Annotated in this window: 231 protein-coding genes, 1 tRNA gene, 1 rRNA gene, 1 pseudogene and 4 riboswitches (2 of these 238 cut by a window edge); of the genes and pseudogenes, 160 read left to right on the top strand and 74 right to left on the bottom strand. The window is 44.9% G+C overall.

The window, feature by feature from the left end; translation table 11 throughout:
• On the top strand, window positions 1–1,198 hold the 3' portion of the coding sequence (gene yvrG / locus NSU05_RS16765) for a two-component system sensor histidine kinase YvrG (RefSeq protein ID WP_032726840.1). It extends 545 nt beyond the left edge of the window; only the last 1,198 of its 1,743 coding nucleotides appear in the window; its start codon lies beyond the left edge, outside the window; it ends in the stop codon at window positions 1,196–1,198.
• 71 nt (window positions 1,199–1,269) lie between these two features.
• Complete coding sequence (locus NSU05_RS16760) at window positions 1,270–2,148, top strand: SMP-30/gluconolactonase/LRE family protein (RefSeq protein ID WP_024572125.1); 879 nt, start codon at window positions 1,270–1,272, stop codon at window positions 2,146–2,148.
• Between the two features lie 37 nt (window positions 2,149–2,185).
• Here the strand turns inward: NSU05_RS16760 and NSU05_RS16755 are convergent, their stop codons facing one another.
• Entirely contained in the window at window positions 2,186–2,977 is a 792-nt protein-coding gene (locus tag NSU05_RS16755) for an SDR family oxidoreductase (protein WP_003242985.1), read from the bottom strand.
• Between the two features lie 153 nt (window positions 2,978–3,130).
• Window positions 3,131–3,270: riboswitch (cobalamin riboswitch) on the top strand.
• A 104-nt stretch (window positions 3,271–3,374) separates the two neighbouring features.
• Between NSU05_RS16755 and NSU05_RS16750 the strand changes: the two genes are divergently transcribed.
• From NSU05_RS16750 to liaR, 11 genes are all read left to right on the top strand, one after another.
• Window positions 3,375–4,319, top strand: a complete 945-nt coding sequence (locus NSU05_RS16750; protein WP_038429607.1) for an ABC transporter substrate-binding protein — start codon at window positions 3,375–3,377, stop codon at window positions 4,317–4,319.
• Complete coding sequence (locus NSU05_RS16745) at window positions 4,282–5,343, top strand: iron ABC transporter permease (protein ID WP_015251250.1); 1,062 nt, start codon at window positions 4,282–4,284, stop codon at window positions 5,341–5,343. The genes NSU05_RS16750 and NSU05_RS16745 overlap by 38 nt, the downstream gene beginning before the upstream one ends.
• On the top strand, window positions 5,343–6,671 hold the full coding sequence (locus NSU05_RS16740; protein WP_082201018.1) for an ATP-binding cassette domain-containing protein: 1,329 nt from the start codon (window positions 5,343–5,345) through the stop codon (window positions 6,669–6,671). The genes NSU05_RS16745 and NSU05_RS16740 overlap by 1 nt, the downstream gene beginning before the upstream one ends.
• A gap of 22 nt (window positions 6,672–6,693) precedes the next feature.
• The gene (locus tag NSU05_RS16735) at window positions 6,694–7,275 is read left to right on the top strand and encodes a cob(I)yrinic acid a,c-diamide adenosyltransferase (protein ID WP_038429604.1); all 582 of its coding nucleotides are present in this window, start codon (window positions 6,694–6,696) and stop codon (window positions 7,273–7,275) included.
• 176 nt (window positions 7,276–7,451) lie between these two features.
• Window positions 7,452–8,720 (top strand): MFS transporter, encoded by a 1,269-nt coding sequence (locus NSU05_RS16730; protein ID WP_038429602.1) that lies wholly within the window; start codon window positions 7,452–7,454, stop codon window positions 8,718–8,720.
• 161 nt (window positions 8,721–8,881) lie between these two features.
• The gene (gene liaI, locus NSU05_RS16725; protein ID WP_003243447.1) at window positions 8,882–9,262 is read left to right on the top strand and encodes a cell envelope stress-induced membrane anchor protein LiaI; all 381 of its coding nucleotides are present in this window, start codon (window positions 8,882–8,884) and stop codon (window positions 9,260–9,262) included.
• Window positions 9,263–9,288: 26 nt separating this feature from the next.
• Window positions 9,289–9,966: a PspA/IM30 family protein gene (locus NSU05_RS16720; RefSeq protein WP_003243047.1), complete on the top strand. Its 678-nt coding sequence runs from the start codon at window positions 9,289–9,291 to the stop codon at window positions 9,964–9,966.
• A gap of 100 nt (window positions 9,967–10,066) precedes the next feature.
• A complete protein-coding gene (locus NSU05_RS16715) occupies window positions 10,067–10,939 on the top strand; it encodes a DUF4097 domain-containing protein (protein WP_339204156.1) in 873 nt (290 codons plus the stop codon).
• Between the two features lie 33 nt (window positions 10,940–10,972).
• Window positions 10,973–11,698, top strand: a complete 726-nt coding sequence (gene liaF, locus NSU05_RS16710) for a LiaRS two-component regulatory system accessory protein LiaF (RefSeq protein WP_003242605.1) — start codon at window positions 10,973–10,975, stop codon at window positions 11,696–11,698.
• The gene (liaS, locus tag NSU05_RS16705) at window positions 11,695–12,777 is read left to right on the top strand and encodes a two-component system sensor histidine kinase LiaS (protein ID WP_014480831.1); all 1,083 of its coding nucleotides are present in this window, start codon (window positions 11,695–11,697) and stop codon (window positions 12,775–12,777) included. Before liaF ends, liaS begins: the two co-directional genes overlap by 4 nt.
• Window positions 12,755–13,390: a two-component system response regulator LiaR gene (gene liaR / locus NSU05_RS16700; RefSeq protein ID WP_003243201.1), complete on the top strand. Its 636-nt coding sequence runs from the start codon at window positions 12,755–12,757 to the stop codon at window positions 13,388–13,390. The genes liaS and liaR overlap by 23 nt, the downstream gene beginning before the upstream one ends.
• Window positions 13,391–13,397: 7 nt before the next feature.
• Here liaR and gerAC read toward each other — a convergent pair whose 3' ends face one another.
• Genes gerAC through gerAA form a run of 3 tightly spaced genes read right to left on the bottom strand, consistent with a single transcriptional unit; the run spans window position 13,398 to window position 17,030 of the window.
• A complete protein-coding gene (gerAC, locus tag NSU05_RS16695; RefSeq protein ID WP_003243203.1) occupies window positions 13,398–14,519 on the bottom strand; it encodes a spore germination receptor protein GerAC in 1,122 nt (373 codons plus the stop codon).
• Window positions 14,516–15,613 carry a spore germination receptor protein GerAB gene (gene gerAB / locus NSU05_RS16690; protein ID WP_009968145.1) on the bottom strand — a complete coding sequence of 366 codons (1,098 nt, stop codon included), beginning with the start codon at window positions 15,611–15,613 and terminating at the stop codon, window positions 14,516–14,518. Before gerAB ends, gerAC begins: the two co-directional genes overlap by 4 nt.
• Complete coding sequence (gerAA, locus tag NSU05_RS16685; protein WP_038429601.1) at window positions 15,582–17,030, bottom strand: spore germination receptor protein GerAA; 1,449 nt, start codon at window positions 17,028–17,030, stop codon at window positions 15,582–15,584. The genes gerAB and gerAA overlap by 32 nt, the downstream gene beginning before the upstream one ends.
• 117 nt (window positions 17,031–17,147) lie before the next feature.
• On the opposite strand from gerAA, the gene NSU05_RS16680 reads away from it, so the two are divergent.
• Entirely contained in the window at window positions 17,148–17,333 is a 186-nt protein-coding gene (locus NSU05_RS16680) for a YvzF family protein (RefSeq protein WP_003244599.1), read from the top strand.
• A 66-nt stretch (window positions 17,334–17,399) separates the two neighbouring features.
• A complete protein-coding gene (fumC, locus tag NSU05_RS16675) occupies window positions 17,400–18,788 on the top strand; it encodes a class II fumarate hydratase (protein WP_003228523.1) in 1,389 nt (462 codons plus the stop codon).
• Window positions 18,789–18,827: 39 nt separating this feature from the next.
• On the opposite strand, the gene NSU05_RS16670 is transcribed toward fumC, so the two are convergent.
• Window positions 18,828–19,703 (bottom strand): TetR/AcrR family transcriptional regulator, encoded by an 876-nt coding sequence (locus NSU05_RS16670; protein ID WP_003243192.1) that lies wholly within the window; start codon window positions 19,701–19,703, stop codon window positions 18,828–18,830.
• 167 nt (window positions 19,704–19,870) lie between these two features.
• Here NSU05_RS16670 and spxO point away from each other — a divergent pair, with 167 nt between their 5' ends.
• The gene (spxO, locus tag NSU05_RS16665; protein WP_003221681.1) at window positions 19,871–20,035 is read left to right on the top strand and encodes an anti-adapter protein SpxO; all 165 of its coding nucleotides are present in this window, start codon (window positions 19,871–19,873) and stop codon (window positions 20,033–20,035) included.
• 27 nt (window positions 20,036–20,062) lie between these two features.
• Here the strand turns inward: spxO and cssS are convergent, their stop codons facing one another.
• Both cssS and cssR read right to left on the bottom strand, forming a co-directional pair.
• Window positions 20,063–21,418: a secretion stress-responsive two-component system sensor histidine kinase CssS gene (gene cssS, locus NSU05_RS16660; protein ID WP_003228527.1), complete on the bottom strand. Its 1,356-nt coding sequence runs from the start codon at window positions 21,416–21,418 to the stop codon at window positions 20,063–20,065.
• Entirely contained in the window at window positions 21,415–22,092 is a 678-nt protein-coding gene (gene cssR, locus NSU05_RS16655; protein ID WP_003228529.1) for a secretion stress-responsive two-component system response regulator CssR, read from the bottom strand. Before cssR ends, cssS begins: the two co-directional genes overlap by 4 nt.
• A 277-nt stretch (window positions 22,093–22,369) precedes the next feature.
• Here cssR and htrB point away from each other — a divergent pair, with 277 nt between their 5' ends.
• Window positions 22,370–23,746 carry a serine protease Do-like protein HtrB gene (htrB, locus tag NSU05_RS16650; protein WP_038429600.1) on the top strand — a complete coding sequence of 459 codons (1,377 nt, stop codon included), beginning with the start codon at window positions 22,370–22,372 and terminating at the stop codon, window positions 23,744–23,746.
• Between the two features lie 41 nt (window positions 23,747–23,787).
• Here the strand turns inward: htrB and mrgA are convergent, their stop codons facing one another.
• Window positions 23,788–24,249: a metalloregulation DNA-binding stress protein MgrA gene (gene mrgA / locus NSU05_RS16645; RefSeq protein WP_038429599.1), complete on the bottom strand. Its 462-nt coding sequence runs from the start codon at window positions 24,247–24,249 to the stop codon at window positions 23,788–23,790.
• 89 nt (window positions 24,250–24,338) lie between these two features.
• Complete coding sequence (locus tag NSU05_RS16640) at window positions 24,339–25,181, bottom strand: oxidoreductase (RefSeq protein WP_029725911.1); 843 nt, start codon at window positions 25,179–25,181, stop codon at window positions 24,339–24,341.
• A gap of 134 nt (window positions 25,182–25,315) precedes the next feature.
• On the opposite strand from NSU05_RS16640, the gene NSU05_RS16635 reads away from it, so the two are divergent.
• The 4 genes from NSU05_RS16635 (at window position 25,316) to NSU05_RS16620 (ending at window position 29,015) form a co-directional block, all read left to right on the top strand.
• Window positions 25,316–27,112, top strand: a complete 1,797-nt coding sequence (locus NSU05_RS16635) for a M3 family oligoendopeptidase (protein WP_038429597.1) — start codon at window positions 25,316–25,318, stop codon at window positions 27,110–27,112.
• A 109-nt stretch (window positions 27,113–27,221) separates the two neighbouring features.
• Complete coding sequence (locus NSU05_RS16630; RefSeq protein ID WP_038429596.1) at window positions 27,222–27,659, top strand: YusW family protein; 438 nt, start codon at window positions 27,222–27,224, stop codon at window positions 27,657–27,659.
• A gap of 216 nt (window positions 27,660–27,875) precedes the next feature.
• Window positions 27,876–28,703 carry an ABC transporter ATP-binding protein gene (locus NSU05_RS16625; RefSeq protein ID WP_076457600.1) on the top strand — a complete coding sequence of 276 codons (828 nt, stop codon included), beginning with the start codon at window positions 27,876–27,878 and terminating at the stop codon, window positions 28,701–28,703.
• 24 nt (window positions 28,704–28,727) lie between these two features.
• Entirely contained in the window at window positions 28,728–29,015 is a 288-nt protein-coding gene (locus NSU05_RS16620) for a YusU family protein (protein WP_003228549.1), read from the top strand.
• A gap of 19 nt (window positions 29,016–29,034) precedes the next feature.
• On the opposite strand, the gene NSU05_RS16615 is transcribed toward NSU05_RS16620, so the two are convergent.
• On the bottom strand, window positions 29,035–29,922 hold the full coding sequence (locus tag NSU05_RS16615; RefSeq protein WP_015714676.1) for a LysR family transcriptional regulator: 888 nt from the start codon (window positions 29,920–29,922) through the stop codon (window positions 29,035–29,037).
• Window positions 29,923–30,055: 133 nt separating this feature from the next.
• On the opposite strand from NSU05_RS16615, the gene NSU05_RS16610 reads away from it, so the two are divergent.
• Both NSU05_RS16610 and NSU05_RS16605 read left to right on the top strand, forming a co-directional pair.
• Window positions 30,056–30,796 (top strand): SDR family NAD(P)-dependent oxidoreductase, encoded by a 741-nt coding sequence (locus NSU05_RS16610; protein WP_038429593.1) that lies wholly within the window; start codon window positions 30,056–30,058, stop codon window positions 30,794–30,796.
• An 18-nt stretch (window positions 30,797–30,814) separates the two neighbouring features.
• Window positions 30,815–31,198 carry a tautomerase family protein gene (locus tag NSU05_RS16605; protein ID WP_029318438.1) on the top strand — a complete coding sequence of 128 codons (384 nt, stop codon included), beginning with the start codon at window positions 30,815–30,817 and terminating at the stop codon, window positions 31,196–31,198.
• 35 nt (window positions 31,199–31,233) lie between these two features.
• On the opposite strand, the gene mdtP is transcribed toward NSU05_RS16605, so the two are convergent.
• From mdtP to NSU05_RS16585, 4 genes are all read right to left on the bottom strand, one after another.
• Window positions 31,234–32,859, bottom strand: a complete 1,626-nt coding sequence (mdtP, locus tag NSU05_RS16600) for a multidrug efflux MFS transporter MdtP (protein WP_015384597.1) — start codon at window positions 32,857–32,859, stop codon at window positions 31,234–31,236.
• Window positions 32,856–33,323: a MarR family transcriptional regulator MdtR gene (gene mdtR / locus NSU05_RS16595; RefSeq protein WP_015251263.1), complete on the bottom strand. Its 468-nt coding sequence runs from the start codon at window positions 33,321–33,323 to the stop codon at window positions 32,856–32,858. The genes mdtP and mdtR overlap by 4 nt, the downstream gene beginning before the upstream one ends.
• 158 nt (window positions 33,324–33,481) lie before the next feature.
• Window positions 33,482–33,814 (bottom strand): spore coat protein, encoded by a 333-nt coding sequence (locus tag NSU05_RS16590; protein ID WP_014477927.1) that lies wholly within the window; start codon window positions 33,812–33,814, stop codon window positions 33,482–33,484.
• A gap of 12 nt (window positions 33,815–33,826) precedes the next feature.
• Entirely contained in the window at window positions 33,827–34,072 is a 246-nt protein-coding gene (locus NSU05_RS16585; RefSeq protein ID WP_003228567.1) for a hypothetical protein, read from the bottom strand.
• A 94-nt stretch (window positions 34,073–34,166) separates the two neighbouring features.
• On the opposite strand from NSU05_RS16585, the gene NSU05_RS16580 reads away from it, so the two are divergent.
• Window positions 34,167–35,075, top strand: coding sequence for a proline dehydrogenase (locus tag NSU05_RS16580; RefSeq protein WP_038429591.1), 909 nt, complete (start codon window positions 34,167–34,169; stop codon window positions 35,073–35,075).
• A gap of 24 nt (window positions 35,076–35,099) precedes the next feature.
• On the opposite strand, the gene NSU05_RS16575 is transcribed toward NSU05_RS16580, so the two are convergent.
• Window positions 35,100–35,246 (bottom strand): YuzL family protein, encoded by a 147-nt coding sequence (locus NSU05_RS16575; RefSeq protein ID WP_003240817.1) that lies wholly within the window; start codon window positions 35,244–35,246, stop codon window positions 35,100–35,102.
• Between the two features lie 174 nt (window positions 35,247–35,420).
• Here NSU05_RS16575 and NSU05_RS16570 point away from each other — a divergent pair, with 174 nt between their 5' ends.
• The 19 genes from NSU05_RS16570 to sufB all read left to right on the top strand — a co-directional run bounded on the left by NSU05_RS16570 (window position 35,421) and on the right by sufB (window position 52,423).
• Entirely contained in the window at window positions 35,421–37,790 is a 2,370-nt protein-coding gene (locus tag NSU05_RS16570) for a 3-hydroxyacyl-CoA dehydrogenase/enoyl-CoA hydratase family protein (protein WP_038430047.1), read from the top strand.
• A gap of 10 nt (window positions 37,791–37,800) precedes the next feature.
• The gene (locus tag NSU05_RS16565; protein WP_038429589.1) at window positions 37,801–38,976 is read left to right on the top strand and encodes an acetyl-CoA C-acetyltransferase; all 1,176 of its coding nucleotides are present in this window, start codon (window positions 37,801–37,803) and stop codon (window positions 38,974–38,976) included.
• Between the two features lie 14 nt (window positions 38,977–38,990).
• Window positions 38,991–40,775 (top strand): acyl-CoA dehydrogenase FadE, encoded by a 1,785-nt coding sequence (gene fadE / locus NSU05_RS16560; RefSeq protein ID WP_038429587.1) that lies wholly within the window; start codon window positions 38,991–38,993, stop codon window positions 40,773–40,775.
• A gap of 110 nt (window positions 40,776–40,885) precedes the next feature.
• A complete protein-coding gene (locus tag NSU05_RS16555) occupies window positions 40,886–41,242 on the top strand; it encodes an arsenate reductase family protein (protein WP_003222779.1) in 357 nt (118 codons plus the stop codon).
• Between the two features lie 66 nt (window positions 41,243–41,308).
• Window positions 41,309–41,692 (top strand): glycine cleavage system protein GcvH, encoded by a 384-nt coding sequence (gene gcvH / locus NSU05_RS16550; RefSeq protein WP_003222781.1) that lies wholly within the window; start codon window positions 41,309–41,311, stop codon window positions 41,690–41,692.
• 55 nt (window positions 41,693–41,747) lie between these two features.
• Window positions 41,748–41,984, top strand: a complete 237-nt coding sequence (locus NSU05_RS16545; protein ID WP_003228581.1) for a YusG family protein — start codon at window positions 41,748–41,750, stop codon at window positions 41,982–41,984.
• 77 nt (window positions 41,985–42,061) lie between these two features.
• Window positions 42,062–42,424 (top strand): toprim domain-containing protein, encoded by a 363-nt coding sequence (locus NSU05_RS16540; RefSeq protein ID WP_024571871.1) that lies wholly within the window; start codon window positions 42,062–42,064, stop codon window positions 42,422–42,424.
• A 1-nt stretch (window position 42,425) separates the two neighbouring features.
• Complete coding sequence (locus NSU05_RS16535; protein ID WP_014480792.1) at window positions 42,426–42,746, top strand: thioredoxin family protein; 321 nt, start codon at window positions 42,426–42,428, stop codon at window positions 42,744–42,746.
• A gap of 106 nt (window positions 42,747–42,852) precedes the next feature.
• Window positions 42,853–43,197 carry an SCP2 sterol-binding domain-containing protein gene (locus NSU05_RS16530; RefSeq protein WP_003228587.1) on the top strand — a complete coding sequence of 115 codons (345 nt, stop codon included), beginning with the start codon at window positions 42,853–42,855 and terminating at the stop codon, window positions 43,195–43,197.
• Between the two features lie 114 nt (window positions 43,198–43,311).
• Window positions 43,312–43,418, top strand: a riboswitch (SAM riboswitch).
• Window positions 43,419–43,523: 105 nt separating this feature from the next.
• The gene (metN, locus tag NSU05_RS16525; protein WP_003242531.1) at window positions 43,524–44,549 is read left to right on the top strand and encodes a methionine ABC transporter ATP-binding protein MetN; all 1,026 of its coding nucleotides are present in this window, start codon (window positions 43,524–43,526) and stop codon (window positions 44,547–44,549) included.
• Window positions 44,542–45,210 (top strand): methionine ABC transporter permease MetP, encoded by a 669-nt coding sequence (gene metP, locus NSU05_RS16520; protein ID WP_003228593.1) that lies wholly within the window; start codon window positions 44,542–44,544, stop codon window positions 45,208–45,210. Before metN ends, metP begins: the two co-directional genes overlap by 8 nt.
• A 13-nt stretch (window positions 45,211–45,223) precedes the next feature.
• Window positions 45,224–46,048 carry a methionine ABC transporter substrate-binding lipoprotein MetQ gene (gene metQ / locus NSU05_RS16515; RefSeq protein ID WP_021480560.1) on the top strand — a complete coding sequence of 275 codons (825 nt, stop codon included), beginning with the start codon at window positions 45,224–45,226 and terminating at the stop codon, window positions 46,046–46,048.
• Between the two features lie 285 nt (window positions 46,049–46,333).
• The gene (locus tag NSU05_RS16510) at window positions 46,334–46,711 is read left to right on the top strand and encodes a carboxymuconolactone decarboxylase family protein (protein ID WP_014477920.1); all 378 of its coding nucleotides are present in this window, start codon (window positions 46,334–46,336) and stop codon (window positions 46,709–46,711) included.
• A 193-nt stretch (window positions 46,712–46,904) separates the two neighbouring features.
• Entirely contained in the window at window positions 46,905–47,042 is a 138-nt protein-coding gene (locus NSU05_RS16505; RefSeq protein WP_003228600.1) for a hypothetical protein, read from the top strand.
• A gap of 193 nt (window positions 47,043–47,235) precedes the next feature.
• Window positions 47,236–48,021, top strand: a complete 786-nt coding sequence (gene sufC, locus NSU05_RS16500) for a Fe-S cluster assembly ATPase SufC (RefSeq protein WP_003151872.1) — start codon at window positions 47,236–47,238, stop codon at window positions 48,019–48,021.
• Window positions 48,022–48,038: 17 nt separating this feature from the next.
• Window positions 48,039–49,352 (top strand): Fe-S cluster assembly protein SufD, encoded by a 1,314-nt coding sequence (sufD, locus tag NSU05_RS16495; RefSeq protein ID WP_003228602.1) that lies wholly within the window; start codon window positions 48,039–48,041, stop codon window positions 49,350–49,352.
• Complete coding sequence (sufS, locus tag NSU05_RS16490) at window positions 49,352–50,572, top strand: cysteine desulfurase SufS (RefSeq protein ID WP_038429586.1); 1,221 nt, start codon at window positions 49,352–49,354, stop codon at window positions 50,570–50,572. The genes sufD and sufS overlap by 1 nt, the downstream gene beginning before the upstream one ends.
• A complete protein-coding gene (gene sufU, locus NSU05_RS16485) occupies window positions 50,562–51,005 on the top strand; it encodes a Fe-S cluster assembly sulfur transfer protein SufU (RefSeq protein WP_003222809.1) in 444 nt (147 codons plus the stop codon). Before sufS ends, sufU begins: the two co-directional genes overlap by 11 nt.
• A 20-nt stretch (window positions 51,006–51,025) precedes the next feature.
• Window positions 51,026–52,423 (top strand): Fe-S cluster assembly protein SufB, encoded by a 1,398-nt coding sequence (gene sufB, locus NSU05_RS16480; protein WP_003228608.1) that lies wholly within the window; start codon window positions 51,026–51,028, stop codon window positions 52,421–52,423.
• Between the two features lie 1,170 nt (window positions 52,424–53,593).
• Here sufB and NSU05_RS16475 read toward each other — a convergent pair.
• Entirely contained in the window at window positions 53,594–53,869 is a 276-nt protein-coding gene (locus NSU05_RS16475; RefSeq protein ID WP_003243521.1) for a hypothetical protein, read from the bottom strand.
• A complete protein-coding gene (gene sspG, locus NSU05_RS16470) occupies window positions 53,869–54,015 on the bottom strand; it encodes an acid-soluble spore protein SspG (protein ID WP_003228613.1) in 147 nt (48 codons plus the stop codon). The genes NSU05_RS16475 and sspG overlap by 1 nt, the downstream gene beginning before the upstream one ends.
• A gap of 158 nt (window positions 54,016–54,173) precedes the next feature.
• Between sspG and NSU05_RS16465 the strand changes: the two genes are divergently transcribed.
• The 7 genes from NSU05_RS16465 to frlD all read left to right on the top strand — a co-directional run bounded on the left by NSU05_RS16465 (window position 54,174) and on the right by frlD (window position 61,030).
• Complete coding sequence (locus NSU05_RS16465; RefSeq protein ID WP_038429585.1) at window positions 54,174–55,292, top strand: FAD-binding oxidoreductase; 1,119 nt, start codon at window positions 54,174–54,176, stop codon at window positions 55,290–55,292.
• Between the two features lie 102 nt (window positions 55,293–55,394).
• Complete coding sequence (locus NSU05_RS16460; RefSeq protein ID WP_003228617.1) at window positions 55,395–55,769, top strand: nucleotide excision repair endonuclease; 375 nt, start codon at window positions 55,395–55,397, stop codon at window positions 55,767–55,769.
• A gap of 215 nt (window positions 55,770–55,984) precedes the next feature.
• Window positions 55,985–56,971, top strand: coding sequence for a fructosamine deglycase FrlB (gene frlB / locus NSU05_RS16455; protein ID WP_015251278.1), 987 nt, complete (start codon window positions 55,985–55,987; stop codon window positions 56,969–56,971).
• 80 nt (window positions 56,972–57,051) lie between these two features.
• Window positions 57,052–58,320 (top strand): ABC transporter substrate-binding protein, encoded by a 1,269-nt coding sequence (locus NSU05_RS16450; protein WP_038429584.1) that lies wholly within the window; start codon window positions 57,052–57,054, stop codon window positions 58,318–58,320.
• Window positions 58,321–58,377: 57 nt separating this feature from the next.
• Complete coding sequence (locus NSU05_RS16445) at window positions 58,378–59,256, top strand: sugar ABC transporter permease (protein ID WP_038429583.1); 879 nt, start codon at window positions 58,378–58,380, stop codon at window positions 59,254–59,256.
• Between the two features lie 3 nt (window positions 59,257–59,259).
• Complete coding sequence (locus NSU05_RS16440; protein WP_014477909.1) at window positions 59,260–60,162, top strand: carbohydrate ABC transporter permease; 903 nt, start codon at window positions 59,260–59,262, stop codon at window positions 60,160–60,162.
• A 13-nt stretch (window positions 60,163–60,175) separates the two neighbouring features.
• Window positions 60,176–61,030: a fructosamine kinase FrlD gene (frlD, locus tag NSU05_RS16435; protein WP_033883890.1), complete on the top strand. Its 855-nt coding sequence runs from the start codon at window positions 60,176–60,178 to the stop codon at window positions 61,028–61,030.
• 24 nt (window positions 61,031–61,054) lie between these two features.
• Here the strand turns inward: frlD and frlR are convergent, their stop codons facing one another.
• Window positions 61,055–61,783, bottom strand: coding sequence for a transcriptional regulator FrlR (gene frlR / locus NSU05_RS16430; RefSeq protein WP_014480777.1), 729 nt, complete (start codon window positions 61,781–61,783; stop codon window positions 61,055–61,057).
• A gap of 181 nt (window positions 61,784–61,964) precedes the next feature.
• Between frlR and ugpC the strand changes: the two genes are divergently transcribed.
• On the top strand, window positions 61,965–63,068 hold the full coding sequence (gene ugpC, locus NSU05_RS16425; protein ID WP_038429582.1) for a sn-glycerol-3-phosphate ABC transporter ATP-binding protein UgpC: 1,104 nt from the start codon (window positions 61,965–61,967) through the stop codon (window positions 63,066–63,068).
• A gap of 33 nt (window positions 63,069–63,101) precedes the next feature.
• Here the strand turns inward: ugpC and NSU05_RS16420 are convergent, their stop codons facing one another.
• Window positions 63,102–63,968 (bottom strand): endonuclease I family protein, encoded by an 867-nt coding sequence (locus NSU05_RS16420; RefSeq protein ID WP_038429581.1) that lies wholly within the window; start codon window positions 63,966–63,968, stop codon window positions 63,102–63,104.
• An 81-nt stretch (window positions 63,969–64,049) separates the two neighbouring features.
• Window positions 64,050–64,169 (bottom strand): annotated as a pseudogene (locus NSU05_RS16415) (hypothetical protein); the annotation flags it as partial.
• Between the two features lie 224 nt (window positions 64,170–64,393).
• Here NSU05_RS16415 and allC point away from each other — a divergent pair.
• The 7 genes from allC to pucE all read left to right on the top strand — a co-directional run bounded on the left by allC (window position 64,394) and on the right by pucE (window position 72,312).
• The gene (gene allC, locus NSU05_RS16410) at window positions 64,394–65,632 is read left to right on the top strand and encodes an allantoate deiminase (RefSeq protein WP_038429580.1); all 1,239 of its coding nucleotides are present in this window, start codon (window positions 64,394–64,396) and stop codon (window positions 65,630–65,632) included.
• Window positions 65,633–65,648: 16 nt separating this feature from the next.
• Entirely contained in the window at window positions 65,649–66,899 is a 1,251-nt protein-coding gene (gene pucG, locus NSU05_RS16405) for a (S)-ureidoglycine--glyoxylate transaminase (RefSeq protein ID WP_082200973.1), read from the top strand.
• 226 nt (window positions 66,900–67,125) lie between these two features.
• On the top strand, window positions 67,126–68,118 hold the full coding sequence (locus tag NSU05_RS16400; RefSeq protein WP_038429578.1) for an XdhC family protein: 993 nt from the start codon (window positions 67,126–67,128) through the stop codon (window positions 68,116–68,118).
• Window positions 68,115–68,732, top strand: a complete 618-nt coding sequence (pucB, locus tag NSU05_RS16395) for a xanthine dehydrogenase accessory protein PucB (RefSeq protein ID WP_038429577.1) — start codon at window positions 68,115–68,117, stop codon at window positions 68,730–68,732. Before NSU05_RS16400 ends, pucB begins: the two co-directional genes overlap by 4 nt.
• Entirely contained in the window at window positions 68,729–69,562 is an 834-nt protein-coding gene (gene pucC, locus NSU05_RS16390; RefSeq protein ID WP_038429576.1) for a xanthine dehydrogenase subunit C, read from the top strand. Before pucB ends, pucC begins: the two co-directional genes overlap by 4 nt.
• Window positions 69,563–71,800 carry a xanthine dehydrogenase subunit D gene (gene pucD / locus NSU05_RS16385; RefSeq protein ID WP_038429575.1) on the top strand — a complete coding sequence of 746 codons (2,238 nt, stop codon included), beginning with the start codon at window positions 69,563–69,565 and terminating at the stop codon, window positions 71,798–71,800.
• Window positions 71,791–72,312 carry a xanthine dehydrogenase subunit E gene (pucE, locus tag NSU05_RS16380; RefSeq protein WP_014480766.1) on the top strand — a complete coding sequence of 174 codons (522 nt, stop codon included), beginning with the start codon at window positions 71,791–71,793 and terminating at the stop codon, window positions 72,310–72,312. The genes pucD and pucE overlap by 10 nt, the downstream gene beginning before the upstream one ends.
• A gap of 205 nt (window positions 72,313–72,517) precedes the next feature.
• Here the strand turns inward: pucE and yuzJ are convergent, their stop codons facing one another.
• From yuzJ to pucR, 6 genes are all read right to left on the bottom strand, one after another.
• Window positions 72,518–72,649 carry a YhzE/YjcZ family sporulation protein YuzJ gene (gene yuzJ / locus NSU05_RS16375; RefSeq protein WP_009968115.1) on the bottom strand — a complete coding sequence of 44 codons (132 nt, stop codon included), beginning with the start codon at window positions 72,647–72,649 and terminating at the stop codon, window positions 72,518–72,520.
• 422 nt (window positions 72,650–73,071) lie between these two features.
• Window positions 73,072–73,416, bottom strand: coding sequence for a hydroxyisourate hydrolase (gene uraH / locus NSU05_RS16370; protein WP_038429573.1), 345 nt, complete (start codon window positions 73,414–73,416; stop codon window positions 73,072–73,074).
• Window positions 73,416–74,900, bottom strand: coding sequence for a factor-independent urate hydroxylase (gene pucL / locus NSU05_RS16365; RefSeq protein WP_038429572.1), 1,485 nt, complete (start codon window positions 74,898–74,900; stop codon window positions 73,416–73,418). Before pucL ends, uraH begins: the two co-directional genes overlap by 1 nt.
• Window positions 74,901–74,912: 12 nt before the next feature.
• A complete protein-coding gene (gene pucK, locus NSU05_RS16360) occupies window positions 74,913–76,205 on the bottom strand; it encodes a uric acid permease PucK (protein WP_339204143.1) in 1,293 nt (430 codons plus the stop codon).
• A gap of 5 nt (window positions 76,206–76,210) precedes the next feature.
• Window positions 76,211–77,560 (bottom strand): uric acid permease PucJ, encoded by a 1,350-nt coding sequence (pucJ, locus tag NSU05_RS16355; RefSeq protein WP_038429569.1) that lies wholly within the window; start codon window positions 77,558–77,560, stop codon window positions 76,211–76,213.
• Window positions 77,561–77,704: 144 nt separating this feature from the next.
• Window positions 77,705–79,300 (bottom strand): purine catabolism transcriptional regulator PucR, encoded by a 1,596-nt coding sequence (gene pucR, locus NSU05_RS16350; RefSeq protein WP_038429568.1) that lies wholly within the window; start codon window positions 79,298–79,300, stop codon window positions 77,705–77,707.
• A 174-nt stretch (window positions 79,301–79,474) separates the two neighbouring features.
• On the opposite strand from pucR, the gene NSU05_RS16345 reads away from it, so the two are divergent.
• The 7 genes from NSU05_RS16345 (at window position 79,475) to yunB (ending at window position 85,599) form a co-directional block, all read left to right on the top strand.
• Window positions 79,475–80,815 (top strand): allantoinase, encoded by a 1,341-nt coding sequence (locus NSU05_RS16345; RefSeq protein WP_038429567.1) that lies wholly within the window; start codon window positions 79,475–79,477, stop codon window positions 80,813–80,815.
• A gap of 96 nt (window positions 80,816–80,911) precedes the next feature.
• Window positions 80,912–81,259 carry a hypothetical protein gene (locus NSU05_RS16340; RefSeq protein WP_015714653.1) on the top strand — a complete coding sequence of 116 codons (348 nt, stop codon included), beginning with the start codon at window positions 80,912–80,914 and terminating at the stop codon, window positions 81,257–81,259.
• Window positions 81,260–81,296: 37 nt separating this feature from the next.
• Window positions 81,297–82,145, top strand: coding sequence for a DUF72 domain-containing protein (locus tag NSU05_RS16335; RefSeq protein WP_003243895.1), 849 nt, complete (start codon window positions 81,297–81,299; stop codon window positions 82,143–82,145).
• 17 nt (window positions 82,146–82,162) lie between these two features.
• Complete coding sequence (locus NSU05_RS16330) at window positions 82,163–82,984, top strand: sulfite exporter TauE/SafE family protein (RefSeq protein ID WP_003228670.1); 822 nt, start codon at window positions 82,163–82,165, stop codon at window positions 82,982–82,984.
• Window positions 82,985–83,003: 19 nt separating this feature from the next.
• Complete coding sequence (locus NSU05_RS16325; RefSeq protein WP_038429566.1) at window positions 83,004–84,392, top strand: bifunctional UDP-sugar hydrolase/5'-nucleotidase; 1,389 nt, start codon at window positions 83,004–83,006, stop codon at window positions 84,390–84,392.
• 64 nt (window positions 84,393–84,456) lie between these two features.
• Window positions 84,457–84,762 carry a YunC family protein gene (locus NSU05_RS16320; protein ID WP_038429565.1) on the top strand — a complete coding sequence of 102 codons (306 nt, stop codon included), beginning with the start codon at window positions 84,457–84,459 and terminating at the stop codon, window positions 84,760–84,762.
• Window positions 84,763–84,834: 72 nt separating this feature from the next.
• Window positions 84,835–85,599, top strand: a complete 765-nt coding sequence (gene yunB / locus NSU05_RS16315; RefSeq protein WP_024573524.1) for a sporulation protein YunB — start codon at window positions 84,835–84,837, stop codon at window positions 85,597–85,599.
• Between the two features lie 27 nt (window positions 85,600–85,626).
• Here yunB and lytH read toward each other — a convergent pair whose 3' ends face one another.
• Window positions 85,627–86,607, bottom strand: coding sequence for an L-Ala--D-Glu endopeptidase (lytH, locus tag NSU05_RS16310; RefSeq protein WP_003243462.1), 981 nt, complete (start codon window positions 86,605–86,607; stop codon window positions 85,627–85,629).
• A 234-nt stretch (window positions 86,608–86,841) separates the two neighbouring features.
• Here lytH and lipA point away from each other — a divergent pair, with 234 nt between their 5' ends.
• Complete coding sequence (lipA, locus tag NSU05_RS16305; protein WP_003222888.1) at window positions 86,842–87,738, top strand: lipoyl synthase; 897 nt, start codon at window positions 86,842–86,844, stop codon at window positions 87,736–87,738.
• 15 nt (window positions 87,739–87,753) lie between these two features.
• On the opposite strand, the gene NSU05_RS16300 is transcribed toward lipA, so the two are convergent.
• Window positions 87,754–88,386, bottom strand: a complete 633-nt coding sequence (locus tag NSU05_RS16300; protein WP_038429562.1) for a YhcN/YlaJ family sporulation lipoprotein — start codon at window positions 88,384–88,386, stop codon at window positions 87,754–87,756.
• A 113-nt stretch (window positions 88,387–88,499) separates the two neighbouring features.
• On the opposite strand from NSU05_RS16300, the gene NSU05_RS16295 reads away from it, so the two are divergent.
• The 3 genes from NSU05_RS16295 to nucF are packed head-to-tail and all read left to right on the top strand — an operon-like array spanning window position 88,500 to window position 90,032.
• On the top strand, window positions 88,500–88,775 hold the full coding sequence (locus NSU05_RS16295) for a YutD family protein (protein WP_003228682.1): 276 nt from the start codon (window positions 88,500–88,502) through the stop codon (window positions 88,773–88,775).
• 23 nt (window positions 88,776–88,798) lie between these two features.
• Window positions 88,799–89,233, top strand: coding sequence for a DUF86 domain-containing protein (locus tag NSU05_RS16290; protein WP_003228684.1), 435 nt, complete (start codon window positions 88,799–88,801; stop codon window positions 89,231–89,233).
• A gap of 28 nt (window positions 89,234–89,261) precedes the next feature.
• Window positions 89,262–90,032, top strand: coding sequence for a 5' nucleotidase NucF (gene nucF, locus NSU05_RS16285; RefSeq protein WP_003243196.1), 771 nt, complete (start codon window positions 89,262–89,264; stop codon window positions 90,030–90,032).
• Window positions 90,033–90,058: 26 nt separating this feature from the next.
• Here nucF and NSU05_RS16280 read toward each other — a convergent pair whose 3' ends face one another.
• Window positions 90,059–90,559 (bottom strand): phosphatidylglycerophosphatase A, encoded by a 501-nt coding sequence (locus NSU05_RS16280; RefSeq protein WP_003243814.1) that lies wholly within the window; start codon window positions 90,557–90,559, stop codon window positions 90,059–90,061.
• Window positions 90,560–90,711: 152 nt separating this feature from the next.
• Here NSU05_RS16280 and cotNH point away from each other — a divergent pair, with 152 nt between their 5' ends.
• The 5 genes from cotNH (at window position 90,712) to NSU05_RS16255 (ending at window position 97,297) form a co-directional block, all read left to right on the top strand.
• A complete protein-coding gene (gene cotNH / locus NSU05_RS16275) occupies window positions 90,712–91,731 on the top strand; it encodes a spore coat-associated protein CotNH (RefSeq protein ID WP_029318468.1) in 1,020 nt (339 codons plus the stop codon).
• A 200-nt stretch (window positions 91,732–91,931) separates the two neighbouring features.
• A complete protein-coding gene (locus NSU05_RS16270; protein ID WP_014477878.1) occupies window positions 91,932–93,233 on the top strand; it encodes a homoserine dehydrogenase in 1,302 nt (433 codons plus the stop codon).
• Window positions 93,233–94,291, top strand: coding sequence for a threonine synthase (thrC, locus tag NSU05_RS16265; protein WP_003228697.1), 1,059 nt, complete (start codon window positions 93,233–93,235; stop codon window positions 94,289–94,291). The genes NSU05_RS16270 and thrC overlap by 1 nt, the downstream gene beginning before the upstream one ends.
• The gene (gene thrB / locus NSU05_RS16260; RefSeq protein ID WP_017696732.1) at window positions 94,288–95,217 is read left to right on the top strand and encodes a homoserine kinase; all 930 of its coding nucleotides are present in this window, start codon (window positions 94,288–94,290) and stop codon (window positions 95,215–95,217) included. Before thrC ends, thrB begins: the two co-directional genes overlap by 4 nt.
• A 106-nt stretch (window positions 95,218–95,323) precedes the next feature.
• The gene (locus NSU05_RS16255) at window positions 95,324–97,297 is read left to right on the top strand and encodes a S9 family peptidase (protein ID WP_038429559.1); all 1,974 of its coding nucleotides are present in this window, start codon (window positions 95,324–95,326) and stop codon (window positions 97,295–97,297) included.
• 41 nt (window positions 97,298–97,338) lie between these two features.
• On the opposite strand, the gene NSU05_RS16250 is transcribed toward NSU05_RS16255, so the two are convergent.
• Complete coding sequence (locus NSU05_RS16250) at window positions 97,339–97,674, bottom strand: NifU family protein (RefSeq protein WP_010886606.1); 336 nt, start codon at window positions 97,672–97,674, stop codon at window positions 97,339–97,341.
• A 99-nt stretch (window positions 97,675–97,773) separates the two neighbouring features.
• On the opposite strand from NSU05_RS16250, the gene NSU05_RS16245 reads away from it, so the two are divergent.
• Window positions 97,774–98,100, top strand: a complete 327-nt coding sequence (locus tag NSU05_RS16245) for a YuzD family protein (RefSeq protein WP_038429558.1) — start codon at window positions 97,774–97,776, stop codon at window positions 98,098–98,100.
• Between the two features lie 25 nt (window positions 98,101–98,125).
• On the opposite strand, the gene NSU05_RS16240 is transcribed toward NSU05_RS16245, so the two are convergent.
• A complete protein-coding gene (locus NSU05_RS16240) occupies window positions 98,126–99,193 on the bottom strand; it encodes an NAD(P)/FAD-dependent oxidoreductase (protein WP_003228707.1) in 1,068 nt (355 codons plus the stop codon).
• Window positions 99,194–99,455: 262 nt separating this feature from the next.
• On the opposite strand from NSU05_RS16240, the gene NSU05_RS16235 reads away from it, so the two are divergent.
• From NSU05_RS16235 to paiB, 6 genes are all read left to right on the top strand, one after another.
• Window positions 99,456–99,692, top strand: coding sequence for a YuzB family protein (locus tag NSU05_RS16235; protein WP_003222913.1), 237 nt, complete (start codon window positions 99,456–99,458; stop codon window positions 99,690–99,692).
• Window positions 99,693–99,828: 136 nt separating this feature from the next.
• Complete coding sequence (locus NSU05_RS16230; RefSeq protein ID WP_003228710.1) at window positions 99,829–101,043, top strand: NupC/NupG family nucleoside CNT transporter; 1,215 nt, start codon at window positions 99,829–99,831, stop codon at window positions 101,041–101,043.
• Window positions 101,044–101,165: 122 nt separating this feature from the next.
• On the top strand, window positions 101,166–102,020 hold the full coding sequence (dapF, locus tag NSU05_RS16225) for a diaminopimelate epimerase (protein ID WP_038429557.1): 855 nt from the start codon (window positions 101,166–101,168) through the stop codon (window positions 102,018–102,020).
• A 78-nt stretch (window positions 102,021–102,098) separates the two neighbouring features.
• Window positions 102,099–102,461: an iron-sulfur cluster assembly accessory protein gene (locus NSU05_RS16220; RefSeq protein ID WP_003244166.1), complete on the top strand. Its 363-nt coding sequence runs from the start codon at window positions 102,099–102,101 to the stop codon at window positions 102,459–102,461.
• Between the two features lie 336 nt (window positions 102,462–102,797).
• Window positions 102,798–103,316: a spermidine/spermine N(1)-acetyltransferase gene (gene paiA / locus NSU05_RS16215; protein WP_003244000.1), complete on the top strand. Its 519-nt coding sequence runs from the start codon at window positions 102,798–102,800 to the stop codon at window positions 103,314–103,316.
• A gap of 23 nt (window positions 103,317–103,339) precedes the next feature.
• Window positions 103,340–103,963 carry a protease synthase/sporulation negative transcriptional regulator PaiB gene (gene paiB, locus NSU05_RS16210; RefSeq protein WP_033883910.1) on the top strand — a complete coding sequence of 208 codons (624 nt, stop codon included), beginning with the start codon at window positions 103,340–103,342 and terminating at the stop codon, window positions 103,961–103,963.
• 73 nt (window positions 103,964–104,036) lie between these two features.
• Here the strand turns inward: paiB and guaC are convergent, their stop codons facing one another.
• A complete protein-coding gene (gene guaC / locus NSU05_RS16205; RefSeq protein WP_029725886.1) occupies window positions 104,037–105,017 on the bottom strand; it encodes a GMP reductase in 981 nt (326 codons plus the stop codon).
• 278 nt (window positions 105,018–105,295) lie between these two features.
• On the opposite strand from guaC, the gene NSU05_RS16200 reads away from it, so the two are divergent.
• Entirely contained in the window at window positions 105,296–105,436 is a 141-nt protein-coding gene (locus tag NSU05_RS16200) for a hypothetical protein (RefSeq protein WP_003228723.1), read from the top strand.
• A 39-nt stretch (window positions 105,437–105,475) separates the two neighbouring features.
• Here NSU05_RS16200 and yumC read toward each other — a convergent pair whose 3' ends face one another.
• Window positions 105,476–106,474 carry a ferredoxin--NADP reductase 2 gene (gene yumC, locus NSU05_RS16195; RefSeq protein ID WP_015251312.1) on the bottom strand — a complete coding sequence of 333 codons (999 nt, stop codon included), beginning with the start codon at window positions 106,472–106,474 and terminating at the stop codon, window positions 105,476–105,478.
• A 331-nt stretch (window positions 106,475–106,805) separates the two neighbouring features.
• Here yumC and NSU05_RS16190 point away from each other — a divergent pair, with 331 nt between their 5' ends.
• From NSU05_RS16190 to spsC, 4 genes are all read left to right on the top strand, one after another.
• Window positions 106,806–108,026, top strand: a complete 1,221-nt coding sequence (locus NSU05_RS16190; RefSeq protein WP_033881474.1) for an NAD(P)/FAD-dependent oxidoreductase — start codon at window positions 106,806–106,808, stop codon at window positions 108,024–108,026.
• Between the two features lie 172 nt (window positions 108,027–108,198).
• The gene (locus NSU05_RS16185; protein ID WP_003243733.1) at window positions 108,199–108,342 is read left to right on the top strand and encodes a YuiA family protein; all 144 of its coding nucleotides are present in this window, start codon (window positions 108,199–108,201) and stop codon (window positions 108,340–108,342) included.
• 53 nt (window positions 108,343–108,395) lie between these two features.
• A complete protein-coding gene (locus NSU05_RS16180; protein WP_003243877.1) occupies window positions 108,396–108,716 on the top strand; it encodes a YuiB family protein in 321 nt (106 codons plus the stop codon).
• A gap of 103 nt (window positions 108,717–108,819) precedes the next feature.
• On the top strand, window positions 108,820–109,476 hold the full coding sequence (spsC, locus tag NSU05_RS16175; RefSeq protein ID WP_015251313.1) for a stationary phase survival protein SpsC: 657 nt from the start codon (window positions 108,820–108,822) through the stop codon (window positions 109,474–109,476).
• A 29-nt stretch (window positions 109,477–109,505) separates the two neighbouring features.
• Here the strand turns inward: spsC and NSU05_RS16170 are convergent, their stop codons facing one another.
• Entirely contained in the window at window positions 109,506–109,982 is a 477-nt protein-coding gene (locus NSU05_RS16170) for a divergent PAP2 family protein (RefSeq protein ID WP_003244337.1), read from the bottom strand.
• Window positions 109,983–110,139: 157 nt separating this feature from the next.
• Between NSU05_RS16170 and NSU05_RS16165 the strand changes: the two genes are divergently transcribed.
• Both NSU05_RS16165 and NSU05_RS16160 read left to right on the top strand, forming a co-directional pair.
• A complete protein-coding gene (locus NSU05_RS16165; RefSeq protein WP_015251314.1) occupies window positions 110,140–111,642 on the top strand; it encodes a leucyl aminopeptidase in 1,503 nt (500 codons plus the stop codon).
• 146 nt (window positions 111,643–111,788) lie between these two features.
• Window positions 111,789–113,117, top strand: a complete 1,329-nt coding sequence (locus tag NSU05_RS16160; protein ID WP_003228736.1) for a Na+/H+ antiporter family protein — start codon at window positions 111,789–111,791, stop codon at window positions 113,115–113,117.
• Window positions 113,118–113,188: 71 nt separating this feature from the next.
• Here the strand turns inward: NSU05_RS16160 and NSU05_RS16155 are convergent, their stop codons facing one another.
• Window positions 113,189–113,791 (bottom strand): biotin transporter BioY, encoded by a 603-nt coding sequence (locus tag NSU05_RS16155; RefSeq protein ID WP_038429556.1) that lies wholly within the window; start codon window positions 113,789–113,791, stop codon window positions 113,189–113,191.
• Window positions 113,792–113,891: 100 nt separating this feature from the next.
• Here NSU05_RS16155 and NSU05_RS16150 point away from each other — a divergent pair, with 100 nt between their 5' ends.
• From NSU05_RS16150 to NSU05_RS16115, 8 genes are all read left to right on the top strand, one after another.
• Window positions 113,892–114,488 carry a sulfite oxidase-like oxidoreductase gene (locus tag NSU05_RS16150; protein WP_003228739.1) on the top strand — a complete coding sequence of 199 codons (597 nt, stop codon included), beginning with the start codon at window positions 113,892–113,894 and terminating at the stop codon, window positions 114,486–114,488.
• Window positions 114,489–114,701: 213 nt separating this feature from the next.
• The gene (gene besA, locus NSU05_RS16145; RefSeq protein WP_038429555.1) at window positions 114,702–115,571 is read left to right on the top strand and encodes a ferri-bacillibactin esterase BesA; all 870 of its coding nucleotides are present in this window, start codon (window positions 114,702–114,704) and stop codon (window positions 115,569–115,571) included.
• Window positions 115,572–115,764: 193 nt separating this feature from the next.
• Entirely contained in the window at window positions 115,765–116,550 is a 786-nt protein-coding gene (locus tag NSU05_RS16140) for a 2,3-dihydro-2,3-dihydroxybenzoate dehydrogenase (RefSeq protein WP_014480725.1), read from the top strand.
• Window positions 116,551–116,575: 25 nt separating this feature from the next.
• Window positions 116,576–117,772 (top strand): isochorismate synthase DhbC, encoded by a 1,197-nt coding sequence (dhbC, locus tag NSU05_RS16135; protein ID WP_038429554.1) that lies wholly within the window; start codon window positions 116,576–116,578, stop codon window positions 117,770–117,772.
• Window positions 117,773–117,800: 28 nt separating this feature from the next.
• Window positions 117,801–119,420, top strand: coding sequence for a (2,3-dihydroxybenzoyl)adenylate synthase (locus tag NSU05_RS16130; RefSeq protein WP_038429552.1), 1,620 nt, complete (start codon window positions 117,801–117,803; stop codon window positions 119,418–119,420).
• Between the two features lie 27 nt (window positions 119,421–119,447).
• Window positions 119,448–120,386 (top strand): isochorismatase, encoded by a 939-nt coding sequence (locus tag NSU05_RS16125; RefSeq protein ID WP_038429551.1) that lies wholly within the window; start codon window positions 119,448–119,450, stop codon window positions 120,384–120,386.
• A 19-nt stretch (window positions 120,387–120,405) separates the two neighbouring features.
• A complete protein-coding gene (dhbF, locus tag NSU05_RS16120; RefSeq protein ID WP_038429550.1) occupies window positions 120,406–127,542 on the top strand; it encodes a non-ribosomal peptide synthetase DhbF in 7,137 nt (2,378 codons plus the stop codon).
• 15 nt (window positions 127,543–127,557) lie between these two features.
• On the top strand, window positions 127,558–127,767 hold the full coding sequence (locus NSU05_RS16115) for an MbtH family protein (RefSeq protein ID WP_003243183.1): 210 nt from the start codon (window positions 127,558–127,560) through the stop codon (window positions 127,765–127,767).
• 242 nt (window positions 127,768–128,009) lie between these two features.
• Here NSU05_RS16115 and NSU05_RS16110 read toward each other — a convergent pair whose 3' ends face one another.
• From NSU05_RS16110 to adeR, 3 genes are all read right to left on the bottom strand, one after another.
• Entirely contained in the window at window positions 128,010–128,687 is a 678-nt protein-coding gene (locus NSU05_RS16110; RefSeq protein ID WP_003228755.1) for a YukJ family protein, read from the bottom strand.
• Window positions 128,688–128,798: 111 nt separating this feature from the next.
• Window positions 128,799–129,935, bottom strand: coding sequence for an alanine dehydrogenase (gene ald / locus NSU05_RS16105; protein WP_038429549.1), 1,137 nt, complete (start codon window positions 129,933–129,935; stop codon window positions 128,799–128,801).
• A 102-nt stretch (window positions 129,936–130,037) separates the two neighbouring features.
• Complete coding sequence (gene adeR, locus NSU05_RS16100; protein ID WP_046663926.1) at window positions 130,038–131,306, bottom strand: sporulation transcriptional activator AdeR; 1,269 nt, start codon at window positions 131,304–131,306, stop codon at window positions 130,038–130,040.
• 521 nt (window positions 131,307–131,827) lie between these two features.
• On the opposite strand from adeR, the gene NSU05_RS16095 reads away from it, so the two are divergent.
• The 9 genes from NSU05_RS16095 to NSU05_RS16055 all read left to right on the top strand — a co-directional run bounded on the left by NSU05_RS16095 (window position 131,828) and on the right by NSU05_RS16055 (window position 144,002).
• A complete protein-coding gene (locus NSU05_RS16095) occupies window positions 131,828–132,121 on the top strand; it encodes a WXG100 family type VII secretion target (protein ID WP_003220661.1) in 294 nt (97 codons plus the stop codon).
• A gap of 69 nt (window positions 132,122–132,190) precedes the next feature.
• The gene (gene yukD, locus NSU05_RS16090) at window positions 132,191–132,430 is read left to right on the top strand and encodes an ESX secretion system protein YukD (RefSeq protein ID WP_003228763.1); all 240 of its coding nucleotides are present in this window, start codon (window positions 132,191–132,193) and stop codon (window positions 132,428–132,430) included.
• A 14-nt stretch (window positions 132,431–132,444) separates the two neighbouring features.
• Entirely contained in the window at window positions 132,445–133,800 is a 1,356-nt protein-coding gene (gene essB / locus NSU05_RS16085; protein WP_038429548.1) for a type VII secretion protein EssB, read from the top strand.
• 60 nt (window positions 133,801–133,860) lie between these two features.
• Window positions 133,861–138,348 carry a type VII secretion protein EssC gene (gene essC, locus NSU05_RS16080; protein ID WP_339204130.1) on the top strand — a complete coding sequence of 1,496 codons (4,488 nt, stop codon included), beginning with the start codon at window positions 133,861–133,863 and terminating at the stop codon, window positions 138,346–138,348.
• A complete protein-coding gene (gene esaA / locus NSU05_RS16075) occupies window positions 138,345–141,581 on the top strand; it encodes a type VII secretion protein EsaA (protein WP_038429545.1) in 3,237 nt (1,078 codons plus the stop codon). Before essC ends, esaA begins: the two co-directional genes overlap by 4 nt.
• A 31-nt stretch (window positions 141,582–141,612) precedes the next feature.
• Window positions 141,613–142,068: a type VII secretion protein EssA gene (essA, locus tag NSU05_RS16070; RefSeq protein ID WP_082201017.1), complete on the top strand. Its 456-nt coding sequence runs from the start codon at window positions 141,613–141,615 to the stop codon at window positions 142,066–142,068.
• 62 nt (window positions 142,069–142,130) lie between these two features.
• Window positions 142,131–142,862, top strand: coding sequence for a (S)-benzoin forming benzil reductase (locus NSU05_RS16065; RefSeq protein ID WP_038429544.1), 732 nt, complete (start codon window positions 142,131–142,133; stop codon window positions 142,860–142,862).
• Between the two features lie 197 nt (window positions 142,863–143,059).
• Window positions 143,060–143,590 (top strand): HD domain-containing protein, encoded by a 531-nt coding sequence (locus NSU05_RS16060; protein ID WP_003244444.1) that lies wholly within the window; start codon window positions 143,060–143,062, stop codon window positions 143,588–143,590.
• Window positions 143,591–143,765: 175 nt separating this feature from the next.
• Entirely contained in the window at window positions 143,766–144,002 is a 237-nt protein-coding gene (locus tag NSU05_RS16055) for a YuzF family protein (RefSeq protein ID WP_003220677.1), read from the top strand.
• Between the two features lie 40 nt (window positions 144,003–144,042).
• Here NSU05_RS16055 and NSU05_RS16050 read toward each other — a convergent pair whose 3' ends face one another.
• Window positions 144,043–144,432: a DUF2283 domain-containing protein gene (locus NSU05_RS16050; RefSeq protein WP_038429543.1), complete on the bottom strand. Its 390-nt coding sequence runs from the start codon at window positions 144,430–144,432 to the stop codon at window positions 144,043–144,045.
• Window positions 144,433–144,546: 114 nt separating this feature from the next.
• On the opposite strand from NSU05_RS16050, the gene NSU05_RS16045 reads away from it, so the two are divergent.
• The 7 genes from NSU05_RS16045 (at window position 144,547) to pdeH (ending at window position 150,230) form a co-directional block, all read left to right on the top strand.
• The gene (locus NSU05_RS16045; protein WP_015483636.1) at window positions 144,547–145,656 is read left to right on the top strand and encodes an AI-2E family transporter; all 1,110 of its coding nucleotides are present in this window, start codon (window positions 144,547–144,549) and stop codon (window positions 145,654–145,656) included.
• Window positions 145,657–145,715: 59 nt separating this feature from the next.
• Window positions 145,716–145,937, top strand: a complete 222-nt coding sequence (locus NSU05_RS16040; protein WP_014477839.1) for a spore germination protein — start codon at window positions 145,716–145,718, stop codon at window positions 145,935–145,937.
• A gap of 72 nt (window positions 145,938–146,009) precedes the next feature.
• On the top strand, window positions 146,010–146,258 hold the full coding sequence (locus NSU05_RS16035; protein WP_021480501.1) for a YueH family protein: 249 nt from the start codon (window positions 146,010–146,012) through the stop codon (window positions 146,256–146,258).
• A 71-nt stretch (window positions 146,259–146,329) separates the two neighbouring features.
• Complete coding sequence (locus tag NSU05_RS16030; RefSeq protein ID WP_015251331.1) at window positions 146,330–146,728, top strand: YueI family protein; 399 nt, start codon at window positions 146,330–146,332, stop codon at window positions 146,726–146,728.
• A 96-nt stretch (window positions 146,729–146,824) separates the two neighbouring features.
• Complete coding sequence (locus NSU05_RS16025; protein WP_014477836.1) at window positions 146,825–147,376, top strand: isochorismatase family cysteine hydrolase; 552 nt, start codon at window positions 146,825–146,827, stop codon at window positions 147,374–147,376.
• Between the two features lie 15 nt (window positions 147,377–147,391).
• Complete coding sequence (locus NSU05_RS16020) at window positions 147,392–148,864, top strand: nicotinate phosphoribosyltransferase (RefSeq protein ID WP_003228788.1); 1,473 nt, start codon at window positions 147,392–147,394, stop codon at window positions 148,862–148,864.
• Between the two features lie 136 nt (window positions 148,865–149,000).
• The gene (pdeH, locus tag NSU05_RS16015; protein ID WP_003243525.1) at window positions 149,001–150,230 is read left to right on the top strand and encodes a cyclic di-GMP phosphodiesterase; all 1,230 of its coding nucleotides are present in this window, start codon (window positions 149,001–149,003) and stop codon (window positions 150,228–150,230) included.
• Here pdeH and NSU05_RS16010 read toward each other — a convergent pair.
• Both NSU05_RS16010 and NSU05_RS16005 read right to left on the bottom strand, forming a co-directional pair.
• Window positions 150,206–150,574 (bottom strand): hypothetical protein, encoded by a 369-nt coding sequence (locus NSU05_RS16010; protein WP_014477834.1) that lies wholly within the window; start codon window positions 150,572–150,574, stop codon window positions 150,206–150,208. The two genes, pdeH and NSU05_RS16010, sit on opposite strands and share 25 nt — an antisense overlap.
• A 113-nt stretch (window positions 150,575–150,687) precedes the next feature.
• Window positions 150,688–150,813 (bottom strand): hypothetical protein, encoded by a 126-nt coding sequence (locus NSU05_RS16005; protein WP_003228793.1) that lies wholly within the window; start codon window positions 150,811–150,813, stop codon window positions 150,688–150,690.
• A 221-nt stretch (window positions 150,814–151,034) separates the two neighbouring features.
• Between NSU05_RS16005 and degQ the strand changes: the two genes are divergently transcribed.
• The 6 genes from degQ (at window position 151,035) to NSU05_RS15975 (ending at window position 155,898) form a co-directional block, all read left to right on the top strand.
• Entirely contained in the window at window positions 151,035–151,175 is a 141-nt protein-coding gene (gene degQ / locus NSU05_RS16000; RefSeq protein WP_003220708.1) for a degradation enzyme regulation protein DegQ, read from the top strand.
• A 184-nt stretch (window positions 151,176–151,359) separates the two neighbouring features.
• Window positions 151,360–152,223: a polyprenyl synthetase family protein gene (locus tag NSU05_RS15995; RefSeq protein ID WP_032722437.1), complete on the top strand. Its 864-nt coding sequence runs from the start codon at window positions 151,360–151,362 to the stop codon at window positions 152,221–152,223.
• A gap of 1 nt (window position 152,224) precedes the next feature.
• Complete coding sequence (gene comX, locus NSU05_RS15990) at window positions 152,225–152,446, top strand: competence pheromone ComX (protein ID WP_014480704.1); 222 nt, start codon at window positions 152,225–152,227, stop codon at window positions 152,444–152,446.
• Window positions 152,447–152,461: 15 nt separating this feature from the next.
• On the top strand, window positions 152,462–154,774 hold the full coding sequence (locus NSU05_RS15985) for a histidine kinase (RefSeq protein WP_032722435.1): 2,313 nt from the start codon (window positions 152,462–152,464) through the stop codon (window positions 154,772–154,774).
• Between the two features lie 80 nt (window positions 154,775–154,854).
• Window positions 154,855–155,499, top strand: a complete 645-nt coding sequence (gene comA / locus NSU05_RS15980) for a two-component system response regulator ComA (protein ID WP_003220716.1) — start codon at window positions 154,855–154,857, stop codon at window positions 155,497–155,499.
• 18 nt (window positions 155,500–155,517) lie between these two features.
• Window positions 155,518–155,898: a hotdog fold thioesterase gene (locus tag NSU05_RS15975; RefSeq protein ID WP_003228810.1), complete on the top strand. Its 381-nt coding sequence runs from the start codon at window positions 155,518–155,520 to the stop codon at window positions 155,896–155,898.
• A 38-nt stretch (window positions 155,899–155,936) separates the two neighbouring features.
• Here the strand turns inward: NSU05_RS15975 and mnhG are convergent, their stop codons facing one another.
• From mnhG to NSU05_RS15940, 7 genes are read right to left on the bottom strand one after another with little or no spacing between them, the layout of a single operon-like run.
• Window positions 155,937–156,311, bottom strand: coding sequence for a monovalent cation/H(+) antiporter subunit G (gene mnhG / locus NSU05_RS15970; RefSeq protein ID WP_003244302.1), 375 nt, complete (start codon window positions 156,309–156,311; stop codon window positions 155,937–155,939).
• Window positions 156,295–156,579 carry a Na(+)/H(+) antiporter subunit F1 gene (locus NSU05_RS15965; protein ID WP_003228814.1) on the bottom strand — a complete coding sequence of 95 codons (285 nt, stop codon included), beginning with the start codon at window positions 156,577–156,579 and terminating at the stop codon, window positions 156,295–156,297. Before NSU05_RS15965 ends, mnhG begins: the two co-directional genes overlap by 17 nt.
• Window positions 156,579–157,055: a Na+/H+ antiporter subunit E gene (locus tag NSU05_RS15960; RefSeq protein ID WP_003228815.1), complete on the bottom strand. Its 477-nt coding sequence runs from the start codon at window positions 157,053–157,055 to the stop codon at window positions 156,579–156,581. Before NSU05_RS15960 ends, NSU05_RS15965 begins: the two co-directional genes overlap by 1 nt.
• Before the next feature lie 5 nt (window positions 157,056–157,060).
• Window positions 157,061–158,542 (bottom strand): Na+/H+ antiporter subunit D, encoded by a 1,482-nt coding sequence (locus NSU05_RS15955; protein ID WP_038429539.1) that lies wholly within the window; start codon window positions 158,540–158,542, stop codon window positions 157,061–157,063.
• Window positions 158,535–158,876, bottom strand: coding sequence for a Na(+)/H(+) antiporter subunit C (locus NSU05_RS15950; protein WP_003220730.1), 342 nt, complete (start codon window positions 158,874–158,876; stop codon window positions 158,535–158,537). Before NSU05_RS15950 ends, NSU05_RS15955 begins: the two co-directional genes overlap by 8 nt.
• Window positions 158,876–159,307, bottom strand: a complete 432-nt coding sequence (locus NSU05_RS15945) for a Na(+)/H(+) antiporter subunit B (protein ID WP_038429537.1) — start codon at window positions 159,305–159,307, stop codon at window positions 158,876–158,878. The genes NSU05_RS15950 and NSU05_RS15945 overlap by 1 nt, the downstream gene beginning before the upstream one ends.
• Window positions 159,300–161,705 (bottom strand): Na+/H+ antiporter subunit A, encoded by a 2,406-nt coding sequence (locus NSU05_RS15940; RefSeq protein ID WP_038429536.1) that lies wholly within the window; start codon window positions 161,703–161,705, stop codon window positions 159,300–159,302. Before NSU05_RS15940 ends, NSU05_RS15945 begins: the two co-directional genes overlap by 8 nt.
• Window positions 161,706–161,935: 230 nt before the next feature.
• Between NSU05_RS15940 and NSU05_RS15935 the strand changes: the two genes are divergently transcribed.
• On the top strand, window positions 161,936–162,151 hold the full coding sequence (locus NSU05_RS15935; protein ID WP_038429535.1) for a hypothetical protein: 216 nt from the start codon (window positions 161,936–161,938) through the stop codon (window positions 162,149–162,151).
• A gap of 35 nt (window positions 162,152–162,186) precedes the next feature.
• Here the strand turns inward: NSU05_RS15935 and maeN are convergent, their stop codons facing one another.
• The 7 genes from maeN to maeL form a co-directional block, all read right to left on the bottom strand.
• On the bottom strand, window positions 162,187–163,533 hold the full coding sequence (gene maeN / locus NSU05_RS15930) for a sodium/malate symporter MaeN (protein WP_015714620.1): 1,347 nt from the start codon (window positions 163,531–163,533) through the stop codon (window positions 162,187–162,189).
• Between the two features lie 154 nt (window positions 163,534–163,687).
• Window positions 163,688–164,647: a guanosine ABC transporter permease NupQ gene (nupQ, locus tag NSU05_RS15925; protein WP_015714619.1), complete on the bottom strand. Its 960-nt coding sequence runs from the start codon at window positions 164,645–164,647 to the stop codon at window positions 163,688–163,690.
• On the bottom strand, window positions 164,648–165,694 hold the full coding sequence (nupP, locus tag NSU05_RS15920) for a guanosine ABC transporter permease NupP (protein WP_015714618.1): 1,047 nt from the start codon (window positions 165,692–165,694) through the stop codon (window positions 164,648–164,650).
• On the bottom strand, window positions 165,687–167,219 hold the full coding sequence (gene nupO, locus NSU05_RS15915) for a guanosine ABC transporter ATP-binding protein NupO (RefSeq protein WP_038429533.1): 1,533 nt from the start codon (window positions 167,217–167,219) through the stop codon (window positions 165,687–165,689). Before nupO ends, nupP begins: the two co-directional genes overlap by 8 nt.
• A gap of 75 nt (window positions 167,220–167,294) precedes the next feature.
• Complete coding sequence (gene nupN / locus NSU05_RS15910) at window positions 167,295–168,374, bottom strand: guanosine ABC transporter substrate-binding protein NupN (protein ID WP_015384509.1); 1,080 nt, start codon at window positions 168,372–168,374, stop codon at window positions 167,295–167,297.
• A 472-nt stretch (window positions 168,375–168,846) separates the two neighbouring features.
• The gene (maeM, locus tag NSU05_RS15905) at window positions 168,847–169,554 is read right to left on the bottom strand and encodes a two-component system response regulator MaeM (RefSeq protein WP_014477821.1); all 708 of its coding nucleotides are present in this window, start codon (window positions 169,552–169,554) and stop codon (window positions 168,847–168,849) included.
• Window positions 169,547–171,148, bottom strand: a complete 1,602-nt coding sequence (gene maeL / locus NSU05_RS15900; protein WP_038429532.1) for a two-component system sensor histidine kinase MaeL — start codon at window positions 171,146–171,148, stop codon at window positions 169,547–169,549. The genes maeM and maeL overlap by 8 nt, the downstream gene beginning before the upstream one ends.
• Before the next feature lie 177 nt (window positions 171,149–171,325).
• On the opposite strand from maeL, the gene NSU05_RS15895 reads away from it, so the two are divergent.
• Window positions 171,326–171,883 (top strand): YufK family protein, encoded by a 558-nt coding sequence (locus tag NSU05_RS15895; protein WP_003228837.1) that lies wholly within the window; start codon window positions 171,326–171,328, stop codon window positions 171,881–171,883.
• A 223-nt stretch (window positions 171,884–172,106) separates the two neighbouring features.
• Here the strand turns inward: NSU05_RS15895 and NSU05_RS15890 are convergent, their stop codons facing one another.
• The 3 genes from NSU05_RS15890 to NSU05_RS15880 form a co-directional block, all read right to left on the bottom strand.
• Complete coding sequence (locus NSU05_RS15890; RefSeq protein WP_015384506.1) at window positions 172,107–172,520, bottom strand: thiol-disulfide oxidoreductase DCC family protein; 414 nt, start codon at window positions 172,518–172,520, stop codon at window positions 172,107–172,109.
• A 20-nt stretch (window positions 172,521–172,540) separates the two neighbouring features.
• Window positions 172,541–174,415 carry a transglycosylase domain-containing protein gene (locus NSU05_RS15885; protein WP_082200972.1) on the bottom strand — a complete coding sequence of 625 codons (1,875 nt, stop codon included), beginning with the start codon at window positions 174,413–174,415 and terminating at the stop codon, window positions 172,541–172,543.
• Between the two features lie 92 nt (window positions 174,416–174,507).
• Window positions 174,508–175,686 carry a multidrug efflux MFS transporter gene (locus NSU05_RS15880; RefSeq protein ID WP_072173680.1) on the bottom strand — a complete coding sequence of 393 codons (1,179 nt, stop codon included), beginning with the start codon at window positions 175,684–175,686 and terminating at the stop codon, window positions 174,508–174,510.
• Between NSU05_RS15880 and NSU05_RS15875 the strand changes: the two genes are divergently transcribed.
• Entirely contained in the window at window positions 175,619–175,822 is a 204-nt protein-coding gene (locus tag NSU05_RS15875; protein WP_003243502.1) for a hypothetical protein, read from the top strand. The genes NSU05_RS15880 and NSU05_RS15875 overlap by 68 nt on opposite strands.
• 75 nt (window positions 175,823–175,897) lie before the next feature.
• Complete coding sequence (gene kapD, locus NSU05_RS15870) at window positions 175,898–176,515, top strand: 3'-5' exonuclease KapD (RefSeq protein WP_003228846.1); 618 nt, start codon at window positions 175,898–175,900, stop codon at window positions 176,513–176,515.
• A gap of 26 nt (window positions 176,516–176,541) precedes the next feature.
• Here the strand turns inward: kapD and kapB are convergent, their stop codons facing one another.
• The 3 genes from kapB to patB all read right to left on the bottom strand — a co-directional run bounded on the left by kapB (window position 176,542) and on the right by patB (window position 179,549).
• Window positions 176,542–176,928: a kinase-associated lipoprotein KapB gene (gene kapB, locus NSU05_RS15865; RefSeq protein ID WP_015384502.1), complete on the bottom strand. Its 387-nt coding sequence runs from the start codon at window positions 176,926–176,928 to the stop codon at window positions 176,542–176,544.
• 45 nt (window positions 176,929–176,973) lie between these two features.
• Complete coding sequence (gene kinB, locus NSU05_RS15860) at window positions 176,974–178,260, bottom strand: sporulation sensor histidine kinase KinB (protein ID WP_038429529.1); 1,287 nt, start codon at window positions 178,258–178,260, stop codon at window positions 176,974–176,976.
• Window positions 178,261–178,385: 125 nt separating this feature from the next.
• Window positions 178,386–179,549, bottom strand: coding sequence for a cystathionine beta-lyase PatB (gene patB / locus NSU05_RS15855; protein ID WP_038429528.1), 1,164 nt, complete (start codon window positions 179,547–179,549; stop codon window positions 178,386–178,388).
• An 86-nt stretch (window positions 179,550–179,635) separates the two neighbouring features.
• Between patB and NSU05_RS15850 the strand changes: the two genes are divergently transcribed.
• On the top strand, window positions 179,636–179,896 hold the full coding sequence (locus tag NSU05_RS15850; RefSeq protein ID WP_014480684.1) for a YugE family protein: 261 nt from the start codon (window positions 179,636–179,638) through the stop codon (window positions 179,894–179,896).
• A gap of 25 nt (window positions 179,897–179,921) precedes the next feature.
• Here NSU05_RS15850 and NSU05_RS15845 read toward each other — a convergent pair whose 3' ends face one another.
• Window positions 179,922–180,743 (bottom strand): alpha/beta hydrolase, encoded by an 822-nt coding sequence (locus NSU05_RS15845; RefSeq protein ID WP_014480683.1) that lies wholly within the window; start codon window positions 180,741–180,743, stop codon window positions 179,922–179,924.
• Window positions 180,744–180,890: 147 nt separating this feature from the next.
• On the opposite strand from NSU05_RS15845, the gene NSU05_RS15840 reads away from it, so the two are divergent.
• The 3 genes from NSU05_RS15840 to yugI all read left to right on the top strand — a co-directional run bounded on the left by NSU05_RS15840 (window position 180,891) and on the right by yugI (window position 183,146).
• Entirely contained in the window at window positions 180,891–181,391 is a 501-nt protein-coding gene (locus NSU05_RS15840; RefSeq protein WP_009968070.1) for an Lrp/AsnC family transcriptional regulator, read from the top strand.
• The gene (locus NSU05_RS15835) at window positions 181,392–182,552 is read left to right on the top strand and encodes an aminotransferase (protein ID WP_003228862.1); all 1,161 of its coding nucleotides are present in this window, start codon (window positions 181,392–181,394) and stop codon (window positions 182,550–182,552) included.
• A gap of 201 nt (window positions 182,553–182,753) precedes the next feature.
• Window positions 182,754–183,146 (top strand): S1 domain-containing post-transcriptional regulator GSP13, encoded by a 393-nt coding sequence (yugI, locus tag NSU05_RS15830; protein WP_003228864.1) that lies wholly within the window; start codon window positions 182,754–182,756, stop codon window positions 183,144–183,146.
• A 78-nt stretch (window positions 183,147–183,224) separates the two neighbouring features.
• Here the strand turns inward: yugI and NSU05_RS15825 are convergent, their stop codons facing one another.
• Complete coding sequence (locus tag NSU05_RS15825; protein ID WP_003220771.1) at window positions 183,225–183,461, bottom strand: DUF378 domain-containing protein; 237 nt, start codon at window positions 183,459–183,461, stop codon at window positions 183,225–183,227.
• A gap of 225 nt (window positions 183,462–183,686) precedes the next feature.
• Here NSU05_RS15825 and NSU05_RS15820 point away from each other — a divergent pair, with 225 nt between their 5' ends.
• The 5 genes from NSU05_RS15820 to NSU05_RS15800 all read left to right on the top strand — a co-directional run bounded on the left by NSU05_RS15820 (window position 183,687) and on the right by NSU05_RS15800 (window position 188,482).
• On the top strand, window positions 183,687–184,850 hold the full coding sequence (locus tag NSU05_RS15820) for an iron-containing alcohol dehydrogenase (RefSeq protein ID WP_003228869.1): 1,164 nt from the start codon (window positions 183,687–183,689) through the stop codon (window positions 184,848–184,850).
• A 101-nt stretch (window positions 184,851–184,951) separates the two neighbouring features.
• Window positions 184,952–186,124, top strand: coding sequence for an iron-containing alcohol dehydrogenase (locus NSU05_RS15815; RefSeq protein ID WP_038429527.1), 1,173 nt, complete (start codon window positions 184,952–184,954; stop codon window positions 186,122–186,124).
• Between the two features lie 111 nt (window positions 186,125–186,235).
• A complete protein-coding gene (locus NSU05_RS15810; RefSeq protein WP_003243401.1) occupies window positions 186,236–187,588 on the top strand; it encodes a glucose-6-phosphate isomerase in 1,353 nt (450 codons plus the stop codon).
• Window positions 187,589–187,646: 58 nt separating this feature from the next.
• On the top strand, window positions 187,647–188,018 hold the full coding sequence (locus tag NSU05_RS15805) for a hypothetical protein (protein ID WP_015251349.1): 372 nt from the start codon (window positions 187,647–187,649) through the stop codon (window positions 188,016–188,018).
• 59 nt (window positions 188,019–188,077) lie between these two features.
• Entirely contained in the window at window positions 188,078–188,482 is a 405-nt protein-coding gene (locus NSU05_RS15800) for a YugN-like family protein (protein WP_003228878.1), read from the top strand.
• On the opposite strand, the gene kbfO is transcribed toward NSU05_RS15800, so the two are convergent.
• Window positions 188,479–189,465, bottom strand: a complete 987-nt coding sequence (gene kbfO / locus NSU05_RS15795) for a potassium channel protein KbfO (RefSeq protein WP_003228881.1) — start codon at window positions 189,463–189,465, stop codon at window positions 188,479–188,481. The genes NSU05_RS15800 and kbfO overlap by 4 nt on opposite strands.
• A complete protein-coding gene (gene mstX / locus NSU05_RS15790; RefSeq protein WP_021480479.1) occupies window positions 189,462–189,794 on the bottom strand; it encodes a biofilm formation protein MstX in 333 nt (110 codons plus the stop codon). Before mstX ends, kbfO begins: the two co-directional genes overlap by 4 nt.
• A 46-nt stretch (window positions 189,795–189,840) precedes the next feature.
• Between mstX and NSU05_RS15785 the strand changes: the two genes are divergently transcribed.
• The 7 genes from NSU05_RS15785 (at window position 189,841) to NSU05_RS15755 (ending at window position 194,977) form a co-directional block, all read left to right on the top strand.
• A complete protein-coding gene (locus tag NSU05_RS15785) occupies window positions 189,841–190,104 on the top strand; it encodes a membrane protein (RefSeq protein ID WP_015483620.1) in 264 nt (87 codons plus the stop codon).
• A gap of 41 nt (window positions 190,105–190,145) precedes the next feature.
• Entirely contained in the window at window positions 190,146–190,823 is a 678-nt protein-coding gene (locus tag NSU05_RS15780) for a zinc metallopeptidase (RefSeq protein ID WP_003228889.1), read from the top strand.
• Window positions 190,824–190,866: 43 nt separating this feature from the next.
• On the top strand, window positions 190,867–192,156 hold the full coding sequence (locus NSU05_RS15775; RefSeq protein WP_014665156.1) for a hemolysin family protein: 1,290 nt from the start codon (window positions 190,867–190,869) through the stop codon (window positions 192,154–192,156).
• Window positions 192,157–192,282: 126 nt separating this feature from the next.
• Entirely contained in the window at window positions 192,283–193,947 is a 1,665-nt protein-coding gene (locus tag NSU05_RS15770) for an alpha-glucosidase (RefSeq protein WP_017695506.1), read from the top strand.
• A gap of 25 nt (window positions 193,948–193,972) precedes the next feature.
• A complete protein-coding gene (locus NSU05_RS15765; RefSeq protein WP_003243642.1) occupies window positions 193,973–194,107 on the top strand; it encodes a hypothetical protein in 135 nt (44 codons plus the stop codon).
• A complete protein-coding gene (locus tag NSU05_RS15760) occupies window positions 194,067–194,465 on the top strand; it encodes a secondary thiamine-phosphate synthase enzyme YjbQ (protein WP_032726779.1) in 399 nt (132 codons plus the stop codon). The genes NSU05_RS15765 and NSU05_RS15760 overlap by 41 nt, the downstream gene beginning before the upstream one ends.
• A gap of 257 nt (window positions 194,466–194,722) precedes the next feature.
• A complete protein-coding gene (locus tag NSU05_RS15755; RefSeq protein WP_003242211.1) occupies window positions 194,723–194,977 on the top strand; it encodes a hypothetical protein in 255 nt (84 codons plus the stop codon).
• A gap of 13 nt (window positions 194,978–194,990) precedes the next feature.
• Here NSU05_RS15755 and NSU05_RS15750 read toward each other — a convergent pair whose 3' ends face one another.
• Window positions 194,991–195,728, bottom strand: coding sequence for a protein-glutamine gamma-glutamyltransferase (locus NSU05_RS15750; RefSeq protein WP_003228904.1), 738 nt, complete (start codon window positions 195,726–195,728; stop codon window positions 194,991–194,993).
• A gap of 156 nt (window positions 195,729–195,884) precedes the next feature.
• Between NSU05_RS15750 and mcpB the strand changes: the two genes are divergently transcribed.
• The 9 genes from mcpB (at window position 195,885) to rhaA (ending at window position 210,383) form a co-directional block, all read left to right on the top strand.
• Complete coding sequence (gene mcpB / locus NSU05_RS15745; RefSeq protein ID WP_015714604.1) at window positions 195,885–197,873, top strand: methyl-accepting chemotaxis protein McpB; 1,989 nt, start codon at window positions 195,885–195,887, stop codon at window positions 197,871–197,873.
• A gap of 176 nt (window positions 197,874–198,049) precedes the next feature.
• Window positions 198,050–200,038, top strand: a complete 1,989-nt coding sequence (tlpA, locus tag NSU05_RS15740; RefSeq protein ID WP_038429525.1) for a methyl-accepting chemotaxis protein TlpA — start codon at window positions 198,050–198,052, stop codon at window positions 200,036–200,038.
• A 125-nt stretch (window positions 200,039–200,163) separates the two neighbouring features.
• Window positions 200,164–202,149, top strand: coding sequence for a methyl-accepting chemotaxis protein (mcpA, locus tag NSU05_RS15735; protein ID WP_017695501.1), 1,986 nt, complete (start codon window positions 200,164–200,166; stop codon window positions 202,147–202,149).
• A 113-nt stretch (window positions 202,150–202,262) separates the two neighbouring features.
• Window positions 202,263–204,251 (top strand): methyl-accepting chemotaxis protein TlpB, encoded by a 1,989-nt coding sequence (gene tlpB, locus NSU05_RS15730; protein ID WP_038429524.1) that lies wholly within the window; start codon window positions 202,263–202,265, stop codon window positions 204,249–204,251.
• A gap of 135 nt (window positions 204,252–204,386) precedes the next feature.
• Complete coding sequence (locus NSU05_RS15725) at window positions 204,387–206,456, top strand: bifunctional aldolase/short-chain dehydrogenase (RefSeq protein WP_339204116.1); 2,070 nt, start codon at window positions 204,387–204,389, stop codon at window positions 206,454–206,456.
• A gap of 56 nt (window positions 206,457–206,512) precedes the next feature.
• The gene (gene rhaR, locus NSU05_RS15720) at window positions 206,513–207,289 is read left to right on the top strand and encodes a rhamnose catabolism operon transcriptional regulator RhaR (protein WP_029318508.1); all 777 of its coding nucleotides are present in this window, start codon (window positions 206,513–206,515) and stop codon (window positions 207,287–207,289) included.
• Window positions 207,290–207,293: 4 nt separating this feature from the next.
• Entirely contained in the window at window positions 207,294–208,751 is a 1,458-nt protein-coding gene (rhaB, locus tag NSU05_RS15715; protein ID WP_339204114.1) for a rhamnulokinase, read from the top strand.
• A gap of 17 nt (window positions 208,752–208,768) precedes the next feature.
• Window positions 208,769–209,083, top strand: a complete 315-nt coding sequence (gene rhaM / locus NSU05_RS15710; RefSeq protein WP_003243762.1) for an L-rhamnose mutarotase — start codon at window positions 208,769–208,771, stop codon at window positions 209,081–209,083.
• 25 nt (window positions 209,084–209,108) lie between these two features.
• Window positions 209,109–210,383 carry an L-rhamnose isomerase gene (gene rhaA / locus NSU05_RS15705; RefSeq protein ID WP_038429520.1) on the top strand — a complete coding sequence of 425 codons (1,275 nt, stop codon included), beginning with the start codon at window positions 209,109–209,111 and terminating at the stop codon, window positions 210,381–210,383.
• Between the two features lie 40 nt (window positions 210,384–210,423).
• Here the strand turns inward: rhaA and iolU are convergent, their stop codons facing one another.
• Window positions 210,424–211,410 carry a scyllo-inositol 2-dehydrogenase gene (iolU, locus tag NSU05_RS15700; RefSeq protein ID WP_038429519.1) on the bottom strand — a complete coding sequence of 329 codons (987 nt, stop codon included), beginning with the start codon at window positions 211,408–211,410 and terminating at the stop codon, window positions 210,424–210,426.
• Window positions 211,411–211,591: 181 nt separating this feature from the next.
• Here iolU and NSU05_RS15695 point away from each other — a divergent pair, with 181 nt between their 5' ends.
• The 3 genes from NSU05_RS15695 to NSU05_RS15685 all read left to right on the top strand — a co-directional run bounded on the left by NSU05_RS15695 (window position 211,592) and on the right by NSU05_RS15685 (window position 213,860).
• Window positions 211,592–212,758 (top strand): AI-2E family transporter, encoded by a 1,167-nt coding sequence (locus NSU05_RS15695; RefSeq protein ID WP_038429517.1) that lies wholly within the window; start codon window positions 211,592–211,594, stop codon window positions 212,756–212,758.
• 92 nt (window positions 212,759–212,850) lie between these two features.
• Window positions 212,851–213,681, top strand: coding sequence for an undecaprenyl-diphosphate phosphatase (locus NSU05_RS15690; RefSeq protein ID WP_014477785.1), 831 nt, complete (start codon window positions 212,851–212,853; stop codon window positions 213,679–213,681).
• Window positions 213,682–213,787: 106 nt separating this feature from the next.
• Window positions 213,788–213,860: transfer RNA gene (locus NSU05_RS15685), tRNA-Ala, on the top strand.
• Between the two features lie 106 nt (window positions 213,861–213,966).
• Here the strand turns inward: NSU05_RS15685 and cdoA are convergent.
• Complete coding sequence (gene cdoA / locus NSU05_RS15680) at window positions 213,967–214,452, bottom strand: cysteine dioxygenase (protein WP_021480465.1); 486 nt, start codon at window positions 214,450–214,452, stop codon at window positions 213,967–213,969.
• Between the two features lie 501 nt (window positions 214,453–214,953).
• Between cdoA and NSU05_RS15675 the strand changes: the two genes are divergently transcribed.
• The 3 genes from NSU05_RS15675 (at window position 214,954) to NSU05_RS15665 (ending at window position 217,870) form a co-directional block, all read left to right on the top strand.
• The gene (locus NSU05_RS15675; RefSeq protein WP_038429515.1) at window positions 214,954–216,489 is read left to right on the top strand and encodes an MFS transporter; all 1,536 of its coding nucleotides are present in this window, start codon (window positions 214,954–214,956) and stop codon (window positions 216,487–216,489) included.
• A 160-nt stretch (window positions 216,490–216,649) separates the two neighbouring features.
• The gene (gene lytG / locus NSU05_RS15670; protein ID WP_032726765.1) at window positions 216,650–217,498 is read left to right on the top strand and encodes an exo-glucosaminidase LytG; all 849 of its coding nucleotides are present in this window, start codon (window positions 216,650–216,652) and stop codon (window positions 217,496–217,498) included.
• Between the two features lie 108 nt (window positions 217,499–217,606).
• Window positions 217,607–217,870, top strand: coding sequence for a YiaA/YiaB family protein (locus NSU05_RS15665; RefSeq protein ID WP_003222348.1), 264 nt, complete (start codon window positions 217,607–217,609; stop codon window positions 217,868–217,870).
• 35 nt (window positions 217,871–217,905) lie between these two features.
• On the opposite strand, the gene ktrB is transcribed toward NSU05_RS15665, so the two are convergent.
• The 4 genes from ktrB to gbsR all read right to left on the bottom strand — a co-directional run bounded on the left by ktrB (window position 217,906) and on the right by gbsR (window position 221,568).
• The gene (gene ktrB, locus NSU05_RS15660) at window positions 217,906–219,243 is read right to left on the bottom strand and encodes a Ktr system potassium transporter KtrB (RefSeq protein ID WP_038429514.1); all 1,338 of its coding nucleotides are present in this window, start codon (window positions 219,241–219,243) and stop codon (window positions 217,906–217,908) included.
• 6 nt (window positions 219,244–219,249) lie between these two features.
• Complete coding sequence (gene ktrA, locus NSU05_RS15655; protein ID WP_003228942.1) at window positions 219,250–219,918, bottom strand: potassium uptake protein KtrA; 669 nt, start codon at window positions 219,916–219,918, stop codon at window positions 219,250–219,252.
• Between the two features lie 72 nt (window positions 219,919–219,990).
• Window positions 219,991–220,139: riboswitch (cyclic di-AMP (ydaO/yuaA leader) on the bottom strand.
• 144 nt (window positions 220,140–220,283) lie between these two features.
• Window positions 220,284–220,829, bottom strand: coding sequence for a biofilm surface layer hydrophobin BslA (gene bslA / locus NSU05_RS15650; RefSeq protein ID WP_003243556.1), 546 nt, complete (start codon window positions 220,827–220,829; stop codon window positions 220,284–220,286).
• Window positions 220,830–221,025: 196 nt separating this feature from the next.
• Complete coding sequence (gene gbsR, locus NSU05_RS15645; protein WP_003244320.1) at window positions 221,026–221,568, bottom strand: transcriptional regulator GbsR; 543 nt, start codon at window positions 221,566–221,568, stop codon at window positions 221,026–221,028.
• Between the two features lie 198 nt (window positions 221,569–221,766).
• Between gbsR and betB the strand changes: the two genes are divergently transcribed.
• From betB to NSU05_RS15630, 3 genes are all read left to right on the top strand, one after another.
• On the top strand, window positions 221,767–223,239 hold the full coding sequence (gene betB, locus NSU05_RS15640; RefSeq protein ID WP_003243430.1) for a betaine-aldehyde dehydrogenase: 1,473 nt from the start codon (window positions 221,767–221,769) through the stop codon (window positions 223,237–223,239).
• 16 nt (window positions 223,240–223,255) lie between these two features.
• Window positions 223,256–224,464, top strand: coding sequence for a choline dehydrogenase (gene gbsB / locus NSU05_RS15635; RefSeq protein WP_003243227.1), 1,209 nt, complete (start codon window positions 223,256–223,258; stop codon window positions 224,462–224,464).
• 87 nt (window positions 224,465–224,551) lie between these two features.
• A complete protein-coding gene (locus NSU05_RS15630; RefSeq protein ID WP_015251367.1) occupies window positions 224,552–225,130 on the top strand; it encodes an MOSC domain-containing protein in 579 nt (192 codons plus the stop codon).
• A 5-nt stretch (window positions 225,131–225,135) separates the two neighbouring features.
• Here the strand turns inward: NSU05_RS15630 and NSU05_RS15625 are convergent, their stop codons facing one another.
• Window positions 225,136–225,624: a DinB family protein gene (locus tag NSU05_RS15625; protein ID WP_003242867.1), complete on the bottom strand. Its 489-nt coding sequence runs from the start codon at window positions 225,622–225,624 to the stop codon at window positions 225,136–225,138.
• Between the two features lie 167 nt (window positions 225,625–225,791).
• Between NSU05_RS15625 and NSU05_RS15620 the strand changes: the two genes are divergently transcribed.
• Genes NSU05_RS15620 through NSU05_RS15610 form a run of 3 tightly spaced genes read left to right on the top strand, consistent with a single transcriptional unit; the run spans window position 225,792 to window position 228,405 of the window.
• Window positions 225,792–226,316, top strand: coding sequence for an NfeD family protein (locus NSU05_RS15620; RefSeq protein WP_003243808.1), 525 nt, complete (start codon window positions 225,792–225,794; stop codon window positions 226,314–226,316).
• A 20-nt stretch (window positions 226,317–226,336) separates the two neighbouring features.
• Window positions 226,337–227,866: a flotillin lipid rafts scaffold protein FloT gene (floT, locus tag NSU05_RS15615; RefSeq protein ID WP_014477772.1), complete on the top strand. Its 1,530-nt coding sequence runs from the start codon at window positions 226,337–226,339 to the stop codon at window positions 227,864–227,866.
• A 17-nt stretch (window positions 227,867–227,883) separates the two neighbouring features.
• Complete coding sequence (locus tag NSU05_RS15610; RefSeq protein WP_029318517.1) at window positions 227,884–228,405, top strand: GNAT family N-acetyltransferase; 522 nt, start codon at window positions 227,884–227,886, stop codon at window positions 228,403–228,405.
• A 41-nt stretch (window positions 228,406–228,446) separates the two neighbouring features.
• Here the strand turns inward: NSU05_RS15610 and thiT are convergent, their stop codons facing one another.
• Window positions 228,447–229,025, bottom strand: coding sequence for an energy-coupled thiamine transporter ThiT (gene thiT, locus NSU05_RS15605; RefSeq protein WP_038429513.1), 579 nt, complete (start codon window positions 229,023–229,025; stop codon window positions 228,447–228,449).
• A gap of 99 nt (window positions 229,026–229,124) precedes the next feature.
• Window positions 229,125–229,226, bottom strand: a riboswitch (TPP riboswitch).
• A 474-nt stretch (window positions 229,227–229,700) separates the two neighbouring features.
• Between thiT and NSU05_RS15600 the strand changes: the two genes are divergently transcribed.
• A 16S ribosomal RNA gene (locus tag NSU05_RS15600) occupies window positions 229,701–230,686 on the top strand; it runs 564 nt beyond the window's last position.

Genomic DNA, 230,686 nt, shown 5'->3' with positions numbered 1-230,686 from the left:
TTACCTGTTAGACAGCAATGGAAAGATTCTCGACAGCATCAATAGCACAAAAAGCGAAAGAAAAACGATGAACCAGCTGGAGCTGCTTAAATACAGCTCTAAGCCTTGGAACTATAAGCGGGAAATTTCCGTTAAGATCCTCAATAAAGACAGATGGATGGTCGCTACGGTGCCAAACCCAGTCTATGTAACCGATCAGGAGTTTAACAAATCATTCCTGAAGGTTGTATTAAAAGCGATGTTTCTCGTGATGGCCGTTTTGTTCATGTATATCATTTGGATGACCGTTTGGTATATGTTCCGATTCGGGCTGCCGATTTTTCACACGATTAGATGGCTGGTCAATCTGTCAAAAGGGAAGCTTGAGGAACCTAGAAACCGGGAAGGCCGTCCTGTCAGCAAAAATAAAAAGGGAAAAATCAAACAGCCGTACCGCTTCTTCGGTGAGATATTTGAATCAATGGATCAGCTGACTGAAACGCTGAGAAGGGATAAAAGAAACAGAGAAAAAATCCAGGCGACAAGGGAAGAATGGATTGCCGGTTTGTCACATGACTTAAAAACACCGCTCAGCAGCATTTACGGCTACAGCATGATGCTCGAGTCGAAGCAGTATGACTGGTCGCCGGAAGAAGTGAAAGAAATGGGGCAGGTTGTCAGAGAAAAATCTGAATACATGTCTAAGCTGATTGAAGACTTAAATTTAACGTATCGGCTGAAAAATGATGCTCTTCCTATTGAGAGAAATCTCACTAGCCTTATCCCGTTTTTTAAAAATGTCATTGAGGATTTTAAGAAAAATCCGTTTTCTGAAGGCTATGATATCTCGTTTGTATCCAAAGAAGAGCATATTGAATTTGCCCTTGATGAAGCGTGGTTCAGGCGCATATTAGAAAACCTCCTTGGGAATGCCGTGAAGCACAACGACAAAGGAACAGAGATTCAAGTCATTCTGGAGCAAACAAAAAATCATATATCTTTAAAGGTGAAGGACAATGGGAAAGGAATGGATGAAGAAACGATTACCCATTTGTTTAACCGTTACTACAGAGGGACGAACACAAAAGATTCAACTGCCGGAACGGGTCTCGGGCTCGCGATTGCCAAGGAGCTTGTCCATCTGCATAACGGAACGATCCATGTGAACAGCAGAATGAACATTGGAACGGTCATTACCATCCTTTTTAAAAAACAATAAACATCAAGTGGTTTGGACACCTCTTTGCCGGGAATAACAATATATAGACTGAAGCTAAAGAGGTGTAACACATGGATGCAGTATTGGAAGCAGACACTCGGGCAGTGATTGGAGAAGGCCCGTTATGGGATGAAGAAAACGGCCGCTTATATTGGGTTGATATCCTGGGGAGCGAGCTCCACATCTTTGACCCTGAAGAAAAAATCAACCGATCAATCAAATTCAAATCCTTTGTGACGGCGCTTGCGAAATATTCAAAGGATGAACTGATTATGACGATGAAGGACGGGTTTTACCTGTATCATCTTCGGGATGACAGCTTGGAAAAAATTAAACAGCCGAAGGACATGCATGAGAGCCTGAGATTTAATGATGCTAAATGTGACCCGTACGGAAGGCTTTGGGCGGGGACGACGAGCATGGAAGGCGAGCAAAAACAGGCGTCGCTGTACCGTTTGAATCTAGACGGCAGTCTTGTCAAAATCAAGGATCAAGTCTCCACCTCAAACGGTTTGGATTGGGACCGCGAGCGGAATTTGATGTATTACATCGACACGCCGACCCAGGAGATTGTACGTTACAGCTATGATCCTCAAAGCGGGGATGTTTCGAATCCAGAACCTGTCTATCGTTTTGATCAGTCGGACGGATTGCCGGACGGCATGACAATTGACCAAAATGGCATGCTGTGGGTGGCGCTGTTTGGCGGCAGCCGCGTTGTTCACATTGACCCGTTTCAGAAAAAAGAAATCAATTCAATCAGCGTGCCGGCTAAATATGTCACGTGCTGCGCGTTCGGCGGCAAAGACTTAAAAACCCTTTACATTACAACGGCAACAGAACAAATGACAGAAAAAGAGAGATACGAGCAGCCTCACGCTGGAGGGTTGTTTTCAGCACAACTGGAAACAGGCGGATATCAGCCGGTACCATTTGCTGGAGACGTATAAAAAAAACGCATCCGAAACAACGGATGCGTTTTTTATACTACAGAGAACGGATAATGCCGCCTTCCACACGCTGTGCCGTGCCGTTAATGGCGGATGCGGCGTCAGACGCGAGGAATACGATTGTGTTGGCGACTTCTTCTGCTGTCGCGTATCGCTGAATAAGTGAGGTTGGCTCATTGACCTTGAAATAGTCTTTGATAAATGTATCTGTATCCTGTCCGGCTGCTTGTGCGGCGCCTTCCATATAGGAGGCCACGCCCTCTGTCCAAGTAGGTCCCGGGAGCACTGAGTTGACCGTCACATTTGTGCCTTTTGTCATTTCAGCCATTCCTCTTGAAAGGCTGATCAGTGCCGTTTTTGTCATTGAGTATGGAATCATCGTTGGCAGCGGTTTGACGCCTGCTTCACTTGCAATATTTAAAATGCGGCCGCTGTTTTTGGCAAGCATTTTTGGAAGGAAGTGACGGCTTGTCCGAACGGCGCTCATCACGTTCACTTCGAAATATTGATTCCACTCTTCATCTGTCACATCGGCGAAGTCTTTTACCTCGAAGAAACCAAGGTTGTTGACAAGGATATCGATATCACCGATTTCATTTACTTTTTCGATAAAAGCCGCTGCTTCATCTGTTTTTGACAAATCGGCAGCAGCACCGTGCACTGTTCCATAGCCAGAAAGCTCTTCAATGGTGCGATCGACAGTCTCCTGTTTGCGTCCGTTGACAATGACTGCCGCACCCTCTTGCAGAAAGCTTTTTGCGGCGGCTTTCCCGATACCGGACGTCGAGCCGGTGATTAAGACGAGTTTTTCTTTTAGCTGTAAATCCATAAGAATCATTCCTTTTGATAGATGATGGTATTAAGTATACAAGATCAAATTTAGTGTTTACGAGGATTTTGCTTCCATACACAATATGGGGAAAAGTCATTCAGGACACATATACAAGCCTGTCAGTCATATAGTATAATTACTCCGAAAAACGGATACGAATGTCAAATAGGTGCCGGTCCGTGAACAACAGCCGGCTTAAAAGGGAAACCGGTAAAAGCCGGTGCGGTCCCGCCACTGTAATTGGCCAAGCGCCAAGAGCCAGGATACCTGCCTGTTTGATCAGCACGAATTCTGCGAGGACAGATGATGTGTAAACAATAGGCTTTTTTGTGTTGTTTACAGCATCTTTACCGTCGTAGAGATGCTTTTTTAGTTCGTTTAGGAGGAAAAGATTATGAAAAAACGAGCCGGGATATGGGCTGCGCTTCTGTTGGCTGCTGTTATGCTGGCAGGCTGCGGCAATCCTGCGGATCAGAAGGATTCAAAGGCAAAACAAAAAACAGAAGTGTTCCCTGTCACCATTGATGATGCGTCAAACCAAGATGTAACCATCAAAAAAGAGCCAAAAAAGATTGTTTCATTAATGCCGAGCAACACAGAAATTACATACGCACTCGGCCTTGGTGACAAAGTGGTCGGTGTCACCACAAACGATACCTATCCAAAGGAAGTCAAAAAGGTTGAGAAAGTCGGAGATATGAATGTAAACGTTGAAAAAGTCATTTCTCTAAAACCAGATCTCGTTCTGGCCCATGAGTCTTCCATGTCAGCATCAGCGGATGCCATCAAACAGCTGAAGGACGCGGGCATTACAGTGCTGACTGTCAATAATGCACAATCATTCTCCGAGGTGTACAAATCAATCGAAATGATCGGAGAAGCTGGCGGGGCGGAGAAAAAAGCTGATCAGCTCGTGAAACGCATGAAATCAGATCTAAAGGATATTCAAGAAAAAGCGAAAACTATTTCAAAAGACGAGGAGAAAAGCGTATTTATCGAGGTTTCTCCTGATCCTGACATTTATACAACCGGAAAAGATACGTTTATGAATGAAATGCTGAATGTCATCCATGCTAAAAACGCAGCTGCGGATCAGACAGGATGGGTGCAAATGACAGACGAGGCGATCGTAAAACTCAATCCTGATGCAATTGTTACAACGGACGGTGTGAAAGCGAAAGCTGTGGAAAAACGCGATGGCTGGAGCGAAATCAATGCTGTGAAACATCATCGTGTATATGATGTGGACCCTGATCTTGTGACACGTTCCGGTCCCCGTCTGATCGAAGGGGTCGAAGAACTTGCGGAAAGCATTTACCCGGATACGTTTAAGGAATAATCGTTATGCCGCATATATCATTGGTTTCTCATTTTTAGCCGTGAGCATCATCTTAGGAATTTCTTGCGGCAGCCTGCATATTCCTATTCCCGCTGTTTTTCGTGTCTTTTGGCATCAAGGTTTCGGCGGCTCTATCGGTTCTGATGATCCGATGTACACTAATATTATGATGAATATCAGACTGCCGAGAGTTGTGCTGGCCGCCCTTGTGGGGGCGGCTCTTTCTGTTGCAGGGGCCGCTTTTCAAGGATTGTTGAAAAATCCACTTGCTGATCCCTATACGCTAGGTGTGTCATCCGGTGCTTCAGTCGGAGCTGTTGTGACTCTGTTCTTAGGTCTGCACCTTCCTGTCATCGGAGAGTTTACACTCCCGGTTGTGAGTGTAGCCGCGGCACTTGCCACGATGGCGGCAGTCCTTTTCTTCAGCCGCCTCGTTCATGCTTCGATGTCTGTTTCCACCCTCATTTTGACCGGTGTCATCACTAACTCTTTTTTGGGCGCATTTATTTCTCTTATCATCGCCTTGACAGGAGACAACCTGCTTCCGATTGTGCATTGGCTGCTTGGCAGCGTCTCAATGAGGGGCTGGAGCTATGTTATTTTGTTTCTCCCGTTTTTTCTTTTGGGAATCACTTTATTGATTATAAACGGAAGGGAACTGAACGTGATGACATATGGAGAAGATAAAGCAAAGCTTCTTGGAGTCAGCGTTCAGCAGAGGAAGATGATGATTTTAATAGCCGGATCTCTTTTGACGGGAAGCGCTGTGGCAGTATCGGGTACGATTGGCTTTGTCGGCCTTGTGATTCCGCATATCACAAGGCTTTTGTGGGGAACCGACCATCGGCATTTACTGCCGCTGTCCGCCTTGCTCGGGGCAGGGTTTCTCGTTTTAGCCGATCTGCTTTCCAGAACCATCATTGAGCCGATTGAACTGCCGATCGGGATCATTACGTCCTTGGCGGGAGCGCCTGTGTTCGCTCTTATTTTAATTCGGCAGCACCGCGGGGGGAGAAGCTTATGATGAAGGCAGAAGGGCTGTCGGGAGGATACGGCGACAGCCGCCTAATCAACAATGTCAGCTTAACAGTGGAGAAGGGAGAATTTCTCGGAATTCTCGGCCCCAATGGAAGCGGAAAAACCACGCTTTTGCACTTGCTGACAGGTACGCTGCCGGCCAAGGAAGGCAGGGTTTATCTGGCCGGAAAACTGCTGGCGGACTATAAACCGAAGGAACTGGCGCAAATCATGGCTGTCCTGCCGCAAAAAACGGATCAAGCCTTCACCTTTACCGTCGAAGAAACTGTAGCCTTTGGCAGATATCCATTCCAAACGGGGCTGTTCAGACAGCAGACTGAAAAGGATGAAGCCATTGTACAGCAAGCAATGGAGCAAACAGGAGTGGCCGATTTTGCGCAAAAGCCGATTCGCGAACTAAGCGGAGGGGAACAGCAGCGGGTGTATTTGGCACAAGCTTTGGCGCAGCAGCCGCGTATTTTATTTTTGGACGAGCCGACTAATTTTCTCGATCTGGCTTATCAAAAAGACCTGCTTGATCTGATCAAACGCCTGACGAGAGAAAGCGGATTGGCAGCTGTCAGCGTTTTTCATGATCTGAACACCGCAAGCCTGTACTGTGATGAGCTCATGTTTATGAAAAACGGTGCCGCTGGTCCTAAGCAAAAACCGGAATATGCTGTCACAGAACAAAGCATAAAGGCGGTGTACGATACAGATGTCACCGCCTTGGTACATCAAAGCTCACCTAAACCGATGATTGTGATTCAGCCTGAAAAAGATAGCGCGAAGCGGCAGTCTATCCTATTTGAAGCATTGCTCCAAGCGGGGCGTGATAACATTCTTCTGCAAACGGAAATCCCGCTTCGAACATTGTCCTCGACGCCTATCGGTGCAGGGTTTTCGTGGAGCAGGACGCTGATCCATAAACGGCTGCCAGATCAGCCAGATCCGATAGAAGGACTTACGGCCTGTCTTTCAGAAAGCGGTTTTCAACTGCAGGAGACGTGTGCGATGGCTTCTTCAGAAAGACTTGACCGTTTCGTGTATCGAACGTATGAAGACAGAGAGTTATCCGTTTTCATATGCGTTCAGACCGGCTTTTCGATTTGGATTTTGATAAACGGCTATGCGGCAGATCAATTCTTCATCAAAGCTCTTATGGCTGCCGAAGCAGAACGGACGAAAGTGCTGGGAGACGGAGGAGGCACAGGTGATATTCTCATCGCCGCGACTCAAACTCAGCAATCCGAAAACATAGAACAGCGGCTGAATCAATTGATAAAGAAAGGGACAGCTGAATGTGTAAAAGAGGCTGCTGAGTTGTTTGAATAAGTCTGTAAAGGAGATTCAGGGTATGAAACTATATACAAAAACAGGCGATAAGGGACAAACGGGCTTAGTCGGGGGCAGAACGGACAAGGACAGCCTACGCGTCGAAAGCTACGGCACGATTGACGAGCTTAACAGCTTTATCGGGCTTGCTTTGGCAGAGCTTTCCGGGCAGCCCGGCTTTGAAGATCTGACAGCCGAGCTGCTGACCATCCAGCATGAGCTGTTTGACTGCGGAGGCGATCTGGCAATCGTCACAGAAAGAAAAGACTACAAACTAACGGAAGAATCTGTTTCCTTTTTAGAAACGCGCATTGATGCCTATACAGCAGAAGCGCCGGAACTGAAGAAATTTATTCTTCCAGGCGGATCAAGAGGTGCTTCGCTTCTCCATATCGCCCGCACCATTACAAGGAGGGCAGAACGAAGAGTGGTGGCGCTGATGAAATCGGAGGAGATTCATGAAACAGTGCTGCGTTATCTCAATCGTCTGTCCGATTATTTCTTTGCCGCCGCACGGGTTGTGAATGCAAGAAACGGTATTGGCGATGTAGAATATGAAAGAAGTGCCATTGTGTTTCGGGACCGAAACAGCAGCGAATCATAAAAAGTGAAAAGGAAAGCCGGCGTGTTCAAATACATGCCGGCTTTTTTTGTTTTTCACTCTGTCAATTTCCCATTTTGCGACAAAAAATGAACCTTATGAATTATTGACTGAAAAATGGAAAAATGAGATATTGTAATAAATAGATGTAAAAAATAGGCAGTGGGGGGCTCTGATGGATGGTGAATTTAATTGAAAGTGATAGCATCTGGAAGAGAAATTTCAATTATCTGTTTTTCTCAAGAATAGTCAAGATATCCGGCGATATGTTCGCATTTAATTCAATATTATGGTTTTTAATTTATGACGGCAAAGGTGCGATCGGCACTGCTTTATTGATTGCTGTCACTTTTTTGCCGGAAGCCGTTCTGGCGCCTGTGACGGGGCCTTTTATGAAACAGACCACGCTGAAATTTTGGATGTACTTTTCAGATCTGACAAGGGCGGCGATTGTTTTGATTATCCCTCTATGTCATTTTGCGGGCTTCTCTCCGCTGTGGTTTGTCATGACGCTTATGATTGTGCATTCAGCTACTGGAGCTGCCTACAATCCCGCCTCTATCGCTTTGATTCCTCAAATCGTAAATGAACAGAGCATTCAAAAAGCAAATGCTGTGCTGCAATCCTCCGCTCAAATTGTCCGGCTTGGGGCTGTCACATTATGCGGCGCTTTTCTTACATTTATCAGTCCTTCTTATACCATGCTTATCGCACTTGTGCTCTATTTGGTGTCAGGTTTTCTCGTTCTTTTTATTAAGTACACTGCGGTTGAATCTCAATCAGAGTCTGCGGTTGTTACACAGAGAGGCACATATATCGGAAGACTGAAACGCGGCTTTAGGCTCGTCAGAAAACACCAGATTTTATATCCGCTCGCCATTTACTGTATCTTTATGAATTTCGCGGCTGCCCCATGGGAAGCGCTTTCTGCCGTATACGTTGCGGAAGATTTAAACGGCCAGCCGATCGTATACTCGCTTTTAAAGGCCACCACCGCCGCGGGCGCGTTTTTATTAGGGTTTGTGCTGGCGAAAGTCAAGGTAAACAGGTACGGCTTGTTATTCGTCACTGCCGGCATTATTGAAGGATTTGCTTTCTTTATTACCGGGATGAACACCTTTTTGCCGCTCGTCTTTTTCGCTGCTTTTACCTTTGGTGCCGCAGTCAGTGCTGTTAATGTTCCTGAGTACACGATTATCCAGACGTCTGTGGATAGTGAGGATCAGCCGCAGGTTTACGCCGTTATACATATGATCTCAAATATTTCGATCCCTGCCGGAGCTGTCATTTGCGGGTATGCCGCTAATGCTTTCGGCTCAGGTAAAGTGATCGCTGTCGGTGGGATTGTCGAAATTATTGCGGGTATCGGAATCTTGCTGTTTACAAAATTGGCCAAAGCAGAAAGGTCCGACCTAATTAAAGAAAGGGAAGCAAGTGTTCATCTGTAAAGGGTTTTAAAACGCCATGCCTCGTGCATGGCGTTTTTTTGTGCCAATGGGTCCGGTGCGAGATACGACTCCGGTCTTATATAAAAATCAATCTCTGATTCGTTTTGCATATCTTCCAACTTGTATAAGATGAAGACAAGGAAAACGAAAGGAGGATCTGCATGAAAATAAACAAGAAAACAATAGGCGGATTCTTATTAATTGTATTTGGGATCTCCGTCTTTTTTGGAGGAGGAAGCTTCGGCTTTATCATCCCGCTCGCCATCGGGAGCTTGATGACATACGCAGGAATCAAAAGGTTTGCCGCGGGAAAAACCATCACGGGAATCATCGTGGGCGGTATCGGAGCCATTATGCTCATCTGCTCACTTCCGTTTGTCGTCGGAATCGCATTGGCGGCCGCTATGGTGTATTACGGCTGGAAGCTGATGAAAAACGGATCAGCTGATAACGGTGTATCATCTTTTGATCCTGAACCGGCTTCTGCTGCCTACCAATCTCACTTTGATGACGAATGGGAAGAATTTTTGAAGAAAAAATAATATCAATATATTAGGAGGAATCAGGTATGGTATTAAAAAGAATCAGAGACATGTTTGTTGCGTCAGTTCATGAAGGACTTGATAAAATGGAGAATCCAAAGGTGATGCTGAATCAATATGTACGCGATATGGAAAGCGACATCGCAAAAGCAAAGCAAACAATTGTGAAACAGCACACGATTGCCTATCAATTTAAGAAAAAATATGAAGAAGCCGCTGAAGTGGCTGGCAAACGGAAAAATCAGGCACAGCTCGCATTTGACGCAGGTGAAGAAGAACTGGCGAAAAAGGCGCTGACTGAAATGAAGTATTTAGAAGGGAAGGCGGCTGAGCATAAAGCTTCCTATGAACAGGCAAACAGTCAGCTGGCTGATCTGAAAGAGCAGCTGGCTGCACTTGAAACAAAGCTTCAGGACGTAAAGGATAAAAAACAGGCGCTGATTGCGCGGGCAAATGCGGCGAAAGCTAAAGAGCATATGAATACGACATTTGACAAAATTGACAGTGAAAGCGCGTATCGTGAATTTTTACGTATTGAAAATCGTATTGAAGAAATGGAAATCCGCGCGAATTATTCAAAGTCAGCGGAAGCCGGCACAGAACTTACACGTAAAGAATTCGCAGACGATGTGGAAGCGGAGATTGAAAAAATGCGGACACTTTCACTGCAAAAATCAGACCAGACAAAAGCGGCAAATGAATAAGCGGAACGGGGAAGGATTTGCGGTCAAGTCCTTCCCTTCCGCACGTATCAATTCGCAAGCTTTTCCTTTATAATAGAATGAATGAGAAGGATGAAACCGAATGAAAAAAATGCTTGGCAAACTGTTGATCACTGCCGGTATTCTGGTTTTTTTCGCCGTCGTCGTAAAAGATGTGTTTGCTGCAGGCCTAGGTTTCATAAATGGCACAGAAGCTGATTCAGCCAGCGCATCGCCGCGGGACATTGACAGCATGGTCATTGAGTCGGATAGCAAGGATGTCCGGATTATAGCGAAAGAACGAAGTGACATATCGGCAGGCATTTCAGGAGACTCAGGAAAGTTATTTGTTACTGAAAACAAAAGAAAACTGGAGCTGACCGTAAAGGAAAAAGAATTTCAATTTTTGAATGGATTTAACCGTTCAACTCTTATCGTCAGGCTTCCGTATGATTATAAAGGTGATCTGGCAGTACGAACCTCAAGCGGTGACGTGTCTGTGGCCGGGAATGACCATCTTGCGCTTTCCGGGCTGAACGCAGTATCTGCGAGCGGAAATACGAGCGTGACGGACGTCCGCATTCAAGATCTGAAAGTGAAGGCATCATCGGGGGATGTTTCCATTTCAAATACCGTCTCCAAAACAGCCGGCATTGATTTAGCTTCAGGGGACGCAAATCTGGTTCATGTATCAGGCTCTCTTGATGTGAAAATGACTTCAGGAGATTTTAATGCTGTATTGAAAAAGGTAACCGGTCCCGTATCTGTCACGCTGACAAGCGGTGATGCTAATGTAAGCCTTCCCCAAAATGGCAGCTTTGCAGTCAATGCTTTATCAGCAAGCGGTGACGTCAGTTCGCCGTATTCATTTGCTGATAAAGGACATAAAGAACAGCATCACATCACAGGCACGCAAGGAAGCGGCCGGCATCCAATCGACATCAAAACGGACAGCGGGGATCTAGCGATACGGTAGCACTAGGCAGAAGAAAGGAGGCGGACACCAGGAATGACAAAAAAACAGCTTCTCGGATTGATCATTGCTTTATTCGGCATCAGTATGTTTTTGCAAATTATCGGAATAGGCGATCTGCTGTTTTGGCCGCTCTTTTTTCTGATTGCCGGCTATTTCCTTAAAAAATATTCCCGTGATTGGCTTGGCTCCGTCATGTATATCTTTGCCGCGTTTCTATTTTTGAAAAACCTCTTCAGCATCACCTTTAATTTATTCGGCTATGCGTTTGCCGCATTTCTGATTTACGCCGGCTACAGGCTTATCAAAGGGAAGCCGATATTTGAACCGAATGAGAAACAGGTCAATCTCAATAAAAAAGAACATCATGAGCCGCCAAAAGATGTAAAACATCCCGACATGCGCAGCTTTTTTATCGGTGAGCTGCAAATGATGAAGCAGCCGTTTGACCTGAACGATTTAAATGTCTCTGGTTTTATCGGTGATATCAAAATCGATTTATCTAAAGCGATGATTCCCGAGGGAGAAAGTACAATCGTCATTAGCGGAGTCATTGGTAACGTTGATATTTATGTACCATCGGACCTTGAAGTGGCTGTCAGCTCAGCTGTTTTTATAGGTGACATCAACCTGATCGGCTCGAAGAAAAGCGGATTAAGCACGAAGGTATATGCCGCGTCAACCGATTTCAGCGAGTCAAAGCGCCGTGTCAAAGTGTCCGTTTCCTTATTTATCGGTGATGTGGATGTGAAGTACGTATGAGAAAAAAAATGCTTGCCAGCCTCCAATGGCGCGCCATCCGCATGACAACGGGAATCAGCCTGCTCCTTTTTGCCTGCCTGATTTCCTTTATGATGTTTTACTATCGGCTCGATCCGCTTGTTTTGCTGTCATCAAGCTGGTTCGGAATTCCGTTTATCCTGATTTTGCTTCTGATCAGCGTGACAGTCGGTTTCGCCTCAGGGTATATGTACGGCAACCGGTTGAAGACAAGGATTGATACATTAATTGAATCCATTTTAACCTTTGAAAACGGCAATTTCGCTTATCGGATACCTCCGCTCGGTGATGATGAAATCGGCCTGGCCGCTGATCAGCTGAACGAAATGGCGAAGCGCGTGGAGCTTCAAGTCGCATCCCTGCAGAAACTTTCCAATGAACGTGCGGAATGGCAGGCTCAAATGAAGAAGTCGGTTATCTCAGAAGAACGCCAGCGATTGGCTAGAGATCTTCATGATGCGGTCAGCCAGCAGCTCTTTGCCATATCGATGATGACATCAGCCGTGCTGGAACATGTCAAGGATGCTGATGACAAAACAGTCAAGCGGATCAGGATGGTCGAGCATATGGCAGGCGAAGCCCAAAATGAGATGAGGGCGCTGCTGCTCCATTTACGGCCTGTTACCCTTGAAGGAAAAGGGCTGAAGGAGGGCCTTACGGAGCTTTTGGACGAGTTCCGAAAAAAGCAGCCGATTGATATTGAGTGGGATATACAGGACACAGCGATATCCAAGGGTGTTGAAGACCACTTGTTCAGAATCGTGCAGGAGGCCCTTTCAAACGTATTTAGACATTCAAAAGCGTCAAAAGTAACCGTGATTCTGGGCATAAAGAACAGCCAGCTCCGTCTGAAGGTGATTGATAATGGAAAAGGCTTCAAAATGGACCAGGTGAAAGCATCCTCATACGGATTGAATTCTATGAAAGAACGTGCAAGTGAAATCGGCGGGGTCGCCGAAGTGATTTCAGTAGAAGGAAAAGGCACCCAAATCGAAGTGAAGGTCCCGATTTTCCCGGAAGAAAAAGGAGAGAACGAACGTGATTCGAGTATTATTGATTGATGATCATGAAATGGTCAGAATGGGGCTCGCGGCTTTTTTGGAGGCGCAGCCCGATATTGAAGTCATCGGCGAAGCATCGGACGGCAGCGAAGGTGTTCGGCTTGCTGTGGAACTGTCGCCTGATGTCATTTTAATGGACCTTGTCATGGAGGGCATGGATGGCATTGAAGCTACAAAGCAAATTTGCCGGGAGCTTTCCGACCCGAAAATTATTGTGCTCACTAGCTTCATTGATGATGACAAAGTGTACCCGGTTATTGAAGCTGGCGCGCTCAGCTATCTGTTGAAAACCTCAAAAGCGGCAGAAATCGCCGATGCCATCCGCGCCGCAAGCAAGGGAGAGCCGAAGCTGGAGTCAAAAGTGGCGGGAAAAGTATTATCCAGGCTGCGCCACTCAGGTGAAAACGCGCTCCCGCATGAATCGCTTACAAAACGGGAGCTCGAAATACTCTGCCTGATCGCAGAAGGAAAGACAAACAAAGAAATAGGCGAGGAACTGTTTATTACGATTAAAACAGTCAAAACACATATTACGAATATTTTATCAAAGCTGGATGTCAGTGACCGGACGCAGGCGGCGGTGTACGCGCACCGAAATCATCTCGTGAATTAGGCGGCTGCTATTTGTTTGCGCCTTTCGTTCCGAAGTCTCTGACAATCACATTGACCCGGTAGTCTATTTCCGCATTGCTGAAATAATCATCATCCCATTTTCTTGAAATCTTTTTCCACTTTTGAGGATAATGAATTCTGACCTCGTTTCCCAGCCCGGTTACGTCCGCTTTGATCTCTTTCTGCAGCTTCTCTGTAATAAATGACGTTACTGTTTCGTGTACTCGTTTTTCGACTGTCTTTTCAATACTTTTAATATATGAATCCTTAAACGAGTCTTCATTGGGATTCCAGTCCTCAGATAGACGACCTTCAATATTGCGGGTAACGGTGAATTTGAACTTTCCGTCCTTGTATGCCGTCTTGATCTTCCGATTGCTTGAATATACTTCATAAGAAAAGAGATGGCCATCGCGCTTCAAGTCAATGACGCCTCCCTCGACAGTGCCTGAAAATAAGCTGATATTTTGAACCTCAATCGGGGTGAGGTCCCGGTGCCATAATTTATTTTTTATGATAGAGGCTCCGTTTATCGCGAGCTTGCCGTTTTCCTTACCGACATGAGGGATGAGGAATGAATCGTCAGAGGTTAAGTGTTCTGAGATCTCCCCCAATGTAACTGGCTCCATCGTTCTGATCGTCACCTTATTATTCTCTGTCAGATCATATATCACGTTGGATGCGGGTTCGCCTTCATCATTCATGTTAAATATATCCTTAGTTCGGCCGTTGGTGATAAAGACGTAGGAACTCCTCCTTGTTCCGTTGTCTCTGACAAACTGGTTAATAATGGCGTCCATTCCAATTTGATCCGCAATCACGCTTTTGGAAAGCAGAATGAGACGCAAATGCTGTGAAAACGTAGGCTTATGCTTTAATGCAGAGGTTCTCATCATTTGATGGACAGTTTTACCCTTTGTGATAGAAAGCTGTGTCGGATCAGATGAAGAGCCCTCCTTGGCGCTGATTATTTTCGGCACGAGAATTTGCTGTGTCAGCTCTAAATTTTCATCGTCAGGCTTGTCTAGCCCTACTCCGATCACTAAGCTTAATTCCTCGATATTCTCACTGTCCCAGCATCCGGACAGCAATAGGGTGCATATAAACATACATAAAATCCGGATTTTCATTTTGTTGTAATCCTCCTCTTGAGAGCTACAATGAAAAAGAGAATGAACGGAAGCAGAAACAGGGAGACAAAAATATAGCCAAGATAATCGCTATACATCATGACTTGATTGGCGTCATCCGGCCAGAGAGAAAAATAAAAGACCGTTATGCCGATAATCACCATGCTTGTTTTAGTCGATAATCCAAATGTCTTCTTTAGCCCGTTAGCGGCAAAGTATCCGTAAATGACAAATGTGGTGAAAAACTGGATAATCCAGACCACCAGTAAAAAGGATTCAAACCGTTCAATAAATATGCCTTTAAGCTCAAAGGACTGAAAGAGAGAAATAGTCGGCCAAATCAGCGTTTTCACCTCGGGAGCGGTCAAAGCTCCGACAACGATAATATACGTAAGGATATATAAGATAATCGGAATCAGAAATCCTAGAGACGCATATCTGAACGTGTATTTCTTTTTCTTCATATGTTCAGGAAGAAACAGCATCACTTCCATTCCTAAAAAAGAGATGGAAACGACGGTAAGGGAGTTTGCAATGGGTCCAAGGCCTTCGCCTAAAACAGGACGCAAATTATTGATATCAAAAATTTTAAAACTGATCCCGAACACAATCAGCAAAATAATAATGGTTACCGTTAAATAAAAGGGAAACAGCCGCGACACATCGCTTAAGCCCCCAACCATTAAATAAATGCCGCAGCAAATAAACGTTAAAATAATGACTTGAATTGGGGTTCTCTCCAGCAGGAAAAACTTCACCATTTCAGCCATTGCCCGTGTCTCGAAGCTGGCTACGCCGAGGAAATAGCCGCAGATTAAAAGGCCGATGATGCTGCCGATCCATTTCCCAAGCCCTTCCTTCAAATATTCAAAGAGTGAAGGGTATTGATGTTTTTTCTGAATGAGCGTGTTTAAATAAATGAAGAAAATAAAAATGAAACCTTCTAATATCAGCGTGATCCAGCCGTCAGGCGTATTAGCCTTAGTGGTCAGCGCTCGCGGCAATGTTAAAAGTCCGGCCCCAAGCATTGTATTTGCAACAATAGAAATACCTTGAAAGGTATTAAGTTTCAGTGGAGTCTGTTTTTGGCTCATTTGGATTATTCGCCTCTTTTGGTTTGTTTTTAATTGGGAGACGGATAATGGAGTCATCCGTATTTTTCAGGCTAAAGAATCCGTTTGGCGAAAAATACGGAGACCCAAAGCTCGTTTGTCTCGTTAAGTGCGTATAAACGACAAGCATAAATAAAATAATGCCGTACAGCCCTAAAATAGCGGCGGAAAACATCGAAATAAAACGCAGCACCCGGAAAGACAGACCCATTCCGTATTGAGGAACGGTAAAGGATGCCAGGGCAATGACACTGACGACAATGACCATAATCGAACTGACGAGATTCGCTTCTACAGCAGCCTGTCCGATGACTACGCCCCCAACGAGGCCGATCGTCTGTCCGAGCGGATTGGGGAGTCGCAGTCCGGCTTCCCTTAGCAGCTCGATGGTGACTTCCATCAGCAGGGCTTCAAATATCGGAGGGAACGGCACGTTTTCCCTGTTCGCCGAAATCGTGACGGCGAGTGCGGTCGGCAGCAGCCCCTGATGGAAGGAAACGAGTGCAATATAAATCGATGACAAAAACAAGGTGATGAAGATAGAAGCAAAGCGCAGCGACCGGATAAGAGATGCTGAAATCCAGCGTTCATAGTAGTCATCCGGGGATTGCATCAGGATGCCGAGAGAAACCGGCACCAGCAGCACAAATGGTGAACTGTCGACCAAAATTGCCACACGACCGTTAAACAGGGCTGAAGATACTTTGTCAGGTCTTTCCGTATTTTGAATCTGCGGAAATGGTGAATATTTATTATCTTCAATGAGCTCCTCGAGCGTTCCGCTGTCCTGGATATCTTCCAGCTGGATATTTTTAAGCCGCGCCTTCACTTCTTTTATGACGGACTTTTTTGCTTTGCCTTCAATGTACATAATGGCTGCAGGCTTCAGCTTGTTTTCGCCGATCATGATTTTTTTGGTGATCAATTTCGGATGAGAGGTTCTTTGTCTGATCAGAGCGAGATTTGTATCAATATCCTCTACAAACGCTACTTTTGGGCCGCGAACCACTTTTTCAGTTGTCGGCTCTGTCAGGCTTCTTGTTTTTTTCTTTCCTGTGGTCAGAATATAGGCTTTATCCAATCCGTTGATAAACACAGCACAATTGCCGTTGAGAATCGATTCAATCGTTTTTTTTGCGGTTTCAATAGGTCTTGCGTCAAGCTGGTCAAGGCGTTTTTTGACCTGGTCAAGCGTTAAGGTCTCCTCATCTTTAATCAAAGTTTTAATGGCTTCTGACACCTTATTCTCATCAGTCATTTCACTGAAATAGAGATAGTAAAAAACCAGTCCGTTCGCAAGCATTTTTTTGTTTTTCACCAGATCATCGTTTTCTTTTAATTTTGGCAGCACCAATGCTAAATTATCGTGTATATATTCCTTAAACTCTGTTTGTTCCAATGAGGTCACCTCTTATCCAAAACCTTAGTAGAGGTTATCTTTTCCTGTTAAAAAAATGATATACTGTGTTAGAGTATTTCATGGAGTAAGTTTTTTTATGAAAGCGGAGGATACGAAGTGGCACAGGTAAGGCTAGCTGGAAAACAAGAAGAAATTGAACAGCTCATTAGATCATTTGAACAGCATTATGATGTCTCTTATACATCAAAGGAGTACGGCAGGACAAATCCAAAATACAAATATTCAAAGGATTCCCGCGTATATCTTGAATTAAAATTAAAATCTGCCAAGATCGAAAAATAAAAAGGATTTTTTGTGTCATTGGCGAATTATGATCTATTGAAGCAACCGTTATGGAGGGATACATAAATGGAATACAGAATTGAACGAGACACCATGGGAGAAGTAAAAGTTCCTGCTGATAAATTTTGGGGCGCCCAAACACAGCGAAGCAAGGAGAACTTTAAGATCGGTTCTGAAAAAATGCCGATGCGTGTTGTGAAGGCGTTTGCAATTTTAAAACGAAGCACTGCTCTAGCTAATAAACGCCTCGGCAATCTGGACGCTGAAAAAGCAGAAGCGATTGCAGCGGTTTGTGATGATGTGCTCAAAGGCAAGTACGATGACAACTTCCCGCTTGTCGTATGGCAGACCGGAAGCGGCACACAAAGCAATATGAACATGAACGAAGTGGTAGCCAACCGTGCGACTGCTTTATTAAAAGAGAAGAACTCTGATCAAACGATTCATCCAAATGATGACGTGAACCGAAGCCAAAGCTCAAACGACACATTCCCGACTGCGATGCATGTTGCCGCTGTTTTGGCTGTTTACGAGCAGCTTGTGCCGGCGCTTGATCAGCTTCGCAATACACTGGATGAAAAAGCAAAAGCATACAATGATATTGTCAAAATCGGACGCACGCATCTTCAGGATGCTACGCCACTGACCCTCGGACAGGAAATCAGCGGATGGGTTCACATGCTGGACCGTTCGAAGGAAATGATTTTGGAAGCGACAGATAAAATGCGTGCGCTTGCAATTGGTGGAACGGCTGTCGGAACGGGTATCAACGCCCACCCAGAGTTTGGAGAGCTTGTCTCAGAAGAGATCACTAAGCTGACCGGCCAAACGTTCAGCAGCTCGCCGAATAAATTCCACGCGCTGACAAGCCATGACGAAATCACTTATGCGCATGGCGCATTAAAAGCGCTTGCGGCTGACTTAATGAAAATCGCGAACGATGTCAGATGGCTCGCAAGCGGACCCCGCTGCGGCATCGGGGAGATCGTCATTCCTGAAAATGAGCCGGGAAGCTCTATTATGCCTGGTAAAGTCAACCCGACACAAAGCGAAGCGTTAACAATGATCGCAGCGCAAATCATGGGGAACGATGCGACAATCGGCTTTGCGGCGAGTCAGGGGAACTTTGAACTGAACGTGTTTAAGCCTGTTATTATTTACAACTTCCTGCAATCTGTGCAGCTGCTCAGTGACGGCATGAATTCATTCCATGATAAATGTGCTGTCGGTATTGAGCCTAATAAAGAAACCATTCAGGAAAACCTGTCAAATTCATTAATGCTTGTTACGGCGCTGAACCCGCATATCGGTTATGAAAACGCGGCGAAAATCGCCAAGCTTGCCCATAAAGAGGGATTGACGCTCAAAGAAGCAGCTTTGAAGCTTGAATTGCTGACAGAGGAGCAATTTAACGAAATGGTTAAGCCGGAAGACATGGTAAAACCAAAGGCGTAATAGAAAGAAAGAACGGCTGCTTTTTAAGCAGCCGTTCTTCTAAATATGTTGCTGTTTTAATAAATATTTAAGCTGCTCCGCATCTTTGGCGAGAGCTTCAGACTCCGTCAGATTATGAATCATTCCTTTTATGATCGCCAGCTTCGGTGTTTTTTTCTTCATTTCTGCTTCAAGTATGTCCAAGCTCTCCGATAATTCAAGAGAGGAGTTTGTGTTTAAGCTGTTAATTTTGTCACGTAGGCTTTTCACAATTGATTCAGTCAGCGGGTCAGGCCGTCCGTGCGTAAGAGGCCCGAATAAAGAGCTCGCCTCTTCCAATGTGATGAAAGGCTTATCGTTTCGTTCAGACATGCCTTTTACCATATCATCAATTCGATTCATAATGATATCAGCTAATTGAGACGGCTTCACAGTGTACCCGAGCAAAATCATGCATTCCAGGTAAATCTGGCTGATGCCCTCTATTAAAAAACAAAGCTCAGCAGTGTAGGGTTCCGCTTTTTTTCCATAGATGTTCAGCAGGCTGTCGATATGAAATTGAAGTGAGGACTGGCGGATTTTTTTTGCGCATTGCTCCACTTCTTCTGTGTAAGGCAGAGAACCCTCCTTCAACTGCATGCTGATAAAATCTTTGTGTTCAAGAATGTTTTCATAGAGGACGGTCAGCTGTTTACGGTAAGCCGTTCTGGGGCTGTCGCCCTTCGTTTTAATATTTAAAATTCGGGTAAACGTTTTATCATAATAGTAGTTCAGCATAGAGAGAAGAAGCGCTTCTTTCGAAGGAAAATAAATATAAAAAGCGCCTTTAGATATTTTGCATTCTTTTGCGATTTCCTGGACTGATGTTGAGTTGTATCCTTTTTGGGCAAATAGTTTTAAGGCTGTTTCAATAATCAGTTTTTCTTTTTCCTTCAATGGTTCCACCCTTTCGGAGCCCGGAGGCCTGCTAGGATATGACCATATAGTCACACCGTCTGTTATAAAATTAACCTTATTGTAACTTGTTTTTTTATCATGTATTATTTATATTATAAATTGAGATGACCGAATGGTCAAAGCTCAAGCGAAAGGGTGAATCTAGAATGAGAGAATTGGACGAAATGATCAGCCGCTTGCGAAACAGAGGAATCAAAGTGGAGAAAGTCAAATATCCGAAGCAGACCTTGTCAGAGAAAAAATGGGTTCATCAATGCAAACAGCCGCTCAAAACAAATTACAGAGATTTTAACGGCTATTCTTTCACATAAAAAAATAGACTGCAAAACATCTACAGTCTATTTTGGCACTGCTATGCGGTATGTTACACCCGTTTTGTCATTTTCAATTGAGATAGATGCCTTATGAAGAGTTAAAATTCGTTTTACGATGCTTAGACCAATGCCGAATTCGCCTTTCTTCCCTTTATTAAAAGGCTCATAGAGGCTGGAGAGCATCTCATCTTCAATATGCGGACCGTCATTTTTAATGGTGATCACGATATTTCGATCATCTTGTTTCATGCTGATTTCTATTTTTGTCTCAGCATAGCGGATTTGATTTTCCAGAATGTTTTCGAGGAGTTTGTTCCATTGCTCCGGATCGCCCGGCATCAAAATATCCTCTTCTACATCAATTTCCCACGATAGTTCTTTCCGCGCCCACTTCAATCGTTCGATGACTTCCTCTGTCACTTCCACAATACTGAACATGTCGTGCTGCACTTTTTGCTTCGCTAAATAATCCAGCTTCGTTAAATATAATAAATCCTTTATTTTTTTCTCCAGCTTAAGGGCTTCGCATTCAATAACATCTACAGTGTTTTCAAGGTCTCCTTTAGGAAAAATCCCGTCTTTAATTGATTGTGTATAGCCTCTGATGACCATGACCGGCGTTTTTAAATCATGAGAGATATTTTGCAATAGGGTTCTTTCTGTTTCATCCTTTTGCACAAGCTTTTGGCGCATCTCTTCGATGGTATGGCCCAATTTGCCGATTTCATCTTTCCGGTCCACTTTTACTGGGTCATCCCAATCCTGTTCAGAAATCCGTTTGACGTGTTTTTCAAATGATACAAGAGGCCTTGATAAATACTTTGCAAGCCAAATAGCCGGAATCCAGCTTAGTAAAATGACGACAGCTATAATAAACAGAAGCTGTTTGAACAAGGTATAGGCCAAATCGTCCCGATAAGAATCAAGCGCGTAAGAGAGCATCATCGCTGATTGTCCATTGACGGAAAGTCCCTTTTTAATGACAAAAAACACTTTCTCTCCATTAACGTCGGCGCTGTAACGTTTCTTTTTAGCTTCCTGCTTATCAGCCAGCTTGTACACCTTGTGGATAAACGAAGATGACAGAATGCTTAAATCCTTGTCTGAAGAAGCCTCTTCATTTTCAGGAAGGAGCACGTGCTGTACGGAGCGGACAGTTGTCGGCGCCGTCGCTTCCTCACTGTAATATCGCCTTTCAATCGAACCTGGCAGACGGTACTCTGTCAGAACATGCTGCTCATTTTCAATCGTCGTATACGTTTCATTAGTGAAAAAATCTCGCAGCGTGTTTGAAAATAACACAAGCAGTAAAATCGATATCGCTAACAGGATGCCGGATATGACAACCCATATCTGAAACGCGAGCGGCTTGTTTTTCATGATGACATCATCCTGTAGCCGAAACCGTAAATCGTCTCCACCTTCAATTCAGGCATCTTTCTGCGCAGTCTCCGGACGAGATCATCAACGACCCGGTCTGTTCCGAAGTAGTCATGCCCCCACACTTTTAGGAGGATATCCTCACGAGAGTATGGATGCCCTTTATGATGGATAAATAATAGCAGCAGATCAAATTCCTTCGATGTCAAATTGATGATATTCCCGTTTTCGTCATAGACCTCGCGGGCGTCTTCAGCGACCCGATACGAGGAGACGGCAATTTCATTTTTTTGTACAGGAGGAGCTTCCTTATATACGAGCTGCAGCAGCTTTTGCACACGGATAATCAGCTCCCGCGGCAGAAACGGCTTTGAAATGTAGTCATTGCTGCCAAGCTCTAAGCCAAGCACTCTGTCAATATCCGCATCTCGGGCGGAAATAAAAATGACCGGCACGTCAGGATCTTTCGCCTTGATTTCTTTTATTAATGTATAGCCGTCGGTGTCCGGCAGCATGATATCGAGAATCCATAGGTGGGGAGACGGTGTCATTTTCTTTCTGGCGTCTTCACCTTTCGTAAAAGATGTAATGTTCCAGCCCTCATTCTCTAAATACTTCGTCAGCAGTTCATTCAGGTTATCCTCATCTTCAACTAGATAAATGGTGTATGACAAGGCTCTTCACATCCTTTCAACGTCATTATAAACTAGTTTTAACATACGGCAGGCAATTTTCATAATTTCACATATTCTTTTCATTTTTATCCCACAATGTTTGTTTATGATATGGTTAAGGGAAGAAAGGAAGAGAAAAAGAGCGAGGAAGATGTAGGATGATCAAACATATTCTATTTTGGTGCTTTGCTTTTCTCCTCATTATTGGGACAATTGAACTTGTACATGCGATGAATATGTAACGATAAATGAATAACCGTTAAAGGAGTGTAAGAACATGGATTATCGACGTGATGGCCAAAACGATCAACATCAAACTGAACCTTCACATACAGAACAGCAGAATACAGAAAACCAGAAGCTGATTGGACATTCTGAACAAGAATTGCTTGACGCGCCTGTGTCGTATGAAGCGGGACGGCAGGAAACGGCTTCTGCTTTAGAAATGGAAAAGCAAGAAATGGCTGTGAAAAAAGAAAAGAAACGGAGAGCCGCATGGCTGAGCCCGATTTTAGGCGGTATTATCGGCGGGGGCCTCATGCTTGGCATCGCGCCTTATCTGCCGTCAGACCAAAATCAGGCGACCGAGACCGCTTCCGCAAATAAACAGGTGCAGTCTGATAATTTTACAACGGCGCCGATAACGAACGCATCAAACATCGCTGATATGGTAGAGGATTTAGAGCCTACGATTGTCGGAATCTCAAATATCCAAACCTCTCAAAATAACACATTCGGCATGGGAGGAGGCTCCAGCTCAGAAAGTGAAAGCGGAACCGGGTCAGGTGTCATTTTCAAAAAAGACAGCAATAAAGCGTATATCATTACAAACAACCATGTCGTTGAAGGCGCGAACAAGCTGACTGTTACGCTATACAACGGAGAAACGGAAAGTGCCAAGCTTGTCGGCAGCGATACCATTACTGATTTGGCAGTTTTGGAAATCAGCAGCAAGAACGTCAAAAAAGTGGCGAGCTTTGGTGATTCTTCACAGCTGCGCACTGGCGAAAAGGTAATCGCTATCGGTAACCCGCTCGGACAGCAGTTTTCCGGTACGGTGACACAAGGCATCATTAGCGGATTGAACCGGACAATTGATGTGGATACAACACAAGGGACGGTGGAAATGAACGTGCTGCAAACTGATGCAGCGATCAATCCGGGGAACAGCGGAGGCCCATTAATCAATGCAAGCGGCCAGGTCATCGGCATCAACAGCTTGAAGGTGAGCGAAAGCGGTGTGGAATCACTTGGATTTGCGATCCCAAGCAATGATGTCGAGCCGATTGTTGACCAGCTGCTGCAAAACGGGAAGGTGGACCGTCCGTTTTTAGGCGTGCAGATGATTGACATGTCACAAGTTCCTGAAACCTATCAGGAAAATACGCTCGGCCTGTTTGGAGATCAATTGGGCAAAGGTGTTTATGTAAAAGAAGTTCAAGCAAATTCACCGGCAGAAAAAGCAGGTATTAAATCTGAGGATGTCATTGTCAAACTAAACGGTAAAGACGTGGAAAGCAGTGCGGATATCCGTCAGATCCTTTACAAAGACTTAAAAGTCGGAGATAAAACAACAATCCAAGTGCTGCGAAAGGGAAAAACGAAAACGCTGAACGCGACACTGACCAAGCAGACAGAAAGCAGTTCAAGCTAAGAAAAAACAAAAAGCTGAACCCAAATAGGGTTCAGCTTTTTTTATCCTAAGTAAGAGGAAAGCATCCACACTTGTTTTTCAACTTCTTCAATTAATCCGACAAACAAGTCCGCTGTCGCATTGTCTTGATTTTCTTCAGCCAGGCCGATCACGAATTTAGATTCGCTGCTGATTTGTTTGTAGTCGTTTACCAATGCTTGTACCATTTCTGATGCTGATGTTTCGTTTCCGCCGTCTGTGATAGATGCATGCTCAGTGTATTCTTTCACTGTGGCAACAGGCTGCCCGCCAATCGCCAGCAGGCGCTCAGCGATGGTATCCACTGTTTCAGCCGCATGGTCATAAAGTTCTTCAAATTTCTCGTGCAATGTAAAGAAATGAGGCCCTTTCACATACCAATGGAAACGGTGGAGCTTAGAGTATAAAAGAAACCAGTTTGATAATTGTGTGTTCAGTGAATTCTCAACTAATGTTTGATTTGTTTTTGTGTTTTCAGTTTTCATAAGATAACGTCCTCCTTGTGATCTGTTGTTTTAATTATATCATATACTAAATAAAAATCAATACTAAATTATAATAATTATAATTTAGGTTATTTGAATAGCTTTTTCTTCAGGATAGACTCCCACGCAGACCAAGGAAAAAGCGATCGGAATAGCAGGGTGAGCTTGATGCCCTTTCCGATCGGGTATCGCAATTTCTTTATGTGCTGTTTTGTTGCCAATTGATAAATGAGGTCGGCAACCTCTTGGGGATCTCCGCTTTCTTCTCCGTTTTTTTGAACGTAGGAAAGGATCTTTTTATAGTATTGATGATAGGCTGAATCGTCAGCAGGCACCGACATAAAATTTGATAATGACGTTGACCAGATCGATGTCTTGTATGAGCCCGGCTCGATCAAAGCGGTTTCGATACCGAACGGAAGCAGCTCGATACGCAGGCTTTCAGAAAAACCTTCCAATGCATGCTTGGAAGAAACATATGGCGACAGCGCTGGGAATCCGGTCAGTCCGCTGATGCTGCTCACGTTTATAATCTTTGCGCCGCCATGCTTTCTTATGTAAGGCAGAACGGTTTTTGTCACATGGATCACACCGAAGACATTCGTTTCAAATTGTTGTCTGAAATGTTCCATCGGCACATCCTCGATAAATCCTCCATAAGCCGTTCCGGCGTTGTTAACGAGTAAATCGATCGGGGCGTAAGCACTAACGGCTTTTCCGAATGAGACTATAGATTGTTCATCGGTGACATCGAGAGCTGTAATGTGAATAGAATCAGACACATTGTGTGCTGCAGCCAATTCGCGAAGCTGTTCCGCTTTTTCAGGCTGTCTTGATGTGGCTATCACGAAAAATGATCGGGCGAGCTTTACAGCTGCCAGCAGACCGAAGCCGCTGGACGCTCCCGTTACGATTGCTATTTTTTTATTCATCCTAACCCTCCTATTAAACTGCTACAGCTATTGTACAATCCTGAACAGGAAATGACGCCTGTAAAAAGAAATTTTTATACAACAATTCAGAATTGTTCTATAATAGAACGAAAGAACGAAAGGGGTTTTGTGATATGGCGCTGCAAGGGGTAGGCCAAAGATGGGATCTTGATTCATTTTTTAAGGGCGGGAGCCAATCAGAAGAATTCAAAGGTTATATTGAGAAGCTGTCACAAAGTCTGCGTGCATTTCAAGACAGGACTGATGCGTTTCAGGTGCCTGAATCGCCTGAAGAGGCTGAAGGGCTGACCGCGTTGCTTGATTTATTCGAACAGACATCCGTCAAGCTTCAGCAGGCCGGCGCTTTTGTTGCTTGCCTCCAGGCCCAGAATATCAATGATCAAAAGGCTATAGAGCATCAGGCACTCATGAACCGGCTTTCCGCAGATTTTCAATCGTCGCTCGTTACATTAGATCATAAACTTGTGGACATTGATCAAGACGTGTGGAATGAATTGTTAACAAAACCGGGGTTGCGCGATGTTTCTTACATATTAAATGAAAGAAGACAGAGGGTTGCCGAAAAGCTTAGCCCCGGTAAAGAAAAACTGATCGGGAACCTTGCCGTGGACGGATATCACGCTTGGAGTGACTTCTACAATATGGTTGTCGGGAAAATGACGATCCCCTATGAGGAAAACGGTGAAAACAAGCAATTGTCTGTCGGTCAGGCGGAGAATATGATGGACCATCAAGACCGTACTGTCAGAAAAACAGTATATGAACGTTTCCGCCAAGCTTGGGAGAGCAAGCAAGATATTTTCAGCAGCACGCTGAATCATTTGGCGGGATTCCGGCTTGAAACCTATAAAGCGCGCGGCTGGGAGAATGTCCTGAAGGAACCGCTGCAAATTAACAGGATGAAAAAAGAAACACTTGATACGATGTGGCAGGTCATCACTGAAAACAAGAAGCCGTTCGTTCAGTTTTTGAACCGGAAAGCATCCATGCTCGGCCTTGAAAAACTCAGCTGGTACGATGTCGAGGCACCGATCGGTTCTGACGGAAAGGCCTATTCGTATGATGAAGCCGCAAATATCATTACCAGCCAGTTTTCAACGTTTGGCAAAAAGCTGTCCTCATTCACTGAAAAAGCGTTTCGGGACGGCTGGATTGAGGCGGAAGACAGGAGCGGAAAAAGAGTCGGCGGCTTTTGCACCAGTTTTCCTGACAGCGGGGAATCCCGGATTTTCATGACATTTTCGGGCAGCGCCTCAAATGTCTCTACTCTTGCGCATGAACTCGGGCACGCGTTCCATCAGGAAGCAATGCTCGACGTCAGGCCGTTAAACCGCTCCTACGCCATGAATGTTGCAGAAACAGCTTCAACGTTTGCAGAGATGATAGTCGCGGACGCGACTGTCCAGCAGGCCGAGACGAGGGAAGAGAAGCTTGTTCTTCTGGAGGATAAAGTGCAAAGAAGCGTTGCGTTCTTCATGAACATTCACGCAAGATTTCTATTCGAAACGAGATTCTACGAGGAACGAAAGCGGGGAGTGGTACCGGCCAGCCGCTTGAATGAGCTGATGGAAGAGGCACAAAGAGAGGCATACTGCAATGCGTTAGAAGAATATCATCCGCTTTTTTGGGCATCAAAACTTCACTTTCACATCACGAGGGTGCCGTTTTACAATTTCCCTTATACATTCGGCTACCTATTTTCTCTTGGCATTTACGCGCTGGCGCTTGAAGAAAAAAACGCATTTGAAGAGAAGTATATGGCGCTATTGCGCGATACTGCTTCTATGACAGTGGAGGATTTGGCGATGAAGCATTTGGGCGCTGACATCACGAAGCGTGATTTTTGGGAGAATGCCATCAAGCTGGCTGTGCGTGACGCCGAAACCTTTTTGCAAATGACCGAATCTTAAAGAAAAAGCCGTGGCGTTAAATGCCTCGGCTTTTTCAATTCTTCTCTGAATGAGGATTTCATTCTCTGGATATACCTAAAATAAATGGAATTCTACAGGGGGGAAACATATGCATTTGGTCAGAGCAGCCGGGGCTGTATGTCTCGCAGTGGTTCTGATTGCGGGCTGCCGTCTCAATGAAGACCAGCAGCAGGCAGAAGGAGAAAATACAGCCGTCACCCAGCTGAAGTCCGTTCCCTACAGCAATTTTTCGCTTCGTGTGAGCTACGGGGATGGTGAGCATAACCGTTATGAAGGAATCTATACAAAGAACGGGACTCAGGAAAAAGCGGAAATACAGGATAAGCTCTCCGGTGTCAATCAGGAGGGAGAAGAAGCATTGGATGAGATGAAAATGATTTTGAGCGAGCTTTCCGTGACAAACCAAATGGCTGAAACAGAAGTGATACACAGTGTGCTGGCAGCATTTAATCTGGACAGTCATTATGATCATATCGATTTAAAATTGAAGCTGAAGGACGGCTCCATCAGAGAAATCAAGAAGTAATCTTGTGATAAAAAACCCATAAACGTAAATTATGTCCATAAAACTAATTGAAAATGATTTTCAAAGTCAGTGTTTTCTGCTACAATGAGGGATATATGACCATATCAAATGGCTGAATATCGGAATCACTTGCATTGATGACAATTGACTTAAAAGCATGTATATAGAAAACGTGCAATACATAGTGCTGCTAAAAGCCAGCAAAAAGGAGCGGTTATGGGTATGAGTGCAATTTCTACAGAAACGCTGAGCTTAGGATACGGGGATGCCGTTATTATTGATGAGTTGAATTTAACAATTCCCAAAGGTGAAATTACCGTATTTATTGGCAGCAATGGCTGCGGAAAATCGACACTTTTACGTTCATTAGCGCGCCTGATGAAGCCGAGAGGCGGTTCAGTGCTGCTGGAAGGAAGAGCGATTGCCAAGCTTCCGACGAAGGAAGTCGCAAAAGAGCTCGCAATCCTGCCCCAAGGTCCTTCGGCTCCAGAGGGGCTGACGGTGCATCAGCTGGTGAAGCAAGGAAGATATCCTTACCAAAACTGGCTGAAGCAGTGGTCAAAAGAGGATGAGGAAGCAGTTGAAAGAGCGCTTAAAGCAACAAAGCTAGAGGAAATGGCTGACCGTGCCGTTGATTCTTTGTCAGGCGGACAGCGCCAGCGGGCTTGGATTGCGATGACGCTAGCCCAGGAAACGGATATCATCCTTCTAGACGAGCCGACGACGTATTTAGACATGACGCATCAAATTGAAATTCTTGATTTGCTGTTTGAGCTGAATGAAAAGGAAGACCGGACGATTGTTATGGTTCTCCATGACTTAAACTTGGCGTGCCGCTATGCGCATCATCTTGTGGCCATAAAAGATAAACGGATTTATGCAGAAGGCCGTCCGGAAGAGGTCATCACTTGTGATCTTGTGCAAAATGTGTTTTCTATGAACTGTCAGGTTACACAGGACCCGCTCTTCGGAACGCCTCTTTGCATTCCTCATGGCAGGGGCAGATGCATTGTCCAGGAAGCGGCTTTCACATCACATGGATAAATAACGCAGCGAAGGAGCTTTCAATTGAGAAAGCTCCTTGCTGTTTTTTCGAAAGGAAGATGGAAAATGGAACAAAAACTTCAGGAGCAGCTGGATGGATTGCTGGAGAAGTATACTGAGCTTCTGCTTGGTGAAACAAACGATGAGCTAAAAGAAGAAGTGAAGCAATGGATTTTGTACACCCATATAGCCAAAAGCATGCCTCCGCTCGCTAAGCATTGGAATGCGACATACCCTGATGCAAAGCAGGGCATTAAAGAGATCATTCAGCATATTAAGGAATTAAATGAAGCGCATCGAAACAAACAATAGCCAAAAAGCAGTCTGTTCATTATAGCAGACTGCTTTTTTGTGATTCAGCCGTTTTATCTGGCGTAAAGGAATCCATAAAGGTTCTCAGCGCGCTGCTGATAAACGAATCTTTTCGAACAATAAATTCTGTTTTCATCTGGCTGAGCGCTTCAGGCAGCGGGTACAATCGAATTGATCCTTCTGCTTCATGTTTCTGCACAACCGTTCTTGGCAGCAACGAGATGCCAAGACCTGCTGTAACCCCGCCGATAATTGCTTCAAGCGTCCCAAATTCCATAATGACTGGCTGTGTGACACCGACGGAACGCAGCCATTTTTCAAGTGTTTCTCGATACGAACAGCCTGTGCTGTAAACGAGAATCGGCTTTGTGATGGCTTCCTCAACATCGGGCACGGAGGCAGCCGAAACAACTACTGGTTCTTCCTCAAACGCAGGATAGGATTCGAGCTCAGGATGATGGCATTCGCATCCGATAAACGCGCCATCCAATTCATAACGAAGAACTTTATCAAGGAGAAATTGCGTATGTCCTGTTGTTAAAGACAGCTGGACGTTTGGATGTTCTTCATAATAAGATGCCAGGAGCTTTGGAAGCCTTACCGCGGCTGTTGTCTGAGTGGAGCCGATCATAAGCGGCCCGCTTGGTTCTGCGGAGGATGAGAGCGCTTTAGACGCTTCATCAAGCAGGCCGATAATTTTATTTGCGTAGTCCAGCAGCAATTTTCCGCTTGCAGAAAGTGTCATGCCCCGATTATGGCGCAAAAACAGTGTGGTACCCAGCTCAGCTTCCAATTGCTGAATTCTGGCCGTGACATTCGATTGTACATAGCCAAGCTGCAAGGCTGCTTTCGTAATGGTCCCTTCACGGGCTACCATTTGAAACACACGTAAATCTCCGCTTTCCATTTTGAACTCCTCCGTTCGTTTGCTATCAATATGAGTGATATCTAGTATCTTTAACAATCATTATACGCAACATCAAAGCTGGATTACAATGGAATCAGAAATATACTTTAGTCAACAGCAAGGAGTGGCGGCAATGAATGTCTTGAACAAAATAGCTCTCGTAACGGGGGGCGGCACAGGAATCGGAAAAGCAGCCAGTATGGAATTGGCAAAGCGCGGGGCGATTGTGGCGGTGAATTATTCACGCTCGCAATCAGAAGCGGAGGAAACAGTGGAAATGATTAAAAAAGCTGGCGGGCAAGCCTTCGCCATCCAAGCAGATGTATCCAAAAACAGCGACGTGCAGGATATGATTCAAGCAATCGTGAGCACACACGGCACGGTTGATATTTTAGTCAACAATGCCAGCATTACACGGCATATTCCAATGGATGATCTTGAGGCTGCGACAGAAGACGTCTGGGATGAGCTGTATGCCGTCAATGTGAAAGGGATGTTTTTTTGCGCGAGAGCAGTGGTTCCGTTCATGAAGAAAAGCAAGGCCGGGGCGATCGTAAACGTCGGCAGCATCGCAGGGATAACTGGTGTCGGCTCATCTATGCCTTACGCAGTATCAAAATCAGCGGTGCACGGTTTAACGAAATCATTGGCCCACGCCTTAGCGCCTGAAATCAGAGTGAGCGGTGTAGCACCAGGAGCTGTGGCAACGAGATGGTGGGCCGGACGGGAAGAAAAAATGAAAAGCATGATCGGCTCTTTGCCGCTGCAGTGTATTGCTGAACCAGATGATGTTGCCAAATTGATTTGTTCACTAATTGAACAGGAATCACTCACAGGCCAAATTATCACAATTGACAGCGGACAGACGCTGTAAAGAAAGGGATGCGGGGAGATGCCATTTGTACAGATTCATTTACGGTCGGGAAGAAGCGAAGTGTGGCTTCAAAAACTGAGCAGGACTATCCACCAATCGATGATTGAAGAAATCAATGTGCCGGAAGATGACTATTTCCAAGTCATCAGACAATATGAAAAAAGCGAATTTTTTTATGATCCATTTTATCTCCAAGTCGAGCGTACTGATGAACTGATATACATTCATTTTACACTGAAACAGTCAAGAACAACTGAACAGAAAAAAGCACTTTACCGCTCAATCGCGAGCCGGATTCATTCCGAGCTTGGCGTCAGAAAAGAAGATGTGTTTATCATGCTGGCCGGAAATCAGGCTGAGGATTGGTCTTTCGGAAATGGAAGAGCCCAGATGATTGAATAAAAAACCCCGCGGATTGATACCCGCGGGGTGCTCTATTAATGGGAAGGTGATTCAACGGCTTTTGCCGCTTTCTCTTTTTCTTGTTGGTCTTCCGTTTTCTTATTTGATAGCTTGATAGGTTTTAAGAACAAGGTGAATACGGCTCCGACTGCGATAAAGATCAGGCCCGTATAAAACACGCTGTGGAGCGAATCCATCAACGATGTTTTTAAAATCGGCACAATATGGGATGAGAAAGCCGCAGGGATTTGTTTGACCGCGTCCGGACTGAACAGCGATTGCAGCAGCCCTTGCGGATTTGTATCAATCATACCCTTTAGCTGGGCGGCAAACGAGCTTGCCTGTGCCGGAAGAGAGTCTAAATATGGCACCAATTTATCTGTTAATAGATTTCCTGATCTCGCATTCATTACGGCTCCCAGCATGGTAATGCCGAATGTTCCGCCGATAGAACGGAAGAATTGGCTGGATGAAGTGACAACTCCAAGCTCCTCCTTCGAAAAGCTTTCCTGTAAAGCCAATGTCAGAATCGGCATAACAAGACCCATTCCCAGACCAATAATCGCCATAAAAGATGTAGCGACAAGCTTGCTCGTGTCGAGATCCAATGTCGTTAACAGCAGGAATCCGCCGGCCATAACCAGCATGCCTGTAATGATTTGCGGTTTAATCCCAATTTTATAAACAAGCTGTCCGCCGATGATACTTGTGATAATCATAGAAATCATCATCGGTGTCATAATTGTACCCGATTCAGACGCACTTACACCGACAATCCCCTGCATAAAGAAAGGAACAAACGTAATGGCGCCAAACATACCGATACTCATAAAGAAGCCGATCAAGTTTAGAAATGTAAATGTTCTGTTTTTAAATAAATACATTGGCAGGATTGGCTCTTTTGCTTTTGATTCTACGATGATAAAGCTGACAATGCCGATCAGTGCGAGAGCGAACAACCCAAGAATCTGCCATGAATCCCATGCATAATCTTTTCCGCCAAAGCTTAAGGCGAGCAGGAGGCTGACCACACCGACAATCATTGTGAAAATACCAGCGATATCGAAGTTGATCGGACCAGTCTGCTGGCGTCCCTGTAATCCTCTGGCAATAAAAATAACCGCAATAATTCCGACTGGCAGGTTAATATAGAAAACCCATTTCCAGTTTAACGAGTCTACAATCCAGCCGCCGATTTGCGGCCCAATCACTGAAGCCAGCCCGTAAATTGCGCCAAAGACACCTTGGAATTTAGCACGCTGTTTTCCTGTGAACAAGTCACCGATGACAATCATCGCCATCGGCATCATGATGCCTCCGCCGATTCCCTGCAGTCCACGGAAGATAATCAATTCTGTCATGTTGTTGGCCATTCCGCATAAAGCAGAAGCGGCCATAAAAATAATCAAACCTGATACATAGACAATGCGGCGTCCCAATAAATCAGCCAGTTTACCGGCAATTGGAACAATGGTTGTTGATGTTAACAAATATGCAGTTGTCAGCCAGGTCATCATGCTCAAACCGCCCAGATCACCGACAATTTTCGGCATGGCCGTTCCGACAATGGTACCGTCAAGGGCTGAAAAAAACATGGCAATAATTAAGCCTGTTATTAATAACGTTCGTTTTGATTGTTTGCCTTCTTTACTCATTTTCATCCGTTTCCTCTTTTCATGTTTTGCTTTTCATCCGTTTCTGCTGCTTGTGCGAGCTTTGCTGTAATATGCGCCGCCTGCAGCATCTCCTCCTCCGTCAAAAAGGAAAGATAGCGCGCCATAATGGCTTTTCTGCCTGCCAAAACCTCCTCGAACTTTCTGTCTCCTTCGTCAGTAAGACTGAGATCAATCACTCGCCTGTCTTTTGTGTTGTGTGTTCTGGCGATAAGATTTTTTTGTTCAAGGCGATCTGCCATCAGCGTCACCGCGCTTGGCTTCACCTCCATACGCTCGGCAATTTCAGAAACTTTGAGGCTGCCGTGTTTCTTTAGGCTGGCCAGCACAAACAGCTGCGCTGGGGTGACACCTTGTTTCTCCATGCTTTCCAGCATTTCAGGCTGTATCTTTTGAAAGAGCGCCTGAAGCGATAATTGAATATCGGACATTAACTGATCCGCACTCTTCATATTCATTTCCCCTCTGTTACATACACTGTATATATATTTTAATGACAAAATAGTTAATGCTTATTAAATATAAATAAGCGTAAATGAAAAGTCAACTGATTTTACACAAAAAAAGGATAGATGCCCGAAAGAACATCGTATCCTTTTTACTAATGTTGTTATTGCTGATAAGGAGACTGCTGCTGAATGGTCTGCTGGAATTTTTGATAGGACTGCTGCAGCTTTTGTGTATCCTCCGCTTCAACAGAATACCATCCATATTGGAACATGAGATCATATAGTTTTCTTTGCGCTTTTTGTGACTCATCAAAAATGGATTGAATATCCTGATAAAGAGACTCGTGGCTGAATTCGTGCAAAGCAGTGCAATAAGCTGTTGTCATGTATTTTTCGGTTGTCAGCAATTCGTTGACGAAATCTCTGTCATTCATTTCCGATGTTGTCGGTACAGGTGTCTGCGGGTTGCTGATTTTTTGATTTTGCTGATTCATTCTGGCGCCTCCTTATTGGATGTAGCCGGACTGCTGCTGGCCTGGCTGCAGGTGCTTTAATATTCTTTGATAGTGATCATGATGCATGTGTCCGACGCGGTCGAGTTCTTGCTTTAACGTTTGATCCTGGCACTGCTGCGCCATGAAATGCGCTTTTTTCATCGCGAGCAAATTCCAGTTCAGCATGTCATTGAGATACAAATGATCCTTTGTCGAAATAACGGAAGGCGGCATTTGAGATTGCTGCTGATTATCCATTGTGATCCTCCTTTGGTTTCTGTTCATTTTATAGTTTCCTTCAGACTGGGAGTTATATACAGGTGTTTTGAAGATGACGGCGGGAGGGAGTCGGATGTTGAGACATGTGTTTTTATTCTTATCTCAAAATAAAACACTTACCAAGTTCGCAAAAGCATACGGAACGCGGCTTGGAGCACGAAGGTTTGTCGCAGGGGATACGATTGAATCGGCGGTTAAGACCGTCAAAAGGCTAAATAGATCCGGTTTGTGTGCAACAATTGATTATTTAGGCGAGTATGCAGCTTCGGAAAAAGAAGCAAACCAAGTCGCAGAGGAATGCAAGAAAGCCATTCAAGCCATTGCCGAACATCAATTGGACTCAGAGCTTTCACTTAAGCTGACCTCAATCGGGCTCGATCTTTCAGAAGAACTTGCTCTTACTCATTTGCGCGCCATTCTTTCCGTTGCGAAGCAATATGATGTTGCTGTGACCATTGATATGGAAGACTATTCCCATTATGAACAGACACTTTCTATTTACAGGCAATGCAAACAGGAATTTGAGAAGCTCGGCACGGTCATTCAGGCGTATCTGTACCGGGCGGCAGAAGATATCAGAAAGATGCGGGACTTAAAGCCGAATCTCAGACTTGTAAAAGGCGCTTATAAAGAATCTGCGGCCGTAGCGTTTCCCGACAAAAGAGGAACGGACCTTCATTTTCAGAGCTTAATAAAGCTGCAGTTGTTAAGCGGGAACTACACGGCTGTCGCCACACATGACGATGACATCATTGCATTTACGAAACAGCTCGTCGCCGAATATCGAATCCCTGCGTCGCAATTTGAGTTTCAAATGCTATACGGCATCAGGCCGGAGCGTCAGAAGGAACTCGCCAAGGAAGGCTACAGAATGCGTGTGTATGTCCCATATGGAACGGACTGGTTCAGCTACTTTATGAGAAGAATTGCCGAACGGCCTGCCAATGCAGCGTTTGTGTTAAAAGGAATTTTGAAAAAGTGAAAGCAGCCGCGGGAAGCAGCTGCATTATGATTGTTCCATGTTATGTTTTTTATACTGCTGATTTTGACTTGTCCGTTTTCCGCCGCCGTAATGCTGAGTCGGACCGGCATCTCCCTTTACGCTCGCCGCGCTGACTGCCGCTGAAGACGGATTTTTTTTCTCTCGTACCATTCCCTTCACCTCCGGGCTTAAGTTGCCCGACTTTTATAGGCTTCATACAAAAAAATAACAAATTAGCTATTGAAGTCGAACCGGAAATCTTTTAAGATGAAAGAAGAAACTGGTTTCATTTTTTTTAGCCAAAAAATGAATGACTATTCATTCAATGTTCAAGGGGGATATCTCATGCACAAACACATTCGGAAGGCAGCCGTTTTAGGATCGGGGGTAATGGGTTCCGGGATAGCGGCGCATTTGGCTAACATCGGAATTCCTGTCCTGCTGCTAGATATTGTGCCGAACGATTTGACAAAGGAAGAGGAAAAAAAGGGGCTGACGAAGGACAGTCCGGAGGTGCGCAGCAGGCTGAGCCGGCAGGCGATGAAAAAACTGCTGAAACAAAAGCCCGCTCCCCTCACATCAGCGAAAAATACCTCCTATATTACACCTGGCAATCTGGAGGATGATGCAGAAAAACTGAAAGAAGCAGATTGGATTATTGAGGTCGTTGTCGAAAACCTTGAAGTCAAAAAGAAAATTTTCGCTCTTGTGGATGAACATCGAAAGACTGGAAGCATCGTCTCAAGCAACACATCCGGCATATCAGTGCAGGAAATGGCTGAAGGCCGGTCGGATGATTTTAAAGCCCATTTTCTCGGAACGCATTTTTTTAATCCCGCACGCTATTTAAAGCTGCTGGAGATCATTCCGATTAAGGAAACGGATCCTGATATTTTAAAGTTTATGACAGCTTTCGGAGAAAATGTCCTCGGGAAAGGCGTTGTTACAGCAAAGGACACACCGAACTTTATCGCAAACCGCATCGGGACGTACGGGCTTCTCGTGACAGTCCAAGAAATGCTGAAAGGCAGCTATCAGGTCGGGGAGGTTGATTCGATCACAGGACCGCTGATCGGCAGGCCGAAAAGCGCTACCTTTAGAACGCTTGATGTGGTCGGTCTCGATACATTCGCCCACGTTGCCCGAAATGTGTATGACAAAGCTGATGGCGATGAAAAAGAAGTGTTTCGCCTTCCAAGCTTCATGAACGATATGCTGGAAAAAGGGTGGATCGGAAGTAAGGCCGGCCAAGGCTTTTATAAAAAAGAAGGAAAAACGATTTATGAGCTTGACCCAGTGACGCTTACTTACGGCGAGCGGACAAAAATGAAAACACCGGCACTTGAAGCGGCAAAACAGGCAAAAGGGACAAAAGCCAAAATGAAAGCGCTTATTTATTCGGATGACAGAGCCGGCCGATTGCTGTGGAATATCACATCTCAAACCTTGCTTTACTCAGCCGAGCTGCTTGGCGAGATTGCCGATGATATTCATGCGATTGACCAAGCCATGAAGTGGGGATTCGGCTGGGAACTGGGCCCTTTTGAAATGTGGGATGCCATCGGCCTCAAGCAGTCAGCGGAAAAGCTCGAGCAGCTTGGAGCAGATATGCCTGGCTGGATAAAAGAGATGCTGGACAAAGGAAATGAAACCTTCTACATCAAAGAGAACGGAACGGTATTTTATTATGACCGCGGCGAATACAGAGCCGTGAAAGAAAACAAAAAACGAATTCATTTACAAGCACTTAAAGAAACAAAAGGCGTGATTGCGAAAAACAGCGGAGCAAGCTTAATTGACCTTGGAGATGATGTGGCCCTTCTTGAATTTCATTCGAAAAGCAATGCGATCGGCCTCGATATCATTCAAATGATCCACAAAGGATTAGAGGAAACAGAACGGAATTACAAGGGGCTTGTCATCGGCAATCAAGGGAAAAATTTCTGCGTCGGCGCGAATCTCGCCATGATCTTAATGGAAGTCCAAGATGACAACTTTTTGGAAGTTGATTTTGTGATCCGCCGTTTTCAGGAGACGATGATGAAGATCAAATACAGTGCGAAACCGGTCGTCGCCGCGCCATTTGGCATGACGCTCGGCGGAGGAACGGAAGTATGCCTGCCTGCGGCGCGTACTCAAGCGGCAAGCGAAGCCTATATGGGCCTTGTTGAATCAGGTGTCGGCCTCATCCCTGGCGGAGGGGGAAACAAAGAGCTGTACATCAATCATCTACGCCGTGGCCTTGATCCGATGAATGCGGCAATGAAAACATTTGAAACGATTGCGATGGCGAAAGTGTCCGCTTCCGCTCAAGAGGCTCGTGAGATGAACATCTTAAAAGAAACGGATCAGATCAGCGTGAATCAAGACCACCTGTTATACGATGCGAAGCAGCTGGCCGCATCTTTATACGATACCGGCTGGCGGCCGCCTGTAAAAGAAAAGGTCAAGGTGCCGGGAGAAACCGGTTATGCGGCACTCTTGCTTGGCGCTGAGCAGATGAAGCTGTCCGGCTATATATCTGAGCATGATTTCAAGATCGCGAAAAAACTCGCTTATGTCATTGCGGGCGGAAAAGTGCCGTTTGGTACAGAGGTTGATGAAGAATATTTATTGGAGATCGAAAGAGAAGCGTTTTTGAGTTTGGCAGGAGAAGCAAAATCTCAAGCGAGAATGCAGCATATGCTTGTGAAAGGTAAACCTTTACGGAATTAGGAGGGAGCTTATGAAAGAGGCAGTCATTGTGTCAGGTGCAAGAACACCGGTTGGAAAAGCAAAAAAAGGATCGTTGGCCACCGTTCGCCCGGATGATTTGGGAGCGATTTGTGTAAAAGAGACACTGAAACGGGCAGGCGGTTACGAAGGCAATATTGACGATTTGATTATTGGCTGTGCAACGCCTGAAGCGGAGCAGGGGCTTAATATGGCGAGAAATATCGGTGCGCTCGCGGGCCTGCCGTACACGGTTCCGGCGATTACAGTTAACCGTTATTGCTCTTCAGGCCTTCAGTCTATTGCATACGCAGCAGAAAAAATTATGCTGGGCGCCTACGATACAGCGATCGCCGGCGGAGCGGAATCCATGTCGCAAGTTCCGATGATGGGGCATGTTACCCGTCCGAACCTTGCTTTGGCAGAAAAGGCACCGGAATATTATATGAGTATGGGGCACACAGCCGAGCAAGTCGCGAAAAAATACGGCGTCTCCCGTGAGGATCAAGACGCGTTTGCCGTTCGCAGCCACCAAAACGCCGCTAAAGCCCTTGCAGAAGGAAAATTTAAAGATGAAATTGTAACCGTAGAAGTAACGGTGACAGAAATTGGAGAAAACCATAAGCCTCAGGAAAAACAATTTGTATTTTCTCAGGATGAAGGTGTTCGCCCGCAAACGACTGCAGACATCTTATCGACATTGCGCCCGGCCTTTTCCGTTGACGGGACGGTGACTGCGGGCAATTCCTCGCAAACGAGTGACGGAGCGGCGGCTGTCATGCTGATGGACCGGGAAAAAGCTGATGCTCTTGGCCTGGCGCCGCTTGTGAAATTCCGCTCCTTTGCGGTAGGCGGCGTGCCGCCGGAAGTGATGGGAATCGGACCGGTGGAAGCGATTCCGCGCGCTTTGAAGCTTGCCGGACTTCAGCTGCAGGACATCGGCTTGTTTGAACTGAATGAAGCTTTTGCCTCACAGGCCATTCAAGTAATCAGGGAATTGGGAATTGATGAAGAAAAAGTGAATGTCAACGGGGGCGCAATCGCGCTTGGACACCCGCTTGGCTGTACAGGCACAAAGCTTACACTCTCACTCATCCATGAAATGAAACGGAGAAACGAGCAATTTGGAGTCGTGACCATGTGTATCGGCGGCGGGATGGGAGCGGCCGGTGTATTTGAATTATGCTAAAGGGGGAAAAACAAATGGCAAAAAAAGCGGCTGAAGTACAAAAAGGCGGCGGATTTTTAATCGAGGATGTCACATACGATCAAATGTATACACCGGAGGATTTCACTGACGAGCATAAAATGATTGCGAAAACAACAGAGGATTACATCGAGCAAGATGTTCTCCCTCATATAGATGATATCGAAAACCATCAATTCGAGCATTCTGTCAGACTGTTGAAGAAAGCGGGCGAACTAGGGCTGCTTGGCGCCGATGTGCCGGAAGAATACGGAGGGCTCGGCCTTGATAAAATCAGCTCGGCACTTATCACTGAGAAATTTTCGCGTGCGGGAAGCTTTTCTCTTTCTTATGGGGCGCATGTCGGTATCGGTTCCTTGCCGATCGTCTTTTTCGGATCAGAAGAACAAAAGAAAAAATATTTGCCGGGACTCGCTTCAGGCGAAAAGATCGCCGCTTATGCTCTAACTGAGCCTGGCTCTGGATCTGATGCACTTGGAGCAAAAACAACAGCTGTGCTGAATGAAGCAGGAACGCATTATGTATTAACAGGGGAAAAACAGTGGATTACCAACTCTGCTTTTGCCGATGTATTTGTGGTTTACGCCAAGGTAGACGGCGACAAGTTTTCAGCCTTTATTGTAGAAAAAGAGTTCCCGGGTGTCTCCACGGGACCGGAAGAAAAGAAAATGGGAATCAAGGGATCATCGACAAGAACTCTCATTCTGGATCAAGCTGAAGTGCCAAAGGAAAACCTGCTCGGAGAAATCGGCAAAGGGCATGTCATCGCCTTTAATATTTTAAACATCGGCCGTTACAAACTGGCGGTTGGCACAATCGGCGCATCTAAACGCGTCATCGAGCTGTCTGCGGCATACGCAAATCAGCGCCGCCAATTTAAAACGCCGATTGCTGGTTTTTCATTAACACAGGAAAAAATCGGGACAATGGCCTCAAGGCTGTATGCGATGGAAAGCTCTGTATACAGAACCGTCGGGCTGTTTGAAGACAATATGAGCCAGTTCACGGCCGAAGATCTCAAGGACGGCCGGCAAATCGCCAAATCGATTGCGGAATACGCCATCGAATGCTCTCTGAATAAGGTATTCGGCTCTGAAACGCTTGATTATATCGTTGATGAAGGCGTGCAGATTCATGGAGGCTACGGCTTTATGCAGGAGTACGAAGTAGAAAGGGCCTATAGGGATTCAAGGATCAATCGGATTTTTGAAGGCACAAACGAAATCAACCGGTTAATCGTGCCAAGCACCTTCCTGAAAAAAGCGCTTAAAGGCGAGCTGCCTTTATTCGAAAAAGCGCAGTCGCTGCAGGAAGAACTCATGATGCTTATGCCTGAAGAGCCTGGAAGCGGCGTCTTAGAGCAGGAGAAATATATCGTCAAGCAAGCCAAAAAAATTGCGTTGTTTGCTGCCGGCCTAGCCGCGCAAAAATACGGAAAAGCGATCGATCGTGAGCAAGAAATTCTCGTGAACGTAGCGGATATCGTCAGCAATGTATACGCAATGGAATCAGCCGTGCTCAGAACGGAAAAGGCCATTGCCGCACAAGGCGCTGAAAAAGCAGCGCAAAAGGTGCTGTACACAGAAATTTTCGTTCAAGAGGCCTTTAACGAAATTGAAGCGCATGCGAAGGAATCCCTTATCGCAATGGAAGAAGGAGATTCACTCCGCATGATGCTTTCCGCTCTGCGCAAGCTGACACGCGTAACGCCTAAAAACGTGATTCAGAAAAAACGCGAGGCGGCGGCAGGCATTTTTGAGGCTGAGAAATATATTGTCTGATTGGCCATGAGCTCCGCATGCGCGGAGCTCTTTTTTAAGAAGCACTGTTTTAGGTTTTTAAAACAAACTGTGTTAAAATAACCTCGATTATTTTATTGAGGGGGAAGAAGATGTCGTTAACTTTTTACTGGTACCCTAAATGCGGAACGTGCCGCAAAGCAAAGAAGTGGCTTGAAGAGCATGGGAAAGAAATAAACGAAATACATATTGCTGAGCAGCCGCCAAGCAAAGAAGAATTAAAAGCGCTTTATGAAAAAAGCGGGCTGGATCTCAAGAAATTTTTCAACACGAGCGGCATGAAATACCGCGAGCTCAATCTCAAGGAAAAGCTGTATCACATGTCAGAGGACGAACAGCTCGAACTGCTGGCTTCAGATGGTATGCTGATCAAACGCCCGCTTACAACAGACGGCGAAAAAGTGACTGTCGGATTTAAAGAAGACCAATTTGAAGAAAACTGGGCTTAATGTAAATTTTTTTTGAAAAGTGTGGTATCTTCTTATTGTAGTGCTGTAAAAAATGGAGGGATTCAATTGAGCATACCAAAAGATTTGCGTTACTCAGGAGAACACGAGTGGGTAAAAGTTGAAGGAGAAAAAGCCAGAATCGGAATTACGCATTTTGCCCAGTCCGAACTAGGCGACATCGTGTTTGTCGAACTTCCTGAAGTGGGCGCTGAAATCAAAGCGGACGAGCCATTCGGCAGTGTTGAATCCGTTAAAACGGTATCTGAGCTTTATGCACCGATTAACGGAACGGTTGTGGAAGTAAACGAAGATCTTGATGACAGTCCGGAATTCGTCAACGAATCTCCGTACGAAAAAGCATGGATGATCGTCGTTGAGCCATCTGACGCTTCTGAAATTGAAAAACTGATGACAGCAGAGCAATACGAAGAGATGACACAAGAAGACTAAAACAGGATAGCCGTAAAAGCAATTGGACACGCTAACGTTATGGGAGGTGTCCAATATGGCTTTCGACAAACAAAAGCTCGATGTCACCAATGACGTGACAGGCCGCTTTCAAAATGGCCGGCTCTCGTTATATCATGATAATGAGATGATCGGCCAAATGACAAGCATGAATGAATATGAGCTTAAGTCCGGTTATTCCTTTGAAAATGAGAAATTTTATAAGACAGCCGATGTGGTCTCTGGAGACGACGCAAAATATGTAGATTGTGACTACGAAAACGGCTGGTGTTAATGTTGGCGGTGAATTTCACTGCCTTCTTTTACAATCTGAACGTTTCAAATTTGACGCGGCAGGTGAACAAGATGAAGATGGATGAGCTGGAAAAGGTTATGATTGTCGAGGGGAAATCAGATAAAGAGAAAATCGAAAGCGTCCTGAATGAACCGGTGCGCATTATCTGCACAAACGGAACAATCAGCCAGCTGAGGCTCGAGGAATTGGCTGACGAGCTTTATGATAAAGACGTCTATATATTAGTTGATGCTGATGAATCAGGTGAGAAATTGAGAAAACAGCTGAAGCGTGAATTTAATGAAGCCTGCCATCTCCATATCGACAGAGCCTATAAGGAAGTAGCGGCTGCGCCCAGGCACCATATCGCTTCTGTATTGCTGCGTGCGAATCTGAATGTCCATACTATTTTTCTTGAAAGAAAGTCCCGAGGTGTATAGCATGAAAGAACTCCAAGAACACGAACTTGATCACATTGAAGATGATGTGTACCTTCTATATTTATATACTCCGTTTTGCGGCACCTGCCAGCTTGCAAGCAAAATGCTGACAGTGGTGAAAGAAATGCTGCCGGATGTCGCCTTCTATCAAAACAATGTCAATTACTCTCCGACATTCGCAAAAGCGTATCAAATTGAAAGCGTCCCTTGTTTTCTGCTGTTTAAAGGCGGAAAGGTGGTCGAAAGAGGATATGCATTTCATTCCGTTTCTTATTTATATGAGCTGATCAAACAAAAATCATCTTCCGCATCCCATTTATGACATATTTCTCAGCATATCCAATGAAATTGTCGTTCGTTTTATAAAGGGGTTCTTGCGACAAAGAGAGAAATGTGTATGTATGACCAACAAATAGGAGGTTGTACATATGGAGAAAGCGGAAGTTTTAGAAGATGAGTATCAGCATCTGTTTTTAAAACCCCTTTTGAATGCCTCAACATTGCTCATTACCTTCCAAGGAGAAGCAGAAGCCTTAACCGTCTCAATAAACGAACAGGGAGAAATGAAAAAAGTTTCTCCGCCCCAAACGTCCAACCTGACCTTTTACGGAAACCAAACGGAAATTATTGATTTATTGCACGGAGACATTTCCCTTCAGCACCTGATTCAGAGCGGAAGCCTCAAAGTAAAGGGGTCATTCAGGGCCCTGTTAAAACTGGAAGCCATTCTCTGGCTGACAAATGGATTTTTTCAGAGGATTTTAAAAAATTAAAAAATAATAAATTGTTATAATAGTAAAAGTTGACATCATTTATTTTATTGACATTTAATCATTCGCCGTGCTATTCTACATTAAGAATTTCCGGACGAAAAAGACTATATATTTCTCTTATCAAGAGAGGTGGAGGGAAGTGCCCTATGAAGCCCGGCAACCATCAACGCTGTTGAAATGGTGCCAATTCACACGAAGCGTTCAGCTTTGAAAGATGAGAGAAAGGCATTTTATATAAGCCTTTCTGCTCAAGTGTGCAGAAAGGCTTTTCTTTTGCAGAAAAAACCGGAAGATTTCTTAGAATAGTGTTAAGGCAGGTGATTGCTTTGATCAATCTTCAGGATGTTTCAAAAGTTTACAAGTCGAAACATGGAGATGTCAATGCTGTCCAAAACGTCTCGCTTTCCATTAAAAAAGGTGAGATTTTTGGAATTATAGGATATAGCGGAGCTGGTAAGAGTTCCTTAATCCGTCTGCTGAACGGCCTTGAGAAACCAACCTCAGGAACCGTGGAAGTGGCGGGAACCAAGATTAATGAAGTAAATGGACGCGGTTTAAGAAAAGCACGCCATGAGATCAGTATGATTTTCCAGCATTTCAATTTGCTTTGGTCGCGGACTGTCAGAGATAATATCATGTTTCCTTTGGAAATTGCCGGAGTGAAAAAGAGCGAGCGGATCAAGCGCGCCAATGAACTGATTAAACTGGTAGGTTTAGAAGGAAAAGAAAAATCTTATCCGTCTCAGCTGAGCGGCGGTCAGAAGCAGCGTGTCGGAATTGCCAGAGCGCTTGCAAACAATCCGAAGGTTCTCCTTTGTGACGAAGCGACATCAGCATTAGATCCGCAAACGACAGATTCAATTCTGGATCTATTGTCCGATATTAATGAAAGACTCGGTTTGACGATTGTGCTGATTACGCACGAAATGCATGTCATCCGCAAAATCTGCAACAGAGTCGCCGTCATGGAAAACGGCAAGGTGGTCGAAGAAGGCGAGGTTCTCGATGTCTTTAAAAATCCAAAGGAACAAATGACAAAACGATTTGTTCAGCAGGTGACAGAGCCGGAAGAAACGAAAGAGACGCTTCAGCACCTTCTTGATGATACAGCATCAGGAAAAATGGTTCAGCTCACATTTGTCGGTGAGTCAGCTGAACAGCCTCTGATTACAGAGATGATCAGAAACTTCAATGTCAGCGTCAATATTCTGCAAGGGAAAATTTCGCAGACGAAGGATGGGGCTTACGGTTCACTGTTCATCCACATTGACGGGGACGAGGAAGAAGTGCAAAACGTGATCCGATTCATTAATGACAAACAGGTGAAAGCAGAGGTGATCACGAATGTTTGAAAAATACTTCCCGAACGTTGATTTAACTGAATTATGGAACGCGACATATGAAACACTTTATATGACGCTGATTTCTTTACTGTTTGCTTTTGTCATCGGGGTCATCCTCGGCTTGCTGCTCTTTCTGACGAGCAAAGGAAGCCTCTGGCAGAATAAAGCGGTCAACTCTGTGATTGCGGCCGTTGTTAACATATTCAGATCGATTCCGTTCCTTATTTTAATTATTTTACTATTAGGTTTTACGAAATTTTTAGTCGGCACGATCTTAGGGCCAAACGCCGCATTGCCGGCGCTGGTAATCGGCTCGGCACCATTTTACGCGCGCCTTGTTGAAATCGCGCTGCGTGAGGTGGATAAAGGTGTGATTGAAGCCGCTAAATCAATGGGCGCGAAAACGTCTACGATTATTTTCAAAGTGCTGATTCCGGAATCAATGCCTGCTCTTATTTCTGGCATTACGGTTACTGCCATCGCTTTGATCGGCTCAACGGCAATTGCCGGAGCCATTGGTTCAGGAGGCCTTGGAAACCTTGCGTACGTAGAAGGATATCAGTCTAATAACGCTGATGTTACCTTCGTTGCTACTGTGTTTATTTTAATCATCGTGTTTATTATTCAAATCATCGGTGATCTAATAACAAATATTATAGACAAACGATAAGGGAGGATTTACATTGAAAAAGCTATTTTTGGGTGCATTACTGCTTGTATTTGCAGGAGTTATGGCTGCCTGCGGTTCGAATAACGGCGCTGAATCTGGCAAGAAAGAAATTGTCGTTGCGGCAACAAAAACACCGCATGCGGAAATTTTAAAAGAAGCTGAACCATTGCTGAAAGAAAAAGGCTATACGCTGAAAGTGAAAGTGCTTAGTGATTACAAAATGTACAATAAAGCTTTAGCTGATAAAGAAGTGGACGCGAACTACTTCCAGCACATTCCTTACCTTGAGCAAGAAATGAAAGAAAACACAGATTACAAACTTGTGAATGCCGGCGCTGTTCACTTAGAGCCATTCGGTATTTACTCTAAAACATACAAATCACTGAAAGACCTTCCAGACGGTGCGACAATCATTCTGACAAACAACGTTGCTGAACAAGGACGTATGCTTGCAATGCTTGAAAACGCTGGATTAATCACTCTTGATTCTAAGGTAGAAACAATTGACGCAACATTGAAAGACATTAAGAAAAACCCGAAAAACCTTGAATTCAAAAAAGTGGCGCCTGAATTAACGGCAAAAGCATATGAAAACAAAGAAGGAGACGCGGCCTTCATCAATGTAAACTATGCGATCCAAAATAAATTAAATCCTAAAAAAGATGCAATTGAAGTAGAATCAACGAAAAACAACCCATACGCTAACATCATCGCAGTAAGAAAAGGCGAAGAAGATTCTGCAAAAATCAAAGCGCTGATGGAAGTTCTTCACTCTAAAAAGATCAAAGACTTCATCGAGAAAAAATACGACGGAGCTGTGCTTCCTGTATCTGAATAAGACTGAAACCCCGGATGAGAATTCCGGGGTTCAATTATTGACAAGGCCCTAAAACGATATTCGTTTTAGGGCTTTGTCATCTTTTCAGCGTGATTGAAAACCCTTGAAGTCTAGGAAGGCCGAGCATTGGAGCGGAGCGAATGTTGCAATTCGTGAGCACCAACGCGCAGGTCTGACAACGAATGCGAGGGTTTGCTGACACGGTGAAACCTCGGATGAGAATTCCGGGGTTTTTTTCGCGTATTTTCCTAAAAGCTGTTCATAATAAAAAGGAATGTTAAACAGATGGAGGGATTTTCTTTGAATCAAGACAGAGGAAGCATGCAGGACGCGTTAAAACAATATAAACATGGTTTAGGTACATTTGAACAAAAGATGCCGCTGATGGGAAGAAAATTTAACGAATTTACTGAACAGTGCTTTGCCGGGAATTCTCTGACTGAAAGAGAAAAACAGCTGATCGCCCTCGGAATTGCCATCAATGCTCAGGACGAATATTGCATGATCTATCATACAAAAGGCTGTCTCGATCAGGGAGCGACAGAAGAAAACATTCTCGAAGCCGTCAGTGTGGCAGCGGCATTTGGAGGCGGCGCAGCTTTCAGCCAAGGCGTGACAGTCGTTCAACAGTGCATTGAGGAATTCGGAAACACCACGCATTAAGAGAAGGAATATTCCGAAAAACCATTCTCATTTGTTCTGAAAGGATGCTTTCGTCTCATCTGCCGCTATTTCACGCCAAATCGTTTTTGCGGCATCCAACGCAGCACTGGTACAATAAAAAGCAAATATATGAAGGGATTGATTCATTATTTGCAGCAGCCAGGACAGACTGAACCTCGATTATACGTCAGAAATGGAAAAAGCGATGCAGCTGTCACACGGAATTGGATACGAGGAATATGGACGCCGGCTGGAAACAAGAATGAAAGTAGAGCGGCAGAGAGAGCTTGATTATGAAAAAAGCAAGCGGATTTCTGCGGGAGCTTATTGAGAAAATCAATCTTTTAAAAAAGGGTGGGAATCCACTCTTTTTCTTTTTCAATCGCTTTAATAAAGTGCTGATCTTTGTTAAACTTGAGGAATGTGCAAGGCACGATAAAAAGTTGTATTTACTTTTCATTTGTTATAAAATTAGAATGAGAATAAAATGAGAATAATGATTATATATTTTTGGAGGTATAGATATGGCTGCTTCAACATTAACGATCAAAGATCTTCACGTTGAAATCGAAGGGAAAGAGATCTTAAAGGGTGTAAACCTTGAAATAAAAGGTGGAGAATTCCACGCAGTAATGGGCCCGAACGGAACTGGTAAATCCACTTTATCAGCTGCTATTATGGGGCATCCTAAATATGAAGTAACAAAAGGCAGCATCACGCTTGACGGCAAAGATGTACTGGAGATGGAAGTGGACGAGCGTGCGCAGGCAGGCTTATTCCTTGCGATGCAGTACCCAAGTGAAATCAGCGGTGTGACAAATGCCGACTTCCTTCGCTCAGCAATCAACGCGCGCAGAGAAGAAGGCGATGAAATTTCTCTCATGAAATTCATCCGCAAAATGGACGAAAACATGGAGTTCCTTGAAATGGACCCTGAAATGGCTCAGCGCTATCTTAACGAAGGCTTCTCAGGCGGGGAGAAAAAACGCAACGAAATCCTTCAATTAATGATGATTGAACCGAAAATCGCCATCCTTGATGAAATTGACTCAGGTCTTGATATTGACGCTTTGAAAGTTGTATCAAAAGGGATCAACAAAATGCGCAGCGAAAACTTTGGCTGCCTGATGATCACTCACTATCAGCGCCTGTTAAACTACATCACTCCGGATGTTGTTCACGTTATGATGCAAGGCCGCGTTGTAAAATCCGGCGGTGCAGAGCTTGCACAGCGTCTTGAAGCAGAAGGTTATGACTGGATCAAACAAGAACTTGGCATTGAAGACGAAACTGTTGGCCAAGAAGCGTAAGCGTTAGGGGGATTAATATGACACTAGGTACAAAACTATCCGTAGATCAGGAGTATCTCAAAAGCTTTTCCGAAAAGCATCAAGAACCTGCCTGGCTGAAGAACCTGCGCTTACAGGCTCTTGAACAAGCTGAGGATCTGCCGATGCCGAAACCTGACAAAACAAAAATCACAAACTGGAACTTCACGAATTTCGCGAAGCATACAGTGGATAACGAACCGCTTTCTTCATTAGAAGATTTGACTGATGAAGTAAAAGCGCTGATCGACATTGAAAACGAAGATAAAACATTATACGTACAGCGTGACCAGACGCCGGCACATCTTTCTCTTTCTCAAGAATTGAAAGACAAAGGCGTCATCTTCACTGATATTCTGACTGCTGCACGCGAGCACAGCGACTTGGTGGAGAAATACTTTATGAAGGACGGCGTGAAGGTTGACGAACATAAGTTAACTGCACTTCACGCGGCTCTTGTTAACGGAGGAGCATTCCTTTATGTTCCGAAAAATGTTCAGGTGGAGACGCCGGTTCAGGCTGTTTATGTCCACGAAAGCAATGATACAGCTCTATTCAACCACGTGCTGATTGTGGCTGAAGACCACAGCTCTGTAACATATGTAGAAAACTACATCAGCACTGTAAACCCGAAAGACGCTGTCTTCAATATTATCAGTGAGGTCATCACAGGTGATAATGCCAGCGTGACATACGGTGCGGTGGATAATCTGTCAAGCGGTGTGACAACTTATGTGAACCGCCGTGGTGCTGCGCGCGGACGCGACAGCAAAATCGAGTGGGCTCTCGGCCTGATGAACGATGGCGACACGATTTCCGAAAACACAACAAACCTTTACGGTGACGGCACATACGGCGATACGAAAACGGTTGTTGTCGGAAGAGGAGAGCAAACAGAAAACTTCACAACACAAATCATCCATTTCGGTAAAGCTTCTGAAGGCTATATCTTGAAGCACGGTGTGATGAAGGATTCCGCTTCTTCTATCTTTAACGGAATCGGCAAAATCGAACATGGCGCTTCTAAAGCGAATGCGGAGCAAGAATCACGCGTGCTGATGCTCAGCGAAAAAGCACGCGGAGACGCAAACCCTATTCTTTTAATTGACGAAGACGATGTAACTGCAGGACATGCGGCATCTGTCGGCCGTGTGGACCCTATTCAGCTTTACTACCTGATGAGCCGCGGAATTCCGAAAGAAGAAGCAGAACGCTTAGTCATTTACGGATTCCTTGCACCGGTAGTAAATGAACTTCCGATTGAAGGCGTTAAGAAACAATTAGTTTCTGTTATCGAAAGGAAAGTGAAGTAATGAATATCACAGATATTCGTGAACAGTTCCCGATCCTTCATCAGCAAGTGAACGGACATGATCTCGTTTATCTCGACAGCGCGGCGACTTCCCAGAAGCCGCGTGCTGTCATTGAAACACTGGATAAGTATTATAACCAATACAATTCCAATGTTCACCGGGGCGTCCATACACTTGGAACCAGAGCGACAGATGGTTATGAAGGAGCGCGTGAAAAAGTCCGCAAGTTTATTAACGCGAAGTCAATGGCTGAGATTATTTTCACAAAAGGCACGACCACATCACTGAATATGGTGGCGTTAAGCTATGCGCGCGCCAACCTGAAACCTGGTGATGAAGTGGTCATCACCTACATGGAGCATCATGCGAATATCATTCCGTGGCAGCAGGCTGTAAAAGCAACTGGCGCCACATTAAAATATATTCCGCTGCAGGAAGACGGAACGATTTCTTTAGAAGACGTCAGAGAAACGGTCACAGGCAACACAAAAATTGTTGCGGTGTCTCATGTATCTAATGTTCTCGGCACGGTCAACCCGATTAAAGAAATGGCGAAAATCGCTCATGACAATGGGGCTGTCATTGTGGTGGACGGTGCACAAAGCACGCCACACATGAAAATTGACGTGCAGGATCTCGATTGCGACTTTTTTGCGCTTTCTTCCCATAAAATGTGCGGACCTACCGGTGTTGGTGTGCTGTACGGAAAGAAAGCCCTGCTGGAAAACATGGAGCCTGCCGAATTCGGCGGTGAAATGATCGACTTTGTCGGGCTTTATGAATCAACTTGGAAAGAGCTTCCGTGGAAATTCGAAGCGGGTACGCCGATTATTGCAGGAGCAATCGGCCTCGGTGCCGCCATTGATTTTCTCGAAGAAATCGGTCTTGATGAGATTTCCCGCCATGAGCACAAGCTTGCAGCTTATGCGCTTGAACGCTTCCGCCAGCTTGACGGCGTAACGGTATACGGGCCGGAAGAGCGTGCGGGGCTTGTCACATTTAACCTTGATGATGTTCATCCGCACGATGTGGCTACTGTGCTTGATGCGGAGGGAATCGCAGTCAGAGCCGGCCACCATTGTGCGCAGCCGCTGATGAAATGGCTGGATGTAACTGCTACTGCAAGAGCAAGCTTTTATCTGTATAATACAGAGGAAGAGATTGATAAGCTTGTGGAAGCTCTTCAAAAGACAAAGGAGTATTTTACAAATGTCTTTTAATGCAAACTTAGATACATTGTACAGACAGGTGATTATGGATCATTACAAAAACCCGCGAAATAAAGGGGTTTTGAATGACAGCATTGTCGTGGATATGAACAATCCGACATGCGGCGACCGCATCAGACTGACAATGAAGCTTGACGGAGACATCGTGGAAGATGCGAAGTTTGAAGGGGAAGGCTGTTCCATTTCAATGGCATCCGCTTCGATGATGACTCAGGCGATTAAAGGGAAAGATATTGAAACTGCCCTTTCCATGTCTAAGATTTTCTCGGATATGATGCAAGGGAAAGAGTATGACGATTCTATAGATCTCGGGGATATTGAAGCCCTTCAAGGCGTTTCAAAATTCCCGGCCCGTATCAAATGTGCAACCCTGTCATGGAAAGCACTAGAAAAAGGAGTCGCGAAAGAAGAAGGCGGCAATTAAAAGGATTGGAGTGAAAATGGATGGCTAAAAAAATGCCTGATATTGGTGAATACAAGTATGGTTTTCACGACAAGGACGTTTCCATTTTCCGTTCAGAGCGCGGATTGACAAAAGAAATCGTAGAAGAAATTTCTCGCATGAAGGAAGAGCCTCAATGGATGCTTGACTTCCGCTTGAAATCACTTGAGCATTTCTACAACATGCCGATGCCTCAATGGGGCGGAGATTTAAACTCACTGAACTTTGACGAAATTACGTACTACGTAAAACCGTCTGAGCGTTCAGAGCGTTCTTGGGATGAAGTTCCTGAAGAAATTAAACAAACATTCGACAAGCTCGGTATTCCTGAAGCTGAACAAAAATACCTTGCGGGTGTTTCTGCTCAGTACGAATCTGAGGTTGTATACCACAACATGAAAGAAGATCTTGAAGCACAAGGCATCGTCTTTAAAGACACTGACAGCGCGCTGAAAGAGAATGAAGATATTTTCCGTGAGCACTGGGCAAAAGTAATCCCGCCGACTGATAACAAGTTTGCGGCGCTTAACTCAGCTGTTTGGTCCGGCGGTTCTTTCATCTACGTGCCTAAAGGCGTGAAGGTTGAAACACCGCTACAAGCTTACTTCCGTATCAACTCTGAGAACATGGGTCAGTTCGAACGTACACTGATCATTGTTGACGAAGAAGCAAGCGTTCATTATGTTGAAGGCTGTACTGCGCCTGTTTACACAACAAACTCACTTCACAGTGCGGTCGTTGAGATCATCGTGAAAAAAGGCGGCTACTGCCGTTATACAACGATCCAAAACTGGGCGAACAACGTTTACAACCTTGTAACAAAGCGTACAGTCTGTGAAGAAAACGCAACAATGGAATGGATCGACGGCAACATCGGTTCTAAGCTGACAATGAAATATCCGGCTTGTATCCTAAAAGGCGAAGGCGCGCGCGGTATGACGCTTTCTATCGCTCTTGCGGGTAAAGGCCAGCATCAGGATGCAGGTGCGAAAATGATTCACCTTGCACCAAACACATCATCTACAATCGTATCAAAATCGATTTCAAAACAGGGCGGAAAAGTAACGTACCGCGGAATCGTCCACTTCGGACGCAAAGCGGAAGGCGCCCGCTCTAACATCGAGTGCGATACGCTCATTATGGATAACAAATCAACTTCAGACACAATTCCTTACAATGAAATCTTAAATGATAACATTTCATTGGAGCACGAAGCGAAAGTGTCTAAAGTATCTGAAGAGCAGCTCTTCTACTTGATGAGCCGCGGTATTTCTGAAGAAGAAGCAACTGAAATGATCGTAATGGGCTTTATCGAGCCATTCACAAAAGAGCTTCCAATGGAATACGCAGTTGAAATGAACCGTTTGATTAAGTTCGAAATGGAAGGTTCTATTGGATAACTAACGAAAAACCCTTGTTTATCAAGGGTTTTTCTTATTTTCGACACATGCCAAGTTTCTATTGTGCCAATTTTTATGCCAAGCTTTTTGTTATCTTGATGAGTAAGAAGCAAATTTTGCAAGCTCATCTTGTTCGATTTTTTTAGTTATGTGTGAATATTTTTCACTTATTGTTTTAGTGTTCTAGTGTCCAACCGTGTCTGAAAGCGTGTAAGCCTCTATATTCAACCCCTGAAGCTTGTGATAGTTTCGAATGTGTAAGATAGTGCCTATTGTAATTTTAGAAAATGATTACATCTTTGTTTTTTTGAATCCTGGATATTTCAAGATTCAATTCATTTTGCTTTGACCTTTTTTAATTCACAAATATTTTCTTCATATGCAAATATCAGGCTCAGTGTTTTAATATAGAGTTGGAGTCGGAGGAGAACAATAGAAGGAAACAATATCTCTTAAATCAACGGAATAATTATTCCATCTTCCACCGAAAAACCTATATCCATAAACTCTTGATTCTCCGATAGCCGTTAAGAAATACCAGAAATTATCATTATTTCTAAGCCACAAATACGTGAAACGATACAAACAATTTTGTAAATCCCGGGGATTCAGGGCATAGGGTGTCATTTGTCTTTGATATACCATTATTCGAGGTTCACTCCTTATTGCAATTAGACTTTTAACTAGTTTACGCTCAGGGTCAAAACTTGGTTTGGATGTATGCCTAGTAGCCTCAAAAATTTAAATATGAATAAAGCATTTTATTGAGAACGGTATTTCTATTTCAAAAGATTAGTACAGTTTAAATAAGCCGTGGAATAGTTCAACTAACAGGTGCATTACTTCAATAATAACTTTCAAAAGATATGAAACTTACTCACGGCGGCAACCGTGAATTATTACTGTAAACCCTTATATCATGCGGCTTCAGCTCATGCCAACACGGTGCCAAGTTAAGATTATCATCATTTAAACCATCTGAAGAAATGGCTTTAAATCAAGGGTTTGGGTGACCCTTTTATAAATCATTCCGTACCATTTTATAAAAATAATTAAGTTCGAAATGGAAGGTTCAATCGATTATTTTTTTATAAAAAGGACGCGACTGGTTTTCAGTCGCGTCCTTTTTGTATGCAGAAGAAAAACCGCTGGCCGAGGGGCCGCGGTTTTTTACTCTTCTTCTGTCTCTTGATTGATAATTTGCTTTACAGATGATCTGCTGTTATTTTCTCTGTTCATCTCTCGCAATTGAGTATAAGCCATATCGAATTCCTCTTTTGTCATCTGCTTTGCGGCTAATGCAGAGCATAATATAGCAAAAGCAATTGGCATTGTATCAATGTGAATGTCGATATGGACCTCTGAGTTGCCGCTGTTTTTGATAACAGATTCAGTAGTGGGTATCTCTTGAGTATGTCTGTTGAGAGGAATGATGTTTTCGTTCATTAGTCTTCTCCGTCTTGTGACTGCGCCTGTGCCTGATCCTGATCTGTATTCACGCTGACCACGACTTTTGCATTACCGCTGTTTTGGACTTTTGCGACTGCCGCATCGCGTCTGTTTTCTTCATTTTCATGACGATTTTCGCTCATGGTATCATCCTTTCTCTATTGATAGTGACAGGATATTCGATAGGAGAGTAAAGAGATTGGACGAACTTCGCGGTTTTTCCACATTAGGGCAAAAGGTCGAAGGAAAGCATTCTATTTGGTAAAATGAATAGACATTATAATAGAAAAGGTGTTTGCATATGAAATCGTACATCATCGTCGGCGCAGGGATTCTGGGCGCGTCGACGGCTTATCATCTCGCAAAATCAGGCGCTCGCGTTACTGTCATTGATCGGAAAGAGCCGGGACAAGCGACTGATGCGGCGGCGGGGATCGTCTGTCCATGGCTCTCGCAACGCCGTAATCAGGATTGGTACCAGCTTGCTAAGGGGGGAGCCCGGTACTATAAGGATTTAATCCATCAATTGGAAAAAGACGGTGAAACGGATACAGGATACAAACGTGTCGGTGCCATCAGCATTCATACTGACGCGTCTAAACTCGATAAAATGGAGGAAAGAGCGTATAAGAGACGGGAGGATGCGCCGGAAATCGGCGACATTACCCGCTTGTCTGCAAGTGAAACGAAAAAGCTGTTTCCGATTTTAGCTGACGGCTATGAATCGGTTCATATCAGCGGTGCCGCCCGTGTGAACGGAAGAGCGCTGTGCCGGTCGCTTTTAAGCGCTGCAGAGAAACGCGGCGCAACGGTCATCAAAGGAAATGCGTCTTTGCTTTTTGAAAACGGAACAGTCACCGGCGTGCAAACAGATGCAAAGCAGATTGCGGCTGACGCGGTTATTGTGACGGCGGGAGCATGGGCCAATGAGATATTGAAGACTCTTGGCATTCATTTTCAAGTGTCATTTCAAAAAGCGCAGATTATGCATTTTGAAATGACAGATGCAGATACAGGATCGTGGCCGGTTGTAATGCCGCCGAGTGATCAGTACATTCTTTCGTTTGATAACGGCAGAATTGTAGCCGGCGCCACACACGAAAACGATGCCGGTCTTGATGATCTTCGTGTGACAGCCGGAGGCCAGCACGAAGTATTGAGCAAAGCGTTAGCCGTTGCACCGGGTCTTGCTGATGCGGCTGCTGTTGAAACAAGAGTGGGCTTCAGGCCGTTTACACCGGGATTTCTGCCGGTCGTAGGGGCCGTGCCGAATGTTCAAGGTCTGTACGCTGCAAACGGTTTGGGTGCTTCTGGACTGACGATGGGGCCGTTCTTGGGTGCAGAGCTCGCAAAGCTAGTTCTCGGAAAGCAGACAGAATTAGACCTTAGTCCTTATCATCCAGCCGGAGCACTTGCATAATAAGTAAGAGCATAACAAACAAATATAATAAAGCTGTTCTAGCTTTTCTTTTCTGTATGTGTTAGCATTTATCTTTAATGAAAAAGAGGACGTGAACTGATTTTGATAAAAATTGATATACCCGCACCGAATGTCACCATCACTGAACGACAGCAGTCAGCTAATGATAACGAGCCGAAGATAAAACCGATTCACGGATTCATCGACTTTCACCAGATCCCAAGGGATAAAGGCGGCATTTTTATGTTTTACAACATTCATGACGAGCTGCTGTTTGTCGGTAAAGCCAGAAAGTTAAGACAGAGAATTAAGAAGCATTTCGAAGACACTGTTTCACCGATCAAACATCACAGAGATGAAGTTTATAAAATCGAGGTATGTGTAGTTGATGATCCAATGGAAAGAGAGATTTACGAAACATATATCATCAATACACAGCACTCAAAGTACAATATAGACAAGGTATTTTTTAAATAAGACGTCAGTCTGCGGATTGAACAGCGAAGCCAGAGCTTAAGTCAAGTTCTGGCTTTTGATTTGGGCATTTTTTCGCATATAGACCCTTTGTCTGTCATTCGAATAAATTATTGAGAAATTTCAGAAAATAATATTGACAATCCTACCCGCGGACTTTAATATAACAATATATAATGTTATATAACGTTATATAATAAAAACGGGGAGTGAAGGATTTGAGTCAGGCCACAGCAAAAGTAAATCGTGAGGTTCAAGCTTTCTTGCAGGATTTGAAAGGGAAAACCATTGATCATGTATTCTTTGTCGCATGCGGAGGGTCTTCTGCCATTATGTATCCGAGTAAGTATGTGTTTGACAGAGAGTCAAAATCAATAAACTCCGACCTCTACAGCGCCAACGAATTTATTCAGCGCAACCCTGTTCAGCTTGGTGAAAAGTCTCTTGTTATTTTGTGTTCGCATTCGGGAAATACCCCGGAGACAGTCAAAGCTGCTGCGTTTGCAAGGGGCAAGGGCGCACTTACGATTGCGATGACGTTTAAACCGGAGTCTCCTTTAGCGCAGGAAGCGCAATATGTTGCCCAGTACGATTGGGGTGATGAGGCGCTTGCGATCAATACAAACTATGGCGTTTTGTATCAAATCGTTTTTGGAACCCTGCAAGTATTAGAAAACAATACGAAATTCCAACAAGCAATTGAAGGCTTAGATCAATTGCAGGCTGTATATGAAAAAGCCCTTAAGCAGGAAGCTGACAACGCCAAGCAATTTGCAAAAGCCCATGAAAAAGAAAGCATTATTTATACCATGGCAAGCGGTGCAAACTACGGTGTCGCTTACTCCTACAGCATCTGCATTCTCATGGAAATGCAATGGATTCATTCCCACGCCATTCATGCCGGAGAATATTTTCACGGACCGTTTGAAATTATTGATGAATCCGTGCCGTTTATCATCCTGCTCGGTTTAGATGAAACAAGACCTCTTGAAGAGCGGGCGCTTACCTTCTCGAAAAAGTATGGCAAAAAGCTCACTGTGCTTGATGCTGCATCTTACGACTTCACTGCAATTGACGATTCAGTTAAAGGCTATCTTGCTCCGCTCGTTCTCAATCGTGTGCTGAGAAGCTATGCAGACGAGCTGGCAGAGGCGAGAAATCATCCTTTATCTCATAGAAGATACATGTGGAAAGTTGAGTATTGATCTGAAAATGAGGAACCATTATGCATTAGACTATAATGTTATATAACATTATAGTCTAATGTCCAGAGGAGGCCAACCCTTTGAAGAAAATGTTGTTGTTCTTGATCATTGCAGCTGTCAGTATGCTCACCATCGCAGGCTGTTCGAGCCAAAGCAGTTCAGCGGACGGAAAGGTGACATTGAAATTTTTCCACAGATGGCCAAAGGAGCCGGAAAAAAGTTATTTTGAAGAGGTAGTTAAGGAATTTGAAAAAGAACATCCGGATATCGACATTCAAATTGAAGCCGTTTTAAATGACTCCTATAAAGATAAAATTAAGGTCATGCTGGGAACCACCAGCCCTCCTGACATTTACTTCTCTTGGAGCGATGAGTTTGCTTTTAAATTTATCAGAGGCAATAAAGCACTTGATCTCTCGTCCTACTACAAAAATGACACCGATTGGTCATCACAGCTCGTTCAATCGCAAATTACACCATTTACTTATGAAAACAAGCAATATGGCGTGCCGTGGCAAATGGACGCTAAATCATTCTTCTATAATAAAGACATTTTCCAAAAGCTGAATCTTGATCCCCCGGAGACGTGGGATGAATTAATCGATGTGTCAAAAAAGCTGAAAGAACATGGCTACACACCGATCAGCTTCGGAACAAAGGCGACTTGGACAATCTCGCACTATATCGGCACGCTTAATCAGCGGATGGTCGATGAAAAAACACGGGAAAAGGACTATAACGCCAAAACGGGTGAATTTACTGATGAAGGCTACGTAAAAGCCCTTGAAAAGCTTCAAAAGCTGATGCCTTACTTTAATAAACATGTAAACTCCGTCGACCACGAATATGTGAGACAGCAATTTAAGAGCGGAAAGTCGGCGATGATATATGCGGAAACAGCGGAAATCAAGCTGGTTGAACCGGTTAATCTCGGGATGTTCCCATTTCCTAAAATCAGCGGGCAGAAAGGATCTTCAGAAGCGTTAACGGGAGCGCCGGAAGGATTCATGATTTCCTCAAGAACAAAACATCCGAAGGAAGCGATGGAATTTTTGCAGTTCTTGACGTCGAAAAAAATGGGCGAAAAGCTCGTGAAAGATGTCGGGAAATACAGTGCAGTGCAAGGTACGGCTACTGAAGAAAATGCAACAGCTATTCAGCGTGAAGCCGTTCAGCATATCGTTGATGCCAAATCAATGGTTCCATGGTTTGATATGGATGTCGATGTTGAAGTCGCAGATGCGTACCTAACAGGCGTCCAGCAAATGCTTGGCGGCGACATGACACCGCAGCAGGTGATGAAAGCCGTTCAAAAGGCAGCAAAGCAGGTGAGGGCGTCAGCTGAATAAATCAAAGAAAAGGTGAAGCTTCGCACCTTTTCTTTTTATAAAGGAGATGAGATACCCTTGGTCAATCAGAATAAAATAATCCCCTATTTGTTTTTGGTGCCCGCTCTCGTTTTTTTACTTTTCGTTTATATCCCGATTTTTGAGAATGTATTCCTCAGCCTGTTTCAGTGGAGCTCATTTTCTCCGGAAAAAACGTTTATCGGCTTAAAAAACTATGTTGAATTATTTCATGATCCTGTCTTTTATCAGGCACTGACCAATAACGTGCTTTACGCAGTGATCTCAATTGTATGCCAGGTGTTTGGCGGTTTGATTTTGGCGGCGGTGCTTGAGGATAAGCTGGTCAGAAAATGGTCGCCGTTTTTTCGTACCGTTTTCTTTTTGCCGGTTGTCATCTCAATGACGGTGATCGCGCTTTTGTTTGATTTTATTTACAATCCGGAGACAGGGCTTTTGAATCAGCTGCTTCAGGCCATCGGTCTTGATCAGCTGACGAGGGCCTGGCTCGGGGATGACAGCACAGCTATGCTTTCTGTCATTTTTGTGTCCCAGTGGCAATCTGTCGGTTATATTGCGATGCTGTACATTGTGTCGATTCAAAAAATACCGGATGAACTGTATGAAGCGGCCCGGCTTGACGGCGCGGGTAAAATTCAGCAGTTTTTTCATATTACTGTTCCCCAGACGAAAGAGATGTCTTTTGTTGCGGTGGTCATGACGCTTACCGGGGCTTTTACGGTCTTTAATGAGCCGTACATTTTGACAGGCGGCGGGCCGGGAAACGCGTCAGAAGTCTTGAGCACGTTTTTATATAAAAGCGCCTTTACAAAGGATATGATGGGCTACGCCTCAGCGATTGCCACTGTCGTGTTAATCATTACGCTTGCATTATCGCTCATGCAAATGGAGTTCTTTAAAACCGGAAAGGAGGAGTAACTGATGCTGCCTCAGAAGAAGACAGATTCGTTCAGATTGGAGCCGGTGCCTGACCAGCACATTGAGGTGAAAAGAAAGCCTAGACGAAAATGGTATATCGGAGAAACGTCTGTGTGGGTTTTTCTGTTTCTTTATCTGATTGCGATTGCCTATCCGCTTCTCTGGATGGTGATGAGCGCCTTTAAAAACTCTGACGATATTTTTGAGCACAGCTGGTCGCTGCCGTCTTCGTGGCATCCGGAAAATTTTGTTTCCGCCTGGAATCAGGGGATTTCTTCTTATTTTATGAACAGTGTCATCGTTACGGCGCTGACGTGTGTGATCACTGTCTTTATCAGTGCATGGGCAGCGTATGGCCTTTCCCGGTTTGAGTTTAAAGGAAAAGGATTCTTTTTGGTGCTATGTCTTGGCGGATTGATGCTGACGCCGCAGGTCAGTCTTGTGCCGCTTTATTCTATTATTCAGTCGCTTGGCCTTTACAATACGTATTGGGCGTTAATCCTGCCGTATGCGGCTTATCGGATCCCATTCACCATCATTTTGATCCGCTCTTATTTTCTTTCTATTTCAAAAGAATTGGAGGAGGCGGCCTATTTGGATGGATGTACAAGTTTTGGAGTATTTTTCAGAATTTTCTTACCGATGAGCGTGCCGATTTTGGTGACATCCGGCATTTTGACGGCTTACCATACATGGAATGAGTTTATGTTTGCGATTATTTTCATAGATGATGAGAATTTGCGGACCATTCCAGCCGGGCTGATGCAGTTCAGAGACGCGCTGCAGACAGACTGGGGCGTCCTGCTGGCGGGGTTAACGATTTCAGCCGCGCCGATTATTATTCTATTTTTATTGATGCAGAAATATTTTGTCCGCGGGATTGCAAGCGGCAGTGTAAAAGGATAAAGGAGGAAGCGCTATGAAATTGATTGCGGTTGGAGATAATGTTGTAGATTACTACCAGGATCAAGAAACATTTTACCCGGGAGGAAATGCCTTAAACGTTGCTGTGCTTGCCAAGCGGCTCGGGCATGAGTCTTCCTATATCGGAATCGTCGGCAATGACGAAGCCGCGGCGCATCTGTTGAACGTTCTCAAGCTGGAGCAGGTCAATGCAGATTATATCCGCCAGGCGCACGGAGAAAACGGGATGGCGATTGTCACCCTTGATGAACAGGGGGACCGCATTTTTGTCAGGTCAAATAAAGGCGGCATTCAGTCCCGGCTTCGCCTCGCGTTTCAGGAGAAAGATGTATCTTTTATCAGCGGGCATGATCTGCTGCATACGAGCGTGTACAGCAGGCTTGAGAACGATCTTCCGCAGCTGTGCGGGCTGGTCCCTGTCTCATTTGATTTTTCAACCAATCGGGAGGATGATTATTTGAGGAGGGTCTGTCCTTATGTGACGTATGCGTTTTTTTCAGGAAGCGATTTGAGTGAGTCGGAATGCGGTGAGCTTGCCAAAACAGCTCATGGGTACGGAGCCAAAATGGTTTGTATGACCCGAGGGGGCCAAGGAGCAATCCTGTCTGCGGGTGATCGAGTCTATCATCAGCCGATTGTGGAAACTGATATAATAGATACACTTGGAGCGGGAGATTCTTTTATAGCAGGCTTTTTGACTGCCTTTTGCGTGAAGCAGGATATAACGTACGCTTTGCGCCAGGCTGCTGAAACGGCTGCGAAAACATGCGGTGTGTACGGAGCTTTCGGCTATGGCTATCCTTATCGCTTGGAGGACGGGGGAAGCAGTGAAAAAACGAGAATACTATAAGCAGTGTCTCGTTTTTTATGCCTGTTATGTGTAGGGGCTGTTGATGGTAAAAGTGACACGGTTTGTGTGCATCAAAAACAATGAGCAATAGATTGGCTGGTCGTTTGATGTAAAAGCCGTTTTATCAATTTCAAACAGCGCATCCCCGATATCACAATCCAGGTATTTGCTTTCCTCCTGTTGGGCATATACAACGTTTAATAGCTTCGTATTGTGCGTGGGTACAACTTTGTATTGCTGTTTCAAAATATCATGCATGGAGACGCCGTCAGCAATAAAGGTATCAATGCCGGGAAACAAATCAAGCGGATAATGCGTCACTTCAAAGGTGAGAGGCTGATCATCATTATATAAAATCCGTTTTAATTCAACGACAGGGCTCTCGGGATGGATTTGAAGCTTTTCTGCGATGGGTTTTGACGCTGGAATGATGTCATGGGACAGCACATGATGCTTCGGTTTTTTGCCGGTTGATTCCATAAATTCCGAGTAGCCGTTTACAGCGATCAGCTCTCGTTTTAATTTAGGGCTTTTAACGAACGTTCCCTTTCCCTGCTGCCTGATCAGATAGCCTTCTTCGACTAAATCGAGAATGGCTTTCCTGACGGTGATGCGGCTGACGTTATACTTGGTGCAAAGCTCGTTTTCGGTAGGCAGCTTGGCGGTTGGGGAATACACGCCCTTTTTGATGTCATCAGTGATGATTTGTTTTAGCTGAATGTATAAAGGTGTAGAACTTCCGTTGTTTAACAAAGGGTAGCCTCCTTTTAACCTATTATTTATATTATAATGTATTATGACGTTATAATACAAATTTACATTTTTTATTTTAGAAATATAGCAAAAATGGGAATCGATTACTCTAAAAATAACAGAAAGACCAAGTTGTTTCCAGTGACGAAATAACGGGTCAAAAGATAGGGGGACTTTTCTGATGGCTTCATTAACATTTGAACACGTCAAAAAATCATATCACTCACAATTAACCGTGAAGGACTTTGATTTAGATGTAAAGGATAAGGAGCTTTTGGTGCTGGTGGGGCCGTCAGGATGCGGAAAATCAACAACGCTGCGGATGGTGGCTGGATTAGAAAGCATTTCTGAAGGAAATCTTCTTATTGATGGGGAGCGGGTCAATGATCTTCCGCCGAAAGAACGTGATATTGCGATGGTATTCCAGAACTATGCGCTTTATCCGCATATGACGGTTTTTGATAATATGGCGTTTGGATTAAAGCTCAGAAAGATGGCGAAACAGGAAATTGCCGAGCGGGTTCATGCGGCAGCCAGAATTTTAGAAATTGAACATTTGCTGAAGAGAAAACCGAAGGCGCTCTCCGGCGGGCAGCGGCAAAGGGTGGCGCTTGGCAGGTCGATTGTGAGGGAGCCGAAGGTCTTTTTAATGGACGAGCCGCTTTCTAATCTGGATGCAAAACTAAGAGTGACGATGCGGACAGAAATCAGCAAGCTGCACCAGCGATTAGAGGCAACGATCATTTATGTCACGCATGACCAGACCGAAGCAATGACTATGGGAGATCGGATTGTCGTCATGAATGAAGGGGAAATCCAGCAAGTGGCGAAACCTCATGACATTTATCATTACCCGGCCAATTTGTTTGTCGCAGGCTTCATTGGCTCTCCTGGGATGAACTTTTTGAAAGGCATCATAGAACAGCAGCATGGCGAGCTGTTTTTCACAAATTCTTCGATCCGGCTTCATATTCCTGAAGAAAAAGCAAAGCGGCTGAAGGAAAAGGGATATGCCGGAGAACAGATGATTGCCGGTGTACGGCCGGAGCACATCACACAAATGACAGGAAATGACCAGTTGTTTGATTCAGTGTTTCAAGCGAACGTGGAAGTGAATGAAAATCTGGGCTCGGAGCTCATAGTGCATGTCATGGCTGGGGACGAGCGGCTCAAGGTCCGTCTGGACGGAAACACGCGAATCGATGCAGGCGATTTAATCCAGCTCTCAGTGAAAATGGACCACGTCGTCTTTTTCGATACGGAAACGGAAGAGGCTGTGTATTAGAAAAAGGTGCTCCTCAAAAGGAGCACCTTTTTCTTACGGCCAAATCTCATCCGCCCATTCAGGGTGGTCGATAAATGGATTGCGGTTGTGCTGATATTTTTCATAAATGATTTCATTTCTTTTCCGCTCGCGGTCGTCAACCGGATCCTGCTTATTCCATTCGAGCAGGACAGATTGTTTGCCATGATAAGGAGCTGAGCCGTTGCCTGTCTTATCATTAAGCTCAAGATCAGGATAGCCGTCATCACCCTCGTAACGGACAGCCATGTAAAACAGCATGCGGGCAACATCGCCTTTCACATCATCGCGGGGCTCCCATGAATCGCCGTCATAATAATTTCCGGGTGCCTTCGCATATTCAGTGCCGCCATTGTCAAAATCCATATTTCCTCTTGTGCTGTTAACTTGAACATCGGCTGGGCGTAAATGATGAATATCAGTACCAGGTCCCTTGCTCGTACCAAAATCGCCATGGGATTTCGCCCAGACGTGCTCGCGGTTCCAATCGCCGACATTGCCGCCGTTCAGGTTTTTGGACCGCGATTCATTCGTATAGAGCAGGATGACGTTATTCGGATTTCTCGGGTCTTCATCCGTTTCTTTCAGCGCGTTCCACACTTCGCTGTAGGACAGCATCGTGTGTCCGCTGATAATACGGTGCAGGGTGCTTTTTAGCGAGTCTCCTGTTTTACCTTCAGCCCCTTCATAATAGGTATCTGTGTCAGCATAGGGTGCAGCGGGGGCGGCTAATGAGAGAAGGCTCCCTGTTCCTGAAGGGGAAGACGCCAATCGGTCATTGAGGCTTAATTCGGTTTGCGCGCTTGCTGAAGCTGCCGGCGCAAGCCATCCGGAAATCAGTAATACACAGACGAGCGGCAGAAACCATGATTTTTTTGTCATCACTTGCCCTCCTTTTATCAGATCATGTCTATTATCTAAAATTGAAATAAAGGATAGAAGTGTCATTTTGTATATTTTTCATTAAAATTGTAAATTAGTCCCTTTGGAGGAGGCGGAAATCTCCTGTTCCCATATCTTTAGGTCCTGTTTTTGCGAGCTGCCGGCATTTCCGTTTTCATCCGTTCCGCAAACATCGCCTCTCTGGCAAGCTGAGCTTGACCCTCTCTTTCGCTCTTGCTGGCTCTCTTCCTTACCGTGTTTCCTTTTGACCTTTACATCAAAATAGTTGTGACATGTAGGGTGAATCTGGTTGCTGGATAGATACTGTGACTAAAAAATAAACGTTTTTTTGGTTAATCTGTCAATGAACTATCATGTTCCTCCTTCTATAATGAAGTCACCATAGCGGCCAGAGGGGGGAGTACATGGAAAAGCAGAAGCTTTCAGTAAAAAACAGCATCACAGATTATATTGAATGGCTCGCCCAATACGGTGCGTCTGCGGATGGCGGCGTAACGAGGCTTTTATACACAAAAGAGTGGATGGACGCACAGCTTGCTGTGAAAACGGAAATGTCTTCTTTCGGGCTTGACACAAGATTCGACGATGTCGGCAATTTGTTTGGAAGGCTTTCGGGCACCCAGTCTCCGGATGAAGTCATTATAACCGGTTCACATATCGATACTGTCATCAATGGGGGAAAATACGACGGCGCCTATGGTGTTCTGGCAGCAATGCTTGCGATAAAGCGGCTCAAAGAGACATATGGAGCGCCGAAAAAAACACTCGAAGCGGTATCCTTATGTGAGGAGGAGGGCAGCCGTTTTCCAATGACCTATTGGGGATCAGGGAATATGACGGGTGTTTTTTCATTACAGGATGGAGCAGAGCCAAGAGACGAATCAGGAGTCTCGCTGCAACATGCGATGCATGAGAACGGTTTTGGCAAAGGTGTGTTTCAGGCAGCATATCGGACAGATATCAGCGCTTTTGTTGAGCTCCATATTGAACAGGGACAGACATTGGAAATGTCAGGACGGGATCTCGGGATTGTGAAAAGCATTGCGGGGCAGAGGCGCTATCTCGTCACGCTGGAGGGTGAATGCAATCATGCGGGAACCACCTCCATGAAATGGCGCAAGGACCCGCTCGCAGCCAGCAGCCGTATCATTCATGAGCTGTTACTGCGGTCGGAGGAGCTGCCGGATGAGCTCCGTCTGACATGCGGAAAAATAACGGCAGAGCCCAATGTAGCCAATGTCATACCGGGCCGCGTCCAGTTTTCAATCGATATTCGCCATCAGCATCAGCATGTGCTGGAACAGTTTCATCAAGACATGATTGCTTTGATCAACGGCATTTGCCTACAAAAAGGAATTCGCGCTGTGATTGATGAATATATGCGGATAGAGCCTGTGCCGATGGACGAAAGGCTGAAGGCTGCGGCTTTTGAAACAGCATTAGAAAACGACTTCAGCTGTGAGGAAATGGTGAGCGGAGCAGGGCATGACGCGCAAATGATCGGAAGGCGCTATCCTGCTTGTATGCTGTTTGTGCCGAGCCGAGGCGGCGTCAGCCACTCACCGAAGGAATATACGTCAGCCAGACAGCTTGAGATCGGCGTCCGCGCACTGACTGATTTATTATACAAACTGGCTTACTGATAAAGGAGGAATGGCTGTGTCAGGCAGAAGAGAATTATGCACCCCGTTAAGAACGATTATGACGCCGGGGCCTGTTGAGGTTGATCCGCGTGTATTAAGAGTAATGAGCACCCCGGTTGTCGGCCAATTTGATCCGGCGTTTACAGGTATTATGAATGAAACGATGGAGATGCTTCGGGAGCTGTTCCAAACAAAAAACCGCTGGGCATACCCGATTGACGGCACTTCACGGGCGGGAATTGAAGCAGTGCTGGCTAGTGTCATAGAGCCGGAAGATGATGTGCTCATTCCCATTTACGGCCGTTTCGGTTATTTGCTGACTGAAATCGCCGAGCGATATGGGGCAAATGTTCATATGCTTGAGTGCGAATGGGGAACGGTTTTTGACCCGGAGGACATCATACGGGAGATAAAAAAAGTGAAGCCGAAAATTGTGGCCATGGTGCATGGAGAAACATCGACAGGACGGATTCACCCGCTGAAAGCCATCGGCGAAGCCTGCCGCACCGAGGATGCATTGTTTATCGTCGATGCAGTCGCAACGATTGGGGGCTGCGAGGTTAAAGTCGATGAATGGAAGATTGATGCTGCCATCGGCGGAACGCAAAAGTGTTTGTCTGTGCCCTCAGGAATGGCGCCGATTACATATAATGAGCGGGTGGCGGACGTGATTGCAGCTCGTAAAAAGGTGGAGCGGGGGATTGCGTCACAAGCTGACAGGGAAGCGCTTTCGGGAAATCGGCCAATCACAAGCAACTACTTTGATTTGAGCCAGCTTGAGGATTATTGGAGCGAAAGACGGCTCAATCATCATACAGAAGCGACGACGATGCTGTACGCCTTACGTGAGGGAGTCAGACTGGTGCTTGAAGAAGGCCTTGAGGCGCGTTTTGAGCGGCATCGGCACCATGAAGCCGCATTAGCAGCAGGGATAAAGGCAATGGGGCTAAGATTGTTTGGAGATGACAGCTGCAAAATGCCTGTTGTCACCTGTGTCGAAATTCCCGGCGGCATTGACGGCGAGTCTGTCCGTGGCATGCTGCTGGCACAATTCGGTATTGAAATCGCCAGCTCATTCGGCCCGCTCGCAGGGAAGATCTGGAGAATCGGCACGATGGGGTACAGCTGCAGAAAAGAAAACGTGCTATTCGTGCTTGCCGGGTTAGAGGCTGTGCTTCTCAGACATAACGCAGGAATCGAAGCAGGAAAAGCGCTCCAAGCAGCGCTGGATGTGTATGAAAACGCTGGCCGCCAGGCAGCGGTGTAAAGAAAAGCTTGCGGAACTCCGCAAGCTTTTTAGATATGATTTCGTGTTTTCTCCAATCTGATTTTCTTCGTTTGACTCTTTTTACAAATCCTCTTTCTATGTGTTTCATTTTCTGACAAATCATGAGTCATTTTTTCTTCCATCGTCTATTCTTTATACAAGTTACCTATAAAATCACGCTGAACTAGTTGTTTCTCACGGCAATTTTCGAGAGGAGGATGCGGCATTGGGGAATTTTCACACGATGTTAGATGCGCTCCTGGAAGACCAGGAGGAGGCTGTACTGGCGACAATTGTTCAAGTGGAAGGCTCCGCGTATCGAAAAGCAGGCGCCTCTATGCTCTTTAAGAAAGATGGCAGACGGATTGGCTTGCTGAGCGGCGGGTGTGTGGAAGAAGATGTATTCCAAAGAATCAGTGCGCTGGGCGATCAGCTCACATCAACGCTGATTCCCTATGACATGCGGTCGGAGGACGATCTTTCTTGGGGCATGGGAGCCGGGTGCAATGGCATTATTCATGTTCATGCAGAGCGAATCACTCAGGAAAAAAGGCGGCACTATGAGAAAGTGAGGGATTGCCTTCATTCAGGCAAAGCAGTCACTTCCGTTACAAAGATTGGATCCTCCCATTATTTATTTCTGACGGAGAACGGGCATTTTGGCAACTGGCCGGACGCGCCTCTGCAAGCTATTCAACGTACTGTTTCAACGCTTCATTTACCGCATTTCGATCCACCCACTAACATGTTTATTCAGCGAATTGAACCGAAGCCGCGCCTCATTCTGTTTGGGGCGGGACCTGATACTGTACCGCTGGCCAATTTGGCGGCTGACACAGGGTTTTCTGTTATCGTGACGGATTGGCGGCCCGCTTATTGTACATCCTCTCTTTTTCCAAAAGCGGATCAGCTGATCACCGCTTTTCCGGAACAAATGCTTAGCGAATTTCAATTTTTTCCGCATGATGCAGCTGTTGTGGCAACCCATCATTATCAGCACGATCAAACGATCATCAACTTCTTATTTTCTCAAAACCTCCATTATATTGGACTGTTGGGTTCGGCAAACCGCACGAAACGGCTGCTGAACGGAAAACATCCTCCGTCTCACTTTTACAGTCCGGTTGGGCTGAAAATCGGTGCGGAAGGTCCAGAGGAAATTGCGGTAAGTGTAGTTGCAGAAATCATTCAAACAAGAAAACGGCTGGCGGTTGTATGAGAAGCCCCTATCTGATCGGCGTGTTTCTCGCTGCCGGCAAAAGCAGAAGAATGGGCCAAAACAAGCTGGCTTTGCCGCTAAAAGGAGAAAACATAGGCTCACTTTCCTTGAAAACTGCTCTGTCGTCCCGCCTTGATCACGTGCTGGTCGTCGAGCGGACAGAACATGCCTCCCTTGAGTGGATAGGAACGCCGTATCACGCTCCGCCTTTTCAAAAACGCTGGAGCCTGCACGTTTGCCAAGACGCAGAAAAGGGTCAGGGGCATTCAGTCAGCAGCGGGGTGAGAAAAGCAGAAAGCATGGGGGCGGACGGCGTTGTCATTTTGTTAGCCGACCAGCCTCAGCTTTCCGTCGATCATCTCAATGCCCTTGTGGCTCTGGCTCCTGAGTCATTTGCCGTGTCATCGTTTTTAGGGGCGTTCACCCCGCCAATCTACTTCTCGTCGACATGTTTTCCTTATGTAAAGGGATTAACAGGAGATGAAGGGGCTCGCAGGCTCCTGAAAAGCGGACAGCTTGGAGCAGGAGCGGTTTTGGAGGCAAAGGATAGCGGTGAGTTGGACGATATTGATACACCCGAGGAATATGACATGGTAAGGAGGGCGATGGCTTGAACGGCCAAGTGACAAAAGCAAGGATGAATATTCAATTATGGAGACCGACAGCGCTTGATGAGGCCTATTCGCTTTTAGAGAAGCTTGCTCCGTATGTGTGTGCCGCTTCGGGAAGCACGCTGCTTCAGCTTCAGTGGGACAAAGGAACTCTGCCGAAACAGCACCTTGTCAGCCTTGAAGGGATTGACGAGATGCGAGGGATCAGCGCCAGTGACACCCACGTGTCGATCGGGGCGCTCACATCACTGAATGAATGCAGAAAGAACCCTTTGATCAAGAGCACGCTTGGCTGTTTCAGTGACGCTGCTTCCGCTGTCGCCGCACCGGGAATCCGCAGCCGTGCCACGATTGGCGGCAACATAGCGAGTAAAATCGGTGATTTCATTCCGCTTCTGCTTGTGCTTGATGCTGATCTTATCGTATATCAAAAGAAGCTAATCAGGCTGCCGCTTGGCGCTTGGCTCATTGAGGAAGACTTTAGAACGGCTATCGTCACGCGTGTCATCATCCATCGGGCGGAGGGAGAGCGTGTATTTTATCACAAGCTTGGAAGGCGTCAGGCTTTTACCGGAGCGGCTGCTGTTGCAGCTGGACGTTTTTTGAAAGACGGCGGCATTCGCCTCGCCGCTGGCCATGCCGATATCACTCCTAGGAGATTATTGGACAGCGAAGCGAAATGGATGGCACCAGGGTGGGACTCGCATGAGCTATACAAAACACTTATTCATGAGCTGCCGTTTTCCTCAGATGCTTTTATGTCAGCGGCATACAGAAAAAAAGCCGCTGCCAACGTCATCATGGCAGAGCTGATGGCTGAGGGAGGGGAATAAATGATCATCAACAAACCGTCAAGAGTCAGGCCGGATGGAAGGGATAAGGTCACAGGGGAATTGAAATATATGACCGATCTCAGCTTTCCGGGAATGCTGTATGGCAAGGTGCTGAGAAGTGCTTATCCTCATGCAGAGATTGTGTCGGTTTGCACCATAAAAGCTGAGAAAATGGAAGGCGTGCAGGCCGTCGTCACACATAAAGACGTTCCCGGCTTAAACCGATTTGGCATTGTCATCCCTGATCAGCCGGTTTTATGTGAGGACAGGGTGCGGTATGTCGGGGATGCGATCGCCGCAGTTGCTGCGGAAACAGAAGAAATCGCGGAAGCGGCGCTGGAGCTGATTCGAGTTGAGTATAAAGAGCTGGAAGTCATGGATTCACCAGAAAAAGCGCTTCGGCCGAATGCGCAAAGACTGCATGAGGACGGGAATATCCTCCACCGCGCATTTTTTTCAAACGGCGATGTGGAAGAAGGGTTTCAAGCATCTGACACAGTCCTTGAAGAAACCTATGAGCTGCCGCGGCAGATGCATACGTATATGGAAACGGAGGGAGGCGTAGCCGTTCCGGAAGACGACGGGGGTTTTACGATGTATGCAGGAACCCAGCACGGCTATAAAGACCGTTTCCAGCTTGCCCGTATTTTTGATATTCCTGAAGAGAAGATCAGAATTGTGTCAAGTCCGATGGGCGGCTCGTTCGGAGGGAAGGATGAGCTGAATATTCAGCCGTATGCTGCGCTTTTGGCCCTGAAAAGCGGACGCCCTGTCAAAATCCATCAGACACGAAAGGAATCTGTACGTTCTGGCATTAAGCGCCATCCGATGAAGATTACGATAAAAACGGGTGCAGATCATTCGGGAAATCTATTGGCGCACGACGTGAAAATTGTGGCGGACACAGGCGCTTACGCCACGCTTGGGCCTGCCGTTCTAGATTTTTCTGTCGAGCATGCCGCGGGGCCGTACCGTATTCCGAATATCCGGACTGAAGGAATATCAGTATTTACGAACAACGGGGTGGCGGGGGAATTTCGGGGCTTTGGCGGCAACCAAATCACATTTGCACTCGAAACCCATCTCGATCGTCTCAGCGGCATGCTCGGCATCGACCCGCTGGAGCTGAGAAGAAAAAATATCAGAAAACCGCATGACTTGGGGCCTCTTGAGCATCGGATTGCACCGACTGACGGAGCGGCACAGGTGTTGAATGCCATATCTAAATCTCCCATTCTTACAAGAAGCAGCCGGAACTGCGGGTATCTGCAAAGAGGCACGGGAGCGGCAATTACAATGCACGGCGGCGGGCTGGGGTATGGCCGAATGGATGCGGCAGGAGGCCGTTTGTCTCTTTCGAGTGAAGGCAAAATCACTGCTTCGTTTGGATTTGAAGAATGCGGACAGGGGATTCTAGCAGCGATTGAACAGATTGTCATGGAGGAGTTAGGTTGTGCCGCAGAGGATATTTCCATTGTTATTGGGGATACCGCAAAAGTGCCGAAGTCAGGCTCCTCCACAGCATCCCGCGGCACAAGCATGGTGTGGCACGCGATCCAGCGTTTGAAGAAGCCGTTTCTAGCTCAGTTGAAAAAACGGGCGGCAGAATGGAGCGGCTGTTCAGCGGAAAATCTTATTCCCGGCGCTGCAGGCTTGCGTGACAAAAACACAAAGGCGCTCGTGGTGACGTATAAGGAGCTGGCTGAAAAAGGCCCTTTGGCAGAGGAAACGGCATTTGACTTTCCAACAACGCCTGATCCTGTGGTGGGCGGCCATTTCCTCTACTCATTTGGAGCGGCTGCCGTTGAGGTGGAGGTAGATCTGTTAACAGGCGATGTCAAATTGATAGATTGTGAGCACGCTATTGCGGCAGGTCCGGTCATCAGTCCGCAGGGATATCGAGGTCAAATTGAAGGCGGCGCTGCCATGGCACTCGGCTACACACTGATGGAGGAAGCGAAAATGACGGATGGCCGTTATGCTGCGGAAAATCTCGATCACTATTTGATTCCCGGAATCAAAGATGTTCCTGACATGAAGGTGATTGCAATAGAAGACTTAATGAAGGGAGACGTATATGGACCGCGCGGTGTTGGCGAAATCGGAACAATCGCCATCACTCCGGCGATTGTAAAGGCAGTACATGATGCGGTCGGATGCTGGATAAACAAGCTGCCAATTTCAAGAGAAGAGCTGCTTGAAGCGATAGACAGAAAGGGGCTGAAGCAATGGACGTAAAAGAGGCCGGGCCATTTCCTGTAAAAAAGGAACAGTTCCGGATGACCGTGAATGGGCAGGAGTGGGAGGTTGCTGCCGTTCCTACGACACATCTGAGTGACCTGCTTAGAAAGGAATTTCAGCTGACCGGGACAAAGGTGTCCTGCGGAATCGGCCGCTGCGGAGCCTGCTCTATTTTAATCGACGGAAAGCTGGCCAATGCGTGTATGACCATGGCTTATCAAGTGGACGGCCATTCCATTACAACAATCGAGGGCGTACAACAAGAGGAACTGGATATCTGCCAAACCGCTTTTCTGGAAGAAGGAGGCTTCCAATGCGGCTACTGTACCCCAGGAATGATAATTGCGCTTAAAGCACTGTTTCGGGAAACCCCTCAACCTTCTGACGAAGATATAGAAGAAGGGCTGGCGGGGAATTTGTGCCGGTGTACCGGGTACGGCGGGATTATGCGGTCAGCTTGCAGGATTAGAAGAGAGTTGAACGGAGGGAGACGGGAGTCCGGCTTTTAAAAGCCGGACTTTTTTAGCCTCAGTCAGACAGCGCGATCAAGACGCAGAAGCGTTGTGGGAAAACACACGATAAATCTCGTAGAACTTGACAGCTTCTGGATTACAAAAAGATTAGTGAACACATAGCAAAGACGCCATAAAAACTTCTTATGGCGTCTGTCGGACAGGGAGGTGTTGGATACGGCGGAGGCAAGGAAAGTTAAACTTAATAATTAAAGATAGCTGCTCCAACAATGATCAACAAAATGAATAGCACCACGATCAAAGCGAAGGAGCTCCCGAAACCGTTTGAGTAACCAGAGTTTCCACTGTATCCACCAGAATTGTAGAATCCCATAATGTCACCTCCTTTAGTGGAGATAGTATAAGATATGCCAACGATTATTTTCGACATAGATTTAAGTCTAAAAAAGAAAAAATGAATATTTTGTCTAAAGGTGTAAGAGAGAACGCGTTATCAAAACTATTAAAAACGCAGCAATTGTCTTCAGAGTATTTTTTCGAGAAAAAACGCGGTCTGTTTATAGGATTGGAGAAGGGAGCTCGGCTGCTAAGAGCTGACTTATTAGTTTGAAACCTCGATTTATAAATGAAAGGACTACAGGATATTTTTGTCGTAGGCAATTATCCTGAAAAATATAGGTGAATGTTTATTCTAGCTGTTGTTTCACTAAGCGTGGGATTACTGCAAGTACTGTCCTAGGATCAAAAGTTTATTGAAGTGCAAATAGAAGACCGCCGGTGAGGCGGGCTTCCTTCTTAACTCCCCCTATACACCTGATAACCAAACGGCGACAGCAAGAGCGGGATATGATAATGTGCATCTGGATCTGCAAGCTGAAAACGGACGGTAACTATGGTTAAAAACAGCTGGTCGACCGTATTCACGTTTTTATTCGCAAAATAGTCTCCTGCATGAAATTCCATCACATACTCTCCGGACACCAGCTCTTCACCAGCCAGCAGAGGGACATTGACTCTGCCGTCATTGTTAGTGTAAACTTCTTTCAAAATACTTTCGCCCAGCCGCTTCAATTCAATTTTTACGTTCGCCGCTGGTTTGCCGCTGGTTAAATCTAAAATATGGGTTGTCAGTTTTCCCATCAGGCTTTCAGGCTCCGACATTTTTCAGCGGCTTTCTGTTTTTCTTTCTCGGCGTCTTCTCTTGTCACGGTAAAATATTGGAAACCGTATGGCGGGCGCGGTTCGGTGTAGACTTTTCCTTTTGAGCCCGGGATTTCTTCGACAACCGTATCCCACGTGTGATTTTGAGATTGGAAGCTGACATCAGTGAGCTGCGGGAACCTCGCTAATATTCTGCAGCCGATATGATAGATTAGGTTTTGGATTGAAGGGGTTTCGAGCTCGTGAAAAACGGTGCTCGCTAAGTCGCGGACTTGTTCAGCCGCAACGTAGCGGGCTGGATCAAAAGCGTATGCGTCATTGGTATTTTCATATTGCCAGCTGATGTTTAAATAGACAAACAGCGGGCGGTTGCCGTCTTCCGGGAGAGTCGTATATTCGTCCCGGATGAAGCCGACGAAGGAGTTGCCACTCACCTTGACGAGCTGAAGATCCATGATTTCGCTGTATTGCTCGGTAATCGTTATGGTATTCCCGCTTCGTTCTGCTTTCAGCACAGAGCGGCTTCGTTCATTACGCGATCTTCTGAAGACGAGGCGGCTTGTGCTGAGCTCTTTCTCCTCGTATGCAGGCATTGCTTCAAACGGAATGTCTTCGCCAGTCAGAGTGATCGTGTCCATATGAGAATAAGTATCTAAAAATCGGTGAGCTACATAGTGTAGGAACCCCTCGGTTGTCGTTCCTTCATAGGATGCGAGATGGCGCTGGATAAAGTTTTTCATTGAATCCGTTGCCACGACGAGAGTGTTGTCTCCGTCTGTAAATGATGGCAGGAAGGCTTCTCCGCCAATTTCGCATGTCACATCAACGCCGACAACGGTATTGCTTCTCCCGGCAAAAGATGATTCTGGGATTTGCTTCACTCCAGTGAGCGGTTTTAAAAACGTTCGGTATGCAAATACATTTCCTTTGCCATAAGACATGGTTCTTTTCATTTGCGTCTCTCCTTTTTCAGTGATGATGTCAGCCAGACGAAAGCGGGCGATTCGGTAAATTTCTATAAGGGCCTGCTGGAACTCCGTTTCTCGTTCGCTCTCAAGCCTTGCCAGCAGGGCTTGGTGAATGTCCTGTTTCGTCTTTCCCTTCACCGCTAAAATAAAAGGAAAGCCGAAGCGATCATAATAGTGTTCATTCAGCATGAGAAACTCCTCGTATTCCTGCTGTTCTAATTTGCTGAGCCCCGCGTTCTGCTGCTCTCGTACCGAGTCACCGCTCATTGTTTTCTTTGTTCCGAGCCGGGGATGCTTTTTGATTAAATCAAGCTGTGTCTCGCGATCCGCGGCTTTTACAATGCCAGTCATTTTGCGGTGAAGATCAGAAAGGGACGAAAACGGCCGTAGTGCTGCGGATCTCTCCGCAATCCATGAAGAGTGTTCAAAAATAGAGCCAAGTGTGTCTGTCAGTGTTTGTGTATCCATTTGGTTCAGGTCATCCATTGTGAACATTGGCATCTTCCTTTACGTTTTTATGTCTGTGCCATTCGGCTGTTTGGTTTGAAAAAAAGCGTGCAGTGCAATGGCCGTCAAACTGCCCATCACAATTCCGCTTCCTGCCAAGACAGAGGCCGCGCCCGGAAGAGATGAAAACAACGCGGGAACTGTTGTAGCGCCAAGCCCCAAGCTGACGGAAGAGGCGATAATCAGCAAGTTGCCTTGCGAATCAAGGTCAACGCTGGATAGCATTTTGATCCCGTAAGAAATGACCATGCCGAACATGACGATCATTGCGCCGCCGAGAACTGGGGTGGGGATCACTGTTGTCAGGGCCGCTGCTTTTGGAACCAGCCCGATCGCGACCAGTATGATTCCTGTGATGGCGATGACGTTGACACTTTTCATCTTTGAGAGCTGAACGATGCCGACATTCTGCGAGAAAGCTGTATAGGGAAACGCGTTAAATAAGCCGCCCAGCAAAATCGCAAGGCCTTCTGCCCGGTAGCCTTTTTCCAGATCCTTCTCCGACAGCCTGCGGTTTGTGATATCAGCGAGGGCAAAATAAACGCCTGTCGATTCAACGAGGCTGACAATCGCAACGAGAAGCATCGTGACAACAGCCGGCAGCTCAAAGGTTGGCGGTCCGAAATAAAACAGAGACGGAACATGAAGCCAAGACGCCTCCAAAACCTCAGAAAAATCGACCTTTCCCATGAAATATGCAGCCGCTGTTCCTGCGATAAGACCGAGTAAAATCGCTATGGAGCGGATAAAGCCGTTAAAGAAATAAAACAGCAATAAGATAAAAGCTGTGACGCCAAACCCGAGGAGCACGTTGTCGAGTGAGCCGAATTCTTTGCTTCCTTCACCTCCGGCCAGGTTATTCATTGCCGTTGGAATCAGGCTGATGCCGATGATCATGACGACTGATCCGGTTACGACAGGCGGAAAAAAACGGACAAGCTTCCCGAAGAAGCCCGCGGCTAAGACGACAATCAGTCCTGCGGCGATAATGGCACCATATATCGCTGGGACACCGTAAGTGCTTCCGATGGAAATCATCGGGCCGACTGCGGTAAACGTGCATCCGAGCACAACGGGAAGGCCGATGCCGAAATATCGGTTTCTCCAGAGCTGCAAAAGAGTTGCCGCCCCGCACATAAACAAATCAATCGCGATTAAATACGTCAGCTGCCCCGCATTCAGCCCGATCGCTGCTCCGACGATCAGCGGAACGAGAATGGCTCCCGCATACATGGCAAGCATGTGCTGAAGCCCCAGCATCATCAGCTGTAAGGCATTGTGCTGTTCCTTCATCTTTTTTACACCTCTTTTTCTAATACGAGTGTATGTTCTAATACCGGAAGTTCTGTTTTCTGAGCTGTTTTGTCTTTTTTGTCGCGCAAGCTGAAAAATAGATTCAAAAAGATAGCGGTCAGGCTTCCAGTGATGGTGCCGTCACTGACCAGAATTCTAATTGGAGCGGGGAATTCAGCAAAAATCCCGGGGGCCGTGCTGGCGCCGATGCCGAGTGCGATTGAGCATGCGATGGTCAGGAGGTGGTATTGATTTTTGAGATCCGCTGTGCTGAGCATTTTGACGCCGGAGGCAATCACCATGCCGAACATGACGACGGTCGCGCCGCCAAGTACAGCAGCAGGAACGGCAGAAGCAAGGGCGGCAATCTTCGGAATCAGTCCGAGACAGACAAGGATACAGCCTGCGGTAACGACGATGTTTCTTGCTTTCACTTTGGTCAGCTGCAATAAGCCGGCGTTTTGAGCAAAGGTATTATAAGGAAAGGCATTGAACAGCCCGCCGATGAGAATGGCGATTCCTTCCGCTCGATAGCCTTTGACGAGGTCTTTTTCAGTTAAAGGTCTGCCGCATATCTTTCCGATTGCGTAGAAAACGCCGGTTGATTCCACAATAATGACGATTCCGACGATCAGCATCGTTAAGATCGGACCGATTTCAAACGTTGGGGCTCCGAAGTAAAAAGGCTTCGGGATATGGAAGAACGGTGCTTCTGTAACAGAAGAAAAGCTGACTTTGCCCATGATCGCTGCTGCCGCTGTTCCGGCGGCGATTCCGATCAGAACGGACAGTGTTCGGGCAAATCCTTTGAGAAAGCGGTTGAGGACTAAGATCAGAACAAGGACACCGACAGAGAGAAGAAGGTTTTCGAGCGAACCGTATTCGGGGTTGGCACTGCCGTTTATTTTTTCGCCGCCAGCCATATTTTTCACACCTGTCGGAACAAGTGAAAGGCCGATCAAGGTCACAACGGTACCTGTTACGACAGGAGGAAATAACACAGTCAGCTTGCCGAAAAAACGCGCAAACAAAAAGATGAACACACCGGCCGCGATGATGGAACCGTAAATCGCGTGAATGCCGTAATTGCTGCCGATTGCAATCATCGGGGTGACGGCCACAAATGAACTGCCAAGCATGACGGGAAGCCCGATGCCGATGTATGCTCCGCGCAAGGTTTGCAAAAGCGTCGCGATGCCGCACGTTAACAGGTCAATCGCCAATAGGTAGGACAGCTGTTCAGTTGTTACATTCAGCGCCCTGCCGACAAGCAGGGGCACCAAAATCGCACCTGCATACATGGCGAGCACATGCTGCAGGCTAAGCGTAAACACCTTAAACGATCTTTTTTTCACTATAGTCCCTCCTTGTATGTGAACTTTAGTAACATGATATCGTGCCGATCGAGGGGTGTCATTGGATACAGTAGCTGAAAAAGACAGGTGTGATTGCTGAAAGTGACGAAAAATGATTCGTTTTGTAAGAAAATGTAACGAGCATTAGCTGATCAGCCGCTGCATACGTAAGGCAAGCCGCAAACGCATCGTTGTTTCAGGATCTTTTAAGCTTTTACCCAGAAGCTCTTCGCATTTTTCAAGGCGGTATATGACCGTATTGCGATGAACGTACAGACGCTTTGCCGTCTCTGAAATTTGGCAGTGTGTCTCTAAATAGACGGAAAGCGTATGAAGCAGGCTTTGATCCTCCTGCTGTTTTTCAGCGAGGCTCTGAAGCGTGGAGTTGTAAAATTTCTTCAAATCCTCAACCGGGAGCAAGCGCAGAAGCTCAGGCACATCTTTGGCGTGATACACCTGGATAAATGCGGTGCTTCTCGACAAATGCCCCGATTGCAGAGCATCAGAAGCTTCTGTGAAAGCGTCGGGAACATCAATGAGCTTTTGGCAGATATTGCTGATGCCAAAGGACACGGTTCGTTTAAATTGAGCGCTGACCTGTGTTTGGAACTGTTCTAAAAAGCTGATCACCGAGGCGTGCATTTCACTCCAGCTGTCTGTCGCTTCGATTAGAATAATGCCGACGTTTCCTTTCATAAAGAAGTGAGGCGGAAACGGGAAGGCTGATAATTCACCTTCAAGAAATTCGAATACGCTGTCGGAAGCGAGCTGATTTTCTGTAAAGCTGATTGATTCGTCATTGCGATCGAGTTTGCCGGCGATGCACATGTATTTTTGATCCCAGCGCAGCTTGAATTCTTTCGCCCGGTTTTTGATTTCGTCATCTGAAGAAAAGGTCCGCTCAATAAAATTGTTGAAAAACTCATTGCGGGCCCGCCGGCTGAACTGCTTCAGCGCATTTTCCTTCAGCAGTTCAAAGGAAATGACGTTGGCCGCTTGTTCAATCGTGAGGATCAATCCTTTGTCGCCTGCCTGCACCATGTCCGGTATCAGCAGGTAGCCGCAGTTTTTTTCGTGATTATAAATAGGCAGGACAGAATATGTTTTCTGATCTGAGATTGTAGAGAAACAAGTGAAAAATGGCCCGGATACGGTATTCAGGGTGCCTTTCAGCTTTTCGGTCTCAACTGAAATCTGATGAGACGCAGACAGCATTTTGGCATGCTGGTCAAGCAGCAGCACGGGAAGCTGAAGGAGGTCTGACACCTTTTTGAGGAGGGATTGCAGCCCCTTGCCGCTCATAATGTGGTTTGTGAATTTTTTGTGCGCGTAAATAGCTTGCTGCAGCTCGTTAGAACGCATATCGAGAATATGGCTGAGTGTGGCATTCACAATATCGCCGAGTCGGATGTGTTCCGGAAGCTCAATGATCGGAAACGCATATGAATCGGCCAGTTCGATGATTTCCTTCGGGATATCTTCCAGATAGCGCTTTGTTTTAATGCCGAGGCCCGCGCAGCCGCGTTTTGCCATTTGCCGAATCAGTTCAGATAATTGATGCGGGTGATCCTTCAGGTGATAGGCGGTGGTGACGAGCAATTCATTCTTATGCAAAAAGTCTGCGATATCCGGAGCGTCCATCATATTGACATGCTGAACCTCTCTTTCCCCTCCTGCTTTTCCAGCGATTAAATTGGCGTTTTTAAAAGCCGGTATTTTCATCACATCAAAAATATTCATAGCGCATTCTCCTTTTCTATAAAAACATTGGTTAAGGTGAATAATTTTCAATAGGAATTCTAGCGGTTTTGCTGATGTAATACGATCATAGTAGCAGTAAACTGTTGAAAATAGAACTGGTTGTGTTACATAAACTGACATGAAAAATCGTCATCCTTACATGGGGGGATCAATATGGCTTACGATATGGTGATAAAAGGTGCGAAGGCAGTTACGCCAGATGGCGTTATAGAAGCTGATATTGCAGTTCAAAACGGTGTCATTGCCGAGATAGGTTCTGACATTGAAGCAAGCGGGACGGAAATCATCCAGGCAGACGGGAAATACGTGTTTCCTGGTGTGATAGATTGCCATGTTCATTTTAATGAACCGGGCAGGGAGGATTGGGAGGGGTTTGAAACAGGTTCTCAAATGATGGCCGCAGGCGGTTGCACCACCTATTTTGATATGCCGCTCAACTGTATTCCATCAACCGTGACGGCAGAGCATCTTCTCGCAAAAGCTGAGCTAGGCAGGCAAAAATCTGCCGTGGATTTTGCGCTATGGGGCGGCCTTGTGCCAGGCCATATCGAGGACATCCGTCCGATGGCTGAAGCGGGAGCGATCGGGTTTAAAGCGTTTTTATCAAAGTCAGGCACTGATGAGTTCCGCTCTGTTGATGAACGGACATTGCTCAAAGGCATGGCAGAAATCGCGGCTGCAGGAAAAATCCTCGCTCTCCACGCGGAAAGTGACGCGATTACAAGCTACTTGCAGATGGTTTTGGCCAATAAAGGAAAGGTGGACGCGGATGCGTACGCCGCCTCCCGCCCGGAGGAAGCAGAAGTTGAAGCGGTGTATCGCACGATTCAGTATGCGAAGGTGACAGGTTGTCCGGTTCATTTTGTCCATATCAGCACGGCGAAAGCGGTCCGGCTGATCAGAGAGGCGAAACAGGAAGGTCTTGATGTTTCGGTTGAAACATGCCCGCATTATGTCTTGTTCAGCCATGACGATTTACGGCAAAGGGGCTCTGTCGCAAAATGCGCGCCTCCGCTCCGGTCGCTGCAATCAAAAGAGACGCTGATCGAGACGCTCATTGCCGGGGACATTGACATGGTTTCCTCAGACCATTCCCCCTGCCGTCCATCCTTGAAGCGGGAGGATAACATGTTTTTATCATGGGGCGGAATCAGCGGCGGGCAGTTCACTTTATTAGGAATGCTGGAACTGGCGCTTGAGCATCAGATTCCGTTTGAAACCATCGCAGAATGGACAGCGGCGGCCCCTGCAAAACGATTCGGCCTTCAGAAAAAAGGGCGGCTTGAGGCGGGGTGTGATGCAGATTTCGTGCTCGTCAGCATGGAGCCGTACACTGTTACAAGAGAATCGATGTTTGCAAAGCATAAAAAAAGCATTTACGAAGGACATACATTTCCCTGCAGCATTTGGGCCACTTACAGCAAAGGCCGATGCGTGTACAATGATGGGGAAAAGGTCACTGAAATTGACGGAGCTCTGGTCGTTCCTTCGTAAGCCCGGCGGATTTTACCGCCGGGTTTTTTGATTTCCTCCGTTCTAGTTTTTAAAATCTCATCAACGTGGTATCTTTTTTTAAAGGAGGCGGAGGCAATGGAGCATGTCAAATACATACTTAAGCAATCCTGGTCGCGCCATTCGAGCTCTAAATGGACGGAAGAATGCCCGTCATGCGGCCAATGCGGCGTGACGGCATTGGTGATTCAAGACCATTTCGGCGGCACGATTTTCAAAACAAAAGTCGGTGAGAGCTGGCATTTTTACAACAGCATCAATGGTGTGATGTACGATTTTACGAGTGAGCAGTTTCAGGCGCCTATTGAATATCAGCATATTCCTTCCTCAAGAGAAGAGGCGTTTTTAGATACGAATGAGGAACAATATCAGCATCTTCGTTCTGCATTTTCCCGCCATATGAACAGCATTTCCGAGGAAACCTGAAAACACGTGTGATAAACTGGAAGAGAGGTGAATGAGTGTGATTTATATCGGACTGACGGGGTGGGGGGATCATGACAGCATCTATCCGCCGAAAACGGCCAGCCAGAAAAAATTGCAGGCCTATTCCTCCCATTTTCCGATCGTGGAATTAGACGCGAGCTTTTACGCGATTCAGCCGGCGCGCAATAATGAAAAGTGGGTGAAGGAAACGCCCGAAACCTTCCAATTTATCGTGAAAGCATATCAGGGCATGACAGGGCATCAGCGCGGCGAAATTCCCTTTGACTCAAAAGAGGAGATGTTTGATGCGTTTAAGGTGTCTTTAACGCCATATTTACATAGCAATAAGCTCGCCATGGTGCTGTTTCAATTTCCGCCGTGGTTTGACTGCAAGAAGGAGAATGTCGCCTATTTGAGATGGTGCAAGCACCAAATGGGAGATATTCCTTGCGCGCTTGAATTCAGAAACCGTTCCTGGTTCTCGCCGCCATTTTATGAGCAGACGCTTTCATTTATGAAAGCGGAAGGCTGGATTCACAGTGTCTGTGATGAACCGCAAATCGGAGAAGGCAGCGTTCCGACCGTGTTGCGCGCGACCGATGAAAACAAAACGCTCGTCAGGTTTCACGGGCGCAACAAGCAGGGCTGGATGAAGCCTGATGGCGGGAAAAACTGGCGGGAGGTCAGGTACTTATACCGCTACAACCAACAGGAGCTGGAGGATTGGAAAAAGCACCTGAATGAATTGCAGCAGCAATGTAAGGATGTTTTTGTCCTGTTCAACAATAATTCCGGCGGTGACGCTGCGGATAATGGCAAGCAGATGCTTGAACTGCTTGATATCGAGTACAGCGGACTTGCTCCGAGACAGCTCGATTTATTTTAGAAAAGAGGTTTTTATTGATGTCGTTTGTGATTTTGGTCGTACTGGGATTAATCGCAGGTACGGTAGGAAGTCTGATCGGGCTTGGCGGCGGAATTGTCATTGTGCCGTCTCTGATGTTTTTAAGCACAGTGACGCAGCTGTTTCAGGATGTGACGCCGCAGGTTGCGATTGGAACTTCGCTTTTGGTCATTATTTTTACGGGCCTTTCTTCAACTTTGGCTTATATTAAATATAAAACAGTTGATTATAAGAGCGGGCTCATTTTCTTTATCGGTTCAGGTCCCGGCAGCATGATCGGGGCTTACGTGTCAAAGCTGTTCAATTCAAACTCGTTTTCCGTTTGGTTTGGCATTTTTATGATTCTGATTTCATTATCCTTAATGCTGAAAGCGAAAGCCCGGCCAATCAACAAAGCGCACAAAGGAATTATCCGGACATTTCAGGATGATGCCGGTGAGCCTTATACGTACTCATATCAGGCCTCTGTGGGTATTGCCATTGCCTTTGTTGTCGGTTTTTTAGGCGGACTTTTCGGTATAGGCGGCGGATCACTGATGGTTCCGGCGATGATGCTGTTATTTCTGTTTCCGCCGAAGGTTGCGGTGGCAACGTCCATGTTTATTATTTTCCTGTCTTCTATGACAGGGTCTGTTTCACATATGATTTCCGGGCACGTCAATTGGCTGTATGCCCTCGCGCTTGTGCCCGGCGCTTGGTTCGGCGGAAAGCTTGGCGCCGCCATCAACAGAAAAATGCAGACGAAAACGATCGTTATGATCATGCGGATCGTATTGATTTTGATCGGCTGCCAGCTCATTTATGAAGGCATTTTCAGCTGAACGATTAGGGAGAGATATTATGAAGGAGAAGCTCCGCTTATATCATACAAATGATTTGCACAGCCATTTTGAAAATTGGCCGAAAATTGTAGATTATATCGAGCAGAAAAGAAAAGAGCATCAGTCAGACGGCGAAGAGACGCTCGTTTTTGATATTGGCGATCATCTTGATCGTTTTCAATTCGTGACAGAGGCGACATTCGGAAAAGCGAATGTCGATCTCTTAAACCGCCTTCACATTGATGGAGCGGCGATCGGCAATAACGAAGGGATTACGCTTCCGCATGAAGAGCTTGCTGCCTTATATGATCATGCTGAATTTCCTGTCATCGTCTCTAACCTGTTTGATAAAAATGGAAACCGTCCGTCCTGGGCGGTGCCTTACCATATCAAATCATTGAAAAACGGTATGTCCATTGCTTTCTTAGGTGTAACTGTGCCGTATTATCCTGTATATGACAAGCTGGGATGGACAGTAACGGATGCTCTTGAAAGCATAAAGGAAACCATTCGGGAAGTGAAAGGGCAGGCTGATATTATCGTTCTGCTGTCACATTTAGGCATTCTTGATGATCAGGCAGTGGCTGAAGCGGTGCCTGAGATTGATGTAATCCTCGAATCACATACCCATCATTTGCTTGAAGATGGACAAGTGGTGAATGGGGTACTGCTGGCCAGCGCCGAGAAATACGGGCATTATGTCGGCTGTGTAGAAATCACGGTGGACAGCGTACAGCAAAGCATCATCAGCAAAACGGCTTCTGTGCAGAACATGGCGGAATGGACAGGAGAATCCGCAGAAACAAAAGCGTTTCTCAATGAAAAAGAACGTGAAGCCGAGGAGAAACTGTCCGATGCCGTTGCAGAGCTTGCACAAGATGCTGAGGTGAAGTGGTTTGAAGAATCAGAGCTGCCTTTGCTTTTGGCATACGCCTTAAAGGAATGGTGCGAGACGGACATCAGTATGGTCAATTCAGGTGTCATTCTCGGTCCGCTAAAAGCAGGTCCTGTGACAAAGCTGGATCTGCACCGCATCTGTCCGCATCCGATCAACCCGGTGGCTGTCCGCCTGACGGGAGAAGAACTGAAGGAAACCATTGTCCATGCCGCTTCCGAACAAATGGAGCAGCTCCGGATCAAAGGACTCGGCTTCCGCGGAGAAGTGATGGGGAAAATGGTGTATGCCGGCGTTGAGGTAGAAACGAAACGGCTCGATGACGGGATCACCCACGTCACTCGGATCACACTGAACGGGGAAGATATTGAAAAACATAAACAATACTCCGTTGCGGTGCTTGATATGTTTACGCTCGGCAAACTGTTTCCGTTGATTCGCGACGCTGCAGAAAAAGAATATTTTATGCCGGAATTTTTGCGGGATCTGCTGGCTTGGAAGCTTGCGCAATAAGGCAGTCAGCCCACAACAAGCTGTGCCCTTCATCATAAAGTGATGAATGAAGGGAGTGGTTGACGTGGTAAACCTGACACCGATCATGATAGAAGGACAGCCTTTTACAGCTGTGACAGTAAAGCTTCCCAAAACTAATTTTATGGCCGTCACCAATGATCACGGATACATTATGTGCGGCGCGCTTGATGTGGCGCTGCTGAATGAAAAATTAAAGGAGCGCGGCATTGTGGCGGGACGCGCAGTTGGTGTCCGCACCATTGACCAGCTGTTAGACGCACCTTTAGAATCCGTCACGTACGCTGCGGAAGATCTTGGCATCAAAGTCGGCATGAGCGGCAGAGAAGCGCTTTTAAAAATGGTGAAATAAAATAAATTGGCCCCGGCTATTACTATGTCCCCTCTTACAAGCATACATTGTGATATGTAAGGGGGGATTTTCTTGCCAAGATATCGCGGCCCTTTTCGCAAGAGAGGACCTTTGCCTTTCCGTTACGTGATGCTCCTGTCCGTTGTCTTTTTTATCCTGTCAACAACGGTCAGCCTTTGGATGATCAATGGCTCGATCAAACCTGTTTTAATGGACATCGGCGAGATGGAAACGAAGCGTATAGCGACAGAGGTGATCCAGGATTCGATTGAGGACTATATGTCTGACAGTGAAAATATGAAAGATATGTTTCAAATGAATTCTGATGAAAACGGAAACTTAACGACAATCGATTTTAATACACAGGTTGTAAACAGTGTGAAAACAAAAGTGACAAAGCAGCTTCAGGCTCATTTGAAAGAGATGGAAACCCATACCGGACACAGCGGCGCCAGTGAAAACATTATGATCAACATTCCGCTGGGACAGGTAACCGGCAACAGCCTTCTTGGAAACCTCGGGCCGAAAATCCCGGTCCGGTTCAATTTAATCGGTGACGCTTTTACAGATGTCAAAACCAAAATCAAGCCGTATGGCATAAATAACGCACTTATTGATATCAGCATCTTTGTCGAAATTAAAGTGAAGGTCATCATTCCATTTGCCAGCAAAACCGCTGTCGTCACAAATAATGTTCCTGTATCGATTAAAGCAGTGCAGGGCGAAGTGCCGCAGTTTTATAATGGAAGCGGCGGCTCGGGTGTCACGCCTTCTGTCCAGCTTCCGAGCAGCAAAGAAGACGGTGCCGATTCAAAAAAAGAAAAAAGCAGCAAATAAGCCGCCTGTTGAAGAGGCGGCTTTTTGTTACTTCTTTTTTTGGTATTCATATCGCTCCCACGCCCTCAAATGCGGGTATGGATCAAATGACCATTCGGTTCTTCCGTTATCTTTGTACATGCCATAGTGCAAATGCGGCGGGAACTTCCCGGCGGTTCCCGGCGGGCCGTATCCGGAGCTGCCGACTGATCCGATCACTTGGCCAGGCTCAACGATTTGTCCTGTTTTAATCCCTTTGGCAAACCCATTGAGATGGGCAAAATAATGATACGTATTGTTAATGTCCCTGATGCCGATTCTCCATCCTCCGAAGCGGTTCCAGCCCTTCATTTCAACTACGCCGTAACATGTGGATTTGACAGGAAGGCCGTAATGGGCAAAGATATCCGTACCTTCATGAATCCGCCTTCCACCAAAGCCGCGGGCATCTCCCCACGTGCTTCGGTAGCTGTAATCGGTTCTGATCGGAAGCGGGAATGCATGCTCGCCCAGATCAATATGGCCGTAGGCTTTAAACAGCTTCATGAATTCAGATATAATCCCCACTGTCTGATCACGCCGGTAATAATTCCAAAGCCCGATCCGGATGTTGTCTTCATCTGTGCCATACGACAGTAAGTATTGGCTGAACGTATACAAGATATCTTCATCGTTGCTGACCTCGGCTTTCCCGTCTCCATCGCCATCCATTCCGATTCCGTCAAACACTTTAATGCTTAACGGCGCATCGTCTTTCGGATTCGGGTTTTCAGGCCCGCTCCAGATATCATCGGGTATATAGATGCTGATGATTCCCGCCTTTTCAGGCAGATCTTTCCGGTTGCTCCGCACGTTTTCTTCGTATTGATCAACAGCGGCGAGCGCATACCAAGGGATCTGCGTCACAGCTTCGATTTTATGATATAATTCCATCCGTTTCGACAGCACTGGATCTGAAAGTTTTTTTCCAGACGCAGAAGGCTCAAATGCAAACAAAAGGAGAAGAAGAGCGGATAACAAAACTTTCACAAAATAATCTCCTTTCATATTGAATACACATAGTTTGCGGCAACCCGGCTTAAAAATGTCAGTAATCATCTTCCCTTGTCGAGAAATTTTTCCTATGTTAAAGTGTCTAAAGAAAAGACTTTCTTTAGTTAGAAAAACATTATTTTTGTTGCAGAACTAAAACCTGCACCTTTCTCGTTTTCAGAATGTTTCGTGTCAGAAATTGAGTATATTGGATATTGGAGATGATGGGAATTGGCAAAGAAAGACGAACACCTCAGAAAGCCCGAATGGCTTAAAATTAAATTAAATACAAATGAAAACTATACAGGGCTCAAAAAACTCATGCGGGAAAACAACCTGCATACCGTATGCGAAGAAGCAAAGTGTCCGAATATTCATGAATGCTGGGCGGTCAGACGTACAGCGACATTTATGATTTTAGGTTCTGTTTGTACAAGAGCATGCCGTTTCTGTGCTGTCAAAACAGGCCTTCCAACTGAGCTTGATCTGCAAGAGCCGGAACGCGTAGCGGATTCAGTCGCGCTTATGAATTTGAAACACGCGGTCATTACGGCTGTTGCGCGTGACGATCAGAAAGATGGCGGGGCAGGCATTTTCGCGGAAACTGTCCGTGCGATCCGCAGAAAAAGCCCGTTCACAACAATTGAGGTGCTGCCGTCTGATATGGGCGGAAACTACGATAACCTAAAAACCTTGATGGATACACGCCCAGACATCCTGAATCACAATATCGAAACGGTTCGCCGCCTGACGCCAAGAGTCCGCGCGCGTGCGACGTACGACCGTTCATTGGAATTTTTGCGCCGTGCGAAGGAAATGCAGCCTGACATTCCGACAAAATCAAGTATCATGATCGGACTCGGCGAAACAAAAGAAGAGATTATTGAAGTAATGGACGACCTCTTGGCGAACAACGTGGATATTATGGCAATCGGCCAATATCTGCAGCCGACGAAGAAACACTTGAAAGTCCAAAAATACTACCATCCTGATGAATTTGCAGAATTAAAAGAAATCGCGATGCAAAAAGGCTTCAGCCATTGTGAAGCCGGTCCGCTTGTCCGTTCCTCTTACCATGCGGATGAACAAGTAAACGAAGCATCTAAAAAGCGTCAAGCCCAAGCATAATGCCAAAACGCCAGATCATCTGGCGTTTTTGTCATTCCTATCGATTTTCATGTCCTGACGCGTTTCTCCATTGGCATTTTCATTCTCTGAGACAGGGCTTCCTTGCGGGTAGGTTTTCATTTCTTGAATCGTCCCCGACATGATCTCTCTGATATCCCTTGAACCAGAGCCGAGATTGCTGTAATTTTCGACGGACTGCATATGGTTTGGATTATCGGAAATATACACGTGATAGTATCGCGGTATCACGGAAGCCGCTGTTTTTTTCACCTGATCGGCGGTCAGCTCCCGGTTTTTAGAATCGGTTTTGTATACGACAAGCGCTTCTCGGTCAGTCACCAATGTCGCAGCATCTTGAATATGGGGGAGCTGAACCGTTAAACTTGATATCATGTGAGCGGTTTCTTCCCGGTTCATCACCGGCGTTTTCTGCTGTTCTCCGTCAAATTGTTCTTTTTGATAGCGGACATAGCCAAATTGTTCGTTCTCATTATGCCTGTTAAAAGCCTCGTTGCGGTCCGACACATGAATGGGTTTGGTTTGATTCTGCGTCTGATTCCGGACATTTTGGGCATTATCCAATCCTGCGCCTCCGCACCCGGATAATAGTCCGGTCAGCAGGCAGAGGCTGACAGCGGTTCGTTTCATTTATAAATCCCTCCTCATGTGTAGGGTAGCCAAATCGCATGATTTATTCTTTAGCAATTGATGGGGACGGGGCAATGAATTATGATAGGAATGAGTGAAAAAGAGGTGAGATCATGATTCTTATTCAAAATGCCGAATTTGAATTGGTGCACAATTTCAAAGACGGCTTCAACGAAGAGGCTTTTAAAGCCCGCTACTCCGATATATTAAATAAATACGATTATATTGTGGGAGACTGGGGATACGGTCAGCTAAGGCTCAAGGGCTTCTTTGACGACCAGAATCAAAAGGCAACCTTCGAAACGAAAATCAGCACATTAGATGAATATATTTACGAATACTGCAATTTCGGCTGTGCGTATTTTGTCTTGAAACGGATCAGAAAATAAATATACACAAAGGGGATGCTGTCATGTATTTTGTTGACAGAAGCAAAATCGAGAAAACACTAGGGTTCTTCGAGCACCAGCTGGCGCTATTTGACTCACAAACAGACTGGCAGTCTGAAATCGGGGAATTGGCACTTCAGCGTATAGGCCATCTGTTAATCGAATGCATTTTGGATACAGGCAATGACATGATTGACGGCTTTATTATGCGGGACCCGGGCAGCTATGACGACATTATGGATATACTTGTTGATGAGAAAGTTGTCACGGAAAAAGAGGGTGATGAGCTCAAAAAATTGATCGCCTACCGCAAAACGTTGGTTCAACAGTATCTGCTCGCTGACAGCGGCGAGCTTTACAGGCTGATCAAGGCGCATCAAACAGCTCTTCAGGACTTCCCGAAACGGATCAGAAGCTATTTGGAAACAGAGCTAGGACCTGTTTCTGCGTTTAAATAACAACTGGAAAGCCACAGGAGTGTTGGATATGAAAACATATAAAGGGTATTTAATTGATTTAGACGGAACGATGTACAATGGCACGGAAAAAATCGAGGAGGCGTGTGAATTTGTCAGAACGCTGAAAGATCGCGGCGTTCCTTATCTTTTCGTGACAAACAACTCTTCGCGCACACCGAAGCAGGTAGCGGACAAGCTCGTGTCTTTTGATATTCCGGCAACAGAAGAGCAGGTCTTCACGACCAGCATGGCAACTGCCCAGCACATTGCACAGCAGAAAAAAGACGCGTCTGTGTATGTGATTGGGGAGGAAGGAATCCGCCAGGCGATTGAAGAAAACGGCCTGACATTTGGCGGAGAAAACGCGGACTTTGTCGTTGTTGGCATCGACCGTTCCATTACATACGAAAAATTTGCTGTCGGCTGCCTGGCAATCAGAAATGGCGCCCGCTTTATTTCCACTAACGGAGATATTGCGATTCCGACTGAAAGAGGCCTTCTGCCGGGAAACGGCTCACTGACATCGGTGTTAACCGTATCTACAGGTGTACAGCCTGTATTTATCGGCAAGCCGGAATCAATTATTATGGAGCAGGCGATGCGCGTTCTCGGCACAGATGTGTCTGAAACACTCATGGTCGGCGACAACTACGCCACTGATATTATGGCCGGCATTAACGCGGGTATGGATACGCTGCTCGTTCACACAGGCGTAACGAAAAGAGAACATATGACAGACGATATGGAAAAACCGACTCACGCCATTGACTCTCTGACTGAATGGATTCCATACATTTGAAAAAAGGGCGCCCTAAAAGGGTGCCCTTATTCTGTATGCCGCGCGCGGTGAGCAAGTCTGCTTGAAGCCGCGGCGGAAATCGCTCCGACGATGTCATCTAAAAAGGTATGGCATTCACCGGTTGATTTATCATTCAATCGTTTAAGGATTCCGGGTTTTTCTTTGTCGATGTAACCGTAGTTCGTAAACCCGATCGATCCGTAAATGTTCACAATGGAAAATGCCAGAACTTCATCTACTCCATATAGGCTTTCATCTATTTCCAGCATCGTTTGCAGCGGTTCAGACAGTTTTTTCTGCTCAGCAAGAACATCCAATTCAATGCCCGTTAAAATCGCGTTTTGCACCTCGCGTTTTGCGAGAACACGATTGACGTTCAGCGTGCATTCATCAATGGTTAAATCCGGATGATATTTTTTCTGCAGAAAAAAGACAAGCTCGGCAATGTCTGATACCTCAACGCCGCGCTCCTTCATCCGTGCTCTTGCTTTAGCTTCCATCTGACTGAATTGTTCGTTTTCTGACATCAGCTTCACCCAATCTTTTTTACTAGTTTATACAAAATGCTTGAGAAGTTTACGACTTTTTCTTGCGCCTTCTTCGGATTAAAATATGTATTCATAATTCCGGCTGTGTATGACTACGATGTGATGAGCCCTAATTCAACAGGCAGGTGATCATGGTGAAAGGTACAATAAAAGAAAAATACGGCATTCACATCAGGCAGCTTTCCATGTACCAGCACACATATCAATGCTTTCAGACGCCTAATTCATACTTTCTGATTGTCCCCGTTTCCCAATTCTCAGAAACAGAGCTGGCGGAGCTTTATTACATGAGTCAGTATTTACAAGAACAAAGTGACCCATACGTTTCGGTTTTTATCTTTACAAAAGAAGGTGAGCTGACATTTGAACATGAGGGAAAAACGTACGCTCTGCTGAAGGCGGCCCCCCCTTATTCAAATAGGGCGTTCTCCATTGGAGCGGAGCTTGCGGAATTTCACCGAAAAGGCCGAGGATATCCGTATGAGGTGAAGGCAGCCGGAAGAATCGGCCAGTGGAAGGATCTGTGGGGAAAACGAATTGATCAGCTGGAAGCATTTTGGCAGAGAAAGGTTCAGACCCCTCCGCATGAGCCATTCGATAAAAAAATGATCGAATCATTTCCCTATTATTTAGGACTGTCAGAAAACGCGATACAATATTTAGTGGACACTGAGCTGGATGACAAGCCCCAAGCCGCTGATTCAGGAACGATATGCCATCAGCGGATGGAAAGGCATACATGGTCACCGGAATCATTGATCAGGATTCCGGCCGATTGGGTGTTTGACCACGCTTCCCGTGATTTGGCTGAATATATGAGGCATACGTTTTTGCATCACAGACAAGATTTTAATCAGCAGGGCTTTCTCTTTTTACAGGAATACGAGCAAGTCACACCGCTGTCTTCGTTTTCGAAACGCCTTTTATACAGCCGTCTGCTTTTCCCGCTTCATTATTTTGAAATCGTAGAAAGCTATTACATGTCATCAGAATCAGAAAAGCATTATTTTGAAGAACAGCTTGACTTCATTCTTAATGACTGTGGGCGTTATGAACAATTTCTCAATACAGCGCAGGAATTCATGAATATGCGGGCGCAGAAGCTGTTTGTTCCACGCGTCAGCTGGCTCGGCAAAGGCAGCTCAGGGTGAGGAGAAAATCTGACAAAAATAATTAGAAAATAAAGAATCTTGTCATATCAATGCGTTAAGCGTTTACATTCGCAAAATTCAGCCTAGTGCTGTCTTGTCAAAACAGGAGCGGGCTTATATAATGTTTGTAACTTATATGTCTGTGTTGAGTTAACAATTGTCTTTTTCAAGAGGACAATCAAAAGAAAGGTGGAGTTTTTTTGAAAGCGATTCGTGTAGGGCTTTTAGGTTTAGGTACCGTCGGAAGCGGTGTCGTTAAAATTATTCAAGACCATCAGGATAAGCTTATGCATCAGGTCGGCTGTCCGGTAACGATAAAAAAAGTGCTTGTAAAAGATATAGAGAAAAAGAGAGAAGTAGATTTGCCGAAGGAAGTGCTCACGACAGAAGTGTATGATGTCATTGATGATCCAGATGTTGATGTCGTCATCGAGGTGATCGGCGGCGTTGAACAGACAAAACAATATTTGGTCGACGCGCTGAGATCGAAAAAGCATGTTGTCACAGCAAACAAGGACTTAATGGCTGTGTACGGCTCCGAGCTGCTTGCCGAAGCGAAGGAAAATGGATGCGATATCTACTTTGAAGCCAGTGTTGCCGGCGGGATTCCGATTCTGCGCACGTTAGAGGAAGGCCTCTCATCAGATCGAATTACAAAAATGATGGGAATTGTGAACGGCACAACAAACTTTATCTTAACCAAAATGATCAAAGAGAAAAGCCCATACGAGGAAGTGCTCAAGGAAGCGCAGGATCTCGGTTTTGCCGAAGCTGATCCGACTTCTGACGTGGAAGGGCTTGACGCCGCACGGAAAATGGCGATATTGGCGCGCCTCGGCTTCTCGATGAACGTGGATCTGGAAGACGTCAAAGTAAAGGGGATCTCCCAAATTACAGACGAGGACATCAGCTTCAGCAAACGCCTCGGCTATACAATGAAGCTGATCGGGATTGCTCAGCGTGACGGCAGCAAAATCGAGGTCAGCGTACAGCCGACACTGCTTCCTGACCACCATCCGCTTTCTGCTGTTCATAATGAGTTTAACGCTGTTTATGTATACGGCGAGGCTGTCGGTGAGACGATGTTCTACGGGCCGGGAGCCGGAAGCATGCCGACAGCGACATCCGTTGTTTCTGACCTCGTCGCTGTCATGAAAAATATGCGCCTCGGTGTAACCGGCAACAGCTTTGTCGGACCGCAATATGAGAAAAACATGAAATCGCCGTCTGACATTTATGCACAGCAGTTTTTAAGAATTCATGTAAAAGATGAGGTTGGTTCATTCTCGAAAATTACATCTGTGTTCTCAGAGCGGGGCGTGAGCTTTGAAAAAATCCTTCAGCTGCCAATTAAAGGCCATGATGAGTTAGCTGAAATCGTAATTGTCACACATCATACATCAGAAGCTGATTTCAGTGATATCCTGCAAAACCTAAATGATTTGGAAGTCGTTCAAGAAGTCAAAAGCACATATCGTGTAGAAGGGAACGGTTGGAGCTAATGTGGAAAGGACTTATCCATCAATATAAAGAATTTTTACCTGTAACAGATCAAACACCGGCGCTAACTTTACATGAAGGAAACACACCTCTTATTCACCTGCCGAAGCTGTCTGAGCAGCTCGGAATTGAGCTTCATGTCAAAACGGAAGGCGTCAATCCTACGGGATCATTTAAAGATCGCGGAATGGTTATGGCTGTGGCAAAGGCAAAAGAAGAAGGCAATGACACGATTATGTGCGCGTCAACAGGTAACACTTCCGCTGCTGCGGCAGCATATGCAGCCCGTGCTAACATGAAATGCATTGTCATCATCCCGAACGGAAAAATTGCATTTGGAAAACTCGCTCAAGCTGTCATGTACGGAGCCGAGATTATCGCAATTGACGGAAACTTTGACGATGCGCTTAAAATTGTCCGTTCCATCTGTGAGAAATCACCGATTGCCCTTGTCAACTCAGTCAACCCTTACCGCATTGAAGGCCAAAAAACTGCTGCCTTCGAAGTGTGCGAACAGCTGGGGGAAGCGCCTGATGTTTTAGCGATCCCGGTCGGAAATGCTGGAAACATCACTGCGTACTGGAAGGGCTTCAAGGAATATCATGAGAAAAACGGCACAGGCCTTCCGAAAATGCGCGGCTTTGAAGCTGAGGGTGCGGCGGCAATCGTGCGCAATGAAGTGATTGAAAATCCGGAAACAATAGCGACAGCCATTCGTATCGGAAACCCGGCAAGCTGGGACAAAGCTGTAAAGGCAGCCGAGGAATCCAATGGGAAAATTGACGAAGTCACTGATGATGAAATCCTTCACGCATATCAGCTGATCGCCCGTGTAGAAGGCGTGTTTGCAGAACCTGGTTCTTGCGCGTCTATCGCAGGAGTGCTGAAACAGGTGAAATCCGGAGAAATTCCGAAAGGCAGCAAGGTCGTAGCTGTGTTAACAGGAAACGGACTGAAAGATCCGAACACAGCGGTCGACATTTCAGAAATCAAGCCTGTCACATTGCCGACTGATGAAGACAGCATCCTTGAATATGTAAAAGGAGCGGCCCGTGTATGAACGAAGCCGACATGCTGTTCTCTGTCACTGTTCCCGGAAGCACAGCTAACCTAGGCCCCGGCTTTGATTCAGTCGGAATGGCGCTCAGCAGATATTTGAAGCTGACCGTCTTTGAAAGCGACAAATGGTCTTTTGAGGCTGAAACAGAAACAGTCGCCGGAATTCCGGCGGGTACAGATAACCTGATCTACCAAGTGGCTAAACGGACCGCAGATTTGTACGGAAAAGAAATGCCTCCTGTCCATGTGAAGGTGTGGAGCGACATCCCGCTTGCACGCGGCCTTGGCAGCAGCGCCGCAGCGATTGTAGCGGCCATTGAACTGGCTGATGAATTATGCGGCTTAAAGCTGTCTGAAGCGGACAAGCTGCATTTAGCGAGTCTAGAAGAAGGACACCCGGACAATGCTGGCGCTTCTCTCGTCGGCGGACTTGTGATCGGCCTGCATGAGGATGACGCGACCCAAATGATCCGCGTCCCGAATGCTGACATTGACGTAGTCGTTGTCATTCCTTTTTATGAAGTGCTGACAAGAGACGCGAGAGACGTGCTTCCGAAGGAGTTTCCATATGCCGATGCCGTAAAAGCAAGTGCTGTCAGCAATATCCTCATTGCTGCGATCATGTCCAAGGATTGGCCGCTTGTCGGGAAAATCATGAAGAAGGATATGTTCCATCAGCCGTACCGGGCGATGCTTGTGCCTGAGCTGTCAAAAGTAGAGCACGTCGCCGAGATGAAGGGCGCATATGGAACGGCTCTCAGCGGAGCAGGCCCAACGATTCTCGTCATGACCGAAAAAGGAAAGGGAGAAGAGCTAAAAGAACAGCTCGCGCTTCATTTCCCTCATTGTGAAGTAGACGCTTTGACCGTTCCGAAAGAGGGAAGTATAATAGAGCGAAATCCTTTATATCAAGTAAAAAGTGTATAGATCATGCCAAGCGTTCCTCAGCGTCAGCGGAGGGCGCTTTTTTTGCTGGAGATAAAGGAGTTTTTATTTAGAAAAACGAAATACATGTAAAAAGGAGGAGATGAATATGAAAAAGCTGATAACCGCAGACGACATCACAGCGATTGTCTCTGTGACCGATCCTCAATACGCCCCAGACGGTACCCGTGCCGCATATGTAAAATCACAAGTAAATCAAGAGAAAGATTCGTATACATCAAATATATGGATCTATGAAACGAAAACGGGCGGATCTGTTCCTTGGACACATGGAGAAAAGCGAAGCACCGACCCAAGATGGTCTCCGGACGGGCGCACGCTTGCCTTTATTTCTGATCGAGAAGGCGATGCGGCACAGCTTTATATCATGAGCACTGAAGGCGGAGAAGCAAGAAAACTGACTGATATCCCATATGGCGTGTCAAAGCCAATATGGTCCCCGGATGGCGAATCGATTCTGGTCACTGTCAGTTTGGGAGAGGGAGAAAACATTGATGACCGAGAAAAAACAGAGCAGGACAGCTATGAACCTGTTGAAGTACAAGGCCTCTCCTACAAACGGGACGGCAAAGGGCTGACGAGAGGTGCGTATGCCCAGCTTGTGCTTGTCAGCGTAAAGTCGGGTGAGATGAAAGAGCTGACAAGTCACAAAGCTGATCATGGTGATCCTGCTTTTTCTCCTGACGGCAAATGGCTTGTTTTCTCAGCTAATTTAACTGAAACAGATGATGCCAGCAAGCCGCATGATGTTTACATAATGTCACTGGAGTCTGGAGATCTTAAGCAGGTTACACCTCATCGCGGCTCATTCGGATCAAGCTCATTTTCACCAGACGGAAGGTATCTTGCTTTGCTTGGAAATGAAAAGGAATATAAGAATGCTACGCTCTCAAAGGCGTGGCTCTATGATATCGAACAAGGCCGCCTCACATGTCTTACTGAGATGCTGGACGTTCATTTAGCGGATGCGCTGATTGGAGATTCATTGATCGGTGGTGCTGAACAGCGCCCGATTTGGACAAAGGACAGCCAAGGGTTTTATGTCATCGGCACAGATCAAGGCAGTACGGGCATCTATTATATTTCGATTGAAGGCCTTGTGTATCCGATTCGTCTGGAAAAAGAGTACATCAATAGCTTTTCTCTTTCACCTGATGAACAGCACTTTATTGCCAGTGTGACAAAGCCGGACAGACCGAGTGAGCTTTACAGTATCCCGCTTGGACAGGAAGAGAAACAGCTGACTGGCGCGAATGACAAGTTTGTCAGTGAGCATATGATATCAATACCTGAAGAGATTCAATATGCTACAGAAGACGGCGTGACGGTGAACGGCTGGCTGATGAAGCCTGCACAAATGGAAGGTGAGACAACATATCCACTTATTCTCAACATACACGGCGGTCCGCATATGATGTACGGACATACATATTTTCATGAGTTTCAGGTGCTGGCGGCGAAAGGATACGCGGTCGTTTATATCAATCCGAGAGGAAGCCACGGCTACGGGCAGGAATTTGTGAATGCGGTCAGAGGGGATTATGGGGGAAAGGATTATGACGATGTGATGCAAGCTGTGGATGAGGCTATCAAGCGAGATCCGCATATTGATCCTAAGCGGCTCGGTGTCACGGGCGGAAGCTACGGAGGTTTTATGACCAACTGGATCGTCGGGCAGACGAACCGCTTTAAAGCTGCCGTCACCCAGCGCTCGATTTCAAACTGGATCAGCTTTCACGGCGTCAGTGATATCGGCTATTTCTTTACAGACTGGCAGCTTGAGCATGACATGTTTGAGGACACAGAAAAGCTCTGGGACCGGTCTCCTTTAAAATACGCAGCAAACGTGGAGACACCGCTTTTGATACTGCATGGCGAGCGGGATGACCGATGCCCGATCGAGCAGGCGGAGCAGCTGTTTATCGCTCTGAAAAAAATGGGCAAGGAAACCAAGCTTGTCCGTTTTCCGAATGCATCGCACAATTTATCACGCACCGGACACCCAAGACAGCGGATCAAGCGCCTGAATTATATCAGCTCATGGTTTGATCAACATCTCTAATAAAAAAGCCAGGCTGATCAAATATCAGCCTGGCTGCTTTATTAAAAGACTTGTTCTACTTCAACGACACCCGGCACTTCTTCAAGAAGAGCGCGCTCAATTCCGGCTTTCAGCGTAATTGTTGAACTTGGGCAGCTGCCGCATGCGCCTAGAAGACGAAGCTTAACGATACCTTCATCTACGTCTACAAGCTCACAGTCACCGCCGTCACGAAGTAAAAACGGACGAAGTTTGTCCAGTACTTCCTGCACCTGTTCTTTCATTTCAACTTCAGTCATGACATTCGCTCCTTTCGTCGTCATAAAACCATTATATTCAGTGTAACAATAAAAATCTATTGTTTGGTTTGCAAAGTTGCTCTCCCTATTATAGCACATTCAGACTTCAACACAAAAACGGTTTTTTTCTATAAAAACGTCCTTTGGCTCTGTATACTTAAAAGAAAGGACTTACATAGGAGAAGGGGGCGTTTACAAGTGATGAAACCAGTCATGTTAAGCGTGTACGGGGCAGAAACCGTTTGTGCGAGCTGTGTCAATATGCCAACAGCCAAGGATACATACGAGTGGCTTGAGGCTGCGCTGAAAAGAAAATATCCAAATCAGCCTTTTGAACTGCAGTACATCGATATTTATGAGCCGCCTGACAATGAACATGTGAAAGAGCTTGCGGAAAAAATCAGAAATGACGAGTATTTTTATCCGCTTGTGCTCGTAGAAGACAAAATTGTCGGTGAAGGCAATCCAAAATTAAAAGACGTTTATGAGGAAATGGAGAAGCATGGATATACAGAAAACCGCTGACTTGATCAGCGGTTCTTCTCAATCATTAACCGTTATGGTGTTTATACATCCACAGCAAGCCGGATTTCAGCATACGCGGAACACGGCCGATCAGCGGACGGTCAGCAACAAGCCCGAAGCCGGCTTTTTTTCCGAGTGAACCGAGGACGCCTTTCAGCTTAAACTGCGGCATTGATTCAGGCAGGGCTTCTCCATTCCAGCGTTTTTGCAAGATTTGGACAATCTGCTCTGCTTGAGCCTCTGCCAGCTGGGCGCTCGGTGCATGAGGAAGGCTGGCGCAATCGCCGACAACGTACAGATGTTCATCACCTGGAAGATTATGATGAGGCGTTAATACAATACGCCCTTGTGCGTCCTTCTCCACATCCAAGTCTCTGACGACTTTGTTTGGCTGGATGCCGGCTGTCCACACGATGGCGTCTGCAGAAATCGGATCATCGTGGTTATACACAACGCCTTCTTCTACTTTTGTGATATTTGCCCTGTTAATAATGCGGACACCGTGCTCTTCGAACCATTTTTGCACATATTTGCTTAAACGCTCGGGAAAGCTTGATAAAATGAGATTACCGCGGTCGAACAAAATAATGTTCAGGTCATCACGGCTTTCTCTCAATTCACTTGCAAGCTCAACGCCGCTTAAGCCCGCTCCGACAATGGCGACGGTGGCATTAGCGCTCAGATTATTCAGCTTTTGGTAGGTTTCGCGGGACTGATCGATGGTTTGAATACTGTAGGTGAATTCAGGCGCTCCCGGCACGTTGTGATATTTATCCTCACAGCCGAGCCCGATTACGGCGTCATCGTAAGAAATCGGTTCACGATCTTGGAACAGCACTTGTTTTTGTACAATATCAATTGATGTGATATCACCGTATTGGACATCCAGGCGAGGGTGCTCTGGGAATGACACTCTGATATGATGGTCAGAAATTGTGCCTGCGGCAAGGGCATAATATTCTGTTTTCAAGCAGTGATAAGGATTTCTGTCAATTAACGTGATTGAAACATCATCAGGCAGCTGGTTTGGCAATAAGCGATGAAGAACACGCATGTTCCCGTAACCTCCGCCGATCAAGACCAATTTTTTCATTTGAATTCCCCTTTAATCCGAAGAGTATGATAGACACATTGAAGAAAATACGAACTATGTAAAATAACATCTAGAATTATATCGAATTTGATCTAAAATCACAATAATAGTTTCAAAATAACCTACAATTTAGCCTGAAAACACAAATTAGTAAAACGTTATTTGAGAAATAATATGTTACGATAATAAATTTTGAATCATCCGTTGTCTTTGACGAATAGTGAAAAATTCGCGATAATGGACATATGTGAGGTGAAACCGCATGAATCCAATGATTGAATTTTGTGTCAGCAATCTGGCTCACGGCTCTCAGGAAGCCCGGGCGATTTTGGAGAAGGATCCCAACCTTGATGTCCTTGAATATGGCTGCTTAAGCTACTGCGGGACATGCATGGAATCGCTTTTCGCTCTGGTAAACGGAGAAGTCGTCATGGGTGAAACGCCTGCTGAGCTTGTTGAGAATATATATACCTTTATTGAAGAAAATCCAATGTTTTAAAGAAAAGGGCCTGGACAGGCCCTTTTTTATTTTGTCGTACAAAAGAACTAAAAAAATGTGTAGACATCAAAAAATATTATTGTTATCGTATAAAAGATATTTTTTTAAATAAAATTTAAGAGGTGTACGAGTATTCATGAATGTTCTGTGGGGGCTGCTGGGCGCAGTTGCGATCATTGCTATCGCGTTTTTATTTTCAGAAAAGAAAAGCAATATTAAGATAAGAACCGTCATCGTTGGTTTATGCACACAGGTGGCGTTTGGATACATCGTGTTGAAATGGGAAGCGGGACGCGCTGTTTTTTTATGGTTTTCAAGCCGTGTACAGCTTCTGATTGACTATGCGAATGAAGGCATCAGTTTTATTTTTGGACCGCTTCTAAAGGTCGGAGACAGTCCGGCCTTTGCATTAAGTGTACTGCCCGTTATCATTTTCTTCTCAGCACTGATTGCAGTTTTATATCATTTGAAAATCATGCAGCTCGTTTTCCGTGTCATTGGCGGCGGATTGTCGAAGCTCCTTGGAACAAGCAAAACGGAATCTCTGGCGGCGGCTGCCAATATTTTTGTAGGACAATCAGAATCTCCGTTAGTGATCAAACCCCTGATTGCCGGGCTGACGCGCTCTGAGTTGTTTACGATTATGACGAGCGGTCTATCGGCAGTAGCGGGATCTACCTTGTTTGGGTACGCGCTTCTCGGTATTCCGATTGAATACTTACTGGCGGCCAGCTTTATGGCTGCTCCAGCTGGACTAGTCTTTGGTAAATTGATTATACCCGAAACGGAAAAAACGCAAACCGTAAAAAGCGATTTCAAAATGGATGAAGGCGAAGGCGCAGCCAATGTCATTGACGCAGCGGCAAAGGGAGCGTCAACAGGACTGCAAATTGCGTTAAACGTTGGGGCGATGCTGCTTGCGTTTGTTGCGTTAATCGCTGTAGTAAACGGTATTCTCGGCGGGGCTTTCGGCTTGTTCGGTTTAAAAGGCGTAACATTAGAATCCATTCTCGGCTATGTGTTTTCTCCTATCGCCTTTTTGATTGGCGTGCCTTGGCATGAAGCATTGCAGGCGGGAAGCTATATCGGCCAGAAATTGGTGCTGAATGAGTTTGTCGCTTATTCTAACTTCGGTCCGCACATCGGCGAGTTTTCTAAGAAAACTGCTACCATTATCAGTTTCGCGTTATGCGGATTCGCCAATTTTTCATCAATTGCGATTATGCTTGGTACGCTGGGCGGATTAGCACCCAGCCGCCGTTCAGATATCGCGCGTCTCGGCCTGAAGGCTGTTCTTGCAGGAACATTAGCCAATCTGCTCAGCGCAGCCATTGCCGGCATGTTTATATAAACGATAAAAGCTCCTTGCGTCAGTGCAAGGAGCTTTTATGTATGAAAAACGGGGGATAATTGTATTGTGTCCGCTTATAATAGCTTTTATACTAAGAAAAAGAAAAAAAGTTGGAGGCACCTATGAACTCATTTCGATTTACCAAAATGCACGGCCTGGGAAACAGTTATATTTATGTGAATCAATTTGAAGAACAGCTTCCAGAAGAAAAACTGCCAGAGATTGCAATTCAGGTTTCTTCTGTTTATACAGGGATCGGATCCGACGGAATGATCCTGATATGCCCATCAGACCAAGCGCCTGTTAAAATGCGGATTTTTAATAATGACGGATCTGAAGGGAAAAACTGCGGCAACGGCCTGCGCTGCGTCGCAAAATACGCATATGAGCATAAGCTAGTTGAGGAAACATCTTTTCTGATTGAAACTCTCTCCGGGCTTGTGAAAGCGGAGGTTCAAGTCGAAAACGGAAAAGTGAATGTGGTCACTGTCGATATGGGCGAACCGCGCTTGACAAAATCCGAGCTTCCGATGCTTGACGGCGGGGAAGAGCACACAATCAATGAAACGATGGCATTTGGTGAAGTAGAACTAACAGGCACTGCCGTTTCAATGGGAAATCCGCATATCGTTTTTCCGATCGCAGACATTGAACAGGCACCCTTAACGACACTGGGGCCGGTGATTGAGAAAGATCCGAGATTTCCAGAAGGCATCAATGTGGAATTCGTTGAAACCGTGAATGAACAAGAATTGCATTTCCGCGTCTGGGAACGGGGATCAGGGATTACTCAGGCATGCGGGACAGGAGCATGTGCAGCGGCAGTCGCATCTGTATTAAACGGCGTATCAAAGCGAAATCAAGACATCACGGTGCATTTAGCAGGCGGGGATTTGGTGATAAACTGGAAAGATAACGGCCATGTAATGATGACAGGGCCGGCTGAAACCGTTTGTGAGGGTGTCTATTTCTTGTAAAACACCTTGTTTGAGAATTGGAACGATCATGTTTATAATAAAAGACAGCAACCGGTTTTTAAAAGGAGGTTCACAATGATGAGCAACCCGGTAACAATTACAGAAGCAGCTGCTTTGCATATAAAAGATATGATGAAAGAGCATGAAGAAGAAAACGCGTTTCTGCGTGTAGGCGTCAAAGGCGGCGGCTGCAGCGGACTTTCTTACGGCATGGGCTTTGAGCATGAAAAGAGTGAATCAGACAGTGTGTTTGATCAGCACGGCATCACTGTTCTAGTTGACAAAGAAAGCCTTGACATCATGAACGGCACCGTGATTGATTATAAACAATCCATGCTCGGCGGCGGCTTCACCATCGACAATCCAAACGCCATCGCTTCATGCGGCTGCGGTTCTTCGTTCAGAACAGCAACGAATGCAGGCAAGCCTGAAGAGTGCTAGGCACTAAAAACGGATAGCAACTATTACTGACGCTTTTCTTAGCGATAAATTATCGTTAAGGGAGGCGTTTTTATTATGGGGAATGATGCAGAGAGTTCCGGGGACTTCGGCAAGAGAAACGCTGCTTTGTTGTTTGATTTTTGTTGTAAATACAGCAAAGTTACGCTATATTTAATGCGGAGTATATTTTATTGCATTTACAACAAAATCACGATAGGGAGTTGGTGATGAAGAAGATTTTTGGAATGGTAACAAGGCCAGTATCTGTTCTGTGTTTAAATATATAAAAGGGACACTAGACAATTGAATTTAAAATAAAGGGGCTGAATCCTAACAATGAGTGTAAAAATGAAAAAATGCAGCCGGGAAGATTTACAAACACTTCAACAATTGAGTATTGAAACATTCAATGACACTTTTAAAGAACAGAACTCACCTGAAAATATGAAAGCCTATTTAGAAAGCGCATTTAACACTGAGCAGCTGGAAAAAGAGTTATCCAATATGTCTTCGCAATTCTTTTTTATTTACTTTGATCATGAAATCGCTGGATATGTAAAGGTCAATATCGATGATGCTCAGTCTGAAGAAATGGGTGCTGAATCACTTGAAATCGAGAGAATTTATATAAAGAACAGCTTTCAAAAACATGGGCTTGGCAAACATCTGCTGAATAAAGCGATAGAAATTGCGCTGGAACGTAATAAAAAGAACATTTGGCTAGGTGTGTGGGAAAAAAATGAAAATGCCATTGCCTTTTATAAGAAAATGGGGTTTGTTCAGACCGGCGCCCACTCTTTTTATATGGGTGATGAAGAGCAAACGGATTTAATCATGGCTAAAACGCTCATATAATATTTTTCGAAGGGTGGATGATGATGTATATTCCAAAATATTTTAAAGTCACAAATGCTGAAGAAATTTGGAATTTTGTACAAGAAAACTCCTTTGGTACGATTGTCACAACAGAACAAGGAAAACCAATTGCCACACATTTGCCGTTAGGATTCAATAAAAAAGACGATCATTACTATATTACGGGGCATTTCGCTTATGGAAATCCTCAGTGGAGAACGTTTGAAGCCTGTGAAGATGTGCTTGTGATGTTTCAGGGACCGCACGCTTATATTTCTTCTTCCTGGTATTCGCGTGAAAATGTTCCGACGTGGAATTATCAGGCTGTCCACATGTATGGAAAAGCAAGTATATTAGAGAAAGATGAATTAGCAGAAGAATTAACAATCATGCTGGAGAAATACGAAAAACATCGTGACAATCCTGTTTTATGGGATAAGCTTTCTCCAAAACTCTTAGAACGTGAATTGAAAGGTATCGTTGGATTTAAGATTAAGGTGGAAGATATACAAGCGGCATATAAATTAAGCCAGAACCGAAATGAAACGGATTATATGAACATTATTGAACAGTTGCAAAATGAAGAAAATCCAAATGCAAAACAAATGGCAGAACTGATGGAAGATAAATTCAAAAAGCAAATATAAGCTTACTTTGCTGAAGAAGTAGCAGAAAACGCCAACTCAAGCGGAGAACCGCTGACTTGGCGTTTTTTTATGATTAATATTTATCCCCATTAAAAATGGAATTCTTCACAATCACATAATCCACATTGCGGATGGCGTCAAGTTTTGTTCCGCCTGCATAAGAAATAGAAGATTGAAGATCCTGCTCCATTTCAATCAGTGTATCCTTGATTGAGCCTTTATGCGCCACGTGCATTTTTTTGCCTTCGACATTTTTCTTTTCGCCTTTTTGGAATTCAGAGGCTGAGCCGAAGTACTCCTTGTAAAGCTTTCCGTCTTTTTCGATCGTTTGGCCTGGCGACTCTTCGTGTCCGGCAAATAGTGAACCGATCATGACCATCGTTGCGCCGAATCGGATTGATTTTGCGATGTCGCCATGGGTGCGGATGCCGCCATCCGCGATAATCGGTTTGCTGGCAGCCTTGGCACACCAGCGCAGCGCTGCTAATTGCCAGCCGCCTGTGCCGAAGCCGGTTTTGATTTTCGTAATACATACTTTTCCCGGTCCGATGCCGACTTTAGTGGCATCCGCTCCCGCATTTTCAAGCTCTCTGACCGCTTCTGGCGTTCCGACATTGCCAGCAATAACAAAGCTGTCCGGCAAATGTTTTTTAAGGTGCTGGATCATTTCAATGACAGCATTTGAGTGCCCGTGAGCAATGTCAATTGTCACGTATTCAGGAGTCAGATTTTCTTCTGCCAGCTGGCGGACAAATTCATACTCCTCATCTTTGACGCCCACGCTGATAGAAGAGAATAACCCGCGTGCGTTCATATCTTTAATAAAATCAATTCGTGTCTCAGGCTCAAATCGGTGCATGACATAAAAGTAGCCATTTTCGGCTAATTGAATCGCTAGCTTTTCATCTATAATCGTCTGCATATTGGCAGGGACGACGGGTAATTTAAATGTACGTCCGCCTAAACGTACGGATGTATCACATTCTGAACGGCTATTTACAATGCATTTTGCAGGAATTAGCTGAATATCTTCGTAATCAAATACGTTTTCCATGGTTTTCACTCCTAAAAACGAATATTTAAAAGTATAATATATGAAATGTTCGCCTTCTATAATGTACTCTGTTTTATTTAGGATGTCAAACATTATGATTTGCTGGCAGGTGTGGTGCAAGTGCCGAAGCTTGTCATGCAGGGTGAGTTTAGGTATCATAGTTTTAACGAATGGTCTTAGAGAGCGGATCAAAACGCGAATGATATACGTTCAGCAAAGCTTGGTCGTTCAGCACCAGGCTTTCTTTATGGCATGGACATGGGAAAGGAGCGAATAAGATGGCCCAAAACGAAGAAAAAACACCGAAGTCCCAAAAGATTCAGGACCGCATTATTATGGCAATGATCTGGGTAGTCGCAGCCCTTGTGATTGCGCTGGTTGTAGGAACTGCATTGAATTATATAAATATCTTCAAATAAAAAAGGAGCTGTGTCGCAGACACAAGCTCTCTTTTTTTATTATTTATTTTCAAAAAGACTTGTTGAGTGAAGAGGCTGTACGCGGGCTTTCGGGTCCATGTAAGCCTTGGCGTTGTTCACTGCTGTCGGTGCCTCACCGAAGCCGCTGGCAATCAGGTTGACTTTTCCTTCGTATGTACAAATGTCACCTGCTGCAAAGAAGCCTTCGATATTTGTTTCCATTGTTGATTTCACGACAATGGAATTTTTCTCGATGTCCAGGCCCCAGTTTTTGATCGGTCCAAGAGATGAAACGAAACCGTAGTTGACGATTAAGTCATCAATTTCTAAAATCTCTTTGCGGTCGCCTTTCACTTCTTCAAGCACTAGCTGTTCGATTTTGCCTTCGCCGATCAGCTCCGCAGGGACGAATGGTGTCAGGACATTAACCTTCGACGCATGAAGGTTTTCCACACTGTGCTCGTGCGCGCGGAACTTGTCGCGGCGGTGAATGATCGATACTTCTTTTGCGATTGGCTCAAGCATAAGCGCCCAGTCAACCGCGGAATCTCCACCGCCAAGGATCGCAACGCGTCTGCCGGAGAATTTTTGCAGATCATCAACGAAGTAATGGAGGTTTTTGCCTTCATACTGCTCGGCATTTTCAAGTTCCAGCTTTCTCGGTTTGAATGCGCCGTTTCCTGCAGTGATGATGACCGTTTTAGAGTAGTGGGTTTCTTCATTTGTTACAAGCTTAAACACGCCGTCCGCTTGTTTCTCAACAGATTCAACCGCTTGCTCCAGACAAATGGTTTGGTCAAATTTCGCCATTTGCTCTTTTAGGTTATTGATAAGCTCTTGCGCACGGATTTTCGGGAATCCCGCTACATCATATATATACTTCTCAGGGTATAGGGCGCTAAGCTGTCCGCCGAGCTGAGGCAGGCTTTCGATAATTTTGACGCTTGCCTGTCTCATCCCGCCGTAAAAAGCGGTGAATAAGCCGACCGGTCCCCCGCCTATAATTGTAATATCATAAACCTTTGTATCCTCTCGCATACGAAAATTGCCTCCTAAATGAAAATTGTTATTAATTATACCATATTGCCGTTCAAATTGACGAGTCAGCAGAAAAAATCGTAAGGATCTAACGTGCCCATCCGTTCTTGAAAATATTTCCGCAGGCCGCTACGATAATAACCAAATGAAATGATCTTTTTCTGAATGTTTCTTGGGCCAGCCGGATAAACATGATAATAGTGCTACGGGTAAGGACTTCACAAAAAACTTTTCAATATATTTCATAAAATCCCGCCAATAAGCTGAAGCTAACACAAATGATGATTTTATTATGGGTCTAACAAAAGCAAAAAAAGAGAAGGTGGATGTGATGGCATTGAATAAGCCCAAAATCGTGATTTTAGGTGCAGGATATGGCGGATTGATGACGGTGACAAGGCTGACGAAGTATGTCGGGCCGAATGATGCTGACATTACGCTTGTAAATAAACACAATTATCATTATGAAACGACATGGATGCATGAAGCGAGCGCGGGTACGCTCCATCATGACCGCTGCCGTTATCAGATAAAAGATGTAATCAACCAGTCACGGGTGAATTTTGTACAGGATACCGTAAAGGCAATCAAAATTGATGATAAAAAAGTTGTGCTTGCGAATGGAGAACTGCAGTACGATTATTTAGTCATCGGGCTCGGCGCCGTGCCTGAAACGTTCGGCATTAAAGGCTTAAAAGAATATGCGTTTCCGATTGCCAACATCAACACGTCGCGCCTGCTGCGGGAACATATTGAGCTGCAGTTTGCGACTTACAATACGGAAGCGGAAAAACGGCCGGACAGGTTAACGATCGTTGTTGGCGGTGCCGGATTTACGGGAATTGAATTTCTTGGCGAACTGGCTGCTCGCGTGCCGGAGCTCTGTAAGGAATATGACGTTGACAGAAGCCTTGTCCGCATCATTTGTGTGGAAGCAGCGCCGACCGTTTTGCCGGGCTTTGATCCGGAACTTGTTGATTACGCCGTACATTATCTTGAGGAAAACGGAGTTGAGTTCAAGATCGGCACGGCTGTACAAGAATGTACCCCGGAAGGAGTCAGAGTCGGCAAAAAAGATGAGGAACCAGAGCAGATCAAATCGCAAACCGTTGTTTGGGCGGCAGGTGTCCGCGGCCATCCGATTGTGGAGGAAGCCGGTTTTGAGAATATGCGCGGCCGAGTCAAAGTCAACCCTGATCTCCGCGCCCCGGGACATGACAATGTCTTTATTCTCGGCGACAGCTCGCTGTTTATGAATGAAGATACAGAGCGCCCGTATCCGCCGACTGCGCAAATTGCAATGCAGCAGGGCATAACGGTCGCTAAAAACCTTGGCAGGCTTATTAAAGGCGGAGAGCTTGAGGAATTCAAGCCGGACATTAAGGGAACAGTGGCTTCTCTTGGCGAGCATAACGCGGTTGGGGTTGTTTATGGCAGAAAGCTGAAAGGCACGCCGGCTTCGTTTATGAAAAAAGTCATTGATAACCGCTCGCTGTTTATGATTGGCGGACTCGGACTGACACTGAAAAAAGGCAAGTTCAAGTTTTTCTAAAAACCCGCGGAAGCGGGTTTTCTTTATTAAAAAACGCCAAAATAAAAAGAGAACGAGAGGAAAACAAGTATGTTTCCGCTTACATCAAAAGATTTGTCACATGATCTGACTTTATTGTTGACAGCTTGATATGGTATATTATCAGAAAATTAAGAAAAAGGGTGATGATTAGATGAAAACTGCAACGACAACCGCTTCACATGCATGCCCATTTTGTTCAGGGAAAGGATATTTTCAATTGATTCTCGGCGGTTCAGAGACTTGTCCGTCTTGCCAGGGGACAGGAAAAGACAGTCATTCTTTTTCCAGCCGTTGACTTTATTTCAGCCCCCGCGTTACACTAAAAACAACGCAGGGGGGTGGAATAGGTTGATTAGTCTGCCAGTCGTAATCATCTCAATTGTTTTGTTTTTTGTCTTGTTTTTTGGAATCGGTTTCTTATTAAACATGCTGCTGAGAATGTCTTGGATTATGGCTGTGATTTATCCAATTGTATGCCTTTTCATTATCAGCAAAGAAAAGCTGATCAGCTATGTCCAGTCGCCGGGAGAATCCTTTGCCAGCCTGTTTCATCGTGTCTTATCATTAGCGGCTGCTGATGTGCTGATTTTAGTCAGCGGTTTGGCCGGCGCCATCGTGTCCGGTATAGCGATCAACATGCTCAGAAAAAGAGGATATCAAATGTTTTAAATGCCGCTTTCTTCTAAAGAAAGCTTTTTTTATGCGTTCAGCTCATTCACCATTTTGAATAATGCTCTCTCCACTTGGGAACAATGATTCGGAGGAGAGGTGAATGATGTTGAATATGATCAGACGTTTGCTGATGACCTGTTTATTTCTGCTTGCATTTGGCACGACATTTTTATCAGTGTCAGGAATTGAAGCGAAGGACTTGTCAAAATGGGTGCAGGAACATCAGGAAAAGCACTTGAAGCATGCAGGACTGACATTAAAAGCATTGCAGCAGAAACAAACACAAACCACGTCCGCGGCTGAGGATAAAACAAAACCGTTAGAAGAGGCATTTGATTGGAATGAATATCCAGTCCAAAGAGTAACAGCAACAGGCTACACAGCAGGAGCTGAGTCGACGGGCAAAAATCCTGGTGATCCATTATACGGGCTTACATATTCAGGTGTGAAAGTGAAACGGGATTTATATTCCACGGTTGCTGCTGACCCGTCCGTTTTCCCGATCGGAACAATTTTATTCATTCCGAACTACGGTCTCGGAGTTGTGGCCGACACAGGATCAGCTATTAAGGGAAACCGCCTTGATCTGTACTTTGAGACAGTCAAAGATGTATACAATGAATGGGGCAAAAAAACCCTTGATGTATATGTGATTAAAAAGGGAACGGGAAAGATTACCGAGGATGAGCTTGAGAAGCTCAATGAAACAAAATCTTTGCAAGTGTTCAGAAATCAATATAAAACTGTGAAAGAATAAAACGCTCCAGCGAAAGCAGGAGCGTTTTTTTACATGAAAAAGTAAGCGAGTACCAATGTCAGTAAAATACCTGTTAGTCCTCCGAAAAAGACTTCGATCGGCTGATGTCCGAGAAGCTCTTTCAGCTTTTTTTGCTTTTCTTTCTCTGCAGCCTTAGGGAAGTCCTTCGCTTCATTTACGAAACGGTTAAAATCAATAACAAGCTTATTAATGACTGTTGCCTGCTCACCGGCGTGACGTCTGACGCCAGTTGCGTCAAACATGGTTATGACGGCGAAAATGGCGGAAACCGCAAAGAGTGAGGAGTCTAATCCATGCTCCAAGGCTACGCCTGTTGAAAGTGCAGTGACCGCTGCGGAGTGAGAGCTCGGCATGCCGCCTGTGCTTGTGACCAGCGACCAGTCCAGTTTTCTGGACACGATAAACTGTATGGGCACTTTGATGACCTGGGCAAAAATAATTGCGGCCAGGCTTGATAATAAAGGAAAATTCGTTAAAAGTTCCATCGGCGACATCCTTTCTATTTGAAAAATCCTTCGTGTTTCAAAAGAAAAAAGCAAGTCTTAGACTGTTGTTTGTTAAAATAAGTATAGTGGAAAGAATGTTTTTCCTATTATACCATTGTTCATTACAAATACCCATTACGTTAGGAGTGTAAGCCTCATGTTTTATGCGGTTCAACAATCAGAGCATACAGAAACCCTTGTGGTCGGGCTTTTTCAAAAAAGCCAGCTGACAGGAAAAGCGTTGGAAATTGATGAAATGCTCGAAGGCCATCTGACACAGCTTTTAAAAGAGGGTGATGTCTCTGCGAAACCGAATCAAGTATCAAAAGTATTCCCTCCATCTTCTGCGGGTATGAAACGGATTTATTTCGTTGGCCTGGGGAGAGAAGCAAATTATTCGTTTGAACAGGCGAAGGAACGTTTTGCTCATGTTTTTCAAGCCATTCATAAAGATCGAAAACAAGAAACTGCTGTTCTGCTTGATACGTTTATTTCGGAAGACGTGCCTCCAGCCGATGCCGCTCATGCTTTAGCTGAGAGCTGCCTGCTTGCTTCCTATGAGGTGCAGGATTATAAGCACAAATCAAATGAGCCTGACAAACAAATTGAAGCCGTGTATGTTGTAACAGATGAAGATACACAGGAAGTGCAGGCCGGGCTTCGCGTCGGCCAGGCATACGGACAAGGGACAAATTCGGCTAGAACGCTTGTGAATATGCCGGGAAACATGCTGACAGCGACTGACCTCGCTTCGTATGCTGAAGAGCTTGCGGCGAAATATGATTTTGAGTGTGAGATATTGGAGAAATCAGAGATGGAAGAGCTCGGTATGGGCGGAATACTTGCGGTAAACCAAGGCTCCACCGAACCGCCGAAAATGATTGTGTTGAAATATCAGGGCAAAAAGGAATGGGAAGACGTCGTCGGACTAGTCGGGAAAGGAATTACCTTTGACACAGGCGGCTACTCCATTAAAACGAAATCTGGAATTGTCGGCATGAAATCAGATATGGGAGGAGCTGCTGCGGTTCTCGGTGCTATGGAAACGATCGGAGAGCTTCGTCCTGAGCAAAACGTGCTGTGCGTTATTCCATCAACCGATAATATGATCTCCGGCGGGGCCATGAAGCCGGATGACGTGATCGTATCTTTAAGCGGAAAAACAATAGAAATCCTTAATACGGATGCTGAAGGAAGGCTAGTGCTTGCAGATGGCATTACATACGCGAAACAGCATGGCGCGTCAGTTCTTGTCGATGTAGCTACGCTTACCGGCGGCGTCGTTGTGGCATTAGGAACTGAAACAACCGGTGCAATGACAAATGATCAAAGCTTTTACCAGCAGGTAGCTGATGCTGCACAAGAGTGCGGCGAGGCAATCTGGCAGCTGCCGATAACAGAGAAGGATAAAAAACGCGTGAAAAGCAGCCAAATGGCGGATCTCAACAATTCACCGGGACGCGAGGGACATGCGATTATGGCGGGAACGTTTCTTGGTGAATTCGCTGAGTCAACACCTTGGGTTCACCTTGATATTGCAGGCACAGCGACTGCCAATAAAGCAACCTGCTTCGGGCCGGCCGGGGCTACTGGCGTTATGGCAAGAACACTGGCTACACTTGCGGAGCGATTTACATTGGAAGAAGATAAAAACGAGTAATGAAAAATCCCTGCTGTATGATGCGGCAGGGATTTTTTCTTCCGAAATCTTTAGTTGACTAAAGTGGATCGGTTATGATACGATACGTTCGTACTTTATTTATCTACTACATTAGCAAACTAAAGGATTTTTGGAGGGGTATCATCATGAATGCAGTCGTCATCGCAGTCCTGCTTATGCTTGTATTAAGCCTGCTGCGTGTCAATATTGTTATCGCATTAATTATAGGCGCCTTGGCCGGCGGGTTAACAGGCGGGCTCGGTCTTGGCGAAACGGTTAAAGCTTTTACAGACGGTCTCGGTGGAAATGCCACCGTTGCAGTCAGCTATGCCATGCTTGGCGCGTTTGCCGCCGCTTTGACGAAAACGGGTCTTCCGGACGCAATGGTGGAAGCCTCCGTTAAATTAATCGGAAATAAAGAAGATTCTCGAAAAAAAGCACTGTCTAAGGTGCTGATTGTGCTGATTATTTTAATTGTATCTTGTTTTTCGCAAAACGTCGTTCCGGTTCACATCGCGTTTATCCCGGTGCTGATTCCGCCGCTTTTGAAAATCTTTAATGAACTTGAAATGGACCGCCGTCTGATCGCGTGTGTAATTACATTTGGCTTAACGGCTCCTTATATTTTGCTTCCGGTGGGTTTCGGCCAAATCTTCCAAGGCATGCTGAAGGACAATATGGCGGATGCCGGGTTAAACGTTCCGCTTGCTGATATTCCGTACGCACTGATTATTCCAGTTGCAGGTATGGTTGTCGGCCTTATTTTATCAGTGATCGTATACCGTAAACCGAAACAATATGAAACAAAAGACATTTCAGGTGCAGAAGCATCGCCATATACGAGAAAAAGTATTGGTATCGCGGTTCTAGCCATTGTTGTGTCACTCGGCGTCCAGCTTTACTTATCTCAGACTTTGGGAGTAGAAGGAATGATTATGGGGGCGCTCGCTGGTCTGATTGTTCTGTTTGTCAGCGGTGTGATGAAGCGTGATGAAGCGGACTCACTGATTACTGATGGAATGGTTTTAATGGCCTTTATCGGCTTTGTCATGCTTGTTGCAGCCGGGTTTTCAAACGTATTGACGAAAACCGGAGATGTCGAGTCACTGGTCAAAACGTCAGCTGGTTTTATCGGACACAGTCAGTCCTTGGGCGCATTGCTGATGCTCATTGTCGGCTTATTAATTACAATGGGGATCGGATCTTCTTTTGCGACCATTCCTGTTATCACAACCATTTTCGTGCCTCTATGCATGCAGCTTGGATTCAGCCCGATGGCAACGATTGCGATTATCGGGGCTGCTGCTGCGCTTGGCGATGCCGGTTCACCTGCCAGTGACAGTACGCTTGGGCCGACTTCAGGTTTGAGTGCGGACGGCCAGCATCACCACATTTGGGATACTTGTGTGCCGACATTTATATTTTATAATATCCCGCTTGTCATCTTTGGATGGATTGCAGCGCTTGTTTTATAGGAAAAAGGCTCCCCTTTACTGGGGAGCCTTTTCTCGTTATGATAAAAAAACCGTCCAATAGGACGGTTTTTTTACGTAGATGATATGTGATTTCTGTTAAAGCCGGTTGCTTTATGAATAGAGCGGTAGATTGCTGGTGCGATAAACGACAGTATCACAGCCAGCGCTGTATCTTTTACCATAAACCAAATCATAAAGCCCCAAGCCGTGTCGTAGCTCACTGGCGTATGAATCCACAGCTTCAGTGCAAGATACATATAGGTAGTGCCGATGAAATACATGATCGCCGTTCCGATAAGTGAAGCAATGAGAAATCGAATTTTACTTGGCTGAATGTTTCGTTCTAAAAACCATCCCGCTGCAAATGCTGCCGGAATGTATGAGATAATAAACCCGCCGCTTTTCCCTGCAAACGGTGCGAAGCCTGCTGAAAATTGAGCAAACACAGGCGCTCCGGCCAATCCGACAAGTGCATATACAATCATGGCAATCGCTGCCCGTTTGCTGCCAAGAAGCAAAGCTGCCAAGAGACAGAAAAACGGCTGCATCGAAAGCGGAATGCCGGCTACTTGTAAAAAGGGTGCTACTGATGTAATGTTGGCCCCGACAGCCATAAGTGCGGCGAACATGCCAATCAGCGCCATATCTCCCGCACGAAGTTTACGTTGTTTCATCGTTGTTCCCCCTTAGGTTGACATACACAATCATAGAGTAATAAAGAACAAAAAGATTGTCAACATGATTTTAATTTAGGTTAACAAAAAGGAGGCCCATATGTATTTCGGAAAAACAAGACAGTCCGATCAATCTGGAAGAGTGCCGCCAAATCAAAACGTCACCACTTCATTTCCTGTGCTTCATACCGGAGATGTCCCATATTACGAAGATATGACGAAATGGAATCTTCAAGTATACGGTTTGGTTGACCATCCGATGCTGCTAAGCTTTGAAGATGTCAAAGCCTTTCCACGGTATGAATCGAAAAACGACATTCATTGCGTCACGGGATGGTCAAGGCTTGATAATGTGTGGCAAGGCGTGCGGGCTTGTGATATAGCGGAAAAAGCGGGTGTAAAAGAAGAAGCGGGCTACGTCATTTTACATGCTGAAGAGGGCTGGACGACCAATCTGCCGCTTGATGATTTCTTAGCGGAAACTTCCCTTCTGGCTTATGCGCATAATGGCGAACCTTTAACCCCTGAACACGGCTTTCCGCTGCGGGGTGTATTTCCGCATCTGTATTTTTGGAAAAGCGCCAAGTGGCTGCGCGGTATCCAATTTACGAAAGAAAATCACCCTGGCTTTTGGGAGCGGAATGGTTATCACATGAGAGGCGATCCTTGGCAAAATCAAAGATTTACATGGGATTAAGGTTCTATTTCAAATAGGACAATCCGCATCTTTATTAGGTTTTTATTTCCATATTGTTAGTCTGCAGGTACCTTATTTGATCAAGGTACCTTTTTTATTCGGGAAAAAGTTGACTTTCTTTGGAAGAAAACCTATTATTTGAGGTGTCTAGTTGATAGTGAAAATCATTATCATACATTGCGGTTTAGTTTAAGGAGAGGAATGTCGTACTGCATGAAAGAGCAAACAACAGACCGGACAAATGGCGGGACATCAAACGCATTTACGATTCCTGGTACGGAAGTGCGTATGATGTCTTCACGCAATGAAAACCGTACCTATCACATTTTTATCTCGAAACCTAGTACGCCGCCGCCACCCGCTGGTTATCCTGTGATTTATCTGCTGGATGCCAATTCTGTCTTCGGAACGATGACGGAAGCCGTTCGATTACAGGGACGCCGACCCGAAAAAACCGGGGTGATCCCTGCAGTGATCGTCGGCATTGGCTATGAGACAGCGGAGCCTTTCTCTTCAGCACGCCACCGGGATTTTACAATGCCAACAGCCCAATCGAAGCTGCCGGAAAGGCCCGACGGCAGAGAGTGGCCGGAGCATGGCGGAGCGGAGGGCTTTTTCAGATTTATTGAAGAGGATTTAAAACCGGAGATAGAACGAGATTACCAGATTGATAAAAAAAGACAAACAATCTTTGGCCATTCGCTCGGAGGGCTTTTCGTGCTGCAGGTGCTGCTAACAAAGCCCGATGCGTTTCAAACGTATATCGCAGGAAGTCCGTCCATTCATTGGAATAAACCGTTTATTCTCGAGAAAACGGACCATTTCGTCTCTCTCACCAAGAAAAACAATCAGCCTATCAATATCCTGCTTGCCGCAGGAGAATTAGAGCAGCATCATAAAAGCCGGATGAATGATAATGCAAGGGAGCTTTATGAGCGGCTGGCCGTTTTATCTGAACAAGGCATACGGGCAGAATTTTGCGAGTTTTCAGGAGAAGGACATATTTCAGTTCTTCCTGTTTTGGTCAGCAGGGCGCTGCGTTTTGCGCTTCACCCTGACGGACCGCATCTTTCAATGGGCTGAGACATACTCAGCCTTGCCTTTAAAAAAATATTTGTCACTGAAATTATATTTGACTGTCACATGACATTTGGATATGATTATTTTTATAATTGATAATGATAATCATTATCAATAGATTGCGTTTTTCAAGGCGCAGCAGTCTTTTTCGCTGGATGTCTGTTTGGCATTTAGAACGAAGAAAGGAATTGATGATATGAATGCAAAGAGTATAGAGGGAAAAATTGCTTTTATAACAGGGGCTGCCCAAGGAATAGGCGAAGCTGTTGCGCGGACGCTTGCCAGTCAAGGCGCACATATTGCGGCAGTTGATTATAATCCTGAAAAGCTGGAAAAGGTTGTGAGCAGCCTCAAAGCAGAAGGCCGCCATGCAGAAGCTTTTCCTGCGGATGTGAGAGACAGCGCGGCGATTGACGAGATCACGGCGCGCATCGAACGTGAAATGGGGCCGATTGATATTTTAGTGAATGTAGCGGGTGTCCTTCGCCCGGGACTGATCCATTCGCTTAGCGATGAGGAATGGGAGGCGACGTTCTCAGTGAATTCGACTGGCGTATTTAACGCCTCGCGTTCAGTCAGCAAATATATGATGGACCGAAGATCAGGTTCGATTGTAACAGTCGGATCGAATGCTGCCGGTGTACCAAGAACATCTATGGCGGCATATGCGTCTTCAAAGGCTGCGGCTGTGATGTTTACGAAATGCCTTGGCCTTGAGCTTGCAGAATACAATATTCGCTGCAACATTGTATCTCCCGGATCAACGGAAACTGACATGCAGTGGTCATTATGGGCCGACGAGAATGGAGCGGAGCAAGTCATAAAAGGATCACTTGAGACATTTAAAACAGGGATCCCGCTCAAAAAACTAGCCAAGCCTTCGGATATTGCGGATGCGGTGCTCTTTTTGGTTTCTGGCCAGGCAGGGCATATTACGATGCATAATTTATGCGTAGATGGCGGCGCGACCTTAGGCGTGTAACTGAATTTAAAGGAGGTTCATGAGAATGTTGGATCAAAACGTTATAACAGAAACAAAAGCGGAGCATTTGCTTCATGAATATCAGCCGGGCGCCTTTTTCTTAGCGTCTCCTCATCGTGTACTGTTAGCGAAAGGTATATGTGAAATCGTACCGGAGGCAGACGGGCAAAACCAAATGGAAACCCTTTCTGGCCGAATTGCAGAGACGCTGCGTCAGGCAAAACAATCAGGGCAAAGCCGGCCGCTTGTTGTCGGGGCCGTTCCTTTTGATCAAGTAAAACCAGCGCGGCTCGTTGTACCTGAAGAAGTGCGCTGGTCAGGACCGCTTCAATTTGATCATGAGGAAAAGGAACAGCAGGCTGGGCATACATACCACATAAAGCCTGTTCCTGAACCTGAGGATTATAAAAATGGTGTTGAACAAGGGCTGGCGCGCATTGCCGATGGAACACTCAGCAAAATCGTCCTGTCCAGATCACTGCATTTGACATCGCCTGAACCGATTCAGACGGATGAATTGCTTCGCCATCTGGCTCAGCATAACACGCATGGCTACACGTTTGCCGCAGACGTGTCCAGTCAGGAGGAAACGTCTCCCCGCCGAACATTGCTCGGAGCAAGTCCGGAGCTTCTCGTTTCAAGGATGGGAACACAGGTCGTTTCCAACCCATTAGCCGGCTCAAGGCCGCGCAGTAATGATCCTGTTGAAGACCAGCGCCGGGCAGCTGAATTGCTTTCTTCCGCAAAGGATCTTCATGAGCACGCGGTTGTCGCTGACGCGGTTGCGGCTGCGCTGAGACCTTTCTGCCGGACGCTGGAGGTTCCGGAGAAGCCTTCACTGATCAAAACGGAAACGATGTGGCACCTGTCCAGCGTGATTAAGGGAGAGCTTTCCGATCCGTCTGTAACCGCACTTGAATTGGCGGCGGCGCTCCACCCGACGCCAGCCGTCTGCGGAACACCGACTGATCTTGCAAGAGAAGCGATTCTCAGCATTGAACCATTTGACCGCGGTTTCTTTACCGGCATGGTCGGATGGTGTGACGATGCCGGTGACGGAGAATGGATCGTGACCATCCGTTGTGCAGAAGCAGAAGAACGCTCACTCCGCCTGTATGCTGGAGCTGGTGTTGTGGCCGGTTCAAAGCCTGAGGACGAGCTTCAGGAGACGTCCGCAAAGTTTCGGACAATGCTGCGGGCAATGGGCGTGGATCACATATGAACAGAATGAATTGCTGGAGGGATACAACATGCTGAAAGGATTTACGCCTTGGCCTGATGAGTTAGCTGAGACCTATCGAAAGAACGGCTGCTGGGCCGGTGAGACGTTTGGAGATTTGTTAAGGGACCGGGCAGCCAAATATGGTGATCGCATTGCCATTACATGCGGAAACACCCATTGGAGCTATCGAGAGCTGGACACAAGGGCTGATCGCCTGGCTGCCGGATTTCAGAAGCTCGGCATTCAACAGAAGGATCGTGTTGTGGTGCAGCTGCCAAATATCAAAGAGTTTTTTGAAGTTATTTTCGCGCTATTCCGTCTGGGGGCGCTTCCAGTCTTCGCACTGCCTTCTCATCGAAGCAGTGAAATTACATATTTTTGCGAGTTTGCTGAAGCGGCTGCATATATCATTCCCGACGCATATTCCGGTTTTGACTACCGTTCGCTTGCCAGACAGGTTCAAAGCAAGCTGCCGACTTTGAAAAACATCATTGTCGCAGGTGAGGCAGAGGAATTTTTGCCGCTGGAGGATTTGCATACAGAACCTGTAAAACTGCCTGAAGTCAAATCTTCAGATGTGGCGTTCCTCCAGCTTTCTGGCGGGAGCACCGGGCTATCGAAACTGATTCCGAGGACCCACGATGACTACATATACAGCCTGAAGCGGAGTGTGGAGGTCTGCTGGCTCGACCACAGCACGGTGTACTTGGCCGCGCTGCCGATGGCACACAATTATCCGCTGAGCTCACCTGGCGTTCTCGGCGTATTATACGCTGGAGGAAGAGTGGTATTATCTCCTTCTCCAAGTCCAGATGACGCATTTCCTTTAATTGAACGGGAAAAGGTCACGATAACCGCTCTTGTTCCGCCTCTTGCGATGGTATGGATGGATGCGGCATCCTCACGCCGTGATGATTTGTCCAGCCTTCAAGTGCTGCAGGTCGGCGGTGCCAAGTTTAGTGCTGAAGCCGCGCGCAGAGTAAAAGCTGTTTTCGGCTGCACGCTGCAGCAGGTGTTCGGAATGGCAGAGGGTCTCGTCAATTATACGAGATTGGATGATCCTGAGGAGATCATTGTCAACACTCAAGGAAAACCGATGTCCCCATATGATGAAGTGCGTGTTTGGGATGACCATGATCACGACGTAAAACTTGGTGAAACAGGCCATCTGCTGACGCGGGGACCGTATACAATTCGCGGTTACTATAAGGCAGAAGAGCATAACGCCGCTTCATTTACTGAGGACGGTTTTTACCGTACGGGTGATATCGTCAGGCTGACACGAGACGGCTATATTGTCGTTGAAGGCCGGGCGAAGGATCAAATTAACCGTGGAGGAGAAAAGGTTGCGGCTGAAGAGGTAGAAAATCATCTGCTGGCGCATCCGGCTGTCCATGATGCAGCAATGGTCTCCATGCCTGATCAATTTCTTGGCGAAAGATCTTGTGTGTTCATTATTCCCCGGGATGAAGCCCCAAAAGCCGCAGAGCTTAAAGCATTTTTGAGAGAGCGCGGACTGGCGGCATATAAAATCCCTGATCGAGTTGAATTTGTCGAATCCTTTCCGCAGACAGGGGTAGGAAAGGTAAGCAAAAAGGCTCTTCGTGAAGCTATTTCCGAGAAACTTCTTGCAGGGTCAAAAAAATAAATCAACAATTTGAGAGGAAGTGTTCATATGGCTATACCTGCCATTCAGCCGTATCAAATGCCGACAGCATCTGATATGCCGCAAAACAAAGTCTCATGGGTGCCTGATCCAAATCGGGCGGTCCTATTAATACACGATATGCAAAACTATTTTGTCGATGCTTTCACAGCGGAAGCATCTCCGGTAATAGAGCTTTCAGCGAATATACGAAAGCTGAAGAATCAATGTGTTCAGCTTGGGATTCCTGTTGTCTATACCGCACAGCCGGGAAGCCAAAATCCGGATGACCGTGCGCTGCTGACAGACTTTTGGGGCCCGGGATTAAACAGCGGTCCTTATGAGGAGAAAATTATAACCGAGCTGGCACCGGAGGATGATGATCTTGTGCTGACAAAATGGAGATACAGCGCGTTTAAGAGAACGAATCTGCTTGAAATGATGCGCAAAGAGGGACGCGATCAGCTGATCATTACAGGAATTTACGCCCATATCGGCTGTCTTGTTACAGCATGCGAAGCATTTATGGAAGATATTAAAGCCTTTTTTGTGGGAGATGCAGTTGCTGATTTTTCATTAGAAAAACATCAAATGGCGCTGGACTATGCGGCTGGACGCTGTGCGTTTACCGTGATGACTGACAGTCTTCTTGATCAGCTGCAGAATGCGCCGGCAGACGTTCAAAAAACGTCAGCAAACACTGGCAAAAAGAACGTGTTTACATGTGAGAATATCCGTAAACAAATTGCTGAGCTTCTACAAGAAACACCGGAAGACATCACAAATCAAGAGGATTTGCTCGATCGAGGTCTTGATTCGGTAAGGATCATGACATTGGTGGAACAATGGCGCCGTGAAGGGGTAGAGGTGACTTTCGTGGAATTGGCTGAACGCCCAACGATCGAAGAATGGCAGAAATTGCTCACAACCCGCAGCCAGCAAGTGCTGCCAAACGCGGATTATTTATAAAAGGAGGGTAAACAAACGGATGCCTGATACAAAAGATCTTCAATATTCTTTGACCGGGGCGCAAACTGGCATATGGTTTGCTCAGCAGCTTGATCCGGATAATCCAATCTACAATACAGCGGAATATATAGAAATCAATGGACCAATCAATATTGCTCTTTTTGAAGAAGCTTTGCGGCACGTGATCAAGGAAGCGGAATCGCTGCATGTCCGCTTCGGTGAAAATATGGACGGGCCTTGGCAGATGATAAACCCGTCTCCGGATGTACAGCTGCACGTCATTGACGTCAGCTCTGAGCCTGATCCGGAAAAAACAGCATTAAACTGGATGAAAGCTGATTTAGCAAAGCCGGTTGATTTAGGGTATGCCCCTTTGTTCAATGAAGCTCTGTTTATTGCCGGGCCTGATCGTTTCTTTTGGTATCAGCGCATTCACCATATAGCGATCGACGGCTTCGGTTTTTCCCTGATAGCCCAGCGTGTGGCAAGTACATATACTGCCCTTATAAAAGGACAAACAGCTAAAAGCCGTTCCTTTGGGTCTCTCCAGGCCATTTTGGAGGAGGATACAGATTATCGCGGATCAGAGCAGTATGAGAAGGATCGTCAATTCTGGCTGGACCGTTTTGCAGATGCACCTGAAGTTGTGAGCTTGGCTGATCGGGCGCCAAGAACATCTAACAGTTTTCTTCGTCATACGGCATATCTGCCTCCGTCTGATGTAAACGCGTTAAAAGAAGCGGCGCGCTATTTCTCAGGAAGCTGGCATGAAGTCATGATTGCGGTGTCAGCTGTTTATGTGCACCGTATGACCGGCTCTGAGGATGTTGTGCTCGGCCTGCCCATGATGGGTCGGATAGGGTCCGCGTCACTGAATGTACCGGCTATGGTGATGAACCTTCTCCCGCTCCGGCTGACGGTAAGCTCTTCGATGAGCTTTTCTGAACTGATTCAGCAAATTTCCCGGGAAATCCGCAGTATTCGGCGACATCATAAGTATCGCCATGAAGAGCTTAGGCGCGATCTGAAATTGATAGGAGAAAATCATAGATTATTTGGCCCTCAAATCAATCTTATGCCGTTTGATTACGGTCTCGACTTTGCCGGCGTCCGGGGCACAACGCATAATCTTTCAGCCGGTCCTGTTGATGATCTATCAATCAATGTATATGACAGAACAGACGGCAGCGGGCTGCGAATTGATGTTGATGCGAATCCCGAGGTATACAGTGAGTCTGATATTAAGCTTCATCAGCAGCGTATTTTGCAGCTGCTGCAAACGGCTTCTGCCGGAGAGGACATGCTGATTGGGCAAATGGAGCTTCTGTTGCCAGAGGAGAAAGAAAAAGTCATTTCTAAATGGAATGAGACGGCAAAATCCGAGAAGCTGGTCAGCCTTCAGGACATGTTCGAAAAGCAGGCAGTTCTTACGCCAGAACGTATCGCTCTCATGTGTGATGACATTCAAGTCAACTATCGAAAGCTCAATGAAGAGGCAAACCGCCTCGCGCGTCTGTTGATCGAAAAAGGGATTGGTCCGGAGCAATTTGTCGCTTTGGCGCTGCCGCGTTCCCCTGAGATGGTGGCTTCAATGCTTGGTGTGCTCAAGACTGGTGCGGCGTATCTCCCCCTTGATCCGGAGTTTCCAGCCGACCGCATTTCTTACATGCTGGAGGATGCGAAACCTTCATGCATCATAACGACTGAGGAAATAGCAGCCAGTCTGCCTGATGACCTGGCTGTACCTGAGCTTGTGCTTGATCAGGCTGTTACACAGGAGATTATAAAACGCTATTCGCCGGAAAATCAGGATGTATCGGTTTCGCTTGACCATCCTGCGTATATCATCTATACCTCAGGATCAACAGGAAGACCGAAGGGAGTCGTTGTGACACAGAAAAGCTTAAGCAATTTTCTGCTGTCTATGCAGGAGGCATTTTCTCTAGGAGAAGAAGACAGGCTGTTGGCTGTGACGACTGTCGCTTTTGATATTTCAGCATTGGAGTTATATCTTCCGCTGATTAGCGGAGCGCAAATCGTGATCGCAAAGAAAGAAACGATCCGTGAGCCGCAGGCATTAGCTCAAATGATTGAAAATTTCGATATTAACATTATGCAGGCGACACCGACACTGTGGCACGCTTTGGTAACGAGTGAACCTGAGAAACTTCGGGGGCTTAGAGTGCTTGTAGGAGGCGAGGCGCTGCCGAGCGGTCTTTTGCAGGCGCTTCAAGACCTTCATTGTTCAGTCACGAACTTATACGGTCCCACTGAAACAACGATTTGGTCTGCCGCAGCTTTTCTTGAAGAAGGGCTGAAGGGCGTTCCTCCGATTGGGAAACCGATTTGGAACACGCAGGTGTATGTGCTTGATAATGGATTGCAGCCGGTGCCGCCGGGCGTTGTCGGAGAGCTTTATATTGCAGGAACCGGCTTGGCCAGAGGTTATTTCCATCGTCCTGATTTAACGGCGGAGCGCTTCGTTGCAGATCCATACGGACCGCCGGGAACTCGGATGTATCGGACCGGAGACCAGGCCCGCTGGCGCGCCGATGGGTCTTTGGATTATATCGGGCGGGCGGATCATCAAATCAAAATTCGCGGATTCCGAATTGAACTTGGAGAAATTGATGCCGTGCTTGCCAATCACCCGCACATTGAACAGGCCGCGGTTGTCGTACGGGAAGATCAGCCGGGAGACAAACGATTGGCGGCTTATGTAGTCGCTGATGCTGCTATTGATACTGCAGAGCTTCGTCGTTATATGGGGGCTAGTCTTCCTGATTATATGGTACCGTCGGCGTTTGTGGAGATGGACGAGCTGCCGTTAACACCTAATGGCAAGCTTGACCGGAAAGCACTGCCGGCACCAGACTTCAGCACATCTGTCAGTGATCGGGCCCCGCGGACTCCTCAGGAAGAGATATTGTGTGACTTGTTTGCAGAGGTTCTCGGTTTGGCACGCGTCGGTATCGATGACAGTTTCTTCGAGCTTGGGGGCCATTCTCTTCTTGCAGCCCGTCTGATGGGCCGCGTTCGCGAGGTAATGGGAGCCGAACTTGGTATCGCCAAGCTCTTTGACGAACCGACAGTAGCCGGACTCGCTGCCCATCTTGATTTGGCGCAGAGTGCACGTCCCGCTTTGCAGAGAGCTGAGCGGCCTGAAAAGATCCCGCTCTCATTTGCCCAGCGCCGGCTATGGTTCCTGCATTGTCTGGAAGGACCGAGTCCTACTTATAATATTCCGGTTACTGTCCGTTTGTCAGGTGAGTTGGATCAAGGATTGCTGAAAGCGGCACTTTATGACCTCGTCTGCCGTCATGAAAGCCTTCGGACGATCTTCCCTGAATCACAGGGGACATCCTATCAGCATATTTTAGATGCTGATCAAGCCCATCCTGAGTTACATGTTACTGAAATTGCTGAGAAGGAGCTTTCTGATCGGCTTGCCGAAGCTGTACGCTACAGCTTTGATCTTGCAGCTGAACCTGCTTTTCGTGCCGAGCTTTTTGTGATCGGTCCTGACGAGTACGTGCTGCTTCTTCTCGTCCATCATATTGTCGGGGACGGCTGGTCCTTAACACCGCTGACCAGAGACCTTGGGACAGCTTATGCGGCTCGCTGCCACGGACGATCTCCCGAATGGGCGCCTCTTGCTGTGCAGTATGCAGACTATGCGCTTTGGCAGCAAGAACTGCTTGGAAACGAGGATGATCCAAATAGCTTGATTGCCGGACAGCTTGCTTTCTGGAAAGAAACCTTGAAAAACCTGCCTGATCAGCTTGAACTGCCAACCGATTATTCACGTCCGGCTGAGCCGAGTCATGATGGAGATACGATTCATTTTCGTATTGAGCCCGAGTTTCACAAGCGATTGCAGGAGCTGGCTCGCGCAAATAGGGTGAGCCTGTTTATGGTGCTTCAATCCGGTCTCGCCGCTTTATTGACAAGGCTCGGGGCGGGCACCGATATTCCGATCGGCAGTCCGATCGCGGGACGGAATGATGATGCGCTGGGCGATCTTGTAGGGCTGTTCATTAATACATTGGTGCTCAGAACTGATACGTCCGGTGACCCAAGCTTTCGTGAGCTTCTAGACAGAGTACGGGAAGTGAATCTGGCCGCCTATGACAATCAGGATCTGCCGTTTGAGAGACTTGTAGAGGTGCTCAATCCGGCTCGTTCGCGTGCGACGCATCCTTTATTCCAAATCATGCTTGCGTTCCAAAACACACAGGACGCTGAACTGCATCTTCCTGATATGGAGAGCAGCCTGCGAATCAACAGTGTCGGTTCTGCCAAGTTTGATTTGACGCTGGAAATTAGTGAAGATCGCCTTGCTGACGGGACACCAAACGGAATGGAAGGACTGCTTGAATACAGCACTGATCTTTTCAAGCGGGAAACTGCTCAGGCTCTTGCTGACCGATTGATGCGCCTGTTGGAGGCTGCCGAGTCTGATCCTGACGAGCAAATCGGAAATCTGGATATTCTTGCGCCAGAGGAACGCAGCAGCATGGTGACTGATTGGCAAAGTGTATCTGAAAAGATTCCGCACGCATGTTTGCCAGAGCAATTTGAGAAGCAGGCTGCTTTACGTCCTGATGCCATTGCCGTTGTATATGAAAATCAGGCACTGAACTATGCAGAGCTGAATGAAAGAGCAAACCGGCTTGCCCGAATGCTGATTAGTGAAGGTGTCGGGCCGGAGCAATTTGTGGCATTGGCACTGCCCCGATCGTTGGAAATGGCTGTCGGCCTATTGGCGGTGCTAAAAGCCGGGGCAGCTTATCTCCCTCTTGATCCGGATTATCCGGCTGATCGAATTGCTTTTATGCTAAAAGATGCCCAGCCTGCGTTTATCATGACGAACACTAAAGCTGCAAATCACATTCCGCCAGTTGAAAACGTGCCGAAAATCGTGCTGGATGATCCCGAGCTGGCAGAGAAACTAAACACGTACCCTGCAGGTAATCCAAAAAATAAGGATAGGACTCAGCCGCTTTCCCCTTTGAATACGGCATATGTCATTTATACATCCGGCTCAACAGGTGTTCCAAAAGGTGTGATGATTCCTCACCAAAATGTAACACGTTTATTTGCAGCGACCGAGCACTGGTTCCGTTTCAGCTCAGATGATATCTGGACCATGTTCCATTCCTATGCGTTTGATTTTTCGGTGTGGGAGATCTGGGGTCCTCTGCTGCATGGCGGACGTCTTGTAATCGTGCCTCACCACGTCAGCAGATCGCCAGAAGCGTTTCTGCGCCTGCTTGTCAAAGAGGGGGTGACTGTTCTGAACCAGACACCGTCTGCTTTCTATCAGTTTATGCAGGCGGAACGGGAACAGCCGGATCTCGGACAGGCACTCAGTCTGCGCTATGTCATTTTTGGCGGAGAAGCGCTTGAACTCAGCCGTTTAGAGGATTGGTACAACCGCCACCCTGAAAATAGACCGCAGCTTATCAATATGTATGGTATTACAGAAACGACGGTGCATGTGAGCTATATCGAATTAGACCGAAGCATGGCAGCTTTACGGGCAAACAGCTTGATCGGCTGCGGCATTCCCGATCTTGGTGTATACGTGCTGGATGAACGCCTGCAGCCGGTCCCGCCGGGTGTTGCCGGAGAGCTGTATGTATCAGGAGCGGGGTTAGCACGAGGTTATCTAGGCCGGCCTGGTTTAACATCTGAACGCTTCATAGCTGATCCGTTCGGTCCTCCAGGCACCCGGATGTACCGCACTGGGGATGTGACCCGCCTCCGCGCTGACGGTTCTCTCGACTATGTCGGCCGTGCAGACCATCAAGTGAAAATTCGGGGATTCCGGATTGAATTGGGAGAAATTGAAGCCGCGCTTGTTCAGCATCCGCAGCTTGAAGATGCGGCAGTGATCGTTCGTGAGGATCAGCCGGGAGATAAACGGTTAGCAGCTTATGTCATCCCTTCGGAAGAAACATTTGATACGGCGGAACTGCGCAGATATGCTGCTGAGAGACTGCCGGATTACATGGTGCCTGCTGCCTTTGTGACGATGAAAGAATTGCCGCTGACACCGAATGGAAAGCTTGATCGTAAAGCACTGCCCGCTCCGGATTTCGCAGCGGCAGTGACAGGGCGAGGACCGAGAACGCCACAGGAAGAAATTCTCTGTGACCTCTTTATGGAGGTGCTTCACTTGCCGCGTGTCGGCATTGATGACCGTTTCTTTGATTTAGGCGGACATTCCTTGCTTGCTGTACAGCTCATGAGCCGCATTCGTGAAGCACTCGGCGTTGAACTCAGCATCGGCAACTTGTTCGAAGCACCTACTGTAGCCGGGCTCGCTGAAAGACTTGAAATGGGATCAAGCCAAAGCGCTCTTGACGTTCTGCTGCCGCTCCGAACAAGCGGAGACAAGCCTCCTTTATTCTGTGTTCATCCGGCAGGGGGACTCAGCTGGTGCTATGCCGGTTTGATGACGAATATAGGAACGGATTATCCGATCTACGGCTTGCAGGCACGGGGAATCGGGCAGCGCGAGGAGCTTCCGAAAACACTTGATGACATGGCTGCCGATTACATTAAACAAATCCGAACGGTTCAGCCGAAAGGCCCGTACCATCTGCTAGGCTGGTCTCTGGGCGGGAATGTCGTTCAAGCGATGGCGACCCAGCTGCAAAATCAAGGAGAAGAAGTTTCCCTATTGGTGATGCTGGATGCCTATCCAAACCACTTCCTTCCTATAAAAGAGGCGCCGGATGATGAGGAAGCGCTTATTGCCCTTCTGGCGTTAGGCGGGTACGATCCGGACAGCTTAGGGGACAAACCGCTAGATTTTGAAGCAGCGATTGAGATTCTTCGCAGTGACGGCAGTGCGCTTGCGAGCTTGGATGAAACGGTCATTTTAAATTTGAAGAATACGTATGTCAATTCTGTCGGCATTTTAGGCTCCTATAAGCCGAAAACCTTCCGTGGAAATGTTTTGTTTTTCAGATCAACAATCATTCCTGAATGGTTTGATCCGATTGAACCTGATTCGTGGAAGCCTTATATTAACGGACAGATTGAACAAATTGACATCGACTGCCGTCATAAAGATTTATGTCAGCCGGAACCTCTGGCTCAAATCGGCAAGGTTCTCGCTGTCAAACTGGAAGAGTTGAATAAATAAGGGAGGAGAAATAGAATGGCAAATCCTTTTGAAAATGCGGATGGCACATATTTGGTGCTGGTCAATGAAGAAGGCCAATATTCCCTATGGCCGGGTTTTATAGATGTGCCGAGCGGCTGGACAGTCGTTCATGAGCAAAAAGGGCGTGAAGCTTGTTTGGACTATATCCAATCGCATTGGAGCGATATGAGGCCAAACAGCCTAAAGACTGTTGAAAATGTGTAATCGTATCAAAAAGAGACTGCTCGCCGCAGTCTCTTCAGCGTGTCGATAAACCCTCGCATTCGTTGTCAAGTCTGCGCGTTGGTGCTCACGAATTAGAACATTCGCTCCGCTCCAATGCTCACCTTTCCTAGAGTTCAAGGGTTTTCAATCACGCTGAAAACATGACAAAATCCTAAAAACGCTTTAGGATTTTGTCAACAATCTTCCGAAGAGACTGCTCGCCGCAGTCTCTTTTTCTAATCTTACGCAGACGTTTGGGTATGATCACAATCTCTGACCGGGTTTCCGTTTTCATCGGTACACCAAGATTGGGATAAAAACGCTAAAAACACAGCGGCCCACTGATCTGCAAACTGAATCAGAATACCCCCGTCATGCCAAGAGCCGTTGTCTTTTTTCCAGCGCGTATCCATTGCATTCCCTTGATTCATATGGATATTGTGCATTCCGTTAGTCGGGGTAAAGCCGAATATTTTATCTGCAGCCTGTTCAGGGCCGAATTTTGAACCGAATATATAAACCGGCGCTTTCTCATCTTGTGCTTTCTTCATATAGGTTTCAATAAAATCATTTAAATCATTATCAGGTCCTGTGATTTCATGAGGCAAAGGCTTCATTTCCCGCGGGTCAAACAAATTGCCCCGCACATAATCCAGTGCCACTTCACGGTTTGCTTCATTGATCCTTGTATATCCATACGGCATGTTCGGAAGGATGGTAATTGAGCCCGAATCAAACTGATCGTCAGCCAAATACAATACTTCAGATTCCTCAGAACTGGACATCACATTGATGGCGCACCTGTAATACGTATTCTCTTCACCGAGCATTTTGACTTGGAAATGAGGACTGTCATCATCTGTTTCCCGCTTCATGTCTAAGACTATGCCTTTTAACACGCCATATTGCTGAACAGCCATATGAATCCTCCTTTATGATCAACTTCATAGTCATAATTCGTGAAATGGTCTCTTTTTTCCTTTTAAAAAATAAAAAAGCCTGCAGAAATCTTTCTGCAAGCTCATTGTGAATTAAGCACCCGCCACAGATGATTCATCCTGTAAAGCTTTCTCGGCAGGAACATACTCATAGCCTAGATCTCTTGCTACAGCTTCATAGGTCACGTGTCCGTTTGCGGTGTTTAAACCCGCTCTCAGTGCCGCATTGTCTGCGAGCGCTTTTACTGCCCCTTTGTTCGCGATTTGCAGCGCGTATGGAACAGTAACGTTAGTCAGGGCGATTGTTGACGTACGAGGGACTGCGCCCGGCATGTTCGCTACAGCATAATGCACAACCCCGTGTTTTTCATATGTTGGCTGATCATGTGTTGTGATATGGTCGACAGTTTCGACGATGCCGCCTTGGTCGATCGCTACATCAACAATGACTGAACCAGGTTTCATTTGTTTTACCATTTCCTCAGTGACAAGAGTCGGAGCTTTAGCACCCGGAATTAATACCGCGCAAATGAGGAGATCCGCTTCCGCTACAGCATCAGCAATATTGACCGGATTAGAAATTAACGTTTTAATCTGATGGCCGAAGATGTCATCAAGCTGGCGCAAGCGGTCTGCGTTTAAGTCAATGATCGTCACATCTGCACCGAGGCCGACAGCCATTTTCGCCGCGTTTGTCCCGACAACGCCTCCTCCGATAATCGTTACTTTTCCGCGAGAAACGCCCGGCACCCCGGCAAGCAGAATGCCTTTTCCGCCTTTAGGCTTTTCTAAGAATTGAGCGCCGATTTGCGCCGCCATTCTGCCCGCAACCTCAGACATAGGCGTCAGAAGAGGCAATGTCCGGCCTTCACTGACCGTTTCATATGCGATGGCAGTTACTCCTTTATCCTTCAAGGCCTGTGCAAGCTCAGGCTCAGCTGCTAAATGAAGGTACGTAAACAGCACAAGTCCTTTGCGGAAATAAACATATTCTTCCGGCAGCGGTTCTTTTACCTTCATGACCATTTCGGCGTCCCAGACCTGCTTCGGATCAGCAATGATTTCCGCTCCTGCTGACTCATAGGCTTCATTTTCAAATCCGCTTCCAAGGCCCGCGCCTGTTTCAATCAGCACCCGGTGGCCGTTTGAAATGAGCTGAGAAACGCCCCCAGGTGTTAATGCGACACGGTTTTCATTGTTTTTTATCTCTTTAGGAACCCCTATGATCATATCTGTCTCCTCCTGTATCCTGTGATATTTTTAGTGTAGCTTGATATTTTGGAAAATTCTTTGTTTGATTAAGAAAATAAAAAAACATGGATTTGTGAAATTTCACAAATCCATGTGCCGAAGTTTGATATCTAAATAGATGGTGAATTTTTGATTCACATTTTTCAAATCAATTTCAGCGATCTGGCTGATCCGCTTAAGGCGGTAATTCAACGTATTAACGTGTATATTTAACAGCTTAGAAGCGGTATTCACGTTGCTGTCCGCTTCAATAAAGCGCTCTAGCGTCTCTACCAGATTTGACTGGTGATCCTGGTCATATTGTTCCAGTTTGGAAAGCGAGTAATTATAATGGCCCGCCTGTTTCCGTTTTTCATTTAAGACATCTAAGTATTGATAAATGCCTAACTCAGAAAAGCTGAAAAGATGTTTGGTCTCTTCAGCGAACCGTTCCTTCGTTTTTAAGACGGACAATGCTTCCTGATAGGAGCGGGAGACAAAAGAAATAGAGTTGTATATTCCGCCAAAAGCGATAGAAACGTCTTCTATTTTATACCGCTCCTTCAGCTGTTTTTGCGTACTTAAAGCAAACTGTTTTAAATCTTGAAAAGGATGATCTGTTTTGGGTGAGGTTAATATAATAAGTTCATTGGAATCTACGGTCGCCAGCAGCACGTAAACCTGCTGGGTCGTTTCCTGTAAATATTGCAGCTGCTGTTCGATTTTTTCAGTCAGCTCGCCATTTATGCGGATGATCATAACGGAGAACTCTGAAGGAGCGGCCATTCCAAGCTTATGGAACCCATCCGCCATATCATCCTCCTGATGGATGTGTCCGGTCAGCATTTTCCAGAAAAATTCTTGGCTGCGTTCTTCATTTTTCGTTTTTCTGATTTGAAGTTTGAGAAGCTTGTTTTTCACTGCTTTTGCTGCCATTTGCAATGTCAGCAGATCTTCATCGGACAATGTTTTTTGGATCTCAAGCGCCCATATGAAGCCAAGTACTTGCTTGTTTTTCCAAATCGAAATAGCGACGCGATTGCTCAGCCCGACTTCATCGATTTGCTTGACTCTGATCGGCTGGTCCGTTTTTAAGAGAGCAGGAATTGTCCCGTCTTTCCACAGCTTGTTAATCACCTTCTCCGGTACCCTTCTGCCAATAATGGTAGACGTCCGGGCAGGGTCTGTGCAGTCGCTGTGTGTACTGTAGGCAAGCAGCTTGTGGTTAACATCCTCTATGGTGATCGGGCACTGCAGAACGTCGCTGATATGATCAGCCACATCTTCAAGTCTGTCAAAACTATATTTAAACGGATCATTCGGCATGGTCATAAATCTCCCTACTTTTCGTGCTTGATTTCTCTTTGACATCTCATCCCCTTCCTTTTATTATGATTGTTGTTGTTTGTGAAAATCAACAACAAAGAACAGAAGCAAAAAAACAATTTCATGAGAGAAACGTTCTATATACATTTGGCGGTGTAATCGCCTTTTTGCAGGACAGTTGTATGCCTCATATAATACGACAGCTTATCCTATTAATCTTCTAAGAAAGTCATCGGAGGCGAGACTAATTAAGGAAAGAAAAAACTGAACCTTTCAGAAATGGTGCTGTAGCATCAAATTTTCTGAAAGGTTTTTTTTGGGAGTTGGAGAGTTATTTGGGTCTTTTGGATTATTCGGAGAATGAAGAGAAGATTAAGAAAATAAACCTATTTACTTTACAGTATATGTCATTTTTAAGTGATTCGGGGTAAACCATTGGACTCATTTTGTAAAATTAAAACATATTTGTTTGACTATGCCGAAAAACTGTTTTTATAATAATGACGTTCTAAAAATAAGTGAATTAGCCCATATTTAGGCTGATGGCACAGGAGGTAATGAGGAATATGGCAGGATTAATTCGTGTCACACCCGAAGAGCTAAGAGCGATGGCGAAGCAATACGGCGTTGAAAGCCAAGAAGTATTAAATCAGGTTGATCGTTTAAACCGAATGATCTCTGATTTGAAAAGCATGTGGGAAGGTGCTTCAAGCGAAGCGTTCGCAGATCAATACGAGCAGCTCAAACCTTCATTTATCAAAATGTCAGATTTGCTTCAAGATGTGAATCAGCAGCTTGATCAAACAGCAAATACACTTGAGTCTACTGACCAAGACATCGCAAATCAAATCCGCGGATAACAGTATGAAAGGGAAGGAGCGCCTGATTCAAAAGAAGACGGCGCTCTTTCTATGTAAGGGTGATCCTAAATGTATATTGATATTACAATAGATTTGAAACATTATAACGGCAGTGTCTTTGATCTCAGATTGTCAGATTACCACCCGGTGAAAAAAGTAATTGATATTGCTTGGCAGGCCCAAAGCGTATCTATGCCTCCGCGCGAAGGGCACTGGATCAGAGTGGTGAACAAGGATAAGGTGTTTTCCGGAGAATGCAAGCTGTCTGATTGCGGCATTACAAACGGAGACCGGCTTGAAATATTATGAAAGGATCTGGTTGAATGTCAGGTAAACAAAAATCATATTTAGAAAACCAATTAGAAGCTGTTGCCGAGAAAACAGATGCCGGCTATACATTTACCTTTCAACGGGAAAAAATAAAGCTTCTCGACGGTCTTGAAGCTAACGTGATCAAAGATATAAATCCATTTTTTCATAAAGAAATCGATGTGACGGATGATGAAGTAATCATCACAATCCAACCTCCCTCCTCCTATAAAGCATTCCGCTTCATGAAAGCTAAGGATAAAAAAAGTAAATGGCAGTTTGCCTATCAGCTTGTTCAAGCCGTACAGCAGCACAATCTGTCGAGGCTGAATTTGATTGTCGCTCCTGAAAACATTGTATTCGATAAAGGGCTTACGCCTTATTTTCTCCATTATGGAGTAAAAGAAAGCATTCCTCCTTACGAGCGTGATGAGGAAAGAGTATGGCAGGAGCTGAAAGCGGCAGCGGCTTTGGCAGTTGACGGCGCTTTTGCGTTTGAAGACTACCTGAAATTCAATGAAACGCTGACGTTCTCCGCAGAGGCAAAGGCGATATTAGATGCTGAATCCTATGATGATTTGCTCGAGCTGATTCGAACCCATATTGATGAGCTCGAAGCCAAAGCAAAAACATACATACATATCCCGAGAAAGAAGTGGAACATCCAGCGATATATCGGCCTGGGGCTCATTGTTTTGCTTGTACCGGCACTTATTTATTCGATGTACGCCTTATTTTTCGCGCAGCCAAAGCACCAGGCGATAGTGGACAGCAACCGTGCGTTCTTAAACAAGCAGTACAGTGAAGTCATCAGCACACTGTCCAAGTACGATGCGGAAAGCCTGCCTGAATCGGTGCAGTATCAGCTGGCGACGTCCTATGTTGAGGTCGAAAACCTGGGGAGTGCAAAAACCAAAAATATAGAAAATAACTTAGTCACCCTTCAATCAGACCCTCAGCATTTCTTGTATTGGATTGATTATGGTCGAGGAGAATACAAAGAAGCGATCAGTATCGGCCGTAAGCTTGAATACAATGATTATATTTACTTTGCCCTAGCTAAATATAAACAGCAGCTTTTATCTGAGGATACAAATGATGAAGACATACAAAAAGAACTTGACTCAGTAAATAGTGAGCTTGAAAAAGCCCAAAAAGAACGTCAAGAAAATAAACAGTCTAATTCTGAAACATCGTTAGTCGATACAAGCGAAGAACAGACACAAACAGACGAAGAAAAACAAGCAGAAGAGAAAGCGGCAGAAGAAAAAGCCGCAGCCGAGGAAAAAGCGAAAAAAGAAGAACAGAAGAAAAAAGAAGACGAGAAAAAAGAAACAGAAAAGAAAGATGAGAAAAAAGATGACAAATAACGTGAGACATGAAGCGCAGGTCATCGCATGCTGCCATTCGGCCGTAAGGGGGTTCGCCATTTGAGTCTATTATGGGTTTTTTACCAAAATAACGTTCAAAAATTAAATCTGTCTAACCTCCCGTCGTCTCATCCGGTGACCATAGGGCCTGATGTGAAGGATTCTGTTACGATCAGCACCATTCCATTTAATAGCGGCGTGGTTTCTCTTAAAAGAAAGGAATCCGGCGGCCAATACGAAGTTTTCCTGGGAAATGATTGTCTCGGCACAATTGAGACGGATATATCATTTACTCTCCAAACGGATCAGCAGGATATACGCTTGATATTGACGGGCAGTGAAACTGAGAAATCCGTTTATTTTACGGGAAATCGGGATGAAATTGTATGTTCCTCAGAAAAAACGAATGCAGATATTTATCTGAATCCGCAAGATTTTGCATTTGCAGAACAAAGCACGTTTTCTTTGCTTCGTGCAGGCGGCAGCTGGTCGGTCCGCCCTGAAAGCGGAACGATCTTCTTGAACGGAGAGAAAATCAACGCCAATACGCCGCTCAAGCCGGGGGATGAAATATTCTGGAACTTCACGCAAATGAGGGTGACGGAACAAGACCTTTTAGAAATTGTTCATTATGCCCAGTTTGAAACAGCGTTAACAGAAACGGTCAAACCGAGTACAGAGATGCAGAAAAAATATCCGCAGTACAGAAGAACGCCGCGGATGGTATACGATCTGCCGGATGACCGCGTTTCTTTCAGTTTTCCCTCTCAGGAGAGCGATCAAACCAACAGAGGGCTGTGGCTCGTCATCCTGCCTCCGCTTGTGATGCTGATCGTGATGGGCGTAGTTGCCATCATCCAGCCGCGCGGCATATTTATACTCGTTTCTTTGGCGATGTTTATGATGACTCTCATTACCTCGACTGTGCAATATTTCCGGGATAAAAACCAGCGGAAAAAACGCGAGGAAAAACGGGAGCGTGTATATAAGCTTTACTTAGACAATAAGCGGAAAGAGCTTCAGGCACTTGCTGAAAAGCAAAAGCAGGTTCTTGAATTTCACTTTCCTTCATTTGAACAAATGAAATACTTAACAAGTGAAATCAGTGACCGGATCTGGGAAAAATCCCTTGAAAGCAAGGATTATCTCCAGCTGCGGCTTGGGACGGGAACAGTTCCGTCAAGCTATGAAATCAATATGAGCGGCGGAGACTTGGCGAATCGTGATATCGATGACCTCATGGAGAAATCGCAGCACATGCAGCGCGTCTATAAAGATATCCGCAATGCGCCGGTGACGGTCGATTTGGCAGAAGGTCCGATGGGGCTTGTCGGTAAATCACAAATTGTGAAAAATGAGATTCACCAGCTGATCGGACAGCTGTCGTTCTTTAACAGCTATCACGATTTGCGTTTTGTATTTATTTTTCATGAAGATGAGTATGAAGACTGGGAGTGGATGAAGTGGCTTCCGCAATTTCAAATGCCCCATATTTATGCAAAAGGATTTATTTATAATGAGCAAACCCGAGATCAGCTCCTGTCTTCACTTTACGAATTGATCAGAGAGCGTGATCTCGAAGATGACAAAGAAAAACTGCAGTTCAAACCGCATTTTGTATTTGTCATCACGAATCAGCAGCTGATCTCTGAGCATGTCATTCTCGAATATTTAGAAGGACAGCATGAGCATCTGGGCATCTCGACAATTGTCGCGGCGGAAACAAAGGAAAGCTTGTCGGAAAACATTACAACTCTTGTCCGCTACATCAATGAGCATGAAGGCGACATTTTAATACAAAAGAAAAAAGCGGTAAGAATTCCGTTCCGTCTCGATCATCATCAGCGTGAGGACAACGAACGGTTTTCACGCACACTGCGGACGCTGAACCACCAGGTCGGCATTACGAATTCCATTCCGGAAACGGTATCGTTCCTGGAGCTTTTTCATGCGAAGGAAGTAAAAGAAATCGGCATTCAGCAAAGATGGCTGACAAGTGAATCGTCGAAGTCGCTGTCAGTGCCGATCGGCTATAAAGGGAAAGATGACATTGTGTATCTGAACCTTCACGAAAAAGCACACGGTCCGCACGGCTTGCTTGCGGGGACAACGGGATCAGGGAAAAGTGAATTTCTCCAGACCTACATCTTGTCACTTGCAGTGCATTTTCATCCGCATGAAGCGGCTTTCTTACTAATTGACTATAAAGGCGGAGGAATGGCGCAGCCGTTCCGCAACATTCCCCACCTCCTCGGCACGATCACAAATATTGAAGGAAGCAAAAACTTCAGTATGCGTGCGCTTGCTTCCATTAAAAGCGAGCTGAAAAAAAGGCAGCGCCTGTTTGACCAGTATCAAGTCAATCACATCAATGACTATACAAAGCTATACAAGCAAGGGAAAGCAGAAGTGGCGATGCCTCACTTGTTCTTAATTTCTGATGAGTTTGCCGAGCTGAAAAGCGAGGAGCCTGATTTTATCAGGGAGCTTGTCAGTGCCGCGCGTATCGGACGAAGCCTCGGCGTTCATTTGATTTTGGCGACACAGAAGCCAGGCGGCATCATCGACGACCAGATCTGGAGTAACTCGCGCTTTAAAGTAGCGCTCAAGGTCCAGGATGCCACCGACAGTAAAGAAATTTTGAAAAACAGCGATGCCGCAAACATTACCGTAACAGGCCGCGGCTATTTGCAGGTCGGAAACAATGAAGTGTATGAGCTGTTCCAATCTGCATGGAGCGGGGCGCCTTACTTAGAGGAAGTCTACGGTACTGAGGATGAAATCGCGATTGTTACAGATACGGGTTTGATCCCGCTTTCTGAGGTTGATACCGAAGATAACGCGAAAAAAGACGTTCAAACCGAAATCGAAGCTGTAGTTGACGAAATTGAACGCATCCAAGATGAAATGGGAATCGAGAAGCTGCCAAGCCCTTGGCTGCCGCCGCTTGCGGAACGTATTCCGCGCACTCTTTTCCCTTCAGACGAAAAAGACCATTTCCACTTTGCGTATGTCGATGAACCTGATCTGCAAAGACAGGCGCCAATTGCTTATAAGATGATGGAAGATGGAAATATCGGCATCTTCGGCTCTTCGGGCTACGGAAAATCGATTGCAGCCGCAACGTTCCTGATGAGTTTTGCGGACGTATACACACCTGAAGAGCTTCATGTCTATATCTTTGATTTCGGAAACGGAACGCTGCTGCCATTAGCGAAGCTCCCGCATACCGCGGATTACTTCCTGATGGACCAGTCAAGAAAAATTGAAAAGTTCATGATTCGCATCAAAGAAGAAATTGACCGCCGTAAACGTTTGTTCCGGGAAAAAGAAATCAGCCACATCAAAATGTACAATGCGCTGAGCGAAGAAGAGCTTCCATTCATTTTTATCACCATTGACAACTTTGACATTGTCAAGGATGAGATGCATGAGCTTGAATCGGAATTTGTCCAGCTTTCCAGAGACGGACAAAGCTTGGGTATCTACTTTATGCTGACAGCAACGCGGGTGAATGCTGTCCGCCAGTCATTGTTAAATAACTTGAAAACAAAGGTTGTCCATTATCTCATGGATCAATCAGAAGGATATTCCATTTACGGCCGTCCGAAATTCAATCTTGAGCCGATTCCGGGACGCGTCATCATTCAAAAGGAAGAGCTTTATTTCGCGCAAATGTTCCTGCCTGTTGACGCCGATGATGATATCGGCATGTTCAACGAGCTGAAATCAGACGTACAGAAACTTCAAGGGCGATTTGCTTCAATGGAGCAGCCGGCACCGATTCCGATGCTGCCTGAGAGCTTGTCTACGAGAGAATTGTCTCTCCGCTTCAAGCTGGAACGCAAGCCTTTATCTGTACCGATCGGGCTTCATGAAGAAACAGTCAGCCCAGTCTATTTTGATTTGGGCAAGCATAAGCACTGCCTGATTTTAGGCCAAACTCAGCGCGGGAAAACAAACGTCCTAAAAGTCATGCTCGAACATCTGATTGATGATGAAACCGAAATGATCGGCCTGTTTGACTCGATTGACCGCGGCTTATCTCATTATGCGAAGGAATCAGATGTTTCATATTTGGAAACGAAAGAAGATATTGAGCAGTGGATTGAAACAGCAGAAGACATTTTCAAAACAAGAGAAGCCATGTATGTAGAAGCCGTCCGCCAAGGAGACGCACAAAATCTGCGATTCTCACAAGTCGTGCTGATGATTGACGGGATAACGAGATTCCAGCAGACGATTGATACGAGAATACAAGATCGTCTCGCTAACTTCATGAAATCATACGCTCATCTTGGGTTCAGCTTTATCCCGGGCGGAAACCACAGCGAATTCTCAAAAGGCTATGACTCCTTGACGACTGAGATGAAGCAAATCCGCCACGCGATTCTGCTGATGAAAAAGTCTGAGCAAAATGTCATTCCTCTCCCGTACCAAAGACAGGAGCCTGAGATTCAGCCGGGCTTCGGATATGTTGTGGAAAACGGGAAGGAGCAAAAAGTTCAAATTCCTTTATGTTCTGCTGAAAGGGAGAGTGCTAGATGACAGAACAACGAAAAAGCTTGATCAAGTTAATATCCGCCGTCATCATCATTTTGCTGCTGCCGGTGTTGTTTTTCCGATTTATCGGAGACGACCCGACGAAAAAAGCAGTCAATTCCACCCGGCAAATCGCGGTGGTGAATGAAGACACTGGCGTATTGAGTGATGAGGTAAAGTCTGATGAAGAGGACAAATCCGCCCAGTTCGGCAAGGAAGTAGCGGCTGTTCTGGGTGAACGTCCTGATTATTCGTGGACGGTCGTAAACCGTAGCGCGGCTGAGACCGGTCTCGCGTCAAAAAAATACGATGCGATCGTCTACATTCCCTCAGACTTCTCAAAAAACATTTTGAGCTATGACAAAGACCATCCACAAAAAGCAACGCTTGAATTCAGCATTCAAGATAACCTGAATGCGGTCAACAAAGAAAAAGTTCAGCGTGAGCTTGAGGATGCCCAAAAGACAATGAACAAAAAAATGTCAGCCTTATACTGGAACTTTGTGTCGCAAAAAGTGGACAACATCAGAGGAGAATTTGACAAAATCGTCAATAAAGAATCTGAATTCCAGAATGTCATGTACAACTTTTACAAACCAAGCTCTAATGATTTAGCAGGTGAAATCAAACAGCAAAAAGACTTAATCGATGAGCTGAAGAAATCAATGAATGAAGCGCAAGGCACGACAAAAGAAAAAGCTTCTACAGCGGAGGAAGCCAAAAATACGCTGAAAGAATTCATTGATACAGTTGAAAGATACAAGGAATATCAAGAAAATCAGAAAAAGCTGCTTTTGGCAGCCCAGGATTCAACACAGCAGCAAATCCGGACAGGTCTGGATGCCATCCAGGCACAGCAAAAGGCGAATCAGTTCAGTGAACGCATGAGCGGGTTGGTAACCGGGATCGGCCAAGCGAAGACACAGCTCGGACAAACCAGCAATGTGCTGGCAAACGCCCAGGAAATTAGGGAAGGGCAAGTGTCCCAGCAGGAACTTGGCATGGCAAAAATCCAAAGTAATTTAATCGAACAATATCAGGCCGCATCAAGACAGGCTGCACTAAATCAGGTGTACCAATTGCTTGTCCCGGCACGTCAGGCATTGACAGTTGCGAAAGGGGACGACCCAGTCATAGACGATGGTTCTGACAACAATGATAAAGATAAAGACCCTAAAGAAGAAGATCCTGAAGAACTCAAAATTGATCTTGAAAAACAGCGTGAAGAACTGAAAAATATCGCTGCTGATATTCAGGATATTTCAGACAATCTGAAGGAGCCTGAAAAAGAGGACCCAACACCGGAGGACCCGGGTACTGAACCAGACGATCCGTCCACTGATAATCCAGAAAAACCTGATGACGGGGGCAGTACAAAGCCCGATGATACACAGGGCGACACAGGGAACGACAATAACAGCAGTGATACCGGTAATGACGGACAAACGGACGGCAGTACTCAGGATCAAGACCAGCAGAAGGGAACAGACGGTCAGGAGCAGAACGGCGATGCCTCTGATGGTGCGTCCGACAGCGGAAAAACTGAAACGGGCACATCTGCCGAACAGACTGCATCTTCTGATTCAGCCCTTCAATTTATCAAGCTGGCAAATGAAGGCGGAACCGGAGATTCAGGAGATACCGGTAGCGGCGAAGATACGACGGAGCCTGGGGACCAAGAGCAACCAGGAAACGATGACATTTCTGATATCGCCAAAGCAAAAGAACAGCTCAGCAAAGCGTCTGAGCGAATCAAGCAAATTGAAGAAGAACTGAAGGAAAAAGAAACTGCTCATAATGAAGAGTTGAAAAAGAAGTTAGAGGAACTAACAGAGCAAATGAATGGTCTCACTGATGAAATTGATGACCTGAAAGACAAAGTGAAAAAGCTCGAAGGTAAACTTGAAAATCTCGAAGCGAAACGGAAGCGGGAGTTTGAAGGGATTTACAGTGCGATTCGCGAGCTTGAAAATAAAGATCAGCTTCAATTTTCAGGAGAAATCAATACAGAAAGCATCTCCGCTTTAATGAGATACTATAAATATTTGTCTGTTTATGACTCTGTATTATCCGGTACGATTGACAGTGCTGCAAAAGCCGGCGCTATTGACGGCCAGCAGGGCAACGTCAAATCAGTCCTGGCTCTCACACCTGAAGAATCAGCCAGCTGGGAAGCTCTCAAAAACAACACGATGCAAACAGATGAGGATATTAACAGCTTCATCGACGGCATGACCAAATTTGCGGACGACTACAGCGGCTATATCCGTGACTCTCAAGCAGGTGTTCTCGACGAACTGACGAAAATCTCTGAAAGTGCCGCAAAAGCGTCAGAACAGCTTGTAACGGGCGCAACACAGGAATCTGCGACGTTCAGCAACGATGGGCTGTCTGGCACCATGGCACTGAGTGTCCAAGATACGGTCGGCCAGGAAGTGCTGCAAATGTCAGACATGATGGGTTCATTGTCTGATCGCCAGTCCGGCATCATTGATTACACAACCAACATGCAGCAAAGCGTCAATGATGTTCAAGCGAAAGCCGACACCTTAAACAACAACTGGGGGAAAAATGTCGCCTCCACGAAACTCGTGCGAAATGACGTATACGGCATACTCGGAAATACATTAGTAGACGGGCAAAACAATGGCTATGTATATGATTACTTAGCGAATCCGCTTAAAATCAGCGGAGAGGTTCCGGAAGAAAAAATTCAGACGGTACCTCCGGTTGTCATCCTTGTCATTGTGTTGATCAGCAGTCTGTTAATCGGCTATTTCAGCTCGTATTACCAAAACGCACCGCTTCTCGTCAAAGGAGCGTTATTCGGAATTCTGAATATCCTTGTCGGACTTATGATCAGCTTGTTCGGCTTGAATATTTATTCACTGCCGGACGATCAGACGATTAAGTGGTCGGTGTTTACGATTCTATTGCTGGTCGCAAGCTCTGCCTTCATCCGGACGGCATTCAGATTCGGATCAATCCCTGGCTGGGTTGCTTCAGCAGCAATGATCCTATTCTATGTCGCACCGCTTATTGATTTGATCATGCCGAACTTTACATTTGAAGATCCGGTTTCGAAAGTATATATCGACATCCAGTACGGTACTGGGCACTTGTTTACAATGGGAATAACAGTTCTGCTGATCATTACGGTGATTGCCGCGGCTCTGCCGCTGATTATCCGGCTGATGGCTGAACACACAGCAGAAAGCGATGAAACGTATGAAGCGTAATCGCAGCATGGAAAAGGGGATCATGATTTGTATGCTCTCTTTTTCCCTTTTCATACCCTCTGCAGCTGCTGCCCAAACTGAAGAAAATACAGATGTCGCGCCAAACCAGTATGAGAAAAAAGACATCGAAATCGATACGAATTATTTGCATGAAGATACCTACTATGAAGAAAAAACAGAACTGCCTGAGGAACAAAAGGATATCACTTTTGATAAACCGAAGGACAAGGACGCCGAGCTGATAAAAGATTTGTTTACATCAACAAATGCCGAGGATTCCAACACGATTGCGGCCCAGTCGAAACAGCTTGGAATTACATTTGCAGATAAACCAATAACAAAGACATCATCAACGGAAACAGAAGATGAACAAGAAACATCATCATTGCTGCTGCCGATGATCTATGTCGTACTGATCCTGCTCGGAATTGCAGGCATCGTGTTCCTCATCCCAAAAGTCACAGCGCAGGAAAACAAGAAAGCGTAGGCCGCGTGCTTGTGTTGTGTAAAAGCGGTGCCGTACAATAATAACGGAAAAGGAGGTTTCCAATGGAACTTTATATCATCACCGGAGCGTCAAAAGGGCTGGGTCAAGCCATTGCATTACAGGCTTTAGAAAAGGGGCATGAAGTCCATGCCTTATCCAGAACGAAAACGGATGTCTCTCATGAAAAACTAACGCAGCATCAAATAGACCTCATCAATCTCGAAGAAGCTGAACAGCAATTTGAAACATTGCTCTCATCCATCGATTCAGATCGTTATTCTGGTATTACCCTTATTAATAACGCCGGAATGGTAACGCCGATCAAACGTGCCGGCGAAGCGTCTCTTGACGAGCTTCAGCGCCATTATCAGCTGAACCTGACTGCGCCCGTGCTTTTGAGTCAGCTGTTTACAAAACGGTTTGCTTCATACAGCGGCAAAAAGACGATTGTCAACATTACTTCAGGAGCCGCCAAAAATCCATATAAGGGATGGAGCGCGTATTGCAGTTCAAAAGCCGGGCTCGACATGTTTACGAGGACATTCGGATTTGAACAGGAGGATGAAGAGCTGCCAGTGAACATGATTTCGTTCTCACCTGGAGTGATGGACACTGAGATGCAGGCCGTCATCCGTTCTTCATCGAAAAAGGATTTCCACCACATTGAACGATTCCGGAAATTAAATGAAACAGGAAGCCTTCGCAGTCCGGACTTTATTGCCGGCACGCTGCTTTCTTTACTAGAAAAAGGGACGGAAAACGGCCGCATTTATGATATTAAAGAGTTTTTGTAGAGCAGATATTTTCTGCTCTTTTTTTTATACAAAAGGCTACAGCCAGCGCATTTTATTGAACAGCCGCATATACTGACTGAAACGTTGCTTTTAGGGTATAACAATGATGATAAGAAGATCAAAATGATGTGACATAAGAATTGAGTTTCTCTGCAAATTATGTTAGGATTCTAAAAATATCTAAAGGAGGGGTTTCCATGAGAAAGGTTACATTAATGGATGTTTTCACCCATCCAATTGCACAAAAATATCTTCAGCGTTCCGGCGTGGCACATGCGATTGCCTGCGCTTATCATGCATACAGGCTGTCTGTGAAGGCTGACATTAATCCTGATTTAGCAGCAAAAGCGGCACTGCTTCATGACATTGGCCATTATGAATGGTATACAGACGGAAAGTGGGATTATGAGAAATACAAAAGAAATGACATTCATGCCATTAAAGGGGCGGAACGGGCGCATAAACTTCTGATTCGGCTTGGCGAGGAACCGAAAGCAGCAAAAGAGATTGCACTAGCCATTTTGCTTCATACAGATTCCTATTTGCCTGAAGGCGAATTAGATAAAAACACACTGCAGCAGATTGTCAAAAAAGCGGACGAACTGGATGAAGAGCCGGGCGGCCATCATCATTACCGCCAAATTGATCCTTCAACCGCACGAAAAAAAATAGAAAAGCTGGACCAATTAATCGACCAAGCCCAGGCATCCGTGATAAAGCCTGTATAAGTACGGAACAGCGCCAGCTTTCTTCGCTGTCTCCGCTTCATCGATACTTCCTTTACACCGCTTCCAAACGTATTCTCCTAAAATCTCCGCACCCCTTTGTTTTATCAGGTAAGCCTGTGTCATTATCCATAAGCGCGGCATAAGCTGAGATAAAACACACAAAGGGGATAAAAATATGGTCAACCAAGGTAGTCCGCAACTGGTCTCTTTAGTCGATCCTTATGTCTATCAGACCATTAAAAAGCTCATCGGCTCAAGGTTCGTTATACAGACAGTACGAGATACGGTCAGAGGCAGACTGATCGATGTTAAACCTGACCATATCACAATTGAAGGAGCCCGAAATTCTGTTTGTTTGATCAGAATCCAGCACATGATTTCCGTCACCCCAGATTACAGTGAGCGGGTCTAACAGTGCTTGCGCATGAAAAATAGGCGTACACCGGGACGTCCTATTTTTCAGTTAAGCGCTGTAAAAACGCACTATGATACATTGTTCCGTCAAGGTCAAAACCGGCAAATTCCTGATAGTCACCATCTGAAAAACAGAAAGTGACGCCGTACACTGTATAGCAGGAACGGACTGAAGCATGCTGGCAGACCCGAAAATGATAACCGTCTGAATCTTTTACATATAGCCGGGATTTCCCGGCAAATGGGGCACAGAGGTGTGCTGCCTCACCAAAACATTCGAATCCGGCAATTTTGCCGTCTTGGTCGATATCCAGCAGGATACAATCATTGACTTTAAGCTCCTCAGACCGTATATTCCTGTTCCTTTTCGGAGGAAGAACATAGATATAAGCCAGTTCTGAATCTGTATCGTATGTCACGGCCTTCATCACCAACACTCCTTTCATTATATTAAGAGTTCTGATATGGGTTCATTTTTGTTACAATGATGGGGTATAAGTTCTTTTATCTGACAGACAAAGAAAAACTAGGAGGAACAAAGCTTGTTGAAATCAAAAGTCCATTTTTGGACATTGCAGATTTTATTTGTTTTGCTGATTATTTATGTAGCAACAAAAGTTTCATTTGTATTTCAGCCGTTTATTGTTTTTATCTCGACATTGTTTTTCCCGATGCTAATTGCGGGAATTTTGTATTTCATATTTAATCCGGTCGTCCGCCTGCTTGAGAAAAAAATTCCGCGGACATTATCCATCCTATTGATCTATTTACTGTTTATCGGTTTGCTTGCCTTTATTTCAGCGTCAGTCGGACCTATCATCACCTCACAGGTGACAGGGCTGTTTAACAACCTTCCTGATTATATAAAACAGATTCAGGCGCTGACAAAGGATTTGTCCCATTCTCAATGGTTTACCTGGATGATGAACCAGGATTATGTATCGATATCAAAAATTGAACAGTCATTGACAAGTTTTCTCCAAAACCTGCCGCAAAATATCACGTCCAGTTTATCTGCGGTGTTTGGTGTCGTGACAAACATCACGCTTGTTATTATTACTGTTCCATTTATCCTTTTTTACATGCTGAAAGACGGACACCGCTTTCCGCATTTGGCAGTAAAAATTCTACCGGCTTCTTATCGGACAGAAGGCTTAAAGATTTTTAAAGATTTATCCGATACGCTTGCGGCATATTTCCAGGGGCAGCTGTTAATCTGTCTTTTTGTCGGAACAGCGTGTTTTATCGGCTATTTAATTGCCGGACTGCCGTATGCCCTGATTCTTGGGATTGTCATGGCGATTACCAATATCATTCCCTATGTCGGGCCTTTTCTCGGTGCCGCGCCGGCTGTCATTGTCGGTTTTATGGACTCGCCGGCCAAAGCGCTGTTTGCGATTATTGTGGTCGTCATCGTTCAGCAGCTGGACGGAAACCTGCTGTCTCCTCTTGTGATCGGAAAGCGGCTGAATACCCATCCGCTTACGATTATTTTGCTATTAATCGGAGCGGGAAGCTTCGGCGGAATTCTCGGCATGATTTTAGCGGTGCCGGTTTATGCGGTAGTGAAGGCGTTCTTCCTGAATATTGTCCGCTTGATCAAGCTGCGCCAGCGGTCACGACTCGAGGAAAACGCAAAGCCAGCTGAATAGGCGGGCACCATTAGCGGCTCTTTGCATATGATGCTGTAAATCAATGCGGAGGTGGGGAAATGCCTGCAATTGTGGGGCCGATTTATATCATGTCAGTTACGGGTAATGCCGCGGCAAGCTTTGGAGACGTATTTGCGATTTCGCCCAAAAGCGTCGCTCATTCAGGGGCGGGGTCAGGCACATTTCAGCTTGGTGATTTTGTGAAGATTAACAACCAAACGAGTAAAACTCTCTTCAAAGATGCCGATATCACTGATGAAACAGTTTCGTTTAACGGGTAACAGCCTTTTCACAAGAGGCTGTTGCTTTTTTATTGTATAATATGGGTAGTCTTTGAATAGAGAGGTCATGTTATGAAAATCAGAAAAGCAAATATCAATACGCAAACCGGAATGATCACGGACGTGTATCTGCATGAAAACAGAAAAGAACTGCGCACGCTTGTAGCGGTACCGCAGCTGGAGTGGAGCACGATCATTTCCTATGAAGAAGATAAAGCAACTCTGCCTGAACGGCTGGAAGCGTCGTTGCGCCGGCATACAGAGGAAATCCCTGCTGGTGAGCTGGCCAAAAAAATCATTCATTGGGTAACAGAAATGTAAACGGCGCTTGAAAGTTTAGCTCCTGCCTGATCAGGTGATAATGAAGACAAACAAGACGGGAGGACAGGCTTTTGAGTGAAGATAAAATGGATCTCTATTTGCAGCAAGGAATGTATGGGCCTTTGGAGACAAAGCCTGACGAGCGCCACTTGTTTTTAGGTTCTCTAAGAGAAAGAGTCGTTTTGGCACTGACGAAAGGACAGGTGCTTAGAAGCAAACCGTATAAAGAGGCGGAGCACGAGCTGAAAAACAGCCATAACGTCACCCTTTTGATTAATGGAGAGCTTCAGTATCAGTCTTACTCTCCTTATATCCAAATGGCGAACCGGTACGGAGTGCCCTTCAAGATTGTATCTGATCTTCAGTTTCATACGCCTTTAGGCATCGTCATTGCGGCTGACATCGCTGTGAATCGTGAATTGATATATATTCAGGACGACATTTATAATCGGTCAGTGCTGAAATCTTAAGAGACAAACGGACCGTTTGTCTTTTTGTTCATGGCAATTCACTTACAACTGGAGATAAGATATAATGTTCTCATACTGATGGCGGGGAGGCCGGCTATGAAAAAAGCACTTATTTGTATTGATTATACGAATGATTTTGTGGCGAGTGACGGAAAATTGACCTGCGGGGAGCCCGGCAGAATGATTGAAGAGGCGATCGTCAATTTAACTGAAGAATTCATCACAAACGGTGATTACGTCGTATTAGCAGTAGATTCTCATGATGAAGGGGATCAATATCACCCTGAAACCCGTCTTTTTCCTCCGCATAATATAAAAGGCACGGAAGGAAAAGATCTGTACGGAAAGCTTTTGCCTCTATATCAGAAACATGAACATGAGCCTAATGTTTACTACATGGAAAAAACGAGATATTCTGCTTTTGCGGGAACTGATTTAGAGCTCAAACTCAGAGAGCGGCAGATTGGCGAACTGCACCTTGCCGGTGTCTGCACAGATATTTGTGTGTTGCATACAGCTGTTGACGCATACAACAAAGGTTTTCGGATTGTTGTGCATAAACAAGCTGTCGCCAGCTTTAATCAGGAGGGGCACGCATGGGCTCTTTCCCATTTTGCAAACAGCATCGGAGCGCAAGTGGCAGAGTAAGGAAGGGGAAAAACAGTGTTAGAGTACGGATTTAAAGATGACAGCCTGTCATTACATACAGACCTTTATCAGATCAATATGGCGGAAACGTACTGGAGAGACGGCATTCATGAAAAGAAAGCGATTTTTGAGCTGTTTTTCAGAAGGCTTCCGTTTGAAAATGGCTATGCCGTATTTGCGGGCTTGGAAAAAGCCATTGAATACTTGGAAAATTTCAAGTTTACGGATAGCGATTTGAGTTATTTACAGGATGAACTCGGGTATCATGAAGATTTTATTGAATATTTGCGCGGCTTATCTTTTACAGGTTCACTTTACTCCATGAAAGAAGGAGAGCTCGTTTTTAACAATGAGCCGATTATGAGGGTGGAGGCACCCCTGGTAGAAGCGCAGCTGATTGAAACAGCTTTGCTCAACATTGTGAACTATCAAACATTAATTGCAACAAAGGCTGCCCGGATTAAAGGCGTCATTGGTGATGAAGTTGCGCTTGAATTCGGAACAAGACGGGCGCACGAAATGGATGCGGCCATGTGGGGAGCGAGAGCAGCCTTAATCGGCGGCTTTAGCGCGACAAGCAATGTAAGAGCCGGAAAGCGCTTTAACATCCCGGTTTCCGGCACACATGCGCATGCGCTTGTGCAGGCTTACCGCGATGAATATACAGCTTTCAAAAAATACGCGGAAACACATAAGGATTGCGTCTTCTTAGTTGACACGTATGACACGCTTCGTTCAGGCATGCCGAACGCGATTAGGGTTGCCAAGGAATTCGGCGACCGCATTAATTTCATTGGCATCCGTCTGGACAGCGGCGATTTGGCGTACCTGTCAAAAAAAGCCCGGAAAATGCTTGATGAAGCAGGATTTACAGATGCGAAGGTGATTGCTTCAAGCGATTTGGATGAGCACACCATTATGAATTTAAAGGCTCAGGGAGCGCGCATTGATGTCTGGGGTGTCGGTACGAAGCTGATCACTGCCTATGACCAGCCGGCTCTCGGCGCAGTTTATAAACTCGTTGCCATTGAAGAAGATGGGAAAATGGTTGACACGATCAAAATTTCGTCCAATCCTGAAAAAGTGACGACACCGGGCAGAAAGAAAGTCTACCGCATTATTAATCAGTCCAACCATCATTCTGAAGGCGACTATATTGCGCTTTATGATGAGCAGGTGAATGATCAGAAGCGGCTCAGAATGTTCCACCCGGTTCATACATTCATCAGCAAATTTGTCACGAATTTTTATGCGAAGGATCTTCATGAGCTGATTTTTGAGAAGGGTATTCTTTGCTACCAAAACCCTGAGATTTCAGACATACAGCAGTATGTGCAGGATAACCTCAGCCTGCTTTGGGAGGAATATAAGAGAATCAGCAAGCCGGAGGAATACCCGGTTGATTTAAGCGAGGACTGCTGGAGCAATAAAATGCAGCGGATCCACGAAGTGAAAAGCAGAATTGAAGAAGAGCTTGAGGAAGAATAAAGAAAAACTGGCCTTTCATTCGCGAAGGGCCAGTTTTCTTTATGTATATATTATTTTTCATGTTTAGACAATTTTCGTCAAATTATTTGATATACTTAGGGGTGAAAGCCGCGCGTATTGTAAGGGGGATAAATCAATGAGGGTGTTTGTTGCAAGACAGCCTATTTTTAATAGAAAAGAACAGGTTGTTGCTTATGAACTGCTGTATAGAGAAAGCGAAGAGAACGTGTATAGCGCTAAAGACGGCGATCAGGCAACAACAGATTTGGTGATCAACAGCTTTTTAAACATCGGAATTGAGAAGCTGACGGAAGGGAAACGCTGTTTTGTTAATTTTACGGAAAGCCTGATGTTTTCGAATCTTCCCACCTCCTTCAATCCGAAACAGCTTGTCATTGAAATCCTTGAAGATATACCGATCACGCCGGCCCTCATTTCTAGATGCAAAGAATTGAAAAAAATGGGGTATATGCTGGCGCTTGATGATTTTTATGCAATAAATCCGCAAGATGAGGACTTACTGGAAAAACTCATGAGCTATATTGATATATTGAAAATTGATTTTCTCAAAACAACACGAATGGAACGCAGAACAATTTTGCAAACCTACGGCTGCCGCGGCCTGATTTTTTTAGCGGAAAAAGTAGAGACCCGAAAAGAATATAAACAGGCGGTCCAAGACGGCTTTCAATTATTCCAAGGCTACTTTTTCAGCGAGCCGCGCATCATCAGCGGGCATGACCTATCGACTCATTTCTATTCTTACTATGAACTGCTTAACGAACTGAGTAAAGAGCAGCCTAACATAAAGCGTGTGACAGAGTACATAGAGCGGGATTTATCACTGTCCTATCAAATTTTAAAATTTTTAAACTCATCCCACAGCCGTTTGAGCCAGAAAATTGAAAGCATTCAACAGGCCATTATGCTGCTGGGATTTAATGAAATCAAACGGTGGATATATATTCTTTCCTTTAAGGATTTAAGCAGGAAAGGGCATTCCAGCAAGCACGAAATCATTAAGATTTCTCTGATAAGAGCAAAGCTTTGCGAACTGCTGGCGAGAAAGACATCCCGGCCGCAGCCAGCTTCTTATATGCTGATCGGAATGTTTTCTCTCATAGACACCCTCCTGCATAGAGAAATAGAGGAAATTGTTCAAGAATTGCCTTTAAAAGATGAAGTCGGGCAAGCATTATTAGGCCATCAAAACGACTACTACCAAATGCTTGAGCTTGTGAAATTAATTGAAAGCAACAACTGGGACACTTGCTCGGAATTAGGCAATCAACTCGACAAAGAAGAAGCGTATGAATGTTATCTTGAGGCTCTGGAATGGTGTCATAATCTTATGGACGCAAAATGATTGCGGTCCTCTGACCACCGCAAAGCAAGAATGATTCGGCTTTGCGTTCCGATAAGGCTGATATAGATGCCGTCGGGATTAAAGACCGTATCCACTTCATGCCGGACGCCCATTTGTTTGATCAGGCGCTTGATGGTTTGTTTATCGGACTGCTCGGCTGCGGTCAGAATGCGGCGCGAGAGCTCCCGCGAGCCCGCAATGCGGCCGAGAACGAGCTGGGCATCCGCAAATATCCCTGCGGCCTGCCTCGCTGAACGGATAAAGGTATCAATATTGTTGGCAGGAGCGGGCGGACGGCGTACCTCATACGGATACACGTAAAACCAGGGATAACGATATCTCATGGGAGCACCTCGCAAAAAAGGATGTTTCTATATGTATAGATCCCTAATTGCCGAATATGACAAAGCGAAAAGGCCACAACTTTAGCGTTGCGGTCTTTTTCGGTGTTTGTCGGTCAGGAAACGCCAAGAATCGCATATTCAATTTTGAAAATACGGTATGAAGGACTATAGTCTTGCTTAGTGAAAATGCGAAACCCGTTAAAATCAAGGAGATTAAGAATCTTTCTCAATTTCAGCACATATAAACGCTCTTTCACATAGAAAGATAGTCCCGTTCTTGTTGTGATTCCTTTGAGTATAAGGACCTATTTAGATTTGCGGTGTCACGCAGGACTTTTTTGTATACTTTTCGGTGAAAAATAAGCCGAAAGCAGATACACTATTAGTAACAGATCAAATACCTAGGACTCGTTCACCATACACAATTCATTGATCTTTCAAAAAAAGGAGTGTGGAAACGATGGAAAAGAAACTTGAAGAAGTAAAACAATTGTTATTCCGACTCGAACTTGATATTAAAGAAACGACAGATTCATTACGAAACATTAACAAAAGCATTGATCAACTCGATAAATACAATTATGCAATGAAAATTTCGTGAAAAAGACTTGGAAACAAGTCTTTTTTTTCGTTCTACCGATACAATAAATGGATAAAGTATTATATGATTGTTAAAAAACGAAAAACCTGCTGTCCTTTAAATGTCCCATTTAGTAAAATGGAATGGGAGGGGGGAAGTCGTTATTGAGCAGATATGTTTAGATTCTGTCCGGATCAAGGAGAAAATGAAGGAGATTGTGGATGAAAATATTTTAAATGAGGACTTAAAAGTGAAGCTCATTTCTTTTATCAAAGAAAAAAAACAATTTTCATTTGCAGAACTGGCTTATTACCATTACATAGCATTTGATGGAAAAAACGACAAAGCAATTGAGTTATTGGCGTCAGGTATAGAACTTTTAATTTTATCTGCGGACATTTTTGACGATATTGAGGATAAGGACAATCTTCAGGCTTCTTGGATGAAATTAGATCCTTCTATAGCAACTAACGCAGCTACCGCACTTTATACATTAAGTCTGCAAGTAATAGGTTCAGTCTCAAATCATCCAAAACTTTTAAGCCTTACTTTGCAATATTCACTCCAATCTTTACAAGGACAACATGTAGATTTGAATTTAACAGCCTCATCAGAATCAGAGTATATTGAAATGATTAAACTTAAGTCGGGTTCTCTGGTAACATTGCCCAGTATTCTTGGTGTATATCTGGCAACTGGAGAATATAATGAAACAGTTGAGGAGTATTCACGTTATTTAGGTATAGTCGAGCAAATTGCAAATGATCACTATGGACTTTATTACCCTAACAATAATGACTTCAAAACTAGACATACGCTTGCCTTCAATTATCTTAAAAATAAATTTAACCAATCATCAATTGACTTATTAAATTTTTATGCGCAAGAAAATCATATGATAAATAATTTGGAAGATTTGAAGGGAAAGTTAAGAGAATCAGGTGTAATACAATATTTGAATGTTATAAAAAATTTAGCAGTGGAAAATTTTAAGGAATCATTCAAAAAACTGAGATTAGATGAACAAAGAAAAAATAAATTACTTATTCAATTATTAAGGGGGATTTAATTTGAAACATATTGATAAAATCATTAGCCATCTAGTAAACAACCCGGAAGCGTTTGATCAATTTAAGAATGGGAACTTAACCTTGCTAAATATAAATGAAAAAGAAAAGAAAGCAATATTATACGCGTTTGAACAAGGAGAGGTGCCAAGAACAAGCAAGTGGCCTCCAATAGAAGCTATTAGTAATTTTTTTGAGGATGATAAAAGAAAAAGTTTGATTTAATTACGGGATGATGTGATGTACAGATATATTAACGTCTATAAATATTTGTCTCTAGTTTTTATCATTTTAAGTTTTATTTATGTTATATACCTCTCGTATAGCTTTGCTTTTAACATCTTCGTAGGTGCGGATGTAAAGATAAATGAACAGGGTAAGTTAGAGGTCACCAATGTTTTAGATTATACAGATGAATATTATTCAGGTGTGAAAAAGGGAGATATCATTCTTGAAGTAAATGGGGAGAAAGGCAGTGATATTCAATTAAAAAGTGGAAGATTGGTCAATGTAGAAAGTTTAATTGTTGAGAGAGATAATAAATCATTTCATTTACAAAATGTAAGCCTAATCAGTGAAGAAAATTTATTTATGTATCTCATTCCTGTAATATCTTATTCAATCTGTTTATTTTGTATATTTTTTATTTATAGAATAAATAAAGTAAGAAAATCAACTTCTGCTTATATTTTAATTTTATTTTTGTTATTTGTATCAGTAGCGTATGTAAGTGCATGTGGAGCAAGAAGAGGTGAAGAGATAAGCACTTATCTGCTTGTTCTTACTTTAGTCAGTTGTCCGGTGTTATATATTCATTTTATATATAAATACTTTATAGAATTAGGAACAAAGTTATTCGAAAAGAAGATTTTAATCATTATGTATATGCTCCCGCTAATAAATCTTTTATTAGAGGACGTTCTGAGTAATAGATTAAAATCTTCGGCTTTTTTGTCTAATCTGAATTTGATTTCATTTTTTGTCCTAGTTCTTACTGTATCGATTCTTATCCATAAAGGGATAAGAAAATTTAAACAAAAAGAGCAAAAGTCAATTTTGAAAGTCCTTGCTTATACAAATATCTTTTCTTTCAGTCCGTTTATTGTCTTTTTTGCTGTTCCATATGTGTTTTTCGAGAAGTATGTCTCACCTTTTAGTTTGGCTGCTTTTACACTTGTTATACCTTTTTCTTTAGTATATCAATTTATGACTAATAGACTTTATAATATCGACTTTGTTGTGGGGCGGCTTAAGTACTACGGTTTTTTAGCCATTACACCTACTATTATCGTAGTGACCATCTTTAATTACATTCAGCAACCAAAGGATATCTTTTATTTAGTTAAACTAACAATTGCAATATATGTTCTTATGTTTGCCGTTTTTTACTTTAAAGAAATCATTGATTTTCGTTTCAAGTTGAAAAGATTTACAGAGAAATTTAATTATCAAGATGGGATTTTTAAATTTACTCAGTTGATTAAGCAAGCATCATCAGTAGATCAAGTACTTAATCACTTTAAAAATACAATCCTAGAAGTATTAAACATAGATAATGCTTGCGTGTATGATAATTCTAAAGGGGAAATCACCCTTCTTAGTAAGAACAACTTTAAAGATCTGACTTATAAAAATCATGAGCAATATGTGAAAAATTTTTCTGGTGATATCGGTAAAATTAAAGAGTTTAAACAAGGTTTTATTATTAAAATAGGTGAACGAGGAGACAGATCATTTTTAGTACTCTGTTTCTCAAGTTATAATACTTTTAAGTTAACAAGGGATGAAATTGCATGGCTTCAAACATTAGCATTTTATACAAATGTCTCATTGGAAAACGTTATGAAAATCGAAGAATTGATGGTGCATCTTGAGGATTTAAAACAACAAGAATCCAACCCCGTATGGCTCAAAAAACTCATGTACACGATCGAGGAAAAACAACGCTCGGATCTCGCCCGCGATCTCCACGATTCGGTTCTTCAGGATTTGATTTCCTTAAAACGCCAGTGTGAGCTGTTTTTGGGTGATTTCAAGAAGGATGATAATCCGTGCCGTGAAGAGGTGCAGGACAAGCTTGTACAGATGAATGAGCAGATGTCTGATGTGATTTCGATGACGAGGGAGACGTGTCATGAGCTGCGGCCGCAGCTTCTGTATGATCTTGGGCTGGTCAAGGCGCTGTCGAAGCTGGTGGCGCAGCAGCAGGAGCGGGTTCCGTTTCATATTCGTTTAAATACCGGGAGATTTACGGCTTCCCTTGATCTGGATTCGCAGCTGAATTTGTACCGGATCATTCAAGAGTTTCTGTCTAATGCGGTCAAGCACTCTCAGGCGACGGATGTGCTGATTATGCTCATCAGTATTCAAAACAAAATCGTTCTTCATTATGAGGATGATGGCGTAGGGTTTGATCAGGAAAAGAATACTGAGCATTCCATGAGCATGGGGCTTTCTGGCATTAAGGAGAGAGTCAGGGCTTTAGATGGGCGCCTTCGGATTGAAACAAGTGAAGGAAAGGGCTTTAAGGCTGATATTGAAATCGAATTGTAATGGATTTATAACGGAAACGACTTGGCACAGGCCAAGTCTTTTTTATAAAATGGAAAAGAGTGAGTAAAAGGGAGGAAAACATGAAAAAGATACTAGTGATTGATGACCATCCGGCTGTCATGGAAGGCACCAAGACAATTTTGGAAACGGATTCGAATTTGTCTGTTGATTGTCTCAGTCCTGAACCGAGCGAACAGTTTATCAAGCAGCATGATTTCTCGTCATATGATCTCATTTTAATGGATCTGAATCTAGGCGGCGAGGTCAATGGGATGGAGCTTTCTAAACAGATTTTACAAGAGAATCCTCATTGTAAAATTATCGTGTATACCGGTTATGAGGTCGAGGATTATTTCGAGGAAGCGATTCGTGCGGGTCTGCACGGTGCCATCAGCAAAACGGAATCTAAAGAAAAGATCACCCAATACATATACCACGTACTCAACGGAGAAATTTTAGTCGATTTTGCTTACTTTAAACAGCTGATGACTCAGCAAAAAACAAAGCCGGCTCCTTCCTCTCAAAAAGAACAAGATGTGCTCACACCTAGAGAATGCCTGATTCTTCAAGAAGTTGAAAAGGGATTTACAAACCAAGAAATCGCAGATGCCCTTCATTTAAGCAAGCGGTCCATTGAATACAGCTTGACATCGATTTTCAATAAGCTGAATGTCGGTTCACGGACGGAAGCGGTTTTGATTGCGAAATCAGACGGTGTACTTTAAATGTTGGGGGGTGTAGAGATGGATATGAAGCACACATTGCTTGAAGCGCTTGGTATTGAGATTGTTGAAAACACAGCGGAACGATGCGTTGCGGTCATGCCGGTGGATCATCGGACGGTACAGCCGTTCGGATATTTGCATGGAGGCGCTTCAGTGGCCCTGGCGGAAACCGCGGCGAGCGCAGGTGCACAGAACCTGATTGATCATACAACGCAAGCTTGTGTCGGTTTGGAGATTAACGCCAACCATTTAAAATCTGTAAAGGAAGGAACGGTAAAGGCGATAGCCGAGCCCGTTCATATAGGCAGAACGACGATTGTCTATCATATTCACATATATGACGAGCAAGAGAGGCTGATCTGTATATCCAGATGCACGCTGGCTGTCATCAAGAAATAAAAAAACAGCCGGAACTCTGCCTGTCCGGCTGCTTATTTTTATAAATAAGAATCCTCTTTTCGTTTAATCACAAAGTTTCTGATTCCGTTATAGTCATCTTGCACACTTCTCTCATCAAGCTTGACGCCGGAGTTATACGCAGCACGGCAGATCAAGTGCCCGCCGATAGGCGACGTAATAAAGATAAAGAGAATTCCAAGCAGGATTTTAGCGGAGAGCTCCCCCGTCACAAACCACAAATAGAAGAAGACACCGAGCAGAATCATATTGACACCTAATGTTGAGCCTTTAGAAGCAGCATGAGCGCGTGTAAACACATCGGGAAGGCGAAGTACGCCAAATGAAGCAATGAGGCATATAAGAGCACCCAGCAAAATGAATACAGCCACAACGACCTTAGCGGTTTCGATCATTTTCGATAATCTCTCCTTTCTCCAGGAACTTGGAAAATGCGATCGTTCCGATAAACGATAAAATCCCCAGCAGCAAAATAATATCTAAAAACGCACTTGTTTTCAGCAAGATGGAGACAAGCGCCGTGATTGCGATCAGATTGATGCCGATTGCATCCAGAGCCACGACCCGGTCAGGCACAGTCGGCCCTTTAATGACACGAATGACATACAAAAAGGTAGACACTGCCATAATGCCGAGCGCGATTTGCAGGATCAGCGTAAACATCACCGGCTCACCTCCTGTATGGCTTTTTCAAATGACTCCCGAATATCAAAAATCGCTTTTTCCGCATCCTCGATATCCATTGCATGAATATAAAGTATTGTTCTGTCATCTGAAATATCCATCACCAAGGTTCCCGGCGTTAATGTAATGAGCAGAGAAAGCAGGGTGATTTCCCAGTCCTTCGTCAGTTCAGTTTTAAAAGCAAAAATACCCGGTCTGATATTCAGTTTTGGAGATAAGACTGATTTCATCACACTGACATTAGCAAGGTACAGTTCCTTTATAAAAATGAAACAGAGCTTGATGATAGAAATCAATTTCCATAGATAAAACTGGCGAGTGAAAAAGCGCCGGAAGAAAAAGAGAGAGAGCATTCCCAGAATATAGCCTGTAATGAATCCTGCGGCGCTTGGACTGTTGCTTAAGAACATCCAGCAAAAAGCGAGAAACACATTTAATAAAATTTGAAATGCCATGCGATCTACTCCTTCAGAACAGCTTCGATATATTTTTCCGGATTCAGCAGCGTCTCGGCCGCTTGATCAACGTAAGGCGACACCCATTCTGTACCCACCCCGAAGAGAAGAGACAGCAAGAGAAAAATAGCTGCCGGATAAAGAAGTCCTTTAGCTGTTCGATGATTTGGTTTTGGCGTTTCTTTTTCTTCGCCCCAAAACGCATGTATAAAGATCCTCAGCACAGAGTACAGTACGAGCAGACTCGAAAGCAGAATCAGCATGGATATCGTAAATTCACCTTCTGCGAAGCCGCCCTCCGCAATTTTAAATTTGCCGACAAATCCGCTCAGTGGCGGAATGCCTGCAAGAGAAATAGCAGAAATGAAAAACATCCATCCAAGAACAGGATAGCGTTTGATCAGCCCGCCCATTTTATGCAGGTTCGCAGTTCCAGTCAATGCGATCAGCGTACCCGCCAGCATAAACAAAGCGCCCTTAATCAGCATATCGTGTATCAGATAGTAGATCGCGCCCTGAATGGATGCGGGGGTGTGTACTGCCACACCGAACAAAATCACGCCGACAGCGGTAATAATGTTATAGATCACAATTTTCATGACATTCGAATAAGCGAGTGAACCGATGACACCAAAAATCACAGTCAGCGCCGCCAGCCAAATCATCAGCTGATGGGTAAAGGCTGTATCGTGAATAAAAATCAATGTGAAAACCCTCGCAATCGCATATAACCCGACTTTTGTCAGCAAAGCGCCGAACAACGCGGAGATTGCTGCCGGTGGCGCGTAATAAGAGCCTGGAAGCCAAAAGTAGAGGGGGAAGATTCCGCCCTTCATGCCAAATACCAAAAGCAGCAGGACACCAATCACAGTAATCAGCCCGGTTTGTCCTGATTCGCTGATTTTCACGCTAAGATCCGCCATGTTTAACGTGCCGGTTACAGCGTATAAAAAGCCGACCCCTATGACAAACAGGGCAGACGATACGATATTAAACACAATATATTTAAGGGATTCCCGCAGCTGAATTTTTGTGCCGCCTAATACAATGAGCATATAGGAAGCAATAAGCAGAAGCTCAAAAAATACATACATATTAAATAAATCGCCTGTTAAAAACGCTCCGCTGACGCCGGCAAGCAAGAACTGAACGCCGGAGTAGTAAAAGGAGCGCTCACGTTTTTCACCGACAGAACGGAAGGAATAAAGCCCAACCAATAAACCGATGACCGCTGTTGTGAGAACGAGAAGGCTGGCGAATTGGTCTGCGGCAAGCACAATGCCGTACGGCGCTTTCCATCCGCCTAGGCTGAGTGTCTGGATACCTTTTGTGAAGACAGTCTGTACAAGTATGCCGCTAATCACAATCCCGATGGCCGATGCCGCCGTGCTGAAGATTCTCATGAGCATAAGATTCTTCGTCATGAAAATCAGAAGAATAGCCGACAAAAGCGGGATCAGGATTGGCAAAATAACAAAATTATTCATGTTGATCATTTCCCCTCATTTGATCCATATCGTCCGATTTCAATTCCTGATAAGCGCGAAAGGCCATGACGAGTATGAATGACGTAACGCCAAAAGAAATGACAATTGCGGTCAAAATCAGGGCTTGCGGAAGCGGATCGACAAATGATTTGGCATGCTCGCTCAAAATCGGAGCAGCGCCTTTCTTTAATCCTCCCATAGTTAAAAGCATTAAATGAACGCCATGGCTTAACAGTGCTGTTCCGATAATGACGCGAAGCAGGCTTTTAGACAGCAGCAAATACGTGGCAGCCATAAAAATAATACCGGCTAATACAGCCATTAAGATTTCCATTATTCTTCCTCTCCAATCGTTTGAATAATGGTCATCGTTATGCCTACGACAACAAGATAAACGCCTAAATCAAATATCGTCGCTGTGGCGAGCTCCGTTTTCCCAAGGATCGGCAGCTGAAAGTATCCGAATGTGTGGGTTAAAAAAGGAAACCCAAAGACAAAGGAGCCAACGCCTGTTAATACAGCGAGCAGAAGGCCGGCTCCCGCGACATAAATGAAATTGACAGGCAAAAGGGAACGCACGGTTTTTAAATCATATGCCAGAAGCAAGAGAACGATGGAAGAGGACGTGATCAGTCCGCCGACAAAGCCTCCTCCGGGCGCGTTATGCCCTGATAAAAATAAATAGAAAGAGAAAAGCAAAATGATAAAGGATACAAGCTTTGTCGCGGTTTGAAGAATCAAGTCATTTGTTTTTTGTTCATTCACCGCTTTTCCCCTCCTCTTTTACTTTTGTTTTAATCATGCTGTAAATGCCGAGAGCGGCTATTGTTAATACCGTAATTTCAAACATTGTATCAAATCCCCTGAAATCAACAAGAATGACATTGACGACATTATCCCCTCCGCCGAGATCGTGGCTATGTTTGACAAAGAAGGACGCAATGCTGTCTTTTGTCCGCTGGCTTGAGGATGCGATACCGAGCAGAGTAACGATAACACCGACGCCTAAAGAAATGATAAAATTCGTCATCCGGAACGTTCTCGTTTTTGTTTTCAGCCTCAGTTTCGGCAAATGGTAGAAGCAAAGCAGAAACAGTGCCACAGAAATCGTTTCAATGACGAGCTGAGTCAATGCCAAGTCCGGCGCTCTGAAAATGACAAAAAACAATGCAAGCGTATAACCGACAACACCGAGTGCAATGATCGCCGTCAGTCTTGACCTAGCAAAAACAGTCGCCACTGTGGCGCTGATCATGACAAGCGTCAAAATGATTTCGTATACACCGATTTTAGCCATGCCTTCCGTTTTAAATGAAAATCCGCCTTTAATGGCAAAAGCTCCGCCTATCAGAATGATGAAACCAGCGAAGATATACAGCAAATAATCTCTTAAAAACCCGGTCATATATTGTTTTGTGATCCGGTAAGAGCCTTTCTCCATCAGAGTCAAAAGCTTATCGTATAACCGGTTGAGTGTGAGTTTCGAAGGAAACAGTTTATAGATTCCTTTCCACTTATTCAGCGACAAATAACCAATTGTTCCGATCACAACAATACCCGCAGTCATGAGCAATTCCGTTGTAATCCCATGCCACTGTGAAATGTGAACGTGGAATTTCTCATGGCCGGCAAGCAGTGTCGGATAGATTGAGTTCATCGCAGGCTCTATCAGGGTGTACGACAATATATTCGGGAAAAAGAAGAGACTGACAGCCAAAGCGACAAGAATGACCGGTGGTACGAGCATGCCGACAGGCGCTTCGTGAGCCTGTTTTTCAAGGTGTTCAGGCTGGTAATTTCCTCTGAATGTTTTAAACAGCAATTTCATGCTGTAGATAAACGTAAATACACTTCCGATCCAGGCGAAAAGAGGGAACAGAACGCCCCATGTCTGCACGTTGAACAGGTCAAAATGTGTCACGCGAAGCATGCTTGTGAAAAACATTTCTTTACTCAAAAATCCGTTAAACGGCGGTAGGCCGGCCATTGAAAATGTCCCGATTAAGGAAATGGTAAATGTAATCGGCATAATTGCCATCAGGCCGCCTAGCTTCCGGATATCCCGTGTGCCTGTTTCGTGATCGATAATCCCGACTGCCATAAACAAGCTTCCTTTAAAGGTTGCGTGGTTGATTAAATGGAAAATGGCAGCCATAGCGGCAACTGTATAATATTCTGTATGGCCGTAATGAAGGGCCGCGGCACTGACTCCGAGCATGGAGATGATCATGCCGAGCTGGCTGACGGTTGAAAACGCCAAAATCGATTTTAAATCAGTTTGTTTCACGGCATGGAATGAACCCCAAACCATCGTAAAGAGGCCAACGAGGGACACGATCCAAAACCACTGAGCTGAAAAGGCGAAAATAGGACTGAATCTCGCAATCACATAAATGCCGGCTTTTACCATAGTAGCTGAATGGAGATAAGCGCTGACAGGCGTCGGAGCTTCCATCGCGTCAGGGAGCCAGATGTAAAAAGGAAATTGCGCTGATTTCGTAAAAGCCCCTAATAAAATGAGAATCATAGCCGGGATAAACAATTCGTGGCCGGCAATTAATTGAACCTGGTGAACCATCTCTCGAATACTGAAGGAATCCGTTATCAAATAAAGGAGAATAAATCCGCCGAGCATGCACAGCCCGCCGCTGACCGTAATCAAAAGTGATTTGGCTGCGCCATAGCGCGACTTTTCCCGCTTATACCAATAGCCGATCAGCAAAAAGGATGAAAGGCTTGTAAGCTCCCAGAACATGTAGAGAACCATGACATTGTCTACTAGAACGACGCCGAGCATGGCGCCCATGAACATCAATAAGTAGACATAAAAGGGCCCAAGCTGTTCTTTTTCTTTCGATAAATAAAAAATGCTGTAAAGAGTGACCAAAGAGCCAATGCCTGTGATCAGTAAGGCGAATAATAACCCGAGGCCGTCTATATAAACGGTAAAGTTAATGCCGAGTGACGGAATCCACTCTAATACCGATCGAAGTGTTTCTCCAGATTGTGTCATCCTGATCATTGGGAGAAAGTATATAAATAGCAAGACGGGCAAGATCAACACAAACCAGCCCGTATGCACTCTTTTTGCGTATTTTGCCAAGAAGGGAATGATAAAAGCAAATAAAAAAGGCGATAAAATAGCAAGATGTAAGAGCTGCAAAGATAAGACCTCCTTTTCTCGTTCTCAATTGAAAAATGCGCTATGTATGAAATATACGGTCAAACGACCTAGTCCAAATTATATCGCACTTTTCTGCAAGCTGCCACGCTTCGAACTGCTGTAATGGGTTTTTATGAGTTCTTTTGACCTCAAAATAAGTCTAACAAAAAAGAGGTTATTTGTATATTTAAAATCAATCCTGATCAAGCTGAAGGAAAGGAGCTGGTCATGTGAAAAGAAAAGTCGTGATGTGCTCAGGTTTATTCTGCTCAGTATTTGCAGGGGCATTCATGTTGAATCAATATGACGGGCGCAGCGGTGTGGCGGCTAGTGATGAGTGGGAGCTGTATTTACTGGAGCACCACCTGTCAGCCAGAATGAGTGAGACGGAATCAAGGGATCTGCCGTTTGGTCCCCGAGAGTATATTCGGATTGTGAATAAATAAAAAAAGAGTTCCGCATAAAACGGAACTCTTTCTGTTTATGAAGTGAAAAAACGAAGCAGCACTGTCGCACAAATAACTGTGCCTGCACCGCCGAGACGGGTTGAAATTTGGGCAAACGGCATAAGGCCCATTCTTCCTGATGCTGATAAAATGGCAACATCACCTGTTCCGCCGAGGCCGCTGTGGCAGCAGGTAACGATTGCGGATTCAACCGGATACATGTTCATCAGCTTGCCTACGAAATATCCAGAACCAATCATCGCGATAACAACTGAAATACAGATGATGACAAACGGAATAGAAATCACAGACGCTACGTCATCCAACGGAATAAAGAGGATGCCGAGACCGACCATCAGCGGCCATGTAAAGCTTGAAGAAATAAACTTATAAAGCTGGTAAGCGCCTTCTTCCATTTTTTTCGGAAGAATATTCGCATACTTGACAGCCGCAGCTGAAATAATCATTAAGATCGCGCCCGGGATGAAGATGAATTTCTCCAATAACCCGCCAAAAATAAAGAATGTACACGCGAGCAGAACTCCCGCTCCCATTAGTTTAAAATCAATTTTTGCTTCGGCTTCTTTTTGATTGAAAATCTCATTTGCTTTTTTAGATTTTACGAGACGTCCGTTCCCATTTAGATCTGGACGCTTATCGCCAAGCTTTTTCATTAAGGCTGCACATATGATAGCAAAAACGTTTCCTATAATTGCGGCTGGAACCAACTGAGACACAAATACATCAGCGGATGAGCCCAGTATTTGTGAATAGGCGATTGAAAGCGGCAAAATTCCTTCACCTATTCCCCCGGCAATAATCGGGACAACAACAAAGAAAAAGGAATCATAGGCACTATAGCCAAAAATAAATCCGACAAGGATGCCGGCTGCAACGGCCGCGATCGTTCCTGCAACCAGTGGAACGAACATTCTAATAAACCCCTGTATTAAAACAATTCTGTTCATACCGAGGATACTTCCCACAACAAGGCAAGCGATATAGAAATAAAGGAAGTTAGACGTTTTCATCAAGTTGGTTACAGCGTCTAAAGATGTTGAATTCAGTACATTGTAAAAGACTAAAAATGAAGGAACAAACAAAGATAAAATAGCAGGGCCGCCAATATCCTTCAATATCGGTATGCGTTGGCCTATGTCTCCGAGAAACACACCAAGAATCATAATGATGGCAAACCCGCCAAGCATATTTGCCGGCAGCTCATTGTAATAGGCTGCAAGAATAATAATAACAGCTAATACTGTGTATAATGGCAAAGGAATCACACCGATTTCCCAAGACCAGATTTTTTGAAACAGGTTTTTCTCCTGTGAGTCTTTTGGCTCAGGTGAAATTGTCCCCGTTTTTGGAATTGCTCCCATGTCATACACCCCCATGTATTGTTTGTTACAGTCTACAAGAAAGCGTTAACACTTCATATTTTTTTAAGTTAAAAAACTAATAAACAATTAAATTAAGAGGGTCTTTTGGATTAGAAAAAAATCCCTGAGAATTGTCTTCCCAGGGGAGAATGTTTTATCTTTTTCCTTTAATATAAGGTACGCCATTGGCTTTTGGCGCGTCTGCCCGCCCGATAAAGCCGGTTAAAGCGAGAATCGTTAAGACATAAGGAGCCATCAGCATATACACATTTGGTATGTCTTTAAAAAGAGGGAGCAGCGATCCAATGATGCTTAAGCTTTGGGCGAATCCGAAAAACAGGGCGGCCCCCAGTGCTCCGATTGGATGCCATTTTCCGAATACAAGCGCTGCCAGGGCGATAAAGCCTTGCCCGGAGATGGTAGAGTGCGTGAAATCAAGCGCAATTGTAGAGGCATATACGCCGCCGCCGAGACCGCCGAACAATCCGCTGATCATCACGCCGATGTAGCGCATTTTATATACGTTGATTCCCATCGTATCGGCCGCCATCGGATGCTCTCCGACAGAACGGATACGAAGGCCGAACGGCGTTTTGAACAAGATAAACCAGGAAATAAAGGCAAGTGCTATTGCAAGAATAGACGTATAATAGACATCCGAAAAGAAGATCTTTCCCAAGACGGGAATATCGCCCAAACCGGGGATTTTCGTCTTATAAAAAGGCTCTGGAATTTTGTCTGTCTGCGCTTTGCCGTAGATCAGTTTGACGATAAATAAAGTTGCCCCAAGCGCCAGCATGTTAATGGCGACACCGCTGACTGTCTGGTCGGCGCGAAACGAAATCGCCGCTGCCGCGTGAATCAGTGAAAACAGGGCGCCTGCTGCCATGGCGGCAAGGAGCGAAATCCAAGGTGTGGCGGCACCTAATTCCGGACCAAAAAATAAATTAAATAACACGCTGGTGAACGCCCCGATAATCATGAGGCCTTCTAAGCCGATATTCACCACACCTGATCTTTCGGAAAACACGCCGCCGAGAGCAGTTAAAATAAGCGGGGCCGCGTAGACGAGTGTGGCAGGGACAATGATAGATAAAATCTGCACAATGTCCACTTAGTTCGCCCCCTTTTTCTTCAATTTGCCCATGACGAAACGAATCGCATAGCTTGAAGCCACAAATAGAATAATAATAGCAATCACAATATCAACGACCTCTGATGGAACGCCTGATTCAATCGGCATATTTAATGCGCCGATTTTTAGCCCGCCAAGCAGGCATGCTGCCAGTACAACGCCTACGGCTGTGTTTCCCCCGAGAAGAGCGACAGCGATACCGTCAAAGCCTACGCCGGTAAATGCGCCTTTCACTGCTGCATATTCGAATGTTCCTAGGCCCTCCATGGCTCCGGCAAGGCCTGCAAAAGCGCCGGAGATAAGCATGGAGGTCATGATATTCTTCCGCACGCTCATGCCGGCATACTGGGAAGCGTGCTGGTTAAACCCGACCGCCCGGAGCTCAAATCCCTTTGTAGTTTTGTTGATAATAAACCACATGATAACTGCTGCGAGAAGGGCAACGATGATTCCCAAATGCAGCCGTGAGTAATCGGTGATCTGTTCAAGAAAAGGAGAGCGGAGGGAGGCGGATTCGTGAATTTTCCCCGTCTTGTCCTGATGATCTGTCAAGACGTTTGAAATGATGTAATTGGTCATGTGCAGCGCGATATAATTCATCATAATGGTGACAATGACTTCATGAACGTAAAATCGCGCTTTCAAAATGCCGGGAATAAACCCCCATAATCCTCCTGCAGCTGCCGCTGTAATCAATGCGAGCGGCAAGTGAATATATGCCGGTCCATCAAACGCCGTACCGACCCAAACCGCTGCTGTCCAGCCGACGAGCAGCTGGCCCTCGACGCCGATATTAAAGAGTCCGGTTCGGAATGCAAAGGCGACAGCCAATCCAGATAAAATATAAGGCGTAATTTGCCGAATTGTTTCTCCGACATAATAGATTTCTCCGAATATCCCATTCCACAAAGCCGAATATCCGCTGGCCACACTGTAGCCGCTCACAAGCATAATCAACGCGCCGGCCGCAAGACCAAGGATGATTGCGATGAGCGGCACGAGTAAATGAGAGAGTCGTTTAACCATTTGCTTTCCCCGCTTCCTTTTGCGTGCTTCCTGCCATCAAGAGACCAAGCTCCTGTTCAGTGGTGTCCTGCGGATTAACGCTGGCGATAATGCGTCCTTCAAAAATAACGGCGATTCTGTCACTGAGATTCATAATTTCTTCAAGCTCAAACGAGAGGAGAAGAACGGCTTTCCCGGCATCACGCTGCTCAATGAGCTTTTTATGGACAAATTCAATCGCTCCGACATCAAGGCCGCGAGTCGGCTGGGCGGCAATTAATAAATCAGGATTTCTGTCTACTTCCCGCCCGATAATCGCTTTTTGCTGGTTTCCGCCTGACAATGCCCGCGCGTGTGTATATTCATCCGGCGTTCTGACATCGTACTCGCTGATCAGGCTGCGTGCTTTTTTGTACATTTCGCCTTTATGTAAAACGCCCAATGCAGAATACGGCTTTTTGTAATAGCTTTGCAGCAGGATATTCTCTCCGATTGGAAAATCAAGGACGAGACCGTGTTTATGGCGATCCTGAGGAATATGCCCGATCCCGGATTCAGTGATTTTTCTTGGCGTCAGGTTTTGGATCTGTTTTCCGTTTAAGGTGATTGTTCCTGAATCTGTTTTGCGGAGTCCTGTCACCGCTTCGATCAGCTCTGATTGCCCGTTTCCGTCGACGCCTGCTATGCCGACTATTTCTCCCGCTTTGACAGAAAGAGACAAATCTCTGACTGTCTCTATTCCGCGGGTATCCTTTACAGTTATGCCGTCAATCGCAAGCACTTCCGCTCCCGGCTGAGCAGCTCTCTTTTCAGTTTTGAACGATACCTCGCGGCCGACCATTAGACTGGCGAGTTCGTCTTGGTTTGTATCACGGACATCAAGGGTTTTGATGCCTTTTCCTTTACGGATAACCGTAACGCGGTCACAAATCTCCATAATCTCTTTCAGCTTATGGGTGATTAAGATGATGGACTTCCCTTCTTTGACTAGGTTCTTCATAATTTGCATCAGTTCCTTAATTTCATGAGGCGTCAAAACAGCCGTCGGTTCATCAAAAATCAGAATATCGGCACCGCGGTAGAGGGTTTTTAATATTTCTGCGCGCTGCTGCATACCGACTGATATGTCAGCTGCTTTTGCTTCAGGATGGATCTGCAGGCCGTATCGATCGGAAATGTCCTGCACCTCTTGGCCAGCACGCTTCCGGTCAATTCTGCCAAACTTCTTTGGCTCCTTCCCGAGAATAATATTTTCAGCAACTGTAAAGGTGTCAACAAGCATAAAGTGCTGGTGCACCATTCCAATTCCAAGGTCATTCGCTTTGTTCGGGCTGTTGATGTGCACCTTCTCGCCGCGCACCCGAATCTCACCCCGCTCCGGCTGATACAGCCCGAAAAGGACATTCATCAATGTTGATTTCCCCGCTCCATTTTCACCGAGCAACGCGTGTATTTCGCCTTTTTTGACTTGAAGATTGATATTGTCATTGGCGACGATACCTGGAAACGCCTTGCGGATATTGAGCATTTCAATGACATATTCCATTGATTGACCGCTCCTTTATTTCAAAATAAAAGAAAAACAAGGGATAAGGGCTCGACCTCCTTATCCCTGCGATTCTTATTCAGCTTTGAAGGTTTTCAGCTCTTTCTCAGTTGCCGGGACTTCCAATCCATCGATAATTTTTTTCTTCCATTTATCGACCGCTTTGATCACATCATCCGATAGATTTTGTTTAGATGGAGAAATGCCGACTCCGTCTTGATCCAGCCCGTAGGTAAGTGTTTCGCCGCCCGGGAACTTTCCGTCACTCGCTTTTTTCGTTACATCTTCAACGACTGTATCTACTTTTTTCACCATGGAAGTGAGGGTGACGTTATCATCTGTTCCTTCTACCTGGCCTTCTGCGTATTGGTCTTTATCGACACCGATGACCCAGACATCGCGTTTTGGATCTTCTTTTTTCAGGTTTTTCGCTTCAGTAAAGACGCCTGTGCCAGTGGCGCCCGCAGAGTGATAAATAACATCTACGCCTGATTTATACATGCTTTCGGCGGTTGCTTTACCGACATCGGCTTTATCGAAACCCCCTGCGTATTTCACTTCTACAACGGCTTTAGGGTTAACTGCTTGCACGCCGGCACGGAAGCCGACCTCGAATTTTTTGATTAACTCTGATTCCATGCCGCCTACAAAGCCGATTTTTCCTGATTTGCTTGATAGGGCTGCGGCCACTCCGACGAGAAATGAGCCTTCCTGCTCTTTAAACGTAATACTTGCGACGTTGTCTTTATCGACAACAGCATCTATAATCGCAAAGTTTGTATTTTTGCGCTGGTCAGCAATTTCGCTGATTGAATCCTCCATTAAGTAGCCGACGCCGTAAATTAAGTCAAAATTCTCACGCGCCAATTTATTTAAGTTCGTTGTATAGTCTGCATCTGATTTGGATTGAAGATAGTCGTAACCGTTTTTGCCTTTTTTCAGCCCATTCTCTTTCCCAAAGGCTTGGATGCCTTCCCAGGCTGATTGGTTGAAGGATTTGTCATCCACTCCGCCTACGTCAGTAACCATCGCCACACTGAATTTGTTTTTGCCTTCGCCGGAGCCGCTGCTTTTTTCGCTGTTTCCGCATGCTCCTAATATGGTGCCTGCTGCGATCACAAGTGACATCGCCAATCCGATTTTTCGTTTATTCAAGATATAACCCCCCAGAAAAATTTGGTTCAAAGCTGATCCGGCCAGTCATATGATGGGCTGTCCTGAACAATTTCTTAGAATCGATAAAATTTTCTGATAATAACAAATGGAATGCGCTGAGACAGTTCTATTCTTCCCTGAATAAGCGTGGTGTGAGTATTTCCTTCGAAAGGCGGGGAAGAGAAGGATGCGGAAGGCGTTCCGGGCGGAAAACCGTGACATCGTTTTCTGAAGTAAGACTTATGACTTAGTTTTTTGGGATCAACTTACCAATCATAATTTATCATTTAACTAATAAGAAATAAATAGAATTTCGCATAATTTTTTAAAAAGTATCTATTTTTAGAATTGTTTGCTTAAAAATGTGAAAGGCCCTTTGTTATTCTTGTATAACTTATCAACAATAGAATCAAGCATCTTGGCAAGAGATATGACAGAAAAACGCACTGCTCAAAGCAAGCAGTGCGTTTTCTTATAGATATTGCTTTATTCCGTTAAGGTTACTGTTGTTGACGTTGTACTGAAACACAGGTCTTCCGATCGTTCCGTACGCCATTTCTACATTCAGAACCTGTATATCTTCAAGAAACTTTAAGTATTTTCGTATGGATACTTGAGAGATTTCTGTGTGCTTTGCCAAGTCTTCTGTCGTAAAAGATTCATTTTCAAATGACTGGATACTGGACCAGATCAGCTTCAGCGTGCTTTTTGTCAGGCCTTTAGGAAGCTGCACTTTTTCTGTTGCTTCTTTCTTTTGAAAAAGCTCGGCGTCCAGTTCTTTTTGGCTCATGTTGCGATGGGTTGAATACACCTTTTGTTTTCGTCTGTAATCAGACAGAGCCGTTTGGAAACGTTCAAATTCAAACGGTTTGATTAAATAATCAACAGCTCCGTACCGAAGTGTTTTCTTGATCACGTCAAGCTCGCTGGCCGCTGAGATGACAATCACGTCAACCGCTTCATTTTGGGCTCTCAATTCCGTCAGCAGTTCCAGCCCGTTTTTTCCCGGCATATAAATATCAAGCAAAATGAGGTCGATATGGTGCTCGCCTAAAATATGCAGAGCGCTTTGAAAGGAAGAAGCGATGCCTTTCAGCTGAAAGCCATCTATTTGGCTCAAGTACCGTTTATTTAATTCACCCACCATGGGGTCATCTTCAACTATTAGTACATTAATCATGATTTTCCTCCTTCGGTTTGTACGGGATGCGAATACTGAATGTCGTTCCTTCATTCTTTTCGCTTGTGAGGATCATTTGGCCTTTTAAATTTTCGATGCTTTGCTGTGTGAAATAAAGGCCGAATCCCCGGTTTTTGCCCTTTGTTGAATAGCCTTGTTCAAATACTTTGGCTTGGTCTTCTTCAGACATGCCTGCTCCAGTATCGGTAATTTCAATGTCCAGTATGCTGTTATGGAAGCGCATGGACATGGTGATTTGTTTTTTCGGCATATCGGCAACGGCATCTAAGCCATTGTTGATGAGATTTCCGATGATTGTAATAAGTTCATGGATGACAGAAGGGTCTGCCGCGTTCGGGATGACACCGTTGCATTCAATATCAAGATTTGCGCCCTGCTCACGTATAAAGCTTTGCTTTCCAAGCAGAAAACCGGCCAGTACGGAGCTTTTGACATCATTTATAATTTCACTTGTTTCTGATTTTTGCTGTATGGCTATATCTTTAATATAATCTCCAAGATCATCATACTCTTTCAGCTGGACGAGACCTAATATCACATGCAGTTTGTTCATAAATTCATGAGACTGCGCTCTCAGTGCGTTTGCATACATTTTAACACCGGAAAGCTGTTCAGCTAAATGTTTTACCTCGGTCTTGTCGCGGAATGTTGCAATCGCTCCGACAGTTTGTCCTTTCAGCTGGATAGGAACTTCATTAAACACAAGCTCCAGCCCGTTAATGCGGACGTCTCTGTCTTGAAGAGGTTTTTTTGTCTCAATGACCTTTTTCAAGCGGCTTTTCGGCAAGATGTCGTCTACATCCTGATCAATGGGATTTGTGTTGATGCCCATTTTGACGAATAGGCGTTTTGCTTCCGCGTTGGCAAGTTTAATTTTGCCATGTTCATCGACAGCGAGTATTCCTTCCTTCGTCGATTCCAGCATCGCGCTCCGTTCTTCAAGCAGAGTCGCAATTTCATAAGGTTCAAGTCCGTACATGATATTTTTCACTGTACGGGCGACGATAACGGCTCCGATCACACCGACGAAGATGCTGACGCAAATAATAAAGTAAAGCGGCCGTAAGCTATGGCTGATCACTTCATCAATTTCATTTACGGTGATGCCGACCGCGACTGCACCGACTTGTTTTCCATTCTCCGCGTAGACAGGGACGAACGCTCTCTGCGATTTCCCGAGCGTGCCAGAGGCTGTGCTGATATGGACATGCCCTTTTAATACCTCGGACTCATCACCGCCTCTGAATTTTTTTCCGATTTTGCTCGGGTCAGGATGAGTTTTGCGGATACCGTTCATATCCATGACGACAACAAATTCCGTGCCGGTAATTTTCTGAACCCGCTTTGTGTAGCTCTGCAGTTCCTTTTGTTTTTTTCCGCTTTCTAAAGCAGCGGCTGTCATCGGCGCCTCAGCTACCATTTCAGCAGTCTGCAGCGCAGTGGCCTTTTCCTGATCTCTAATTCGTTTGGTGGTTTGGGCACCGACTGTAAAAAACGTAATGAGCAATGCGATTAATACAACGATACAAACAAATATGGTGAGTCTGGTTTGCAGTTTTAATGTTTTTTTCATATAAAACTTCCTTACGTTTTATGATTCCTGCGTACTACTTTACTCTCAAAATGCTGCTTTGTGAAGATTTGGGACCGTAATTCGTAAAAAGGAGAAAAAATGGAATAATTTATCTTGTCAATGTGTTTTAAGTCCTCCATAATAAATGAGGTAGATTATAGAAAGGGACTTTTTTATATGAAAAATACTTATTTGACAGGATATTTTCCGCTGATTGCGATCCTGCTTTTTAGTTCGTCCTTATCCATCTCAACTTCACTTTATGCGTTGAAGATGCTGTCTTCATTTGGAATGTATGATGGAATGCTCGATTATTTTTCAGAGAAAGGAATCAGGCTTGCGTTATTTGCTGCCTTTGCACTTTTATATTTTATGGTTCTGTCCGCTCTGAAATTAATTGCAAATACCGTGACCGAGCTGTCATTGCTGTTTTTTGCTAATGATCCGGAAGGGAACAACCTGAAAAAACTCAGAATGGGTTCCATGATTTATTTGGGCGGCGGGATTTTATCCTTTGTGCTCTTGCAAAATGTCATTTGGATTGTGATCTGGTTTGCGGTCGTCACGCTCGCTTACTTTGTGTTTACCGTGTACCGGATTTATTCGACGCTTTCTCTCATGTCATTAGTTGGATTCATTCTATTGGAACTGCTGTTTTGGTTTACCTTTGTTATCGGTATTCTGTTCATATTTATCAAGCTTTATAATAGCATAATGGCTAGCTTACCTGTGTAAGCTAGCCATTTCAGCGTTTAGTGGTCAGATTTGCGCTTCGTGCTCTGTACGCAATAAAACGGCGGCTAGATTCTCAGGTTCCTGCCGTTTCACATCCAATGCTCGCTCTTCGTCGACTTCAAAGGTTTTCAATCACGCTGAAAAGATGACAAAATCCTAAAACGAAGCCGTTTTAGGATTTTGTCAACAATCTGTGTTGGCTAGCTTCCTAGCCATTTTTTATTTACGGTAAAAATCTTTTTTTAATAGAAGGGGAGGGGAGCATACATTCATTTTTTTTGCCAAACCACTTATAGCGGTTGTTGGCAATAAAAGAATAGACCATATCTCTGACAGGCTTCGGCACTGCGAAAAACAGGACGAAGAGCCGCCATGGGCCTCGCAGATGCCTGAAAACCTTAATGGCTGCAGTTGACTTTGTGTACACTTGGCCGTCTTCAATAAAGACAAAGCTGTCAAACCGATCAGTCGGAAGCCCGCTTTTTTTCAGCAGGCTCTGTCCTGTTTCCGACTGCAGCGATGTGAAAGAAATCAATCCGTCCGGATCACGTTTAATGATAAACTGCACGGCTCCATTGCATAAATTGCAGACACCGTCAAACAGCAAAACGCGATTTGGAATTTGTTCTGAAGTCACTCCATATCCCCTCCGATCCTTTAATAAGCCGCTTGCAGCGTTCCTTTCCAGATGGAAAGCTGAGGGCTGATGCTGTGAAGATATTCAACGCTGGTCGGTGTATCCTTTCCGACCCAGACACCCATTGTATACGTATCAGTCAGGCCGACAAACCACATATCGTGATAATCATTTGATGTACCGGTTTTACCGCCGATGTAAGGCGCATTGAAATATGCTTTTTTCCCTGTTCCGCTTTTCACAACGGAAGACATCAGTTTTTTCAGCTGCATGTTCGTGCGGACGCTGAATATTTGAGTCGCTTTATCATTCCATTTATAAAGCGTTTTTCCTTTAAGGTCTGTCACCTTTGTAATCGCATGGCTCGGCGTATAGCTTCCGCTGTTGCCGAATGTCGTATAAGCCTTTGTCATCTCAAGAGGCGTCATGCCGTTTGTAAATCCGCCAAGCGCCGCCGGAAGAAGATAGTCACTGTCGACAAGTTTGGCAAAATGATACGGCTCAATATAACTGAATGCCTTTTGGATGCCGACGCGGTCGAGCATTCTAATAGCCGGTGTATTATATGAATTTTTAAACGCCGTATCAAGCGTCACTGTGCCGTAAGTGCGGTTATTGTAGTTTTGCGGACAGTAGTCTTTGCTGCAAAACTTGCTGGCATCAATGGTGCTGCTTCCTGTCGCGCCGGTCTGTTCAATATAAGGGCCGTAATCAAGAAGCGGCTTAATGGAAGACCCCGGCTGCCTGTACGCCTGGTAGGCGCGGTTAAAGTCATATTTTTGATAGTTTTTCCCGCCGGATAGAGCGATGATTTGATGCGTCTGGTGATTAATCACAGCCGCTCCGCCCTGTACGTCCGCATACGGGAGCTTGGAATTCATTTGTGCCACAACTTGATTTTGCATGTACGGATCAAGTGCAGTATAAATTTTCACGCCGTCTTTCATCAGAGTGCTGACTCTTGCGGACAGCTCGTTCTCGATCTTTTCTTTTTGTTTTCCTGATGCTTTTTGAAGGCGTTTATCAAAGCCTTCTGATTCAGACACCAGCTGAGTGAATTCATCATTGACGTAGGAAACGTAGTCAGGATATTTGTCTTCTCTTTTTTCAACATCCAGTTTGATTTTTTGTTTTACGGCTTTTTTCAGCTCTTTGTCCGTAATGACCCCGGCATCTTTTAGCCCTTTAAGCAAACGTTCTTGACGGCTTTTCGTGTAGTCAAAATGCTTGAGAGGATCATATAATGTAGGGTTATTAGGTATAGCACAGATAAAAGCCATTTCTCCCACTGTGAGAGATTTCAGCGGTTTGCTGAAATAGAATTGAGCTGCTGAACCGACGCCATAAACACCATTGTTAAAATAAATGGTATTTAAGTAAGCTTCAAGAATTTCATTTTTCGTATATTTTTTCTCCAGCTGATAGGAATACGCGAGCTCTGTCAGCTTGCGGCTGAAGGAGCGTTCGTGGCTCAAATATAAGTTTCTTGAAAGCTGCTGTGTGATGGTGCTGGCACCCTGGTCAATTTTCTTGTCTTTTACGTTAGAAGCAGTAGCCCGCACCATTCCCATAAAGTCAAAGCCTTTATGCTCGTAAAAATGGCGGTCCTCAGATGTTAAGAAAATCTGTTTGACTTCCTCGGGAATCTTGTTAAATGGAACGAGCACACGGTTTTCGTGGTCGCTGACGATTTCCGAGACAAGGGAGCCGTCCCTGTCATACATGTAGCTGTTCTGAACAAGGCTGATATCTTTCAGATTAATATTTTTATCAAGCACCTGATCCAGGGACTTCATTTGTTTTACTTCTTTTCCGGAAGCGATAACTGTAAATGCAAACAATGGGATTATGCAAAGGAGCAAAATCCATCCGATTATTTTTCGTAACATGGTCACTCTCTTTTCTCCTAAATTCTAGCCATATCGTACCATTCTTTTGAGATTACGAGAAGGTTAAATTTAGAAGATTCCTCAGTTTTTTCTCGGAATCAGCTTGCTTTGGCATAAGAATCTTTCCGAAGTTTCTGCATGATCCAAAGCATGCAGGCGCCGGCGAAAAAGAGAAACGCTGTGACGTAAAAGGTGGCCGAAATGGTAAAGTGGCTCGATATGATTCCGCCGAGCAGAGGCCCGAGCACGTTTCCTAAAAAGCGAAAGCTGACATTGTAGCCGAGAACTTCACCTTGAATGCTGCCGGGAGCCTGAACGCGGATCGCTGCCGTAATGCATGGCAGCAAACCGCCCATTGCCATTCCGAATAAAAATCTGAAAACAAGGAGCACGCTGAGTGAGGACGCGAGCGCCTGCGGAATAAAAAAGAAAGAGGCGGCGAGCAAAAGTCCGATTAAAATGCGGCGGTGGCCGTAGCGGTCGCCCAGATCACCCCATTTTCTAGCCAGCAGCAAACTTCCGAGCCCCGTTGCTGAAAATGCCATGCCGGAGAAAAAGGCAAGATTGACAGGTCCGTGCAGCTCATTTACATATAAAGCGAGCAGGGGCTGGATACTGAAATTGCCTGTTTGAATCAGCATGGTTAACAGCATCATGACCCACAGCGCCGGCTGGTGAAAAATATAGGAGAGCACTTCTTTTCTCGAGTAAGACGTACGTTTGGCTGTTTTCTCTGCAAGAGGCTTTTCTTTGACACCAAATAACACGAGAAGAACAGACGAGAAAATCACAAAGGATGTGATAAAAAAGGTATACGTAAAGCCGAAACGATCAGCAAGCATGCCTCCCAAAAGCGGGCCGAACAAGCTTCCGGACACTTGCCCCATTTGCAGCGTGCCAAGCGTTTTGCCGGCTGAGCTCTTCGGAGTCTGTGCCGAAATCATCGCAAGAGATGTTGGGATGAATCCGGTTACAAGACCCATTGCCATACGCAGAAAAAACAATTGGTACACCGATGTAACAAAGCCCATGAAGAAAATGCTGAGGGCAATGCCCGTTCCGGTTGCCATAAGGATTTTCTTGTATCCGCGTTTGTCTCCGAACCGTCCCCAAAACGGGGATACCAAAAACGCCATGAGAAATGTAATGCCGAACACATAGCCGCTCCACCTTTGCACAAAGCCGTTTGAAAAAGAGCTGAGCGTCTCAATGTATAAGGAGAGAAAAGGAACGATCATCGTCGTGCTAGCGGAGACAAAAAAGTTCGCCAGCCACACAATGACAAAGTTTTTCTTACGGATAGAAATAACATCACCTTCTTATTATTTCGGGTTCCTTACTAATTATAAAGAAACGATTCACAATTTAAAAGAAACGAAGCGGCTGGGAAAATTCATTATTTTTAGAAAATGAAGAAATGTCGAGAAGGGGAATTGATATACTATAAAGATAGCATTTTCTGATCGGAGGAAAGGCAGGTGTAAAAAGGTGACGACAAACAGCTTACTCATTATTGATTTCGAATTTACAATGCCCGACGGAAAGTACAGTCCTCAAAACTTCTTCCCGGAAATCATTGAAGCCGGAATTGTAAAGTCGATTGATGATGAAGTGGTTGAGACGTTTTCTAGCTATGTTAGACCGAAAAAGTTCCCGAAGCTTACGAAACGCTGCAAATCATTTTTAAAAATAACACAAAAACAGGTAGACGAAGGAATGAGATTCGAGGATTTCATCCGTAAACTAAACGAGCTGGATCCTGAGAAAAACAGCACAATTATTACGTGGGGAAACATGGATATGAAAGTGCTGAAGCAAAACTGTATGTTTAACCATATCCCTTTCCCGTTTAAGGGAGAAATGAGAGATTTATCGCTTGAATACAAAAACTTTTTTGGAGACCGGACATTGACGGGTTTATGGAAAGCTGCCGAAGAGTATGGAGATTCCGGAACCGGCACCCATCATAAAGCGCTTGATGATGCTCTCACAGCATATAAACTTTTTAAGCTTGTTGAGCAGGATAAGCAGTATCTCGAAAAGCCAAAACCGCCCACAATCGGCGAAAGAATCGATTTAACCGAACTGTTGAAGCGCGCGACGTAAAAAACCCAATCTTTTGTCAGACTGGGTTATGGCCGGTTAAAATATTCTTTTTCTAAAATGTCCAGATTATGAAGGGAGCGCTTTGCCCACTCCGAACCATCCTCATTCAATTTGGCTCTCAGCTGTGCTGTCGCCTCCCGCAGAGATTCGGTATAATCCGGCACTTCACCGTCATAAGGCTTCACCATATGGTGGGGGATATTGGTCTGTTCACCATATGCGAGCGCTTTTCTCTCATGAAAAAATGGCACATCCGCCTGTTTTGGATGATGAAGGTCTCCCTGAGCGGGATGGGTAAGAACCGCTTTCACTTTCACTAAATAATGCTGCGGCCTGCAAGCCGTGATTTCTCCTATGTATACACCTGTTTTGTAAAATCCTTTAACGATAGAGCCTGTCTCAAACGTGCTCATCTGTCATCACCTCGCATTTATTCTATTAAAGTTCCAATCGATTTGCTAGTGAGGAAGATCAGCGGGAAGCTTAATGGTCACCGTAGTGCCTTTTTGGAAGCTGCTGTTAAATGAAATGGTCCCGTGATGATGTTCAATAATGGAAAAGGTTACGGTGAGGCCGAGTCCCGTTCCGTTCGTTTTTAAGGAATAATAAGGTTCGCCGAGTTTTTGCATTTGATGGTCTGTCATCCCGACCCCATTGTCTGTGATGTTGATCATGATCGTATGGCCGTTTCTTTTGGCTGATATGTGGATCATCCCCTTACCGTGAGGAACCGCTTCAATGCTGTTTTTCATCAGGTTGATGACAGCCTGCTTCAGCTTTGTTGCGTCTCCGTATATCAAAAGGTCCGGTTCTGTTTCAGCCTCGACGGTTACTGACTTGTAATTGGCGTACGACACCATAAGGGAGCTTGTCTCTTTGATAAGGGCAGATAGGTCAAAAACCTCTTTTTCGTATAATTGCTGTTTGGCCATATCGAGATAGTTTGTAATAATGCCTTGCGCCCGGTCAAGCTCTGACAGTACAAGCTTTTTGTAATCCACACTCGACTTGTTTTGTAAGGTTTCGTCATTAAAAAGCAACTGGACAAACCCGCGGACAACTGTCAGCGGATTCCTGACCTCATGAGCGACGCTCGCTGCCAGTTCACTCACAATCGTCATTTTTTCAGAATGGATAAGCTGTGAGCGCAGGGCGATATTTTCGGCGATGCTTTCGATAATATAGATGCTTAATAGAAGAACACTGGAGCGGAAAAGCCCTGAGACTGCCGCCTCGTAAACGAAAATTCCTGATTTTTGAAAATTTAAAATATTCAAGGCGGATAGAATCCAGCTTGAGGCGAAAAATAGGAAAATCTCCACGCAGCTGATCAATAAAGACAGCAGCAGTTTTTTCGCTTTGGACATGAATGGCCATTTTTTCTGAAATAAGATTGGGATAATGATAAGAAAAGGCAGCAAAGTGAAAACAAACATTGCGGAAGGTTCGTAAAAAAGCAGTTCAAAACATAGGACAGATGCAGCGACTGTAAGTCCGGAAGCGGTACTAATGTAAAATAAACAAATGATAACGGGAATCATCTGAAGGCCGTATTGTATGTAGTCCATTTCATGAATCGGGAAAATAATGCATAAAACGGAGGCGCCGCAGGCGAAGAGCGTGACCAAACCGCTGTTTATTTTTGGCACAAGAATCGCAGGTTTTCCAAGCCAAAACACTTGGTAAAGAAGAATAGGAAACAAAATAAAGCAGATGTGCAGAAGATAGTCTTTTAGAATTTCCATTCGTGTGAAATCCTTTCGTATAAAATATGAATCTATTATAACACTAAATATTAGAAGTAAAATATAAAATTCCTTTATTAAGAACGCCTTTACAAATGAAGACGTAAAGGCGTTTACAGCTATATTTACGATAATGCGGCTTTGATGCGGCGCAGGCCGTCCTGCAGGGTTGCAAGAGAGCATCCCGCGTTCAGGCGCATAAATCCTTCTCCGCCAGGCCCGTATTTCGTCCCGGGCTCTAAAATGACTTTTCCTTTTTTTAACATTCTTTGCTGAAGCTCTGCATCGGACAAGCCGTAAGCGCTGAAGTCGAGCCAAATCAAGTATGATGCATCCGGCTTCATCATTTTGACCTTTGGCAGCTCGGTGCTCAAAAAGGCTTCCGCTTCGTTCATGTTTTTCTCAATGTAAGTGATCAATTCATCAAGCCACGGTCCGCCTTTTGAATACGCGGCTTCGATTGCAGTGACGGCAAACGCGCTCAGTCCGCCTAAACCATTTCGCTGAAGGCTTGCGGAAAACTTGGCGCGCTTCAGGCGATCAGGAATAATGATCGCTGAAGCCTGCAATCCGGCGATATTAAATGTTTTGCTTGGAGCAGCACATGTCACAGAAATATCAGCGAAATCGACAGAGAGCGAAGCGAACGGCGTGTGTTTATGTCCGTACAGCATTAAATCGGAATGGATTTCATCCGATACAACTGTGACGCCATGCTCAAGGCACAATTCGCCTAGCTTCAGTAAATCTTCCCGGCTCCATGAACGCCCAGAAGGGTTATGAGGATTGCATAAAATAAACAATGTAACGCTTGGGTCACGAAGCTTCGTCTCCAAATCTTCAAAATCCATTGCATATGCGCCGTCTTTTTCTAGCAGCGGATTATGTAAAATGTGCCGGCCGTTTTTCTCCACCATATGGTAAAAAGGCGTATAAACTGGAGGCTGAACAACTACTTGATCGCCAGGCTCCGTAAAAGCTTGTACCGCCATGCTCAAAGCTGTTACAACGCCGGGGCTGAATGTGATGCTTTCCGGATTTACCTTCCAGCCGTGCCTGTTTTGCATCCATCCGCACACAGCATCCTTCGTTTTTTGATCTGGAGTTGTATAACCAAAAATACCGTGGTCAAGACGCTCTTTTAACGCTTCAGTTATCGCTTCCGGGGCGCGAAAATCCATATCCGCCACCCACATCGGGAGTGCGTCTGTCACGCCAAATAATTCGCCTGTTTTGTCCCATTTGACAGATTGGGTGCCAAGGCGTTCTTCTCGTTTATCAAAGTTCATTCTGTTACCCCCTCATGTATGTTTATTCTTCTAAGCTTCACTATGATAAGATAGAACTGCAAATTTTATTATAAGCGGTGATGAATATGGAAGAAAGTCAAGCGGTCAGGGAAATGATTAAGATCATTGCCAAATGGGACCCGTTTAAATATGGAGAAGAGTTTTACGAAACGGAGGCTGTTGATGTCGTGCAGGCAGTCTATGATGAAGACGATCCTGACGTGCTGGCGAAAAGCATTCAGCAAATATTTGAAACTTCTTTTGAACAAACGCTGCCGATCGACAGCTGCCGGGAAGTGGCTGGCCAGCTTTTATTCATTAAAAACAGCAGCTCCTGCACGCCTTAAAAAAACCGGTTCAGCACCGGTTTTTTTAATTGATAAAATCAGCAATGTGTTCAGAAACAAGTTCAGGCCGTTCTTCAGGCACCAGATGTCCGGTCTGGCCAAGTGAGTACAGCACGGAATTAGGCAAATCTGCGTGCAGCCGTTTACCGATCTCCATTGGGACAATTCGATCCTCCTCGCCCCAAATCAACAGAGCAGGTTTGTTCATTTTCTTCAATTGCTCGGGTTCTAAATCTCCTTCTCTGTGGCGGATAAACCTTGTCATGGCTTTGAAAATCTGCTCGTCCTGAAACGGTCTGCCATAGCCGTCAATCATCTCCTCATCAATCAGCGATTTGTCATGCACCACATTTAATAAATTTTTCATCACGCCTTCTTTCGAGAGCCAGCGTTTGATATAAAGATGAAAATACGGGATATGGGTCCCGAAAATGATCGTCGGGTGTGAACGTTTTAAATATCCCGAACTGCAAAGCAGCACAACCTTTGAAAAAAGCTCCGGTTTTTGGAGCGCAGCAGACAGCGATATCTGTCCGCCCATAGAATGCCCGACAAGCACAGCCTGCTTCACTTGCAAGTGCTCCAAAATCCCAATGACAAGCTTAGCAAGGTTTTGATAGGTATAGATAAACGTTCTTGATTTTTCAGATTGGCCGAAAGGAGGCAAATCAAGCGCGATGATGTCGTACTTGTCCCGAAGGAGAGGAATTACTTTTCTGAAGCTGAATGCAGATGATAAAAAACCGTGTACGCAGACCAGCGTTTGCCTGCCGGGATTTTGATAATGTTCGTAGTATACATTGACTCCATCGACCGTAAACCGCCTTATTGGTGAAACCGCCTCCATTCTGTGTCACTCCCTTTTTTTGATGGTTGTATTATGCCCTGAAATTGTAAATTCTAGCGGAAGTTTCTCCTCGTTTTTTCTTAGCATTCGTCAAAAAACGTGATATAATGTCATGAGATTTCTTGACATTGCAAAGGTGTGAATCAAATGAAATTGACAGAAAAAGAAACAGAAATATTAGAAATTTTAGACGAAAACAGCCGCGCCGATTTAGAAACAATCGCAAAGATGGCGGGCATCCCTGTAAATGAAGTAAAAACAATTATTGACAAACTGGAGAAAGAAAAGGTTATTATCGATTATTCCGCTATGATTGATTGGCGAAAAGTAGACGGACATGAGGGCGTTACGGCCATGATCGACGTCAAAGTAACGCCGAAGCGGGGCGTCGGTTTTGATGAAGTGGCGGAACGGATTTACCGATTCCAAGAGGTTGAATCAGTTTACCTGATGTCAGGCGTATACGATTTGTCTGTCGTGATTCGCGGCAATTCGATGTCTGACGTAGCGCGTTTTGTTTCGGATAAACTCTCAACGCTTGATTCAGTTGTATCTACGACAACCCATTTTATCCTGAAAAAATACAAGCATGACGGCAAAGTGTTTGAAACAGGAGACGACGACAAAAGAATCGTGGTGTCACCGTAAATGACTTCGTATTTATCAGACTATGTACAACAAATAAAACCATCCGGCATCCGCAAATTCTTTGATTTGGCGGCAACGATGGAAGGCGTCATTTCTTTAGGCGTCGGCGAGCCTGATTTTGTTACCGCGTGGAATGTCCGCGAAGCAAGCATTCTCTCTCTTGAACAAGGATATACGTCATACACGGCCAATGCGGGTTTATACTCATTGCGGGAGGAGATCAGCCGTTATTTGAGCAACAGGTTTGACCTTAGCTACTCGCCAGATAATGAGCTGATTGTGACAGTGGGTGCAAGTCAGGCTTTGGATATTGCGATCCGCGCCATTGTGAATCCAGGTGAGGAAGTTATCATTCCTGAGCCGTGTTTTGTGGCGTACGATGCGCTTGTTTCTTTGGCAGGCGGTATCCCGGTTCACGTTCATACAACGGCAGACAAAGGATTTAAAGCAACGGCTGCTGATTTTGAAGCGGCAGTCACTGAAAAAACAAAGGCTATTCTCATCTGCTCACCATCGAATCCGACAGGTTCGGTTTATTCGAAGGAAGAGCTGAATGAGATTGCTGAGTTTGCCAAAAAACATGATGTCATCGTCTTAGCCGACGAGATCTACGCGGAGCTGACATATGATGAGGAATTTACAAGTATAGCGGCATTACCGGGAATGAAGGAACGGACGGTAGTCATCTCAGGCTTTTCAAAAGCATTTGCAATGACGGGCTGGAGGCTCGGTTTTGCCGCGGCACCATCCTTGCTTCGGGATGCCATGCTTAAAATTCATCAGTATGCGATGATGTGCGCGCCCGCAATGGCGCAGTTTGCCGCCCTTGAAGGCCTGAAGAACGGCATGGAAGACGTAGAAAAAATGAAAAAAAGCTATCGAAGAAGACGGAATCTGTTTGTAGAATCGCTCAATGAAATCGGTCTCAGCTGTCATCATCCGGGCGGCGCTTTCTATGCTTTTCCATCAATTAAAAGCACGGGGATGAGTTCAGAACAGTTTGCCGAGGAGCTTCTGACGCAGGAAAAAGTGGCAGTTGTTCCTGGAAGTGTGTTTGGTCCGAGCGGTGAGGGATATATCCGTTGTTCATACGCAACCTCGATTGAACAGCTTCAAGAAGCGTTAGTCAGAATGAAACGCTTCCTGCACAAAACAACATAAAAAAAGATACGAACCTTTTGTTCGCATCCAATAAAAGGGGGGAATACTAGAAAGCCTTTGGTATTTTCAGTTTACCCCCTTTTTGCTGTGCATAAACCTGATTTTTTATAAAAAAGTTTTCTTTGCGGAAATAAGACATGTGTGATATAATTTTAAATTGCGTATAAACAGATATTTAATTTAACTTAGGAGTTGTTATGAATGGCAGCAAAATTTGAAGTGGGCAGTGTTTACACTGGTAAAGTTACAGGATTACAAGCGTATGGTGCGTTTGTTGCATTAGATGAAGAAACTCAAGGTTTAGTACACATTTCTGAAGTGACTCACGGTTTCGTAAAAGATATCAACGAGCACCTTTCAGTTGGCGACGAAGTACAAGTAAAAGTACTTGCTGTTGATGAAGAAAAAGGCAAAATCAGCCTTTCAATTCGTGCGACACAAGCTGCGCCTGAGAAAAAAGAAAGCAAACCAAGAAAACCTAAAGCTGCTCAAGTAAGCGAAGAAGCTTCTACACCACAAGGTTTCAACACATTAAAAGATAAGCTTGAAGAGTGGATCGAAATGTCCAACCGCAAAGACCTTATCAAAAAATAAGCATGAAAAAAAGCACCGGACAGGAATGTTCGGTGCTTTTGATTTCATGCAAAATCCTATTTCAGCGTGATTGATATCCTATCGCATTTCAGGATTTGCTGCTTCTTCACGTGATCTTTCCTCGTTTGGCTTAAATAGCAGACCGAGGTTGATTAAGCCGGCGATTCCGACAAGTCCGTAAATGATTCGGGAAAGAGCTGACCCTTGGCCGCCGAAGATAGCCGCTACTAAGTCAAATTGGAAAAATCCGATCAGTCCCCAGTTAATGGCGCCAATGATGGTTAATACAAGACAAATTCTTTGAATGGTACTCATGTTTTGCAACCTCCTCCATGAATTATTAAAACAGTTATAGATTGTGACATATTGGAGAATCTATACATGCATTCTCCATATGAGGCTGGCCTGCCCTCGCTTATATCAGCTTCTTTCCCAGCATCTTGCAAAATAAAACCATCTGGTATGCTGATCGGTGAGAGCTGATTGCTTTACATGTGGTGAGGACATTCTGCATAATAAAAAATCTAAGGAGGAGATGTCATGCAAAACTTTACATACTGGAATCCGACCAAATTAATTTTCGGGCGCGGCGAAGTGGAAAGACTTCCGGAGGAACTCAAACCTTACGGAAAAAACGTATTGCTTGTGTACGGAGGCGGCAGCATTAAACGCAGCGGCCTGTATGATCAAGTGATTGAACAGCTGAATAAAGCCGGAGCGACCGTGCATGAATTAGCAGGTGTGGAACCGAATCCTCGTGTGTCGACTGTTAATAAAGGTGTTGCCATCTGTAAAGAACAAAACATTGATTTCTTGCTGGCTGTCGGAGGCGGAAGCGTAATCGACTGTACAAAAGCGATTGCCGCAGGAGCAAAGTATGATGGTGATGCGTGGGATATCGTTACGAAAAAGCATCAGCCAAAAGATGCTTTGCCATTCGGAACGGTATTGACTCTCGCTGCGACTGGTTCAGAAATGAACTCAGGATCTGTTATTACAAACTGGGAAACAAAAGAAAAATACGGCTGGGGCAGCCCGCTCGTATTCCCTAAATTTTCGATTCTTGATCCGGTGAATACATTCACAGTACCTAAAAACCACACGATCTACGGGATGGTTGACATGATGAGCCACGTATTCGAACAATACTTCCATCATGTATCAAACACGCCGTATCAGGACCGCATGTGTGAATCACTTCTGCGTACAGTCATTGAAACAGCGCCTAAGCTGATCAATGATCTCGAAAATTACGAATTGCGTGAGACGATCCTGTACACAGGAACAATCGCATTAAACGGCATGCTTTCTATGGGGGCAAGAGGGGATTGGGCTACTCATAATATTGAACATGCAGTATCAGCCGTTTATGATATTCCGCATGCCGGCGGACTGGCGATTCTGTTCCCGAACTGGATGAGACACACATTGTCTGAAAACCCTGCCCGCATGAAACAGCTTGCAGTTCGCGTGTTTGATGTTGAAGAAGCAGGTAAAACGGATGAAGAAATTGCCCTTGAAGGTATCGATAAGCTGTCCGCATTCTGGACAAGCCTTGGCGCTCCGAACCGTCTTGCTGATTATGATATTAATGATGAGCAGCTTGACACAATTGCTGACAAGGCAATGGCTAACGGTACATTCGGCCAATTTAAATCACTCAACAAAGAAGATGTGCTGTCAATTTTGAAAGCATCTCTATAAAAAAGGGGAAATAGCCGTTTGGCTGCTTCCCTTTTTCTTTTTGTCAACTTATGTTACAATGGAAAATCTGTTTTTTACCAGCATCATTTGGAGGTTTTACTATGGAAAATTTCACTTATTATAATCCGACAAAGCTGATTTTTGGAAAAGGTCAGCTTGATCAATTAAGAAAAGAATTCAAACAATACGGCAAGAATGTACTGCTTGTTTACGGGGGCGGCAGCATTAAACGCAACGGCCTTTATGATCAAGTCACAGGCATTTTAAAAGAAGAGGGCGCTGTTGTTCATGAGCTGTCAGGTGTAGAGCCGAACCCGCGTCTTGCAACAGTGGAAAAAGGCATAGGGCTTTGCAGAGAGCATGACATTGATTTTCTGCTTGCTGTCGGCGGAGGCAGTGTGATTGACTGTACAAAGGCAATCGCAGCTGGCGTCAAATACGATGGCGACGCTTGGGATATTTTCAGCAAAAAAGTAACAGCGGAGGATGCGCTGCCGTTTGGCACTGTTTTAACGCTTGCTGCGACAGGCTCTGAAATGAACCCTGATTCCGTGATTACAAACTGGGAAACAAACGAGAAATTTGTATGGGGCAGCAATGTCACTCATCCGCGTTTCTCAATTTTAGACCCTGAAAATACGTTCACCGTTCCGGAAAATCAAACAGTATACGGCATGGTTGACATGATGAGCCACGTATTCGAACAATACTTCCACAATGTTGAAAACACGCCGCTTCAGGATAGAATGTGCTTTGCTGTTTTGCAGACGGTCATCGAAACAGCTCCTAAGCTTCTTGAAGATCTGGAAAACTACGAACTTCGTGAAACGATTTTGTATGCTGGTACTATTGCTTTAAACGGCACGCTCCAAATGGGATACTTCGGTGACTGGGCTTCTCATACAATGGAACACGCTGTTTCAGCTGTATATGATATTCCGCACGCGGGCGGTTTGGCAATACTGTTCCCAAACTGGATGAGATACACGCTTGATACAAATGTAGGCCGCTTCAAAAACCTCATGCTCAACATGTTTGACATTGATACTGAAGGCAAAACAGATAAAGAAATTGCGCTTGAAGGAATCGATAAACTGTCTGCGTTCTGGACAAGCCTCGGTGCGCCTTCTCGTCTTGCTGATTACAATATTGGAGAAGAAAAGCTTGAGCTGATTGCTGATATCGCAGCCAAGGAAATGGAACACGGCGGCTTCGGCAACTTCCAAAAATTGAACAAAGATGACGTGCTTGCCATCCTTCGCGCGTCTCTATAAACTCAAAGGGCGGAATCCAGTCATTCCGCCCTTTCTTCTTGACTTGATTTCACAGATAAGTTCATATAAAGTGAAAGATGAAAACATTATACCGTTATGGAGGGACAAGCAATGACGCATGTACGCTTTGACTACTCAAAAGCGTTGACTTTCTTCAACGAACATGAACTTACATATCTGCGGGACTTTGTAAAAACAGCACACCATAATATCCATGAAAAAACAGGCGCGGGCAGCGATTTTCTAGGCTGGGTGGACCTCCCTGAACATTATGATAAAGAAGAATTCGCGCGCATCAAAAAAAGTGCGGAAAAAATCAAATCTGACTCTGATGTCTTGCTTGTTGTCGGCATTGGCGGTTCTTATCTTGGAGCGCGGGCAGCGATTGAAGCGCTGAATCACGCGTTTTATAACACTTTGCCAAAAGCAAAACGCGGCAATCCGCAAGTCATTTTTATCGGGAACAACATCAGTTCATCTTATATGAGAGACGTCATGGATCTTCTTGAAGATGTTGACTTCTCTATTAATGTGATTTCTAAATCAGGTACGACAACTGAACCTGCAATCGCTTTCCGTATTTTCCGCAAGCTTCTTGAAGAGAAATACGGTAAAGAAGAAGCGAAAGCGCGGATTTATGCAACAACTGATAAAGAGCGCGGCGCATTAAAAACGCTTTCTAACGAAGAAGGCTTCGAATCATTTGTTATTCCTGACGATGTCGGCGGCCGTTATTCAGTTTTAACAGCTGTAGGTCTCTTGCCGATTGCTGTCAGCGGCGTCAACATTGATGACATGATGAAAGGCGCCCTGGATGCGAGCAAAGATTTTGCAACATCTGAACTGGAAGATAACCCAGCATACCAATATGCGGTTGTTCGCAATGTCCTTTATAATAAGGGCAAAACAATTGAAATGCTCATCAACTACGAACCGGCGCTTCAATACTTTGCGGAATGGTGGAAGCAGCTGTTCGGAGAAAGCGAAGGGAAAGATGAGAAGGGCATTTATCCTTCTTCAGCGAACTATTCAACAGACCTTCATTCTTTAGGCCAGTATGTACAAGAAGGCCGCAGAGATTTATTCGAAACGGTCCTGAACGTAGAGAAGCCTAAACATGAACTGACAATTGAGGAAGCGGATAACGATCTTGACGGCTTGAACTATTTAGCAGGTAAAACCGTTGATTTCGTTAATAAGAAAGCATTCCAAGGCACGATGCTTGCCCATACAGACGGAAATGTTCCGAACTTAATCGTTAACATTCCTGAGCTGAATGCATATACTTTTGGATATCTTGTATATTTCTTCGAAAAAGCCTGCGCGATGAGCGGTTACCTCCTTGGCGTCAATCCGTTTGACCAGCCTGGTGTAGAAGCGTATAAAGTCAATATGTTTGCGTTACTCGGCAAACCTGGCTTTGAAGAGAAAAAAGCAGAGCTTGAAAAACGTCTGGAAGATTAAAGTGAGAAAGCTGACTGGCATTTGCCGGTCGGCTTTTTATAAAATCAGAAAGGTGCTGATGTTCATGAAACAATTGGTTAAACATCTCATCATTGCCGGTTTTTCTGCAGCTATTTTAAGTTTCCTTATCTCCTTTGATGCCGTGTATACAGAGTTTTCTTCAAGCTTTGGCGGCACGCTTTCACATTTTTTCATCCACGCCTTTCTTCTCATTGGTTTGCCGCTTGCCCTTTTTACCGATGCGGTACATCGGATTTTGCATTTAAAACGAACCCATACTCTTTTCACTAAATTAGGACTCTATGCAACGGTTGTTTATGTGTCTTGGGATTCAGCTGTATGGCTTGCAGCGGCAATGGCTGTTTACTTCTTAATTGAATGCGCTTTCTTTTCTGTTGGCCGCGCGAAAGAAACAACGATTTCCATGTAGGCGCCTCTGAATGAAGTCTTGTTCGGCGGGACAGGATAAGTGAAAAAAGGGGCATTCTGATGATACCAATACCTTCCGCGATAGATGGGCAGTCTTTTCTGCTTCAAGAACTGGAACAAGTGATGAAGCCGCTCGGTTATGTGATAAACGGCGGCTGGGAATACGATCATGGCTACTTTGATTATAAAATTGATGATAGAGACGGCTATTTATTTTTAAGAATTCCCGTCAATGCGGTACAGGGCAGTCTCGATGAACGAGGGGCGGCCGTCCGGATCGGAACGCCATTCATGCTGAGACAGGTGTTTCAGGCGGATGTTGACGATCACGCCGAGGGAGGGCCTTTCCAATCACTGTTTAATCAATTTTCCGAACCGGAAAGGCGGGACGCGGAAATTGATCCGGCATTTTTGGATATCGGCGCCTCTCTCGTGAAAGAATTGGAGGATGTTTTGTTACACTAGATGGCAAGGAATTGATCTGTTTCGAGCACCTTGTATGTAAGAGGAGGGGAAAGCATCGGCCCCTCCTTTTTTTGTACGCCTATAATTGTTGTGTTGTGATCAAGGAAATAGAGAACACAGGTTTTGTAAGCCGCTCCCTTTAGTTCGTCAGGAACAGCAAGAAGCTCCACATGCTGATCAAGTGTCAGCTTGATTCCGTTCTGCTGTTTAGACGGCCGTAACTTGACTTGGTAATGCTGCAGCATCGCCCGGCTGATAAATTCTGAAGTTCCGATGATTTGGTTTGCGCCTGCCCGCTCCGCATTGGTGACAAAACGGTCAGTCAAAATCTCGACGATGCAGTAAGCAAGGGGATTAAGCCCTTTAACTGATAAAAGAGTAAGCACTGACAGCATATCAGCATCAGTTTCACTTTTATACTGATCGGCAGTAATCATCACTGATTCCGCTTCAGTAATATTGGCCCGTTTCAGTGTCCCATCATCGGCAGCGTGCCCGCGTATGAAATGAACGTTTTCAATAAGCGGGCCTTCTGTTAAGGATTCATCGATTAGTACGACTGTTTTGGAAGGGGCGGCAAGCTGAAGGTCCTTCAAAAGCCGGTTTGTTTTTTCATTCCACCCGATCAGAATGATGTGGTCCCGGCCTTTGTAAGCAACTTTTCCTTCGATGTAGCGATGCTGTCTGCTGAATGCGGCCGCTGATAACGTAGCGAAATATGCTGTGACAAAGCTTGCTCCGCTCAAAATCAGCAGTATTCCGGCTGCCTGTCCCAGCGGCGTGTGCGGCACATAGTCTCCATAACCGACTGTCGAAACTGTAACGACAGCCCACCAAATGCCTTCGAATACCGAAGTGAACTGCTTAGGCTCAAGTATATAAATGATTTGGCCGAACAAAAGAATCAGACATAAAATAATAACCCCGATTCGGATAAATAACGGCCACCTGAGCCATGAAATAAATATCCGATTTGATTTCATTCTTTTTCTCCTTCTTCAGATACTGAGATGGATAAAATCTGTTTAATAATTGTATTTAATTTCTCATTTAGCTTTTCCTGGCCGTACTTATCTCGGGCCTGCTTCATTAACTCGGCTGTATCATCATCAAGCTGAATAAGCGGTTCATCAATTTCCGATTCATTATACAGCTGGATAAACGCGTCCAGTCCTTCATTCATTCGGTCGATTGCTGTGCTCAGCTGTTCCTTTTCCTCACTCGTCACTTTCATAGCTTCCATCACACCCGTGCTTTTTTCTAACAGTATGTCCCACTTCCGGTGATGTTTTTCAAAAAATGTACAAAACATATAAAACCGGATTTCTCCATAAACTAAAACAAAAAGGATGAAAAAGATGACGATCTTTCAAAGAACGATCGTGGTTTTGATCGGTACGCAGCTGGCGGCATCCGCGGTGATTTTGTTTATTTTCGATTTGAATTCATATAATCACTTTTCCGGCAGCTTCTCCTGGCTTCATTTTCTGAAAGAACTGGCCGGCAGTTTTGCCTTTTATTTGTTTTCAGCAGGCCTGTTCTTTTTGCTGATTGGATTGTGTGCTCCAAGCCGGAAGAAAAAGCGCATTTCTGTACACGGGAAAGAAAACTCATTAAAATAATCGTAATAGAGAAATGATCATGGAAAAAGGATGATGGAAAAATGCTGTTTATATTTTTAACAATAGCCGCATTGGGATTGTCGTTTTGGGCACAATTTAAAGTAAAGAGCAACTTTGAAAAATATTCAAAAGTGGAAGCCTCAAGCGGACGTACAGGGGCAGAAACGGCAAGACGGATTTTAGATATAAACGGTCTTTACGACGTGCCGGTCGAACCGGTAAGAGGCACTTTAACAGACCATTACGACCCGACAAGACGGGTGGTGCGTTTATCTGAGCCGGTCTATTACGGCCGCTCAATTTCCGCCATATCCGTAGCTTCCCATGAAGTCGGACATGCCTTGCAGCATCAGGAGTCATATGGTGCGCTTGTGCTGAGACATAAAATCTTCCCAGTCGTGAATTTTGCATCCGGTGTAGCTCCTTTGCTTTTCTTAGGAGGCATGCTTCTCGGCAGCCTGAATTTGATCGGGCTTGGCATCATACTGTTTTCAGCGGCTGTCTTTTTCCAGCTGATTACATTGCCTGTCGAATTCAATGCAAGTTCACGTGCGAAGCAGATTATTGTGTCAGAAGGATTCATCCGAAACAATGAAGAAAATGGGGTAAATAAAGTGCTGAGTGCTGCTGCCTTAACGTATGTGGCCGCCGCCCTGGTTTCCCTGTTTGAACTACTTCGTTTTGTGATGATTTTCTTAAACGGTCGTGATGAGAATTAACGTTAAGGAGGTGGCCCCTTACCATTTATGGTAAGGGCTTTTTTTGCTTATTTTACAATTGATCGCCATTTTTGTTTTGATTGGCATTACGGCTGTTTTCGTTGCAGCGGAATTTGCGATCGTCAAAATCAGAGGTTCAAAAATCAATCAGCTCATCGAAAGCGGTGACAGCCGAGCACTAGCCGCACATAAAATCATCTCCAATCTTGACGAGTATTTATCAGCCTGCCAGCTCGGGATTACGATTACAGCCCTCGGCCTTGGATGGCTTGGTGAACCTACATTTGAACGTTTTCTTCATCCCTTATTTACAATGACAGGCATGCCGGAACCATTTAACCACATTGTCACATTTGTAGTTGCATTTATCATCGTCACTTTTTTGCATGTGGTGATGGGGGAGCTTGCCCCAAAAACGGTTTCTATTCAAAAAGCTGAAGCTGTAAGCTTATGGATTGCAAAGCCGCTGATCTGGTTTTATAAAATCACGTACCCGTTTATTAAAGCATTAAACGGCTCTGCAAGCTTTCTTGTGAAATTGTTTGGCTTTCATTCAGTAAAGGAGCATGAGGTTGTCATCAGCGAAGAGGAACTAAGGCTGATCCTTTCTGAAAGCTATGAAAAGGGAGAAATCAATCAGTCTGAATTCCGCTATGTAAATAAGATTTTTGAATTTGACAACCGGGTAGCGAGAGAGATTATGATTCCGCGGACAGAAATTGCGGTTATCTCTCTGGAGCAGTCGCTTGAAGAGGCAATTCATCACATCATTAATGAACGGTATACACGCTACCCTGTCATCAAAGATGACAAGGATCATATTTTAGGGATCATCAACAGCAAAGATATGTTTAAAGCTTATTTTCTCGGCCAGCCGATAAAGCTGGAGCAAATCATGAGGCCCGTTATCAGGGTCATTGAAAGTATTCCTGTTCAACAGCTTTTAATCCGCATGCAGAAGGAGCGGATTCACATGGCGATTCTCGTAGATGAATACGGGGGAACGGCAGGGCTTGTCACTGTAGAGGATATTATAGAGGAAATCGTCGGGGAAATCCGCGATGAGTATGATCAGGATGAAACACCGCACATCCTGAAAAAGGGCGAGCACCATTATGTGATGGATGGAAAAGCGCTAATAGACGAAGTGAATGACCTTCTCGACATTGCGATTGAAAATGAAGAAATTGATACGATTGCAGGCTGGCTTCTAACGCAAAAAATGGAGCTGAAAGCAGGAGATGTGATACACGCGGAGGGCTGTGAATTTAAAATCCTCGACGCCGAAGATCATCACATCCGTTTTGTAGAAATTAAAAAAACTGATTTTTAATAAAAAACAGCCGGGGAACGAACGGCTGTTTTTTGTGTCATCAAGTCATTTCTTAAAAAGCAATGCTGTGAAGCCTTTTTTCTACATAGGATATATAAGACCGGTACACTGGGAAGGAGAGGCTGTATGAAAAAGGCTTGGTGGAAGGAAGCCGTTGTTTACCAAATTTACCCCCGCAGTTTTAAAGATTCAAATGGCGACGGAATTGGGGATATTCAAGGAATCAGATCCAAGCTTTCTTACATAAAAGAGCTGGGCGCTGACGTCATATGGATTTGCCCGCTGTATGACTCACCGAATGCTGATAATGGCTATGATATCCGGGATTATCAAAACATATTAAGCGAGTTTGGCACCATGGAAGATTTTGATGAACTGCTTGGTGACATTCATGATCTGGGGATGAAGCTGATTATGGATCTCGTTGTGAACCACACAAGCGACGAACATCCATGGTTCATAGAATCCCGTTCATCCATACACTCGGAAAAGCGCGACTGGTATATTTGGAAAGACGGCAAAAACGGAAAAGCGCCCAACAATTGGGAAAGCATTTTCGGCGGGCCGGCTTGGGAGTATGATCAAAAGACAAGCCAGTATTATCTGCACCTTTTTGATAAAAAACAGCCTGATTTGAATTGGGAAAATGAACAGGTGAGGAATGCCGTTTATGACATGATCAATTGGTGGCTTGATAAAGGAATTGACGGATTTCGGGTGGATGCCATTACGCATATTAAGAAAAAAGAAGGGCTTCCCGACATGCCGAATCCAAAGGGATTGGACTATGTCCCTTCCTTTCCTTATCATATGAATGCTGACGGCATTATGGATTTGTTAACAGAGCTGAAGGAAAACACATTTTCCCGCTATCCGATTATGACAGTTGGTGAAGCAAACGGCGTCGCTGCAAAAGAAGCAGCTGATTGGGCTGGAGAAAAAAACGGCATATTCAGCATGATTTTTCAATTTGAGCATCTCGGCCTGTGGGATGTAGAGATCAATGAAAGTATTGATATCGTTGCATTTAAACGAATTTTAACTGACTGGCAGGACAGTCTGGAAGGGATCGGCTGGAATGCTTTGTTTATGGAGAATCACGACCAGCCCCGTTCAGTTTCTGTGTGGGGAGACGACGGAGTGTACCTGAAAGAAAGTGCAAAAGCGCTTTCCGCTGTTTATTTTCTCATGAAAGGCACACCGTTTATTTATCAGGGACAGGAACTCGGGATGACGAACGTGGCTTTTCCCTCTATTGAGGACTATGATGATGTCGCAATGAAACGCCTGTATGAAACAAAAACAGCGAAAGGCACATCACACGAGGATGTGATGAAGATTGTCTGGAAAAAGGGAAGAGACAATTCAAGAACGCCGATGCAATGGAATGCAGGTCCATACGCCGGATTTTCTGAGGCCAAACCGTGGATCGGAATCAATGAGAATTACAAATGGCTGAATGCCGAGGCGCAAAAAAACGATAAAACATCCGTTTACCATTTTTACAAAAGCTTGATCAAGCTGCGCCAAACATATGATGTTTTTATTAACGGGACATACGAGCTCATTTTACCGGAAGATCAGCAAATCTTTGCATATCTTCGGAAAAACGAGAGCCATACTGCACTGATTGCGGCCAATCTGACAGGAACACCGGCGTTGTTCAGGCACTCTGGATTGCCATTGTCATCAGATGCACTCGTCTTGTCAAATATTGAAACAGAGCCGCACAAGCATATGACATCAGTACTCTTAAAGCCGTATGAAGCAAGAATATATCTATGGTGCTAAACTCCAGCCTTAGACTGGAGTTTTTTTGTTTTATCGGGTTTATGAGAGCGGTTTAACAGGAAAAAAAAGAACACAGAACGAATTAAGCGATGAGAGCGGACAAACGAAAGGAGAAACAAATGCTGAAAACACTGCAAATCAAAACAACCAAACGAGATGAAATGATTGATATCACCCGGGAGGTGGAAGCGTTTCTTCAAGAAACAGGTATAACGAGCGGCGCAGCGCTGATTTACTGTCCGCATACGACTGCGGGCATTACAATTAATGAAAATGCCGATCCGGACGTCAAAAAAGATATGCTCAGAAGGTTTGATGAGGTATATCCGTGGGAACATGAGCTGGACCGCCATATGGAGGGCAATACAGCTGCACACATGAAGTCGAGTACGGTCGGAGCTTCACAGCATGTCATTGTGGAAAACGGCCGGCTCATTCTTGGAACGTGGCAGGGCATTTATTTCTGCGAATTTGACGGCCCTCGCACCCGGACATGCTATATCAAAATAATGGGATAATAGGCTGTTTTTTATGACAAAAGCATGATCGCTGAACAAGCGCCGATAGCCGGAGGGCCTGTCACACCCGACCACGCTGCGGCTTTATCGAATGAAGGCGCGCTTGGCATTCGTCCATATGCGAAATAAAAAGCGCGGGAAAGAGACACGCGCCTCACCCTTTGTTTTCAGGAAAGCCTGCATGAGGGATAGTCAATCAATGGATGTAAACGTACCGAGCTTTGCCGAACGTAACTTGATAAACTGAGGTGACAGATATGAACATTCTTCAATATTCTTATAAAAAAAGAGGGAAAATTGAGTTTGTATTTGAAGGCTGGCCTCACTCAAAAGTTACAATGGCTCCTATCAAAGGCTACTATTTTGTCCGCTTTATCAAATGGAGCAGCCTGGATCCAATCGTGACAAGAAACGACCTTGAAAAAATGGAGTGGGCTGCGAACCAATATTTCGGCACAGCCCCCTTCTATCGAAAACGAAAGGCATTTGAAACCCCATCGTCCCGAAAATAGGCGATGGGGCTTTTTAGCGGACGATGCGGAAAAGAGACGGAACATCCAGTCTGGTCGCCTGAGACAGAAGGTAGGCTGACTGTAAGGCTCCTTTTTTCCTAAAAGAATTCAGCTTATCAATAATTTGCTTTCCGTTTAAGATTCCAAGACCATGGGCAAAATATTTATCTTCCCCCAGTAAAATCACATTTTCGCCTCTCCATTGCGCCTTTTGCGGATCAAATTCAGGATTCTTAAAATACAAACAATCTCCAAGGAAAAAGTGGTGTCCTGTTTCCGTATATATCGGCAATTTCTCATAATGCCAGTCATATAAAATAATTCTGTCAAAGCTGGCATTGAATTTATCTTCACCGATTGTATCGATTAAGGCCAAGTAATAAATGATAACGATTGCGGTTGCGCATTCAAACGCATAAAACGGGCCGTTCTCTGCAATGTCCCGAATCGCTTTTGAAGGCGGCATTCTGTATTTCAGCTCCAAGGCGCCCTCCGGTGAAACTCTCCAATACGTTGTATTCCCGTATGTTTTTAAAAAAGTGGCAAACTTCGCCCCGCTTTTGTGCAGCGTCTTTGCCGCTGCTACAATATTCATCCGCAGTTTAAGCTCAAACATCAGTTCAGCAATTGAATGATAATCAAACTGAACAGGCGTCTCAATCATCTCTTTTAACAGCGGGTTCAGATTTTGATCAATCTGCCAATTTTCAATATCCTGGGGACGGAGCAATTGTCCTGATACAATAATCATGTTTAGCCCCCCTTGTTTTTTATAAGATATGCAAAGAGCTTGGGCAATGAAAGTTAAAAAGACAGAAGACAGCCAAAAAGAACTTCTTCCATTTTTATTTTAAAACTTTTTTAAGCAGCCGATATATACTGTATCAAACCTGAAGGAGCAAGTGACATGAAGACTTTTATCAATTGGTTGAAGAAACCGTCTATTTCAAAGAAATTAATCGTCTCATTTATTGCGATTCTCATTATCCCTATTCTTATATTAGAATTTAGCTCTTACCGAAGCGCCAGCGGAAAGTTGGATCAGGAAATTATGGGAAATGCGAAAAACAGTGTCGATACATTTAATACAACTGTTACAAATGATCTGGGAGAAAAAGCGAAAGCAGTCACCTTTTTCAGTGAATCTCTTAAAAGATCCGCATTCAAAGGGAAATCGAATCAAGAAGAGATCAAAGCTAAATTTTCACAATATGTATCTATTAATCAAGGAGTAGCCAGAATTTATGGGGGCGCAGATAACGGCACTTATGTACAAGCGCCAAAAGAAAAATTGCCGGAAGGATACGACCCGAGACAACGGCCTTGGTACCAGGATGCGATGAAGGCCGGCGGTGAAATTGTCGTGACAGATCCTTACGTGGCTGCGAGTGACGGAAGCATGGTCATTACCATTGCACAGGAGCTGAAGGACGGATCTGGCGTTGTCGCCATGGATATTACCATTGATAAATTGTTAGAACAAATGAAACAAATCAAGGTCGGAAAAGAAGGTTATGCTTTCATTGCAACAAAAAACAAAACCTATGTCGCCCACAAGAACCATAAGGCTGGAGAAAAGCTTTCAGGCGACTGGGTAGCCAAAATGTATGCGAATGACAGCGGTGAACTCCAGTATACTCTTAATAACGAAGATAAAAAGATGACCTATACTACAAACGAACTGACTGGTTGGAAAATAGCCGGCACAATGTATATGGATGAAATTAAGGATGCCTCAAAGTCTGTGCTGACAACAGGAATGATTGTGCTGATTGCTTCCATTGTGGCAGGCGGAATTTTAATTCTGTTTATCGTTCGTTCGATTACAAAACCGTTAAAACGTCTTGTTCAATCATCGAAAACGATCAGCAGGGGGGATCTGACCGAAACGATCGAAATCCATTCAAAGGATGAGCTTGGAGAGCTTGGGGAAAGCTTCAATGAAATGGGACAATCTCTCCGCTCTCTGATCAGCGCTATTCAGGACTCGGTGAACAATGTGGCCGCATCTTCCGAACAGCTTACCGCATCTGCCGGGCAGACGAGTAAAGCCACCGAGCATATTACGATGGCGATTGAGCAGTTCTCAAACGGAAACGAGGAGCAAAGCGAAAAGGTTGAATCCAGCTCTCATCAGCTGAACTTAATGAATGAAGGACTCCAGCAAGTCTCACAAACATCGTCAGATATTACAAAGGCATCTATCCAATCAACGGAAATCGCCGGAACGGGTGAGAAGTTTGTGCAGCAGACAGTCGGACAAATGAACTCGATTAATCAATCTGTTCAGCAGGCTGAAGCTGTTGTCAAAGGCTTAGAAGGAAAATCAAAAGACATCACAAGCATTTTGAGAGTCATCAACGGAATCGCTGACCAAACAAATCTGCTTGCACTAAATGCAGCCATTGAAGCGGCGCGTGCTGGAGAATCAGGACGCGGCTTCTCTGTCGTAGCGGAGGAAGTGCGCAAGCTGGCTGTCCAATCAGCCGATTCAGCAAAAGAAATCGAAAAGCTGATCCAAGAAATCGTCGCAGAAATCGAAACCTCTCTTCACATGTTTAAAGAGGTCAATCAGGAAGTACAGTCCGGACTTGTTGTCACAGACAATACAAAAGAAAGCTTCCAGAGCATTTTCAGCATGACAAACGAAATCGCGGGCAAGCTGCAGACGATGAATTCCACCGTCGAGCAGCTGTCAGACCGTTCACAGCATGTTTCAGCAGCAGTCAGTGGCATTGCAGACGTGTCGAAAGAAAGCTCGGCAAGCATCCAGGACATTGCCGCATCAGCTGAAGAACAGCTTGCTTCCATGGAAGAAATCAGTTCCTCAGCGACGACTCTTGCGCAGATGGCAGAAGAGCTTCGCGATCTGACGAAACAATTTAAAATCGAGTAAAAATCGAAAAACAGCGCTATCAAAGCGCTGTTTTTTTATATGGTAAACAATAATAAAGTCCTAGTTTAACAGGTGAATTTAGAACTATTTTTCATTTTTTCCTCCATTTTCAATGTAATTTAAAGGAAGATCTGCCGATATAATTTGTAAATTATTGAAAGAAGGTTCAAAAGGAAATGAAAAAAACACTCACCACTATTCGCAGATCATCAATTGCAAGGAGACTTATTATTTCTTTCCTGCTGATCTTAATTGTTCCGATAACCGCCCTTTCGGTTAGCGCTTATCAATCAGCAGTTGCCTCACTTGATGTACAGATGACGCAAAGCGCAAAGGAAAATGTTCAGATATTAGATCACATCATCGATGATAAAATCAGCACGACTGAAAAAAGCCTCGCGTATTTCAGCGATTGGGCTACAGAAGAAAAGTTTCAGGATAAAAAGAAATCAGAGCTGAAACAGGAGTTTAAACAATTTATCCAAATGAATGATAATGTCGCTGCGGTATTTTCAAGCGGCAAAGACGGGGACTTCACACGTTATCCGTACGCTGACATGCCAAGCGACTTTAATGCTTTGGAACGAGATTGGTACAAAGAAGCAATGGCCAATAAAGGCAAAACAATTGTCACTGAGCCTTATGAATCGATTTCATCAGGAAAAATGGTCGTCACCATCGCCCGTCAAACGGTGGATGGGTCAGGCGTTGTCGCCATTGATATGAAAATTGATGACTTAGTCACTACCGCGAAAGGAATCAATATCGGAAAAGAAGGCTATGCTTTTATTTTGAGCCAAAACAAGAAAGTCATCGCCTACTCCGGAGAAAAAGCGGGAACAGAGCTAAAAGGGGACTGGGTTGATAAGCTCTACAAGGATAAAAGCGGGGACTTTGAATATACGTACAAAGGCAAAAAGAAAAAAATGGCATTTGCAACAAGCGAAACAACAGGCTGGAAAATCAGCGGCACGATGTATGCAAACGAGATTCACGATGCTGCAAGCAGGGTTCTGATCATGGCTTCAATCGTTCTGGCGATTGCCATCGCAGCTGGAATGACGGCGATTTATTTTGTGATTCGATCCATCACAAAGCCATTGAGACGCATTGTCGCATCCGCTGAAAAAATTAGTGAAGGCGATCTAACCGAAACGATTGAAATCAATTCAAAAGATGAACTCGGCGTTCTGAGCGAGAGCTTCAATCATATGGCACACTCGCTTCGCTCGCTCATTCACGGGATCAAAGACTCAGTAGAGCACGTTGCCTCATCGTCTGAAGAGCTGACTGCATCGGCAGACCAGACAAGCAGAGCCACTGAGCACATTACGATGGCTATCGAGCAATTTTCAAACGGCAGCGAAAGCCAAAGCGAGAAAATAGAAACGACAACCGAACAAATTAATGAAATGAATGACGGATTGGCAGAGCTGGCGCGGGCAGCAGCAGTGATTACAGAAACATCCGCAGATTCAACAGAAGTGTCAAGTAAAGGGGAGACACTCGTCCAGAAAACAGCCGGCCAAATGAACACAATTGACCATTCCGTAAAAGCAGCGGAACAAGTGGTGAAAGGGCTGGAGATCAAATCAAAGGATATCACAAATATTTTGCGTGTCATCAACGGTATTGCGGATCAAACCAATCTTTTGGCTTTAAATGCCGCCATTGAAGCGGCCAGAGCGGGTGAATACGGACGGGGCTTCTCAGTCGTCGCTGAGGAAGTGAGAAAGCTCGCGGTACAGTCGGCTGACTCGGCAAAAGAAATTGAATCGCTGATCAGAGAAATAGTAAAAGAAATTCACACATCACTGAACGTGCTTCAGTCCGTAAACAAAGAAGTTGAAACAGGGCTTGTCATGACGGATGAAACTAAACAGAGCTTCAAACATATATCGCAAATGACCAATCAAATTGCTTCCGAGCTGCAAAACATGAATGCGACGGTTGAGGAGCTGTCAGCGGGAGCTCAAGAAATTTCCGCAGCTTCAAATGATATCACAGCCATTTCTAAGGAAAGCTCGGATGGCATCCAAGATATCGCTGCTTCAGCTGAGGAACAGCTGGCATCCATGGAGGAGATTAGTTCATCTGCACTGACGCTTGAAAGAATGTCTGAAGAACTCCGTGATCTGACAAAACAATTTAAAGTAGATAAATAATAGGTCTAAAATACTATTTATTTATGGGAAATTAGTTACTTTTGTTAAATTTCTTCTTTTTTGCTGTATATATTTACCCATTTCCAGCCGATATGAAGGGTAGCATAAAAAAGGAGAAATGAATGATGAAAAAAATACTCCAACTCATAAAACAAAGATCAATTACACGGAAGCTTCTCGTTTCCTTTCTGTCGATCCTCATCATACCGGTTGTTATATTGGCGATCTTTGCGTATCAATCGGCTAGTAGCTCACTCGACAGACAGATGATGGGGAGCGCATTGGAAAATGTACAGCAATTAAACGAAATCATTAACACCAGCATCGGCGAAAAAGAAAACAGTGCTGATTATTTCAGCGAATGGCTGACAAAAGAGAAATACAATGCAAAAAGCAATGCAAGCATTGCAGAGAAATTCTCACAATATATCAGCCTTAACAAGGATGTAGAATCCATTTATACAAGCGACACAAAAGGACACTTTACCCGCTATCCGGATCTTCCGATGCCAAGCGGCTATAATCCGGTTGAACGCGACTGGTACAAAAAAGCGGTTGCAAATAAAGGAAAAGTCGTTGTGACAGATCCTTATAAAACTGCTTCTACAAATACGATGGTTGTGACAATCGCCCAGCAGACAAAAGATGGTTCAGGCGTTATCGCAATCAACATGACGATTGAAAATCTGTTGAAAACAACCAAAAAAGTCAACATCGGCACACAAGGCTACGCATTTATCATGACGAAGGACAAAAAAGTTGTCGCTCATCCTAATGAAAAATCAGGAACTGAATTAAAAGGCGACTGGCTCGATAAGATGCTGAACGCTGATAAAGGCGATTTTCAATACACCATGGACGGCGATAAGAAAAAAATGGCCTTTGACACAAACAAGTTGACGGGATGGAAGATCGGCGGCACCATGTATTTGGATGAAATCCATGAGGCAGCCCAGCCTGTCCTTCACCTTGCTTTAATTGTCTTGGCCGCAGCTATTATCATAGGGATTATCGTCATGACTTTGATCATTCGGTCGATTACAACACCGCTGAAACAGCTTGTCGGTTCCTCTAAGCGGATCAGCGAGGGAGATTTGACGGAAACCATTGATATCCGTTCAAAAGATGAATTGGGCGAGCTCGGCAAAAGCTTTAACAATATGGCGTCGTCACTTCGTTCTCTCATACACGCCATCCAGGATTCGGTAGATAATGTTGCCGCTTCCTCTGAGGAGCTCACTGCATCAGCTGCGCAAACGAGCAAGGCAACAGAGCACATTACATTGGCGATTGAACAATTTTCTAACGGCAATGAAAAACAAAACGAAAACATTGAAACGGCAGCAGAGCACATTTATCAAATGAATGACGGGTTGACGAATATGGCTCAAGCTTCTGAAGTGATCACTGATTCATCTGTTCAATCGACAGAAATTGCAAGTGAAGGCGGCAAGCTTGTTCATCAAACCGTCGGCCAAATGAATGTCATTGACAAGTCCGTTAAAGAAGCGGAGCAAGTCGTACGCGGATTGGAAACGAAATCGAAAGATATTACAAACATTTTGCGTGTGATCAACGGCATCGCAGACCAGACGAACCTGCTTGCCTTAAACGCAGCAATTGAAGCAGCGCGCGCAGGCGAGTACGGCCGCGGCTTCTCCGTTGTAGCGGAAGAAGTAAGAAAACTGGCAGTACAGTCAGCAGATTCAGCAAAAGAGATTGAAGGATTAATCATCGAAATTGTGAAGGAAATCAATACATCACTCGGCATGTTCCAATCTGTCAATCAAGAGGTGCAGACAGGACTTGACATCACAGATAAAACAGAAATGAGCTTCAAACGCATTTCTGAAATGACGAACCAAATCGCCGGCGAACTGCAAAATATGAGTGCGACGGTTCAGCAGCTTTCTGCCAGCTCCGAAGAAGTTTCGGGAGCGTCTGAGCACATTGCATCGATTTCAAAAGAAAGCTCAGCGCATATACAAGATATCGCGGCGTCAGCCGAAGAGCAGCTTGCTTCCATGGAAGAAATCAGCTCGTCTGCAGAGACCCTTTCGTCTATGGCGGAAGAGCTTCGCGATATGACCAAACGATTCAAAATCGAATAATAAGCCTTAACACCCAAGCTTGTTACGCTTGGGTGTTTTTTTTAGTTTTTTTATTAAACCTTTTATCCTAGTTTGACGATATTAGATTTATCTTAAAGGAGGAGTCAACAAGAATGGGAAAATTCATACATTGGATCAAACAGCCATCGATCAGCAAACCGCTAATCGCTGCGTTTCTGGCAGTGCTTATTTTGCCGGTTGGGGTTTTAGCATATTTCAGTTATCAATCAGCTTGGAACGCGTTAGACAGAGAGCTCATAAGCAGTGCAAAGGGAAATGTTGAAGAACTAAACAGTACGCTGCAAAATAAATTAGAAGATAAAGTGAAAGCAATAGATTATTATAGTGAGACAGTCGATAAAGACATATTGCTAGGCAAAAACAAAACATTACTGAAAGAGAAATTTAAGCAGTACACGACACTTAACGACGATGTAGGCGCAATCTATGCTGCTTCAGAAGATAAGAAGCTTTATAAATATCCGGATAGCGGTGTTCCGAAAGGTTTCGATCCGACAGGACGTGACTGGTACAAACAGGCGGTTGCGGAAAAAGGACAAGCTGTTTTCTCAGAACCGTATACTGATGAAGCGACAGGAGATATCGTTGTCACAATTTCAAAACAATTAAAAGACGGTTCAGGGGTTATAGCGCTTGATTTAAACCTGGATGAAGTGCTTACTGCATCACAAAGAATCAAAATCGGTAAAGAAGGCTTTGCATTTATTACGACAGGCAACAAAAAATATATCGCCCATCCGACCATTAAGCCGGGGACAACTGGATCCGGCGATTGGACAAACCAAGTATATTCCAAAAAAGAAGGCTCATTTGAATATACATTCGAAGGCAAAGAAAAGAAAATGGCCTTTACGACAAATAAACTGACTGGCTGGAAAATCGCAGGCACATATTTTGTCAGTGAATTGCAAGATGCTTCAAGTCCGGTGCTGAACACTGCGGTTATCATTCTATGCGTGTCAATTGTAATCGGCGGCATACTCATACTCTATATTATTCGTGCCATCACCAAGCCGTTAAGAAAACTTGTCTCAACGTCTGCAAAAATCAGCAGTGGAGATCTCACAGAAGTCATTGACATTCACTCGAAAAACGAGTTTGGCCAGCTTGGCGAAAGCTTTAATGAAATGTCTGCATCATTGCGTTCTGTAATCGGCGTTATTCAAACGTCTGTAGAAAACGTTGCTTCATCTTCTGAGGAGCTGACGGCAAGCGCAGCCCAAACGAGCAAGGCAACTGAACATATTACACTTGCCATCGAACAATTCTCAGATGGCAACGAGGCACAAAGCGAGAAACTGGAAACAAGCTCAAATCATCTTTCTCAAATGAACGAGGGGATTTCAAAAGTGGCTCAGGCCTCTTCAACCATTACGAAATCATCGATTCAGTCCTCTGAGGCAGCGGGCAGCGGAGAAAAGCTGGTGGAGCATACAGTCGGCCAGATGAAAACAATTGACCAATCCGTTCAAAAAGCGGAAGCGGTTGTGAAGGGCCTTGAAACAAAATCGCAAGATATCACAAGCATCTTGAATGTGATTAATGGCATTGCTGATCAAACCAACCTGCTTGCATTAAATGCTGCGATTGAGGCGGCAAGAGCGGGAGAATACGGAAGAGGTTTCTCAGTAGTTGCGGAAGAGGTTAGAAAACTTGCTGTACAATCAGCAGACTCCGCCAAGGAAATTGAAGGATTAATTCAAGAGATTGTCAGGGAAATCAGCACCTCACTTTCAATGTTCCAATCCGTGAATCATGAAGTGAAAGAAGGCTTGCAGATTACGGATCAAACAGCGGAAAGCTTTAAACAAATCTATGAGATGACAACCCAAATTTCCGGCGAATTGCAAAACTTGAACGCGACGGTTGAACAACTGTCAGCCGGATCACAGGAAGTGTCAAGTGCTGTTGAAGATATTTCTGCAGTGGCGAAAGAAAGCTCAGCAGGCATTCAGGATATCGCAGCTTCGGCGGAAGAACAGCTTGCGTCCATGGAAGAAATCAGCTCTTCAGCGGAAACGTTGGCAAACATGGCGGAAGAACTTCAGGACATTACGAAGAAATTTAAAATAGAATCATAATGAAAAAAGAAAGCGGCATATCTGCTGCTTTCTTTTTTGTTAAAAGCAAAAATAAACAAAAACAATTCAAAAACAAACAGAAATCATATATAATGAAAACGGATACAAATAAAAGGGGATGGAGGAATATCAAATATGGCGAAACATATATGGGATTCAGAGCGAGCTGCACGGCTGCCTAAAGGTGTAGAGGAATTGGTGTACAGGTCCAATCTGATCGGGTCAGACCGCACTGTCTGCAACTGGGGCGGGGGGAATACATCTATGAAAACAACGGAAAAGGATTTTAGAGGCCGTGAAATAGAAGTCATGTGGGTAAAAGGAAGCGGTTCGGATTTGGCAGCAATGAAAGCGCATAACTTTACCGGTTTGAAATTAGATGATATCCGCCCGCTGATTAAAAGGGACCAAATGCCAGATGAAGAAATGGTAGACTACCTGTCTCATTGTATGATAGACAGCAAACATCCCCGCCCTTCAATTGAAACGCTATTACACGCTTTTCTGCCATACAAACATGTTGACCATACCCATCCAGATGCGATTATCAGCATATGCTGTGCGGATAATGGAAAACAAATCGCTGAAGACATTTACGGAAATCGGTTTGTATGGGTGCCATACGTCCGTCCTGGATTTACTTTGTCTAAAATGATCGCTGAAGGCGTAGCAAACAATCCCCACGCCGAGCTTGTATTAATGGAGAAACACGGCTTAGTCACTTGGGGAGAGACGTCTGAAACATGTTATCAAAAAACGATATCCATCATTCAAGAAGCCGAGCAGTATATTAACGATCGTATCAATCAGCATGAGGTATTCGGAGGCAAAAGGTATCAGCCGCTGCCGGAGGATAAAAGAAAACAAATCTTGGCAGGCATCATGCCTGTGATCAGAGGAGCAGTAAGTGAAGAAAAGAAAATGATCCTTTCCTATGATGATCATGACGATGTCTTGGAATTTGTAAACAGTGTCCAAGCGTCAGCACTTTCGCAAATCGGTGCGGCATGCCCGGATCACCTTGTTCACACAAAACGGGTTCCGCTGTACATTGATTGGAATCCGGAAACTCAAGATGTGCACAAGCTTGCAGATCTGATCAAGTCAGGAGTCGAGACCTTTACATCAGAGTATCAGGCTTACTTTACACGCAATCAGCAGGATGGGGATCAAATCTTTGAATCCGCCCCGCGGGTGATATTGATTCCGGGAATCGGAATGGTGAATGCAGGAAAAAGTTATGCGATGTCTAAAGTAAGCGGGGATTTATATCGGAGGGCCATCGCCGTAATGAAAGGAGCAACCGCTCTGGGGCAATTTGTTTCTTTACATGAAAATGAATCCTACCATGTCGAATATTGGCCGCTCGAACTATATAAACTCACGCTGGCCCCGCCGGAAGCAGAATTTTCCCGAAAAGTAGCGTTGATAACTGGAGGAGCCGGCGGAATCGGCAGTGCAGCATGCCGCCGATTTGTAGCTGAGGGAGGGCACGTGATCGTAGCTGATCTGAATATAGAAGGCGCACAGAAAATTGCCGGGGAAATAAACGATGCATATGGAAAAGGACGGGCAATGGCTGTCAAAATGGATGTGACAAAGGAGGAAGACGTACAGTCAGCTTTTGAACGAGCGGCGCTTGCTTACGGCGGCATTGATATCGTCGTCAATAATGCCGGGCTGGCCACATCAAGCCCATTTGACGAAACAAGTCTAAAAGAATGGAATCTTAATATGAATGTTTTAGGAACAGGCTATTTCCTTGTAGCCCGTGAAGCGTTTAAACAGATGAAACATCAAAATAGAGGCGGAAGCATGGTATTTGTCGGATCGAAAAATTCGGTTTATGCGGGAAAAAACGCCTCTGCCTACAGCTCGGTTAAGGCGCTTGAAACCCATTTAGCAAGATGCATCGCAGCAGAAGGCGGAGAATTCGGCATTAGGGTCAACTCCGTTTTGCCTGATGCAGTTCTTCAAGGATCGGCAATCTGGGGTTCAAGCTGGCGGGAGGAACGAGCCGCGGCGTACGGGATTGAACCGGATCAGCTGGAGGAACATTACCGGAAACGGACAGCATTGCTCGTCAATATTTACCCGGAGGATATTGCCGAAGCCATTGCATTCTTCGCTTCTTCCAAAGCCGAAAAAACAACGGGCTGCATGATCACGGTAGACGGCGGCGTCCCTGCTGCTTTTACGCGTTAGAAATATGCTATGATAAAAATATAAGACGGACTACGATATGAGGAAGGGCGTTACCGATGCTAGTAGCAGAACGGCAGCAAAAAATAGTGGAAATAGTAAATAAGCGTTCAAGCATCCGCGTTTCCGAATTAAGTGACATATTTTCAGTCACAGAGGAAACCATTCGGCGTGATCTTGAAAAGCTTGAAAAAGAACATAAACTGAGCCGGAGCCACGGAGGAGCGGTCAGTATTCAGCAGAAGGAATCAGAAATTCATTTTTCTGAACGGGAAATCACGAATGTCATCGAAAAAAAAGCCATCGCTCACGAAGCGGCCAAATATGTAAAAAGCGGAGACCGAATCATTCTCGATGCAAGCACAACCGCTTGGTACATGGCAAAAATACTCCCTGACATTGAGCTCACCGTGATTACAAACTCAATGAAAGCAGCTATTGAACTCAGCAATAAAGAAAACATATCAGTCATTTCAACAGGCGGCATTTTGCTGGAAAAATCATTATCGTTTGCCGGCCCGTTAGCAGAGCGTTCACTAGAGACCTATCATGTCAATAAAACCTTTCTGTCATGTAAGGGATTTGACGTACACAACGGGATGAGTGATTCAAATGAGTGGCAGGCGCTGCTCAAAAAACGGATGATTGAAAGATCGGACCAGACCATTTTGATGGCCGATTCAAGCAAATGGGGGAACCGCGAGTTTTCACATATAGCCTCGCTGCAAGATGTCAGCCGCCTAATTACGGATTCTGGACTTGATCCGGCATCGGTAAAAGCTCTTGAGGACAAAAAGGTGAAGGTGACAGCTGTTCCTCTTTCGAAGAGAGGGTGAAAGGATGATTTATACTGCCATTGATATAGGCGCATCAAGCGGGAGAATCATGGTAGGTGAACTGAATGAAGGGAAGCTTGACATACAAGAGATTCACAGGTTCGCTAACGGTTTCAGTCAAAGAGACGGGCATTGCTTTTGGGATATTGATCATTTGCTAAAACAAATCCTGCAAGGACTGCAAAAAGTAAAGACGCTTGGGTATGAACACTGCACCGTAGGCATTGATACATGGGCAGTTGATTATGTCTTACTGGACGAAAAAGGCGATCGGTTGCGGGAAGCAATCTCCTACCGTGATAGAAGAACAGATCACACAATAGACAAACTGGAACATACCCTCTCAAAAGCCGCAATTTATCAAAAAACAGGAATACAATTTCAGCCTTTCAACACGATCTATCAATTGTATGAAGAAGACCGTGAGCTGCTGAAAAAGACAGACAAAATTATGATGGTTCCTGATTATTTAGGCTATTGTTTAACCGGAAAAGCAGTAACGGAAATCACAAACGCGTCCACAACACAGCTTTTAAACGCCTCAACGGGAAATCTTGATCCTGAATTGCTTGAAGCCGTGTCCGTTCAGGAACAGCAATTTGCCCCGCTGACTGAACCGGGGTGTGAACTCGGGAAGCTAAGAAATGAGTGGTTCCCGGATTATGATCTCCCGGCGTGCAAGGTGATGACAGTCGCAACACATGATACGGCCTCGGCCGTCATTGCAGCGCCAGGAGTAAATGATGGCTGGGCGTATATCAGCAGCGGAACATGGTCGTTAATCGGGATTGAAAACAAAACACCGATAATAACTGATCTTGCTTTAGAAAACAACTATACAAATGAACGCGGCGCAAACAACACCATTCGCTTTCTCAAAAACATTATCGGCATGTGGGTGATACAAGAAGTCAGACAGCAGTTACAAGCAGATTACTCTTTCCAGCAGCTTGCAGAAGAAGCCGAAAAAACAGAACCATTCCAGCAATTTATAAACTTAAATGATAAACGATTCCTGAATCCAGAAAACATGATAAAGGAAATACAACATTATTGCAGACAAACCCGCCAAAAGATTCCCCGTACTGCAGGCGAACTTGCCTGCTGCATCTACAGCAATTTAGCCATCATCTATGCGATAGCCATCAAAGAGCTCGAAACAATCACAGAAAAACCGATCGAGCAATTTCATATCATCGGCGGCGGAGCCCGGAATGATTTCTTAAATCAATTAACGGCAGACATGAGTGGAAAAGCGGTATATGCAGGGCCGATAGAGGCAACTGCCACCGGAAATCTTTTGATGCAAATGATTGCTGCCAAAGAAGTCAAAGACATAAAAGAAGCCCGGCAAGTCGTCAGAAATTCCTTTTCGATCAAAGTGTTTACACCTAAAGACATTGACAGAAGCACGATCATTCAGTCATTTCAGCAAACTGTTTTGAAAGCGCTATCTAAATGATGAAGAGGTGAAAAAGTTTGAAAAGAAAAGCCAGTATCATGTTTGTCCATCAAGACAAGTACGAAGAATACAAACAGCGGCATGATGACATTTGGCCTGAGATGGCAGAAGCACTCAAAGCTCATGGAGCACACCATTATTCCATTTTTCTAGACGAGGAAACAGGCAGGCTTTTTGCATATTTAGAAATAGAGGATGAAGAGAAATGGAGAAAGATGGCGGACACGGAAGTTTGCCAAAGATGGTGGAAATCGATGGCGCCATTAATGAAAACAAATTCGGATTTCAGTCCTGTTGCGATAGATCTAAAGGAAGTTTTTTATTTGGATTAAAAAACTGATAAAGGGAGAGAGCCGTATGACCATAAAAGCCAATTATGACAGTGCAAAACAGGCATATGAAAAATGGGGAATTGATGTTGAAGAGGCGCTTCGGCAATTAGAGCAAGTGCCCATTTCGATCCATTGCTGGCAGGGTGACGACATTGAAGGCTTTGAAGTAAATAAGGGCGAGCTTTCAGGCGGAATTGACGTGACTGGCAATTATCCCGGAAAAGCGCAAACTCCTGAAGAATTAAGAAGAGATTTGGAGAAGGCTCTTTCTCTCATTCCTGGAAAGCACCGCGTAAACCTGCATGCGATATACGCAGAAACAAACAGGGAAGCGGTAGAACGTGACGAATTGAAGCCGCAGCATTTTGAAAACTGGGTGAAATGGGCAAAAAACCTTGGTCTCGGTTTAGATTTTAATCCAACCTTGTTTTCGCATGAGAAAGCGGCTGACGGACTCACCCTTTCACACCCTGATCCGGATATCAGAGAATTTTGGATCAGGCATTGCATCGCTTGCCGCCGTATCGGGGAATACTTCGGGAAAGAATTAGGAACACCTTGCTTGACGAATATTTGGATTCCCGACGGCTATAAGGATATCCCGAGTGATAGGCTGACACCGCGTAAAAGACTAAAAGAATCACTGGATCGGATCTTCGCAGAGGAGATCAGTGAACAACATAATCTTGATTCAATCGAGAGCAAGCTGTTCGGGCTTGGCTCCGAATCATATGTTGTCGGATCTCATGAATTTTATTTAGCTTATGCTTTGACGAACCATAAGCTTTGTTTACTTGATACAGGCCATTTCCATCCGACTGAGACGGTATCGAACAAAATCTCGTCCATGCTGCTTTACACAGACAAGCTTGCCTTGCACGTATCGCGGCCTGTTCGTTGGGATAGCGACCATGTAGTGGTTTTGGATGATGAATTGAGAGAAATCTCTCTTGAAATTGTACGAAATCAGGCTCTTGAGAAGGTCGCCATCGGTCTGGATTTTTTCGATGCCAGCATTAACCGTGTAGCCGCTTGGACTATCGGAACGAGAAATATGATCAAAGCTTTATTGTATGCCCTGCTTCTCCCGAACGGATATTTAAAACAATTGCAGGAAGAGGGCCGCTATACAGAAAGGCTGGCCCTGATGGAGGAATTCAAAACATATCCTTTCGGAGCCATCTGGGATTCCTACTGTGAGCAAATGGGCGTTCCGGTAAAAGAAGCATGGCTTCATGACATCAAAGAATATGAACAACAGGTGCTTTTAAAAAGGAAGGCATCTTCTCCGATTGTCTAATAAAAAATCCGCCGCGGCATTTGCGCGCGTGCGGATTTTTTTAAGCTTGATCAGCAGGGTATACAATCCCCATTTGCTTTCTTGCTTCTTCCATAATTTTTGCGGTGGTCAAAGACCGTTCAAATGTATTTTCTTCAGATGCCAGCTTATTCTCTTTTATGAGCGTGACAAATTCTTCTGCTTCATAGAACATCGCTGGTTTAGGATCAGGGATCGCGATGTTTTCAAGGCGGCCGTCCCGGTAGCGGATTTCAACACGTTCAGGCCGGTGAATCGTATCGATTACAATCGTCCCGTCTTCACCCTGGATTTCAGCCGGGGCATAGGAAGTAGAGATTTTGGAATGCATCAGAACAGCTTCGAACCCGTCGTAAGACAGAATGACAGTTCCTTCTCCGTCCACTCCGGAGGATAAAGCATATCCGTTTGCTTTTACATCCTTCGGCGCGCCAAACAACACAACAGCCGGATAAATACAATAGACGCCAATATCCATTAATGACCCATTGGAAAGCTCAGGCTGAAACGCATTCAAAACAGTTCCGCTTCTGAACGCGTCATACCGTGAGGAATACTGGCAGTAGCTTGCGGTAAATCTGCGGACAGTGCCGATTTTATGCAGGTGTTTTTTCAGCTCTTTGAAATTCGGCAGGAAAGTGGTCTTCATTGCTTCCATGAGAACAACGCCGTTTGCCTTAGCCGCTGAGATCATCTCTTCTGTTTCTTTTGTATTCGAAGCAAATGGCTTCTCACAAAGCACATGCTTGCCATGGTTCATAAAGAGAACGGCTTGTTCCTTGTGAAGAGCGTTCGGGCTCGCTATGTATACGGCATCAAAGCAATCGCTCGCCGCCATTTCCTGAAGGTCTGAGAAGGCATGCGCAGCGTTGTGTTTAGCAGCAAACTCGCCAGCGCGTTCAGCCGATCTTGAATAAACAGCAGTCAGCTGAAAATCTTCGATATCCGCTGCTGACTCAAGAAAGCGGTCTGTAATCCAGTTGGTTCCTATTATTGCAAAACGTATCACTCGTATCGCTCCTTTTGTATGATATAGCTAAATTATAGCTTAAAAAGAACAAAATCACATGATAGATATAAATAGAATGTTAAAACCGTGAAAGCTTTTCCAGCAATTAACGGTTTTTATTTTTCATTATAGGGACGATAGTGTACAATTTAATTAAACTATGTATGACGGAGGAACGATAGTGGAGACGTTGCAAACATGGAGCGGCAGATTCAAGCGATTCTTCTTGGATAATAAGTTTGTTTTATTTTTGCTTGTGCTGCTGCTGATTGGTTTAAATATTCTAGTATTTACAAAAACATCATTTATTTTCACCCCGATTATTGTTCTGCTCAAAACGATATCACTTCCGATTATTTTGACAGGCATTGTTTTTTATCTGTTAAACCCAGTCGTCGATTTTCTGGAGAGAAGAAGAATAAGAAGAATCTATTCTATATTGCTGCTATATCTATTGGTTATCGGGCTGATCACGATCACGATCGTGTCCATCATTCCCTTCTTAAAAGAACAAATTATGAGTTTGATTGACAATATCCCGAGATATGTGGACGTCGTTGAAAATCAGACGAAACAGCTGATTGGCAGCAACTTCGTCAATCAAGCCCAGCAAACGATGAACATTAATATATCTGATCTTGCTACAAAGGTTTCGGATCAGGCAGCGACGATCGTGAACAGCACCTTTACCGGTGTTGGGAATTTTATCGGCGCCCTGACTGAGATTATCATTTCGATCGTCACGGTTCCGTTTATTCTATTTTATTTGCTAAAAGACGGAAGAAAATTACCAGTCTACATACTGAAGTTTGTGCCGACTCGATTGAAAGAACAGACATATACAGTCTTAAGCGAAATGAATCATCGGTTAAGCTCTTATATCAGAGGCCAGATCATTGTCAGCTTCTGTATCGGGTTTTTGCTGTTTATCGGTTATTTGATTATCGGGCTGGATTATGCTTCATTGCTTGCAGTCATTGCGGCTTGCACAAGCATCGTTCCATATTTAGGGCCAACGATTGCCATTACGCCTGCGATTATCATTGCCATAGTGACATCGCCGCTCATGCTGCTTAAGCTGGTGATCGTTTGGACCATTGTTCAGCTGATTGAAGGGAAGCTGATCTCTCCGCAAATTATGGGAAAAAACCTTCACATCCATCCGATTACGATTATTTTTCTGCTGTTAACAGCCGGCAAGCTGTTTGGCGTTGTTGGAATCATTCTTGCGATTCCCGGCTATGCGGTTGCCAAAGTCATTACGACACATTTATTTGACTGGTTTAAAATGCGGTCACATTTATACGATGAAGAAAAAAATGAAAATACGCCGGGGCATAAAGTGTGATTTTCGTTTATAGTTATATAAGACGGGCTTTCCATTTATGGGAAGCTCCCGTTATGTAAAAAAATAAATGTCTAATGGGGAGAATCAAAATCATGACTCTATGGGAATTGTTTGTAGCCGCCATTTTAGGAATCGTAGAAGGATTAACAGAGTACGCGCCGGTTTCTTCGACAGGACATATGATTATAGTAGACGACATCTGGCTTAAATCAAGTAATCTGATGTCAGAAGAAGCTGCTAACTCATTCAAGGTGGTTATTCAGCTAGGCTCCATTTTAGCAGTAGCTATCGTGTTTAAAGACCGAATTTTAAACTTACTCGGCTTGAAAAAAAATATCACAAGCGACCAGGAGCAGGGACATAAATTAAGCATTGCCCAAATTGCCGTCGGACTCGTGCCTGCAGCTGTTCTCGGCTTTTTGTTTGAAGATTACATTGATGAATATTTATTTTCCGTTAAAACTGTGGCCATCGGTTTAATTGCCGGGGCAATCCTCATGCTTTTTGCTGACTGGGTCAATAAGCGGAAAACAGCGACAGACACACTTGACCGCATTTCCTATAAACAGGCGATAGCCGTCGGCTTATTCCAATGTCTTGCCCTTTGGCCGGGTTTCTCGCGTTCGGGTTCAACCATTTCCGGCGGTGTTATTCTCGGATTAAACCACCGAGCTGCAGCCGACTTTACGTTTATTATGGCGATGCCGATCATGATGGGAGCCAGCTTTCTAAGCCTCGTGAAGCATTGGGACAGCTTAAGCTCGGATCTGATGCCATTTTTCATCGTCGGCTTTATCTGTGCCTTTGTTGTCGCACTGTTTGTCGTCCGTTTCTTCTTAAGGCTGATTAACAAAATCAAACTTGTCCCATTTGCAATCTATCGAATTATTCTCGGTGTGATTTTACTTTTGATCATGATGTAAGTCGAAAATAAGGCTCTTTTACGAGCCTTATTTTTTCTGTCAATTCAAGAGGAAACAGCTTGTTTTTCAAAATAAAATCATCTATAATAAACATGACATTACATACGGGGCCATAGCTCAGCTGGGAGAGCGCTACGCTGGCAGCGTAGAGGTCAGGGGTTCGAGCCCCCTTGGCTCCATACCTTTAAACCCTTATTCTATAAGGGTTTTTTTGTTTTGAGGAAAAGGTTTCACTCTCTGAATCCTCCAGTTGAGCGAAGTCAAAGTGAGCAGTTTATCTGTCAATCATGAATTTTCCAATACCTCCTTTTGTTCCTCAAAGACTGTCATGTCTTCCAAAGGAGGGGAGTAGACATGAAGAGATACCATTCGTTCGGATGTGGGATTAGACATTTTGTGAATTAAACCTTTGGTTGAAATAAGGCATTCTCCTTCGTGGACAAAGTATGAATTGGAGAGTTCTGCGTGTTCGCCGGCTGAGCGATAAATAGAATTAAGAAGCTTTCCTTCTAACACCATTGCACAACCAATGGATTGACCATGATCATGTACAGTTGTCTCCTTGTTTGGCGGAATGTTAATCACGATAATTTCCAATTCATTATTTCGATAGATGGCATTTCGGCCGTAAGCGTACTGGTCTGGTTCCTTAATATACGGTTGACTTAATTTTGCTGCGTTTGGAATTTGTTTTAAAGACGTTGCTAAATCTTTAACCGATGGATTTTTCAAGCCGCTAAAAATGTCTTGGATACACTCATACAGTTCCATTCGTTTTTGCCTCCCGGAATATTTAGAATTTCCTTACATTGGTATTTCATAGGTTAATTCATGGTATTTACCCATATACAATTTAGAGGCGGCAAACGCCCAGTGAACAAAAAAAATGTGGGGGCAAAATGTTGTCTTATCACCAACTTATTCGAGTTTATTAGTTGGAATAGTGGATTGAAAGGATTAAAACGGCCTGCTTTAATTCGCTTGAGGGAACGAGCAGGGATTCATAAGTGCAGTTCTAGACACAATATCGGGGAAAAGCTTTCAAGCTTTCTATGTTGTGCTTGAAATTTACTCCATTGACAAAACACAATCGATTTGAAATAATATTTGATTATATGCTCATTCATTCACATAATTATAATAAAATAATATCATTTCCCCTGAAAGGGAGAATATTAGAATGAAAGCTAATGGTATGCAAAATCTATTAGCTTCTTTTGTTTTCAAAAAATGATGTGTTTCACATGTATTCATATAGGAAGGGATGACAACATGAAGACAAAACACTATTGGGTGATTTCTTTGCTCGCCGTCTTAGCGGTCGGGCCGGGATTGATGTCTAACACGGCATTGTCATCAGTTCAAGGCCTTGTTCAGAAAGCGGTTGGAACAAGTGTCTTCACATCAGTAAATCCGATATTGATCGGCAATATGGCCTTTGCCTTGTTAGTTCCGGCAGGACCGTTGCTGAGGAAAAAATTCGGTGCTCGTCCCGTCTATCTGGCTTCATTACCTGTTTTTATACTAGGTTCACTGCTCATCGCATGTTCAAGCGATGTTGCATGGATGGCGGCAGGGCGCTTTTTACAGGGGGAGGCAACAGGCGTCATGCTGATGATTATGATTCCAATGCTTGTACTGTCATTCCCGATTGAACGCAGGAACTATGCACTGCTTGTGCTGATCGGGGGATTCTATGGTTCTGTTATCATCGGCACAATCCTTGGAACCATTGCAACAAGCTGGGGGCATTGGAGATGGCTGTTTTTCATCTTTGGCACCTTGTCCCTGATCGGTGTCGCGGTGAGCTATTTCTTTCTTCATGACGAGCATCACGGGGCGTCGGATCAAGAACAGCCGCTTGATCATGCGGGAATTCTTTTATCTGTTTTCCTTGCCGCAGCCTCAGCGGTTTCATTCATTTTTCTGCAAAAATGGGGGCTGTTATCGGGTTATGTATGGATTGGTTTCGGGGTGACGTTATGTTTGCTCATTGGTCTATTGATTGTGGAATATAAAGTGAAAAACCCATTCATATCTATTAAACTGATGCTGCTGCCAAAACCGGTGCTTGGCTTATTGATCATAGCTGCAGGGACGATAACGGTAGCTGTCAGCCTGTCTGCTTTTCAAGGCTTGCTCCGTCAAATGTATGATATTTCTCAGGAGCATCTCATTTTTTTAAACTTGACTCTTTTAATTGGAGTGGCGATCGCGGCCATTTTAAGCGCTCTGTTATACGATAAAGTCGGACCAGGGATGCTCGGTATTATCGGCGGACTCATTCTCGTCTTTGTGAATTTTCAATGGCTGCATATGCAGGATCGATCATCTCTTTATATGTTCGCGGCACTGTTTATCATGCTTGCAGCGGGAACAGGCCTGACAGTCGCCGCAGGGCTGATGGGAGCTGCCATGGGAGGCCCGCTGCCTGATTTGGTCAAGAGAATGACAGCTGTTCAGTTTTTAAGATTGTTTGTCTATATGGGAGTTCCTATTCTCATCGGCTTTTTCACGAAAAAAGATGCTGCCAGACAAAGCGGTTCGGTACAGGATTCTATGATGACTGCTTATCATGATCTCTTCTTCATTTCTTTTATCCTTAGCGTGCTGCTCGTCTGCCTGTCATTTTGTATGAATGCCACTGGAATGGGGCACAAGCTGGCACATAAACCACATGATAAAGCGAAAACAGCTCCGGAAAAACCGGCCGTTTCAGCAGAAGGTTTGTCGAAGGCAACTGTCAAATCATATAAAGTAATAAATGATACGGAATATCGGAATGCACTCAGAAATTTACAAAAATAGAAACATGGTAAAAACCTTTTCATTGAGCGAAAAGGTTTTTGTTTTGCAATCTTTTCCCAACTTTATCCCTAAAGAATTGAAAAATATTAGAAGTGCAAGTAAAATTCTAAAAGGTAGATTCTTTTACATTCGTAATCTTTTAATTCGAAGGAAGGTTTTCATGGCCCGTAAAAAACTTAAAAAACGTAAACTCTTGATTTCACTATTTTTCATTGTATCGATTCCGCTAGCTCTGTTTGTTTTAGCGACAACTTTATCAAAACCGATTGAAACATCCAAAGAAACTGAAGAAATCGATGAACAGCAAGTATTTATAGACAGTCTGTCCGGACATGCCCAAATTTTGTATGAAAAATACCATGTTCTCCCCAGCATTACAATTGCTCAGGCCATTCTCGAATCGGACTGGGGGAACAGTGAACTGGCTGCTAAGGCCAACAACCTTTTTGGCGTAAAAGGGAATTATAAAGGCCATCATGTCACGATGGAAACGGACGAAGTTGAAAAAGGGAAAAGAAAAACCATTCGCGCGAAGTTTCGAAAATACAGCACGTTTTTTGAATCTATGGATGATCACGCCCAATTGTTCGTCCGTGGCACATCGTGGAATAAAAAGAAGTATAAACCGGTGCTTGAGGCAGGGAATTATAAGGAAGCGGCAACCGCCCTGCAAACATCAGGATATGCTACAGACCCTGACTACGCTGACAAAATCAGTGCTATTGTGGAAAAATACGATTTAGATGAGTACGATGAGGTAAATCCATCCCTCAAATCTGTGGATTTAAACGCCTCTATTAAAGACAGTGCCGTTCAAGACGTATGGTCCAAGCCTTCTACTGATGATCGGTCCATAAGGCTTACCTCTGCCCAATCTTACGTCGGCAAAGACATAAAGGTTGTGTCTAAAAAACAGAAAGGCCAGTCTGTATGGTACCAATTCCAAATCAATGATAAACTTATTGGCTGGATTGATGATTCAGCTGTTGAAATAAAGGAGGCAACCTAAGCCCTTTTTACTGGTATTTTTAATTCTTTGTTCCAATCCGGGGAATTTGAGGTATAATATTCCACGGAAGTTATCACTTTTTAACTATGCTTTCGGGAGGGAACAAAGGTGCAGAAATATAGACGCAGAAACACGGTTGCCTTTACAGTATTAGCTTATTTTACTTTTTTTGCGGGAGTATTTTTGTTTAGTATCGGACTCTATAATGCTGATAATCTGGAACTCAATGAAAAAGGTTATTACATCGCTGTTATGATACTTGTAGCAGTTGGTGCGATTCTTACACAAAAAGTGACCCGTGATAATGCGGAGGATAACGAAATCATCGCGGAACAGGAAAAAAGACAAAATCAATCTCATATCGAATCATAAAAAAATCCGGCGACTGCACGCCGGATTTTTTGATATCACCCTGTAAACACTTCGCCATCAGGGTAACGGATATTTGATTGCTCTGTTTTTGCGAATGAAAACACGAACGTTAAAGGACCAATTCTTCCGATAAACATGATGACAATAATGATACACTTGCCAGCTGTTGTCAGTTCAGGAGTAAGCCCCATCGTAAGGCCGACAGTTCCGAATGCGGAAAAGGTTTCAAACACAATTTGAAGAAATGGCGCTTTTTCTGTGATCGTCAGGGCGAAAATCCCTAAAAACACGATGAACAAACTGGTGACGCTCACAGCTAAAGCTTTAATGATAATCGGATATTTGATGGAACGGCGGAAAATAACCGTTTCTTTTTTACCTCTCAAGTAAGCAATAACAGATGTTAAAATCACGATGAACGTAGTCAGCTTAATGCCGCTCGCCGTTGATGCGCTTCCTGCTCCGATAAACATCAATAATAAAGTAAATACAATTGTTCCTTCTCTCATGCTTCCAAAATCTAGAGAATTGAAGCCTGCGGTTCTCGGCGTCACTGCCTGAAAATAGGACGCCCACAGTTTATCCACTATATGCAGGTGGCCGAGCGTGCCGGGGTTGCTGTATTCTAAAATAAAGACCGTAAGCATAGCAATCGCATTCAACATCAGCGTTCCTGTAAGCATGAGCTTTGTATGTAAAGAAAAAGCTTTAAAACGCCGATTTTTCATCACATCAAACAGAACCGTAAATCCGATCCCTCCTGTAATAAATAAGAAAGTAATCACGAGGTTTACTGTAGGATCGCCAACGTAGCTCATCAAATTATCAGGCCACAGCGAAAACCCGGCATTGTTAAAAGCAGAAATTGCGTGAAACAAACTTGCAAACAAGCCGGATGACCAGCCGTACTGAGGTACAAGCCGGATGGATAAAATGAGTGCTGCTATCAATTCAATACTGATCGAAAACAGAAACAGGACTTTGACAAGGCCAATGACACCGCCGATTGTCGGCTGGTTTAAGGCTTCCTGGACGAGCATTCGTTCTTTTAAGCCGATTTTTTTTCCTAATATCATGACGATCAAGACCGCAAATGTCATAAATCCAAGCCCGCCAATCTGAATCAGCCCCATAATAACTGTTTGCCCGAATACCGTAAATTGAGTACCGGTATCGACAACAGCAAGCCCTGTAACAGTTGTAGCGGAAGCCGCAGTAAAAAGGGCATCTATCCATGACAATGGCTTCGTAGTGGAAATCGGAAGCATTAATAGGACAGCCCCGATGATAATGGTAAGGAAAAAACCAATGGCAAGCACTTGAGGCGGTGTAAACCGAACCCATTTGATCACTTTATCCCTTTGAAGTGTCACCTTTGTCTACATCCCTTCGTTTTCAAAACGTTTAATATCCTTTTTGTGGCCCATGATCACCAGGCAATCTTGCTCGTGAATGATGTCTTCAGGCGCGGGGGAAAGACAGATATCTCCATGATGTTTAATGGCCAGGATCGTGCAGCCGTACTTTGCTCTTACATTCAGGTCAATAATCGATTTTGAATCAAGCTTGCGCGTAGCCAGCAGCTCGACAATACTGTATTCATCAGATAGATCAATGTAATTCAAAACATTTTCGTCTGAAAGGCTTTGTGCGATTTTAACCCCCATATCTTTTTCAGGATGAATAATGCGGTCAGCGCCGATTTTTTCAAGCACCTTGTGATGATAATAGTTTTGAGCCTTTACCCAAATATTTGGAATATCAAGCTCCTTTAATAATAGGGTGGTCAGCGTACTCGCTTGAATATTTGCTCCGATGGCAACAATCACATATTCAAAATTGCGTATTCCTAATGAAAGCAATTCGTTTTCTTCGGTGGCGTTGGCAATTACCGCATGAGTGGCGTAAGAAGCATATGCATTGACCTTTTCTTCGTTGATATCAACCGCAAGGACCTCATGCCCCATTCTATGAAGTTCTTTACAAATGCTGCCGCCAAACCGGCCCAGCCCGATCACGGCAAATTGCTTATTTTTAATTCTTCCCAATGTTCATATCTCCCTTAGTGAATTAACGTTTTTGAAGCAAAAAAGACCATTGCAAAGAATGGTCGATAATAGACCTCCTCTCTGTATACGCCTACGAGGTTAGCTGTCGGATTAGGGATTCAGAGTACCCCCTCTTACTTAGTAAGATTCACCCCAAGGCTGTTAAAAAAACAGCCAATCGTTGGTTCCCCCGTTCGTGTTTGATTAAGCGGTAAAAGAGACTGTATGAAATTGAACACTCAAGAATTTACTCCTGTTTCTAGTGTTTGTCAATTTAAATTTTAAACCAGAAAAAAGATAACGGGAATTAGAGAAAAAGGGGAGGGTAAAACGCAAAAAAGACCGGCGTTAACCGGTCTTTTACATTAGTTGCAACCGCAAGGCTGAGTCGGAGGAGTGCTGCGCTTAGCCACGTCAATGCTGGCTTCTGCGTAAAATTTATTTCCAATGCTTAATGATTTATTCTCTGCACGGAAAGTATATGTACCTGCGGCAGGAAGTGTTTTGTTATTCAGTTTTAATTTAAATTCGCCAGCTCCTAACAAATCAAGTGCCAAAGGAACTCTTACTGTTTTCCCGTTATTGAGGATCTGTGTTGTACGCAAGGCATTTCCGTTCAATGTATCTTTCGTGTTTGCAGTAAATCCGCTTGGCAATGTAAACTCCATAACGCCAAGGCTGAGAAGCGTGTTTGGACGGTAAGTCAATTCGATATCTGAGAAAGACCATTCCGTTTTGCTGGCGCCAGTGATTGTTGCGAACAATGAAGCTGTAGACTGTGTTCTCATAGTAGATTCAGTATGAGCTTTAGTTGATGTAGATTCAGCCGCGAAAGAAGCTGTAGGTGCAGAAACGAGTAATCCGAGACTTAATGCACTAATTGCCAAAGAAGATAATAATTTGCGTTTCATAACAAAATTCCCCCTAAAAAATGATAAATTAAACAGGCCTGCCCGCTTTTCACCTCCTCTGAAGGCCAAATACAAATTTTACCTACATAAAATTACCATCAAATATTTTGGAAGTAAATGGGGTGTTTTTCCCGTATTTTTCAAATTTGTAGTAGTTACATCAAAAAAACGCCTGGTTTCCCAGGCGTTTTCTGCTTTACTTTGTTTCGACCGGTATAAATTTAAAAATTTCTCCGGTCTGCACCGATTCAGCAAGCCGTTTCAGCCAGTCATAGTAAGCTTTAGAGCTTTCCAGCTGATCATATAACTGCAGTGCTTCATTTTTGATATCCTCATCGAGATCTTCCTTGCATAAAACCTTTTGTAAATCAGCTTGAGCTTCCTCGATCGCTGTTACATTCACTTGAACCTCCCGCTCCCATTTAGGTGGAAAGAAATTTGTGAAAAATTTAAAGAAATCCTTCTCAGCCACAAATGTATGCTTGCGGATGCCCCGGTGAAATGTTTTTTTCACTACATTTAAGTCTTGAAGCTTTTTGACGCCAGTGCTCATGCTTGGTTTGCTCATTTGCAACTCCTCACGCATTTCGTCAAGCGTCATCTCATCCCTCATATACATCGTCCCATATAAAATCCCGACACTGCGGGTAATTCCGTAAAGATCCATCGTTTCAGCAATGGAGTCAATAACAAGATCCCGAGCCTGTTCTATAGCTGCAAATTCTGGATTTTCATCCATACTGACCCTCTTTTCCTTTAGAAAATTAAATTCGTTAAGTTATTTCTTTATGTTCTTTATCTTAACGAAACATGAGGAAAAGTCAAAAAGAAAAATCAAAATGGGACTTTGACAGTTTAAAAACCATATGTTAGATTAAGGTTGTTAAAAACATTAAATTTTTATTTAACAAACTTTATTTACGTCAAGGAGGCTTATATGAGTCAAACATTATTCATTGACGGAGAATGGATCAGTGCCGAAAAAGAACAGATCCGCAGTATTATCAACCCATTTAATCAAGAAGAAATTGCAACTGTAAGCGAGGGAGGGCGAGAGGACGCCATCAAAGCAATCGCAGCCGCACGCAGAGCATTTGACAAAGGAGAATGGTCATCGCTATCCGGGCTTGAACGCGGAAAAATTGTTCTGAAAATTGCGGAATTAATCAGACGCGATCTTGAGGAGCTGGCTGAGCTTGAATCTCTTGATACAGGAAAAACACTCGAAGAAAGCAAGGCCGATATGGACGATATCGCCAATGTTTTTCAATATTACGCCGGCTTGGCAGACAAAGATGGCGGAGAGATCATTTCATCTCCGATTCCTGATTCAGAAAGCAAAATTATTAGGGAGCCAATCGGGGTTTGCGGCCAGATCACTCCATGGAATTATCCGCTCCTTCAAGCGAGCTGGAAAATCGCCCCTGCACTGGCCGCAGGAAACACAATCGTCATGAAGCCGAGTGAGATTACGCCGCTGACGACAATCAAAGTCTTTAAGCTGATGGAAGAAGCCGGTGTTCCAAAAGGTGTCGCAAATCTTGTTCTTGGACCGGGAGCCACAGTGGGCGACGAGCTTGCCGTAAACAAAGACGTCGATTTGATTTCATTTACGGGCGGAATTGAAACAGGCAAAAAAATCATGCGGGCGGCAAGCGGAAACGTCAAAAAAATCGCCCTTGAACTTGGCGGGAAAAACCCAAATATTGTTTTCAAGGACGCGGATTTAGAAGTTGCGGTTGATCAGGCCTTAAACGCTGTATTTTTCCACGCCGGCCAAGTATGCTCTGCAGGTTCCCGCTTGCTTGTTGAGGATGCCATTCATGATCAATTTTTGGCGGAGCTGGTCAAACGGGCAAAACGCATAAAACTCGGAAACGGTTTTCATGCTGAGACAGAAAGCGGTCCGCTTATTTCGGCGGAGCACAGGGCAAAGGTAGAAAAATATGTAGAGATCGGAATAGAGGAAGGCGCGAAGCTGGAGACAGGAGGCAAACGCCCGGAAGATCCTGAGCTTCAAAACGGCTTTTTCTATGAACCTACTATTTTCTCAAACTGTAATTCTGACATGAGAATCGTTCAGGAAGAGGTTTTCGGTCCTGTATTGACAGTCGAAACCTTCAGCTCTGAAGAAGAGGTAATCGAGCTTGCGAATGATACCATCTATGGCTTGGCTGGAGCGGTATGGTCAAAAGACATTGAAAAGTGCGAACGGGTAGCAGCCCGCTTGAGAATGGGAACCGTTTGGATCAACGATTTTCATCCGTACTTTGCACAAGCGCCATGGGGCGGATATAAGCAATCCGGGTTCGGACGCGAGCTTGGAAAAATAGGCCTTGAAGAATACACAGAAGTCAAACATGTATACCGCAATACAAAACCGGCAGCGGTTAACTGGTTTAATTCATAAGAGGGGGAGATTGATGATGACATTAAATATGAAGGTAGAAAGCATGCAGAAATTCCACACATTTGAAATTCCGACTGTGATTAAGCATGGAATCGGAGCCATCAAGCATACGGGTGAGGAAGTAGCTGCACTGGGCGTTTCAAAAGCGCTCCTTGTCACAGACCCAGGGATTTATAAAGCCGGTGTTGCTGATCCTGTAATCGAATCACTTAAAGAAGCAGGCATTGAAGTGGTGCTCTTTAATAAAGTTGAGCCAAACCCGCCTGTCCGTCTGGTGAATGAAGGATCTGAGCTTTACAAAAAAGAGAACTGTAATGGTTTGGTGGCAGTCGGAGGCGGAAGCTCCATGGATACAGCAAAAGCAATCGGAGTAGAAGCGACTCACGAAGGAAGCGTGCTTGATTATGAAGCGGCAGATGGGAAAAAACCGCTGGAAAACCGCATTCCTCCGCTGACGACAATTCCCACTACAGCTGGAACAGGATCAGAAGTAACCCAATGGGCGGTTATCACAGATGAAGAAAGAGAATTCAAATTCAACACGGGCGGTCCGCTGATTGCAGCGCACTTGACCATCATTGATCCTGAGCTTCATGTTTCAATGCCTCCGCATGTAACAGCTATGACGGGAATTGATGCGCTCGCCCATGCCATTGAGTGCTATACAATGAAATTTGCACAGCCAATCACGGATGCGGTTGCCCTAATGGCGATTGAGTATGCCGCTCATTACATTAAGAGGGCATTTGCTGACGGAGAGGATCTGGAAGCAAGGTACGGAATGGCGCAGGCAGCGATGCTTGCCGGTCTTTCTTACGGAAGTGAATCAGCGGGCGCGGCTCATGCGATGAGCCAAACGCTTGGCGGTATTATCCCAGTCGCTCACGGACAATGTGTAGCGGCGATGATGGGCCCTGTCATGGAATACAACTGGAAGGGCTATCCTGAGAAGTTTGCGCGTATTGCGAAAGCGTTCGGTATTGATACAAGCAAGATGACAACAGAAGAAGCTGCGAAAGCATCTGTCAATTGGATGTATGATCTGGTCGAAGATTTAGAAGTGCCGACTTTAGAAGAGCAGGGAGTATCACCTGATATGATCGAACGCTTGTCTAAAGAAGCAATGAAAGATCCGCAAACCTTCGGAAACCCTAGAGATTTAAATGAAAAAGCATACAACTGGATCTACAAGCGCTGCTTTAACCTTACGCCTAAAACGGTATAATCAAAATCCCGCTCCTTTACAGAGCGGGATTTTTTGGGATAATGAAGCATAGGTGGAAATTTTAGATAAGAAAGAAGGTGCCAGCTGATGTGGAAGCGGATGACTGCAAAAGCGGAAGGCTTATATATCGCAGATACAGAAAGCTTCGTAACAAAGCAAATGGACAAGCTTGATTTTGATTATGGCGGCATCCCCGGCGACTTGCATTTTGGCCTGACCAAAAAAGCGGGAGCCAGAGAACCAATGTTTTCAAGAGGGACTGAAATTTTCAACCGCAGACAAATTTCAATTGTTTCAATAGAGGAATGCAACGAAATCGCTTTAAAAATGGGAGTGCCGAGAATTTTGCCGGAATGGCTCGGGGCGAATGTGGCAGTCAGCGGTATGCCAGATCTTACTTCATTAAAAGAAGGAAGCCGGATTATTTTTCCGAGCGGAGCGGCTCTGCTGTGTGAGGGCGAAAATGATCCTTGTATCCAGCCGGGAGAAGTCATTCAGTCTTATTATCCGGACCAACCGAAGCTGGCGTCGGCTTTCGTCCGCCACGCACTGGGCATTAGAGGGATTGTCTGTATTGTGGAAAGACCTGGTGCTGTTTACACAGGTGATGAAATAGAAGTTCATTCCTATCAGCGAAAAGTCAAACGAAAAGCAGAAAGGGTCTGATTAAATCAGGCCCTTTCTATCTTTTCTTTAATTTCTTTCATTTGGCTGAGGTGCCGTTTTTCATGATGGCCGATAAAATCGATCCACTGTCTGACAGTCAGCTCTTGAAACACAGGATGCGGAAGCACTCTTTCAAAATCTTCTTCTTTCAGAGAGGCAATCGCAGCAGTCAGCTGCTCTCTTACCACATCAAGCTCACGTTTCATTTGGCTGCCTGAAATAAAATCATGCGCAGGCTCAAGATGACTCGGGGCTTTCCGTTTATTATTTCTGTCCTGTGCTACCTCAAGCGGTTTTTCTTCAATTTCTTTAATCGGAGCGTCCTTTACACGTTCCTTCAACATTTTTTGTGCGGTCATATCGATTTTTTTCAAATGGTCAAGAACTTCCCGTATGCTCCATTCTTCAGCAGAAGGCTTTTGATTCAGCTTTTCGTCAGAAAGTCCTTTCAATTCGTTCCACGTTTCTAATCTGGCTTCATTAAAGATACTCATCATATCTCCTCCTAAAATGACATTACCATATATATAAGCAATTATCATTTATAAAGCACTTCAAATGGGTTATTTGTCTTAAAATTTTGAAACTTTTCCCGAGGTGTCTCGTATAAATGGTAACGGCAGCCGTTCATCAATGCATTGATGAAGAAAGGATGAGGAAGTTGGAGTTATTTGGAGTACCTATACAAACAATGTATCTTTATACGCTTATTATTGCGGGCAGCCTTACGCTGTTATTCCTGTTTTTCGGAGATGTATTTTCAGGGCTGTCAGAAGGCATTCCGTTTCTTAATCCGACATTAGTGCTCTCATTTTTTACATGTTTTTCAGCGGGCGGATATATAGGTGAACTTGTATTGCCTCTGTCAAGCTTGCTGATTGCGCTTTTATCTTGCATCCTTTCGATCATGCTGGTGGTATTGCTTCACATCTTTGTACTGGTGCCATTATCATCTGCAGAAGAATCATTGGCATATAGAGAAGATGATCTCAGAGGAAGACTCGGTAAAGTGATTACAGCTGTGCCGGTTGACGGGTTTGGTGAAGTGGTCATAGAAGGGATAGGCGGGACCATTTCAAAGTCAGCGGTCAGTTTTGATAATCAGCAGATCAGTTACGGGACAACGGTGTTAGTCGTAGATATTAACAACGGAGTTCTTTCGGTTACTCCGCATGAACCCATTTAACATAAAAGGAGGAATTTGATATGACAATGCCGATTATAATGATCATCGGAGTTGTATTCTTTTTATTAATTGCACTAATAGCTGTGTTTATTACGAAGTATCGTACAGCAGGGCCTGATGAAGCGTTAATTGTAACAGGGAGCTATCTGGGCAATAAAAATGTTCATGTCGATGAAGGCGGCAACCGTATTAAAATCGTCCGCGGCGGAGGAACCTTTGTCCTTCCCGTCTTCCAGCAGGCAGAGCCGCTAAGCTTATTATCAAGCAAACTCGATGTTTCGACACCTGAAGTCTATACAGAACAAGGAGTGCCAGTAATGGCCGATGGAACTGCGATTATTAAAATCGGCGGTTCTATAGGAGAAATCGCTACAGCGGCCGAACAATTTTTAGGGAAATCAAAAGACGACCGTGAGCAGGAAGCGCGGGAGGTTTTAGAAGGCCACCTTCGTTCCATTCTCGGCTCAATGACAGTTGAAGAAATCTATAAAAACAGGGAGAAATTTTCTCAAGAGGTGCAGCGTGTCGCTTCACAGGACCTCGCGAAAATGGGGCTTGTGATTGTTTCCTTTACCATTAAAGATGTGCGTGATAAAAACGGTTATCTTGAATCATTAGGGAAACCGAGAATTGCCCAAGTAAAACGCGATGCTGATATCGCGACAGCAGAGGCTGATAAAGAAACCCGAATTAAGCGGGCAGAAGCCGATAAAGACGCAAAAAAATCAGAACTTGAACGGGCGACGGAAATCGCTGAAGCTGAAAAAATCAATCAGCTCAAAATGGCTGAATTCCGCAGAGAACAAGATACGGCAAAAGCGAATGCCGACCAGGCATATGATTTAGAGACTGCCAGAGCGCGCCAGCAAGTCACAGAGCAGGAAATGCAGGTTAAAATTATCGAACGCCAAAAACAAATAGAACTAGAAGAAAAAGAAATTCTTCGCCGTGAACGTCAATACGACTCAGAGGTAAAGAAAAAAGCCGATGCAGACCGTTATTCTGTTGAGCAGTCCGCAGCAGCTGAGAAAGCCAAACAGCTCGCGGAAGCCGATGCCAAGAAGTACAGTATTGAAGCAATGGCAAAGGCTGAGGCGGAAAAAGTAAGAATTGACGGGCTAGCAAAAGCAGAAGCGGAAAAAGCGAAAGGAGAGACAGAAGCAGAGGTTATCCGCCTGAAAGGTCTTGCAGAAGCGGAAGCAAAAGAGAAAATTGCGGCCGCCTTTGAACAGTACGGGCAGGCGGCGATTTTCGATATGATTGTCAAAATGCTTCCGGAATACGCGAAACAAGCAGCGGCACCTCTTTCAAATATTGATAAAATCACCGTTGTCGATACAGGAGGAAGCGGTGAATCAAGCGGAGCAAACAAAGTAACCAGCTATGCGACGAACTTAATGTCAAGTCTGCAAGAAAGTTTAAAAGCATCCTCGGGAATCGATGTAAAAGAAATGCTTGAGAACTTTTCAGGAAAAGGAAACGTAAAACAAAGCATCAATGAATTAACAAATGAAATCAAAGAAGCCAAAACGGTCCAAAAATCAGAGTAAGGAAAGGACAGAACCGTATGGTAACTGTACGTGAAGCGAAGTTAGAGGATATAAAGGGTATTGCAAAAGTGCATGTAGACAGCTGGAGGACAACATACCACGAAATTATCCCGATTGATTATTTAAACAGCCTGAACTATAAGGAATTTGAAGACAAATGGAAAAGTCGCTCGTTAAAAGGAGTATTTGTTGCTCAGGACGAAATGGATTCAGTATTCGGCTTTGCTTCATTTGGACCTATTCGCTCTGAACAAGAAGGCTATGACGGCGAGTTATACGCTATTTATCTTCTGGAAGAGCGCCAGCGGCAAGGTGCAGGCAGGGCGCTCTTAGCAAAAGGAGCGGAGTTTTTGCTTCAACATGGTTTTTCAAGTATGTTTGTTTGGGTTATTGAGCAGAATCCCTCGATTATATTTTATCAGGCCTATTCACCTGAAAGAGTAGCGGAGGACAACTTTGAAATTGCCGGAGTAAGGCTGAAAGAAGTAGGTCTTGGCTGGCCGGATCTTTCAGCTTTAAAAACGCTTCTTAACAGATAACGAAAAATCCCCCAGCGGAATTCGCTGGGGGATTTTTACTTTTACGCTTTGTCACTTTTAAGCAAACGGGGTGCTGTCATAAATAATAAACATAGGACAATTGCACAAATAATGAATGAAGGTACCATGTAAGTCGCATTATAAGTTAAAGAATAAATCCATACCGGTGTTCCTTTTGGAGCAAAGCTGCCGAAAAACACAGCTCCTGAAATGACATGCGCGGCATAGCGCAGCAAACTGCCGATAAAAACTGCGCTTACCACTGAAACAATCAATTTCCCTTTTGTTTTTGATACAGCGGCTTTACGGACTGAAGAAGCGAAACAGCCGCTTATGCCGATTGCTGCGAAAGCGACAATGTAATCTAACAATAGCTGTACAGGATGTTGAGCAAACAAGTTTCCGATTGCTATTTGTACTAGACCTGTCAACAAACCTGTAGTAAGACCTGCTTTGACACCCCAGCGAAACGAAATTAAAAAGATCGGAATCATCATGATGGAGACCGAGCCTCCTTGAGGCATGCTAAGAAACATTCCTGAGACAATGTCTAAAATAACGGCTGCCGCTGTCATAATGGCAATTTCAACAAGGCGAACCAGTTGCTTAGATTGATTCATATCTATCTCCTTCCATTGACAGACAACCAAAAGGACAACAAAAAAGCAGCACGCGGAAGGATGAGAAAAGTTCCACGCACTGCTTTACGATCTGCAATTCATTTGACTTTGCCACATCCCTACGCCAGCGTTAACTAACAGGTTCAAAGGGTCAGAACGAAACCGCTCACTCTCAGCTTTAATGCTCCCCTTGTGGTCATCAGTATTTAGTTCGTTTCTACTATACAAGAAAACGAAAAAAACAACAAGATCACATGACTGATGTATATGTTCTTTTAAGAAACTTATATGATACACACGCTTTAGAAATCATGGCGAGGATTATAGTTTATTTGTTTTATAGATTTTTTTAAAAAAACTATTGCAATAAATAAATACAGGTGTTATATTATTAAACGTCGCTGATGCACAGCGGACACAAACTAGATGCTTCAAAACAACTTGAAAAAAGTTGTTGACAAAAAAGAAGCTGAATGTTATATTAGTAAAGCTGCTTCATTGATTCATTGAGAAGTAACGAAATGATCTTTGAAAACTAAACAAGACAAAACGTACCTGTTAATTCAGTTTTTAAAAATCGCACAGCGATGTGCGTAGTCAGTCAAACTAGGGTCTGCACGACGCAGGTCACGCAGGTGTCGCCGCAGGATGCGGTGAACTTAACCTGTGATCCATTTATCGGAGAGTTTGATCCTGGCTCAGGACGAACGCTGGCGGCGTGCCTAATACATGCAAGTCGAGCGGACAGATGGGAGCTTGCTCCCTGATGTTAGCGGCGGACGGGTGAGTAACACGTGGGTAACCTGCCTGTAAGACTGGGATAACTCCGGGAAACCGGGGCTAATACCGGATGGTTGTTTGAACCGCATGGTTCAAACATAAAAGGTGGCTTCGGCTACCACTTACAGATGGACCCGCGGCGCATTAGCTAGTTGGTGAGGTAATGGCTCACCAAGGCAACGATGCGTAGCCGACCTGAGAGGGTGATCGGCCACACTGGGACTGAGACACGGCCCAGACTCCTACGGGAGGCAGCAGTAGGGAATCTTCCGCAATGGACGAAAGTCTGACGGAGCAACGCCGCGTGAGTGATGAAGGTTTTCGGATCGTAAAGCTCTGTTGTTAGGGAAGAACAAGTACCGTTCGAATAGGGCGGTACCTTGACGGTACCTAACCAGAAAGCCACGGCTAACTACGTGCCAGCAGCCGCGGTAATACGTAGGTGGCAAGCGTTGTCCGGAATTATTGGGCGTAAAGGGCTCGCAGGCGGTTTCTTAAGTCTGATGTGAAAGCCCCCGGCTCAACCGGGGAGGGTCATTGGAAACTGGGGAACTTGAGTGCAGAAGAGGAGAGTGGAATTCCACGTGTAGCGGTGAAATGCGTAGAGATGTGGAGGAACACCAGTGGCGAAGGCGACTCTCTGGTCTGTAACTGACGCTGAGGAGCGAAAGCGTGGGGAGCGAACAGGATTAGATACCCTGGTAGTCCACGCCGTAAACGATGAGTGCTAAGTGTTAGGGGGTTTCCGCCCCTTAGTGCTGCAGCTAACGCATTAAGCACTCCGCCTGGGGAGTACGGTCGCAAGACTGAAACTCAAAGGAATTGACGGGGGCCCGCACAAGCGGTGGAGCATGTGGTTTAATTCGAAGCAACGCGAAGAA

Source organism: Bacillus sp. EU52, from assembly GCF_037964975.1.
Lineage (GTDB): Bacteria > Bacillota > Bacilli > Bacillales > Bacillaceae > Bacillus > Bacillus subtilis.
The sequence above is the reverse complement of the archived record's forward strand: the minus strand, read 5'-3'. Positions and strand labels throughout refer to the sequence as shown.

What these genes read in the sequence shown, in the direction of transcription:
- NSU05_RS16510 (WP_014477920.1), top strand. Translation starts at nt 46,334, where the DNA reads ATGGAGGGATTTTCTTTGAATCAAGACAGAGGAAGCATGCAGGACGCG.
- floT (WP_014477772.1), top strand. Translation starts at nt 226,337, where the DNA reads ATGACAATGCCGATTATAATGATCATCGGAGTTGTATTCTTTTTATTA.
- NSU05_RS16740 (WP_082201018.1), top strand. Translation starts at nt 5,343, where the DNA reads ATGAAGGCAGAAGGGCTGTCGGGAGGATACGGCGACAGCCGCCTAATC.
- NSU05_RS16530 (WP_003228587.1), top strand. Translation starts at nt 42,853, where the DNA reads ATGGAGAAAGCGGAAGTTTTAGAAGATGAGTATCAGCATCTGTTTTTA.
- yugI (WP_003228864.1), top strand. Translation starts at nt 182,754, where the DNA reads ATGGCAGCAAAATTTGAAGTGGGCAGTGTTTACACTGGTAAAGTTACA.
- frlD (WP_033883890.1), top strand. Translation starts at nt 60,176, where the DNA reads ATGAAATTGATTGCGGTTGGAGATAATGTTGTAGATTACTACCAGGAT.
- NSU05_RS16625 (WP_076457600.1), top strand. Translation starts at nt 27,876, where the DNA reads ATGGGTATGAGTGCAATTTCTACAGAAACGCTGAGCTTAGGATACGGG.
- NSU05_RS15625 (WP_003242867.1), bottom strand. Translation starts at nt 225,624, where the DNA reads ATGAGTATCTTTAATGAAGCCAGATTAGAAACGTGGAACGAATTGAAA.
- NSU05_RS16440 (WP_014477909.1), top strand. Translation starts at nt 59,260, where the DNA reads ATGCTGCCTCAGAAGAAGACAGATTCGTTCAGATTGGAGCCGGTGCCT.
- NSU05_RS16575 (WP_003240817.1), bottom strand. Translation starts at nt 35,246, where the DNA reads ATGGTACGAGAGAAAAAAAATCCGTCTTCAGCGGCAGTCAGCGCGGCG.
- NSU05_RS16750 (WP_038429607.1), top strand. Translation starts at nt 3,375, where the DNA reads ATGAAAAAACGAGCCGGGATATGGGCTGCGCTTCTGTTGGCTGCTGTT.
- liaF (WP_003242605.1), top strand. Translation starts at nt 10,973, where the DNA reads ATGACAAAAAAACAGCTTCTCGGATTGATCATTGCTTTATTCGGCATC.
- pucK (WP_339204143.1), bottom strand. Translation starts at nt 76,205, where the DNA reads ATGAAGGAACAGCACAATGCCTTACAGCTGATGATGCTGGGGCTTCAG.
- pucE (WP_014480766.1), top strand. Translation starts at nt 71,791, where the DNA reads ATGGACGTAAAAGAGGCCGGGCCATTTCCTGTAAAAAAGGAACAGTTC.
- NSU05_RS16720 (WP_003243047.1), top strand. Translation starts at nt 9,289, where the DNA reads ATGGTATTAAAAAGAATCAGAGACATGTTTGTTGCGTCAGTTCATGAA.
- NSU05_RS16160 (WP_003228736.1), top strand. Translation starts at nt 111,789, where the DNA reads ATGAATGCAGTCGTCATCGCAGTCCTGCTTATGCTTGTATTAAGCCTG.
- cotNH (WP_029318468.1), top strand. Translation starts at nt 90,712, where the DNA reads ATGGTGAAAGGTACAATAAAAGAAAAATACGGCATTCACATCAGGCAG.
- NSU05_RS16235 (WP_003222913.1), top strand. Translation starts at nt 99,456, where the DNA reads ATGAATCCAATGATTGAATTTTGTGTCAGCAATCTGGCTCACGGCTCT.
- mcpB (WP_015714604.1), top strand. Translation starts at nt 195,885, where the DNA reads ATGAAGACTTTTATCAATTGGTTGAAGAAACCGTCTATTTCAAAGAAA.
- gerAB (WP_009968145.1), bottom strand. Translation starts at nt 15,613, where the DNA reads ATGAGCCAAAAACAGACTCCACTGAAACTTAATACCTTTCAAGGTATT.
- thiT (WP_038429513.1), bottom strand. Translation starts at nt 229,025, where the DNA reads ATGAATCAATCTAAGCAACTGGTTCGCCTTGTTGAAATTGCCATTATG.
- kapB (WP_015384502.1), bottom strand. Translation starts at nt 176,928, where the DNA reads ATGAGCACGTTTGAGACAGGCTCTATCGTTAAAGGATTTTACAAAACA.
- NSU05_RS15815 (WP_038429527.1), top strand. Translation starts at nt 184,952, where the DNA reads ATGGAAAATTTCACTTATTATAATCCGACAAAGCTGATTTTTGGAAAA.
- lytG (WP_032726765.1), top strand. Translation starts at nt 216,650, where the DNA reads ATGGCCCGTAAAAAACTTAAAAAACGTAAACTCTTGATTTCACTATTT.
- nupP (WP_015714618.1), bottom strand. Translation starts at nt 165,694, where the DNA reads ATGGTTAAACGACTCTCTCATTTACTCGTGCCGCTCATCGCAATCATC.
- NSU05_RS16580 (WP_038429591.1), top strand. Translation starts at nt 34,167, where the DNA reads ATGTTGAGACATGTGTTTTTATTCTTATCTCAAAATAAAACACTTACC.
- gbsB (WP_003243227.1), top strand. Translation starts at nt 223,256, where the DNA reads ATGACATTAAATATGAAGGTAGAAAGCATGCAGAAATTCCACACATTT.
- NSU05_RS16755 (WP_003242985.1), bottom strand. Translation starts at nt 2,977, where the DNA reads ATGGATTTACAGCTAAAAGAAAAACTCGTCTTAATCACCGGCTCGACG.
- NSU05_RS15800 (WP_003228878.1), top strand. Translation starts at nt 188,078, where the DNA reads ATGATACCAATACCTTCCGCGATAGATGGGCAGTCTTTTCTGCTTCAA.
- NSU05_RS16060 (WP_003244444.1), top strand. Translation starts at nt 143,060, where the DNA reads ATGAGAAAGGTTACATTAATGGATGTTTTCACCCATCCAATTGCACAA.
- NSU05_RS16300 (WP_038429562.1), bottom strand. Translation starts at nt 88,386, where the DNA reads ATGAAACGAACCGCTGTCAGCCTCTGCCTGCTGACCGGACTATTATCC.
- tlpA (WP_038429525.1), top strand. Translation starts at nt 198,050, where the DNA reads ATGAAAAAAACACTCACCACTATTCGCAGATCATCAATTGCAAGGAGA.
- NSU05_RS15950 (WP_003220730.1), bottom strand. Translation starts at nt 158,876, where the DNA reads ATGGAAATCTTAATGGCTGTATTAGCCGGTATTATTTTTATGGCTGCC.
- sspG (WP_003228613.1), bottom strand. Translation starts at nt 54,015, where the DNA reads ATGAGCGAAAATCGTCATGAAAATGAAGAAAACAGACGCGATGCGGCA.
- NSU05_RS16505 (WP_003228600.1), top strand. Translation starts at nt 46,905, where the DNA reads ATGGAAAAAGCGATGCAGCTGTCACACGGAATTGGATACGAGGAATAT.
- NSU05_RS16110 (WP_003228755.1), bottom strand. Translation starts at nt 128,687, where the DNA reads ATGGCTGTTCAGCAATATGGCGTGTTAAAAGGCATAGTCTTAGACATG.
- NSU05_RS15810 (WP_003243401.1), top strand. Translation starts at nt 186,236, where the DNA reads ATGACGCATGTACGCTTTGACTACTCAAAAGCGTTGACTTTCTTCAAC.
- NSU05_RS16115 (WP_003243183.1), top strand. Translation starts at nt 127,558, where the DNA reads ATGGCAAATCCTTTTGAAAATGCGGATGGCACATATTTGGTGCTGGTC.
- mstX (WP_021480479.1), bottom strand. Translation starts at nt 189,794, where the DNA reads ATGTTTTGTACATTTTTTGAAAAACATCACCGGAAGTGGGACATACTG.
- sufU (WP_003222809.1), top strand. Translation starts at nt 50,562, where the DNA reads ATGTCTTTTAATGCAAACTTAGATACATTGTACAGACAGGTGATTATG.
- NSU05_RS16035 (WP_021480501.1), top strand. Translation starts at nt 146,010, where the DNA reads ATGAAAATCAGAAAAGCAAATATCAATACGCAAACCGGAATGATCACG.
- NSU05_RS15875 (WP_003243502.1), top strand. Translation starts at nt 175,619, where the DNA reads ATGTATAAGGAGAGAAAAGGAACGATCATCGTCGTGCTAGCGGAGACA.
- gbsR (WP_003244320.1), bottom strand. Translation starts at nt 221,568, where the DNA reads ATGGATGAAAATCCAGAATTTGCAGCTATAGAACAGGCTCGGGATCTT.
- mdtR (WP_015251263.1), bottom strand. Translation starts at nt 33,323, where the DNA reads ATGAAGAGTGCGGATCAGTTAATGTCCGATATTCAATTATCGCTTCAG.
- NSU05_RS16420 (WP_038429581.1), bottom strand. Translation starts at nt 63,968, where the DNA reads ATGACAAAAAAATCATGGTTTCTGCCGCTCGTCTGTGTATTACTGATT.
- adeR (WP_046663926.1), bottom strand. Translation starts at nt 131,306, where the DNA reads ATGTCAAAGAGAAATCAAGCACGAAAAGTAGGGAGATTTATGACCATG.
- NSU05_RS15760 (WP_032726779.1), top strand. Translation starts at nt 194,067, where the DNA reads ATGCTGAAAACACTGCAAATCAAAACAACCAAACGAGATGAAATGATT.
- NSU05_RS15630 (WP_015251367.1), top strand. Translation starts at nt 224,552, where the DNA reads ATGTGGAAGCGGATGACTGCAAAAGCGGAAGGCTTATATATCGCAGAT.
- mcpA (WP_017695501.1), top strand. Translation starts at nt 200,164, where the DNA reads ATGAAAAAAATACTCCAACTCATAAAACAAAGATCAATTACACGGAAG.
- NSU05_RS15675 (WP_038429515.1), top strand. Translation starts at nt 214,954, where the DNA reads ATGAAGACAAAACACTATTGGGTGATTTCTTTGCTCGCCGTCTTAGCG.
- NSU05_RS15785 (WP_015483620.1), top strand. Translation starts at nt 189,841, where the DNA reads ATGACGATCTTTCAAAGAACGATCGTGGTTTTGATCGGTACGCAGCTG.
- NSU05_RS16230 (WP_003228710.1), top strand. Translation starts at nt 99,829, where the DNA reads ATGAATGTTCTGTGGGGGCTGCTGGGCGCAGTTGCGATCATTGCTATC.
- thrC (WP_003228697.1), top strand. Translation starts at nt 93,233, where the DNA reads ATGTGGAAAGGACTTATCCATCAATATAAAGAATTTTTACCTGTAACA.
- patB (WP_038429528.1), bottom strand. Translation starts at nt 179,549, where the DNA reads ATGAACTTTGATAAACGAGAAGAACGCCTTGGCACCCAATCTGTCAAA.
- NSU05_RS15755 (WP_003242211.1), top strand. Translation starts at nt 194,723, where the DNA reads ATGAACATTCTTCAATATTCTTATAAAAAAAGAGGGAAAATTGAGTTT.
- NSU05_RS16610 (WP_038429593.1), top strand. Translation starts at nt 30,056, where the DNA reads ATGAATGTCTTGAACAAAATAGCTCTCGTAACGGGGGGCGGCACAGGA.
- NSU05_RS15805 (WP_015251349.1), top strand. Translation starts at nt 187,647, where the DNA reads ATGTTCATGAAACAATTGGTTAAACATCTCATCATTGCCGGTTTTTCT.
- NSU05_RS16130 (WP_038429552.1), top strand. Translation starts at nt 117,801, where the DNA reads ATGCTGAAAGGATTTACGCCTTGGCCTGATGAGTTAGCTGAGACCTAT.
- NSU05_RS16165 (WP_015251314.1), top strand. Translation starts at nt 110,140, where the DNA reads ATGTTTTATGCGGTTCAACAATCAGAGCATACAGAAACCCTTGTGGTC.
- NSU05_RS15975 (WP_003228810.1), top strand. Translation starts at nt 155,518, where the DNA reads ATGGATATGAAGCACACATTGCTTGAAGCGCTTGGTATTGAGATTGTT.
- NSU05_RS15750 (WP_003228904.1), bottom strand. Translation starts at nt 195,728, where the DNA reads ATGATTATTGTATCAGGACAATTGCTCCGTCCCCAGGATATTGAAAAT.
- pucR (WP_038429568.1), bottom strand. Translation starts at nt 79,300, where the DNA reads ATGAATATTTTTGATGTGATGAAAATACCGGCTTTTAAAAACGCCAAT.
- spxO (WP_003221681.1), top strand. Translation starts at nt 19,871, where the DNA reads ATGAGAGAATTGGACGAAATGATCAGCCGCTTGCGAAACAGAGGAATC.
- maeL (WP_038429532.1), bottom strand. Translation starts at nt 171,148, where the DNA reads ATGAAAAAAACATTAAAACTGCAAACCAGACTCACCATATTTGTTTGT.
- NSU05_RS15820 (WP_003228869.1), top strand. Translation starts at nt 183,687, where the DNA reads ATGCAAAACTTTACATACTGGAATCCGACCAAATTAATTTTCGGGCGC.
- mnhG (WP_003244302.1), bottom strand. Translation starts at nt 156,311, where the DNA reads ATGATCGAAACCGCTAAGGTCGTTGTGGCTGTATTCATTTTGCTGGGT.
- NSU05_RS15690 (WP_014477785.1), top strand. Translation starts at nt 212,851, where the DNA reads ATGACTCTATGGGAATTGTTTGTAGCCGCCATTTTAGGAATCGTAGAA.
- NSU05_RS16715 (WP_339204156.1), top strand. Translation starts at nt 10,067, where the DNA reads ATGAAAAAAATGCTTGGCAAACTGTTGATCACTGCCGGTATTCTGGTT.
- nucF (WP_003243196.1), top strand. Translation starts at nt 89,262, where the DNA reads ATGAAAACATATAAAGGGTATTTAATTGATTTAGACGGAACGATGTAC.
- NSU05_RS16255 (WP_038429559.1), top strand. Translation starts at nt 95,324, where the DNA reads ATGAAAAAGCTGATAACCGCAGACGACATCACAGCGATTGTCTCTGTG.
- NSU05_RS16220 (WP_003244166.1), top strand. Translation starts at nt 102,099, where the DNA reads ATGAGCAACCCGGTAACAATTACAGAAGCAGCTGCTTTGCATATAAAA.
- NSU05_RS15955 (WP_038429539.1), bottom strand. Translation starts at nt 158,542, where the DNA reads ATGAATAATTTTGTTATTTTGCCAATCCTGATCCCGCTTTTGTCGGCT.
- NSU05_RS16150 (WP_003228739.1), top strand. Translation starts at nt 113,892, where the DNA reads ATGTATTTCGGAAAAACAAGACAGTCCGATCAATCTGGAAGAGTGCCG.
- NSU05_RS15995 (WP_032722437.1), top strand. Translation starts at nt 151,360, where the DNA reads ATGAAGGAGATTGTGGATGAAAATATTTTAAATGAGGACTTAAAAGTG.
- dhbC (WP_038429554.1), top strand. Translation starts at nt 116,576, where the DNA reads ATGTTGGATCAAAACGTTATAACAGAAACAAAAGCGGAGCATTTGCTT.
- rhaR (WP_029318508.1), top strand. Translation starts at nt 206,513, where the DNA reads ATGCTAGTAGCAGAACGGCAGCAAAAAATAGTGGAAATAGTAAATAAG.
- ugpC (WP_038429582.1), top strand. Translation starts at nt 61,965, where the DNA reads ATGGCTTCATTAACATTTGAACACGTCAAAAAATCATATCACTCACAA.
- NSU05_RS16325 (WP_038429566.1), top strand. Translation starts at nt 83,004, where the DNA reads ATGAAGGAGAAGCTCCGCTTATATCATACAAATGATTTGCACAGCCAT.
- NSU05_RS16065 (WP_038429544.1), top strand. Translation starts at nt 142,131, where the DNA reads ATGGAACTTTATATCATCACCGGAGCGTCAAAAGGGCTGGGTCAAGCC.
- maeN (WP_015714620.1), bottom strand. Translation starts at nt 163,533, where the DNA reads ATGGGAGCAATTCCAAAAACGGGGACAATTTCACCTGAGCCAAAAGAC.
- fumC (WP_003228523.1), top strand. Translation starts at nt 17,400, where the DNA reads ATGGAATACAGAATTGAACGAGACACCATGGGAGAAGTAAAAGTTCCT.
- kinB (WP_038429529.1), bottom strand. Translation starts at nt 178,260, where the DNA reads ATGGAAATTCTAAAAGACTATCTTCTGCACATCTGCTTTATTTTGTTT.
- NSU05_RS16615 (WP_015714676.1), bottom strand. Translation starts at nt 29,922, where the DNA reads ATGGAAAGCGGAGATTTACGTGTGTTTCAAATGGTAGCCCGTGAAGGG.
- sufC (WP_003151872.1), top strand. Translation starts at nt 47,236, where the DNA reads ATGGCTGCTTCAACATTAACGATCAAAGATCTTCACGTTGAAATCGAA.
- esaA (WP_038429545.1), top strand. Translation starts at nt 138,345, where the DNA reads ATGACAGAACAACGAAAAAGCTTGATCAAGTTAATATCCGCCGTCATC.
- cdoA (WP_021480465.1), bottom strand. Translation starts at nt 214,452, where the DNA reads ATGGAACTGTATGAGTGTATCCAAGACATTTTTAGCGGCTTGAAAAAT.
- NSU05_RS16570 (WP_038430047.1), top strand. Translation starts at nt 35,421, where the DNA reads ATGCACAAACACATTCGGAAGGCAGCCGTTTTAGGATCGGGGGTAATG.
- dapF (WP_038429557.1), top strand. Translation starts at nt 101,166, where the DNA reads ATGAACTCATTTCGATTTACCAAAATGCACGGCCTGGGAAACAGTTAT.
- fadE (WP_038429587.1), top strand. Translation starts at nt 38,991, where the DNA reads ATGGCAAAAAAAGCGGCTGAAGTACAAAAAGGCGGCGGATTTTTAATC.
- paiB (WP_033883910.1), top strand. Translation starts at nt 103,340, where the DNA reads ATGTATATTCCAAAATATTTTAAAGTCACAAATGCTGAAGAAATTTGG.
- NSU05_RS16635 (WP_038429597.1), top strand. Translation starts at nt 25,316, where the DNA reads ATGGCGCTGCAAGGGGTAGGCCAAAGATGGGATCTTGATTCATTTTTT.
- essA (WP_082201017.1), top strand. Translation starts at nt 141,613, where the DNA reads ATGCTCTCTTTTTCCCTTTTCATACCCTCTGCAGCTGCTGCCCAAACT.
- NSU05_RS16730 (WP_038429602.1), top strand. Translation starts at nt 7,452, where the DNA reads ATGGTGAATTTAATTGAAAGTGATAGCATCTGGAAGAGAAATTTCAAT.
- tlpB (WP_038429524.1), top strand. Translation starts at nt 202,263, where the DNA reads ATGGGAAAATTCATACATTGGATCAAACAGCCATCGATCAGCAAACCG.
- degQ (WP_003220708.1), top strand. Translation starts at nt 151,035, where the DNA reads ATGGAAAAGAAACTTGAAGAAGTAAAACAATTGTTATTCCGACTCGAA.
- NSU05_RS16735 (WP_038429604.1), top strand. Translation starts at nt 6,694, where the DNA reads ATGAAACTATATACAAAAACAGGCGATAAGGGACAAACGGGCTTAGTC.
- NSU05_RS15835 (WP_003228862.1), top strand. Translation starts at nt 181,392, where the DNA reads ATGACTTCGTATTTATCAGACTATGTACAACAAATAAAACCATCCGGC.
- NSU05_RS15825 (WP_003220771.1), bottom strand. Translation starts at nt 183,461, where the DNA reads ATGAGTACCATTCAAAGAATTTGTCTTGTATTAACCATCATTGGCGCC.
- NSU05_RS15960 (WP_003228815.1), bottom strand. Translation starts at nt 157,055, where the DNA reads ATGGCATTTCAAATTTTATTAAATGTGTTTCTCGCTTTTTGCTGGATG.
- yukD (WP_003228763.1), top strand. Translation starts at nt 132,191, where the DNA reads ATGTATATTGATATTACAATAGATTTGAAACATTATAACGGCAGTGTC.
- NSU05_RS16585 (WP_003228567.1), bottom strand. Translation starts at nt 34,072, where the DNA reads ATGGATAATCAGCAGCAATCTCAAATGCCGCCTTCCGTTATTTCGACA.
- htrB (WP_038429600.1), top strand. Translation starts at nt 22,370, where the DNA reads ATGGATTATCGACGTGATGGCCAAAACGATCAACATCAAACTGAACCT.
- NSU05_RS16295 (WP_003228682.1), top strand. Translation starts at nt 88,500, where the DNA reads ATGATTCTTATTCAAAATGCCGAATTTGAATTGGTGCACAATTTCAAA.
- NSU05_RS16240 (WP_003228707.1), bottom strand. Translation starts at nt 99,193, where the DNA reads ATGAAAAAATTGGTCTTGATCGGCGGAGGTTACGGGAACATGCGTGTT.
- NSU05_RS16545 (WP_003228581.1), top strand. Translation starts at nt 41,748, where the DNA reads ATGGCTTTCGACAAACAAAAGCTCGATGTCACCAATGACGTGACAGGC.
- NSU05_RS16630 (WP_038429596.1), top strand. Translation starts at nt 27,222, where the DNA reads ATGCATTTGGTCAGAGCAGCCGGGGCTGTATGTCTCGCAGTGGTTCTG.
- kbfO (WP_003228881.1), bottom strand. Translation starts at nt 189,465, where the DNA reads ATGAAATCAAATCGGATATTTATTTCATGGCTCAGGTGGCCGTTATTT.
- thrB (WP_017696732.1), top strand. Translation starts at nt 94,288, where the DNA reads ATGAACGAAGCCGACATGCTGTTCTCTGTCACTGTTCCCGGAAGCACA.
- NSU05_RS16010 (WP_014477834.1), bottom strand. Translation starts at nt 150,574, where the DNA reads ATGAGATATCGTTATCCCTGGTTTTACGTGTATCCGTATGAGGTACGC.
- NSU05_RS16025 (WP_014477836.1), top strand. Translation starts at nt 146,825, where the DNA reads ATGAAAAAAGCACTTATTTGTATTGATTATACGAATGATTTTGTGGCG.
- NSU05_RS15895 (WP_003228837.1), top strand. Translation starts at nt 171,326, where the DNA reads ATGAAAAATACTTATTTGACAGGATATTTTCCGCTGATTGCGATCCTG.
- dhbF (WP_038429550.1), top strand. Translation starts at nt 120,406, where the DNA reads ATGCCTGATACAAAAGATCTTCAATATTCTTTGACCGGGGCGCAAACT.
- cssS (WP_003228527.1), bottom strand. Translation starts at nt 21,418, where the DNA reads ATGAAAAACAAGCCGCTCGCGTTTCAGATATGGGTTGTCATATCCGGC.
- yuzJ (WP_009968115.1), bottom strand. Translation starts at nt 72,649, where the DNA reads ATGGGATTCTACAATTCTGGTGGATACAGTGGAAACTCTGGTTACTCA.
- liaI (WP_003243447.1), top strand. Translation starts at nt 8,882, where the DNA reads ATGAAAATAAACAAGAAAACAATAGGCGGATTCTTATTAATTGTATTT.
- NSU05_RS16640 (WP_029725911.1), bottom strand. Translation starts at nt 25,181, where the DNA reads ATGAATAAAAAAATAGCAATCGTAACGGGAGCGTCCAGCGGCTTCGGT.
- NSU05_RS15725 (WP_339204116.1), top strand. Translation starts at nt 204,387, where the DNA reads ATGGCGAAACATATATGGGATTCAGAGCGAGCTGCACGGCTGCCTAAA.
- rhaA (WP_038429520.1), top strand. Translation starts at nt 209,109, where the DNA reads ATGACCATAAAAGCCAATTATGACAGTGCAAAACAGGCATATGAAAAA.
- NSU05_RS16605 (WP_029318438.1), top strand. Translation starts at nt 30,815, where the DNA reads ATGCCATTTGTACAGATTCATTTACGGTCGGGAAGAAGCGAAGTGTGG.
- NSU05_RS16280 (WP_003243814.1), bottom strand. Translation starts at nt 90,559, where the DNA reads ATGTCAGAAAACGAACAATTCAGTCAGATGGAAGCTAAAGCAAGAGCA.
- NSU05_RS16535 (WP_014480792.1), top strand. Translation starts at nt 42,426, where the DNA reads ATGAAAGAACTCCAAGAACACGAACTTGATCACATTGAAGATGATGTG.
- NSU05_RS16590 (WP_014477927.1), bottom strand. Translation starts at nt 33,814, where the DNA reads ATGAATCAGCAAAATCAAAAAATCAGCAACCCGCAGACACCTGTACCG.
- NSU05_RS16565 (WP_038429589.1), top strand. Translation starts at nt 37,801, where the DNA reads ATGAAAGAGGCAGTCATTGTGTCAGGTGCAAGAACACCGGTTGGAAAA.
- NSU05_RS16555 (WP_003222779.1), top strand. Translation starts at nt 40,886, where the DNA reads ATGTCGTTAACTTTTTACTGGTACCCTAAATGCGGAACGTGCCGCAAA.
- NSU05_RS16200 (WP_003228723.1), top strand. Translation starts at nt 105,296, where the DNA reads ATGGCCCAAAACGAAGAAAAAACACCGAAGTCCCAAAAGATTCAGGAC.
- comA (WP_003220716.1), top strand. Translation starts at nt 154,855, where the DNA reads ATGAAAAAGATACTAGTGATTGATGACCATCCGGCTGTCATGGAAGGC.
- NSU05_RS16170 (WP_003244337.1), bottom strand. Translation starts at nt 109,982, where the DNA reads ATGGAACTTTTAACGAATTTTCCTTTATTATCAAGCCTGGCCGCAATT.
- pucL (WP_038429572.1), bottom strand. Translation starts at nt 74,900, where the DNA reads ATGTTCACAATGGATGACCTGAACCAAATGGATACACAAACACTGACA.
- pdeH (WP_003243525.1), top strand. Translation starts at nt 149,001, where the DNA reads ATGAGGGTGTTTGTTGCAAGACAGCCTATTTTTAATAGAAAAGAACAG.
- yumC (WP_015251312.1), bottom strand. Translation starts at nt 106,474, where the DNA reads ATGCGAGAGGATACAAAGGTTTATGATATTACAATTATAGGCGGGGGA.
- paiA (WP_003244000.1), top strand. Translation starts at nt 102,798, where the DNA reads ATGAGTGTAAAAATGAAAAAATGCAGCCGGGAAGATTTACAAACACTT.
- maeM (WP_014477821.1), bottom strand. Translation starts at nt 169,554, where the DNA reads ATGATTAATGTACTAATAGTTGAAGATGACCCCATGGTGGGTGAATTA.
- guaC (WP_029725886.1), bottom strand. Translation starts at nt 105,017, where the DNA reads ATGGAAAACGTATTTGATTACGAAGATATTCAGCTAATTCCTGCAAAA.
- NSU05_RS16140 (WP_014480725.1), top strand. Translation starts at nt 115,765, where the DNA reads ATGAATGCAAAGAGTATAGAGGGAAAAATTGCTTTTATAACAGGGGCT.
- sufD (WP_003228602.1), top strand. Translation starts at nt 48,039, where the DNA reads ATGACACTAGGTACAAAACTATCCGTAGATCAGGAGTATCTCAAAAGC.
- NSU05_RS16540 (WP_024571871.1), top strand. Translation starts at nt 42,062, where the DNA reads ATGGATGAGCTGGAAAAGGTTATGATTGTCGAGGGGAAATCAGATAAA.
- sufB (WP_003228608.1), top strand. Translation starts at nt 51,026, where the DNA reads ATGGCTAAAAAAATGCCTGATATTGGTGAATACAAGTATGGTTTTCAC.
- NSU05_RS16185 (WP_003243733.1), top strand. Translation starts at nt 108,199, where the DNA reads ATGAAAACTGCAACGACAACCGCTTCACATGCATGCCCATTTTGTTCA.
- sufS (WP_038429586.1), top strand. Translation starts at nt 49,352, where the DNA reads ATGAATATCACAGATATTCGTGAACAGTTCCCGATCCTTCATCAGCAA.
- NSU05_RS16760 (WP_024572125.1), top strand. Translation starts at nt 1,270, where the DNA reads ATGGATGCAGTATTGGAAGCAGACACTCGGGCAGTGATTGGAGAAGGC.
- NSU05_RS15780 (WP_003228889.1), top strand. Translation starts at nt 190,146, where the DNA reads ATGCTGTTTATATTTTTAACAATAGCCGCATTGGGATTGTCGTTTTGG.
- NSU05_RS15965 (WP_003228814.1), bottom strand. Translation starts at nt 156,579, where the DNA reads ATGTTTACGCTGATCCTGCAAATCGCGCTCGGCATTATGGCAGTGTCT.
- gerAC (WP_003243203.1), bottom strand. Translation starts at nt 14,519, where the DNA reads ATGAAAATCCGGATTTTATGTATGTTTATATGCACCCTATTGCTGTCC.
- NSU05_RS16345 (WP_038429567.1), top strand. Translation starts at nt 79,475, where the DNA reads ATGGCTTACGATATGGTGATAAAAGGTGCGAAGGCAGTTACGCCAGAT.
- bslA (WP_003243556.1), bottom strand. Translation starts at nt 220,829, where the DNA reads ATGAAACGCAAATTATTATCTTCTTTGGCAATTAGTGCATTAAGTCTC.
- NSU05_RS15840 (WP_009968070.1), top strand. Translation starts at nt 180,891, where the DNA reads ATGAAATTGACAGAAAAAGAAACAGAAATATTAGAAATTTTAGACGAA.
- NSU05_RS16055 (WP_003220677.1), top strand. Translation starts at nt 143,766, where the DNA reads ATGGTCAACCAAGGTAGTCCGCAACTGGTCTCTTTAGTCGATCCTTAT.
- NSU05_RS16190 (WP_033881474.1), top strand. Translation starts at nt 106,806, where the DNA reads ATGGCATTGAATAAGCCCAAAATCGTGATTTTAGGTGCAGGATATGGC.
- NSU05_RS16250 (WP_010886606.1), bottom strand. Translation starts at nt 97,674, where the DNA reads ATGTGCTATAATAGGGAGAGCAACTTTGCAAACCAAACAATAGATTTT.
- NSU05_RS16465 (WP_038429585.1), top strand. Translation starts at nt 54,174, where the DNA reads ATGAAATCGTACATCATCGTCGGCGCAGGGATTCTGGGCGCGTCGACG.
- besA (WP_038429555.1), top strand. Translation starts at nt 114,702, where the DNA reads ATGAAAGAGCAAACAACAGACCGGACAAATGGCGGGACATCAAACGCA.
- NSU05_RS16340 (WP_015714653.1), top strand. Translation starts at nt 80,912, where the DNA reads ATGGAGCATGTCAAATACATACTTAAGCAATCCTGGTCGCGCCATTCG.
- NSU05_RS16125 (WP_038429551.1), top strand. Translation starts at nt 119,448, where the DNA reads ATGGCTATACCTGCCATTCAGCCGTATCAAATGCCGACAGCATCTGAT.
- NSU05_RS15985 (WP_032722435.1), top strand. Translation starts at nt 152,462, where the DNA reads ATGTACAGATATATTAACGTCTATAAATATTTGTCTCTAGTTTTTATC.
- allC (WP_038429580.1), top strand. Translation starts at nt 64,394, where the DNA reads ATGGAAAAGCAGAAGCTTTCAGTAAAAAACAGCATCACAGATTATATT.
- mdtP (WP_015384597.1), bottom strand. Translation starts at nt 32,859, where the DNA reads ATGAAAATGAGTAAAGAAGGCAAACAATCAAAACGAACGTTATTAATA.
- pucB (WP_038429577.1), top strand. Translation starts at nt 68,115, where the DNA reads ATGAGAAGCCCCTATCTGATCGGCGTGTTTCTCGCTGCCGGCAAAAGC.
- NSU05_RS15845 (WP_014480683.1), bottom strand. Translation starts at nt 180,743, where the DNA reads ATGGAGGCGGTTTCACCAATAAGGCGGTTTACGGTCGATGGAGTCAAT.
- pucD (WP_038429575.1), top strand. Translation starts at nt 69,563, where the DNA reads ATGATCATCAACAAACCGTCAAGAGTCAGGCCGGATGGAAGGGATAAG.
- NSU05_RS16155 (WP_038429556.1), bottom strand. Translation starts at nt 113,791, where the DNA reads ATGAAACAACGTAAACTTCGTGCGGGAGATATGGCGCTGATTGGCATG.
- NSU05_RS16040 (WP_014477839.1), top strand. Translation starts at nt 145,716, where the DNA reads ATGCCTGCAATTGTGGGGCCGATTTATATCATGTCAGTTACGGGTAAT.
- spsC (WP_015251313.1), top strand. Translation starts at nt 108,820, where the DNA reads ATGATGTTGAATATGATCAGACGTTTGCTGATGACCTGTTTATTTCTG.
- uraH (WP_038429573.1), bottom strand. Translation starts at nt 73,416, where the DNA reads ATGGGAAAACTGACAACCCATATTTTAGATTTAACCAGCGGCAAACCA.
- rhaB (WP_339204114.1), top strand. Translation starts at nt 207,294, where the DNA reads ATGATTTATACTGCCATTGATATAGGCGCATCAAGCGGGAGAATCATG.
- mrgA (WP_038429599.1), bottom strand. Translation starts at nt 24,249, where the DNA reads ATGAAAACTGAAAACACAAAAACAAATCAAACATTAGTTGAGAATTCA.
- metP (WP_003228593.1), top strand. Translation starts at nt 44,542, where the DNA reads ATGTTTGAAAAATACTTCCCGAACGTTGATTTAACTGAATTATGGAAC.
- betB (WP_003243430.1), top strand. Translation starts at nt 221,767, where the DNA reads ATGAGTCAAACATTATTCATTGACGGAGAATGGATCAGTGCCGAAAAA.
- NSU05_RS16290 (WP_003228684.1), top strand. Translation starts at nt 88,799, where the DNA reads ATGTATTTTGTTGACAGAAGCAAAATCGAGAAAACACTAGGGTTCTTC.
- ald (WP_038429549.1), bottom strand. Translation starts at nt 129,935, where the DNA reads ATGATCATAGGGGTTCCTAAAGAGATAAAAAACAATGAAAACCGTGTC.
- NSU05_RS16095 (WP_003220661.1), top strand. Translation starts at nt 131,828, where the DNA reads ATGGCAGGATTAATTCGTGTCACACCCGAAGAGCTAAGAGCGATGGCG.
- NSU05_RS15770 (WP_017695506.1), top strand. Translation starts at nt 192,283, where the DNA reads ATGAAAAAGGCTTGGTGGAAGGAAGCCGTTGTTTACCAAATTTACCCC.
- liaS (WP_014480831.1), top strand. Translation starts at nt 11,695, where the DNA reads ATGAGAAAAAAAATGCTTGCCAGCCTCCAATGGCGCGCCATCCGCATG.
- NSU05_RS15850 (WP_014480684.1), top strand. Translation starts at nt 179,636, where the DNA reads ATGGAAGAAAGTCAAGCGGTCAGGGAAATGATTAAGATCATTGCCAAA.
- NSU05_RS16050 (WP_038429543.1), bottom strand. Translation starts at nt 144,432, where the DNA reads ATGAAGGCCGTGACATACGATACAGATTCAGAACTGGCTTATATCTAT.
- essB (WP_038429548.1), top strand. Translation starts at nt 132,445, where the DNA reads ATGTCAGGTAAACAAAAATCATATTTAGAAAACCAATTAGAAGCTGTT.
- NSU05_RS16475 (WP_003243521.1), bottom strand. Translation starts at nt 53,869, where the DNA reads ATGAACGAAAACATCATTCCTCTCAACAGACATACTCAAGAGATACCC.
- NSU05_RS16330 (WP_003228670.1), top strand. Translation starts at nt 82,163, where the DNA reads ATGTCGTTTGTGATTTTGGTCGTACTGGGATTAATCGCAGGTACGGTA.
- nupO (WP_038429533.1), bottom strand. Translation starts at nt 167,219, where the DNA reads ATGGAATATGTCATTGAAATGCTCAATATCCGCAAGGCGTTTCCAGGT.
- NSU05_RS15610 (WP_029318517.1), top strand. Translation starts at nt 227,884, where the DNA reads ATGGTAACTGTACGTGAAGCGAAGTTAGAGGATATAAAGGGTATTGCA.